Below are 230,686 nucleotides of genomic sequence, written 5' to 3' on the forward strand. Positions count from 1 at the left end.
TCATGGCGATCTCCTTTTTCATATGGAAGGGAGACTGTCGCTGCAAAAGCTTCTACCTGCTCAGAATCTGTCTTCCCCTCTTCCTCTCGAGGAGTTGTTTCTTTTTCTTCCGAAGAATTGTCATCTGAATTCTGTTCTTCGTTAGATTCTTCTTCCTCTTTATTCTCTACTTCTTTATCATTTTGGAATGAAGAGTTTTCTTTTTCATGAGAAGATTCGTTATTATCTTCTTCGGCTTCCTCTTGAAAATCACTTTTTTGAGAGTCATCCGTATCATTATTTACCTCTTTACTAGATTGATTTTCTGTTTGAGAAGCTTGCTCTTCTTCTCCATTACTCGCCATATTGGCATGAGTAATTGCTGGACTAAAGTGAAACAAAACCATAATACATATCAATACTATTACGAAATTCTTTCTTGTCACTTTAGTTCTCACCTCCTTTATACTTATACTAACTTACTAATCTAGTATTGGTAAAGGTTTACAATAAATAAAATTACAATATTGTATCTAATTTGTAATTATTATTTAAGATTATGTAACTACAATTTAGTGTATAGTACCATATAAACCTTTATTTAAATAAATGGAGTGAACATTATGTACTTATGCTATATGAGAAACTATAAAAAGCCCTTTGAATTCGTACGATTGCTAGCAAAAGCCAGTAAATATTATGGAATCGATATAATATACTGCCATCCTTCACAAGTAGACACAAAAGATGGAAAGATTAGCGGAAAGATACTATTAAATAATCGTTGGGAATCTATTACCGTCCCTATTCCTGAATATATTGACTTGAACGCCTATTGTTATAAATATAAAGATACTATGGATTATTTGAAAAAAAGGAGTACCCTATCATCGCCAAGGAGGTTTGGTTCTAAAGAAAGCGTATATAAAAAACTTATTGATGATGGACAATTTGCTAAAATCGTACCTCCTACACTATTAATAAATAGTGAAAATGATTTTTGCTTACTAGTAGAAGATTATAACAAAGTGATTTTAAAGCCAAAGAAGGGGCATAAAGGACAAGGGATTTATATGATCAATATTGTAGAAGATGGTTATCATGTAACACAAGATTGTGAGGAAAAAATATTTAATCAAGCCGAAATGGAAACATTTCTACAAAAACAGATTATTCCCAATAGTTACCTCGGGCAGAAATATGTAGAGTCCACAACGAGTAACGGTGATCCGTTTGATTGCCGAATTCGTCTTGAAAAAAATGGTGAAGGTAATTGGGAAGTAGTTATAAATCTAGTCCGTATAGGGTCTGGTAATAAAGTAGTTTCGAATGTTGCACAGGGCGGAAGTGTAAACAAGCTAATACCATTTCTAAAATATAATTATCCCGAAAACTGGAATGAAATTAAAGAACAAATTGATTATATAGCGGAAAATTTACCTGAAAAGATTGAACAGTTATTTAAGAAGAAAACTTCTTTTCTTGGAATTGACCTAGGGATTGATAAAAAAGGAAATGTGTACTTGTTTGAGGTGAATTCTGCGCCTGGTGTTGAATTTGGTGAAGGCGAATTAGCCAATATTAAGTCCGATTATTACAACTATATATTAAAAAACAAAAAGCTTAGCAAGAATTAAACAAAAGCAGACTATCGACAAATTTTTCGACAGTCTGCTTTATTCATAAGTACATTTATAGGTAGAAAGTGTTGAGTAAGGAGCTCAAATGAAATTACTTATTTTTAAATAGCTTTCCAACTATACGAATAAGTCTAGTCATTTTCCAAGATGTACTTGACTTTATTTGATTTATTTCTTTGTCTTTTTGCTTATTTTCTAATCTCAATTGTTTTACTTCTTGTTGCAATTGATTTAATTGGCTACTGTTTTTATCTTTGTCTGGAATACTCAATAGTTCTCTTAGCGCATAGGAATAATAATTACTTCTGTGATATGCTACTTCAGAAATTAAAGCAATTGTGCTTGGGCCATCGTTCACTTCAAATAAATATAATTTTCCACTACGATCAATTCCTATATCCATTCCCATATACATAATATGTGTATTTCTCAATTCCTCCATCTTTTTAGGAATTGACTTTCCTACTTCCTTTAAAGAATCATATATTTCAGACCAATTATTATTAAAATTAGCTTTTAGAAAAGGTTTTGGGTCACTTATTCCTCCCCCTTGGTTAACATTAGAAATAATTGATTGTCCAATTCCGATTCTTATATACATTTTTGCAACTGACCAATTTCCACTGCCATCTTTTTCGACATGGATTCTACAATCAAATGGATCTCCTTGAGTCGTCCTTGATGACACATATTTTTGGAGAATGTAACCTTTTCGGTGAATAGTATGATAATAAAATTCTTCAAGCTCTTGTAGATTCATGATTTTCATTTCTGTCTGATAACCAAGTCTAAAAGTATCTTCGTTTTCCACTTCCAAGAAATGTACACCTTTTCCTCGAAGTCCCCTAATAGGTTTCAATACTGTTTTTTTATAAAGCTTTAAATAGTTCAACAGTTCTTCAAATGTTTTTACTTTTTGGGTTGGAATAACTAAATGAGAAAAATTATTATCTTCTTCTAATATGTCTTGTAATTTTTGTTTACTAAGAGTGTTCTCTCTATTATCTGACAGAAATGTGTTGTCTTTGAGATAATCCATAATCTCCCTATTGCTCTTTTTAAAGCAATAGGGAGAAATATCAATAAATCTAGGTACCTTCGTTGATTTGGTTTTCCATTTTCCATTATTCAATACCTTCCCACGTACCATACCAGAATCTATGTCTACATCTTTTGGTCTTAAGTATATTAAATCAATATCATAGGATTTAGCAATCAGTGCTGTGATGGTTGCTAATTCTGTCGGTTGATTGAAATTTGTCATAAAACCAATTTCTTGCATAAATATATCCCACTTTCCTATTCTTAGCTTATTATTCGAAAACCAGTTTTTGTAGGTTTCCCAGAAAATACGACTTCTTTATCTTCAATATTTTTTACTATTGATTTTCTTGATCCTTTTTGAACAAATTCTTTAAAATCTTCAATTGATTTCTGGCTTTCACTAATAAGATAAATCTCTACTTCATTCTTTGTTATTTTCTTAGCATAACCATAAAGATTTCTTCTTAAAGCTTGTCTTCTTATATAAGTCATATATCCAACTTTATTAAGTTGACCAGTTACTATATATTTCCTAGCATAGATGTCCTTTTTGGGTGTTTTTACAACCTTTAACTCTTCTACTGCCCAACTTTTTAAAGGCTCTAATAAACTTAGATAATCAAAATAAAATGGTGATCTGTATTTTCCCTTTGTTTCCGGGAAATAATAATCAATAATTGCTGCTGGTACATCCTTTGATTCACCAGTTAAAGGGAATGGATGGAATCCAATTTCAGCAGTTGCATTGATTTCGAGTACGACACCTTTACTCTGATCGCTTGGATCTACAATTATATCGACGCCACCGTGAGGAATAGAAGGCAATGCTTTTAATGCATCTACGGCAATCTGTCTTACAGATGTAGATAATTTGTCAGTAGCTTCAACGGGATCACCACCAGAAGAAAGGTTACTTTTCTCTCTTAAAATTACATGTTCCCCTTTTTCAGGCACACTATTTAAATCATACCCTACTCTCTCAAGCATGAATGTTATCTCATAATCTGCCTTAATTGGTTTAGGTGATAAATATGGATTCTTCTTTCTTTCTTCATTCTTTAGATCAATTAGTTTTTCTACAGTATGCTTTCCATCCCCAATAATATTAGCTGGCTTTCTGTTCGTAGCACCAATCACTTGATTTCCAACTACATAAATACGATACTCTTCACCAGGATAATGTTTTTCAACTAAATACTCCTTGTAGGAAAATTTAGACCTCAATTCTTTCAATATACCCTTCAATTCTTGTTCTGAATTAATATTTGTATAAACACCTTTACCCATACTCCCCTTGAGAGGTTTTATAATTACTGGATAATTTATTTCATTGGCATAGTTTATGATATCATTGTCTTCCTCTAATACTTTTCCTAAGGGAATTGGTACATTGCTTTTCTCCAGATATGATTTTGCTTCTTCTTTATCCTGACAAATTCTAACGGCTTTATTAGTTACTTTATCGCCTCTGGAACGGAAAAAATAATGTGTTTTATTGCCATCACTCAATGAGTAAAATTTCCCGTGTGTACTACTGTTTAAACGGTCTAATTTACATTTACTTGTTTCATCATTATACCATATAAGCGTTAATCCTCTTCTCCAACCTTCTAGTGCCACTAAATATGAACATAACTTAAATCCTGTTATATCTTTTACTACTCTTTTATTTAAGTGTGGAAGAAGTACCACTTCTTGAGATTTCATTAACATTCTCCTCAAATTCTTATAGTTGAAACATTCTATACTATATATTATATTTAAATACACTATAAATAAAAAGCTATAACTACAAAATGGAATGAATAAGCAACTATGGTATAATATTATTGGGGAATGATACCTATAAGTAAGGGGGAATAGATATGGCAGACAGTCGCTTTTTAGAAAGTTTAGATCATGACATACCTGAAAAAGCAAATAATTATATGTTGAGCACATATAGTATAATTTTAGAAGCCTGGCGTAGAGGATTAGATATTAACATACGGATATTAAAAGAAAAATCTGGATCGATAGAACCTTACTATTCAATTAGTAATGGTAATAAAGTTCATCATTTCAGTGCTACAAGAGGTGATTTGGTTTCTAAGGAAGCTAAGGAACTTACTAAAAATAAAGTAACGACTAAACAAATCCTGAATAAATATAAAGTACCAACCCCTCAAGGTAAAGAATTTGAAGAAGCAGCTACTACAGAAGAAATAGTTAGCTATGCAACAGAAATTGATTATCCCGTAGTAGTAAAGCCTGTATCTGGTACAGGCGGAAAAGGCGTTATTGCAGGAATTCAAAATAAAGACGAGTTAGTAGAAGCTTTAAAATATGTGCGAGAAAAGTTAAAGTCACCTAAGATTATTCTTGAAAAGTATTTTGAAGGTGAAGATTATCGAATTTATGTAGTAGATGGACATGTTATTGCAGCATTAAAGAGAATAAAAGCAAATATTATTGGAAACGGAAATGAAACTATAAAGGAATTAATAGAAAATAAGAATAAGTATCGTTCCCAACTCCCGTCATTAACAAATAGACCAATTAAAATAGATGATGAAACAAAAACGCTTATTCGAAGAGCAGGATATACATTGGATTCTGTTCTACCTGATGGGGAATTACTGTATATTAAAACGAAAAATAATGTATCGGCTGGTGGTGACTCTATTGATATAACAGATCAACTGTCTGAAAATATTAAACAAATTGCGATTGATGCAACTAATTGTTTTGACTCACTCCCCCATTGTGGCATAGATTTGATGGTTGATGAAGCTAATAACAAGGCAGTCATTATTGAAATCAATTCTCGAGCTCATATTACACAGCATCTATTTCCAATGGAAGGTCAAGCTAGGGATATCCCTAGAAGCTTAATTGATTTTTACTTTCCTGAAACCAAAAATTATAATCGTTTAGACTCCTTTAAGATGTTTATTGATTATGACTATATTTATGATTCCTGTATAAGCAGAGAAGCTGCGGAAATACGCATAACAAAGAAACCAGAAGGTCCAATCTTATTAACACGTTATTTAATAAATGGCGTAAAATTAACCGATCAATTTGCAGCTCGAGTCAAGCGAATAGCTTATAATAACCAAGTTAGTGGTTATATAAAACCGTTAAATAATGGTGATATCTCTATTATCGTTGGAGGAAATAAAAATAAGATTGGACAATTTAAAAATAGCTTAGATAAATATATAACTAAATTTAGTAAGAAATATGATATTATAACTAAGAAACGTACTACCTCTATCCCTCACGGTTTTCATATTCATGATAATAAAGTTCAAGATTCTATTAATGAGGTTACGTCTTCTACAAATGTATATATGAAGAAATATAGTAATCTTAAATCAGATTATCAACAACTTGTTCGGAAAGTTGCTGAATATGAAAAAAGAGAGAGAATATTAGATATAACTCAAAAACAAAATAAGCAATTGAAGAAAAGACTTAAATTAATGGAAAGTAGTACTTCTTGGAAAATCACCAAACCAATCAGGAAATTAACACGAAAAAAATAATACTCGTTTATCAAAAAAAGTCCGATCCGCCCAAATTATAGGGTGACTCAGGACTTTTTTAGTTATCTTACTTCTAACTCTGGCATCCATTTCGTTAATCGATTATTTAATTCGCTATATATTTCTAGACTATCAAATGTATCATGTATAGTTTTAATATAAGGGTTTTTTTCAATAAATTTATTAAAATGATGCATTTGATAATTTTCTTTTTTACTTGCCGCTACAAATGTCAAATCAATTTTAGGATTTGTAATATTAATCTTGCTGTCCGAATTCTTTTCAATATCTATTGATAATGCTCCCCCAATTTGACGATAGAGGCCTTTTTGACCAGAATAGAAATTCCCTAATGAATAGATAACAAAGGTTTTATTCCCACGTGAATTAGTAATCCATTCAGCAGGTTGCAATACATGTGGATGATGTCCAAGTATAATATCCGCTCCAGCATCAGACAATGAAGAAGCAATATCAACTTGCATAGAACCTGGTATAAGTGCATATTCTCTTCCAAAGTGAGTAGCAACAACTACAACATCTGGATTCTCTTCTTTTTTTAAACGTTCTATCTCTCTTCTAATACCTGCTGTTGATCCCTTTACAATTCGATTCAATAAATACTCTTTCTTTTTTGGTGGATTCTTACCTAATGTTACAGCAGTGTACGATAGCACAGCAATTTTAATACCATTTTTTTCAATAATCCGGAATTTCCGCTGATCTTTCTTTGATTTGTGTGATCCAACATAATCTAATCCAATACTTTCTAAGTTCCTAATTGATTTCAACACGCCTTCTTCACCATAATCCAAACTATGATTATTTGAATTAGTAACTATATCGGTCCCAAATTCTTGCAGATTTTCAGCTAACTCTATCGGATTATTAAATTCCGGGAAAGAAGATAGACCAAGCTCCTCTCCCGCTACTATAGATTCTAAATTAACAATTGATACGTCGCCCCTACTAAGCAACTTTTGTGCAGGAGCCATTTTGTCTTTAAAATCATATTTACCGTTTTTTTTACTAATGTCATAAATTCTGGAATGCAAAAGAACATCACCAGTAGCTACAAGTTTCACCTTCGACATAGTAACACCTCTATCCCCTTTACTTATTTTTTGCCTTTATTATTCCGCCCAGTTTCCTGACAGGTTCTGTATATTTCCAAGAACTACTTCTTAAAATATGTTTCATGTCTTTATCAGCACGATCTTTTAATTTCCTCATCCGTTGCAAATCTCTATCCATTTTACGTAAAGCATGTTGAACAGATCGTACATTATTTGTATTATACTGTTCAGAAATTTCGAATCCAACTGTGATTGGATCTTCGTATACTTCCTCTTTTATTTTTGAAATATTTGATCCTTGTGGGTACCCTTGTATAATATCTTTAAAACCTTCAATACTCTTTTTATCGGTACTAGCTACTACTATTTCAATTTCATCGAATACAATACTTTTAACGTAACCATGTATGTTCTGTTGTATTGCTTGCTGTTTCAACCATTTATGGAAGTTATATCTTTGTACATTCCCTTTTACTATATATTGTTTCGCATAAAGTTCTCCTATTGGTGCGGGAGCTACCTCTACTTCTAAAGCTGCTCTATTTTCAAGAGGTTCTAGCAATGTAATTAAATCAAAATATACTTTCGATTTTCTCGTGTCTACTTTACCTTTTGTTTCAGGGAAATAATAATCAATAATCGCTTTAGGAATATCTCTTGCTTTTCCTTCAATTGGATATAGGGCACCTCCAATTTGAGCTGTTGGGTTTAATTCTATAACCACCGCTGCGCCTTTTAGATCTCCGCGATCATTAACAATGATGTCTACTCCCCCGTGTGGAAAATCTGGTACGGCCTTCAAAGCATCAATTGCAATTTTTTTATACTCTTTCGGAAGACTGTCAGTTACATCTACTGGATCTCCACCAGAGGATACATTTGTTTTTTCACGTAAGTAAATTACTTTTCCTTTTTCCGGAACGCTCTGCAAGCTATACCCTGCCTCTTCAATAAATTCCAAGATTTCTACATCCATATGAATAAGACAGCTGTTTAGCCGAGCATTCTGTTTTCGAACATTATTCTTCATATCGATTAATTCTTCAATATTATGTTCTCCATCCCCAATAATATTGGCAGGTACGCGATTATAAGCTGCAACTACTTCGTCACCAACAACATATACACGATATTCTTTACCACTCACATATTGTTCTACAATCACTTCTTTATAATCTAATTCAGTTCTCACATAATGCAATGCTTTTATTAATTGCTCTTCATTTTTTATATTCGTTACTACGCCATTTCCAAGGCTCGCATTGGTTGGTTTAAGAACTAGAGGATAACCCAAGGTCTTACTATATTCAATAATTTCCTTATTTGGAGTTTCCGGCTCAAAACCCTTTCCTAAAGGAATTGGCACCCCTGCTTTTTCCATGTAGATTTTTGTATCATCTTTCTCAGAACCTATGTCTACAGCTTCATTGGAAACAAGATCTCCACGGGTTCGAAAGAAGTAATGAGTTTTTTCGTCAGAGGAAAGTGAAAATAGTCGTCCTGGTGGATTCACTCCAAATATGATCATATCTTGAAAATGCTCAGAGTCTTTTGTGTACCACTTTAATTTTAGTCCTCTTCTCCAACCTTCTAATGCTACTGCAAAAGCATCAAGTCTTGTTTTTCTTGCATTTTTAGTTATTTCATTTGTTAAATGAGGAAGACTTATTCCTAATGGTCTTTCTTTCATTCTTTATTCCTCCTATTTTCCTTACTTCCTTAACTTTTTAAACATGGAACCCACGGCACGAACTGGCGTCGTTGCTTTCCAAGAGAAACTTTCATAATACTTTCTACGTTCTAATTCTGCTTTTTTAAGCGCTTTTTCTGTTGCTTCTAACTCTTGTTTATACATCTGCAATTCTTCCAATTGTGTCTTCAAATCTGTCTTTATTTCAAATCCGACCTTTAGCGGTTCATCATAAGGCTCTTCTCTAACTTCAATTACTTGTGCTCTTTCTTCATCTTCCCAAAAAGCATGTTTGAAGTCATCTACCATTTCGGGGTCAGTACCTCCAACTACTACTTCTATATCGCCATTATCCATTCTCATAATATACCCATGGAGAAAACGTTCAAACGCATGTTTCCTTAAACCCCGATGATACCCTAGCTCTTGTACATTACCAGTAGCAATATATTTTTTCATATATATTTTATCCTGTGGACAAGGGGTTACCGTTGTAACAACAGCATCTCTATTTTGAAGTGGATCAAGAACATCATGAAAATCAAAAAAGGTATTTGTTTTCTCCTTTTCTGATATAGTTTCTGGAAAGTAATAATCGATAATCGCATTTGGAATATCTCTTGACTTACCTTGAATAGGGTATAATAAACCTCCTAATTGTGAGGTTGGATTTAACTCTATAATATATGACTCATTTGTATTAGGGTCAAAAATCATATCAACTGCACCGTGATGAAGTCCTGGTACAGCTTGAACAGCTTTTACAGCATAGTCCTTTATATGCCGTGGAAGCTCATCAAAGACATCAATAGGATCGCCACCTAATGAAATGTTACCTTTAGAATTAAGAAATACTTGTTCTCCATTATCCGGTACTGACTCTAAGGTATAACCATGCCTACCGATATAATCAATGCATTCATTATCAGCTTTTATTAAACAACTTACCAGTCTTGGATTCAGTTTTCGTTCGTCATTCTTAATATCAATTAATGCTCTTACGGTATTTACGCCATCTCCTATAACATTTGGAGGCATACGATGCATTGCAGCTACTACTTTGTTCCCAACTACATAAAGCCTGTAATCATTTCCTGGTATAAATTGTTCGAGGATAATATCTTCATACCCTAGTTCATTCCTTAAGTAATCTAATGAATACGCTAATTCTCCAGAACTAGATATATTAGATATCACACCTCTTCCAAAGCTACCATCTGTCGGTTTAATGACAATTGGATAACCAATTTGGCCTGCAAACTCGATAATTTCTTGATTTGTTTTCTCTTTCGTAAATTGCCTTCCATTCGGTACCCTTACACCGTCCTCAGAAAGTATCTTCTTTGTTTTTTCTTTATCTTTACCTATATCTACAGCCTCATTAGAGACTTTATCTCCTCTTGTACGGAAGAAGTAGTGTGTCTTTTGATCAAAGCTTAATGAAAATAATTGTCCAGGTCTATCAACAAACCAAGTTCTCATTTCACTAAATTTCTCAGAATCTTTAACATGCCACCGTAATTTAAGCCCTCTTCTCCAACCTTCTAGAGCTATTACATAAGCATCAAGTAAATTTCCATGTGCATCAGCAACTATTTCTTCAGAAAGGTGTGATAGCCATTCTGTATTATTCTCATTCATTTATTATCCTCCTAAAACCTATCCTGCACTACCATTATTCGCTATTTGTTTTATTTTTTTATAGTCTAAAAATTGTTTTCCATTTATTAAATCATATTCGAGTTTACCTTGCGCTTTTAAAAAGTAATTCCCTAATAATTCATCTGTTTCATTATCAAACTCATCATAATTCCCTGGTTTTGGGGTGAATTCTCCAAATACTAACCCATCCTCAGACTTCAGGAAATCGATACGAATAAATGGAGCGGGTATCAGGGAACTAATTTGTGCTGCTAATTCCATCTCATCGTTCGATACGCCTGTCCCCTCAAACAAACTGTTATTATACTTCCCAGTAAACACTCTGTTCCCTTCAGCATCCCACCAGCAATATTTCGTTTCTGGTGTGCGGATGATTTCTAGTACTAGACCTACTTGGCCATAAAAACAATAAAATTTAATATCTCTAGCTGGAATCTTATCATTTTTGTTCTCTAAAATTAATTCTTCTATTATCCATTGGTCTTTTTCTACTCTATTCTCTAATATATCTTTTTCCATGCGGTTTAGTAGTAAATCCCAATTCGACAGTCTTTCGGCATTTTTCACATTTATTATATCATTAATGTCGTTAACAATATAAACTCCTCTTCCACCAGCCCCGTCTACAGGTTTAATTACCATATTAGCTTGCTGAGGAATTTGCTTATACGTGTAGGATTCCGAACTAGACCAAGGTATGCGAACTTGTTGAGATTCCATAAAGCGATAAGCAGTTTTCTTATCATCTAAGAGCATTTCAGGAAGTTCACCAATAATTTGATACTGCCTCATTCGATTCGTTAAACTTGCTCGATAAGATGCAACTTTCTTCAATGAAAAATTATCATTTGAAAACGCTGATCGTACCATAAATTCTGGTGTTTTTTCTTTTAAAACTTCAAATAATTTTTGGTAAATATGTTTTTTGTATTCATATGGTTCTGAGCTAAATATTCTTGCAACAGATTGTAATAAATGGTTGAAGTTTTCATGGGCTATACTATGTTGATTAATATATTGATTTAGCAACTCGATAATCTCACCATTATCTTTTTTGTTTTTTGCGTATCTCCAAATGCTTTCATAATCAAACCTTTGCATCTGCATGCGAAGTCGATCTGATTCTTCTTTTAATGTTGATAATTTAAAGTGGTACGTCATGATTTCTTCTTCTAAATTTTTGATGTATATATCCTTCTCTTTATTAGAAGAAGTTAACTTCCGAAGCCTTGCAGTTTTCTTTAATGACTTACTTTCTACAATCTGTTTAATTAACTTTTCATGTTTTTTGATTTCAGCTTTGGTCTTATTTACCTTTGCTTCTGTTTCGATAAGTTGATCTAATTGTTCAGCATAGCCTTGTTCCGTAGAATGATTCATTTTCTAAATCCCTCCCATCCGTTCATAACACCCAGTCACTTATATTAGGACATTTACAATTATTTTCGAGCTTCCAATTCTCATGTGAAAGTTGAATATATCTCAATACAGTTGCTTGCTTTTCGCTTAATTGTTCACGAACCTTTTGATTTAATGGCATCCATTTTGTCTTACATTTTGTATATCGCTGAATTTGTTGTGCGCATTTCCTTAAATTATAATTCGAATCTTTGTTATTTGGCACTTCATTTACAATAACCCTTGTTACTTTTGTACTTATTTCAGGAACGTAAGATTGTCTTTCTTGAAATACTAAGGGATTGTATACAATAGTTAGGTCACTATAAACTTTTTCACCATAAACTAACATTTCTACATGAATACCATCTATCATTTCTCTATAATTAGTATGGATAAGCTTCTTTAAACCAAGATCATACTTGCCCATTTGAATTAAACCAACTTTGTACCCTTGTTCTTTGAATTGCTCCAATTGATTACATATAAAAGTGTCTAAAATCCGAAAGTCAGCAACGAACGCAATATCAACCATGTGTTTAGCATCTTTCGATCGATTAGGTTTCATTGGGCTTGGTACAGGGAAGAACCTTTCTTCTATGTTATAAGGTAAATAATAAGTATTCATATGTGCATGGGCATATTGATGAGCTTCTGCATATTCCTTACGAGCGCCCTTCATAAACCCACTGTATCCGTATACCGATCCTCCAGTTAAAGAACCTTCTGATTGTAGTGATAATCCTAATGGGCCTGTGTTTAGATCTACTATTTTTTCTTCCCCAAAAACCCTAATCAAACGTTTCTTATACTCACTATCCCCTGCAAATCTTACTGGATCCCAATAACCAACCTTCTTCATAACCTTCGTCCGACGAAACATTATTGATGACATGTTAGAGAAGATATATTTTCCTTCTTGTCCTCTTCGATGGATAAGTAGATCTTCGGTAACTCTAATATGTTTCGAGCTGTTAGCTATAACAGATTCATCACTTAGTAAATGTCTCACTTGTTTTTCAATTTTTTGAGGATGCGCCCAATCATCTGCATCATTGATCGTAACAAATTCCCCAGTAGCTTCACGTAAAGCTATGTTTCTTGCCACATATGGACCTGAATTTGCAGCTGTAGACAATAAAGAAATACGCTCATCTATCTTCATCCATTTTTTAACTTCCTCTACCGTATTATCAGTGCTACAATCATTTACTACGATAATCTCAAGATTTTCCCATGATTGATTTACTAAAGAATGTAGCGTTACTTGAATCCCTAATTCAGAGTTATAAGCTGGAATTATAATTGTTACTTTTGGAAGCTTATTTTCCTGAATAGGAGTATGATAACTATGCAAACGATGGTAGAGACTTTTCTCTCCTATACCGCTCAAGGTAATTGGGTCTAAATCATAAACCTTCATTACTTCATTTATCCAAAATAAACGATCATTCTCGTTACTGCAGAGGTTTGCAATAGCCAACAATACATCGGTATGGATATTATTATTTGAATTGATTAATACTTGTTTCAATATTCGAAGTCCTTTATCCTGATGACCTAACATTCGGTGGGCTTCCGCCTTTTGTATAGCTATCTGTCGCAATATATCCAAATTCGTTTCATTCTGAGATGCAACTTCCAAATAAGGCAAAGCTTCTTTAGCTCCATCCACTGTCTGTTTATTGGAATACCACATAGCTAATTCCCAAGCAGCTGCCTTTTTTAAATATACATTACTTTCATACATATATAGCCGATAAAGATCCTTTAATGCTCTTGATTCAAAGCCTAAATCATATAAATACTGTTTATATTTCTTTAGACTATTTCGAGCATCTTTCAATTTATAGCTCTTGCTATATATTTTTTTAAAATTTCTTCTACGTAATGCATAAGCAGGTATAGCCTTTGCAACGACTATACCTCCATTTTTCATATTTGATAATTGTTCAATTATGTTTCTAGCTAAATAGAATTCTCTTCTATACGCAGCTAGCTGACCTTCTACTAATTTATTTTTGCTTTTAAGAACATGTAATTCCTGTTCCATTTGTTTCAAACGTGAATGAAGAAGATTTTGATTATAATTATCCGTATCTTTAGTCATTATTGATACATCCTTTATCCCAAACTCCTCCAAATGATTCGCTTGGTATCATCTTAAGAGACTGCTGCACTTCGTGATTTATTGCATACCAGGCAACGTTTGATTGAAAATAATTTGTTAAATTCTCTTTTATATGAGTAACGTCATCGCTGGCCTCATCATCAACTTTGTTTGTGAGAATTGCTTTCAAATGATCTGTTGTTATTTGTGGTACGTATTTTTGAGAAATAGAGAATGTAGTTGGGTCAATTATAATCAGGTATTTCGTGTGAATTTTTTCACCGTATACTATAAAGTGATTATGCTTTCCATCTACTTTATTTCTTACTCGTTCTTCTATTTTTGCTTTTAAATTTAAGTCATAATGAAAGACTTGAACTAAACCAATTTTAGTATGAGAATACTCATCTAGTAATTGATTAAATACGTTTATCTCTGAATCATCCATCTGCCTGTAATCTGCTGCAATGACAATATTAAATGAGCGTATTCCATTAGTTTTCTCTTCTCTTTCTGGCCACATTGGTTCCGGAACTGGGTAGGGACGATTCACCATCGGGTAAGAATAATATAGGCTTTCAGCATGATGATGATAATGCTCTAAAGACTCTACATACTCTTTCCGTACGCCCATAAAGAATCCATTATAACCAAATGCAGAGCTACCTGTTAAAGAAGTAACTGACTGCCTTGGCAATGATAATGGGCCTGTATTTAAATCGACGTAAGCACCTGTTCCAAACTGTTTCAGTAACCTGCGTTTGAATTCTCCATCAGCAGCAAAGCGAACACTATCCCAGTAACCAATCTTTTGTAAAACAGGTTCTCTTCTAAACATAATCGATGACATATTTGGAAAAATATATTTCCCAGGAGTTCCTCTTCTGTATAGCTTCATGTCTTCTGTTATTCGAGCATGTTCCGAAGTATTTGCTATAATCTGTTCGTGCGCCATTAAATGTAGTGCTTGTACTTCAATTTTTGAAGCATGTGACCAATCATCAGAATCGTTTATCGTAACAAAATCGCCTTTTGCATGTTGTAAAGCAATATTTCTAGCGACATAAGGACCACTGTTACTTGGCGTTTGAAATACTTTCACCCTTGAGTCTTTTTGTTCATAAGCTTTAATCACATTCAATGTATCATCTGGACTACAATCGTCTACAATCAATAATTCTAAGTTGGTCCAGCTTTGAGAAAGGATGGACTCTATAGCAATCTGAATGCCGTCTTCCGCATTGTATGCTGGAATAATTACAGATACTAACGGTCCGTTACTTCTTGTCTCTATATGTCCTCTGGTTTGCAATGAATCATATACTTGTTCTTCATCAACATCAATTTCTATCTCATTTAGATCGTACATTGCAAAAGCATGATTGATCCATTCAAAGCGCTCACGTAAATCTGATTTTAAATTTGCCATTGCTAAATATAAGTCCGGGTGAGCCCCATTTTCTAATGCTTTTTGTATAACAGTAACACCTTCTGCAGGTTGACCAATCATATCAAGAAGTTCAGCTTTTATAATGGCAATCCTTCTTATTTGATCTGTGTTTGTTTCTCCATCCTCCACTGTTTCCATGTACTGGAGTGCTTTATTCGCATCTATTTCACTATATTGATTCGCATGCCACAGCACTAGCTCCCAAGCAGCCATACGTTTAAAATACGGAGAATCTGTATTTTGCATATAATTTTTTAATTCTTGAAGACTTTGGTCTATAAATCCTAAATTATATAGATGAAATTTTATTTGTTTTAATTCTTGTCTCTGTCTATCTTTTTTTCCTAGCAACAGTCGTTTTAATTTTTCTTTTTGCTTATCATTGATGGAATTTAATATAAACTTCCGTTGTTTCTCCCCCATTACAGTATATAGAAACCAATCAACAGGACCTTCTATTATTCTTTTTACTTTTGACAATCTAGCCACCACCATTTTGCATTGATTCATTAATACTGTAAGAGATAGTATTTTTAATTATTCGTATTAGACCTTTTTACAGTCTTCTTAACTACCCTGTTTTTCTTTATTATACCTAGTGATTCTCGATATTTTGCTACTGCCTGTTCTGCAGATCCGTCAAATCGCACCTGCCCTTGTTCCATCCAAATACCTCTCGTACAGACCTTTTCGACAAATCCCATACTATGTGAAACAATAATAACTGCTTTTGCATGTTCCATCATTTCTTGTATACGTTCACTTGCTTTTTGCTGAAAAGCTAAGTCTCCTGTAGATAATGCCTCATCAATGATAAAAATATCAGGTTTCAATATTGCTGCAATACTAAATCCAAGTCTAGATTTCATTCCCGCAGAATACTGTTTAACTGGTTTATCGATTGCTTTCTTTAATCCAGAAAACTCTACAATCTCATCGTATTTATCGTGAACTCGCTGTTTAGAAATACCTAACAACATGGCATTCAAATAAATATTATCTGTCCCAGTTAATTGAGCATTAAACCCTGTACCATATCCTAATAATGAAGAAGTTTTCCCTGTTACCTTAATGTTTCCTTCATCAGGACGTAAAATGTTAGTCAATACTTTACACAATGTACTTTTTCCCGCTCCATTATGTCCGATAATACCAACAACTTCACCTTCATTAATTTTAAAGTCCACATTTCTAAGTGCCCAGTATTCTTCCTTATTATTGTTCAAATTAAAGGAAACACCAACATTCTCTGCTCTAACAACCTCTTTGGAACCTATTGTCGTTTCCGTTTTCGTAAGTTGCAAACTTCTTTTGCGTTTAGGAGGAGTAGGCACCGTTTTTTTATAATTTTCTATTATTGTTTTTGGATCTCCAATTTCTCTTACTTCACCATTGTCAAGCCACATTAACCTATCACAATTTCTCTGTGCATATCGTAAGCTATGGGTAACGATAATAACCATTTTAGCATTCGCAACTAATTCTTTAAGTTTCTCTGCAGCTTTTTTACCGAATTTCGCATCCCCAGTATTTAACGCCTCGTCTAGAATAAGAATCTCTGGGTGTAAATGAGAAGCAACGCTAAAACCTAATCTTGCTTTCATACCACTGGAATAATATTTCATTGGTTGTTCAAAGAACTGTCCAATTTCTGAGAATTCATGAATAGCATCGATATATTTGGAAATTAATTCTTTATTTATCCCTAACATCATTCCATTTAAGTAAACATTTTCTCTTCCAGTGAGTTCTTTGTTAAAGCCCATACCAAAGGAAAACAATGCAGTTACATTCCCGTCCACGTCCATTGTTCCTTTGTCCTGCTGCAGAATCCCAGCGATAATTTTACTTAATGTTGTTTTTCCTGCTCCATTAGAGCCAATAATCCCAAGGATTTCTCCTTGGCTACCAGTAAAATTGATATCTTTTAATGGCCAGACTTTCTCTTTCTTATTTTTTGCTTCTTTTCGTTTAAACATATTAAAGACAAGGGATTTAATATCATCCTTTTGATTACCATTATCAAATGATACACCAATATTTTTAGATGTAATCACTGTATTATGATGTTTATTGTTCTTGTCATTATGTTCTTCCATAATAAACCCTCTTTTTATAAAGCCTTAATAATTTTATGTTCATTTTTACTATAGTGTCTAATCATTACAACTCCTAAAATCACACTGAGAGCGAATATAATTGCGAGTCCAATTAAATTTGGTACTTGATGGTCAATTAAAACATCTCGATAAGATGTTACTAAAATTGCAATTGGGTTATAATCTACAAAAAAGCTATACTCTTCCGGCAGACGTCCTCCTACCCAAATAATCGGTGACGCATAGAAAAATACTCGAGTAACATAAGTAAGTACATTTTCTAAGTCTCTAACAAATATCGTGATATAACCTAAAATCAGACCCAACATTAATTGAAACACTAACTGAATTAATATAATCATTGGTAAGTAAACAATATGCCAATCAGGCATAATTCCATAAACAGCTAAAAAAATCGCAATTACAACAAGTCCGAATGCAAAATTAAACAACTGCGTTAAGGTAAATGATATTGGGAACAAGGCCTTCGGTAAGGATACCTGATTTATAATTGAACTATATCTTAAAATAGATTTAGAAGAAGAATTTATACTTGTAGATACCCAACGCCAAGCAACTAAACCAACAACAAGGAATAAAGGATAATTTGGATGATCGTCTCCTCTTCCTAATATGATAATTACTAAGAAGTAATACACCATTACGTTTAATAGCGGATCTAATAACCACCAAAAATATCCTAAATAACTATTTCTGTGCTCTGCTTTTAACCCAGATTTTACTAAGTAGTATAATAAATCTTTTCTTCGTAACATTTCATGAATATAACTTTTCATTTTAACAATGACACCGCCTACTAAACTTAAACAAAAATTTGTCATAAGCTGTTAATAACTTGTTAAGAAATAATTCCTAACCTTTATATTATAAAACTAAACTGTGAAAAGATAAAATATCTTTTACAAATTAATATCTTAACGCTTTGTTTTCCATCTCCATAAATCCATTAAGGAACGAATAACATAATGAGTGAAGTAATATATACTTTTAATTAAACTTTGGTTCTCAATTTTACGAAAAACATACCAGTTTCTTTTCGCTGCTTTCCATTTATTACTTGAAATTGAATTATCAACTAAGCGATACTCCGAGAGTATCTCTGGTAGCCCATACGCTAAATAACCTTTTTTTGTAATTTGAAGCCAAAAAGCATAATCCTGCCTAGTGCGTATATTTACCATACGCATCTCTCCTATTTTATCACGGTCAAGCATAACAGTGAGGCAGCCAATTACACACCTTTTCATTAAATCATCATAGTTTACAGATTCTGGAGTAGTACTTACTGCATTTGTTTTCGTACCATCTTCAAGAATACGAGTATACTTTGTAAATGAAAAAGCGATATCTTTTTCTTTCATAAAGGATAGTTGTTTAGCCAATTTTTCTGGTAGCCATAAATCATCACTGTCTAAAAACGCAATATATCTGCCTTCCGCATGGTCCATTGCGGTATTCCTAGCAATTGCTGAACCACTATTTTGTTTTAATTCATATAAATGAATACGATTGTCTTTGTCTTGGTATTCTTTTACTTTTTCAACTGTGTTATCCGTAGAACAGTCATCGACAATGATCATTTCCCAGTTCGTATATGTTTGAGCTACTACGGATTGAATTGTCTCTGCAATGAATTCACTTGAATTAAATGTTGGTGTGATTACAGAAACCAATGGTGTATTAGATACCATTGCTATCACCATCTCTTTCACCTTGGTTGAACCGTATTAAATCCGAATACCATGTAATTAATTTATTTTCTTCTACTTCCCAGTTCAACTCATGCTGAACTGCTTTCTTTCCATTTGCACCCATTTCTTGAGCTTTATCCGGATTCTCTACTAAATAAGAAATAGCATCTTTTATTTCCTGATCATTGTATGGATCCACAGTAATTCCACATTGATGTTTATTTATGAAATTTTCCCATACCGGGAAGTTCGAACATATAACTGGTATGCCGGCATTCATATATTCAAAGAACTTGGTCAATTCTTTTTTCATATAGTGCTCAGTAGGTGGAAAAAGAGCGATTCCAGCTAACCAATTATATTGTAAGTATCTTTCTTCAATATCTTCTTTTTCTACAAACTGATCTATACCTTCAATTTGAATATTATCTTTTTTGGTAGCAGCTTTGTTATAAATTTGCTCAGCTAATGTACTCGGACATTTTCCTACATAATAAACTTCCATACGCTCATCAATAACAGGAATTTTAGCATGTATTAAAGCACCTCTATCTAAGGTTACATTTCCTGTATATAGTAATTTGTTTTCTGATGTACCAGTTCGTTTGTGCTCGCTAAACTTCTGGTTTATCGTTGGATAGTTTAAAATACATTTCCCTGTCGGATAAATATCTTGGTAATATTTTTCAGCCAGACAAAGCTCCATATTTTTTGAAAAGAATCTTTCCATTGTTTTATACGTAAATGCGATTAATTTTCGAATTGGTCGAGACACATAATCTTTCTGCATAATACTTGTTATATAGTCTTCATGAATATCATATATCACATGATTATTTTTGTTTTTTAATAACCAACCAATTGGAAGCAATTCCGGATCGTGAAAATGATAAACATCAGCATTTAATTTTTTTGCTTGCTTATACGCAGCTAACGCGCCGATAGTCATTCTTTTCAGTCTGCTTGTATAACTCTTGAGCTTTATATGCTTTATAGGTTCTTCCTTACGTTCGCTATTTTTGTCTTCCTTCGCAAGTAAAAACACTTCAAAACCTGCTTTTTGTAAAGATTTACATTCTTTATGATAAATCCTCGGATCATAAGGATGATGTACTGTTGTTAGCTGAACGACACGATTTGAAGTAGTCATTACTTCTTTTCAACTCCTAATACTAATCATCTATAGTTTCTTTAAACAATTGTTCATATTGTTTTACAATTTTACTAGCCTGAAATTCTTTTACTCTCTTTAAACCTAATTCTGTTACTTCTTTCTTCTGATGCTCGTCCCACTGAAGGACCTTCTCTAAATTTGAGGTTAGCGCATCAATATCTCCTACCTCTATTAGTAGTCCATATTTCCCGCTATCTAATACTTCTTCTGCACCTGGTTTAGCTCTCGTAGATACTACTGGAACGCCGGTAGCTAATGCTTCTGTTAACACATGTCCAAAGCCTTCTCTCTTAGAAGTTAGTGCAAATACATCTGAATGATGGAAATAAACATATGGGTTCTCTTGGAATCCGATAAAGTATACCTTATCCTCTATTTTTAGTTGCTTGACTAAAGAAGTTAGCTTTTCTTCCAATTCACCTTCACCAAGGATAACCAAGTTAGCTTTAACTTTTTCTTGGAGTTTTTGAAAAGCATAAATTAAAGTTATATGATCTTTATCATCTACAAACCGCCCAGCTGTAATAACAACTTTATTCTCCCCCAAAAAAATACTTTGATGTTCTTTTGACAGAAGATTAATGTTAGTCTGTAGCTCGATTCCCTCTATATCAACTGGATTATAGATTACACACACTTTATTTGAAGGTACCTTATATTGTTCAATAATGTTCTCCTTAACTCCATTCGATAGAGCAACTACTTTTTTGGCAAACAGATAAAATAATCCATATATTTTCAATTTTACTTCCATTTTCTTACTTCCACCTAAAAATGCTGCTTCTCGGACGATGTTTTTTGCTTTAGTGAAAGAGAGTAATCTTGCAAGAATAGCAACAATATTATAATTAGGGATAGTACTAAAAACAATATCTGCTTTTTCATCTCTTATAATTTTTGATAAAGGTAAAATCGCTGACCTTAAACGCTTTGTTGGTAGTTTGATAAACTTAATTTCTTCATTTAAATATTTTTCATAATCACCATTGTAATTGCAAGTCACTAGAACCGGTTCGAACGCTTCCAAATCTATATTATTTAATATATTAAGCATGGTTCTTGCAGCCCCGCCAGAGCCCATTTGATAAATAAAAAAGACCACTTTTTTTCTATGCACCATACTTCATTCCTTTTAAGTAAATTGCGTTTACACTGAACGAATTATACCATAGGGGCCTTAATAAATAAATTGTCGATAACATTACAAATATGTCTCATTAAAGAAAGCTTCATTCAGTGGGAATATTACTTCATAATGGATTTGGCTAATATATAGATGATGGAGATTAATAATGATTGAATGGGGATAATTTAATAATACACTAGTATATAATTGCGGATTTGTGATACAGAATTGTTGTTTTTTTTATGTAGACCCTTGTAGAATGGTGGCTAAAGAGGGACTCCAAATACATATTAAGTAAATAGAGGCCCTCTAGCCGCTAGTTGATAATCAGTATACTTTTACAGCGATTTTCATAAAGTAAAGTTTTTAAATAGGCCTCTATTTCTGTCCATTATGATAAGTTATTAATTGTTTTTCTACCAATTGAATGGTATTCTATTTCGTATTTTTGAACTTCTTTCATCTCAAAGCAATTTCTTCCATCCATAATAATAGGAGTAGCCATTAATTCAACATATTTTTCAAGTGGGAAATCTTTAATTTGATTCCATTCCGTAACAATCAATGTTGCATCTTTTTCTTTAATTGCTTCCTCTAAACTATCAGTATAATTCACCTGTTCTGGTAGTACTTGCTTTGCTCGTTCCATAGCCACAGGGTCAAAAGCTGTCACTTTTACGCCTTCTTGCACCAATTTACGTATTATAGATATAGAGGCTGCTTCTCTCATATCATCGGTATTTGGCTTAAATGACAGCCCAAGTACTGCTACTTCTAATCCTTCTAAAGATTTAAAACGACTTCTAACTTTATCAACGAGAACTTCTCGTTGCTTTTCGTTTACTTTAATTACCTCTTCAATAAGAGAAAGTGGCATTTCCACTGATTCAGCAATATGAACCATTGCTTTCGTATCTTTCGGAAAGCAAGATCCACCAAACCCAATGCCAGCGTTTAAAAATGAAGAACCAATACGTTTATCCATCCCAATCCCTTCTGTTACGGATTCTATATTAGCACCTAACTTTTCAGATAGATTAGCTATTTCATTAATAAAACTGATTTTCATTGCTAAAAAAGAGTTAGCTGTATATTTAATCATCTCTGCACTTTTTATATCCGTTACTACAATGGGAAGATGAAAAGAATGATATAATTCTTCTAACTGTTTTTTAGCTTCTGGATGATTTGCTCCGACAATAATTCTATCTGCATGGAATGTATCGTATACTGCAGTACCTTGCCTTAAAAATTCTGGGTTTGAAGCCATTCTTATATTAACACCTGGTTTTACTATTGAATTTAATTTTTCATCAATTTGTTCACCAGTCCCTACAGGTACTGTACTTTTTATTACTACAGTAATATCTCGATTAATATAATGCGCCATTGTTTCACTAGCTTTATATAAATAAGATAAATCAGCTGAACCATCCTCTGATTCAGGGGTACCTACAGCTAGAAACACAATGTCTTTCTGATGTAACCCTTCTTCATAATCTGTTGTGAAAAACAGATTATCTCTTTTTATTCCGTTTTTTAACAGTTCCTCGATACCTTCTTCATATATAGGACTAATTGCATTGTTAAGTTGCTGAACTCTTGATTCATCAATGTCAATACAATGAACTCGATGACCCTTCTCAGCCAAGCAAGCACCTGTAACTAACCCTACATATCCTGTACCAATAACCGCTACTTCCATTGTAACCTCTCCTTGTTCTACTTCATTGAATCTAATGTTTTCTTTAAAAGTTGCTTTACATCTTGATGCATGTCTTTTCTATTCAACGCAAAATCAATCGTCGCCTCTATAAAACCTAGTTTATTCCCAACGTCATAGCGCTTTCCTTGGAAATTATAGGCAATCATTTCTTCTACTTTTTTTAATTCGATTAAAGCGTCTGTTAATTGAATCTCATTATCTTTACCCGGGGAAAGCTGTTCTAAAATAGGGAACACTTCAGGTGTTAAAATATATCTTCCCATTATAGCTAAGTTAGATGGAGACTGATCAACTCCTGGCTTCTCTATCAAATCCTCAATATACTGTACTGCTGAAGAGCTATCCATACCTTTGCTTGGTTTTACAATTCCGTATTTTGATACATCTTTCCAAGGAACATCATGTACTCCAATTACTGATTTTTGATGATTTTCTTCAAAGACATTAATTAATTGTTTTAAACATGGTTCCTCTGAAACAACAATATCGTCACCTAATAAAACAGCAAAGGGCTCATTACCGATGAATGTATGTGCACAATGAATTGCATGCCCCAAACCTTTAGGCTCCTTTTGTCGAATGTAATGAATATTTGCCAACCCGGAAATCTGTTGAACAGCTTGCAACATATCATAGTCTTCTTTTTCTATTAACTTTTCTTCTAATTCATAGGATTTATCAAAATGATCTTCTATCGCTCTTTTTCCTCGACCAGAAATGATTATTATATCCTCGATTCCAGACTGTACAGCTTCTTCTACTATATATTGAATCGTGGGTTTATCTACTATCGGCAACATTTCCTTAGGTTGTGCTTTTGTAGCAGGTAAGAATCTAGTTCCTAATCCAGCTGCCGGAATTATTGCTTTTTTTACACTCATTTTCAGGCACTCCTCTTCTGTTTACTATAATAGTATTATAAACTTAATGGTACAACTCATTCATTTCATGTATAACTATACAAGAATACTATATAATTGTATAATATTGAGCAAAGATATTTAACTTTAATCTCTACAAAAAGGTAGGCATAAGATAATGAGTTTATTTGAGAAGATTCAAAATAAAACTGAAAAGATTGCGGTAATCGGTTTAGGCTATGTAGGTTTACCACTTGCTGTAGAACTTGCAAAAAAATATGATGTTATTGGTTTTGATTTAAACAAAGAAAAACTAGCGCAATATTTAAGTGGTATTGACGTGACTTCTGAGGTAGGTAATGAGGCTCTTAAACAAACAACACTAGAATTTACTAATGACGAAACTCGATTAAAAGAATGTAAATTCCACATCGTAGCTGTCCCAACACCTATAAATACGGATAAAACTCCAAATCTCAAGCCAGTGATTGGGGCTAGTGAATCAGTAGGAAGAAATATATCAAGCGGATCGATTGTTGTGTATGAATCTACTGTATATCCAGGTACAACAGAAGAAATTTGCATTCCAATTTTAGAAGAAAAATCAGGTTTAACGTTTGGAAAAGACTTTAAAGTAGGGTATTCACCTGAGAGAATTAATCCTGGTGACAAAGTGAATACATTAGTGAATATAACAAAAATAGTTTCTGGTTCTGATGAAGATGCGTTAAAAGAGATATCATCATTATACGGATCCATCATTGAAGCGGGTGTGTTTGAAGCCGAATCAATTAAAGTAGCAGAAGCTGCAAAAGTGATAGAAAACTCTCAACGTGATATTAATATCGCTTTTATGAATGAATTATCCATGGTTTTCAATAAAATGGATATTGATACGAAAGCAGTATTAGAAGCAGCAGGAACTAAGTGGAATTTCCTGAATTTTACACCTGGATTAGTTGGTGGTCATTGTATAGGAGTGGATCCTTATTACTTCACATATAAAGCCGAACAATTAGGCTATCATTCCCAAATAATTCTATCTGGCAGAAAAATTAATGATGATATGGGTAAATATATTGCAGGTAACATTATCAAAAAAATGATTAAATCTAAAATCGAGATTGATGGTGCAAGAGTAGCTATTTTAGGTCTAACATTTAAAGAAAATGTTGGAGATGTAAGAAATACGAAAGTGAATGATATTGTAACCGAATTAGAGGAATATGGTGTAGATGTAATTGTTCATGACCCAGTTGCCCAAGGTCAGGAAGTAAAAAAAGTATTTGGAATTGAATTAGCTGAAAAAGAAGATCTACGTGACCTCGATGCTGTTGTATTAGCTGTACCGCATCAACAATATAAGGAACTAAATGTAAATAAAATCAATACGATGTATAGACAAGATAATAAAAAAGTATTTATTGATATTAAAGGGTCACTTGATAAAAACGATTTTTATCAAGCTGGTTATAGTTATTGGAGTTTATAGATAGCATAAAAAAGTCCTCAATCAAACATTTGATTGAGGACTTTTTTTAATACAACAAGAGCACCTACAATATATCGCAGATGCTCTTGTTTATTTTACTTATCCAAATAAGCTCCAGATAATACTGATGATATTTTTAATACCACCGATGATTTTGCCAATCCAACCGTTTCCTTTACCATCATCGTTATCTCCGCCACCATCACCTTTTCCTGGTTTCTTTTCAATAACGATTTCTTCTACAGTTTCATTGCCTGCTAGATCCACAACTTTGAATTCAAAGACATTTTCGCCTTCTTCTAAATCGAGATCTACTTCAATTTTTTCATTGAATTTCTTCTTTCCGTACGGTTCGGATAGTTCATTCATATACACATGATTTCCATTAACAAATAGATCGATTTGATCAAAGTTATCTTTCACATGTGCTTTAACTGTAACCGTATCTTTTTTCGTTTTTTCAGGAGCTTTTACGCTTATTTGTGCAGCTTCAGAATCTACGAAATAACGGCGTGCAATTTCTGTATCATTACCTGCATTATCGACTGCTGTAATTTTACTTGTATAGTATCCATCTTTATCTTTTTTAATTACTTTAGAGAAGTAATAACGATCTTCTTCTTCGTTATATTCTAATTCAACTTCTTCTCCATCAATAGTTACTTGAGCAACACCAGATTCATCTGTTACATAGCCGGTGAATTCGACATCACGAGATCCTTCTACACCTAGAAATTCTGGTGTTTGAAGACGAAGATCAGGTACCGTTGTATCTGGCACGATTTCCTCTGGCTCCTCTTCTGCTGTATTACCAGCATAGTCTGTCGCAACAATTGTTACGGTTTGCTCTTCCCCTAGTTCTTCACTTAATGTATGTTCTGTTTCTCCATTTACATATGGAGATTCTAATACGGACTCACCGTCAACAAGAACATCCCATGAAGCTACTCCGCTTAGTTCATCCGATACATCTACCGTAATAACATTGTCTTTTGGATTTATTGTAGCCGCTAATTCAGGCTCTGTTAAATCTAGAATTACTGGTAAATCTAGTGTTTGACGTTCTGCATCTTCGTAGTCTATTGCTGCATCAACAGATAGATAGTATTGCCCTTCTTCTGCTAGTTTTCCATTCACCTTACCATCCCATGCTCTTGCAGATGATAAAGAATAGTATGGTGCTCTTCCACCATCGTAGTAATTTTTACGAAGTTCTCTTTCCATTCGGATAGTACGAACTACTTTTCCATCTTCATCACGAACGGTAAATTTGGCATCTTTCGCGTTTCTTAGAAATGATAATACCATTAACGCATTATCTTTTGTGCCATCACCATTTGGAGAAAAAGCAATCTTCTCTGGATCAATTTCTCCCGTTGCTAGGTCTTCACCTAGGAATCCATAACTTCCTCCACCAAGATCTGTTAGTACTCCAGTCATTTCATAGAAAGTATCATCTTCCCATACTGGCGTATCAAAAATTGGAGCTTGGTCCCATTCCCCTTTAAAGCCCACATATGGTACTGATAACTCTGGATTAGTATCTGTTGGGTCTGTTAACGTGACAAACCCTTCTAACCAATATCCATTTGTATAGATTTCATTTAAATCTGCGTCCACTGAGCTTAAATCGATTGTTACTGTAAATGTTTCTTCTTCATTTGCAGGAATTTCAATTGTACTCGTTGCTTCCCCATTAATAGTCGCTAGTTCCCCTAAATCGGTAGCAGGGAAAAGATTAGGTGCATTGACTAGTACTCCTCCACCATCAACTGGAGTATCTGTTTGTACATTTGCATCTACGTCATAGCTTACTGCTTCATCTGTTACGTTTTCTGCAGTTAATTCAAAACTAATTTCATTTTCTGTAATTTCTTTTAAAGCTACTTTGGCTTCATCTGTTTCTGATTCCGTTACGATTACTGGAGTAGAAAGTGCTGCGTGAAGTTGCATCATACCAGCACCTTGACGACGTGGAGATACATACTCCCCTTCAAATTCTACTTTTTCAGATGTATTCATCATAATATTTTTTGCTTGGTGGACGCGATCTGCATTTTCATAGCCAAACTCTTCATCCACACGTTGTAATACTAATGCTCCTCCACCCGCAACATGAGGCGCAGCCATGGAAGTACCACTCATTAATCCGTATTCATTATCATTTAATGTGGAAAGAATTTGTCCACCTGGTGCCGTAATTTCTGGTTTGAAATCAAGGTTAGGTGTTAATCCCCAAGACGTAAAGTCACTCATTTTGCCTGCACTTGGGTTTTCCATTTGTGTAGTTTCACCATTAAATGTAATCGATACTTCTTGTTCATTTTGTAATGCTTGAGCTAAACGATCTCCATCTGATTTCAACATAAATAGTTGAGGAATTGTAATCGTAGGTTCTGTCGCCATATTTACAATTCCATCGGTGTTATTGTAAATAATTACACCAACTGCACCTGCTTGTTGAGCATTTATTGCTTTTTCGGTAAATGCATTTTCTCCACGCTGGATAAGCGCATATTTACCTTCGACATCAACACCTTCAAAATCCTCTGGAATTCCCAACCCAGCATCGACTAAGTCAAATGTCTTCTCATCTACATCATTTGGATGGACATTACCTGCTGATAAGAAACCAGACATACCAGGTTCTCCATCAATCTCGTAATCTAGTCCATCTACTTCCATATACATATTTTCAAAGGATGCTACTTGCAGAGATTCATAGGATACACCTGGGGATCCACTTACACCATAATCAGGATTCGACGTGTATGGATGGAAGTATCCGTCCGCGAATAGCGCAGAGTTTCCAGCTGAAATCGACATCAATATACCATTATCCACAGCACGAGCAACCGCGATTTGTTCCGGTGAGTCAGCATTTACAAATCCAGCTGGTGATCCGAGACTCATATTTAATGCATCTGCACCTAATTTAATTGCATCATCAATTGCTTTAATGTAAATATCTCCATAGGTCGATTGCATTTCTGGATCGTTACCAAATACTTTAAGTGCAAGTAATTGCGCTTCTGGAGCAATTCCTTTTATTCCTCCATTTTCTTCATCACCATTTGCACCAACAGTTCCACCTACGTGCATTCCATGATAGTTCGCTCCTGCATGGATTTCACGAATTTCATCATTTTCATCCATATAGTTGTAACCATAAGGAACTTTTTCCGTATAGAATTGTCCTGGCAAATCTTCTTCATTAATTTGTTGGTTAACAAATTCTTCTGATAGTGCAGCTTCGTTACCTTCGCTTAGAATCATATCTTGATGGGTAGGGTCAATGCCTGTATCAATAATCCCAACTACAAACCCTTCCCCTTTATAACCATAGTCGCGCCATGCCTGCTGCGCTTCTACTAACTCTTTACTATATTTCATATCTGGTTCTACTTCTGGACGCTCATACTCATTGACGATATGTACTGTTTTTACGCCTTTGAGTTCTTCAATTTGTTCAATGTCCTTTTGTTTTACTTCCACACTAAAGCCGTTGACTACTGTAGTAAATTCTTGTAAAACTTTAGCGTCTAGTTTTTTCGCTTCCATTTCTTTTTTTACTTCTTGTTGTTGTGCCTTCACATTCTTTTCTAATTGTTGCTTCTCTGTTTCTTCGAGTGTTTTGTACGTCATTCCACGTTTTGTGGCGATTTCAATAGGAGCCTCTTTCTCCATTTCCACAACCACACGTACTTCTTGTTCCGGATCTTCTGTGCCTGTCAGTTCATCCGAAAGATTTCCTTTTGTTAAATTTTGTCCTGACAGCGATTGAATTGCCGCTGCGCTCGACATAGCAAAATTGGAAAAAATAAGTAAAAATGCTAAAAATAATATCCCGACTTTTTTCCGCATGCTTCTCCCCCTCTACCAAAAATGTAGTATATCTGAGACATTTGCCTCTATTTCACGAAATTTCAGAGACTTAATATTCAGATATATTAATCATATAGCAATTATTTTATAGGTAACAGGGGACAAAGTCATGGTACTTTTTGTTGTAATTTTCAGACGATAGAATTACTACAAGGGAAAAATAGACTAGCTATTGATATAAATAGCTAGTCTATTCCTATTAATCTTTCTTCACTTTAATTTCTTTAGATCCTAAAATAAGATAATTCATCTCTTCTTTGTCGAGATTTTTATAATCTTTGTATTTCATGATGTAGAAAAGGATTCCTAGCACAACCCATACGATTAATGCAATACGTGATTCTACACCAAGAAATGCGGGCGATCCAGGGATCAGCAATAAACCGAGGAAGGCAATACTAGCAACCATCCCTAGTAAAGCAAATATTTTCTTACCCGGTGATACGACATGTTTGTTCGCATTAAATCCATTGTTTTTATTCCACTTAAATAATGAAAATGCTGTGTAACAAGTGTAAAAATATGCGATTGTTACTCCAATCGATGACATATCTACCACCCAAGTTAATGCTTGTCTACCAAACCATGGTGCCACCATTGCGACAATGACAGTAAAAATAATGCTGATATATGGTGTTTCATGTTTACCAAGTTTCGAAAATGGTTTGGGGATGAACTTTGCACGTGACATCGCAAATAGTAAACGACTTGTAGAAATAATAAAACCATTCAGCCCTGTGAAGATTCCCATTAATAGTGCGACAACTAATATAACGACTCCTACTGTACCTAGTACATTTTGTATTGCTTCGGCAGTTCCCCAATTATGTCCAGCTGCAACTAATCCTTCCCAGGGTTGTGTCATAGCCGTTGTGAAAATCATGAGACAATAAAGTATGGTTGCAAATAAAATTGCTAAAATAATTAATCGAAATGCTTTTTTAGAAGAAAAATTAAATTCTTCGGCAGCTTGTGGAATATTGTCAAAACCAACAAAAGCCCAAGGCGCAATCGCTACTATCGATAAAATCGCTGCTATAGCTGTTTTGTCTGATGGGAATAATGGTGCTATATTACTGATACCAGCAGATGGATTAATTCCTACTAAAGTTGTTAATAGCAATACTCCCCCAACCATAATGATACAAAAAATAAATTGTGCGCTGCCTGTAAATCCTCCACCTCGTATATTTAAATACCCAAAAATGATAAGTGCGATCGTTGCGATTATGATTTCCATACCATATACATCCCAATCAGCAATCTGATACATATAGAAATTTTCTAATACCGATGGAAAGACGAACTTAAACATTAGTGCGAGTGCGGATGCGTTTAATGCAACAATACAAATGTAACCTAACGTAAGAAACCAACCACTAATAAAGGCATGTGTTCTTCCTAAGCTAATAAATGCGTAAGCAAATTCACCGCCTGATACTGGGAAGCTTCGAATAAGAAAACCGTAACTGACTGCAATCAGCATCATAAGTAGACCACCAATAGCAAATCCAATCATTGCCCCCAATGGCCCAGCAGTCCCCATCCAAGCAGCGGGTTGTACAAAAGCTCCCCAGCCAATAGAGGAACCTAACGCAATTGCCCAAACCCAATGTGGCTTTAGCGTTTTCTTTAAGGTAGTACGTTTTTCCATATAAATGAAACTCCTTCTATTTTGATTTTGTTATTTTATAAATTATGCTCTATTTAATTTCTATATATATAAGTAAAGTTACAAAAAAAGACAAAAACATCTTATCATATAGGAAGAAGGTTTACCATTATTTAAATTTTGCTACTAATACCAACGAGGTTTTAGCAGGTATGTTACTTGGTTAAAGGATTCCTTAAATAACTGCTTCTGAACTAACAATCCCCTGTGAAAGATCTTAATTAAAATTGAATGAGTGACCAGATTATCGCTCCATCAAGTATTATGGTCGTTCATCCGTACCGAACTACTTGATATCAATACACTTAAATTCTATTTAAAATCATTTATAAAATCCAAACTACGTCTTTCTCAACCGAATAAGACAGTAGTTTGGATTCATGTTATCATTATTATCTTTTCATTTAGAATAAAAACAAAGAGTATTTCTCACTAGTTATTGTGAGCGTCTTCTAAACAACCCAATTATCTTTTGCTTCAATCTTCTTAACGCTGTTACTACTGGACGTTTTCCTCCTAGTACTAATCCTGCTAATTCTGCAAAGATGTGAAGTAATACGAGCAAAATCACAGTGCAAACTAGAGAAAGGATGGCACTTGCTTCTGAAAATAAAATGCCAATGAAGCCAAATAATGTACTAAATATGTAAATAATAATAACTGTTTTCCGATGACTATATCCTGCATCAATCAATTGATAATGAATATGTCTACGGTCGGCAGCCATAATACTTTCTTTATTATAAAGTCTACGGATAATCGCAACTACTGTATCAAAAATCGGTACCGCCAAAATAACGATAGGAATAATAAAGCTAAAGAATGTGATATTTTTAAATAAACCTAATATAGATATTACAGCCATAATATAACCGAGTAAATTTGAACCTGTGTCCCCCATATAAATTTTAGCAGGGTAAAAATTATGATAGAGAAAACCGATATTTGCACCTATAAACGTGACACAGAGATAAGCAACTATGACTTGCATATCAACTAATGCCATTGCAAATATACTTGTCATTGCAATAGTTGTAACACCTGTAGCCAGACCATCTAGGCCATCTATAAGGTTAATCGCGTTTGTAATTCCAATAATCCAAAAGAATGTAAGAACCGGTCCTAAGTAACCTAACTCAATCATCCCTATAAATGGGATTGTTACTCTTTCAATAATTAATCCAGCGTAAATTAACAGGCCAGCTGCAACAATTTGACCGGTTAATTTCATATATGGTTTAAGTGTATATTTATCATCCAATGCCCCTGTTAACAGAATGATTAATGAGCCAATTAGAATTTCATCCATATAAATATGATACGGTTGAAGATAAATCATTCCCACAAAAGCACCAATAAATATGGCTAATCCCCCTAGTCGTGGGGTTATTTCTTTATGTATTTTACGACTACTTGGTGCATCCATCACACCAATTTTAATCGCAAATCTACGAACAGGGTACGTGACGAGTAGTGTCGCTATCAATGAAATAGTAAAAGCAATGAATAAATCTACATAGTTAAACATAATATTCTCCTATTTTTATCGTGATGTTGATCTAAGTTGTTTATTTCTACATTTTTCCTATATTTTGTCTATAATTGTCTTAAATTATATCGAACATACAATAGGTTTAGCAAACTTTTCTCCGAATATTTCATGCATCCTCTGGAGTAATATGCTAAGATTAAACGGAATTTCGAATTGTTTGAAAAGAAAGGAGGATTAACTATGATACCTTATTTATTTGTAGTAGCTGCTGTTATCGCTGTAATTGGGATTATCAGTGCATACAAAAAAGCCCATAATGCCATTTTAGAAGGAGAAGGTGATACCGCAAAGATACAAAGCAAATTCTTTTTACATGTGGCTATTATCGAAGCTTTACCAATTATTCTTATTATTATTGGTTTTGTGCTTGCTGAGGGACAATCTTTTACCATGGAAGATATTTATATTCCATTAGCAATTGTTATTGGTCTTTTTATTTTTAATGCTTTTATTGTCTTTTCACAAATTTCTCAAGTAAAACATTTACGCCAATCAAAACAAATTGAGGAACACACCTTAAATGCTGCTAGGGGTATATCGTTCATTGCTATCGCTCTTGCCAATGCTGTCCCTATTATTAGCTTGGTTTTTATGATTATGATTACTAGCTAAAATTAGATGAACGAGTACATATACCCCTTACGATTAAATTCCAGTGGGCTAGTCATAACGCCCACTGGAATTACAACATCTACATTCCTCCCAGAAATAATCCACGTATCTAAACAATTTTCACTTTTTCTAAGAATAACCGGTATTGCTTTTCATATAATCAAAGCTTGCATATAATAGGTATGATTATTAGGTTTTAGCAAATGACATACAATCTTTAGACATCGAAGTGAGTGATGATGAATGAAAGACGAATTAATTACTGTAGAAAAAATATGCCTGATTGCTGGAAAAATAATGCTGATTAGTGGTGCGGAAACGCATCGTGTAGAAGATACAATGAATCGAATTGCTCGAGCATATGGCATCACCAATCCACAAAGTTATGCTACCCCGACAGGAATTAATTTTTCGATTGATTTAGCAACGACAACTAATTTTTTACGTATTACCAGTCGATCAACTGATTTACATAAAATTGCAGAAGTCAATCATGTCTCAAGACAAATTGTGGAAGGAACCATCTCAAAACAAGAAGCTTACAATGAGCTTCAACATATAGAAAAGAATAAGTTAACGTTCTCACCAACTATTCAAGTTATTGCTGCCATGCTTGTTAGTGGTGGGTTTACAATGATGTTTGGGGGTTCCTGGCAGGATTTTATTCCAGCGCTTTTAGCTGGCGGAATAGGATATGCAGGAATGTTAGCTTTTGAAAAGCTCGTGGAAATTCGGTTTCTTGCTGAGTTTTTTGGTGGGTTTGTTATTGGCTTATCTTCATTTTTATTTCTATGGCTTGGTCTTGGGGAAACGATTGACAGTGTGATTATCGGTGCAGTGATGCCACTTGTTCCGGGGCTACATATTACAAATGCAATCCGTGATTTAATGGCGGGACATCTCGTTTCTGGTGTTTCAAAAGGAATAGAAGCACTTTTAACGTCGTTTGCGATTGGTGCAGGAGTAGCTATCATGTATGCATTCTTGTAAAGTCCATCTAATCATAGTTAACGAAGGAATCCATGAATAAAAGACATAATGAGAAAGGAGACTAAAAGGTGATAACGCAACTAATTATGAGTTTTATAGCTGCGGCAGGATTTGGGGTTTTATTTAATGCTCCCCGTAGTGCATTAATACAATGTGGAACAATCGGAATGCTTGGTTGGATACTATACTATTCCTTAGTTCAACAAGGAATGGACGTTGTTCCTGCAACAACATTTGCAGCGATGCTTGTTGCAATTCTAAGTCATTTATGCGCCCGCTTTTTCCAAATGCCGATTATTGTTTTTACCGTTTCTGGTATCATTCCACTTGTTCCCGGAGGAATTGCTTATAATGCGATGCTTCATTTTGTAGAAAATGATTATAATACAGCCGTACAACTGTCTGCCCAAGTTATGTTATTAGCAGGAGGAATTGCAATTGGTTTAATGTTTTCTGAAGTGTTGAACCAAATTTTGAAGAAAATCATACAGATTCAACGCACATAATGACATACGGTGAAAAGAAGTTAGTATATTTATAGTTCATATGGTTGGTACGTGTTTATCTTTTGGATTATACTGTGAAATGTCTTACAATGATAATATATTATGAAAAAGAATTGAGGAAATTAACGATGGAACAAACTATACAGCCAAGAGCAGTTATTGTAATCTTCGGAGCAACTGGAGATTTAGCAAAGCGTAAACTATTCCCCTCCATTTATCGTTTGTACCGAAGCGGAAAATTAGATAAGCATTTTGCAGTCATTGGTTTAGCACGTCGTCCTTGGACAGATGAAGTACTTAGAGAAAATGTGGAAACTTCCATTCAAGATGCTCTTTCTCCAGATGAGGATTTATCCGAATTTATTTCCCATTTCTATTATAAATCATTTGATGTGACTGAAAAGGAATCGTATCAGGGACTAAATGAGATGATTCAAAACCTTGAAGGTCAATACAAAACAGAAGGAAATAGACTATTTTATTTAGCAATGGCTCCAGATTTCTTTGGTGCTATCGCAAATCAACTTAATGATTATGGATTAAAGAATACGAATGGTTGGACTAGACTGGTAATCGAAAAGCCATTTGGTCATGATTTACCTTCTGCTAAAAAGTTAAACCAAGAATTGCAAGCAGCATTTCGTGAAGATCAAATTTATCGTATCGACCATTATCTTGGTAAAGAAATGGTACAAAATATTGAAGTTATCCGTTTCGCGAATGGTATTTTTGAACATTTATGGAATAATCGATTTATTTCCAACATCCAAATTACAAGTAGTGAAACGCTTGGAGTAGAGGAACGAGCACGCTACTATGATACTTCTGGTGCTACGCGAGATATGGTTCAAAATCACATGCTTCAAATGGTTGCATTACTTGCGATGGAACCTCCTATCAGTTTAACTACCGAAGAAGTACGCTCTGAAAAAATTAAAGTATTGCGCGCCTTAAGAACGATGGATTCAAACAAAGTAGATGACTATTTTATTCGCGGTCAATACGGAGCGGGTACAGTTAAAGGTAATTCTGTTATTGGTTATCAAGATGAGGATGAACAACTCGAAAATTCTCGAACAGAAACATTCGTTGCTGGAAAACTTCTCATCGACAATTACCGTTGGGCAGGCGTTCCTTTCTACATACGTACAGGAAAGCGTATGACAGAAAAATCAACGAAAATCGTGATTGAGTTTAAAGATATTCCAATGAATCTATACTATAAAAAAGATGATCAAAAGAACCCCAATTTATTGGTTATTAATATTCAACCAAATGAAGGAATTACGCTTTGCTTGAATGCACGTAAATCAGGTGAAGGTGCTCTAGCAGAGCCAATTCAATTAGCATACCATCAAAATGCCGTATCTGGGATCAATACACCAGAAGCTTATGAAAAATTAATTTATGATAGCATGCTAGGCGACGCAACTAACTTTACCCATTGGGATGAAGTTGCTTTATCTTGGCAATTTGTTGATAAAATTTTGGCAAACTGGTCTGAAAATCAACCAGAATTTCCAAATTATCGTTCTGGATCAATGGGGCCAGATGCATCCGACGAATTATTGAAAAAAGATGGTTTTCACTGGTGGCCGATCTAAACGTTCTATAACTAAGTGCGATTTTTGAAGTCGACACGTTTAAAAAAGGTATTGTTATTTATAGACATTACGTGGGTTTTCTACCTACTTCTATAAAACAATACCTTTTTTATTATTGATATATTATGTTTTCATCATCATTTTTATCGGATTGCAAACCTGAGATGATTAGCGCTATTGCTGAAATCCAATGCATGACCATTCCAACTATTGGAATCCAAGCGATAACACTTGTAATAATACCAATCACACTTCCTGCAATCCAACGTCCATCACGTTTTGCTAAAATAAGCGTTAAAATATGAAGTAATAGCATGACGAATAAAGGAGTCCACGCATTAGAAAAAATATAAATGCCACCGATAAGAGGAATACCTAATAAAGCTTCTGCCACCCCTGTTACCCACTGCATAATTCTAGATATTGACATATCTGATCCCCCCTCTACAGTAATAATTTCTTTTAAAAATATCATACCCGGTTTATTTAAAAATCATGTATAATCTTGCTGAATTTTAATCTAAGAAATAGTATTTTATTTACCATGAATCCATCAAAATAATGTGTTTATATTACTAACTTACGCTACATTACTGGATTATGGGAAACATAAATCCTTTTTATTTTAACCTTAATTTAGTGGCCCTAAGTAGCATAATGAGATTATGACTTGATTTCCAACTTATATCACTCCCTGAAATCCAAAAAACCGTATGGCTAAGGTACCATTCGAGCTGTAAGTAAGAATTTATCCTACCTGCATATACGAATCCTTATCCCATACGGTTTCATTTATTTATTCTATGCTTCTTTCTTTTTTTTTCTAAATTTCGCTGTTATATTATCAAATATTAAGTAGATAACAGGGACAAAGAATAAAGTAAAGAAGCTAGATACTGTTAGTCCAAATATAATTGTAACTGCGAGAGGTTGTTGTAATTCGGCTCCTTCTCCAATTCCTAAGCCTAAAGGTACCATGGCTAAAATAGTAGTTAAAGTCGTCATTAGAATTGGACGTAGTCGAGTTTTACCTGCTTCGATAATTGATTCTAAGCGATCTGTTCCTCGTCTGCGTAAAATATTTATATAGTCGACAAGTACAATCGAATTATTCACCACTATACCGGCGAGCATAATTACACCGATAAACGCTGGAATGCTTAATGATAATCCTGTAATCCAAAGTCCGCCAATAACTCCAATAATAGTTGTAGGTAAAGCAAACATTATGATAAATGGCTGCAATAGATTTTCAAATTGGATTGCCATAACTGCATATACTAGGAATATGGAGAATACTAATGCAATCGCTAATTCTGCAAATGCTTCTTCCATATCTGCAGCTTGACCTCCAATTGAATAGCTATATCCTTCTGGAAAATGCATACCATCTAATGTAGCTTCTACATCAGCTACAACACTTCCTAAATCTCGATCTACAATATCAGAAGTGACATTCATCTGTGGTTGTTGATTTTCTCTTAATAATGATTCTGGCCCTTGTTCTTGTTCTAATTCAACCAATTCATCCAATGGAACTTCCGCACCTGTTGGTGATTGAATAGACATATCTTGTAAATCATTAATGGTGCTTTTTACTTCTTCAGGATATACTAGGGTTACATCCATTTCTTGTCCATCTTCACGATATTGTGTTACCACTTGTCCAGAGAATTTCATTTGGATTTGGCTGCTTACTTGGTCTGAAGTAAGTCCATAACTACTTGCAACTGCATCATCTACTGTAATTGTCATTTGTGGTATACCCTCTGAAGCAGCAGTAGAAGCATTGAATATCCCATCGATTTGATTGATTTCCTGAAGTACTTCTTCGGATAAATCAGTTAACACTTCATGTTCTTGTCCATTTAATTGGATCGTAATCGGGTCTCCCATTTGCATACCGCCGTCCATTGCACTTGCTACAATTTCAGCACCAGCAATATGCTGTAACTTTTCATCAATTTCTTGAACAATTTTTGTCGTCGTCTGGTCACGTTCTGAAGCTGGAATCATCTGAATCGTATACGTCGCCTGGTTCCCAGATCCAAAACCTGTAGCTCCGACAGTGACATAGCTTGTATCTATATATTCATTATACTCACTTAGTATTTCGTTTACTTGATCAGAAATAGTTTGTGTATAAGCTAGACTACTACCTGGAGCAGTCTCAACCGTGATTTGTGCCTGTCCTTGATCGGAAGACGGCATAAATTCAGCACCCATCCGTGGGATTAAAGCAAGACTCCCTGCAATCGCAAGAATTACTAAGAGTACTGTCGTTTTTCTAAATTTCAATGCCCGACTAAGACCACCACTATAAAGATTTCGCAGCCAATCAAGAAAACGATCAAACCAATACCTTCTACCTTTGTCCTCCATTGCCTTCGATAAAAGTTTAGAGGACAACATAGGAACTAATGTAATTGCAACAACAAGTGATGCAATTAATGAGAATGCAACTGCTAACGCTAATGGAGCGAATAGGTCCGCAGATAAACCTTCTACAAATATAATTGGTAAAAAGACAACTAAAGTAGTTGTTGTAGAAGCAATAACTGCTGGTGCTAATTCAGATGCACCTTTTGTTGCAGCATCGAACAGATTATATCCCCGTCTTTTGTATGAATAGATATTTTCTAAGATAATGATCGAACTATCTACCATCATTCCAATTCCGAGTGCTAACCCACCTAATGTTAAAACATTTAATGTTTGACCAGTAAAATACATTAATGCAAAAGTAGAGATAAGCGCAATTGGAATCGATAATCCGATAACGATTGTTGCTCGGAAACTTTTCAAGAATAATAAAAGAATAAGAAAAGCAATCGCTCCACCAATTAAGATATTATTTATTACAGAGTCAATCGACATTTCAATAAAATCAGATGTATCAATTACTGTTTTTAAGTTAGCTCCTTCTGGAAGGTCCCCCATTAAATCTTCCATGGAAGATTGTATATTACTCGCTACTTCTACTGTATTTGCATCGGTTTGTTTCATTACCGACAACACAATAGCCGGTTCTCCATCCACTAAAGTATCGGAACTTCTATCTTTAAAATCATCATTTACTGTCGCTACATCCGATACTTGAATAACACTACCAGCTTCCGTTTGAATCCGTGTTTCTTCAATATCATTTAACGATTCAAATTGTCCTGTTACTCGTAATTGCAGATCTTGAGTCCCTTGTTCTACCGTTCCAACAGAACTAGAATTATTGGACTCTGAGATGGCTTGGATGACCGATTGGGAAGTAATTCCATACTGCTTCATACGAGCTTCATCTAGTTCAACTTGAATCTCTCGTTCTAATCCTCCTTCAACCGATACAGAAGCAACGCCTTCTTGTCTTTCAAAATAAGGTACAACTTGTTCGTTGGCGATTTCGGTTAATTCGGCTGTATCTCCACCAGTTAGACCTAAATAAACCACTGGCATAGCTTCTGGGCTAAAACGGAGAATATTCGGTTCACCAGCTTGATCAGGTAACATACCTTTTACCTGATCCACTTGCTCTCGAACATCTAATAAGGCTTGATCTAAATCTGTGCCATTTTGAAACATCATCATTACCATCGATGATCCTGATTGAGACTGAGATTGTACAGTATCAATTCCCTCCACGGAACTTACAGATGATTCAATTGGCCTACTAATTAAATTTTCGACATCTTCAGGAGCAGCATCTTGATAATTCGTTGCGACAACAGCTACTGGTAAATCAATCTCAGGAAAAAGATCTACAGCTAGGTTTCTCAATGAGACAACGCCTAAAGCAATGATTGCTAAAACAACCATAATTACTCCAATTGGTCGTTTTACGGATGTATTTACAAGCTTCAAGATCTATTCTCCTTTCACTACTTCTACAGAATCTCCATCCTGTAAGGTTAATTGACCAGATGTAACGATTTCATCTCCTGGCTCTAATTCACCTTCAACCGCGGTTTTTTGAGATTGCATTTCATTCACGGTTACTTTTTTTCTTTCTACTTGATTATCTACTACGATATAAACATAGGATTCATTATTTTCTTCTACTACTGAGGCAGTAGGAACAAGCAGTGAATCAGAAATAACCGTCTCTGGAATGGCTAAAGCCGCCACTGTACCAGTAAGTATATCTTGATCTTCTTCATCATCTATTGTAGCTACAACTGGGTATAACCCAGTATCATCTGGCATGGCATCAATTTGTGTAATAGTTGCTTCAAATTCATTTCCATTAATTGTTGCTGTAAAAGTATCATCCTTATTTATTAATTCTAAAATTCTCGCAGTTGCAGTGAATTGCAATTTCCAAGATGATGTATCTGCGATTATGGCAAATGGTTCTTCCGGATTTATAATTTCGCCTTCCTCAGCTTGGACTTGCATTAATTCCCCATCTGATGGAGCATAGATCGTTTGTGTACCAGCAGGAGTTGCAACGGTAGCAATTTTGTCGTCTTCCTCTACATTCGCTCCACTCTCTACATCTAGCGTTTCAACTTCACCTGGTTGTTCTACCGTGATCGGTGTTGTTTTATTAGGCTCTACACGACCAGAAATGGTTCGATCAATACTTAAATTCCCTTCTTCAATCTCGGCTGTTTCTACCGACACAACGCGATCTTCTTCTTCTTGATTATCGCTCTCGTCTTCTTCAGAGCATGCTACAAGTATAAATACTAAAAAGATAGCTCCTAAAAATAGTGATGCTTTTCTCATGTTAATCTCCTTTCCATCCACGCTTTTTTATCTAAAAAATGATTCCATTCTCCCAATAGTTTATTCTAATAGTTTGGATACTATTTTAGTATACCGACCAAGGATAGACCTCGCAAATTCAACGGCAGATTAACGACCTTTTAATTTTAAATTTCAGTTAACACCTTTTTCACCTCTTCAATTATACGAATACACGTAAAACATTCGTCAATTAATGAGAATAACCGAGCATTTGCTTCAAAATATATAGGATTTATGGTTCTTATTACTCTAGGGAGAAATAACTTATGTATTTCACGAGATATCGTGTTTTAATCCATTTGAGCCAATTTTAACAATTCGATACAATAAATGAATGTAAACGCAATGAGTTATCAAGCGGTATAAAATCCCTAAGATCAAAGTTTGAATAACTTCCTTATTGGATTCTTCTTACATATTTCGTATGTAACTTGAATACGTTCTCAATTTATTATTTCACTATTGACAAATTTCATTCTTTTCTAATAAAAATGCCGTTCATCTTTTCATCAACACATAAGAACTGACAGATTAATTAGGAAGCTACCAATTTTTCATTATAGTGTTATGAACTAAGGAGAGTCACATCGGATATTAGTCAGTTAGATCTAGAGTTGGCTATTCATAATGTTTAGCCAATTTTTATACGTTTACTTAAAAATAATTAAAAGGGGACATAGAAAAATGAAAAAAAAGCTCTTATTACTGATGGCTGCTGTTGTACTATTACTTGCTGCCTGTGGAGATTCTTCAAGCGACAGTGAAAGTGAAATCGATACGATCGTTTTAGCTGATGCAGGTTGGGATAGTATTAAAGTACATAACAGTATTGCCCAAAGAATTATCGAAGAAGGATATGACTACAATACAGATGTTACATCTGGTTCAACAGCTGCGACCGTGCAAGGTTTACGTGATGGAGATATCAATGTATATACAGAAGTTTGGACAGATAATATTAAAGAATTATATGAAGAGTCCATTGAATCTGGTGATATCGAACAACTTTCTGTAAACTTTGATGATAATGTACAAGGACTTTATGTACCGTCTTATGTAATCGAAGGTGATCCAGATAGAGGAATTGAACCGCTTGCTCCTGACCTTGAAACAGTGGAAGATTTAAAGAAATATCCAGAAGTTTTCCAAGACCCGGAGGATCCTTCCAAAGGACGTCTAATCAACGCTCCGAGTGGTTGGGCTGTAGAACAAGCGATTAATGAAAAATTTGAAACATATGGTTTGGGAGAGACATTTAATAACTTTGGACCTGGTTCCGATGCTGCAATCATTGCAGATTTAGCAAGTGCTTATGAAGCAGGAGAAGGTTGGGTTGGTTACTACTGGTCCCCAACTGCAATTACTGCAAAATACGATTTAACGTTACTAAAAGAAGATCCATATGATGAAGAGCAATGGAACGAAGATAAAAGCACAGAATTCCCTCCAAATGATGTAGTTATAGCTGTTCATAAAGATTTCCCTGAACAAGCTCCGGAAGTAACGGAATTCTTGAAGAACTATGAAACAAGCAGTGCACTAACGGAAGAAGCATTAAATTATATGGAAGAAAACGGTGCATCACCTGAGGAAGCAGCTGAATGGTGGATGAAAGAACATGAAGATATTTGGTCAAGCTGGGTTCCTGAAGATGTAGCGACTGCAGTACAAGAATCATTACAATAATTCATGGAGCAGCTTGCCATTTGGTTGGCTGCTCTTCCTATTTTAAAAAATGAAAGAGAGGTGTAGAACTGCTTGTAGCAGTATCGACGCTTATGGGTATATTTCCTGATATAGAGTTTGAAGCTGGTAAGTATGTGGATCAAGCTGTTAATTTTATTGATACTACATTTGAAGCTTTTTTTGATTTTATTTTCTTTATCGCATCTCGTTCGATTAATCTTATGACAGATGGATTAATGTTTTTACCATGGTGGTTATTCATCATTATTATTGTTGGACTAGGATGGTATTTTAAATCTGCATTTTCCGGTATTCTATATGGTGCGTTTATTTTTATAATCGGTACATTCGGATTATGGGAAGATATGATGATTACTATCTCGATTATTCTCACTGCAGTAATCATTTGTTTAATTATCGGAATACCAATTGGTGTAGCAATGTCATTTAGTAGACTATTCTCAACTATAGCCCGTCCAGTACTTGATGCAATGCAGACGATGCCAAGTTTTGTCTACCTCATTCCAGCGATTTTCTTCTTTGGCTTAGGTAATGTTTCTGCCATTTTTGCAACGCTAATTTATGCATTGCCTCCCGTTATTCGTTTAACGGAACTTGCCATTCGTGGAGTAGACAAAGAGATAATCGAGTCTGCACATTCATTTGGTTCATCAAAATGGCAAACATTGAAAAAAGTACAATTACCACAAGCAACTCCTACAATTATGGCAGGAGTGAATCAAACAACAATGATGGCATTATCGATGGTTGTTATTGCATCAATGGTTGGTGCTTCTGGTTTAGGTGAACAAGTACTTGTATCGATTAACCGTATTGATATCGCATTAGGATTCGAAGCAGGAATCAGTATCGTATTCTTAGCTGTTATCATTGACCGTATTACTAACGGTATTGCACAAAAATTCCAAAGACAGGGTGATAGAGCATGACAACCCATATTAAAGTAGAAAATGTATCAAAAATATTTGGTCCAAAACCTAAATCAGTGATTCCAATGGTCAAAGAAGGAATGTCAAAGGCAGAAATACTAAAGAAAACCAATCATACAGTTGGTGTATATAATGCTTCTTTTGATATAAAAAAAGGAGAAGTCTTTGTTATTATGGGGCTTTCGGGAAGTGGAAAATCAACATTAATTCGCTGTTTTAACCTTCTAAATAAACCAACGGATGGCTCAATTTTTATTGACGATGAGGACATCACAAAACATAATAAGGAACAGTTAAAGAAAGTTCGCCAAGAAAAAATAGCTATGGTCTTCCAGCATTTTGGATTATTTAATCATCGTACCATTTTAGCTAATGTCGAATATGGATTGGAAATCCGTAACTTCTCTAAAGAAGAGCGCAGAGAAATTGCACTAAAAAATATTGAAACGGTTGGATTAAAAGGATACGAAGATAAATATCCTGATGAATTATCTGGTGGAATGCAACAACGTGTCGGTCTGGCTCGGGCATTAACCAATGACCCTGATATTCTTCTCATGGACGAACCATTCAGTGCGCTCGATCCACTTATTCGCCGTGAAATGCAATTAGAGCTTCTAGATATCCAAGAACGCTTGCAAAAAACGATTATCTTCATTACACATGATGTTAATGAGGCATTCAAAATTGGGGATCGCGTAGCTGTGATGAAAGACGGACATGTGGAACAGGTCGGAACACCAGAAGAAATTATCGCAACTCCTGCAAATGATTATATTTCTGAGTTTATCAAGGATATCGATCGATCCAAGGTGTTCCAAGCTTCTCATATCATGACGAAGCCAAACGCACTTGTTTCTATGAAAGACGGACTAAATGTTGCCGTCCGTGAGATGAAAGAAAATGGAATCTCTAGTGTGTTTGTTGTTGAACGAGGCAGACATATTAAAGGTATTGTCACCATCGATGATGCAATCAAAGGAATTAAAGAGCAAAAATCATTAGAAGATATTGTTCGTACCGATATTACGATTGTAGAGGAAGAGGAATATATTAATGATTTAATTCCTAAAGCTTTGGAGTCGATGTTTCCACTAGCGGTCGTCAATGAAGAAAATAAACTGATTGGTTACATTCTTCGTGTTCACGTACTTTCTGGATTAACTTCCGATGATGTGGATGAAAGCGATGAATATCATGGATAACCTTTACTAGCATGAGTTGGGAGGTCTCAATTAGAACAAAGGCGCAAGCGTCCGTGTAGCAATATACAAACTGCTCCCCTGTTTTTTTAGGAGTGAGGGTTGGGACAAAAAATATTTGCTCAAAAGATAATCCCGTATGAATTGATTTGAAAATCGTTTCATAAATATACTCCGCTTATCCAGCGGCGGTTCACCTATGCCTTGCTCCCACAGGATCCTTCGTATATTTCTTACGCCTATTTTAATTATCAATTATCTTTTGACTAAAACTTTATGATATATTTTAATCTCTTCCTTTGAGAAAAAACAAGGTGAACTGGAAGAGAACCGATGTTGTCCTTACTCAGATTGCAAGTGCGACTAGCCTCATAAATTACATTCGGCAAGTCTTCTTTTCACCCCTGGGTATAAGTGCGACTAGCCTCATAAATTACATTCGGCAAGTCTTCTTTATCGTAATGGAGCTGGGTGAAGTTTGGAGCTGCGATTACTCACCCTCCAAAATGGCTGGGCGCTTGCATTGGAGATGACTGGTTCAGTTATTTAATTATTCACCCACCACACAATTTTATAATTTTCGATGCAATAATAAAAGAAGCTTGTAGAGTTCTAGTGCATACTCTACAAGCTTCTCTTTTTATTGTTGATCTTGTTCGTCTTGCATTTCGCCATCTTCAGGTTGATTATCTTCAAACCCACCATTTTCGTTGGTATCTCCACCATTTTGTTCGTTCATACCGCCTTCATCAGATGGTACTTCTTCTTCAATAGGGTCCTGGTTATCCGCAGGCTCTTGATTATCTGTATTCCCACAAGCAGTAATTAACGATAATGCTAGAGCTGCTGTACCAAACTGCATAAGAAATTTCTTCATAGGTATTTTCCTCCTTTAATGATCAACTTTCGTGATTATATTAACCAAAGATAGGAAAAAAATACATTTTCTAAAAAAAATCGAGATCTTTTTTGGTTATTGATGTGTATCAACATCCGAAAATATTATTTGATAGCAAAGGTAATTTCAGCCTCACATGCAACTTCACCATCTACAGTTGCAATTCCTTTTCCTTTCCCAATTGGACCTTTCATTCGTATGATTTCTACTTGCAAATTTAGTTGGTCACCGGGCTTTACTTGACGTTTAAAGCGGCATTTATCTACTCCTGCAAGAAAACCAATTTTTCCTTTATTTTCTTCTATATTCAAAACAGCAATTGCTCCAGTTTGCGCGAGTGCTTCCAGAATTAGTACACCTGGCATCACCGGATATTCTGGAAAGTGTCCTTGGAAAAATGGTTCATTTACTGATACGTTTTTTAATGCAGTAACTTTTTCGCCTTCTTGTATTTCCACTACTTTATCCACTAATAAAAATGGATAACGGTGTGGGATAATTTCTTTAATTTGTTCCACGTCCATATTGATTCGACTCCTTCTATGTAGCATTTATTCCTATTATAGCGAATATAGATAGGGAAAGAAATACTTGTAAATGTTTTGGAATAATGTAAAGATGGGTAAATACTTTGTACAATCATTAAAATAGGAAGGATGAATAGACTCATGTCAGAACAAAATCAACAAATAAAATTAGCCAAACGTCCAGAAGGAACTCCTACAAAGGAACATTTTGATATTGTAGATATACCGATTAATGAACCAAATGATGGTGAAGTCCTTATCAAAACTGTTTATCTTTCTGTTGATCCTTATATGCGTGGACGAATGAGTGCTGGAAAATCATATGTGAAACCATTTGAAGTAGATAAGCCCATAAATGGTACGATTGTCGGCGAAGTAGTAACTTCTAAATCAGACTCGTTTTCTAAAGGTGACCTTGTTCGCGGGATGTTTCCTTGGCAGCGATATAATGTAGTCTCTGCATCATATGTTGAAAAAATAGATCCATCTATAGCACCATTAACTGCATATCTAAGTGTGCTAGGTATGACTGGTCTCACTGCTTATTTTGGTTTGTTAGACATTGGTCAGCCTAAAGAAGGGGAGACTGTAGTAATATCCGCAGCTGCTGGAGCAGTAGGTTCTACAGTTGGGCAAATTGCCAAAATTAAAGGTGCTAATGTAGTCGGCATTGCAGGTACTGATGAAAAAATAGCTTATTTAGAGAATCAATTAGGATTTGATAAAGCAGTAAATTATAAAGCATCAAACTTTAAACAGCAGCTAAAAAAAGCTTGTCCAAATGGCGTTGATGTCTATTTTGATAATGTGGGGGGAGAAGTAACTGACAATGTATTAAGCCTATTAAATGATTTTGCTCGTGTTCCATTATGTGGCGCTATATCCACATACAATTTGAAGCCAGGTGAAGACTACGGTCCAAGCATATTACCGAAAATTCTTAAGACACGCACTACCGTGAAAGGATTTATCGTTAGTGACTACCAAGAACAGTTTCCTGAAGCAACCAAAGATTTAGCAAACTGGATTGCTGAAGATAAATTATCGTATGAAGTAACGACCATTGAAGGTTTTGAAAATACACCTACTGCATTTTTAAACTTATTTGAAGGAAAAAACAAAGGGAAGCAACTTGTAAAAGTAAGTGAAACTTCCTCTTAAATTAGGATACTAATATCAAAAATGTCCGGGCTAACGATATAGTTAGTCCGGACATTTATTCATCATTTTTTTAGATAATAGTCTGCTTTGTACGTGCAATTGCGCTTTCTACTAATATTGCTACTCCTAATACGAATGAGGACTCATCGATATCGAAGACAGGTGTATGCAAATCACGCGAGTATCCTTCATCTAATGCACAACCGAGAAAAAACATCGTAGCTGGCAGTTTCTGTGATACATATCCAAAGTCTTCTCCACCCATTCCAAAAGCCTCTTCGAATACATCTATGTGCTTCTGTATTTTCCTTACCGAATGACGTACAATTTGATTTAGATAGGGGTCATTGTATAAAGCCGGCTCTCCTCTTGAAACGTTCAATTGATATTCTCCACCCAAAGAATGTACCATTTGAAATACTTGATGTAACTCTCTTTCAAGTTGGTCTCGTATTGCAGGAGTATAGCTTCGAATCGTTCCACGAATACTTGTTTTAGCAGGAATAATGTTGGTCGCATTCCCAGAACGAATTTCCCCTACTGAAATAACACCTTTTTCTGCTGCTGCTATTCGACGGGAAATGATCCCATATAAACCCGGAAGTACAAGCGATAACATCCAGATTGGATCGGTTGATTTTTCTGGATAACCACCATGTCCCCCTGTCGCATAGATAGTTGCTTCAAATTCATCAACATTCGCCATGCTAAATCCATCATTGATTAGAAGCTGACCTGATTTTTTCCACGGGCACATATGTAGTGCAAATGCTGCTTCGACCTTATCGTATACGCCTGCTTGTAGTAGATATGGAGATCCTGATAGACCATGCTCATCTTGTGCCTCTTCCGCAGGTTGAAAAATAAGTTTAATCGTTCCTTTCCAACTCTCTGTTTCAACGAGATCTGATAAAACCTTCGCCGCTCCTAATAATATTGCTGTATGTGCATCATGCCCACACGCGTGCATCACACCTGGGTTCTGGGATTCATAAGGAGTATTCGTTTGTTCCTGAATCGGTAAGGCATCCATGTCTGCTCGCAGTGCTACAGTTGGACCTTCTCCGGTTGAAATGGTTGCAATTATGCTTGTAGGCGTGCCTACACCTTTTTCTATGTTAATATGTTCCATCGCTTGCAAAATTTCCATTATCCGCTCAGAAGTACGAAATTCTTCGAAACTTAGTTCAGGAAACTGATGCAACTCTCTCCTCCATTCGATTAATTGATCTTCAAATTCAAGTACTTTACAATACACACTCACCTTCGCATCCCTTCCTTTTTAATTTCTCTTGATAGGGAAATCGCCGACAATATCAATTGTCAGCGATGTTCTGTTAAGAAATTTCCAAACTATTTTCTAGCTGAGCAAAAGCTTGAGAAAAGTCTTCCAATATATCATCTATATATTCGATACCACAAGAGACACGGATGAGTCCTTCTGGGATTCCCATTGCAGCACGTTCCTCGGGTGTACATTCCACATGACTTGTTGTACGTGCAGGACCAACCGTTGTTTCCACTGCCCCTAAATTTGCTGCCCGATGTGCATACTGTAGCTTCGGTAGTAATTCTCTTACCGTGTCCACACCACCTTTTACCGAAAAGCTCAGCATGCCTCCAAAGTCTTTCATTTGTTCTTTTGCAATTTCATGGTACGGATGTGTCGGTAACCCTGGGTAATACACATCTTCTACAATATCTTGCTGCTGTAAAAACTTTGCTAATTGCATTGCGTTAAATGACTGTTCTCTAACGCGTAGATGCAATGTCTTCATGCCACGTAATGTTAAGTACGCAGCCATTGGGTCCATTGTCGCACCATTAATTTCACGGAAATGATAGATTTGCTCTACGTAATGTTCAGGACCACAAACTACTCCCCCTAACGCATCAGCATGGCCGCCTAAAAATTTTGTAGCACTATGAATAACTAAATCTGCACCAAGTGCTAATGGATTTTGATTTATTGGCGTACCAAACGTATTATCGACGATTACAATTGCCTCAGCTCGCTTTCCTACATCTGCCATTTTCTTTAAATCTGTAATTTTTACTGTAGGATTTGTGGGAGATTCTAAATAAAGAATCTTACAGCCTTTTTTTACCTCTTTTTCAATTTGTTCATGATCCCCTGTCTCACATAACATTACTTCTACCTGCTGACGTGGCAGAAATTCAGTGAATATTTTATTCGTTCCTCCGTAAGTGTCTTTAATCGAAACAATTCGATCCCCCGGTAATAAAAAAGTAGATAGTGTATTACTTATAGCAGCCATTCCTGTAGAAAAACTAGTAGCAGCTTCTGCTCCTTCTAACTGCTTTACTTTATCTTCGAATGCTTGCACGGTTGGGTTTGTGTTTCTTCCATATATATGGCCTTTCTTCTTCCCAATAGCCACATCATACCATTCATCCATATCGTCATAATTATAGGCAACACTAAGGACAATAGGGACTTGCGTTGCTCCATGTACAAGGTACTCCTTTTCTCCTGCCCAAACTGCTTCTGTACCTACCTCTACTTGCTTCTTATCTGTCATATCATCACTTCCTATTCTCAAATTGTTTGCTATACCGATACTTGCATCAACGTCATCAGAGTTCCTTAGCATTAACCAACAAAATCAAGGTTTGCAAATCCGTCTTTAATCATCAGTTCTCTAGGCAGATTTGCAAAGGTCTTACAACCATTCTCTGTTACATAGAATGATTCACTAATTTCAAAACTATCCCCTTCCGACCAAATCGCTGGTATTAAGTGAAAGGTCATATTTGGTACAAGAATCGTTTTATCTCCTGTTCTTATGCTAGCTGTATGCTCACCCCAATCTGGAGGATAATTTAATCCCATCGAATACCCTAATCTCGACTCTTTCGTAACGCCATGTTTTTCTACTGTTTTTCTCCAAACCGTTTCAATTTCTTCACAAACTACTCCTGGCTGTATAAAGTCTAAGCAAGCATTCAACCCTTCGATGACCACTTCTGATAAGTTCTTCATATTTGTCGATGGCTGACCAATTTGAACAGTTCGAGCTATTGGAGCATGATAGCGCTGATAACATCCTGCCAACTCTAAAATTACTGTTTCACCCTGCTGATATGGTTTATCCGTCCATGTAAGGTGTGGAGTGGAAGTTCGCTCTCCTGCTGGTAGTAAAGGTACGATTGCAGGATAATCTCCCCCAAATTCAGGCGTACCACTTAATTGTTCATGACTTATCTTAGCAGCAACATCACAACCTCTAACCCCGGCATTTACCATTTCTATACCTTCACGCATAGCATGTTCTCCAATGATTCCAGCTTTTTCCATCTTCAAGATTTCTGCCGGTGACTTAATGATACGTACCCAATTTACGATAAGTGAACCATCCAAAAATGTTGCATTTGATAGACCTTTATTCAATTGTTGAAAACATTTTGCTGAAAAATAATAGCTATCCATCTCTACACCAATATTACGTTTATCTTGACCTATCTGAGTTAAAATTTCTGCTACAAAGTCCATTGGGTGCCTCGTTTGAGAATGAACATAGGTATCTGGATAAGGAATAATATTTTCATGAAACAGCCATGTCGTTACCTTTGCCGCATTTGCATCTGCTGTTCTTCCTATCCAAATCGGTTGCTCCTCATCATCCATCAGTACCAACATTTGATCGACATAGAATGACCAGCCATCGAACCCTGTTAAATAATTCATATTTGCCGGGTCTGTAATAAGTAGCACTTCTATTCCTTTTTCAGCCATTTTTGCTTTCGTGCGCTTCATCCTATCCATGTACTCCGCAACTTCTACATTCATGTCAAACACCACCTTTTAATTTTGTTTGTTAATTCATTATATTTTCTAAATATTTAAAATGATATTCACCATTTTGTATGAAAGTTTCTAGAAGTTTGTAGTCAGTTTGGAAAATAAGCACCAGTGATTTGTTGGGAGGGAGGAGAAAATATATCTTGGCGGTTGGATTTTTGTGTTTTTGTACTAACGCTAAATTGGATAGGAAATCAACGATTGTATGAATAACTGGTTCAGTTGAAAATCGTTAAATATGGTAAAGTAAAACATCATTCAGCTAAGCTATTACTGCCGGTTAAATGTGGATAAAAAAGGAACAGCTGTTTAGCAGCTGCTCCCATCGTATTTTCTCGTTAATGAATATTTTGGTTTACTATTTCTTGAATTGTTTTTTGTACAGTGGGACTATCTGAGTTTGTTACCGTAAATCTTACGTAAGATTCATCTTGATCCATCGCTTCTGCGAATAAACCAGATAATCCTCTTGCTTTTCTATCAATCTGCATAAGAATTTCAACCTGATCTTCACTTGGTAAGAAGATTAACTCAATCTCATCTAATAAGCCTTTATATTGTCCACTTCTAGGTTTGAATTCAAATTCTTGTACGAACGGAAGTTTTCCAAACGAACGATGTACTTCTTTCGATTCTACTTCAATAAGCTTAAAACCAAGTGAATCAACAGCTTTTAGTACTGCATTGACTAGTTGCGATGGATTCACTTGAATATAATCAATGTCACCAGGGTCAACTGCTTTTTTAATATCTAATCCTGTATCAATCCAAACATTTTTATCTCTTATTGTTAATGGAGTTTGAGGAGATAAAATAAACGAAAATGGTATCTCCTTAGACTCTCCTGGTTGAATCGTAAATGATTCTGCTATTTTAAATTTATCCATGATAACGTTGACGTTAAATCTTTTATCATCACTTTCTTTTAAATACTTGGTATTCACTGACAAATAGATTTGATCGACTTCTTGCTCCACTTTTCCTCCTGTAACTAATATCTTTCCTCTTACAGTTTCTCCAGCCATATAACTTTGCTTATCCAGTTGCGCATCTATTTTCGTATTTCCAATTCCAATACTAGATAACATTTTGTTAAACATAATCATTTCCCCTTTTTATATTTCAATTCATTCCATTATTCTTTGAAACGATTTTACAACGATATCGAAAATGGAATCTACTTCATCTCTTCTTACGTTCATTTAGTCTGCGTATACCGAATCAACGATGGTTCTAGTAAATCTTTCCCCTGCTTTCGTTAATCCGTTTATTTCAATTGTAATATTATACACGCTATTCTTATTTTCCAATGACAACTCCTCTGCTAAAATGGATTTGCCTGTTGTTCTATATGTTTTTGTATTATCCGTCCCAGATTCAGTTATATGATACGTAGCTTGTAATGTATTTTCCTGAACCGTTTCTGAATTCACTTTCAAATGATAAGTAGGCTTTTGATTTGCATTGAATTCTACATTACTATTGTGAATTATTTTTTCCGTTGTTTTATAATCCACCATCAATACGAATGCATCCTGTTGATAAGAAGTAAGTTCTAACTTCCAATCTCCTGCTTTCGGAAATTCTATAAAGGTCATATGACTAATGGATCCTGCAAATATTCCTTCTTTATTATCTGTCGTTGTCACATTTGGATTTATTTCTTTCCCGTCTGGATCTATGAGTTTTAAGTTAGATAATTGATTAGAAGTCATTAAATGCAGAGCAAGTTCATCGACATCATTTTCAACGGAAATAGTAGTAGTAGCTTTTTTCTTACCTACTAACGGCCCACCGGAAATCCATTTATTATTGCTATTAGAAGTTAATTCGGCACTTTTTGTAGGTGTAACTAAACTATCTACTGTTTCGTTACCCATTAAATAATTTTCAAATGTAGCGAAACTTTCACCAGTTCGTATCGAAGTATGATTCCAATTTTCCACTGCTAGTTGATTTCCCTCTGGAAGACTACTACTTTCACTCGTAACTACTCCATCATTGGACCCGAACTGTGATAAGTACATACCTCCAAACCATGTAGAGGAAAATATAGACCCCCACCCCGTTCCTCCTAATGTGTAATAATTGTTGTGATATGCGAACGGTTTATTATCCATTTCAGAACGAAAATTTTCCATATATCCCATTTGCATCGCGTATGTTCCATCCCCTTGTGCACCAAGTAGGTCCGCTAACCAACCTGCAGGAGAACTGTACGCTAAGTCAGCAAGTTGTGAGCCATGATGAGGACTAGATAATGTAATAACATTGTCTACGTATTGCCATGCATCATAATACGTTAATGCGGTCTGCGTATCGACCCCGCCTTTACTATAGGCAACCACAGTCACAGGCCGATCAAAATGCGTAGAGATTTCTCTTATTTTTCCCGCGAGTAATTCACCATTATCCCACATTGTAGCGGAAGCTCCTCCGGCGTCATACAATTGGACAAAAGCAGTTTGATATCCTGCATCAAGCACGGTTTGGTACATATCGTTATCTTCCCAGAAAATCTGTGCGACATTATTAAGTCCTGGCACAAATAAAATAACGGGTGCATTCGGAATCGGATTTGACGGTGTTGATCCAGCGTACCACTCTCCAGGAGTCTCTTCGTTTCCATTACCTACTTTTCCTGATATAACGCTTTCATTCGATTCACCTACTAATATAGGGGAATCAACTTCTGAAGCTGAAACACTACAAACCGCCGCAAACGTGAAGACGAAAAACAAAACAAGAAAAACAACTTTTTTCACGATTAGTTGCATAATTTCCTCCTCATTCGTTTTTTACTTCACAGAATATGTATGCCGAAATGTCTTGTCTGATGAAGATAAACATAGATTTAGAAAATTAGCTTCTCATTTTACGGTTAATGAGTTTATTTTGGGGAGTAAGAAGCATTTATATCTTCATTTCCAATTCTCCATGTTTTCAAGCATAGCTCCAATAGAAATAGATGATCCGAATTATTTAAAGAGAGCCCTGTTAAGGATTCAATTTTGCGTAAACGATACAGCAATGACTGCCGATGCAAATGTAATGACCTAGCAGTTTGGCTAACATTTCCACGATATTGATGAAATGCTGTAAATGTTCCAATCAAATCCATTTGGCGTTCCGCTTCATAGTTAATCAAAGGTGTTATCGTATTTTTCATCATTTCCCACATATCGTCAAATTCATAGAGGTTTAGTAAAATTCGATCGAGACCTGTTTGATCATACCAAGTACGTCGCTTGTCTTTGCGATAACCAATTTTTAGTGCCGTACGTGCTTGTTGATAACTAATATGGTAATCAGAGAATTGCTTAACTCTTTTTCCTAAGCCCCATACCATCTCAATATCTGGCAGGAGATTCTGTAGGCGACGATCAATCATGTCTAAAAAATCAGTTGCATACTCATGGTCAGTTTGATGCTCCACTTGCAGATAAATAAGAAATACGTCTTCATTTCGAGTTAACAACCATTGACGTTCGAGTGTTGTTGCCGCATAAATAATCTCTTCTTCTATATATCTGTGCATGCTTTTCTTCCAAGAATCAAATGTATGTGCCTCTTGGATTCTTCTCTCAAACATCCGCTCCATATTTTCCGCAAAACCTACAATACAAACATATTCATGATACAACTCATACCCTAGTAATCCAGCACGTGATGCAGCTTCTTCATGTGATTGAAAATACCCTTTCGCTAATTCATCAACAAAATCGCTGCGGAGACGAATTTTTGTTTCTTCTATGGCATTTCTTTTCGATAACCAAAGGGCAATTGTGGTAGCTGCATGCTCAATAATATGAATTCGATTCGTTGTTAAAAAGGTTTCTGTTACTTCATCTTCTGGAAGCATTACAAAAAGATACCCTTGCGGATCACCAGAAACTTGTAGAATCGGTATTTGTAGAAGCGATTGTTTTCCTTCTATAAGATCAAACTTTTGAATAAGGGGATCATTATTACTTTGAACAGTCTGTTGGCGAGGAATCTTGCCATTTACTACTTTCTGCTTCCATTGTTGTTGAACCTTTTCATTATAAAGATCTTTGTCAAACAGATTTCCAAAACGATCCGATAAAAAAACTGCTGCTTCCATCTCATCTTGAATAAAGGTAAGAATATCATTTAAATCTCGTTCTGCCAGAATTAGATTTAACAACTCTTGTTGAATGCGTTCAGATCGCTTTCGATCTTGACTCTCTGCATCGGTTAATTGCATCATAACCGTCTCTACGATATTGGCAAACCGAATTTCCCACGGCAAAACAATAATAACAAAATCGTTTTCTTCGGCCATTGCCATGACTTCTTTTGGGATATCATAAATAAATCTCCCAAGCGCTATCATAAGTGCAGCAGCTTTTGATTCAATTACATCTTTTACAAATTTAATAAACTGTTCGGGATCATTCTTACAGCCAATTGCCGTCGTTAATACAATTTCATTTTTTCGAACAAAATTCTCTACAGGTAATTCAATCACAGAAATCCATTGAACTTTTTTCTTACCTATTAGTGACTCACTTGTCACTACCTCAGCATCCATTAATAAATCTTCACAAAGAACATCTTCTACTGTTAATCCCATTGGCTGACACTCCTCCCTATTTAGAAATAGAAAAGATTCTACCTAATCGAAATATGCTTTTTTCATATTTTAACAAAATAAAGAAAGATTGAGGAGTTATTTTTGGATTAGTTTGAAATTTCAAGTTATTAATTGTTCTTTGAATCACAAATTAAAACAATAAATCCATTATAAAGGCAGCTTCTTTATTGTAAATTTGATACATAAAAACCATTAATATAATTACTCCAAATAAGCGGTGGTCTGGTAAAATCTGTTCATCTATTTTAAAAATCGTTTTCCCTGTCAATTTCGGAGGACGAATAACCGCTACTTTTTGTTTATTCACTTTAAAAATAATATCCTCTTTCCAATCTTCTTCTATATAAATATCTTCACTTTCGATTACACCCGTCACACAAAAATAAAGGAGATTATCTCCAAGCTTATCTTTTAAAGTGTATGTTTGGTCACCATGAATTACTCCATACGACGGTTGGATAACATTCTTCCAATTTCTTTTTTTAATGCCTACAATCGTAGAACTTCCTTCCACTGGTTTAAAATCAAACACATTATTTCGTTCATATCCTTCTTTTCGAATACCGGTAATCTCACCAACAACTTCTTCATTTTCATCAACAAGATGTATTGCCTTTTTCGAAAAGAATTTCTCAGTTAATGTATACTGTATCATAAAATTATTTCCTTTCTAATGAGTTATCCTTTATCTTACTACGAAATATTGATTATTTAGATTCATTTTCTAGCAAATCCACTTAAAATATGTAGTTTTGGGAAAGGGATTAGTAGGGGGAAAGCGAAGAGGAGACGACGTTGGACAATTATCACTGTTATGAGTGATTCTCGCTTCCCTTCTAAATTTGGGCACTCATCACCTTTATGAGTGTCCAGATTTTCGTTTTCCTTCTGATTTTAGGCACTCATTACCTTTATGAGTGACCAGATTCTCGCTTTCCTTCTGATTTTGGTCACTCATCACCTTTATGAGTGTCCAGATTTTCGCTTTCCTTCTGATTTTGGGCACTCATCACCTTTATGAGTGACCAGATTTTCGTTTTCCTTCTGATTTTAGGCACTCATCAGCTTTGCAATTATATATTACAAGAGGATTGACTAACCACACTTAGTTATTGAACTTTTATCTTACCTTGTCATACTACCTGAGCCAATTCCGGGAACATAAATACACTTTATCTTACCTTATCAACCTATACGATCCAACTCTGGGAACATAAATACAGGCAAGCTTCCAAATGCAAGTCGTACAAATGTCTTTTCTTAAATTATAGCAATCTACAAAATTATGTAACACAGATAATAACAGGGATTTTAAATTGTCCCCAAGCCGCCCTTGAATATTGAAGAACTAGTGTCATACCGCAAATCCCAATATAGTAATATGTCGTACCATTTAAAAAGCATGCATTTCAATTAAAATTAAGAATGCATGCTTATGGTCTATGATTTATTTTATTCAGCTTTATATATAATATCAATGATATGTTGCCATGTTTCCTTTTTTAATACTTCGGTTGGCGATCCATCCCCAATAACTCCATAACCAACCATGAGCCCAATCACGAGAGCGGCAACACATAAAATAGAAATTACTATAATTCGAAGCCAGATTGGAAATACACGAATTCTTGGAAACTTTGCATTTCGTTTCTCTTCTTTTTGTAATTTCTTTTGCTTTTTGCGTGTGTCACGATTGTTCTGAGCCGCTTGTGCCTTACTGCTAGTAGCAGCTTTTTCATTCTCTGCACGGCGTGTTTGTTTTTTTTCGGTTTCATTGGTAGACATGATTGTTTCTCCTAACTCAAATACAAATCAACATATTCACAAATTACGTTTCTTAGTTTACGCAGAATTACATCGAACTGCAAGAGATGCGATGTGGAATTACGAGCGAATTTGATTGACTAGACCCATCATTTGATCACCCATAGTGATTGTACGTGAATTAAATTGATACAATCGTTGTGTCATTAATAAATCTGACATTTCCTTTGAGATATCTACATTTGATTGTTCCAATGCCTTGGATTGTAATATCGCAGTTTGCGGATTCGTTTCTTGAATTATCTCTTCTGCATTAAACCCTAGTGCTTCTAAATTGGGTAATTGAAATAAATTCTGACCGGTTGATTCTAATAGACGTGGGCGAATTGCTTCAACGATCGTTAGCTGATCTTCTATTGTTTGTTGACCATTGCGTTCAACGAGCAATTGACCATATTCATTTATTTCTATGGAATCAAAACCATCTTGAATTGAAATTGGTCCGTTATTACCTATAACCGGATTACCATCCGATGTCGTCAACATCATTTGACCATTCTCCATTGGACTAAGATAGAATGATCCATCACGTGTATAGCGCGTTCCAACCTGTCCATTTTCGGTTACTTCAACCTGGAATAATAGATTCTCACTTGTTAATGCGACATCAAGATCTCGATTCGTTTCTCGAATAGCCCCTTGATTCAGATTCATATTCGTCGAACCTAACCTTGCTCCTGAACCAACGCGAATACCTTCTGGCGTAAGACGCCCTTGAGCATTAGCCGGGTCAGTTAAATTATTCACTTGTTGTGTAAGTAGAGATGAAAATTCAGCTTGTCTACTTTTATAGCCTGTAGTCTGGCTGTTTGCCATATTATTACCAATTAAATCGAGCTTGTTCTGCAATTGATTCATCGTTACTGCAGCCTGTATCATCATTTGCGACATCGTTTAAATCCCTCCAGAACTTTATCCAAGACGACCAACTTCATTTACTGCTTTTCCTAAGCTTTCATCATATGCACGTAAGACACGTTGATTTGTTTCAAACAGTCGGTACGCATTCATCATATCTGCCATTGTTTGCATCGTATTCACATTCGATTGTTCTAAAGCACCTTGTTGTAAAGAAAATGTTGCAGCTGCTGGTACATCTACTGATTCTCCTGCAAATAAATCATTTCCTTCTTTTACAAGTTCATTCGAATTTTCCACATAGCGAATACCTAAGGGGAATGCACCATCTTCTGTCTGTACAAAACCTTCTGGTGTTACAACATAATCTAAACCATTTGTCTGAATTGGGCTACCTGCTTCGTCAAGAACATAATTTCCTTGATTGGTTACAAGAAAACCTTCTCCATCAACAGTAAAATTTCCGTTACGTGTGAGCCTTTCTTCTCCATTTTCGTTTTGAACAGAAAAGAAAAGAAATCCATTTTCGTCAGGAACCTGTCCTTGAATAATTGCTACATCTGTAGGTAATCCAGTCTCCTGAACATCACCTTGTGCGAAGTTAGGTACCGTTTCTTGAACGTAAACCCCCGTATTAATCGGACCAATTGTCTGACTTACCGGGAAGTTAACTCCACCTTGTGTTGTTGGAATCTGTTTACTTGAGCCTGTCTGCTGCAATAATAGTTCTGGAAAAGCTCGGATAGTTGTTTGATCTGCTTTATATCCAGGAGTGTTCGCATTTGCTACATTATTTGATAATGATTCTTGCTGCCGCTGTTGTGTAATCATGCCACTAGCAGCTGTATATAAACCTCTTAACATGGTATTCTCTCCCGTCAATTTAGAAAGTACATGCTTACTGATACTACTTCTAATTTCGGTATGAACGGTCGAAACGTTTAGCTAATATTTCGTTTTTCTACTTTGTCGATATTCTCTAACATAATACCTGTACCCTTAGCCACACAATCCATTGGATCTTCAGCGATAAATACAGGAACTTTTAATTCTTCTGCTAGCAATTGATCAATTCCATGAAGTAATGCTCCGCCTCCAGTCAAGATAACTCCTCTGTCAATAATATCAGCAGATAGTTCTGGTGGCGTGCGTTCTAATACTGATTTTGCAGCATGAACAATTAACGATACGGATTCGCTTAAAGCTGTTTGAATTTCTTCAGATCCAATAGAGATCGTTCTTGGTAGGCCCGATACCATGTCTCTTCCGCGAATATCCATTGATTCTTTGCGAGAACCTTTAAAGACTGTAGCAACATTTATTTTAATTTCTTCTGCTGTACGTTCTCCAATTAGTAACTTGTATTTTTTCTTAATGTATTGCATGATCTCTATATCAAACTTATCTCCGGCCATTTTAATTGATTCAGAAGTAACGATGCCTCCCATCGAAAGGACTGCCACATCTGTCGTACCTCCACCAATATCCACAACCATATTACCGCTTGGTTGATATATTTCCATACCTGCACCGATTGCAGCTACTTTTGGCTCTTCTTCTAAGTAAACTTTTTTACCGCCTGATTTCTCAGCAGCTTCCTTGATAGCTTTTTGCTCAACTTTTGTAATATTCGTTGGGCAACAAATAAGCATTCTAGGTTTAGATAGGACACCTTTGACATTGATTTTATTTATAAAATGCTTTAGCATAGCTTCTGTTACATCAAAGTCTGCGATTACTCCATCTTTTAATGGGCGAAGCGCTTCGATATTTCCTGGTGTACGTCCAACCATTCTTCTCGCGTCTTCACCAACTTCAAGTACTTTACCAGAATTGCGGTCCATCGCTACGACAGATGGTTCATTTAGAACAATTCCTTTACCTTTTACATGAATCAATACATTGGCAGTACCAAGGTCGATTCCAATATCTCTGGAAAACATGAATCAAAATCCTCCTAGCGTTACAATCTTGCACCGTCCGAAGACATAATGCTACTATTATAATATTTTACCACAAAAATCCACAATTAACTGCACATTCGTAAATTTTTTGTCTAAAAAGTAGGAAATAGGATGTGCTAAGCATAAAAGAAAAACAGTAGGTTGACCTAGATAAAGTCATTTGTCCTACTGTTTATGAATGAAATTGGATCTTATGGATTAGTTTTTGTACGCACTCCTTTCTTAAGTAAATCAACCTATCCTGCTGGCTTCTTCTCTGTCTCTAATGGCTTCCCATCAATTTTGTATTTTTGTCTAGTGGCCTCACCCCCACGCAGGTGTCGGATTGCTTTATGATATTCAAGTATTTCTTTCACTTGAATCGCTAGCTCGGGATTGATTTCTGGTAATCGTTCGGTAAGGTCTTTATGAACCGTACTTTTCGAAACACCAAATTCTTTTGCAATGGTTCTTACGGTTTTTCTTGTTTCTACAACATGTCTTCCTATTCTGATTGTTCTCTCTTTGATGTAATCATGCACACCGTTCGCCTCCCTAAGTTGTAATTCCGAGGTGTAATTTGAGACAGGGTGTTATACGTTGCTATGTTTGTCTAAATAGAAAATTATGCTAAATAGACCGGATATGTAGCTGCTAGAAAAATAAAAAGTAGGCCAGTGTTCCTTGTGGAGCAAGAAGTAGACAACGCAAGCTCTCACCTCAGAAAGTTCGATTGCATGGTTTGTAACATTTTATTACTTAAGGCAGATGTTTATGATTAATTTTGAACAATTCAGAATATGGACAGGATGTTTTTTATGTTTTGCTAACTATTGACATAGTTCTTTAAAAAAACCAGAGCATTATTTAAAATTAATTATTTTCCCAAATAAAGCAAATAAAGGTACTGTCAGTGGCTTCTTCTTTTTTGATTAATATAACAAAAAAACCAAATTATCACCGGCTTTGCACCAGATTATAATTTGGTTTTTAGTAATCTTATCTTAACTTTATCGGACACTTACGGAAAGCAACCCTCTTACTTCGCCTATTTTGTCAACCCTTCTTGATGTGGTAGGTTTACTAACCGTGAGATAAGTCGAGTGCCTCCAATGGTAATCGACTATAGAAAAAATCATTATTGTCTAAAATAAACTCATTATAGGATTGAATTAATATATCTTTATCTTGTTTCGCTAAACCTAAATAGTATCGTTGTAAGGGTGTTTTAATATTGACGGATTCTAAAAGTTTCAATGCTTTATCATAGTCTCCTTTCGCAACTTCAAGATGGGCTTGTTCCGCTTTATCGATAGATTGTACCTTATCAACTTCTTTAAATTTACCTGAAAGGAACGGGATAAAATTATTTTCAATTCGATGCTCGTACAATGTAATATTATATTTCCGGGAAATTTGTTGTGCTTTCTTTAAATGATACATACCTTTTTCATATGCATCAAAAGTATAGGATAAACCAAGATGACTATGGATGGTAGCCTCTAGTAGGATACTTTCATTAATATTTAACGCTTTATATGCATATTTTCTTGCAATAATCAACTCATTTCTTGCCATGTGAAAAACAATATGAAATCGATAAATACGTACCTTAAAAAAGTTGACTAAAATGCGTTCTTTAACCTCGTCCAAGTGTGTTTCATATGTAGCGATAAGATCTCCAAGTCGTCTATATTCTTGTTTATAGTAATAACAAGTTTCTCTTATTAGCTTAATTAATAATATAATTTCAGATTCCTTGATAGTGTATCTCGTTTTGAAATAGTCTAAGTAGTGAAGAGTTTTATCAGGAGATGTGCGTTGGCTAAATAAATCCAGCATAAGTCTATACGTATTGCCCCATAGCCTATTGGAAGGATTGATCGATTCACGATTTTTCTCAATTAGCTGATCTAACTCACGAAAATATCCATTCATGTAGAGATATTCCATTCCTGTCTTCTGAATTTCGCTCGATGGGCTATTTATACAAATCGCTTTCATTATATCCCTTGCAACAGTTAAATCATATTCATGGTAAACTCTTGATGCAATGTCGGTCAACGAGTCTTCCGTATGAGATTCCATCAAATTCGTGAGGAACAATTTTCTTCATCCTTTTCCTTTTTAGGGAAAATTCCCTCTTTTTTAAAAACAATACTATCTTACCACAAATTATTATAAATAAATTAATATATCGTTCGACAATTTACGCATAATCATTGATACGTAGGGATAAAGTATGAAAGTTAATACCGATTACAGTCAAAAATACCTCACAACAACACTTCCACTATCTAGATTTGCCTGCATTTTTTGCGCGCATAAAGAAAGAGCCTGATAGAAATCAGGCTCTCATCTATTATTCTTCGATGTTTTCTTCTGTTTCTGGCTCTTCATCTGTATTTGATTCAGAATCAGAATCTTCTTCTACATCTTCTTCTACAGGTTGTTCCCCAGCGTTATCTTCTTGTTCCACATCATTAGACGATTCTTCACTTGCTTCATCTGTTTCGCCTTCTTCGGTAACTGCAGAATCTTCTTCTACATTTGCAAGACTACTAACTGGTTGATTAAAGTAACTTTCTGGATTTAATTCCGTACCAGATTTACGGATTTCAAAATGGACATGTGTTCCATTATCTTTTCCAAAAATGTTCTTTCCAGCTGTACCTAGCTTGTCTCCTTGAGTAAGCTTGTCTCCTGCTGATACAGAAACTTCTTCAAGACTAGCATAATACGTTTTTATATCTTCATCATGTGCTAGTACAACGACATTACCTAACAATGGATCTTCTTTTACTTCTTCTACAGTACCACTGATCGCTGCAAGTACTTCAAATGTCTCTGCATTTGCTGCTGCAATATCTACACCAGTACTTTGATAGTATCGATTATTATATAGTACTAGTGCGTTTTGACGATCTTCTTGATCTGCGTCGTAGTCAAAAAATTTAGTTACGATTTCTGCTTCATCTACATTTGCTACTGGCATTGCGATTACTTCTTGCTGATCTAATACTGGTTCTGCATCTTCATCATTCATTACTGGTGTGTAATGATCTTCGGCAGATTTGTCATCCGCTGTATCAGAATCAATATTTTGATACCAGACTACGGCGGTTAATAAAACTGCTGCAATGGTTAAATACAGTGCTGGGAAAAACCATTTCTTACGGAAAATTTGGCGCCATTTATTTTTTGGCCCTTTGAATTCCTCATTCATTTTTCATCACCTCTGCAACCATTGTGAGCAGAAAAATCAAAATATATACATACAGAGCAAAAAAATTTAAAATTTTGTGGATGATTTAGTCAATTTCGGGAAAAGTAAATGGTTACATCCCCGGTTATTCCATCTTTTAAAGAGTTTTATAGTTTAGGATATGATAAAGCAAAATTCCGAGTTGTTGTTTGAATGTATTTTATATTCTTGCCGAATTAAACAGGAAAAAACCCTCATTTTATCTTGAAACGAGGGTCGGTGCTGTATCGTCAACAGAATTTATTTCAACATCCTTATAATAATAATGGATGATATCTTCATATGATTTTCCTTCTTTTGCCATTCCATTGGCACCGTATTGACTCATCCCGATACCATGGCCAAAACCTTCTGTCGTAAATACTAAATGATTATTCTTTTGTTCTACTGTAAAATCACTTGATAGGAGTTCTAAGTTTTCGCGAACTTCTCTACCTGAAATTGTCTTTCCAGCTATAACTAAGTCTTTGACCCTTCCACTGTCTGTTCGAGTTATTTCCATGGGCACTGTTTGATTTCCAGATAAGTCTATATCCAGAGCACTGGAAACCTCTTCAAGTGTAAACATTGATTGACTCGTGTATTTTGGAGATTCTTCTTTATCCCAAGGACTTTCCACACTTCTTAAGTAGGATACTTCTGTTTCCCAATAATCTTCCGAGTTCTCGGTATATCCATTACTCGTTGAGAAAAAGGCTGCAGTGATAGGAGCATCGTTATGCGTAATGATTTGCCCCTTAGTTTCTTTTACCGCATTATTGATTTTATTCATATTTTCTTCATAATTTTCTTTCCACAAGTCCTTTAATTCATCTTGGCTCTTATAGACTTGATGGTTAACTGTGTCAGTTAAATCATATGGATTATTGTCTTCCCCATGTAGTAGTAGATTCACTGTAAATGTTCTTGCGGCTACAGCTTGAGCTTTTAAGGCTTCTAATTCAAATTCAGCAGACATTTCAGATGCGACTACTCCCGCAACATATTCTTCCAAAGGGACATCCTCAACGGTCTCCTTCTTGTCTCGCATTACTGCTACAGAAAAAGGAGAACCACCTACATCGACAACTTCCTGTTCAGTATCTTGGGACGCTGCTTGATTCTCTTTAGCTTGTGAATATGTTCCACTATTATCTTTGGAGAGATTGACTACAATAGCTGGTACAACCAGTATAAACATCATCAGAATTCCAAAAAAACTGATCATCGTTAATCTCCATGGAACAGGTGATTTATTTTGGAAATACCGGGATTTTCGATTACGGAAAGGCACAATTTTTTTAAGTCCTGGTTCTTGATGACTGGCATATGGTTGCTTTTTTTGTTTGAGCATCATTATTTTCTTTTGGATAGATGGTTTTCTTCTTTTTATATACTTTTTTTGCACAGCCTTCCTCCTTTGCCAATAAGGTTTGATGCTAATCTAGCATCCCTACTAATAAATCTATACAGTCACTCGAAAAAATAGACCTTAAATTTAGCGAAGAAGAAAAACTTCATTTTTTTGTAACATTGATATGTTTGGTATATTCACTTTTTACAAATATATGCCCTTCTCTAAAAATAAATTAACATATTATCAACTGTTCTCTCTTTAAAGGAGAAGGCGTAAAAAAGCTAGCTCCGTTCAAAATACGAACAGTACTAGCATCTCAGTAATTTAACGAATCGCCCCTTCTTTCAACTGTGGTCCGGTATGAGGACTGTTTTCTTTTGACTTATCATACAGATGACAGGCAACATAATGGCCTTCTTCTGCCTCTTGCCACACAGGACGATCTTTCGCACAAACTTCCATCGCCATCGGGCAACGTGTACGAAACACACAACCACTTGGAGGATGAATCGGACTAGGTAGCTCACCTTCCAATATAATTCGTTCCCGCTGATCTTCAATATCCGGATCGGGAATAGGAATCGCTGATAACAACGCCTTCGTATAAGGATGTAAAGGATTATCATACAAATGTTCACTTTGGGTTTCTTCTACCATGTTTCCTAAATACATTACACCAATTCGATCTGAAAACTGCTTTACCATCGATAAATCGTGGGCAATAAATAGAAAAGTTAACCCTTTCTCTTGTTGTAATCGCTTCATAAGGTTAACTACCTGTGCTTGTACTGAAACATCCAGTGCTGAAATCGGTTCATCTGCAATAATAAATTCTGGATCTAAAGCAAGGGCTCGAGCTATACCAATCCGTTGACGCTGTCCACCACTAAATTCATGAGGATAACGATTAGCATGATCCTTATTCAAGCCTACCTCTTCCAACAGTTCATGAACGCGTTTCAACCTCTCTTTTTTATTTGAATACAGACCATGTACTTCCATTGGTTCAGATATAATCTCTTTAATCGTAGAACGTGGATTTAAGGATGCATATGGATCCTGAAAAATCATTTGCATTTTTCGATAAAAAGAAAAACGATCTTTTTCACTTAGTTCATGTACATTCTCAAGATCAAATATTACTTCTCCATCTGTCTTGTCATATAGACCGAGAATGGTTCGACCAATTGTAGATTTTCCGCATCCTGATTCCCCTACCAACCCATAAGTCTCTCCACGTTTTACATGAAAAGAGATATCATCAACTGCTTTCAATATACTTCCTTTACCGACTTGAAAATACTTCTTTAAGTTACGAACGTCTAAAATATAATCTTGCATTCTCATCCCTCCTAATCACCAGTATCTTCGTGCTGCACATAATTCTTTTTCATATTTGGTTCCCGCTAATGGAGTGATTTCGATCCCTTTACCTGTTTGTGGTGAATGTAACATTTCATCGTTTCCTTTATATATTCCTACATGATGGATACTTCCTTTTCCTTCTTCAAAGGCAAAAAATAATAAATCTCCAGATTGTAATTCATTAAACGGTACTTCTTTTCCACCAGCAGCTTGATCACTCGCATCCCTAGCAATCCAATATCCATTCGCTTTATGAGTCGCATAAGCTAACCCAGAACAATCGTAACCAAAAGCGCTCATTCCTCCCCAGAAATAATCTAAACGTAAAAATGGGATTCCGGTTCGAACGATGTCCTCTCCAGTACGTGTAGGGACTCCTTCTCTTGTAGAAAAAATAAGTACATCTCCTCTAGCTAAATATTGAACACCATGTGGAGTCTGAACTTGTACACGACCTTGTTCTTCCGTTACCAAGGGAAGAATGGTTGCAAAACTAATTTCAATCGTTTGTCTCCCATCTTGGGTTTCTAACCAGCTCTTGTTTTTGTTAACCATCACCATCGATTCGCTTATCCAATCTGACTTTGTTGTCATGGTTAATTGTTGCTTGGGAATCCACCCAGGATATCCTCTTATATCCTTTTTAGAAGCTTGAAATGGTAATACTACTTCAGCCCAATCGTCTAATTCATTAATTACAATTACCGGTTCACCATATAATGCTTGTGTTTGAACTCTATTTTCATTACATAGAGCTAATCGTTCATCATAGGAAAGTTTCTCGTACCATTTATTTAAATTGGTTGGGTTCGTTCGTCCGTCTTTATCTATATCCCTTACAGACTGTGGATTTGTCCATACCGTCGCCACTTGTACATCGGTAACCCAAAAATCTTCAGTTAATTGATCAAACGTTTGATTCATTTAACTCCTTCCCCCATTCCGAATTATTTCATTCTGTTTTTTTCAAAAACGTGGAACGAATTCCACTGATTCCTAATCCATAATTCTTACTAAATGAAAGATGACTACCCTTATAATTCACTCCACCATGAACCAAATCTCCTGACAGCATTAATGGGGCATCAAAATCAAATTTTGTAACAACTGGATGGCTTGCAGCAAAATGAGCAGCCGCACTAATTCCTAGTTTCGTTTCTATCATGCTACCTACCATACATTCTATTCCATAGCTTTGCGCTAAAGTTGCTATTTTTCTAGCTTGATGGATTCCACCAGACTTCATTAACTTAATATTAATAAGATCTGCTGCCTTATTTTCTAATACTTGTCTCGCATCATAGATAGAAAATACTGATTCATCCGCCATAATTGGAGTTTCTGTTCGTTCGGTTATATATCTTAATCCTTCAATGTCTCTCGCTGCCACTGGTTGTTCTACAAGTTCAATATTTAGTTGCAAGTCTTCCATTTTCTGAATTACCTGAACAGCTTCTTTTGGCTTCCAACCTTGATTCGCATCGAGTCGAATACGAACTTCATTGCCAACTGCTCGACGAATCGCTTTGATTCGCTCCATATCTGTTTCAATTTGATCTTTACCAACCTTTACCTTCAATATCGAGAATCCATTTAGTTTATATCGGTTAGCATCCCGTACCATTTCTTCTACAGTATTTACACTGACAGTATAATCTGTTTCAATTTCCGATTGGTACCCTCCTAAATATTGATAAAGGGGTAATTTTGCATATTGTGCTAATAAATCAAAAACGGCCATATCGACAGCAGCTTTGGCACTCGTATTTCCAATCATGCACGCTTGCAGTTGTTCAAAAATACGTTCATAAGCAGACAGTGATGTACCGAGTAAAAGTGGTTTAATCACCTGATTAATAGCATATTCGATACTTGCCAGACTGTCCCCAGTAATTACATGAGTCGGAGGAGCTTCTCCCCATCCTATATAACCATCTTCACTTGTTAGTTTGACGATGATAGATTCAGCTACCGTTACAGTACGTAATGCTGTCTTAAACGGGGTGTGTAATGGCACTGATCCAATAAAGGTTTCTAGATTTGTAATCTTCATGTTTTCTCCCCTCTATCTGACACCAGAATCAATAGTTAAAGATTTGCTTTCTGAAGATAACTCCGCCACAACACCTAACGGCAGTGAAAAATGAGGAAAACAATGCCCAATTTTGAACCCTCCGATTACAGGTTTTCTGAGTGGTCGAAAATAATCTTCAAATACATCTGTTAAAGAAAGACTTGGTTGAACGGTTGGTTCCGCATCCGCAAAGTCTCCCACTATAATTCCAGCTGAATCTTCTAACTTTCCAGCTAGTCGTAACTGATTAAGCATGCTATCCACGCGGTAAGGTTCTTCTCCTATATCTTCTATTAATAATAGTTTATTTTTTGTATCAATTTCATAAGAGGTTCCCATTGAACTGACTAATAATGATAGATTCCCACCAACAACTTCTCCTTTTGCGGTACCGTTTGTATACACATAAAGCGGAGACACTTTCTCTGAATAGATTAGTTCAGTAGGTTCAAATAATTGTTTAAATAATTGGCCAGAGAATCGATCAAAATCTGCTTTTACAATATCCGATGCGGCCATTGGTCCATGAAATGTAACCAGCCCCGTAGCTTGACGAATAGCCGTATGTAAATAGGTAATATCACTATAACCCCAAATAATTTTGGGGTTATTTCCAATTAAAGTCATATCTAAGTGATCTACGATACGAGCGGATCCATATCCACCCCGCGCGAAAAAAATAGCTTTAATACTTCTATCTGCAATCATCTCATGAAAATCTTCCAGTCGCTGTTCGTCACCAGCAGATAAATAACCTCTTTCGTCATAAAGGTAATTACCTATGTGCACGCGAAGACCTAGCTGCTCAAAAAATGATAAAGATTTATTTACCTTTTCTCGGTTAGGCGGTCCTGCCGGGGCAACTATTCCAATTTTATCTCCTTCTTTAAGCCGATTAGGAAGTATCATGAAAAAATCCCTCTTTCTTATGTATTCATGAACAAAGGCGAAATTGCCCATATATCCGCGTACCAACTGCGGTATTTATGTAAATATTAAAAAAACCGCTTCAGAAATATATGTGCTTATCCAGCGGCAGCTGGTGAGCCTCCGATTGCTATGCAACCCGGGGACTCACCTATGCCTCACTCCCGCAGGAATCCTGCAAAAATTAACTCCAATATATCTTTATTCTTCTTGTATTTTGTCTCTGCGTATTTTCTAGTATGATTACTCTGTTACGTCAGCATATTTCAAATCAAAATAACCAACTGGATGACGTAGAATTCCTTCCACATGATCCGCTTCTAGAACTACTGTATTATAGTAACGAATTGGCATTGCAACCATTTCTTCTGCAAGCAATCTCTCCGCTTCATATAAATATTCGTAGCGTTGTTCTTCATCTGTTTCTGTTTTTCCTTTTTCAATTAATTCATCGTACTCATCATTCGACCAACCAGTACGGTTCATATAAGAATCCGTAATAAAGCTCTCTAGGAAGTTTACCGGGTCATTGTAATCATTAATAAAAGAACTACGTGATAGTTGTAACTCTAGGTTTTGCTGCGCTTCAGCAAATACGTTCCATTCTTGGTTTTCTAATGTTACTTCGACACCAAGATTTTCACTTAACATATTTTGAATCGATTCCGCAACAGCTTTATTCGTGTCACTTGTGTTATAAGACAAAACAATGCTTGGAAGTTCACTATAGCCTTCTTCTTCCATTCCTTGCTCTAAAAATTCTTTCGCTGTATCTGGATCAAACTCTACTAAGTTTCCATTTTCATCACGGAAATCTCCACCATCTGGAGTAGTAAATCCAGGAGATACAAAACCATAAGCTGGCTCTACACCATTTTTCACGACATAGGTAGCAATATCTTCACGATTAATGGCATATGCAAATGCCTTACGAATATTTTTATTTTGGAATGGTTCTTCTGTAATGTTAAAACGGAAGAATTCTAATCCGCCATAATCACCAATAAATACATTATCTCCATCAATTAATTCATCTGACATTTCTGGAGGGATACTTGCTGTATCGAGCTCTCCTGTTTCAAACATTTGATATTGTGTATTCGTATCATTTACCATTGCAAAATGGATCTTATCTAAATTAACAGCATCTGCATCCCAATACTCTGTATTTTTGGCAAATACCATTTCACTATCATGATCCCATGATTCCAATAAAAATGGACCGTTTGCCACAAATGAGTCTGCTTCCGCATGCCACTCAGCATTTTCTTCTGCCACTTTATGATTTACTGGGAAAAATGCTGGATTTGTTAACACATCTAGGAAAAACCCAGTCGGTGCTTCCAATACTACTTCTAGCGTTTTTTCATCCACAGCAGTAATCTTGACATCATCTGCTGATCCTTCACCATTATTAAATGCTTCTGCTCCTTCAATAAAGTATGCTAAAAATGCAGCAGAGGATGCATTCTCCGGATCCAGCATATATTTCCACGCATACACAAAGTCTTCTGCAACTACTGGATCTCCATTCGACCAGTTTGCATCTTCACGTAAATGGAATGTGTAAGTTAATCCGTCTTCTGATATGTCCCAGTTCTCCGCTACGCCTGGACCGGCAACATGGTCTTGATCTAACCTAGTTAGACCTTCCATTAAGTTGTTTAACGGATCCCAAGAAACTTGATCAAACCCAATCGATGGATCGAGTGAAGTCGGTTCTACGCCGTTATTCAAACGAAGAACTTTTTCTCCAGCAGCTTCTTCATCTTGACCTTTTTCTTCTTCTGTTTCCCCTGCATCAGCATCATCTGGCTCACCTGCATCTTCATTTGCAGTACATGCTGCTAATACAAATACCGTTAACAAAGCCAACAAAATCAACAGTAACTTTTTGTTCTTCATACCATTTCCCCCTTTTTTAATACTGGAAAGAACTTTCAGCTAATAGCTGTTGTGCCCGTTCATCTTGGAGCCAACAATCCACGTTATGTGATGGCGTTAACTCTGTCTGAACTGGATAAACTTTATCACACACCTCCATTGCAAACGGACACCTTGCTGCAAAAGGGCATCCCTGTGGAGGTGAGAATAAATCAGGTGGTGTACCATCAATTGGTGTTAATTGATCTTCCTTTATGTCCAATCGAGGTACAGAATATAACAAACCTTTTGTATATGGATGTTGCGGTTGATAAAATATTTCACGTTTTGTACCAGATTCGATAATTTTTCCTGCATACATTACTGCAATTCGATCTGCTATTTTAGCAACTACGCCTAAATCATGTGTGATTAAAATAATGGAAACACCCATCTTTTCCTGTATCTTTTCAAACAACTCTAGTATTTGTGCTTGAATCGTGACATCAAGTGCTGTCGTTGGTTCATCAGCTATAAGTAGATCTGGCTCACAAATTAAGGCAATTGCAATAACAATACGTTGTCGCATTCCTCCACTAAATTGATGTGGATACTGTTTCAGGCGCTCTTCTGGACTCGGTATTCCAACCAATTCCATCATTTCAATCGCTTTTGCTTTCGCTTCTTTTCCCGAAATACCTTTATGTTCTTTCAAACCTTCCATTAGTTGTGTACCAATGGTAAGTGTTGGATTTAATGCTGTCATCGGATCTTGAAAAATCATCGAAATATCTACACCACGAATCGATCGCATCTGTTTCTCTCGGAATTGAATTAAGTCTTTTCCTTTAAAATAAATATTCCCTTTGGTAATTTTCCCTGGCGGGTTAGGGATCAGTCGCATGATTGCGTTTGACGTAACACTTTTTCCACATCCAGATTCTCCCACTATTGCTAGTGTTTCTCCTTTATTTAAATAAAAATTTACTCCACGAACCGCCTGGACAGAACCACCATAGGTTGTAAACGTTACATGAAGATCTTTTACTTCGAGTATTTTTTCCAAATGGTTCACCTACTTCCTTAATTTTGGATCCAGTGCATCCTGAAGTCCGTCTCCAAGTACGTTAAATGCAAACATCGTAAATGATATAAAGAAGGCCGGGAAGAATAAAGTCCACCAGTTACCGGAAAGAATCGCACCTAATGAATCATTGGCCATGACACCCCAACTTGCAAACGGAGCCTGGATTCCAAGTCCAATAAAACTTAAAAATGCTTCGGCAAAAATGGCTGATGGTACAGTTAATGTCATTTGAACAATAATTGGACCCATCGTATTCGGTAATAAATTCCGCCTAATGATTCTCGATGACTTTGTACCAAATGCACGTGAAGCGAGGACAAATTCATAGTTTTTAATTTGTAAAACCTGTCCTCGCACAATTCGGGCCATCCCAACCCAGCCAGTAATCGTTAGAGCAAGTATTATCGTACCTAAGCTAGGTCCTAATACTACCAGAAGTAATATAACAACTAATAAGTATGGCAATCCATATAAAATCTCAATAATTCGCATCATTACATTATCCGTGCGACCGCCTTTATACCCTGAAATACCACCCCAAATAATTCCTACGGTAACATCAATCAGTGCTGCCACTAATCCAACAAACAGGGAAATTCGCGCACCATACCATGTTCGCGTAAATACATCCCTTCCAGCACTATCTGTTCCAAACCAGTGCTCACTAGATGGTGGTTGATACTGATTAGGTAAGTCCTGTTTATTAACTTCATATGTTGAAATCATTGGTCCAAAAATTGCCATGACTGTAAGCAATACTAAAAATACTAAGCCAAGCATTGCCATTTTATTTTTCACTAATCGTTTCCATGCGTCTTGCCAATAGGAAAGAGAAGGTCTAGCAACGGATTCTGCTTCCAGTGTATCCTTACCTTTCCAAGTAAACCATTCATCTGGAACTGCAGGAGGATTCTTATCGGATAATTCTTCATTGGAACTCATGACGCTTCCCCTCCCTTGCTATTCATTTTTATTCGAGGGTCGAGGATTCCATAAGCAATGTCTACAAGGAATAACATGAAGATTAGAAAAGCACTATAGAATACGGTCGTTCCCATAATTACTGGATAATCCCGTTGATTTATACTTTCGACAAAATATTTACCCATACCTGGAATTGCAAATATCTGCTCAATTACAAATGTTCCCGTTAGTATTCCGGCTAATAATGTCCCCATAATGGTAACAACAGGCATTAATGCATTTCGAAGTGCATGCTTAAAAATAATTTTCCAAGGAGACAATCCTTTCGCCTTGGCCATTTTTATGTAATCTTGCGTAAGAACTTCCAGCATGGTTGAGCGAGTAAGTCTTGCTATAATTGCCATCGGTCCTGTTGCTAACGCTAAAACAGGCAGTACCATATGTGCTGGGCTTTTCCACGTTGCAGTCGGAAATAATTCAAAGTTAACTGCGAGTTGCTGAATAAGTAATGTGGCTAAAATGAAGTTTGGAATAGAGATTCCTAATACTGCAATTCCCATGGTTAAGTAATCTAATATCCCATTATGTCTTAGCGCAGCGATAATCCCTACTAAAACACCTGAAATAACTGCAACAACGATGGTAATAATTCCTAATTCAAAAGAAATCGGAAATCCTCTTGATAATAAATCATTTACAGATTGATTTGGTTGTTTAATGGAAGGTCCAAAATCAAATGTGACAATGGATTTTAAGTACAGTAAATATTGCACGTGTGGTGGTTTGTCTAAATTATAATGTGCTTCTAAGTTTGCACGAATTGTTTCATTGGAAGACTGATCACTATTAAATGGTGAACCTGGTATACTCGTCATGAGTACAAAAGTTAGTGTAATAATAATCCAAAGCGTTACTGCCATAATGGCTAATCTTTTTAATATGTATTTCAGCAAACGATGCACCCCCTATAAATTTGCTAACACGTTGTCTGTTTTTGTTTAAGAGAATGTAGTATTCATTGCCAGCTCTGTCATGACTAACATGGCTTGATATGCCTCTTTCATATCTTTTGCACGGAACCTTACCTTTGTTGTTCCTTCAATCAATTCTGTTCCTGGCATAAGATTCGCCCATTCTGCTTGACCATAATTACAAAATTCAATGGTTAATTCAGGTTGTTCTGGTGGTATTAAGGGTTCTACATTACTTGCATTGGTTAATGCTTGTTTCACTTTTTTCTCTAATAATGCTCCTGCTTTCGATGGAGTAAGACTCTTTACTGAAGATCTTGAAATTGACTCTTTGACGATGGCGGTTGTAACTCCTGGAATCAATTCTTCCGCTCCCATCGCCGTGTAATCATCGCCAGTAACCAATAAGACTGGAACATTGTAATATCCTGCTAAGTAGGCGTTCATCCCCATTTCACCAATACAATGATCATTAATGAAAAAATTTCTCACCGCATGAATCATTGAATGCGACATTACTCCTGGGCTTCCTGCCTGCGAATGATAACCAACTAAAAAAGCACCCGTAAATGAATAATCCAAACCTTGTACCATAGAAAAAGGCTTTACTTCTCCAGTAATCAAGTGGCAATCTGGATGAATGTCTTCAATTAGGAGATTGTTCATTTTCGAGTGACTGTCATTTACAAGCACTTCTTCACAACCAGAATCAAAAGAAGCTTGAATAATGTAGTTCACTTCTTTTGTCATGATTATCCTAGAACGCTCATAATTATGGCTATTTGCATCAACAAAGGTATAGTCTGGTAGTCCGGTAATACCTTCCATGTCTATCGATATGTATATTTTCATGTTGTCTCACCCACCTACACTATTGTTAATTTTCTATTAATTTTATCATGTTTTTTTAATTATGAGAAGTTTTATATTTTGTATTAATCTGAATATTTTTCAAATAAGTGGACATAATAGAATTAAAATGGGATATGTAGAATTCTTTTAATCAAGAAATTTTCCCGAAACACGAAAAAGTAGATGCGTAATAACACATCTACTTAAGAAATAATTTTTCAGATAATATTTGATTAATCCGCAGCTATTTCATTTGATTCTTTTGCGGTAGTTACATAGAGTGGTTGTACAATTACTCCGTTCTCATCCACTCTCTTGATATCTGCTCCAAGCGCTGCTAACTTATCAACAATATCAACATAGCCTCGGTCAAGATGTTTAAGCTCAGTTACACGTGTGTATCCATCACTTACAAGTCCAGCTAAAATAAGGGCCGCTGCCGCACGAAGATCTGTTGCCGCTACTTCAGCACCTTGTAATTCTGAAATACCTTCAATAATTACACTGCGTCCTTCAATTTTAATATTGGCATTCATGCGACGAAACTCTTCTACATGCATAAATCGATTTTCAAAAACAGTCTCTGTAATCACACCTGTGCCTTCTGCACGTAGCATTAGTGACATCATTTGTGATTGCATATCTGTAGGAAAACCAGGATGTGGTAATGTTTTGATATCTGTTGATTTTAATTGCTCAGGTCCAATAATACGTAACCCGCCATTCTCATCAATTACGTCTACATTCATTTCTTCTAACTTTGAAATCACAGAGCGTAAATGTTCACGCATCGCATTCTCAATGAATACATTACCTCCAGTTATTGCAGAAGCTACCATAAAAGTACCTGCTTCAATACGGTCAGGTATAATCATATGCTCCGTACCGTGAAGCTTTTCCACACCAATAATACGGATTGTTTCCGTACCTGCTCCAACGATATTCGCACCCATCTTATTAAGATAATTTGCTAAGTCAACAATTTCCGGTTCTTTTGCAGCATTTTCAATTACTGTCTTTCCTTCTGCAAGTGCTGCAGCCATCATAATATTTTCTGTCGCACCTACACTTGGCATATCAAGATAAATCTTCGCACCTTGTAATCTGCCATCGACTTTAGCTTCCACATAGCCGTTACCTACATGGATATCTGCTCCCATTGCTTCAAAGCCTTTAAGGTGTAAATCAATTGGTCGAGAACCAATTGCACATCCACCTGGCATAGCAACTTTCGCGTGTCCATAACGGGCCAATAGTGGTCCCAAAACAAGTACAGATGCACGCATTTTTCTCACATATTCAAATGGGGCTTCTGTCTCTAATTGTTTTGATGCATTAATATTTACTGTTTTTGTAGCTGAATCAAATTCAACATCTGCATTAAGATTACGTAATACTTCATTAATTGTATATACGTCTGCTAAAACTGGTACTTCTTTAATAACGCTTTCCCCTTCACTCGCAATTAAACTTGCCGCTAAAACAGGTAGTACAGCGTTTTTAGCACCTTCAAGCCGCACGGTGCCATTCAATTGGTGTCCGCCACTTACGATGATTTTTTCCATGTTATAAATCCCCTTCAGATCCAATTTCCCTATATTAATATTCATGTATTAGGATAGGTGTTCCTATCGTGTATTTCTCATTTCCTGCTTCGTCTTCTATAATAGCTATTTGTACATTTATCGGTTTGTCATTTACAGAATAAAAATCATCCCATAAATCTGTATACCCATAAAATGACTTTTTAATCGTGGACTTTGCTATATTGTCGTACTGTGTTGTTGTATGTCGCAAATTAAAATAATTTATTGCATTTTCTATAAAAACATCACTATTTATTATATCATTATCTAATGAGTTCAGACAAGTATATGATTGAGCTAATTTTGTAAACAATTTATGAACAATTTCATTCTTTGTTGTTATATATGTTTCTTTTATTTCCTCGCTCCAATCAGCCCCTTCTAAAAGAGCGATAATTTCTGCCTGTGATGACGATTCAATTGGCAAAATCACTTTATACAATACGTCAATCCCATTTGTTTTATGATCGTTTTTAAAAATGTATTTTATACTTTTTTCATCCGTTTTTTTCTCATGGGGAAACTCATCTTTAAGCTGTTCAGCTAACTGCTCTCCTTTATGTACTGTTATAGATTCCTTTATGGTAACTTGCCAATTTTCAACCTCTAATTGCTGCTCTATCGCAAAGTTTCCGAGAGCTATCATCTCGTCTCCCTTTAAATCTGATGCATGTGTTGTTGTTAAAAATAAAGAAATGGATATAAAAAAGAATAAAAGTCTATTAAACATGAAAAAATCCTCCTATCAAATCTATTAATCTTAGTTTTGACAGAAGGATAATTTTACATACGATACAAATTCCGACATTATATTAAAATGAAAGCTCTGCTATTTGCTGAGCTAAATAGGATTTTAGAAAAGATAAGTTAAATCTCCGGACCACTGTAGTACTTCTAAGAAGAAGCGACTAACTCCTGCTCCAATGACAATCGTTAGAAACAAAAGAAAAACCCTTGCTTCTCCCGATCTTCCTTTTTTAAAAATATAATCAATGTTTAACGCCATCACTAGACGCCAAGTCATATAAATAAAAAATAAATGAGAAAAGATACTAATTAATGCCATTTGTCCAACTGAAAACATACGTACCACCTTTCTTTCTAGTAAATACTTTGACAGGTGGACAATAAAAAGTCAATTGATTGCTAACTATTACTTTCTTTTATTAAGGTTGTTTACATTTCCCGGGAAATATCGACAATTTGTTTTTGGAAAGAGAGATTAGTTGAAAATATGATGGTAAATGCTAACTAGTAGGATTGATAGAAGAAATACCAACTTTCTATCTTAATTATAGAACCTTGTCAGGTTTTAGAACTGCTCTATTGACAACGTACAGACTGAATATTTTCTATTAAAATACAAAAACTCCTGCAAAAAAATTGCAGGAGTAGTTTTTAGTATTACTTGCCTACGTCGAGGCGATTAATTGCTCTTTTGAGTGCTAATTCGGCCCGAGCTTTATCAATATTATCCTGATTTGCCTGAAGACGTCTTTCCGCACGATCTTTTGCTTCTTTTGCACGTTGAACATCGATATCACTTGCAGTTTCAGCAGATTGTGCAAGAATGGTTACTTTTTCAGGCTGCACTTCCATAAATCCACCACTTATTGCTAAATATTTAGTATCATTTCCCTTTTTCAAGCGAACTGCACTAATTTGAAGTGGAGAAACTAATGGAATATGTCCAGGTAAAATACCGATTTCACCAGTTTCAGCTTTACAAACTACCATTTCAAAGCTTTCTTCTAAAACCGGGCCACCAGGAGTAACAACACTCACTTCTAGTGTTCTCAATGTAACCCCTCCTAAGAGACGGGATGGAAGTGCTCGAAAATTAATTCAGGCATTTAAAGATTTTTTAAATCCTTTTACTTCCAGACCGAATATTATTCCATTCCTTTTGCTTTTTCTACAACTTCTTCAATACGTCCAACTAGACGGAAAGCATCCTCTGGAAGATCGTCATATTTACCTTCAAGAATTTCTTTAAATCCTTTTACAGTCTCTTGAACAGGAACGTAAGAACCTGGTTGTCCAGTGAACTGCTCCGCTACGTGGAAGTTTTGTGATAGATAGAATTGAATTCGACGTGCACGTGCAACGACTAATTTATCCTCATCGCCCAACTCATCCATACCAAGGATTGCGATAATATCTTGAAGTTCACGATATTTTTGTAGTGTTTGCTGTACTTGTGTTGCTACTTCATAATGCTCTTTTCCAACAACCTCTGGGTCAAGTGCGCGTGAAGTAGACTCTAATGGATCCACCGCCGGGTAGATACCTTGCTCAGACAATTTACGGTCAAGGTTTGTTGTTGCATCTAAGTGAGCAAAAGTTGTAGCCGGAGCCGGGTCAGTGTAGTCATCGGCTGGTACATAAATTGCTTGAATAGATGTTACAGAACCTTTGTCTGTAGATGTAATACGTTCCTGTAATTGTCCCATTTCCGTAGCTAGAGTAGGTTGGTAACCTACCGCTGATGGCATACGACCAAGTAGTGCGGATACCTCAGAACCTGCTTGTGTGAAGCGGAAGATATTATCAACGAACAATAATACATCTTGGCCTTGCTCATCACGGAAGTATTCTGCCATTGTTAAACCAGTTAATGCTACACGCATACGTGCACCAGGTGGCTCATTCATTTGTCCGAATACCATCGCTGTTTTAGCAATAACTCCAGAATCGCTCATTTCATAGTATAAGTCATTTCCTTCACGAGTACGTTCCCCAACACCTGCGAATACAGAAATACCACCATGCTCTTGTGCGATGTTGTTGATTAATTCCTGAATTAATACTGTTTTACCTACACCTGCTCCACCGAACAGACCAATTTTTCCACCTTTAATGTAAGGTGCTAGCAGATCTACTACCTTAATACCTGTCTCTAAAATCTCGGTTTCTGTAGATAAATTTTCAAAGTTTGGTGCTTCGCGGTGAATTGGATCGCGACGGACTCCTTCTTCTAAAGGTTCGTCTAAGTCGATATTTTCACCTAATACATTAAATACACGACCTAGTGTTACGTCACCAACTGGTACAGAGATTGGACGACCAAGGTTTTCCACCTCTGCGCCACGCTTAAAACCATCTGTTGAAGACATTGCGATGGTACGTACACTATTGTCACCTAAATGAAGAGCTACTTCTAGTGTTAGTTCTTCACCACTGTCACTACGGACAACTAAAGCATTATTTACTTCTGGGAGTTCAGCGTCTTCAAAACGTACATCGACTACTGGTCCCATTAACTGTGTAACGCGTCCTTTGCTCATCTATTTCCCTCCTAACTTACTGTCCACACGGTGTAATACTATTCTAGTGCTGCTACCCCACCAACAATCTCTGTGATTTCTTGTGTAATAGCTGCTTGACGTGCACGGTTATATGATAGGGATAAATCATCAATTAGATCCGAAGCATTATCCGTTGCACTACGCATTGCAGTCATACTAGCCGCGTGTTCACTTGCTTTTCCATCAAGTAATGCTCCAAAGATTAGACTTTCTGCATACTGTGGTAAAAGTACTTCCAAGATTTGCTCTTGGTTTGGATCAAACTCGTAGTCAGATGTAGCCGTACCACTTTCATCCAAATTCTCAATTGGAAGTAATTGTTTATTTGTAACCACTTGCGAAATTGCACTAACATAATGGTTATATACAATATTTAGCTCATCAATATCACCATCTGCATACATTTGAACTGTTTCAGACGCTAGTTCTTTTACATCTGCAAATGTTGGGTGATCGGGCACACCTAGTACACTTTTTGATACTGGCAGGCCACGTTTTCGACAATAATCATATCCTTTTCTTCCAAGTACAATGATGGTATATTCGTCGGTACTATTATGTTTTTTATCGATTGTGTTAACTAGATTTTTTAAGACGTGACTATTATATGCGCCTACAAGACCACGATCTGAGGTCACAATTAAATAGCCTGTCTTTCTCACTTCACGTTTCGTTAGCATTGGATGCTGTGCATCTGTATTTGCATTTGCAATACTGCTTACAACCTCTTGAAGTTTATCTGCATATGGAACAAATCCACGGGCATTTTGTTCCGCTTTTGACATTTTGGAAGCCGAAACAAGTTCCATTGCTCCTGTGATTTGTTTCGTTTTTTTCGTAGATTCGATTCTACCTTTTAATTCTCTTAGTGATGCCAAGCTCTTTCACCACACTTTCCTATCAGGAGTGGGGGCCGAGAAATGATTATTCGACCCTTTATACTCTATACCGAAACTTCATTATTCGATTTATTAGTTATTAGATGGTAAAAATGTTTTCTTAAATGATTCAATCGCATCATTAAACTCACCTTCGTCTGGCAAATTACCCGTTTCACGAATAGAAGTAAGTAATTCATTACGATTGCTTTCCAACCAAATGTTTAATTCTTCTTCAAAACGTTGAATATCTTCTACAGGAATATCATCTAAGAAACCACGAGTTAATGCATAGATAATAGCTACCTGTTTTTCAACTACCATTGGTTTATGAAGACCTTGTTTTAACACTTCAACTGTACGTTGACCGCGATTTAGTTTCGCTTGTGTAGATTTATCCAAGTCTGAACCAAATTGAGAAAATGCTTCTAATTCACGGAAAGACGCAAGGTCAAGACGCAATGTACCTGCTACTTTCTTCATCGCCTTGATTTGTGCAGATCCACCTACACGTGAAACGGATAAACCAGGGTTAATCGCTGGACGAACCCCAGAGAAGAATAGATCCGATTGTAAGAAAATTTGTCCATCAGTAATGGAAATTACGTTCGTAGGGATGTAAGCTGCAATATCACCAGCTTGTGTTTCAACAAATGGTAATGCAGTTAAGGAACCGCCACCTTTTGCATCACTTAACTTAGCTGCACGCTCTAATAAACGAGAGTGAAGGTAGAACACATCCCCAGGGAATGCTTCACGACCCGGCGGACGACGTAATAGTAAGGAAAGTTCACGATAAGCTACAGCTTGTTTAGATAAATCATCATATACAACTAAAACGTGTTTTCCGTTATACATGAACTCTTCACCCATTGCTACACCAGCATACGGAGATAAGTATAGTAATGGTGCAGGATCTGAAGCACCTGCAGTCACTACGATTGTGTTATCAAGTGCACCGTGCTTACGGAATGTTTCTACTGTATTACGAACAGTTGATTCTTTTTGACCGATAGCTACATAAATACAAATCATATCCTGATCTTTTTGATTCAAGATGGTATCTACAGCTACTGTTGTTTTACCAGTTTGACGGTCCCCGATAATTAACTCACGTTGACCACGTCCAATTGGAACTAACGCATCAATCGCTTTAATACCTGTTTGAAGTGGCTCATCTACAGATTTACGATCCATAACTCCTGGAGCAGCCGCTTCGATTGGGCGGGTTTTTGATGTTTCAATTGGGCCTTTGCCATCAATTGGCTGACCAAGTGGGTTAACCACACGACCTAATAATTCCTCACCTACAGGTACTTGCATGATACGGCCAGTACGGCGAACTTCATCGCCTTCTTTAATTTCTGTATAAGGTCCAAGGATAACGATACCTACATTACTTTCTTCTAAGTTCTGTGCTAATCCCATAACACCGTTAGAGAACTCAAGTAATTCCCCAGCCATAGCATTATCAAGACCATGAGCACGTGCGATACCGTCACCGACTTCAATAACTGTTCCAACATCACTTACTTCAATGTCAGAATCAAAGTTTTCAATTTGCTGTTTAATCAGTGTGCTAATTTCTTCAGCATTAATGCTCATACCATTTCACCCCTATCATCATTTGTTAGCAGACACGATGCTACGTGAAATGCGGTTTAGTTTATTACTTACCGTTCCATCGTAAATCGTATTTCCGACTCTTATTTTCATACCTCCGAGAATCTTAGGATCGACAACATTCGTAATCTGAACGCTTGTTTTTCCTAAACGTTTAGCAAAGGATGTTTGAAGTTGTTCCTTTTCATCGGTACTTAATTCTCGAATGGAATAGACGGTTGCATCTGCAATTTCTTTTGCATCGTTTACCAAAGCGACTAGGTGATCAACAATAGATGGAATGGTAGATGTACGATGACGATCAACTAGTAATTTCAACGTATTTACCACAACCTGATCCGTCCCTTTAAACACATCAGTTAAAAGCTGTTTCTTCTTCTCATTGTCAATCTTTGGATGCTTCAGGAAAACATTTAGTTTTTGATCATTTGTAAATATTTGTCGAACTACAAGAAAATCTGCTACTAATTGGTCTAATGAATTCTTCTCTTTACCGAGCTGAAAAAGCGCATCTGCATAACGTTTTGCTACTACGGAGTTACTCATCGCTCTTCCCCAACTTCTTGAATGTATTCATTAATTAGTTTTTCTTGATCTTGTTCGCTAAGTTCTTTTTCAATAACCTTACTTGCAATTAATACAGATAAGGATGCAACTTTATCTTGTAACGCTTGAATAGCTCGTTCTTTTTCATTTTGAATATCTGCTTGCGCTGCTTCTTTAATACGATTTGCTTCTTCCCTCGCTGAATCGATGATGGCTTGCTCTTGTTTTGCTCCTGCAGCCTTCGCGTCTTCTACCATTTTCTGCGCTTCTGCTTTTACTTGATTTAATTGCTCAGCTGCTTCTTTAGAAGCTTTTTCTGCTTCTGCACGACTTTGCTCTGCTGATTCAATTTCATTGGCTACATAATTCTCACGCTCTTCCATTTTATTCATTAATGGTCCCCAAGCAAATTTCTTCAGTAACGCTAGGAGAACAAGGAAGAAGAATAATTGAACTAACATATCTGGCCAACGTAAACCACCGACACTAGCTCCAATGTTTAACAAGTCAATGTATGAATGCACCGATCCCACTCCTTTCGCTAATAAATCACATCTATGGTTTGATGTATAAATTCTACATCGTTACTCTTGCATAAAGGAATGGCGAAGATTCTTTGTAGCTGAACTTCGCCATTATAATTCTAGGAAAAATTGCGATTTACATTACCATAAACGCGATAACTGCTGCGATGATCGGAATCGCCTCTACTAATGCTACCCCGATAAACATTGTACCTTGTAGTGCACCACGTAATTCTGGTTGACGTGCAATACCTTCTACTGTTCTACTTACGATCATACCGTTACCAAGACCTGCTCCTAATGCTGCTAAACCAATTGCAATTGCTGCTGCTAAAGCTCCCATTGATAATTTCCTCCTTTTATAATAAACCTAATAAATTATTTTTTATTAATGGTCACTGCTCACTTTGTGAGACATATAAACCATTGTTAACATAACGAATACGTAAGATTGGATGGCTCCAATAAATACACTAAATCCTTGCCATGCCAGCATTGGAAGCGCTGATCCTAAGAATCCAAATACACTAGCTGTTCCAAGTCCTACTAGTAAACTTAATAATATTTCACCTGCATAAATGTTACCAAACAAACGAAGACCCAACGTTAATGTGTTGGTGAATTCTTCTACGATTTTAAATGGCAACATGAGTGGTACTGGGCTCACATATGTTTTCAAATAAGCTTTTGTACCTCTTAACTTAATACCATAATAGTGTGTTAATGCAATAATCATAGTTGATAGTGTTAATGTCATAACCGCATCTGCAGTAGGTGATTTCCACCACAGGTCATGTCCAACTACCCCAACCGTTGCAACACCTATTAAATTACTAACTAGAATATAGAATATTAGAGTTAGTCCAAGCGGAAGAAATATTCTTCCAGTTTTCCAATCCATGTTGTCTTGTATGATACCCCTAACGAATTCTACAGCCCATTCCATGAAGTTCTGTATTCCTTTCGGTTTCATCTGTAACTTTCTGCTTCCCCATACGCAGAAAACAAAGACAATAAGACACACGATAAATGTCATCATGAGGTTAGAAAGGTTAAGATTCGCACCCGGTATCCCAAAGATATCATGCACTATTGGATTTTCGTGATCCAAGATTATCACCCCTTTACTAAAACTATTTGTAAGTAAAAATGGAATACTGGAAAGGATTAGTCTTCTTTCTGGTTACGTAAAGATAATTGATAAACAATGATATCTAACGCCATAACAAAATAAGAAGAAAGAATCCCAATGATTACAGCTATAAAGTGGAAGTGTTCTTCAAATCGCATCGCAATCATCACTCCCAACACTGCGGCGGCCATTCTTGTAAACGTACCTAATCCTCCTCTGGCCTTCCCACCTGCTGCAACTGTTTCCCCAAGTTTTGCTGACTTGCTCTGTAGTAACCACAAGTTATAAAGACTAATGATACTACCTAGGATTAATCCGAAAAAAACACGGGGATATGGTAGAAACCCAGCGCAAAGCACTAATATTGCTAGTAAATAAAACATCCATTGACGCTGTCGGGTTATCATTTTATCATAATTAGACATTATATTTGCTACACTCCTAAACCCGGTAAAAGACTACCAACTCACATTTGCATCCGTTTTCAATCAAATCGGGGAAAATCTCTTGCTAGGTAATATTACTTGTAGTTTTAGATGCGGAGGTGTTACATTCATTGCATCTATGTATTTGAAGTCAGAAGGAACCATTGTTCGCTGTTTCATAACAGGGGATAATTTCGCGAACAAAAATGGGCTAAAAAAGCTGTTTCTCCTCACTCCACACTAAACAAGTTTACATTAGCCAAGCTAGGATTGTCAATTAGTAATAGGCATTAATCATATTAATTATATTACATATATAAACATTGACATATTAGTCTTTCTCGCCCTGATTTCCCCTATTGTGCACTGTATCACAAATGGATTCTTTCATGTTATTTAACAACTTTCGTTTTATGACTTTTTTGTGAACAAATGTATTTCTACTTAATGTAGACCATTGCCTCTGAGCTTTCATACGTTCCATCATCCATGTAAACAGTTACAATAGCTAGATAATATCCTCCTTTTCCAGCTTGCTTCGTCGTAAGTTCTCCAGTGTGTAGACCTTGTTCTAAGTTCTTTTCTTCCAACAATCTCCGCTTATAGACAAGGGTATCTGGATCATATAAATCAACTTCAAGCTTTCGAGCCGATTCTGTCATATAAATTTGATATTGATATAAATCGTCAGAAAGGGTTTTTAACGTAAACTCAAAACCAGCACTTTTTGGTTGATCCGCTTCCTTATTTACGATAATATACGGTAATTCATATGTTGCATTTCCTTGTTCTAAAGCTATCCAGCCTTGATGAACTCCTTTATCTAATTGCATTCCTGTAACAAACGCTTCGATAGGAATCTCCTTCTTTTCATAAGGATCCAACTGAAAAGCACCAGGTAAATTCCACGATATCCCTTTGTCTTTATATGGTATTTGAAATTGATAAGATTGTGGTTCGGCTGTCATATTTTCAACAATTAAATTATGCTGAAACTCTTGACGATAGTTATCTACCTTGCCAAATTGGAGTTGACCATTATGAATAATCGTATTTGCTTCAATCGCTTTATTCACATCGATCACTCCCATCCCTTGTTCCGTCGAAGAAACTAGTTCATCAGCATGCATAAGTTGATCTGCCGACGTTTGGATTGCTCCAATAATTTGTTCATTCGTCCAATCTGGTTTTGCTTCCTTAATTACTGCTGCCGCTCCAGCTACATGAGGGGTGGCCATACTCGTCCCATCCATAGCTTGATATCCATCTGGAACAGTGCTCCAGATTCCAGTACCCGGAGCAATAATATCAGGTTTTATCTGCCAGTTAATTGTCACAGGTCCTCTTGAACTAAATGGTGCTACCTGAACTGGTTGATCTATACGTTTTGAATCAATGAAATAATGATTAGTTTCCTCCGCTTGTTGTTTTAACCATTCACCATCTTCTTGAGAGATTGCTGCTACGGGAATTTGTACGGGAGCATTACGAAACTCTACAGAACCTTGGAAAGGTCCAGCTTCGTTATTGTATATAAGTACTGCTTCGGCTCCTAATTCTTCCGCTTGCTTCGCTAATTGATGAAAAGGTATCTCCCCTCGTTGTACAAGAGCTATTTTTCCAGAAAGAGAGCCGGTTACTTCTTCCTCTATTGAAGAAATATCATAATCTTTTTCCAAATTCCATTCAGGAGCACCAAGCATCTCTAACAATGGAATTATTTTATCTTCAAAAGAATCTTCTAATACCGGAGCAGTTGACGGAGTCGTAGAAGCACCAACAGAAAAGGCTTTGTTTGCGGTGGCTGGTGAACCTACAGTCCATGCATCAGGGCCACTATTACCATTAGCAATCACAACAAAAATCCCGAGTTCAGCAGCACGATTTACCGCTTGACTTGTTGGATAATCAGGAACATTGACATTGTTACCTAATGAAAGATTAATAATATCTACTTCATCTTCAACCGCTTTTTCCATCGCAGCTAATACTTGCACAGAAGTCCCTGCTCCACCTGGACCAAGTGCACGATAAGCATAGATTTCTGCATCTGGAGCTATTCCCTTTAATTCTCCATTTGCAGCGATGATTCCGGCTACATGTGTCCCATGTGAAGTAGGTACTCCCTGTTCAGGCTGTGTCTCCATCGGGTCATCATCGAGATCCACTAAATCATATCCGTTTATATAATTCTTCTGTAAATCTGGATGGTCATAATCAATCCCAGTATCTATTACTCCTACTTTTACACCTTTACCCGTGTAGGAAGTATCGTTCCACGAATACGGCTCTGTCTCTGTTATTGACGGTTGTAATTCAGTTAAAAGTGAAGACTTTGTAGTTGGTATAGCTTGATATTCTTGTACAGAATGGATACTTTTAATGAATTCTAATGCTTCCATTCGCTGGAGTTGTTCTGGGGAACCTTGTAGGGCTATTCCATTAAAAATCGTATCGTATACAGAAATCACTTCAATAAAAGGATGGTAATCTTCTATATACTTCACTTGTTCATGTGGGTCACCTTCCACTTCAATAATAATCGATTCCTTTTGTTTAAATTCTGCAAATGTTGTTAATTGTGGATAACTACAAGTGAACAATAAAATTGCATAAAAAAATATGGGGATAAGTTTTACGATATGCATCCGAGCACCACCTTATTCCCATAGCTTTTGAAGTTTTAATTATAATTATACGGATTATCTGATCTAATTTATTTTCAGATAAATTAATTCTAAATTTGTAGAAATTGCTTAATAGTCACATATCCGCCTTACTTATTACATAGAAATACGATCAACTTCCATGGTCTCGAAATACATCGCTGTTCCATAGAAATCGACCGTATATTAACTAAAAATATCAACTTGTTACTTTATTTTGTACCGAATAAGCGATCTCCAGCATCCCCAAGACCAGGAATAATGTAACCATGATCATCAAGACGTTCATCCATAGCTGCTAAATAAATATCCACATCTGGATGTGCTTCCTTAATTACTTCGACACCCTCTGGAGCAGCGATTAAGCACATTAAACGGATATTTTTACCGCCACGTTTTTTCAATGCTGCAATAGCATCATTCGCAGAACCGCCTGTTGCTAACATAGGATCGATCACAATCAGTTCGCGTTCTTCAATATCGTTTGGAAGTTTAACATAGTACTCGACAGGCTTGAATGTTTCTGGGTCACGATATAGACCAACATGTCCAACTTTTGCTGCTGGGATTAACTTACGAACACCATCTACCATTCCTAAACCTGCACGTAAAATAGGAACTAATCCTAGCTTTTTCCCCGCAAGAACTTTAGAAGGTGCCGTAGTTACTGGAGTTTCTACATTTACTTCTTTCACTGGCAAGTCACGTGTAATTTCAAAAGCCATTAACATTGCAACTTCATCGACAAGCTCACGAAACTCTTTTGTTCCCGTATTTTTATCACGTATGTACGTTAATTTATGTTGAATTAACGGATGATCAAATACAAATACATTACCCATCTTAAGATCACTCCTCATATTAAAAGATATATCTTTAAAATTGTACTGAAAATATTCACTGCTTTCAAGTATAGTTTTCCTGTTGGTAAGTCTTTACAAATTTTTGATTTTAAAGATAATTAATCATATCATCAAAGATTTAACCATTTTAAAAATCATGAACAAAAAAGATACCTTTGTTTAAATTACTCATTTTCTATTTTGATTTCCATTACAGACGGGCGCTTTTCAGCAGGCACGGCTTCAGCTAACTTGAAAAGAAAAACACTTTTCAAGTGGATCTTCAGCTCGTGCTATTCCTGCAGGAGTCGCCGTCTTCCATTCCAATCAAAGCCATGTTTTGCTATAATACGAACATTATTATATAACTATCACTAAAATATTGGTTTTTAAATAAAACTTAGCGATTATGAAATTGAGATTCCAATCGTTCGTATACAGAAACCGCTACTTCCAGCTTCATTAACTCAACAAAAAATTTTGGTCAATAGTAGGATAATAGCTAGAATAAGCGTAAGAAATATACGGAGACTCCTTGAAAATCAAAAATCGATTTTCTGCGTGCGATGCAATGCTGTCGAAGTCTTCCTTGTCCTGTGGGAAGTAGGCCTAGGCGAGACCCAGGAATGCGTAAGCACCCGAAGGCTCACCCATCCGCCCACGGAAAGCGCAGTATATTTCTGAAGCAGGGCTTCAAAACCTATTCTGCTTTTCGGAATTCACACAAATATAAAATTGACTCTATTAAAGAAAAACGAACAATACTGGATAATGTGTTATCATCCAATTATTGTTCGTCTCTATCGATTCTATTTAAGCATATAGCGGGAATTTTTCTGTAAGAGTTTGTACACGTTGCGCCGCTTCTTTTAACTTCGTTTCATTTTCATGATTTTTTAACGTTAAAGAAATAATAGAAGCAATTTCTTTCATTTCTTCTTCACCAAAACCACGAGTAGTTACAGCAGCAGTACCGATCCGAATACCACTTGTAACAAAAGGACTTTCTTGATCAAATGGAATCGTATTTTTATTTGTTGTTATCCCAATATCATCTAATGCTTTTTCAGCTATTTTTCCTGTTAATTGTAAAGGAGTAACATCTAATAAAAGTAAATGGTTATCTGTACCTCCAGATACAATACGAATTCCTTCTTTATTAAGAGCTTGCCCTAACGTCTTCGCATTAGCAACAATCTGCTTTGTGTATGTTTTGAAGTCTTCTGATAATGCCTCTTTAAATGAAACAGCTTTTGCAGCAATAACATGCATCAGTGGTCCACCTTGTATCCCTGGGAAAATCGCTTTATCAACTTTTTTCGCAAATTCTTCTTTACATAGAATCATACCACCACGAGGTCCACGCAAAGTTTTATGCGTTGTAGTAGTGACGAAATCTGCATGCGGAACTGGATTTTCATGTTCACCAGTAGCAACTAAGCCAGCAATATGTGCCATATCTACCATTAGATATGCATCTACCGTGTCAGCAATCTCACGGAATTTAGCAAAATTAATAGAACGAGAGTATGCACTTGCTCCTGCCACAATTAATTTCGGCTTAACTTCCTTCGCTTTTTCCAATACAGCATCATAATCTAATTGCTCTGTTTCTTTATCCACACCGTAGTCAACAAAATTATACAATTGACCACTAAAGTTAACCGGGCTACCGTGAGTCAAATGTCCACCATGATTTAAGTTCATACCTAATACAGTATCGCCAGGCTCAAGAACGGCAGAATAAACTGCCATATTGGCTTGTGCTCCTGAATGAGGTTGCACATTTGCGTGATCAGCACCAAATAATTCTTTCGCACGATCGCGAGCAAGGTTCTCCACTACATCAACGTGCTCACAACCACCATAATAACGCTTGCCTGGATAACCTTCTGCATATTTATTGGTAAGAATAGAACCCATCGCATCCATTACTGCTTTCGTAACAAAGTTTTCGGATGCAATTAATTCAATCTTATCTTGCTGACGATTTTTTTCGGCTTGCATTGCTTCAAACACTTCGGCATCTGCTTGTTTCACATATTCCATCATTGGTATAGCCCCCTATGTAATGAGATTTTATAGATTTACTGATGTAGATGATAATTAATAATGATTATTACCATAGAAGGCTCTAATTCCTCCTATTAGCTTTGGTCGAGTACTAGCAGCTCTTACACGAGCATGATTAACAAATCGTTGTTTGAATTTAAGTGGAACTGCAACATGTTTTAAATGCATCCCTATCATTGTTTCTCCAATATCCATTCCTGCATCCGCTGTAATTTCTTCTACGACAACCGGATTATCCATATGTTTATAGGCATAGGTAGCCATTGCTCCTCCAGCCTGCCGTACCGGTACAACAGTAACTTCTGGTAAGGAATAGGATGTTGCTACTGTCCTTTCTACGACGATTGCTCGGTTAAGGTGTTCACAACATTGAAATGCTAAATGTATGCCTGTAGCATCTTGTAGAAATTGGAGTTGTTGATAGATAGTAGAAGCAATTTGCTCACTACCTGCTGTTCCAATTGGCTGCCCAGCAACTTCACTTGTCGAACAGCCAATAACGAAAATATCATTTTCTCGCAGAATACTAGCGTCTATCCACTCTTTGACAATACACTGTAGATCTTGTGCAAGTCTATCTTTTGTCATTATTCTTTCACCTAACTTCTTAGAAAGTCAAGAAACATTTGACCCATCAGTAACAATGTCTAGATCTAGTGCCCGGCAATTAACAAATTTCAGTAATATTCCTCTACAAAAAAGAGGTAGATTGTCTATTGCTTATCAGACACTTATCATTTCATTTAGCATACCATGATTTTTGTTAATTTACGAAACTTCTTTATTCCTATTTTTCGTCAAAGTAGATTCACTTTTTTCTAGATAAGATTCTTCCTTTTCTGCCTCAAAAGGCTCAACATTACTTTCTACTTCATGTTTCCTTACCTTAAATTGGTTAATTTGTGATTTTAAATTATTCGCATGTTGTTCCATTTCATGGGCTAATTGATCGACTTGCTCCATTGTTATTACTTGTTCTTGAATAGCAGCATTGACTTCTTCTGTTCCTGCTGATGTTTCTTCTGCTATAGCTGCAACTTCTTGAGATTGTTGTACTGTATCTTGAATGGAATGAAGCTGCTGATCTACTAACTGATGAATCATTTCAATCTCGTTTGCAACATCCTTAATGGAATCAGCCATCTGTTCAATTGTACGGTTCGTTCCTTCTCCTTGTTTTGCTTCTTCTTTTGCATACTGCACATTTTCATTAATTTTTTCTACTACCTGAGTAACATCATGCTGAATAGCTCCGATTAACTCCGATATCTGCTGCACTGCTTGAGCACTTTGATCAGCTAGTTTACGAATTTCTTCAGCGACAACGGCAAAACCTTTTCCATGTTCACCTGCACGTGCTGCTTCAATTGATGCATTTAAGGCTAGAAGATTCGTTTGTTCCGCAATTTCTCCCACTAATGTAATGATTGTTTCTACTTGTTTTGCATTTTGTTTTAAATGATCAACATCTTTTAACGATAATTCTTGTTCATTTGTTAATTTTTGAATACCTGTTACTAACTGCCGAACCACTCGTTGCCCTTCCTGTAAAGTAGTTAGCATCGACTTCGATTTATCGGTAGATTGTTCTGCTTTTCCTTGTACTTTTCGAGCCAAATCGGTAGCTAATTCAACAGATGCTGCAGTTTGTTGAGTAGCTTCTGATGAACTCTCGGCACCATTGGAAATATCGACGATAGATTGACCAATAGCTGTCGAATGTTGAGATGCTGTATGAGATGCGTTCTTTAACTGAACAACTGTCTCATTCGTTTTTTCAAAATGTGTATCAATGTTATGTACCATTCGGTTCAGATTTTCTAACATACCATTGACCGCTAAAGAAAGCGAACGGATTTCATCGTCCGATCGAGGTATAATCACTTGTTGGTCCAAATTTCCTAGAGATGCTTCCGTTGCCACTTTTTCTAAATTTTCCATTGGTTTTGTAATCCATTTAGCCGCAAAAAAGGCGAGTAATCCCGACCAAAAGATACCTAGTAATAATATGATTGTTAAATACAATTCATCGGAAATAGTCCAAAATTGCTGTACATAATCATTTACTACATAAATAAATAACGCACTAAATCCATAAGTAATCATTGCTAATACAGTTATTAAAAAAACAAGTTTCAAACGTAGACTGAACCGATACTTTTTCTTCATAATTTCCTCCTACATTACGTATGTTTTTGAACAAAAAGGTCTATGCAGTCTTCAATTTCTTTCATCGTATTACGATAAAGTTCTAATCCACCTCCAAATGGATCAGAAATATCATAATTGATTAGTTTAGATTCCAAACGTTGAATCTCATTAATTTCTTTTTGAAATTCCTTTGAAACCGATTGATGTAACTGAAAGTTATTCATCATATCTTGATGATTATGAATAAATAAAGCACGTTTTTCCTCTAAATCAGCATAGGCCTTTTGTATCTGTTTCCATATTTCTTTATCGGCTTCTGAAACATATTCTTTAAGTGTAAAATACTTATCTTGTTGCTCCGGAAATTGAATAATTAGCAATTGCTTATGTGAAGTAGTCATTGTAAGAACAATATCTGCCCATTCTATTAACTCCTCACTTACTGATTGGGAATAATGATGCATATCAATCCCTTTTTCAGATAATGCTTGAATGGTATGATTTGACGCAGGGCTATGATTCATTGCTGTCGTTCCTGCCGACTTCACATTCAATTTAGGCATCTTACTTTTTAACAAACCCTCAGCCATCGGACTTCGGCAAGTATTTCCTGTACATATAAATAAAACATTCATATATAACCCTCCACTTATTCTATAAAAATCAATATATCATATGATGCTAGTACACGTTTACCTTAATTTTCTTATAAAGCCATTATACCCTACCAAAAAAGAACTATAAATGAGATAACATTTCTAATAACTCATTTATAGTTCTTCCCCCGTGCAATTATTCTCTTTCAAATATGGTTTTCTATCTTTGAGGTAGCTCTGTAGAAGCAGCCACCTCATTTTATATGTCTTCTGTATCTGTATTTTTATACATGGGTATATGTCTTAGAAATTTTGCTACATTAATTCCAAAATAATTATCAATATCTCTTTTTAAAAAGAGATTCTAGTGACATAAGTTTTTCTTTTAAATATACAGCATCAAATACATTGTAAAGATCCTGCTCAGCCCAAATAGATTTTAGTCTAACTAACCTGAAAACAAAAAGACCTAACGTTTGGAGGTAGCTATTTGCCTCCTTTGATAGGTCTATTTGTTAAATACATATAGTTAGCTCAATTGTTAGGTGAATCTTTCTCTTCATGTGATTCCCCAGGAGGATTCTGATTGTCTCCTGGGTCAATTTCATCTTTAGGGATAGGATTCTTAGGCAATTCAGTTTCTCCTTCTGGTGGAGGATCTTCTTCACTTTCAGGTGTACTCTCATCTTCAGGGGGATTTTCTTTATTAGATGGATCATATTCTTCTGGAAGTTCCACATCATCATTGCCACATCCAATAACACCCACAAGAATAATTAAACAAATTAAGACGAGATATAATCTTTTAAAGGATACTGACATTCATAAGCTCCTTCCTTATTTTAATCTATCTATCTTCCATACCCTCGAATAAGTCACGATAATCTGAAGTAAATGGTCTAGCATATAGAGTACCTCTTGGCTCAGATCTCCTAGAAGTTACGGCAAATATCTGCCCTAAATTCTCACTAGACATAGTTCTAAACCATGCTCCACCACTTGCTCCACCAGTAAATCCACATGAAATTTGTGCATCATTACTCAGAAATCTTTTAGAAGTATCTCCATAACAAGAATATGGGATGTCTCCTGGGTAAGGATCTGCTGCTGGATAACCAGTAACACGCACGTCAGATTGATTCTGGCTATAATTGAAACTTAACCCATTACCTCCGACGACATTAACAAGATTTCTTCCATCATTCTGAAATACAGTTAGAAATGCTTGATCATAGTCATAATTACCATTGTCCGTCCAGCCTCTAAAAGTAACTTTCCAATTTACATCCCATCTCCCGTATGGAGCGTTCCCTTCATAATATGCTGGAACAAATACGATATTCGTGTAAAAATCTCCGCCACTACCTTCATGCATACAATGACCAGCAGTTGAAACTAAATTCTTGTTTGGGTTGTTGACTGCCGAAGCAGAGCAAACATAATTATTTCCATCGTTCGGATTGTAAAAGAATAGCTTTCCTGTAGTACTAGGAACAACTGCATTTGGACTAAAATCTAACGCATTATTATACTTGGGGCTAGCAGGTTCTGTGTTGTATGGCCTTTCGTTTGTTTGATTCTCATTTGCTTCTGAATCTGTTAGGCTTTTTGATTCCGTAGCTTTATCAACATGCTTATCCATTGGAATTGCATTTTCCATTCTTTCTTTTGTCCAATATTCCTCTGAGTTATCAAACATTTGATACGTTGCATCTTCTTGTTCTGAAATAATCTCAGCTTCATTAGCCAAAACAGAAGGTGTAATTATTAGAAATGTAATGAAGGCAATAAATACTGATAATAAATTCTTTCTACTCATACAATCAATCCTCTCTAGTTTTTTATTAAGTGATTCATGATGTAATTTCGATAAGAATATTCACCTCCTAATTTGTAATAAATACAACTCATTTGTAACATATTGGAAAGTAATTATCTATAATTTTGTAAAATTTCATCAAATTGGAAAAATGATGTTTAATATACGTAAATATCGGTATCAAAGTAAGAATACAAATTTTATTGTTTGGATTACAGGAAAGTCTTGGCTTTGATTGTAATGAAAGACGGCGACCCCTGCAGGAAAAGCACGAGCTTCAGCTAACTTGAAAAGTGGTCGTCTTTTCAAGTTAGCTGAAGCCGTGCCTGCGGTAAGCATCCGTCTGCAATGGAAATCAAATATCACGACATTCGGATTTTATAGCAAATATATTAAATTAGGAAATTGATTCATGTACTAACTAAATAAAATAAATATACCAAATCCACAAAGTATACTTCCTCCAAGAAGTTGACTATACACCCCTAAAAACCTATACACTTTACGACCAATCAGCATCCCCAGCCATGTGACAAAACAGCTGATAAGGCCGAAAGCTAAAAGAGTAACAAGAATTTGAACTCCAGATATTCCAAGTCCCAGTCCAACTGTAAAACTATCTAAGCTAACACTGAATGCTATTATCCACAGTCCTACACCCACCGGCTGCCAACGAAATCCTTCCGTTAAATGAAAAGCAGAAAAAAACATATGTGCACCTATTAAAAATAGTAGTACCCCGCTAGCAAGCGATGTCCATTGACCGATTTGCTCGGAAATAACTTGTCCAAGCAACATACCCGCCAAAGGCATTAACATGTGTAAAAGTCCAATCGTTAACCCAATATACGCAATCCGTTTTAATCGTAATTGTTGCATTCCTAGACCCAAGCTAACTGAAAATCCATCCATGCTTAAGCCAATTGCTAATAAAATGATTGATATATATTCCGTTGAAAAAGTCATTCAATTTCCCCCTAGGACATGCTAATACACTATATGCATGAATAAGAAGGCTTATGAATACCTGTTTATAATAATTTTAGTACCCTTGTATCCGTACAAGGAAAATAACTCGACCATAAAAGAAATGGATTGTGTGTAAAAAGTTTCAATTCATTTCGGATTCTTTACTTAATTGTCGAGTCAGAAGCTTTACGTAATCGATTCATAATTGCTTGGCCCATTCCCGTTTCGGGGAAAGACTCACAAATAATAATATCTACTGCTTGTTGTTTAAAATAACGCAAGCCATCATAAAGGCTTGATGCAATCTCTTCCATCGAATCACCTAGCTGATAGATATTATCATGAGATAATTGAATTGCAGATTGATTGGAACATAATACACCAACTCTATGATTGTTTTGCTGTTCTTTCTCAATCAACTTTTGGAATCCATTACTATCACCTTCAAAAATCCATAAAGGAACCTCTGGGGCATAATGCTTATACTTCAATCCTGGAGCTTTCGGTTTCCCTTCACCATCTATAATTCCTGGATCAACCATAACGTGTCCAACCACGCTCTCTAAATTCTCTTTCGTAACTCCACCTGGGCGAAGTATCACTGGAATCTCTTGTGTACAATCAATAATAGTGGATTCCAACCCAACTCCTGTTGGGCCACCATCGACGAGTCCTGCAATTCTTCCTTCAAGATCTTCAAAAACATGATCAGCTGTTGTCGGGCTAGGTTTTCCAGAAATATTTGCACTCGGTGCTGCAATCGGAGTATCCACTTCCTTTAATAATTGTAATGCTATAGGATGATTCGGTATACGTACACCGATTGTATCAAGTCCTGCTGTTACATTTGAAGCACATGTCCCATTACTTGGTAAAATAAACGTCAACGGACCCGGAGAAAAATGAGCAATTAATTTATCCACATAGGCTGGTACAAAAGTAACTAGACGTTGTAATTGTTCTTTTGTAGCCACATGAGCTATAAGTGGATTATCCCCCGGTCTACCCTTTGCTTGAAAAATATTAGAAACCGCTTGTGAATTTGTGGCATCCGCACCTAATCCGTACACTGTCTCTGTTGGGAAAGCTACCGTTTGACCGGATCTCAGTACAGCTGCAGCTTCCTTTATATAATCTTGATTCTTGTCTATATCATTCATATTCCATCGTTTCGTAGTCATTCCGTAACCTCTTTTCTACGTTTCTATTTTAGTAGAAGCCGACTAGAAACGCAAAAAAGTGAATAATCCTTCATGATTATCCACTTTTCCACAAGAACTTATCCACATTGTTGTTTTTGTTCACAGGTTATCCCTATTTATACACAGGTGGCTGTGTATACTGTGTGTAACTCCTATTATGATACGTTATACGTCCACCAATTTCCTTTTTTATGCTGGTCTATTTTCCTCACTTCAATTTGCTCTTCACGCTTAAACTGCAATGCTTCTAGAAGGATATCCACAACTGGCTGATGACTATGCACATATACACATTTTGCTTCAATTTTTCTAGCTATTACAAGAATTCCTTCTAATAAGACAGGAAGTTTTCTTGCTTCCGATTGCGTTATATACAATTGTTTTAACCAAAACGCATGATCTTCCATTGGTTCTAACACAAAACAACCATCAATTCTACCATTCATTTCAACTACGTATCCGTGTGTCAATAGACAGTCTTTCGATACATTTTCATTTCTATCGAGAAAATCATTCACTGCTTGTTTTTCCGCTTCTTCTACTTTTAAAATTTGCATGTGATCACCTCTATTAAAAGTTTAGTAGATAATCTTTCATCTAATTATTGTTATTCTATGCAAATAATAGAGAAACTATGACCATCCTAACCATTCAAATAAAAAGAATTTCACCTCTGTCTCCTCTTCTTCCTCTACTTCATGTTCTTCGCCTTCAGCTGCAACAGACGTTCCGTTGAAGAAATCAAGAAAGCATAAAGGCGGGAATAATACACACCACCAATTCGAACCTGATCCTTCACCTAGCGTTACTAGAATTGCCTCATATTCTCCTGCTGGATATAAATAGTTTCCATATAATTTTGCCGGAAATGATATGTTTTCACCATATTCTACAGTGTATCCAACATTTTCCTCTTCTTCGATTAACGCTTCATCAACCACTGTTTCTAATTCTGAGATTCTTGATTGAATTAGTTTCCTTGCCTCATGAATATCATCAATATCTTTTACCCACTCAGTAACTACTTCATTAATTTCATCACGCACTTTGTGTTTTATTTCTTGATCACTATCACTATCACTATTTGCTAAAATTCGAAGACGAATCGCTTCGTCAGGAATGACTTGATATCCTGTATCCTCTTTAGAATCAGAACTAGATGTAAAAGCAACTAACGGTATAAGAAAAAATAATCCTACTAATAATCCTAATAAGAGCCAAAGCTTTTTCATAAAAAAATCTCCCTTCCATCTGTTCATCAACAGTCTGGACAAGGAGGTGATTATTTATACTATGAATCTATGAATTTATTTCTTTAGCTAATAGAAAAGTTCAAAGAGATCACAAACTCCGCTTATCCTACGGCGGCTGGTGAGCTTCCTGATGCTTATGCATCAGGGTTTGCTCTTTAGCCTCTCCCATGACAAGGAAGACCTCGACAGCATTGCATCGCACGCAGAAAATCGATTTTTAATTTTCAAGGAATCTCTGTATATTTCTTATTCTAACTACCATCCTTCTTTTGACCAAAACTTTTGGTTATATCGCAATTTCTTTATATCTATTCTTATCCTTTTATTACATTCGCTAATAAAATTCGGTCTTTTTCATTTATATCTTTAATAGTACATACTTCTCTTGAAGGTAGGTTCTGTCTAATCATGTTTGTAATCGCTGCTGATTGATCAAATCCGATCTCAAAAGCTAAAATCGATTGCTCTGATAATTTCATGGTCTGCATTTGTCTTAAAATAGCATGATACGCAGCTAAGCCATTATTCTCTGCAAACAATGCTAATTCAGGATCAAAATTTTTCACCGTATCTTGTAACTCTTCAGATTTTGACGATGGTATATACGGCGGGTTGGAAACGACGATATCTGCTGTTTGATTTAAACCTAAAAATGGTTCTAAAAAGTTTCCTTCCAGAAAAGTGACTTCCGCTTGCAGCGCCTGAGCATTTCTTTTTGCAACCGATAATGCTTTATCTGAAATATCCGTTGCAAAAACGCGTGATCCAGCAAGCTCAAGCGCTAATGTTATCGCAATTACTCCACTACCAGTTCCAACATCGACAATAGTTAAAGGTTTATCCATTGTATGCGCCTGTTGGATTACTTGTTGGACTAATTCTTCTGTTTCTGGACGGGGAATTAAAACATGTTGATTTACTTCAAATTCACGTCCATAAAAATGTTCTACTTTCGTTAAATGTTGAACTGGAACTCCTGTCTCTACGTGCGTAAAGATGTCTTTTTCAAATGCCTCGATGGTATTTTTATCAATGGAATCTCTCCATCTCATTAACAATTTCTCTTTTGTTATTTGTAAATGATGTAACAAGAGAATCTCTGCTACTTTTGGCTCGCGTCCAGCCTTTTCTAAAAAAAGAGAAGCCCGTTGAAGGACTTCATAACATTTATCATTCATTTAATTACTCACCTATTTGCTCTAATTTTTTCGTTTGTTCTTCCATTACTAAAGCATCGATAAATTCATCTAATTTCCCTTGCATAATTTGGTCCAATTTTTGAATTGTTAGACCGATTCGGTGATCTGTTACACGATTTTGCGGGAAATTATACGTTCGGATACGTTCGGAACGGTCTCCTGATCCAACTGCAGATTTACGATTTTCATCATATTCCGCTTGTGCTTCTTGTTGGAATTTATCATAAATACGTGCACGCAATACTTTCATTGCTTTTTCTTTATTTTTAATTTGTGATTTCTCATCTTGAATGGATACTACAATTCCAGTAGGTACATGTGTAAGTCGAACAGCAGACATCGTTGTATTTACACTTTGGCCACCTGGTCCACTAGATGCAAAGGTATCGACACGAATATCCTTATCATGAACTTCTACTTCCACTTCTTCCGCTTCAGGAAGTACAGCTACGGTTGCTGTTGAAGTATGTATACGTCCACCAGATTCTGTTTCTGGAACCCGCTGCACCCGATGAGCCCCATTTTCGTATTTTAGCTTCGAATAAACATCGGATCCATTAATCATAAAGATGACCTCTTTATATCCGCCTACTCCTGTAGAACTTACTTCCATAACTTCAATCTTCCACCCTTGGTGTTCCGCATAACGAGAATACATTCGATATAAATCACCAGCAAATAAAGCAGCCTCGTCTCCACCCGCAGCACCACGAATCTCCATAAATACGTTCTTATCATCGTTTGGGTCTTTTGGTAATAGAAGAATCTTCATACTTGATTCTAGTTCTTCTCTTCGTCCGTTTAATTCAGAGATTTCTGCTTTCACCATTTCATACATTTCATCATCTAATTTATCTTCCATCATTTCTTTTGCATCGGTTAACTGTTCGGTGACCTCTTTATACTCACGATAAGCTTGAACGACGTCTTCTAAGCCAGATTGCTCTTTAGAGTACTCACGAAGTTTTTTAGAATCATTAATAACTTCCGGGTCACTAAGCATTTCATTTAATTTATTATATCTGTCCTCTAATGATTGTAAACGATCTAACATCGGACATACACCTCTTTCTAATTAACAGTATCATTATAGTATATGGGAGTCCCTGGGTCAATTTAACATCCATGTTAAGCCCGTACAAAAAAGGATAGTATAAGTTTTCATTACTTACCTATCCATGCTTATTTTTGACTATTAACTTTTTAATGCATCCCATGATTTTGTTGCAAAATTATTTTCTGGGCGAAAAGGAACTTCATGATGATGTCTACATCTAGGTTCATAAGATTCAGAAGCACCAACCAAAATGATAGGGTCGTTATACGAAGCTGGCTTGCCGTCAATAAGTCGTTGTGTGCGACTTGCAGGTGACCCGCATATCGGACAAATAGCATTTAATTTCGTTACAGACTCTGCTAATGCCATAATTTTCGGGACAGGTTCAAAGGGTTCTCCGCGAAAATCTAAATCGAGACCTGCTACCATTACACGGACACCTCGATTAGCAAGTTCCTCTATTACATCTACGACATTATTATCAAAGAATTGAACCTCATCAATCCCTACAATCTCTATATGTTTATCAACATCTTCTAATATTTCAACAGCATCGTGAATTGGACGTGCCATAGTAGAAGTTCCATCATGTGACACGATTGCTTTATCATCATAGCGATCATCGATTGCTGGTTTATACACTCTTACATTAATATGGGCATATGTCGCACGACGTACGCGACGAATTAATTCTTCTGATTTCCCAGAAAACATACTTCCACAAATTAATTCTACCCAGCCATTTTGTTTCATTACATACATGTGAAGATCCCCTCTCAAGATATTCCTCCGTACGAGATTGTGCAAAAAGTCCGGTGAAACAAACACTTCAGGACATTCTCCTTAAACAAGCACTCGTAAGTATATGTAGATGATATATATTTCATCCCGACATCATATGTAGCTTATTTTAACAATAATGAAAGTAAAAAAACAGGCAAAATTAGACATTTTGCCTGCCTTTTTTAGGAAGCCTTCAACGTAATCTTACGTTGAATAACATTCTTATTGAAGATTATATTTTTTCTTAAAGCGATCCACACGTCCGCCGACTTTGTCAGCTTTTTGCTTACCAGTGTAGAACGGGTGAGAATCAGAACTGATTTCTACTTTAATTAATGGGTATGTGTTTCCATCTTCCCATTCAATTGTTTCATCAGATTCTTTAGTAGAACCACTTAAGAATTTGAAATTCGTACTAGTATCTAGAAATACTACTTTTTTGTACTCTGGATGAATATCCTTTTTCATTGTATTTCCGCTCCTTTTTGCCCTGAGTCCCTTGGAAACAGAGTTATTGTAAGAGTCGTCATAGGCGGTTGGGTACACCTTTTCTAAACTCACATAGAAAGATTATAACAGTCTCCGGTTCTAAATGCAACAGGAGTATGTCATTCATTTTATTAAAATAGAACTATCGAGAAATCCCTTTTCGTTTCATCTCTTCTTCCATTAATTGAAGAAATTCTTCATTGCTTTTCGATTGCTTTAATCGTTTTAAGAAACGGTCTAAGAAATCATGGGAATCCTGCATTGTTTTACGAATTGCCCACATTTTATCAAGATGACTTTTATCAACTAGTAACTCTTCTTTACGTGTACCCGAACGCATAATATCTATCGCTGGGAAAATTCGTCGGTCGGCAAGATGACGATCGAGATGCAGTTCCATATTACCTGTACCTTTAAATTCTTCATAGATCACATCATCCATGCGTGATCCGGTATCAACAAGAGCAGTTGCAAGAATTGTAAAACTACCACCCTCTTCAATATTTCGGGCAGCACCAAAGAATCTTTTAGGACGGTGAAATGCTGCAGGGTCAATACCACCAGAAAGCGTTCGTCCACTCGGAGGAATAACTAGGTTATACGCTCTTGCTAGACGAGTAATACTATCCATAAGTACAATGACATCCCGCTTGTGTTCAACTAAACGCATTGCGCGCTCTAATACTAATTCAGAAACCTTAATATGGCTTTCTGGAACCTCATCAAACGTAGAGCTAACTACGTCGACATCGGCCGAGACAGAGCGTTCAATATCTGTTACTTCTTCAGGTCGCTCATCTACTAATAAAATTATCAATTTCGCATGAGGATGATTTTTAGAGATGCTGTTTGCGATTTCTTTAATCAACATTGTCTTACCAGCTTTTGGCGGCGCAACAATTAATCCACGCTGACCAAAACCTACTGGAGTCATCAAGTCCATAATTCTTGTAGATAGTTGATTTGTTTTTGTCTCGAGTTGTATCGTACGATTTGGATATAGAGCTGTTAATGCAGGAAAATGAACACGTTCTTTTGAAGAATCAGGATCTTCATCATTAACTGCATCGACATGAAGTAATCCATAATATCTTTCATTTTCTTTAGGTGGACGTACCTTACCTGAAACTTTATCACCGTTTCTTAAATCAAATCGACGTATTTGGGAAGCAGAAATATAGATATCTTCTGCACTTGGAGAATAATTGATCGGACGAAGAAAACCGAAACCTTCAGAAGGTATAATTTCAAGGATGCCATCCATAAATAGAAATCCATCTTTTTCCGCTTGTGCTTTTAGAATAGCAAAAATTAGTTCCTTTTTGGTCAGCTTAGCATAATAAGAAACTTTATATTCCTTTGCCAACGCATAAATTTCCTTTAATGTCATTGTCTCTAAATTAGAGATTGTTAATGTTTCCACTAAATCACCACGCCTGTCTAAATTCTTGTTTTATTACATGATTTTGTTTATTTACTTTCACTAAAACGCATATTCCTTATTGATTGTCCATCTAAATTGGAAGGTTACTAGAAGATTATTTGAGTTTAACAGAAGCGATTCGAAGTTGTTTTAAGAGGTTGTTCAAAAGAAAGATTATCGCTTTTGAAAACACACTTTTATTCTTAGTTGTATTCAACCAGACTAACCTATTCTTGCCTATATTAAACATCTATTATCATACTCTTTTAGAAGTAAAGATTCAATAGACTTTTTTGTCAAATATTAGAGGAAATTTTGGAAAGGAATTAAAAATGTAGAAGTTGTCCCCAAAATATGTCGATTGTATTTTTTAGATGTTAGAATTCTAACAAAGCAAATCGTTTATTGGGAACACCTTCTATTTTTAAATTATGGTTTAATTACGAGATCTGGTTTTTTCTGTAAACTATGAGTTCCATCAATGAAACGAACGGTTCCACTCTTGGCACGCATTACTAATGTAGATGTCGTTGCTTTTTTCCCTTTAAATTGAACACCTTTTAGTAACTCTCCATCTGTAACACCAGTGGCTGCAAAAATAGCATCGTCTCCACTACAAAAGTCATTCATGTAAAATACTTTATTTAGGTCAGTGATTCCCATATCATGGCAACGTTTGATTTCTTCATCATTCGATGGTAATAATTTCCCTTGAAGTTCTCCACCTAAACATTTTAATGCCGCTGCTGCTAATACACCTTCTGGAGCTCCACCAGATCCTAGTAGAATATCTACACCTGTATCATCAAAAGCAGTATTAATCGCCGCTGCTACATCACCATTCGGAATTAATTTGATTCTAGCACCAGAAGCACGAATCTCATCAATTAGTTTTTGATGACGCGGACGATCTAGAACTGTAGCTACCACATCTTCAATCGATTTATTTTTTGCCTTTGCTACTGCTTTAAGATTATCAACTACTGGAGCGTTAATATCAATTTTCCCTACTGCATCTGGACCTACCGCAATTTTTTCCATATACATATCTGGCGCATGTAATAATGTGCCTCTATCTGCAATAGCAATAACAGCTAAGGCATTCCACGTTCCTTGAGCAACAATTTCTGTACCTTCTAGTGGGTCTACTGCTACGTCCACTCCAGGACCGTCTCCAGTACCCAATTTTTCACCAATATAAAGCATTGGTGCTTCGTCCATTTCGCCTTCACCGATTACGACTGTACCATCCATTGGTATGGTATCAAACACTGTACGCATCGCAGTAGTTGCTGCATCATCAGCCTCATCTTTTACACCTCTACCCATCCAACGAGCAGATTGTAGCGCTGCTGCCTCTGTGACACGTACTAATTCCATTGATAAACTTCTTTCCATTTCAAACATCTCCTTTTGTCTTTTTCTTTGAGGTTGTACAAAAATTCATATCTTTGGACATACCTCTACAAATACTCATCCCATCAAGTATTTATGGATATGTGAAATGGCATCATTACATATTTTGATCTTGCATTATCTCTACATCTGTCATTTCTTCACGCCAAATATTCGCGCCTAAGGATGATAACTTTTCAGTTAATCTTTCATATCCTCTATCTATATGGTCTAGCCCTGTTATTTCTGTGATTCCATCAGCTAACAGTCCAGCAATAATCAGCGATGCTCCTGCACGAAGATCACTGGCTTTTACTTTTGCTCCTTCTAACTGTACCGGTCCTGATACAATAACCGAACCACCTTCCACTTTAATAACTGCATTCATTCGACGTAATTCATCGATATGCTTTAATCTAGCGGAATAGATGGTGTCCGTTATTACACCAGAATGGTTCGCTTGTGTTAATAAAGAAGTAAACGGTTGTTGTAAATCCGTCGGAAAACCAGGATATACTAACGTTTTAATATCCACACTCTTTAGTGGTCGGTTTCGTGCAATATATAATTGTTCATCGCTTTCTTCAATCGTAACATTCATTTCACGAAGTTTTGCAATTAATGATTCTAAATGCTGTGGAATCACGTTATCAATAACTACTTCCTTCCCTTTGGCCGCTGCAGCAATTGCATACGTTCCTGCTTCAATACGATCAGGAATAATCGTATGACGGCAACCGTGTAAAGAAGGCACGCCATCGATTCGGATCACATCCGTACCTACTCCTTTAATTTTTGCTCCCATATTCGTCAGTAATGTTGCTACATCGATAATTTCTGGCTCTTTCGCAGCATTCTCAATGGTAGTTCTTCCTTTTGCTTTTACTGCTGCCAACATAATATTTATCGTTGCACCAACACTAACAACGTCAAGATAGATACGTGCTCCACGTAATTCGTTTGCTCGCAAATAAATCGCACCTTGTTCATTAGTAACCTCTGCACCAAGTGCTTCAAACCCTTTGATATGTTGATCAATTGGTCGCGGTCCTAAAAAACATCCACCTGGTAAACCAATTACTGCTTTGTTAAACTTACCAAGCATTGCCCCCATGAAATAATAGGATGCACGAAGTTTTTTGACTTTTCCATTTGGTAAAGGCATTGCCATCATCTTTTCAGGATGAATGGTTATATCTTGTCCATCTCTATATACACTGCCACCAATTTCTTCAAGTAAATCCCCTAAGGTATCCACATCAGAAATTTCAGGCAAACCTTCAATCGTTACTGCTGAGTCTGCCAATATTGCAGCGGGAAGTAAGGCAACCGCACTGTTCTTTGCTCCACTAATTCGAACTTGGCCATTTAAATCATGACCACCTTCAATTAATAATTTTTGCATATGAAAACCTCATTCCTAAAGAGGTGTTCTTCGTTGAACACACTGCATGTTGTTAGTAGGCATTTTCATTAAAAACGTTTTTTACCATTAATAGTGTTTCCTAATTTACCAAAATCATGTAATTATTTCTGGTTATTCCAATCGTCTAGAAATTTTTGGATACCTTGATCCGTAAGTGGATGCTTCACGAGTTGTTCCAATACTTTGTAAGGAATTGTCGCAATATGTGCACCATTTAGTGCAGCATCTGTTACATGAAGTGGATGACGAATAGATGCAGCAATAATTTCTGTGGACACACTGTGACGATCAAATATTTCTGCAATAGTAGAAATCAAAGTCATTCCATCTTGTCCAATATCATCTAAACGTCCTAAAAATGGGGATACATAGGTTGCACCTGCACGTGCCGCAAGTAATGCTTGGTTGGCATTAAAAATAAGCGTTACATTTGTTTTAATATTAAGTTCACTAAATACTTTAACTGCTTTTAATCCTTCTAAAGTCATCGGAACTTTTACTGTAATGTTAGGAGCAATTGCTGCTAATTCTTTACCTTCTTCTATCATGCCTTCTGCATCTTCAGAAATAACTTCCGCACTCACAGAGCCAGATACTTCTTTTGTAATCTCACGTAAACGATCGTGGAAAGAAACTCCTTCTTTAGCCACTAAACTCGGGTTTGTTGTTACACCTGCTAGTATTCCTAGTGAATTCGCAGCTCGAATATCATCAATATTAGCTGTATCGATAAAAAATTTCATCACAAATCCTCCCTGCTTTTTTTCGTGTAAAAATTGTTGGAAAAGCTGTACCATTGGTACAGCTCATTCGTTTCAATTATGTGATTATGCTTGGTTAGAAGAACCAAATTCACGCATTTTACCTTTTACAGTTTCTTTAATCGCTTCAGTTCCTGGCCCTAAGTATTTACGTGGGTCATAGAGATTTGGTTTTTCTTCTAATGTTTTTCGTACTGCTCTTGTTTGAGCTAATTGATTTTCAGTATTTACATTAATTTTAGCAGTTCCTAAAGAAATAGCTTTTTGAATATCCTTAGTTGGAATTCCAGTACCACCATGAAGTACTAAAGGTACATTAACTGCATTTAGAATTTCTTCCATTTCTTTAAATCCTAAATTTGGTTCACCTTGATATTCTCCGTGCACAGAACCTAGTGCTGGAGCTAAGCAGTCTATTTCAGCCTCTTTTACAAGACGTTGACATTCTTCTAAATCAGCATACTTGATTCCACCGATTACTCCATCTTCTTCTCCACCAACAGTTCCAACCTCAGCTTCTACAGAAACGCCATGGATTTGTGCTAATTCCACAACTTTCCCTGTAACTGCGATGTTTTCTTCGATTGGAGAATGAGATCCGTCAATCATAACAGAAGTAAAACCAGCATGGATTGCTTCTGCACATTTTTGAAAGCTAGATCCATGATCTAAATGGATTGCTACAGGTACAGTTGTACCATAAGATTCCATTAATGATTTCACCATAGCAACGACTACATTGAAACCACCCATATATTTTCCAGCTCCTTCAGAAACACCAAGAATAACTGGTGACTTCTCTTCTTCCGCAGCTTGAAGAATAGCTTGTACATACTCTAGGTTATTTATATTAAACTGACCTACTGCATAACCATTCTCTTTACCTTTTTCTAGCATTTCCTTCATTGATACTAAAGGCATGAAAAGTTCCTCCTTAAATTTACATAGCAATAAAAAAATAATCATTTTTATTACATAATAAGAATACCAAGTCCCAGTCTCTGGTGCAACAAGTTAGAACCATTCTATCTGTATTAATCTTCTAAAATTCCTTCTACATCAGAGCACAATTCATTTAAATTAAAAGGTTTTGAAATCAATTTCTCAACTTTATAGTCCGCTATTTCTTCTTGTATACTTTCTGCCATTCCACTCATTACTACAATCTTTGTATTGTATTTGTCGGAGTTCATCTGCTTAATAACCTCCTTGCCATCCAACACAGGAAGTTTATAATCTAAAATAACTAAATCATATAATTTTTCACTTAGCTTATCGATCGCATCTTTTCCAGTTCCTGCAAGGGATACTGTATATCCTTTATTTGATAGAACCTCACTTAATAACATTCTGATACCTGGTTGATCGTCTACTACTAAGATTGAATTTCCCATAAACATTCTCCCCCTGTGTGTATTTCTTGTAATTATAAAATTCGATGACTACAAAAAATAATCCTGCTAAGTTAGAAAAAGAGTTTTTTCACGAAACTAATATTGCTAAAAATTGGTAAAAACACATTCTTATTTTACCAACATATACAGAAAAAGAGTAGTAATACATTGTCAGTGACTTATAGTTCGTGGTGGTGCTCACAGATTAACTTATAAAGTTTAACTTCTTCCAATGGATGGTTCGTTCTTTCCCCACTTGAATAACTAAACGGGAGCTTGTGCCAGATGTGGTTGTTTCAGTTATTTAATCACCCACAGGACTATGCAAAAAAAGCTGCTCAAATAAATATTTGAACAGCCTTATGATAAATATATTAACCTTTACGATATTCAACGGAAGCCCCGATAAAGCCTTTAAATAAGCTTTGTGCACGAGTTGGACGTGAAGTAAACTCTGGGTGGAATTGACAAGCTACAAACCAAGGATGATCTTTTACTTCAATTGTTTCAACCAAGCGACCATCTGGGCTTGTACCTGAAAATACAAATCCTTTTTCCGACATTTGATCTCTATATACATTATTGAATTCATAACGATGACGATGCCTTTCTTCAATAACATCTGCACCGTCGTAAGCTTCTTTCGCTTTTGTACCATCAACAAGTTTACAAGGATAAGCACCTAAGCGAAGGGTACCACCTAAATCTTCTATATCCTTCTGTTCTGGTAATAAATCAATGACTGGATGAGGTGTATGTGGATCGATTTCCGCTGAATGAGCCTGAGATAACCCAACCACGTTACGAGCAAACTCAACAGAAGCTAATTGCATCCCTAAGCATATTCCAAAGAATGGAATATTATTTTCACGGGCATAACGAATAGCTTCAATTTTCCCATCAATACCACGATCTCCAAATCCACCAGGAACTAATACACCATCCACTTTAGATAGTTCCTCATTGATTTGTTCTTTAGATAATAACTCTGAGTTGATCCAATGAATTTTGACATCAGCGTCATAGTCATAACCAGCATGTTTTAATGACTCAACAACAGATAAATAAGCATCGGGAAGTTCTACATACTTACCAACAAGTCCTATATGCGTTGTTTTACTCAAGTTACGTACTTTATTCACAAGGCCTTTCCACTCTTCCATATCTGCTTCTTTGCAATCAAGGCCAAAATGATCGCATGTAATTTGATCTAGCTTTTCTTCTTGTAGCGCAATCGGTACTTGATAAAGTGTGTCCGCATCACGCATTTCGATAACCGATTTATCATCAATATCACAGAATAAAGCAATCTTTTCTTTCATGTCTTTGCTTATAGCCATTTCTGTTCGCAATACAATCGCATCTGGTTGAATACCAAGTGAGCGTAACTCTTTCACACTATGTTGCGTTGGTTTGGTTTTCATTTCGCCTGCTGCTTTAATATAAGGTACGAGTGTACAGTGAACATACATAACACTGTCACGACCAACATCACTTTTTATTTGGCGAATTGCTTCAAGGAAAGGTAAAGATTCAATATCCCCAACTGTTCCACCAATTTCCGTAATAACGACATCTGCACCAGTTGCTTCACCTGCTCGAAACACTTGATCTTTGATCTCATTCGTAATATGAGGAATTACTTGAACGGTACCACCAAGATAATCTCCGCGACGTTCCTTACGAATAACGCTAGAATAAACTTTCCCTGTTGTAATGTTACTGTATTTGTTTAAGTTAATATCAATAAAGCGTTCGTAATGACCTAAGTCTAAATCTGTTTCCGCTCCATCATGTGTTACAAATACTTCACCATGTTGATATGGACTCATTGTTCCAGGGTCCACATTAATATATGGATCAAATTTTTGGATAGTCACACTTAATCCACGGTTTTTCAGTAAACGACCTAAAGATGCTGCTGTTATTCCTTTACCTAGAGAAGATACTACTCCTCCAGTAACGAAGATATACTTTGTCACGTTCCTCATCCTTCTTTCTATCTATGATATTTTATTATTCCTAGTATGGCTAAAGGGGAAAATAAAATAAGAAAAGCGTTCCCCCATTTAACTGGGAAAACGCTTTGTATTTCGAATCAAAGAGCCCAATAAAGATTGTACTCATTGTCTTATGAAAAGTCAAGACTTCTTAACGTGAATTATCATCATCAACTTCATCTTCTAAATCTTCATCCGCTTCGAATTCATCGACTTCATCTTCAAGGTCCTCTAAATCTTCATCTAAATCATCTTCAAAATCTTCGTCTTCTAGATCATCACCTAAATCACTAACAATGTCATCAATTTCATCATCTGTTACATCTAGATCATCATCCGCATCATCAACGACTGCTGCTTTCTTCTTTTTCTTCTTTGTCTTTTTCTTCGGTTCCTCGGTAATTTCTTCCTCTGCTTGATCCACTGGATACCAGCGTTTCAATCCCCACATTCCAGATCCTAATGTAAGAAAACGACCATCAACATTCATATCTGTGTAGAACTGTGCCATCATATTTTGTTTTTGCTCATCGGTAAATTCCTTCAGCTCAGCAATCTTATTGAAGATAACCTTATAATTCATTGCTTTGTTCTCTTCTTTAAGTATTTTTGCTGCTAGCTCAATCATGGATAAATGGTCAATCTCATCATGGGTTAATTGTTGCAAACTCACGTTCATGCACTCCCTTAGCAAATATAATCAAGGCATAATTCTGCCTATGTACCTTCTTGTATATCCAGCTCTTATTTGAACTATCTACTTGAATCAATTTCATAACTAAATAAGTTGCTATGTTTTATGAAATTAACTCATTTACAATAACATAAAACTTTGTTCAGCGACTTTTTACTGCCCCTGATAATTGGTAGTTAAATGAATCAGGTTGGTATCACCTGTAAACACACCTATCTAATTAATCTTAGACGTTACAAATGATTACAACGTGATAAACATATTTTACATTATAAACAAAGATAGATGCAATATTCCACATATAAGACATAAAAAGTTGAGAAATTTATTTCTCAACTTTTTACTTCAATAACCCACATGTTTCGACATTCCCTTTAATATTGCTAACATATAAATTTTCATCAAGTTATTTTTTTAGTAAGTTGGTCCAAATGTTGCATCTGCAAATCAATGTATTCTTCAAGTGTAAATTGTTTTTGAATAATCCAACGCCGGAATCCCCACATATGTCCTCCAACGACAATATTATTGGCAATCAGGCACATTTCCTTATCCTTTTTATCTCTTTCTAGGCAGGTTGATAACAATTTAATCATAATATCGACTACAGCTCTTTCTTGTTGCAAAACAAAGTCTCTCGTTTCCTTTTTTAGTGATTTAGTTTCCTGATACAACATTAAGATTTCATCTTGCATGTCATCCATGAGGTAAAAGAAAGATCTTACTGCCTTACGCATATTTTCAATCGAAGGATTTTCAACTTCCATAGAATCTGCAATTCGATCTCTTACTTGATCATGAATCGACTCACATACTAAAAATAAGACATCTTCTTTTGTCCTTATATATTCATATAAAGTACCAATACTGAAACCTGATTCTTTCGCTATTTCTCTCGTCGTTGTACGATGAAAGCCTTTTTCTTGAAACAAGCGCATGGCACCTTTAATAATTTGATTACGACGTTTACTGACAAGCTGTTGGTCTTTGACTGATGAAAGAATTCGATCTTCTGCCATTTTTTGATATCCTCCTTTCTGCACTTTACTTATATATCATCATTTTGTTAACATTCGACCGATTACCAATCGCTGTACCTCATTTGTACCTTCATAGATTTGTGTGATTTTAGCATCACGCATATACCTTTCTACCGGATAATCTTTCGTATATCCGTAACCACCAAATACTTGGACTGCTTCAACAGTACTTTTCATTGCTACATCTCCAGCAAATAATTTCGACATTGCAGAAGCTTTTCCATATGGTAAACCAGCTGATTCTAGCCAAGCAGCTTGGTAGGTTAATAGACGGGCAGCCTCTATCTCTGTTGCCATATCTGCTAATTTAAATGAAATTCCTTGATTCGCAGCAATCGGCTTTCCAAATTGCTGACGTTCTTTAGCGTATTCCGCAGCAGCATCCAAAGCTCCTTGAGCAATTCCTAAGGCTTGAGCAGCAATGCCATTTCTTCCGCCATCAAGTGTGGTCATAGCAATTTTAAAACCTTCTCCTTCACTTCCGAGTAAGTTTGCTGCAGGTATTCGACAATTTTCAAATATCAATTCTGTGGTCGGAGATGAACGAATTCCAAGCTTTTTCTCTTTTTTCCCAAAACTAAAACCTTCAGTTCCTTTTTCAACAATAAATGCACTAATCCCTTTATGATTTGCATCAGTGTCGGTTTTTGCAAATACAATATAAATATCAGCTACGCCACCATTGGTAATCCACACCTTATTTCCATTAATAACAAATCCTTCGCCGTCTCGTCTTGCTATGGTTTTCATCGATACAACGTCACTTCCAGCACCTGGTTCAGATAAAGCATATGCACCAAGCGCTTCACCAGTAGCTAAACGTTGCAAGAAATTCTTCTTCTGGTCTTCCGTTCCATACTTGAATATTGGCCAGCTAGCTAAAGATAAATGAGCTGACAATGTTACTCCTGTGGAAGCACATACGCGAGAAAGTTCTTCTACCGCAACCACGTAGCTCAGATAATCCGAACCAATCCCACCATATTCTTCTGGCCACGGGATGCCGGTTAACCCTAACTCTGCCATTTGATCAAAAATAGAACGGTCAAAGCGTTCTTCTTCATCACGTTCTGATGCCGATGGTGCAACTTCTTTTTCTGCAAAATCACGGACCATTTTACGCAGCATTTCTTGTTCTTCTGTTAATTGAAAATTCATCAACCGTGCACCCCTTCGTCTTTTAGCAGATGTTTTGCAATTACAATGTGCTGAATTTCATTAGTACCTTCGTATATTTCTGTAACTTTTGCATCACGGAATAATCTTTCCACTGGATACTCTTTCGTATAACCGTATCCACCAAATACTTGAACTGCTTCGATTGCATTTTTCATTGCTGTTTTTGTTGCCAACATTTTTGCCATCGACGTTTCTTTATTACATTGTTTTCCTGCTTCTATCAATGCAGCGGCCTGATAAGTTAATAGTTTCGCAGACTCTACATTCGTTGCCATTTCGGCTAATTTAAAAGAAATCCCTTGGTTCGCTGCAATGGGCTTTCCAAACTGTTCTCTTTCTTTTGCATAAGTAACTGCATAATTCAATGCAGCTTCAGCAATTCCAAGTCCTTGTGCAGCTATACCAATACGGCCGATATTTAGATTAGCCATCGCAATTTTAAAGCCGTTTCCTCTTTCACCTAGTAAGTTCTCTTTCGGTATTCGACAGTTTTCAAAGATAATTTCTACCGTATTCGATCCATGTAAACCCATTTTCTTTTCTTTTTTTCCAATAATGAATCCAGGAGCTTTTTTTTCAACAATAAATGCACTGATGTCTTTCGGCGCATCTCCAGTACGGGCAAATGTAATATACGTATCGGCTTCCCCACCATTTGTAATAAAAACTTTCGATCCATTTAATACATACATGTCATCTATCAGTTTAGCAGTGGTCTTCATACTGCTTGCATCCGACCCTGATCCTGATTCCGTTAAAGCAAACGCACCTAAATACTCTCCTCGTGCCAATTTAGGTATATACTGTTGTTTTTGACCTTCTGTACCAAAATACAAAATCGGATTCGTTCCAACCGATGTATGTACCGATAAGATTACTCCTAAAGTTGCACTAAATTTAGATATTTCATGGATGACTTGAATATAAGAGGTATAACTCATCCCACTCCCACCATATGCCTCTGGAATAGGAACCCCCATTAAACCAAGCTCTCCCATTTTTTGTATTAGTTCTTTAGGGAACCGATCTTCAGTTTCCATTCTCTCTATTTCTGGCACCACTTCTTGTGTAGCAAAGTCACGCACCATTTTTTGTAACATTTTTTGTTCATCAGATAGCATTAATATCGACATCACATCCACCTCTCTAGTGATTAATCATATGTGTAAAAACCTCGACCTACCTTCTTTCCAAGACGACCAGCTTTAACATATTGTCTTAATAACGGACACGGACGATATTTACTATCTCCAAATCCTTCGTGTAATACTTCCATAATGTATAGACATGTATCTAATCCGATAAAATCAGCAAGTTGCAATGGTCCCATTGGATGATTCATACCAAGTTTCATTACTTGATCTACATCCTGTGGAGAAGCAACACCTTCAAACACTGTGTAAACGGCTTCATTAATCATAGGCATTAAGACACGATTAGCCACAAATCCCGGAAAATCTCGTACTTCTACACTTGATTTTCCTAATGATTCTGACATTTTATGAACAAGTTGATACGTTTCATCACTTGTCTCTAATCCACGAATGATTTCAACTAATTTCATGATTGGAACCGGATTCATAAAATGCATGCCAATAACTTGTTCTGGTCGTGTTGTCTCTGCTGCAATTTCTGTAATTGGTAACGACGATGTATTGGAAGCTAAGATAGCATGGCTTGGCGCATGTTTATCTAATTCTTGAAAAACAGAAATCTTCACGTTCATATTTTCTACTACAGCTTCAATCGCTATATCACAATTTGCTACTTCTTCAATTGTGTTAGCTAATGTAATTCGATTTAATGCTTCAATCTTATCTGTTTCAGACATTTTATCCTTTGTTACATCTTTTTCTAGTATTTTTTCAATTTGCACATATCCTCGTTGCCGTGCTTCTTTATTTTTATCAAAAAGGTATACATGGTATCCAGAACGAGCACAAACAAGCGCAATTCCTGCGCCCATTTGGCCTGCTCCGACCACCATAACATTTCGGATATTCATGGTTATCCTCCTTGTTAGTTTAAGTCAGCTGGTACTTCAATAAGAATGGCATCTCCTTGCCCACTTCCACTACAAATAGCAGCGATTCCCTTTCCACCACCACGACGTTTTAATTCATGGATAAGCGTAAGAATGATGCGCGCTCCACTTGCTCCTATTGGATGGCCGAGAGCAACTGCTCCACCATTCACATTGATTTTTTCTTCGTCAATATCTGCAATCTGTCCACTCGCAAGTGCAACAACTGCAAATGCTTCATTGATTTCATAAAGGTCTATTTCTTCTTTAGAAGTGCCGGTTTTTTCTAACAGTTTATTAATGACAATCCCCGGTGTTTGTGGAAAATTCTTTGCTTCTACAGCAACTTCTGCATGACCGAGAATATAAGCCAGAGGTTGTTTATTTAATTCAGCAGCCTTCTCATCTGACATTACGACAAATGCTGCCGCTCCATCGTTTACTCCTGGAGCATTACCCGCAGTTATCGACCCATCTTTATCAAATGCAGGACGTAGTGATGATAGTTTGTCTATTGTCGTATCTTTACGTGGCGCCTCGTCCTTATCAACTGTTATTGGATTTCCTTTTCGAGTTGAAATTTCTACAGGTACAATCTCTTCTGAAAACTTATTCGATTCGATTGCTTCCACCGCTTTTTGATGACTACGTAAAGCCCAAGCATCTTGGCGTTTTCTAGAAATCTCTAAATCTTCTGCTGTAGAATTACCATAGTTGCCCATATGATTACCTGTAAATGTACAAGTAAGACCATCATGAACCATCATATCTACAACAGATTTATCTCCCATTCGATTTCCCCAACGTGCATCTGGTAAAAAGTATGGGGCATTACTCATGCTCTCCATTCCACCTGCTACAATGACATCTTCTTCTCCTAAACGAATCAACTGATCCGCTAATGTAACACTACGCATTCCAGATGCGCACACTTTATTAATCGTTTCTGATCGTGTCTCCCATGGAAGGCCAGCATTTCTTGCAGCTTGACGAGATGGGATTTGTCCTTGTCCGCCTTGTAAGACAGTTCCCATGATTACCTCATCAACGACGTCATTATTAATGCCTGCTCGTTCCATAGCTTCTTTAATTGCAATACCTCCGAGTTCTGTTGCTTTTAACGGTTTTAAGGCGCCTCCAAATTTTCCAAAAGGTGTGCGTGCACCAGATACAATTACTGTTTTTTTCATTTTCGTACCTCCTTGTAATGATTGAACGCTCGTTCAATATTGACATGGGAAAATAGAGAGGATATACCTCCCTACTTCCAAATTTATCAAAGACGAAAGGGACATGAAAAATAACTAGCCCAAAGAACTGTTATATTCATCCTAACCCTACGTATGGATAAAAATCCGACTATTGGAAGATGCACTTTATGCTGTTTTTACCTCTTCTTTATCCAATACAGAGATTGCTAGAATTTCGGCTACATCCATTGTACCGATATCCTCTTCCACTTCTTTTGCTTTTGTTCCATCACTTAACATCGTGAGGCAATATGGACAAGCACTAGATATCATGGTCGGCTCTACTTGCAATGCCTGTTCTGTACGAGCCACATTAATTCTTCCTCCAGTAGTCTCCTCTGTCCACATAAGGCCACCGCCAGCACCACAACACATACCATTCTCACGACTACGATTCATTTCTACTAACTCTAGACCAGGAATGGACTTCAGAATTTCTCGTGGCGGATCATATACACCATTATATCTTCCTAGATAACAAGAATCGTGATAGGTTAACCTTTCGTTTATCGCTCTTTCTGGTTTAAGTCTACCTGCCATTACTAGATCATAAAGCATTTGTGTGTGATGGTAAACTTCGGCTTCGAATCCAAAGTCAGGATATTCATTCTTAAATATATTGTAAGCGTGTGGATCAATCGTGACAATTTTCTTGACGTCATGCTTAATAAATTGCTTAATATTTTTCTCAGCTATTTCTTGGAATAAAAACTCATTACCAATACGACGAGCAGTATCTCCTGAGTTAGCTTCTGTATTTCCTAATATTGCAAAGCTTACACCAGCTTGGTTCATTAATTTTGCAAAAGCTAGAGCAATTTTTTGGCTACGGCTATCAAACGAGCCCATGGAACTTACCCAGAATAGATATTCAAACGACTTCTCTTCTTTCTTCAATTCTTTCACGGTTGGAATATACACGGATTCATCTTCATCGCGCCATTTTACACGATCTTTTTTTGAAAGCCCCCATGGGTTACCTTGTCGTTCAATATTTGTTACTGCACGTTGAATGTCCGAATCCATTTTTCCTTCAGTCATTACTAGATAACGTCGCATGTCAATAATCGTACCTACATGTTCATTATTTACTGGACAGGCATCTTCACAATTACGGCAAGTTGTACAGCCAGCTAGTTCCTCTTCTGTGATAACATCTCCAATTAAACTTGAACTTTGAATGGTTGCAGCAACCTCTTTATCAGCTGAAGCTTGATTTCCAGCACTACCTGCAAATGCATATGACGGAACCCAAGATGATTTACCGGTTATTGCAGCTCCTTTTTCTGTTAAATGATCACGAACTTTTATCATTATATCCATTGGAGATAACATTTTTCCTGTCCCTGCTGCTGGACAAACATCGGTACAACGACCACATTCTACACATGCATAAAAATCAATCATTTGATGTTGTTCAAAATCTTCTACTTTCCCAACACCAAAAGCAATTTCCTCTTCACTTTCTTCATCCACATTTTCCATATCGAAATCTAATTTCTTCAATTTACCTGGAACTTTTTTACTCAAAAATACATTAATTGGAGCAGCGATTAAATGTGCGTGCTTCGATTGTGGGACATAAACTAAAAAGGTAAGAAGGGTAATGGTATGTACCCACCAAGCAATGTAAAACAACACGGTAGCTGTTTCGGCTGACGCCCAGTTAAAAGCAAGAGCAAAAACACTAGCAACAGGCTCTGCCCAAGTAATCTCATGCCCATGCCAAATCATTGCCATACCATTTCCAAATAACACGGAGACCATTAATGTACCTATAAAAATTAATACAAGCCCCGCTTTAAATCCCCTTTTAAGCCGAACAAGCTTTTCCATATAACGACGATAAAACGCCCAAATAACTGCAACTAAAATCATTAATGTTACTAACTCTTGAAAGAATACAAACCCAGGATAAAACATACCAAATGGTAAATGATTACCTGGAGATAATCCCTTTACAAACATATCAATTGCACCAAATTGAACTAAAATAAAGCCGTAAAACATCATGACGTGAATCGTTCCAGACTTCTTATCTTTTAGAAGTTTAGATTGACCAAATACAATTTTTCCAATTCGCTTTAAGCGTAATTTAATTTCACCATCAAACTCTGATTTCTTTCCTAGCTTGATATAAGCGATTCGAGTTGCGATTACTTTGGCAAATAAATAAAATGCGTAAATCGTGATAGCCAAAAATGCAATCCAATTAATAATTAGAAAAGTATCCACCGTCTGCTCCCCCTCTTTGTGTAGTATTCCTTCATTGATAACGATTACATTTTCTTCCGTGAAAGAAATCCTTACCTATTACTTTAAACATGAATGATCATTCAGTCAATATATTTTAGGTAAAATTTTAAAAATTCATCCTAGGATGATTGTTCATGTAATTATTGTTGTCCAATTATATGAAAGAATGGGAATGACTTGTCGATGCATTTTATGTTACTTCTTTTGGTTTCTTCTCCTTCTTCTGGGCACATAATGATTATTTATGTTACCACTTCTGGCTTCTTCCCCCTCCTCTGGGCACATAACGTCGAACCAAAAAGCCTACCCCTTTTTAATTCTAAAAGGGATAGGCTTCCTATTATTACTTATTACATTTTCTCTGGGGCAGAGATTCCAATAATTGTCATTGCATTAGCTAGTGTTTGACGAACTGCTTTCATTAAAGCAATACGCGCATGTGTTCTAGCTTCATTATTTGCATCTAATACTTTTTCTGCATTATAGAAGCTGTGTAATAACGTAGCAAGTTCAAAGATATATTGAGTCACTTTATGAGGTGTATGCTTATCAGCAGCATCAACGATCATTTGTGGAAGCTCACCAATTTTCTTCAATAGGTCCAATTCTTTTTCAGCTGTTAATAAAGATGCATCATATTCAGCTTCAGTATTAAATCCTTTGCTTTTTGCCTGAGAAAGCATGGTGCAAATACGCGCATGTGCGTATTGTGCATAGTAAACTGGGTTATCGTTAGATTGTGATTTCGCTAAGTCCATATCAAAATCTAATTGTGAGTCGTTTGAACGGGCAACAAAGTAATATCGAACTGCATCAATTCCCACCTCGTCCATCAATTCTCGAAGTGAAACAGCCTTCCCTGTTCGCTTACTCATTTTCACTTTTTCTCCTGCTTCAAAGAGATTTACCATTTGAATAATTTTTACATCAAATTTCTCAACTGGATAGCCCAATGCTTGGAGTGCAGCACGCATACGTGGAATATATCCATGATGATCTGATCCCCATACATTAATAATCCGATCAAATCCACGATCTAGCTTGTTTTTATGATAGGCGATATCCGGGGTCAAATAGGTATAATTCCCATCGCCTTTAATCAAGACGCGATCTTTGTCATCACCGAATTCCGTCGTTTTAAACCAAAGTGCCCCATCTTTTTCAAATGTATAGCCACCGTCATCAAGCACAGCTAAAGTGTCATCAATTTGTCTATCTTTAAATAATGAGCGCTCTGAAAACCAATGATCAAATTCTACACGAAAGTCCTTTAAATCCGATTCGATATTTCTTAACGATGCTTTTAAACCATACTCTTTAAAGAAATCCAAGCGTTCTTCGTGATCTTTATCCGCCCATTTTTCTCCATCTTCCTTCACTAACTCTTTAGCAATATCGATAATGGCTTGACCTCGATAGCCATCCTCTGGCATATCCACATCTTTACCAATTTCTTGTAAGTAACGTGCTTCTACAGATAACCCAAGATTATTTATTTGATTTCCTGCATCATTAATATAATATTCCCTCTCTACTTCATAACCTGCAGCTGCAAATACATTACAAAGTACATCCCCAAAAGCAGCATTACGTGCATGCCCTAAATGGAGGTCACCAGTTGGGTTTACTGATACAAATTCCACTTGGACTTTTTCTCCATTTCCACCCGTTGACTTCCCGTAATTATCACCTGCAGATAATACAGTCTCAATTACTTCACCTAAGAAGTCTTGCTTCATGAAGAAATTAATAAATCCTGGACCTGCAATTTCAACTTTTTCAACAGATGCTTCTGATTTATTTAAATTCTCAACGATGTCGTCTGCAATTTGTCGTGGAGCTTTCTTTGCAATACGCGCAAGTTGCATCGCAATATTAGTAGCAAAGTCTCCATGCGCTTTATCCTTTGGTTTTTCCAAAATGATATCTGGAATCTGATCCTCTGTTGCTAAATCTGCATTAATGACAGCTTGATGAATTTGTTCTTTTAATTTTTGTTCCGTTTGTTCTAATACGTTCATGTCGATGTCCTCCTAAGAAAATGTCAGTACCAATCTATGTTCTCTTTCCAATTGTCCATTAAGTTTCATATTATAATCCATTTGTAGATTTCCTTTATCATCCTTTTCTTTTTCAAAAGAAATCCTGTTAGTAAAAGTCTCCATACGCATACTTCCATGCATATGTTGATAAATATTTTCCGTACGGCTATTTTCTTGAAATTGTTGATTCATCTTAATTGCACCTGACCGTCGAATAGCGACTCGTTCTGGTTGAATCGTAATCATATTTTGTATTTTTTGCCCATCCTCTAAAACCTCAGTAAACTTTAGAACGTCAAACTTTCCTTGAGCTATTAATTCTCCTGAGAACGATTGTTTTTGTGTTTCTTTATCCCCAGTCTCTATATCATGAATCGTCGTCTTTAATTCAATGGTTACTTCTTTACGTCCATTTGTCATAGCATCGCCTCAGTTTCGTTATTGCTTCGTTTATTATTCGTCACGAATCCGCCATTTTCATTAATGTACCTATTATAGCGATAAACGGTGGTGATAATCAATACTATTCGTTAGTGCAAGAATTTTCGAACAAACGTTTATATTCACGATTCCTTTCCAATAATGATTATATAATGCTTTTAAAACTAATGGAGACGAAAATTATGAAGCAATCAAAACTTTGGAAACGAATAAGAACCATTATATGGGTAATGGTTGGACTAGTTGTAACTGCTATATTGGGTACATATATCATTGCCTATATACTCGGACCACCAGAATTAGCTGGAAAGCAAGCAACCACAGTCTATGATCGATATGATGAAAAAATCGGAGAAGAACGCTTGTTAAACTCCATGGAATGGGTTCCTCTTGATGATATGAACAAAAATATCATTCAAGCAACCTTACTTATTGAAGATCAACAATTTTTTGAACATAATGGATTCAATTATAAACGAATCGCAAAAGCAATTTGGACGAATATAACGCACGGCTCCTTAAAAGAAGGAGCAAGTACAATAACACAACAATATGCACGGAACCTATATCTAACTCCAGAAAAAGCCTGGTCTCGAAAAATACAAGAGGCTTTTTATGCTATACGTTTGGAAATGTTTTACTCCAAAGAAGAGATTCTAGAAGGTTATCTAAATACCATCTATTACGGGCACGGTGCATATGGAATTGAAGCTGCTAGTCGTTATTTTTTTGATACGACCGCAAAAGAATTAACATTGGCACAAGCTGCAATGCTAGCAGGAATTCCCAAGGGGCCCTCGTATTATTCTCCCTTAAATAATGAAGAATTGGCTAATGAGCGTCAACAACTAATATTATCTGAAATGCTTCAACATGGTGTGATTACGCAGGAAGGGTATAATCGTGCTAGACAAGAAAAATTAATCTATGCTGAAACAGCTGCAAAAGAAGAGGCAGCACCATACTTCACTGATGAAGCACTTGTAGAAGCTGCGGAAATTTTAGATATTGATACCGAGGAAATTCAAACTGGAGGATATAAATTATATACTACATTAGATCTATCTCATCAATCAGAAATGGATCGAGCAGTAACCAATAATATGAATGGTTCAGAGGAGTTAGAAGTAGCTGGAGTGTCTATGAATCCTAATACCGGGGAAATTACTGCCTTAACTGGCGGAAAAGATTACTTAACAAGTAGTTATAATCGATCTACCAAATCAAAAAGAATGGCAGGGTCTTCTTTCAAACCAATCCTTTATTACGAAGCTTTAGAGAACGGTTATACACCAAGTACTCAATTGGTAAGTGAGGCGACGACATTTACTTTAGAAGATGGAACAACTTATCAACCTGGTAATTTTAATGGCTATTACGCAAATGGACCAATTACTCTAGCACAAGCTATTGCACTTTCTGACAATATCTATGCAGTAAAAACAAATTTGTATCTTGGACCGAAAAATCTGGTTGAAACAGCAAAAGATTTTGGTATTACGAGTGAACTGGATGCTGTACCTTCATTAGCTTTAGGTACTTCATCTATTAGCGTCATGGAATTAACACAGGCTTATGGCAGGATAGCGAACGGCGGGAAAGAAATCGAACCGTATACGATTCGTAAAATTGTCAATAAAAAAGGAAAAACAGTTTATGAGAATAGTGATGATAAATTAGAACAAGTTTTAGATGAGAAAAATACCTTTATCCTTACACAATTACTAACCGGTATGTTTGATGAAGAATTAAATGATTATACGAGTGTCACTGGATCGGCGATTAATAATCAGCTTTCCAATATTTATGCAGGAAAATCAGGTACAACAGATTACGATAGCTGGATGGTAGGTTATAGTCCGGAAGTTGTAACTGGTATATGGGTAGGTTATGATGATCATCGAAAAATAACTCAAGTTCAAGAAACCACTTTCTCTAAAAACATTTGGGCAAATTATATGGAAGCCATTCACGAACCATCGAGCAAACACACATTTGCAATGCCTTCTGGAGTTATAGGCTTACCCATTGATCCTGTTAGTGGAAAGAGAGCTACTGCCTCCTGCAGCCAAAGTCGTATTATGTTTTTTGAAAAGGGTACAGAACCTATAGGTTATTGTACAGATAGAGATCATCCTGAAGATATAGAGGAAGAAGAAAGTGATCATCAAGGCTTCCTGAAAAAAATCTTTGATGAGTTCTTCTAGGATAGTCCTACAAGGGAATTTTTATAAAAAAACAGCCAGTATCGAGGATCTCGATAGCTGGCTGTTTTTTTGTCCTAGTAAACATGAGTGAGCCCATGTATTCAATAGTTTACAAATTTTTGACAAAAAGTACAAGATTTTCTTGTTAAGTTCTTCATTCATTCACAAAATCGTAACATTTAATTACTAAAATAATTGTCGTGTTAATTCCTCTGTAGAATTTTCCCATAACTCTGGTTTGTAGTCACGAAGGAAGTCACCTAGTAGCTTCTTCGAATGATCATCCATATGTTCAACAATAATATGACCTTTCAATGATTTTTCCATATGCTTCACATGTTCCGCCATTGATTTATATGCACGCTTGATTTCCCGATTCACACGAATTTCACTTCCTGCTACTCCAGCATAATAAGGTCCATTTTCGTTTTTGTCTACCGTGACCCATACTATCCAGTATAATTTGCCACCTTGCACTTCTTCTCTATCATTGATCCATTTCACTCTACGTTCAACGTCACTTCTAGCATGCATCGCAGCCATATCTACATAGGCCTTATCTTCATTTGGATCGACAATGATAGATGACATATTTTCTAAACTAATCGTCCCAGCACCATAACCTCCATGGCCATCTGTAGAATCATCTTTTATGATCGTAAAATTATTCTTTTTTTTGTTGGAAGATTGATCTGAACTCATGTGGTAACCTCCTAATTAATTACTATTGGTGCTATTGTAGCACGTTCATCTGTAGTTTTTTAGTAACTCGATTTGTTTTTGTTCGTTAACTCATCCATTAATTGAAAAGCTTCTTTGATTTCTTCATCTGTATACTTTTGCTTTGGCTTTACTGTATGTACTTTTTTTATAATTTCTTCTTTTGAAGAATGACAAAAGAAAAACATGGTAGACATTAACTCAAGAAATCGTGAACTTTTTTCTTGTAATAACGTAATCATCTCACCTATATCGGGCATGTCCATTTCAAATTGTGTTAAAAAGGATTCCCCTTTATCAGTAATTGTATAATGATATTGATGATAGCTACTTTTCTCTTCTTTTTGCTCCTCCACAAACCCTAAATTGCAGAGTTCTTCTACACGAAGTGTCAGTTCTTCTGAATATGGGCCATAAAAATGGAACTCGTATTTTTCTTCAAAAGGAACTTCACATTGCTGCAATATATAAATCATTTTTTGTAATTTTTTACGACCAGTAACTTGATTAGCTACTGAAAAGAACTGTAGTAGTTTAGCGTGGTTATCTAACAAACCTCTTCACTCCTTATCTGTACAAAATATCGACAATGCGTTGTTTTAAACTTTCATCTTTGATTTCTTGAATGCGATCCTTTGGAAAATATAACTTATGATCCGTCCGTTTTTTCCCTGATATAGATTCTACTATATCAGAATGCCGAGATAGTTCTTTCAGACCGCCATCCGGCATCAATAAATGAATTGGTAACCGTTCTTCCTCTTCCCCAGGACGATAAAAATCATAAGGTAAATCCGACGAGGAATCCACAACAAGATAATAGTCTGGATTAATTCCTGCCTCTTTAAATAATTGATATAATTCCATTCCTGCATTTATCTGTGGATCTGGATTGTATTCAACATATTTAAATAGTCTTCTATTTATAAACCTTTCACATAAATCTGCTAAAATCTCATCGTTTTCTTCTTGCCATAATTGGAAATAATAATAGACAATCATCTCGTCTATTTTTAAATAGTCTTGTAAATCTACTGTTCCACTAAAGAATGAGATAAAATGTGTTGGTTTTAATTTAAAAGTATACGAATCATTTTCATATAAATACTTTGCACGTTGGAAGATTTTCGATAGAATCACTTCTGCACTTCTTGTTACCGGATGAAAATACACTTGCCAGTACATCTGATAACGACTCATAATATAGTCTTCTACGGCATGCATTCCAGTAGATTTAATGACAACCTGGTCATCCATCGGACGCATTACCCTTAGAATTCTTTCCATGTCAAAATGGCCATAGCTGACCCCAGTAAAATATGCATCTCTTTGTAAGTAATCCATTCTGTCCGCATCAATTTGACTGGAGATCAGGCTTACGACAAGCTTATCCGAATACGTTTTTGCAATTACGTCTGCAACTTTCTGTGCAAAATTCGGAGATACCTTATTTAAGATTTGATTAACAGTCGTATCTTCTAAAATAATACGTTGCGTAAATTTCTCGTGATCAAGTTTAAATACTTTTTCAAAAGAATGAGAAAATGGCCCATGCCCTAAATCATGTAGCAAGGCAGCACATAAACATAACAACCGATCTTCATTATCCCAGTTCACTCGATCTTGAAAATTCATCATGATACGTCGAACAATTTCGTATACACCTAATGAATGATTAAATCTACTATGTTCCGCTCCATGAAAAGTTAAATTTGTCGTTCCTAATTGTTTTACCCGACGAAGTCTCTGAAACTCGGGAGCAGCAATTAAATCCCATATTACCCGATCTCGAACATGAATATATCGGTGAACAGGATCTTTAAATACCTTCTCTTCTGTTAGCTGTTGGTCTTTATATTCCATATCTATGTCTCCATCCGATCTTTTTCGACGATTTTAGTATATTATATTATAGTTAGACAGAGGATGAAAGCACAAGGAGGAAATTATGAAAAACTGGAAAGATATTATCCGTCATCAATCATTTCGATATATAGATCATTCTGTGCACACAGAAATAGAAGGAAAACCCAATACGGCATTAACTTCCTTTGCTGTAGACGATGCGTTAGCTATTTCTGTAAGTGAAGAAACCTCACCTCCAGTTATTCGTTTATGGGTACATCCAAATACTATCGTACTTGGCATACCAGATTCACGATTACCTTTTATTGATGAAGGTATGCAATTTATTGAAAAAAATAATTATCAGGCTGTGGTACGTAATTCCGGAGGACTTGCAGTAGCTTTAGATGAAGGGGTATTGAATATTTCACTGATTATTCCTGGAGGAAAGAACTTATCTATCTATGATTGCTACGAGGCTATGGTACGCTTCGTACAGGCCATGTTTCATGATCTTACTGATGAAATTAAAGCATATGAAATTGTTGGGTCTTACTGCCCTGGTGATTATGATCTAAGCATTAAAGGTAGAAAATTTGCTGGAATTTCTCAACGTCGAGTTAAAAATGGTATTTCCGTTCAAATATATTTAGATGTGGAAGGCAATAGCACCCAACGAGCAGAATTGATACAGAAATTTTATACAAAAGGGAAGAAAAATAAAGAAACTACCTTTACATATCCTGATGTAGATCCAAAAGTAATGGGCTCTCTCTCTGAATTACTAGGAATTACATTAACTGTAAATGATGTTAAAAAACGTGTGATCCATACGTTGAAGAAGCTAACGGATAAAATTGTTGAAATGCCTTTTCAAGAAGAGGAAAAAATGAATTTTGAAAAACGTTATAAGCAAATGGTGAAACGTAATCAGACTAATTAATATTCACAAATCATTTCTACTTTAGAGGAAATACCTTTCCTCCCCCTTGAAATATAATTATGGATATAAAATTCTGGGAGGTATGCTTATTAATAGAGTTAAAGGAAGTAACTTTAGACCTCTGACTAACGCAAATGACCCAAGTAGGTACAACATATCATTCATAGAAGCAACAGATGGTATTAATGAAAAGGAGGCTTTTTGGAAGCCGGATACAAATAGCCATAGTGTCGCTGAGATTGTTCAACACCTTATTTATTGAAACAGAACATGGCAAATCAGATACAAGCATTCTGATTTTAATTCGATTCAAACAGTAAAGGAAAATGCAGAAACTTTCTCATTGCCTGATAAAATCTCGTTTAACGAATTTCGAAATGAATTACTCGGGATACTTTTACATTGGCAGAAATTATTTAAGGATAACTCTAACCTGTCCTGTTCATTAATTAACTTTCTGGTAGACGCAAAGCGGGGAGAACTATTAGGAAACGCAATCACGCATATTGCCTATCATATTGGACAAATCGTTTATATAAGAAAAATGAATAAATCATAGTATTTTTATTAAAAAAGGAGCTGAGACAAAGAAATCAATTAAATGAAAAATGTCTCAGCTTCTTTTTTTATTATATTATTCTCCCACTGCTTGTGCTGCAGTAATTAACGCTAAATTATACACATCTTCAGCGCTGCATCCACGTGAAAGGTCATTTACCGGACGGTTCAATCCTTGAAGAATGGGTCCTACCGCTTCAAATCCACCTAAACGTTGTGCAATCTTGTAGCCGATGTTTCCTGCTTCTAAGCTTGGGAAAACAAATACATTTGCATTACCTTTTAAAACGGAATCTGGAGCTTTTTTCTCTGCTACACTTGGTACAAATGCAGCATCAAATTGGAATTCTCCATCAATTACTAGAGATGGATTTTTTTCTTTAGCAATTTCTAATGCTTCAGATACTTTCTCAGTTTCTGGAGATTTTGCAGAACCTTTCGTAGAGAAGCTTAACATTGCAACTTTAGGATCCACATCAAATAAAGTCCCTGTTTTCGCACTTTCTACAGCAATTTCTGCAAGGTCATTACTATCTGGTGTTATGTTAATTGCACAGTCTGCAAATACATACTTCTCTTCATCACGAACCATAATGAATACGCCAGAAGTTTTCTTTACGCCTTCTTTTGTTTTGATGATTTGTAATGCTGGACGTACTGTATCCGCAGTAGAATGAGCTGCACCACTAACTAATCCATCTGCTTTATTCATATATACAAGCATGGTTCCAAAATAGTTTTCATCAATAAGAATTTTCTTTGCATCTTCTTCGGTTGCTTTTCCTTTTCTTCTTTCAACAAATGCTGTAACCATTTCATTAAAACCATCGTAGTTATTTGGATCAATAACATCACAACTATCTATCGACACATCAAGAGCCTTTGCCTTCGCTTTCACATCTTGTATATTACCGATTAAGATTGGTGTCATAATCCCTTCTTCTGCTAAACGACTTGCTGCAGTTAATATACGTTCATCTAATCCTTCTGGAAAGACAATTTTTTTATCAGCAGCTGTTACTTTTTCAGCTAATTGTTCGAATAATCCCATAATGTATGCCTCCTTGTAGCCTTACAAACTTGTGAATACTTTCTCATGATAAACTATCACAGTAAACAAATAAAGTGAAGCGCATAGTATGAATTCTTAATTTTTGACAAACAATTGACAATAGATGCTTTCAAGATGATTTTGAGCCTGTTTGATATGATTAGAGTACCCTACTTATGCTATAGTAAAAGCAGAACATGTATTTTTTATATAAGGAGTTGTTAAATATGGCAGAGGCTGTAGTTACTGTTGACGGTTGGTCAGCATTACATGATACACGTCAATTTGATTGGACATCTTGGAAATTAATTTCTAAGGAAGAAAGACAAGCAGCTATTGATGAATTCCAACAGCTCATTTCTAAATGGGAAGCTGTAGAAGAAGAAAAGCAAGGAAGTCATGGAGTATATAAAGTAGTTGGTAACAAAGCAGACTTTATGTTTATTTTCTTACGCGAAAGCTTCGAAGAATTAGAGCAAATCAAGACTGAAATTAATAAGACAAAACTTGGAGATTTCCTAATTCCAGGTTATTCCTACGTTTCGATTATTGAAATGACGATGCATGATCCAATGAAAGCGGGAGAAGATCGTGAGCTTTCTCCATATGTTAAGGATCGCTTAAAACCGATTATGCCTAAATGGGAGCATGCTTGCTTCTATCCAATGGCTCGTCGTCGTGATCCAGGTGCAAACTGGTTTGAAATTGAAAAAGAAGAACGTACAAAACTTCTATATGAGCACGGAATGACTGGTAGAAAATATGCAGGAAAAGTGAAGGAAATTATTACAGGTTCCATTGGATTAGATGAATGGGAATGGGGAGTAACATTATTTGCACATGACCCACTTCAATTCAAAAAAATTGTTTATGAAATGCGTTTTGATGAAGTAACAACCAAATATGCTGAGTTTGGCGACTTTATTGTAGGAAACTTCTTAGAAAAAGAAGAACTTTCTATCCAATTGTCTATATAAAATTATGCAAGAGGCTTTTTATCTTTTTGATGGAAAGTCTTTTTTTATTGTCATTTTATCCAAAATACAGGCATAAAAATAAATATTGAGATTGACATCTTAGATGAGAAATATGGAAATGAGGTATCTCTATGGCCATTGTGAAACATAATGAGGCAGAAGTAGAATTACTTGCCCGCCTCATGCGTGCTGAAGCTGAAGGTGATGGCGACTTAGGAATGTTAATGGTTGGAAACACTGGTATCAATCGGGTAATTGCAAGTTGTTTAGATTTCCCAAACATTCGATCTATAACCGATATGGTTTATCAAAGTCCTGGAGGCTTTGAAGCAACACAGAAAGGTTATTTTTATCAAAGAGCACGTCAATCTGAAATACGTCTTGCTCGAAGGGTGATACAAGGAGAGAGGCAACATCCTGCCTCAAATTCGTTATGGTTTTTTATGCCTGAAGGCGCATGCCCCGAACAATGGTTCGGACAGTGGAACGTCGGTAGATTTAAGGCACATTGTTTTTTTGCGCCTACTGCTGCGGAGTGTCCAGAAGTATATCGTTAAGCGAGCTTATATTGGTTCACTAAAAAGTTATTTTACAGTTTAGGAGGGATTATTCATGAGTGAAAATGAAAACCAATCCAATTATCAAAATTATCCGTATCAACAACCACAATCTCAACAACCATACTACTATTATCCAAACACTTCACCTGCATTTTATCCAGTATACCCAACAAGGCAGTTCAATCAAGGTAATCAACAGGGGGGACAACAACAGCCACAACAGCAACCACCACAAACCGGTGGTACGGGAGGTCTACCAGCTCAACAATCGTTTATCGAAAATATCTTACGTATGAACAGAGGTGAGCTTGGAACTTTTTATATGACTTTTGAAAATAGCGCACAACAGACAGAGTTTCGTGGCTATATTGAAGAAGCAGGAAGAGATCATATTTTAATTCGAGAAGAAGGATCAGAACGCAGATTTTTATTATTAATGGTTTATCTTGATTACGTTACATTTGATAACGAAATTAATTACTCATACCCATATGGTCAACAATTATCTACTTATAATCCAAGATAGTAGGCGAAACCATATAAAAAGGATGACCTTAACAAATTAATCGGGTCATCCTTTATCCATTTGTTAGCGAGGTGCACCAACTATGAGACATCCATATCAAAAATTTATTCAAATGGAAGTTATTGGGTTAGTACTTTCTTTTCTTTCTGGTATTACAGCTTTAATTACAGGATGGGTAATTCTTTTGTTTTTTGCTGTGTATTTGCTTGTTTTAAGCATTGTTTGTGATGCAATAATATTAATGCAAACAAGACGTCAATCAGAAGCTATGAAACAAGCTATCCGAGCATTCGTATTATTTTTGTTAATCACATCTATGTTCTTTCAGTTATAAAAGTCTCATGCCTGCAACACCAAGTAACACCCACCCAATAAGGAATGCAAGTCCTCCGATTGGTGTAATCATCGCAAAGGTAGTTATACTCGTGAAGGAATAAACATATAAACTTCCCGAAAACAAAATAATCCCCACAAGAAACATCCAACCACTAGTTGTGAGTAATCCGCTTCCTTCAAATCTTGCTAAAAGTAATGCGACAGCGATTATAGCTATGGTGTGGAACATTTGATAATCTACTGCTTTCCCCCAGTTGTTCAGTGCTTTCTCAGAAAGTCTTCCTTCTAACCCATGTGCACCAAATGCACCTAAAGCAACTGCTAAGAATCCTAGTATAGCTCCAATTATTAAAAATAGCTTCATTTTAGTTTCCCTCCGATGTTAAAAATCAAATAATGAGTTCCCATTCGCTTCATCGTCCTCAACCGATTTCTTCTTGTTTACCCCGATTGATTTTGAAGTATCTCCAAGCATTGCCTTTATTTCTGCATCCGTAAATTGCGATTCCACATCTGAAACTTGTTTAATTTGTGGTGTTGTAATGGAAGAAACTGTCGCTCCTTTATTCGGAGTACGTGTTTCATCAAATAACTCACTTAAAATACGGACATGTTCTATTCTTTTTTTCAATTGTGAGTGGTTGTTAGCTTCACGCTTCGCTGCTTCTAATTCTGTTATCATTTTATTAATGATGGTTTCATTGGAAACCGACATAACGCTCTCTCCTTCATTAACTCTTTCATGAGAATTATAGCATGAAAGCTATTGATTTTATACAAATCTATATTAACGATTTTTACTTATAGCCCAAAATAAAAAAGGGTTTCGGAATGTCCGATGCCCCTCTATCACGAATTCATTGTATATAAATGACCTTCTTTTGATTTCAGCTCTTCTTCTAATTGTTCCACCGTATAGCGTTCATACATCCATTGCAAAAATCTTATTTCCTCATCTTGCAATCTTCTTCCAAGCTTTTCAGTAGTATCATTACAAATTTGAAAAAAGCTTTGCATACCGACAACTCCCCCTATACGTGCTACTAACTATAAACAATTATACTCGTTAAAACTATCACAATCAATAGCAAATTGATAATTTACTGAATTTACAGTTTTCATTTTGAAAATGCATCTTCATTCTGTAACATCACTGAATATTGTTATTGTTACCACAAAAGCATGACCTAAAGTCCCTTGGAGATTATCCGGCACTTACATGAAGTTGACTCCTCAGATCTTCTCTTTAACTACAGCTCATAGTCTGGAAGTTCGGAAATTACGGCCCCTTACAGAATAAATGTAAAGAAAGAGAGCTTGGGCAAAAGTATTTAAGCTAAACTTTTTATGTTCCCAAGCCCATTAAAAAAGTGCCTATTTATCACTTAACTTGTCCTCTAATTCTGTTAGTCTTGCACGAATTTCTTGAATATCTTCTACGGTCGCAATTCCATAATCCTTTGCAAGCTGTTGAGTTTGTTTATGTTGTTTCGCATCCCACTCTTCTTTCTTCATACCGCCTTTTTCAATAAAGTTGTCCATGACGGTTTTCGCTTGCTCTTGTGTCAGTTCGTTTTTCTCAACGAGTTCTTTCAGTTTCTTATCAAACTTCTCTTTACCGCTTACAGCAGCTCCTAGGCCAAGTAAGAAACCTTTTCGTAAATAATCACTCATATATTACACCCCCTTCAATGAAACATTCACTTTCCAAGATGTGTTTGGAGAAAAAATATCTCCATGTATTATTTCTATTATAGTGAATGAACTACCATATCGTAAATTATTTTAGCGAAATTACTAAATTAATATTCATTACATTTATTATATTCCCGAATTTAATAGTTTTAATCCATTTATTAACATGACTCAATTTCATTATTCCCAAGTTCTAATTATAAAACAATTTATTAGTGATATAAATAAATTATAGGAGATATTGGGAATGACTGGGATGAAATACGACAACTCCTAAAGAGCAACATCCGTATTTCATGCATATAATATGTGCTTAATGAAATTACTAAGCATACTAAAAAAATGATTGAATATAATTTCTCAATAATGTATAATTATGCAGTCAGTACAATCTACTATAATACTTTTATATAAATATATTTTTGGGGGTCAATACTTTGAAATCATATTCTTTTAGCGATCATTTGAAGTTCATTATACCTTCTTTGATTGGTATTTTCTTCTTTATGATTCCTATTACCGTTGATGGTGATATGACAATTCCAATTGCTTTACTCGCAAATTGGGTACAAATTCTATTGGCAAATAGCCTTTCTGCAATAATGATGGTTATTATAATTATAACTGCTATTTCTACAGTTATTGCAAAATTTTTAGGTGAGGATGCTTTTAATCACAAGCCTTTCTTAAAGCAATTATTCTACACAAGCATGTTCTGGACAATTACACGTGTAATTGCTGCAATTATTGCAGTAATGGTATTTTTCGAAATCGGACCAGAAGCAATCTACAGTGAGAATACTGGCGGAATGTTATTACATTCCCTCTTGCATGTTTTGTTTGCGGTGTTTTTATTCGCAGGATTACTTTTACCACTGCTGACGAATTTTGGCTTACTTGAATTCTTTGGAACATTAATGACAAAAATTATGCGTCCTTTATTCCGTCTACCTGGACGTTCTTCTATTGATGCACTTGCGTCTTGGGTAGGTGATGGAACGATTGGAGTTTTATTAACCAGTAAGCAATACGAGCAAGGTAACTATACGAAACGCGAAGCTGCGGTTATTGGTACAACATTCTCTGTAGTTTCTATTACATTTACACTTGTTGTGCTACAAGAAGTTGATTTGGAGAGACTATTCTTGCCGTTCTACTTAACGATTATTATTGCTGGGATTGTAGCAGCACTAATCATGCCTAGAATTCCACCTCTATCTAGAAAAGCTAATACGTATGTTACAGATGCCAATAAAGAATTAGATGAGTCTATCCCAGAAGGGGAATCTTTAATTAGTTATGGATATAAGAATGCAATTGAAAGAGCAAGAAAGGAAAGCAGCTTATCTAAAATATTAAAGGAAAGTGGTCAAAATATCCTTGATATGTGGATGGGCGTCGCTCCTGTCGTTATGGCTATCGGGACGGTTGCTGTTGTGATCGCAGAATATACTCCATTCTTCCAATGGATTGGTGCACCATTCGTTCCGTTACTCGAGCTTATGCAAATACCATATGCACAAGAAGCTTCTGAAACATTGTTGGTTGGTTTTGCAGATATGTTCTTGCCAGCTATCTTTATATCAGGTGTGGAAGCTGAAATCACTCGATTTATTATTGCTGCATTATCAGTAACACAATTAATTTATTTATCTGAAGTTGGTGGCTTATTACTAGGATCCAAAGTACCTGTTTCATTTAAAGATTTAATGATTATTTTCTTATTACGTACAATCATTACTCTACCGGTCATTACATTAATCGCTCATATTATCTTTTAAGAGAATACGTACATTAAAAAAAAGAACTCAGAGATATAAAATCTTTGAGTTCTTTTTTAATTCCACTGAAGTATTATTACTGTAAATCTTTCACTATTTTAAGAAGATGTTCCACTTCGTTGGTTATTAAATATATTTCGAATTATAGACATCTTACCTTCTATTAATGGCTGTGACACAGTTAATACCGGCTTACTAGACAATAGAATAACAATCATTGCCGAAATACCAGCAATACCGATAAAGTCTAGTATGTTATTTACCGATAATATATCATATTGACGTAAAAACTGTACGATAAAACCATGAAGTAAATATACATATAATGTTCTTGTACCTAGTTTTGTCAACCATCCGAAATTCCGCTTCGGTATCCAAGCTAACACACTCACCACCATAATAGCTGCTGTAACATACACAAGCAATCTTGCAATACCTCCATATTGCTCCATTCCTAGATCTCCATAAGATTTGGAAGCTAATAGCCATCCAGAGTTAAATTCTGGCATATAGAAAATGGCAATTGCTAGTACGGTCATCACAACTAATGAAACTCCTTTTACGGCATTTCTCTTTATACTCATCATTTGTTTTTCTGTTACCCAATATCCGATTAAGAAAAATGGGAAAAACACAAATGTACGTGATAAACTAAATGTGTGGCCAATCTCACCAAAGTACCCTACTACCACACCTATTAGTACTGCTAATGAAATACTGTAAAATGCAGGGATTTTCTTAAACACGATTAATAAAATATGCCAGCTGAATAAGCTAAATAAGAACCATAAAGACCAATGAGGGTGAAACATACCCGTTTGCCAATCTGGTTTACCAATATAGAAATAATAGATAGTATATAAAATTTGAAAAATCAAATACGGTACAATTAATTTCTTTGCTAATTTCCAAACATATCCTGCATTTCCGGAACCTTTAGCAAAGAATCCAGATAATAGTATAAATGCTGGCATGTGAAACGTATAAATCCATAAATACAAAGTGTTAATTCCTGCGTATTCATTTGTAAAAGGTTGAATCATATGACCAAAAACAACCAAGAAAATTAATAAAGCTTTCGCATTATCAAAGAAAGCATTACGTTCCATATTCATCCCTCTTGTTGTATTCCAGAATTATTGTTGCATTATCCACTTTACCCGTTTTTCAAAAAAAAATCATATCAAAAGCCCAGATTTCATCATTCTGTAATCAATTTGTAAGTGTAGAGCAAAAATGTAATAGAAATACAGTAAATTTGCCGTAAAGTGTACTTCATTCAATGGGGAATTTTAATGTTACATATACGATATACAAGAGATAGGATGTTTTTTCTATCTAAGTATAAAAGTCCCTAGAATCGAAAACTAGAGACTTTATGATGTTGCTTTTTTCTTCTTTGCAGTTGTTTTTTTCTTCGGTTGTTTCGGTTTTGGCTTGTCCTTTTTCGCCCGATCTAACGATTCCTGCAACGCATCCATTAAGTTCGTTACATTATCCGGAGTCGTTTTTGGTTCTCCACCGATTTCTATTTCTTCATTATTTTTCTTCGCTTCTATTAATTCTAATAGAGCTGTTCGATAATCATCGGTATACTTTTCAGGCTCAAATTCTGTTGTTAATTGATCAATTAATAATTTAGCTGTATCCAGTTCTTTTTTTCCTACTTCTGCTTGCTCAGGAACATTCGGCACATCTGCCACGGCTCGAACTTCATCTGGATAGTGAATGGTTTCTACAACAATTGCACTTTCATATACACGAATGATCGCTAATTGTTCTTTAGAACGTATCATCATTTTTGCTATACCAATCTTTCCAGAATCTAATAAAGCTTCTCTTAATAGAGCATATGCCTTTGACCCACCTTCATTTGGGGATAAATAATAACTTTTTTCAAAGTATATGGGATCAATGTCCTTTAACTGAACAAAGTCAATAATTTCTACTGCTTTATCTTCTTGCTCTTTCTTTAAAGCTTCCAATTCATCATCGTCCAACACAACAAATTTATTCTTGGCATATTCATATGCTTTTACTAGATCATCATTGGATACATCTTCTTCACAGTTGGGACAAACCTTCTCATATTTAATTGGTGTTTTACATTTTTTGTGCAGTTGACGAAGTCTTATATCTTTGTTTTCTGTCGCCGCGTGCATCTTCACTGGAATATTAACTAAACCAAAACTAATAGTTCCCTTCCACATTGTATGCATTCCGTTCCCTCCTTGAAGTTAGTTTGCAATTCTCTCTGTTTTTTATACGAATGGAATAGTAAAAACAATAAAATCAGACACCCTATTAATGAGGTGATTATATGGAATGGATGAAGCCGATAGCAAGTACAGAAATTCCAGCTGGAGATGAGTGGTTATATGAGGTGAAATATGATGGATTTCGATGTAAATTAGTATGGTCTGTCACAAATAAAATAACTTTAATCAGTAAAAATAATCATGATATCACAAAAAATTTTCCTGAAGTTATTCAATGGTGCGAAAATAACTACAAATACTTCAAAAATAAATTACCGTTAGAATTAGATGGCGAACTAGTAATATTAAATCACCGGTATCAAGCGAATTTCGCTCAAATACAAAACCGTGGAAGATTACAAAATAGCGATCGAATTAAAAAAAGCGCAAATCTAAGACCTGCAACATTTATGGTGTTTGATTTAACAGAACTCAAAGGAAAAAAATTACACCAAAGCAATCTATCTTTACGAAAGAAATACCTTTATCAACTCATGCAAGAACTGACTGAAAATGAAATGATTAGATGTGTGGAATCATTCACCTCTATCTCAAACGTTAATGAAATTGTATATGCAGCCAAGGCTGAAGGCATTGTCGCCAAAAAGAAAAAAAGCACTTACCAAAAAGGAAAGCAACATAACGATTGGTTTAAAATTAAAAATTGGCGATTAATACACGGAATTCTAACAGCTTATAACCCAAGTAATGGCTATTTTACAGTTAGTGTACTGAAGAATAATCAGCCTATTCATATCGGGAAGTGTAAACACGGCCTAGCAAAAGATACTTCTCAAACTGTACAAAGGCTTTTTCAAGATCAAGGTGACTTCCTGGATGGTATATACTATCTACCTCCAGCAATTACGAGTACCATCCATACATTAGATTTATATGATCATGAGCTACGTGAACCTGAATTTAAACAGATTACAGCAGATATACCCTATACAGAATGCACATTGGAAAAATTACAATTAGACTTGGCTCAACTCCCTCATTCTATAGAGGTATCCAATACAGATAAGTACCTATGGCCAAATAATTATACCAAAAAGGATTTGTTAATATACATTCGTGAAATATCAACCTGGATGTTACCTTTTCTACGTCAAAAAGCATTAACCATCATTCGTTGTCCAGATGGAATAACAGAGGAGTCCTTTTTTCAAAAGAACCTCCCAGACTATGCCCCAGACTATTTATCATCAACTTCTTCTCAAGAGAACTATATTGTATGTAATCATTTAAAAAGCATCGTCTGGTTAGCAAATCATGGTTCGATTGAATATCATATCCCTTTTCAACGGATTGGCCATGTTACACCTGTAGAAATTGCCTTTGATTTAGATCCACCTGATCGTGAGCATTTCAATTTAGCAGTTCATGCTGCAAATCTCCTAAAGCAAATATTAGATGAATTAGAACTCGTATCGTTCGTAAAAACATCAGGAAACAAAGGACTGCAAGTATATATTCCGATACGAGAAGGTAGTATGACTTATGACGAGACATTCCTATTCACAGAAGCCATTGCTAAAACGCTAGAAAGGTCATATCCAAACGATTTTACGACCGAACGGATGAAAAAGAACCGGAATAATCGACTCTATATTGACTATGTCCAACATGGTAAAGATAAAACACTTATTGCACCCTATTCACCAAGAATGACGAAAGAAGGTACAGTATCTACACCACTATATTGGAATGAAGTAGTTGAGGATTTAGATCCTACCTTTTTTACAATTGGTAATGTTGTAAATCGGGTACATGAGATTGGTTGCCCTTTTGCAAACTATCATGATATGCATGAGCAGCAAGATATGAAAAAGATGCTTCGCTTAGTACGTGGATAAACCGTATAACTTATAGATGAAAGATTAAAAAACCCGAACCATACTCTTTTTTTATTAGAGCGGTTCGGGGCTTAATATAGATTTTATTTACCGAATGTTGGTTGTAATTCTATTTGTACATTGCCTTGAATTGCTCTGGAAATCATGCAAGAAGTTTCTGCTTTTTCGACTAGTTTTCGTACATGTTTCCATTGCTTGTCATTTGCCTCTTCTTTTAAATTAACGAAAGGTTTATGAATGATTTTCTCATACGTAAATACACCATTGGTCACATCCACAATACCTTCTGATTCTAGATACATTTTACTTAAAGGTAGTTCGGCGCGTTCAATCAATGCAGCCAGTGTAATCACATAGCAAGTAGCAGCCGCTCCTAATAACATTTCATCTGGATTAGTACCAATCCCTGGTCCATCCATTTCAGTCGGAATCGAGATTTTTGTTTTTAAATTTCCTGCATCAATCGTTCCTTGGCTATTTCTACCACCTGGCCATTCCGCTTTCAAATGAAAATGATGTTGTACCAAAGTTAGTCCCCCTCTAGATTATTCACACCTAGTATAACAAAACGTTCTGATCAAAAGACGAATATTATAAGAATAAAAGTAAGAAATATACGGAGACTTCCGCGATGCATAAGCATCCGGAGACTCACCGGCCATCTTCCATTAAGACTGTCCTTTTTCTTGATTCTTCTTCGGACTGGAAGCAAACCAACCAACAACTGCAATTGCAACAAGTATAACATAGAAGCTCAACTTCCAACCTGTGGAATGCGGGAAGTGTTCTGGAATCCAGCCAATATCTGGATTTGCCATCACAAGAACAGCTAGTTTTACACCAACCCATCCAACGATTAAAAATGCAGCCACTTCGAGTGCAGGACGTTTATGAAGGATACCGACAAATATATTTGCAGCGAATCGCATGATAATTAATCCGATCATACCACCTGCAAATACTACCATAAATTGACCAGTATCTAAGCTACCGATATTACCTAAACCAGTAGCAGGTAATGCCACCGCTAAAGCTACTGCTGCTAATATAGAATCGACCGCAAATGCCAAGTCTGCAAATTCTACTTTTACTACAGTTAGCCAAAATTCTTTCTTCGATGCTTGCTCAGGTTCTTTATTTGCTAATGCAGCTACAGATTCTTTTGCATCTTCAGCTATCTCTAACTCTTCTTCAGGTTCTTCTTTCTTTTTAAATCGATCATATAAGTTCTTTATCGAAATAAACAATAAGTAGGCTGCACCTAAAGCCTGTACTTGCCAAAAATCTACAAGGAACGATATAACAAATAACGAAGCAAACCTAAAAACAAATGCCCCTGCAAGTCCATAGAACAATGCTCTCTTGCGCTGTTTTTCTGGAAGATGTCGGACCATAATTGCTAATACTAGAGCATTATCAGCTGCTAATAAACCCTCTAAGCCAATAAGTACCAGCAAGACCCATAAATATTCTAACAATAACTCTGAACCCATAATACATTAACTCCTCTTCTATAGTGAGACTTCCATCAATGCCGGGTTTTCCCCACTTGATGGTTTAACGAACCTTATGCCCGGTTCCCTTCTCTTTTTGCGACCCCTAAGACTTAAAGTGAAGGGATACGGACGATTACTCACCGCAATCAACACATTAGTAAAAAAGCACAAAAAAACGAGACCTTTACCTACTAATGGTAAAGGTCTCGCTAACAACGGTCGTTGCCATATAAAGCCGGAGAATTGATCTCGTAATGACGACTTTAAATGTACAGCTACTCCCCTTTAATTTGCTTTAAGTATACACTTATTAAATACTTTTTTTCTTCATCTGTCAATATAAAGAAGTAAACCTACAATTAATCAATAATACCATTAACTCGCTCTTCCAATGATTCTTTAAGCGCCAATAAACGTTGGTGACTATCTTCTGCATTTGTTCCACGTACACCATAATAATATTTAATTTTCGGTTCCGTCCCAGATGGACGGAAACATACCCAACCATCATCTTGTAACAAATACTTAATCATATTTTCTTTTGGCAGTGTAATGGTTTCTTGCTTTTCCTCTAAAGTTAAAGTACGGATAGAACTAGAGTAGTCTTCGATAGTAGTCACCTGCATTCCGCCAATTTCAACGAAAGGGCTTTCTCTAATCGAGGTTAATATCTCCTCTATTTGTTCCGAACCTTCTTGTCCTTTCAATGTTAAAGAAGTCATGCCCTCTAGATAGTATCCATATTTTTCATATAGTAAATCTAATGCATCAAATAATGTTTTTCCTTCCTTCTTCCAATAATATGCCATTTCAGTTGCCATCATTGCTGCCTGTACAGCATCTTTATCCCGTGCAAAGCTACTGATTAAATACCCGTAGCTTTCTTCAAATCCAAATAGGAAAGTTTCGCCTGTCATATCGTATTGGTTGATCTTTTCCCCAATATATTTAAAGCCTGTCAAAGTATCAATTGACCCTACTTGGTTTGCTTCCGCAATTGCACGTCCCATTTCTGTTGTTACAACTGTTTTAATCATACGAGGTTTCACCGTTTTAGTCTTATCAATGTGCTTAACGATATAATCGAATAATAGTACACCAAGTTGATTACCAGTTAGCACTTGATATTCATCATCTGAATTTTTCACTGCTACACCAAGGCGATCTGCATCTGGATCCGTACCTAATAAAATATCGGCGTTTGTTTGTTTTCCTAAATCAATAGCTTTGGAAAATGCTTGATGCTCTTCTGGATTCGGTGATTTGACCGTTGAAAACTCTGGATCGGGTTGGGCTTGCTCTTCGACAACAGCCACTTTAGAGAAGTGAAGCTGTTGAAGTCCTTTTGTTACTAAATCATACGCAGTACCATGTAATGGCGTAAATACGACCTGTAAATCCTTGTCATTTTGCTGTTCTTCTGTTGATAGTTGAGTTATTTCATGTAATTTTTCCAAATAAGCAATATCTACTTCATCGCTTAACCACGTTAACTTTCCTTGTTCTTCTACTTGTGCTTGCTCTAATGTCGGAACTGTTAATTCATCTTCCGTTTGCTGTATTGATTCTACAATCAACTGCGCTTCTGATGGAACAATTTGCGATCCATGTTCATTATAGACTTTAAATCCATTATATTCGGGTGGATTATGACTAGCAGTAATCATAATCCCTGCTGCAGTATTTAAGTGGCGGACTGCAAAAGATAATAAAGGAGTTGGTCGTAAAGATTCAAATACATATGTATGTATGCCGTAGTATCCCAATACTTTAGCGGATTCAATTGCAAATTCTTTAGACATATACCGAGAATCATAAGCAATAACAATACCTCGATTTTTTGCATCACTACGATTAGTTAACAAATAATCTGCAAGTCCATTAACTGCTTTTCTTACTGTATAAATATTCATACGATTGGTTCCCGCTCCAAGAATTCCTCGCATCCCCGCTGTACCAAACGATAATTCTTGATAAAAAGCATCTTTCAACGCATCCTTATCATTCTTTAGTTTATTTAAATTTGATTTTAATGATTCATCTAATGTTGTAAACATATTCCACTTTTCAAACATTTTTTCCCAGTTCTTCACAGGCGTATCCTCCCAAATGACGATATGCAAAAATTTTAGCATACTTTTGCAGCTATTACTATTACTCTCGTTTAGTGTTATTTAAAATCGGTAATTACTAGATAATAAGAAAATAATCTTTCTAATCCATGTAAAAAGATGTAAAATAATACTAATCATAGACGATATAGAAAGTAGTGATGTTATGTCGCACAAGCGATGGTTTCAAGTGTTAATGTTCTTTATACTCTTGTTTCTGCTGATTCTGTTAATTTCGCAGACAAGTTTTATTTTCACACCTTTACTGCAATTAATTGGTGCAGTAGCCCTTCCTATTATAGGTGCAGGAATTTTATATTATCTAACCAAACCTGTAATGAATTTTTTAGTGAAACGAAAAGTTCCTAAAATCCTCTCCATCGTAATTGTGTTTCTGTTAATTATATCTGTGATTGCGTTGTTTGTTTTATTCATCTGGCCAATCGCTCGTGATCAAGCCAATCGATTAATTGATAGCATTCCTGGTATGATTAAAATGGTAGAAGATTTTATTTCCTACTGGCAGCAAAATTACTCCAGTATTCCGGATCAAGTGATCTCTGCAATCAATGATTTTGCACAAGATATTCCTGCGTATCTAGAAAATGCAACAAGTAATATTTTTGGATTTTTAGGAGCATTTATTGGGCAGCTTGTTAGCATTGTACTAGGTGTAATCCTTATTCCATTTTTCTTATTCTTTATGTTAAAGGATGGGCATAAATTAGTTCCATTTATCACTCAATTATTTAGTGAAAAGAAAGCAAAAAATATTCAAAGCCTACTTAATAAAATTGATAAAGTGTTAACATCGTTTATTCAAGGTCAATTATTAGTGAGTTTAGCTGTAGGTATATTACTATTAATTGGATATTTGATTATTGGATTACAATATTCAGTCATTCTAGCATTATTTGGAATGTTGATGAATGTAATTCCATTTTTAGGACCATACATTGCCGTGATACCAGCTTTACTCGTTGGAGCATTCCAAGACCCTATGAACCTTTTGTGGGTAGCTATTATTATGTTAGTCGCACAGCAAATTGAAAGTACACTGATTTCACCGAATGTAATGGGACAGGTATTAAATCTACATCCATTAACGGTTATTACAACCATTTTAGCAGCGGGTAGCATTGCAGGATTTATTGGAATTCTATTTGCCGTACCGATTTATGCAGTATTTAGAACGATAGCAATTCATTTTTATCAGACGTATGTCAAATCCAAAAAAGAAAAACAAGACGCGCTTATTTAGGAAAGGGGAAGTTCCATTTGAACACTCGTCAAGAACTTGAGGCAAAACTAGATGAACTTAAATCAGATTATGTACGAATTCAAAGTGACCTGGATAAGTTAGAGTACGTAAAAGGAAGAGTATCCTCTGCAGAAGAACAATTAATCCGTTTAGAAAATGAAATTGCCGAAGTTAATCGTCAACTAGATGAACTTCCGACGAATTAACTTACGAGCTGCCTATCTTTGGCAGCTCTTTTTCTTTCTACTTTAATGTTAGCTAATATTAATGAATATCAAAATTAAAAACTCCTTAGGATAACCAAATATTGGCTTTCCCTAAGGAGTTTATATTTAATCATTACTCTGCTTTGTTAGACTAACAATCACGTCACCTGATACTGGAACAGTTCGCATCTCTTCAGAGAAGAACTTAAGTTGTCCAGAAGGTTTAATTAAAAATAAGAATACCGTATCTGGATCTTTCTTTTCCTTATAGTGATCGAATGTAAATTGCTCCGATAAAGTTGTTCTTCTTACCGTAAATCCATCTTCTACCTTCTCCACGAGTTCTTCTAATGAGAACTTTTTATTAAATAAAATTCGCCCGCCTACTTTCGATACCACTCCAGTAGAGTAACCATCTTCAAAATGCGTATAAGGACTAACTTTAAATACATTTGTCCTTCCATATTCAGGCATAAACGTTGTACAGATAAGAGAGTTATATGCATGATCATTTGTTACGGTTAGTAAATACTCATAAGGTATCGTATCGAGATGATGCTCTGTTTGTTCTGATAGCATACTACCGTGATAAACATGTAATCCGGCACTTCGGGCTGGAGCTAGATCTTCCCAGGAAGAACTTACAATAATTGCTGGGTACTTTGCCTCTCCTAGGGATTTTGCAAGTTCAATGGTAAATGGGTTACTCCCAACAATTAAAGCTCCTGGATTTCCTTCATTTGATAATCCAAGTTTTTTCGATAACCAACCAATAGAAAATCCATGTGCAACAACGGTAAATATAACAAGTGCAAACGTAAGTGCTGTTAGAATAGAAGCATCCTCGTATCCTGAATCGCTTAGCACATTTGCAAAATAACCTGATACCGTTAATGCAACAATTCCACGTGGCGCAATCCAGCCAAGTAGTGTCTTTTCATTTAAACTTAGGCCGGTTCCAATAGTCGATAAGAATATAGACAATGGACGAACTGCAAACATCATAAGAAGAACATATAAGATAATATTTGGACTAAATATTTGCATAATGGTTTCCCTGTCTAATGAAGCAGTTAACATGATAAATATAGTCGAAATAAGTAAAACGGATATATTTTCTTTAAAATGACGCATATCAGAAATTGAACTAATTCCCATATTTGCTAACGTTATACCCATTGCTGTTACAGACAGTAATCCTGTTTCATGCATTACTTCATCTGCAAGCGTAAAGCATAGGAGGACGACAACTACAATTGCAGGTGATTTTAGAAATTCAGGGATATGTCCCATTTCAAACATCCATCCAAGTCCTTTACCAAGCACGTAGCCGATGAACACAGCAAACAACGAAGCTGCGAAGAACAATACTAATTGCATTGCATCAGGGTTTGCTGCCGTTAAAAAGGTGATAATTTCAAATGCAAACACTGCTAAAAGTGCACCAATCGGGTCTACAATAATCCCTTCCCATTTTAAAATCTTAGCAGGACGAGCTTTCAATTTCGCTTGACGGAGTAGTGGCATTATAACAGTTGGACCTGTTACAACAAATAAACCACCAATGACAAACGCTACTGCCCAAGATAGACCAGCTATATAATGAGCCGTTAACGACCCTAGTATCCATGCAATAAAGGCTCCAATCGTGGATATGCGAAATACAGGCCTTCCTATTCCACGCAACTCTTTAAAGCTTAAATTCAAACTACCTTCAAATAGTATAATTGCTACAGCAGCTGAGATGAGTGGACTATAAAGCGCTCCAAAATCCTCTTCTGGATTAATAACTCCAAATATTGGACCAACCGCTAACCCTGTAACCGACATTACGACGATGGCAGGTAATCGGTAGCGCCATGCAATCCATTGAGATGCTATACCAAGCACTCCGATTAACATTATTTCAAATAATAGAGAAGGAACCATACATTACCCTCCTTTTTTCTTTTTTGATATAAAAACATTTTATATATGTCGGGATGATATGTAAATAAATTTAGCGCGGACGATTTATTTAGATAATGTAAACTGGTTTAAATCAGTCTTGTGTATTAAAGTTCTTTCTAAACATAGAAAACTTTACTTTCTTCATTACAAGTTCTACGATAGGTTATAGATATACTTTTTTATAAAGGAGTCGGAAAACATGCAAGAACAAGTGCAACTATTAGAAAAATATTTCGGCTATCAACAATTCCGACCTGGTCAAGATGCAGCAATTTCTTCCGTTATTCAGCATCAAAACACTTTAGCGATTATGCCAACAGGTGGCGGGAAATCAATATGTTATCAAATACCAGGATTATCAATGAATGGTACTTCTATTATCATATCTCCGCTTATTTCCCTAATGAAAGATCAAGTGGATGCTTTAGAAGCTCTTGGAATTTCCGCAACATACATTAATAGTTCGATTTCTACGCAAGAACAAAACAAACGGCTTTACGGCATGCAAGCCGGCAAATATGATTTTGTCTATGTGGCTCCGGAAAGATTTGAGTCTGATTATTTTATACAAGCGATTAAACGAACTTATCTTTCATTAATAGCGTTTGATGAAGCACATTGTATTTCACAATGGGGACACGATTTTAGACCAAGTTATCGTTCAATTATTCCTAATATCACACGTTTACCACATATTCCTGTAATAATGGCATTAACTGCTACCGCTACAAAAGAAGTCATTCGTGATATACAACAACTTTTACATATATCCGATGAACATACTGTACATACAGGCTTTGAACGCAAAAATCTTTCCTTCCATTTGGTTAAAGGAAAGAACAAACAAGATTATATTCATTCCTATTTAAAAGAACATCAAGATGAATCAGGGATTATATATGCTGCTACCCGCAAACAAGTAGATAGTATCTATGAATTATTACATAAAGCAGGTTATCATGTATCCAAATACCATGCTGGATTATCCGAGAAAGAACGACAAGAAGAACAAATGTCTTTTATTCATGATAAAACTACCATTATGGTCGCTACAAATGCATTTGGAATGGGTATTGATAAGTCTAATGTGCGTTTTGTTATCCATTACGCGATGCCAATGAACATTGAGTCTTACTACCAAGAAGCTGGTAGGTCTGGTAGAGATGGAGAACCAAGCGATTGTATTTTGCTCTATTCTCCACAGGATGTACAATTACAAAAATTTTTAATTGAACAATCCGATATGGAGGAAGAAGCACAACAAAAGGAATATAGAAAACTTCAATCTATGACGAATTACTGTCATACGCACAGCTGTTTAAATTTGTATATTTTAGATTATTTCCAGTCTGAGCAGGATAATGCATCAGCTACGTGTAATCGTTGTAGTAATTGTACCGAACGCAAAGAAAAATTAGATATAACAGAAGAAGCGCAAATGATTCTTTCATGTGTAAAACGGTTGGAAGAACGATTTGGAGTTAGCATCACTTCGAAGGTACTTAAAGGCTCTAAAGATAAAAAGATTATGGGATTCCGACTTCAAAAACTTACTACTTATGGCATTATGGCTAAGTACACAGAAAAACAAATAACGGAACAAATTCATTTCTTAATTGCTGAAAACCTTTTATCCATAGAAGAAGGCAGATTCCCCTTATTAAAACTAAACAAGAATTCTGTTGAGGTGCTGAAGGGAAAACGTAAAGTTACCATGTTTTCTAGTCCTATCCCAACTAATGAATCTGTCGATTATAATACCTCTTTATTCGAGGAATTACGCAATAAACGTAAGGAACTTGCCCAGCAATTAGAACTACCTCCATATGTTTTATTCTCTGATACATCTTTAAAAGATATGGCAAGATATTTCCCTACTAATAAAGAAGACATGTTATCTATAAAAGGTGTTGGAGAGAAAAAATGGGATCAATATGGTGAGGATTTCTTAGAAATCATCCTTAATTGGAAAGAAAATAATCCTACTATAAAGCAACCAATTCCAATTAACCGTTCTACGAGAAACGTACAAACAATAAAAGACGATCGACCTTCTCATATTATAAGCCATCAATTATTTTATAGTGGCAAAACGATTCCTGAAATTGCCTCTATACGTGAACTATCAGAAACAACGGTAGAGACACATTTATTTAAAGCTGGTAAAGAAGGTTATCCTTTATCATGGAGTTTTTTCCTTTCTGATAAAGAAGAACAAGCAATACTTGCAACGTATGAAGAAATAGGAGAGTCTAAATTGAAACCTATTAAAGAAGCACTATCTGAAGAATTGAGTTACACGAAAATCAAAGCCGCTCTCATTAAAAATGATCTATTTGAAGTATAATTAAGGCTTAGAATTAAGCTGCTGTAATGTGAATAAGATAAATAGGCGACTTCTTTGGGAAAAGCACAAGTCGAATGGTTGAGCCATATCCAAGGAAATCGCCTATTTTTCTAACCTTCAATACTATGTTTAAGTAAGGTAAAACCTATTGTTTTGGTACTCAATGATTATCCTTTAATATTAAGTGCCCATGTTCCGTTTCTAAATACAGGCTCCGTCGTACCATCTGCTTTTACACCATCAATATCCATTTGTTCAGAGCCAATCATAAAGTCAACATGAATAAGACTATCGTTTACACCATGCTTATCTAATTCATCCAAATCCATTGAAGAACCGCCTTTTAAGTTTGTTGGATATGCTTTACCTAAAGCTATATGACAAGACGCATTTTCATCAAATAATGTATTATAGAAGATTAATCCTGATTGAGATACTGGTGATTCATGTGGTACTAACGCTATTTCTCCTAAACGTAGTGCTCCTTCATCCGAATCTAGCAAATGTTTTAAAACAGCTTCTCCTTGCTCTGCTTTAAAATCAACAACTTTTCCATCTTTAAAAGTTAATGTAAAATTATCAATTAAACTTCCGCCATAATTTAATGGCTTTGTACTAGAAACCGTTCCATTTACACCATATTTATGTGGTAGAGAAAACACTTCCTCAGTAGGCATATTTGGATTAAAACTAACTCCTGTTTCTGCTTCTGCAGATCCACCTTTCCATATATGGCCATCAGGTAGCTCCATCTCTAAATCTGTTCCTGGCGCTTTAAAAATTAACTTTTTGTATTCTTTATCATTTAAAACTTCACGAGCTGTCTTCAATGTTTCATTGTGCTGATCCCATGCTGCAACCGGATCTTCCTGATCTACTCGAACAATCTTTAATATTGCTTCCCATAAACTTTCCACTGCATCCGTTTCCGATTTATCAGGAAAAATTTTCTTTGCCCATGCTTTTGATGGGATTGAAATAATCGTCCAAGGAATTTTATCATTCATGGTATACTTTCGGAAGTTCACCATTGCTTGGGCAGAAGCTTTATTTGCTTTAGCCACTTTAGATGGGTCTATGTCTTTTAACAAATCTGGGTCAGTTGCGCGAATATTGACTACTGCCGCACCATCTTCTGCAAATGAATCATGCAATTTCACTTTCCATTCTGGATAGTGCTCAATGACCTCGTCCGGCGCGTTCTGATACTTTAATAAAGTTAACTCATCATCCATCCAATTAATATGTACATCTTTAGCACCTAATTCGTAAGCCTTACGAGCAACAATTCGTGTGAAATCAGCGCCTTCTATTGGAGCATTAATCATAACTGCTTGTCCTTTTTGTAGATTAACCCCTTTTTTTAATGTTAATTCCGCATATTTTTCTTGTGTATGTGTACTAATCATTGTCTAACCTCCACAAAGTTATCTATAATCTATCATCCTTTCTATTATTTCACATTCAACGGAAAATTGCCAAAATTTATATTCGTGCATAAGATAGCGTCACATTTACTATCATATCCGTTTATGTTATTCTTGATTCAACGATTACTTTTTGTAATTAATGTTTAGGAATTATATAGATTGAGGTGAACACGATGGATCAGCAGCTTTGTCCGCGTTTTGAAAAAGCGATGGGATTATTAAGTACAAGATGGGTCGGTTTAATCTTGTTTGAGTTATTAAAAGGAGCAAAGCGTTTTTCCGAAATGGAAGCCGATTTACCAATCAGTGGAAGGTTACTTTCTGACCGTTTAAAACTTCTTGAAAAAGAAGGAATTGTTGAACGAAATATTTATTCCGAATTTCCTGTTCGTATTGAATATTCACTTTCACCAAAAGGTAAAAATTTAGAACCTGTCATTCAAGAAATTCAGAAATGGGCTGACCAGTATGTATCAGCTGATGAATTAGAACAACACTAAAATGGATGCAAGCTTCGAAGAAGTCTGCATCCGTTTTTTAATACTATACTATTTATTTTTCCGTACGGTAGGTTGTCCCAAAAGTTTCTGCGAGTTTTTTTGAATTAAGTCTTCTCTCTTCACGACGATTTGCTCGTAGAGGTGCACTTTCATGCAGCATCTTTTCATCATCATTTTCTGGATATACAGGAGGAACCGAGATCGGTTTTCCATTTTCATCAATTGCTACAAATGTCATAAATGCGGTTGTACAAGCTTTTCTTTTACCTGTTTTTATATCTTCTGTAATCGCACGAATAAATACTTCCATAGAAGTCTTATGTGTCCATGTTACAAATGCTTCGATAGAAATGTATTGTCCAACTCGGACCGGTGCTAGAAAGTCTACTGAATCTGTAGATGCCGTTACTACAGGATTATTAGCATGCTTCACAGCGGCAATTCCCGCTATATCATCTAAATGTGCCATTAGTTTTCCACCAAATAATGTATCGTAAGGATTTGTATCAGGTGGAAGTACGTGTGTCGTCTTTATTGCTAGAGATGCCGAACAAGGTTTTGCTTTCATTCAAATTCACTCCTATTATGCTTTTTCATTATGTTGTATATTTTTACAAGACAGGCGAGATCAATCTGGAAATAGATTCTTTAAACCGTATTCCTATAGATCTTTGTTCATAAAGTTTCATTGTCATTTGTGTTGATTTTTCTAAATCTGTATCGAACTTATTTAATAACCGGTCCACCACTTCAGAGTCATATAAAAATGCATTCACTTCAAAATTAAGTCGGAAACTACGTACATCGATATTAGCTGTACCAACTGAAGCTATTCTACCATCTACAATAATTGTTTTAGCATGCAAGAATCCATTCTGATAAATAAAAATTTCTGCCCCAGCTTGAATCAAATCACCACAATACGATAATGTCGCCCAATACACAAATGGATGATCGGGTTTGTTTGGTATCATAATTTTAACATGTACTCCAGATAATACAGCGATTTTTAATGCATCCCTTAAGCTTTCATCCGGAATAAAATAAGGAGTTTGGATATAAATATACTCATTTGCCTCCATAATCATTTTAATATAACCATTTTTGATTTGTTCATATTCCGAATCGGGACCACTAGTAACAATTTGCATGCCGACATTTCCAGCAGAAAGTGTTTCATAATAACTTTCATTATATGAAATATTATCCCTCGATGCTTGATTCCAATCTAAAATAAAACGGGTTTGCATACTTTGTACCGCATCCCCTATTACACGAAGATGAGTATCTCTCCAATAACCAAATTTCTTATTAATCCCTAAATATTCATCCCCTACATTAAAGCCACCTAAATATCCAATATATCCATCAATAATAGCTAGTTTACGGTGATTTCGATAATTAATTTTAAAATTAACTATAAATCGAGATGGAAAAAATGCTTCGACCATCACTCCAGCTTTTTTCAATCGTTTTATATAACTGCTTTTTAACGACCTTGAACCCATATCATCGTACAGGACTCTCACTTCTACACCTTCATTTACTTTTTTAATCAACATATCAGCAAGTCGATTTCCTAAACCATCACTTCGCATAATATAGTATTGAATATGTACATGTTTTTTCGCATTTTCAATATCCTCTAACAAAGCATCAAACTTCGATTGACCATCTGTAAAAATATCGACGCCATTATTTTGCGTATAAATTGCTTCATCATTTTTCAAATGTAAATATACGAGATCCTTATGTTCGATAAGGTCTGGTTGGTTAAATTCAAATTGATTTTCTTCTAAAAGCCTTAATTGAGATTGGACTGTTGTTTTTACACCTAGCCGACTCTTCTTATCCCACGAAAAAATCTTCCTATTACTAATTGGCTTTCCAAATATCAAATAAAGAAAGAAACCGAGGATTGGTATAAATAAAAGGACCATCACCCATGCCCAAGAGGACGTAGGGTCTTTACGTTCAAGAAAAATAATAGAAATAGCTAATGCAATATTAAGAATAAATGTTAGTCCTAATAACAAAGAAGTTATTCCCATAGCCATTGCCCCCTAACTAAACAAACACTATACTTTCTAATAATAGCACAGAATTGCTTTTCTAGATAATACCTCTAAGTTCTTTACTGCTCTTTATCTTATATATTGTTCCCAAGTCGATACACATTAAAAAAGAAGTATCTACCAACATTTAAGTCAGTAGAATACTTCTTAAATTGTTATACCCAATTTAAATGTTATCAAGTGCTTGTTGAATATCTTCCCAAATGTCTTCCCATGCTTCAATTCCAACCGAAAGCCTTAATAAGGATTCAGTTATTCCCATCTTTGCTCGTTCCTCAACCGGAATAACGGCATGTGTCATAGAAGCTGGATGTTCCATTAATGATTCCGCATCTCCTAAGCTAACCGCTATTTTTATAAAGTTAAGATTATTTAACACTTGTTGCGCTTCTTTCTTTCCACCTTTGACTTCAAACGCAAGGACGCCTCCTGCGAACTTCATTTGTTTATTGGCAATCTCAACATTAGAAAAATCAGGATCACCAGGATAATAAACGTTTTTTACTGCTTTGTGTAATTTTAGTTGTTGAACTATTTTTTCTGCATTACTACTATGTCTATCCATTCGTATTGGTAATGTTTTTAGTCCTCGAATCAATAGCCACGCATCAAAGGGAGACAAAACTCCCCCAATATCTTTTTGCGTAGTTAAGGCAATTGTATCCATTATCTCTTTTTTTCCAACTGCAAGCCCCGCAATTACATCACCATGCCCCCCAATATACTTCGTAGCACTATGAATGACAAAATCACATCCTAATTCTAACGGCCGCTGTAAATATGGGGACGAAAAAGTATTATCAACTACTACTGGCAGTCGATATTTCTTAGCTACATTCACAACTAATTCTAAGTCAATTACTTGCATGGTAGGATTAATGGGCGTCTCTACATAAATTAATGCAGTATCTTTGGTTATCTGGTCTTCCAATTCCTTTTCGGATAACATAGTGGAGTAATCGGTTCTAATGTTATACTTTTCTTCCATCATAGATAACAAACCATACGTACAGCCATATAATCCTGAAGAGCAAATAATGTGATCATTGGCTTTTGTTAATGCAAGTAAAATAGCGGATACGGCTGCCATCCCAGATGAAAAAGCTAATCCTCGCTCTCCACCTTCTAATGCTGCAATCCTCTCCTCCAAAATGCGTACAGTTGGATTACCTAAACGTGAATAAATATACCCTTCCTCTTCTGCAGCAAACCGTGCTTCCCCCTGTTCTGCTGAGTCAAATGTATATGTTGATGTTTGGAATATTGGAGGTGTCAAGCTCCCAAGCATCTGTGTTGAATCGTAACCTTCATGGATAACTGACGTTTCCATATGTTTATATGACTTTTTTTTCACCAAAATCCCCCTCTTTTATATTGGTTTTCCACCCTAATTAATAATAAAAAAGCTGAACACCAGCATTCGTGTCCGTCCAAGCTCTTGTACAGTCTTATTTAGTTTTTACAGACGATTAATCATCGTCAAATACAATAATAAAGTATTTACAACATTTATGAAAGCGTTTTCTTTATCATGAATTCAAATAATTGATTCTCTTCAAAAATCCATCTATTATTAGATAAAACTCAATGTACTTATAGAAAGAAGGAAAAAATATGGGGAATAAATCATCATTTCAGCAAGGTATGATTCTTGCATTTAGTGCATACTTACTCTGGGGATTTCTACCAATCTATTGGAAACAAATTGACACAATTGAAGCAGGAACTATTCTTGCACACCGTATTATTTGGAGTTGTGTATTTATGATTTTGCTTGTAATGATGTCTGGAAAATGGCGGGCTTTTGTACATACGATAAAGCATATGAAGCAAGATCGAAAAAAAATCATTTCCATCACCTTAGCATCGATTGTAATTACACTAAATTGGTTTTTGTTTATATTTGCCGTCAACGGAGGACACGTTCTACAAGCTAGTTTAGGCTACTATATTAATCCAATTTTAAGTATATTATTGGGATTAATCATTCTAAAAGAACCATCAACCAAAGCGCAGATATTCTCATTTATTCTTGCTGGAGCAGCAGTAATTTATCTTACATTAGGGTATGGGATCTTCCCATGGATATCGATATTTTTAGCTGCTTCTTTCGCCATTTATGGTTTCATCAAGAAGACCCTAGATCTCAGTGCAATGTTTGGGCTTACGTTAGAAACACTTGTTATGACACCATTTGCATTATTATATATATGGTTAGCTCCTCAAGCACAAGGATTTTCATTAAATCCTATCTTGACCGTGGAAAATCTATTTTTAATAGGTGGAGGCATTGTTACTGCTATTCCTTTGCTTCTATTTGCTGCGGGGGCAAGAAGAATACCGCTCGCTTCTGTTGGATTCTTACAGTATGTTGCACCGACTGTGATGTTCTTTCTTGGCGTATTTCTATATAAAGAATCCTTTACTACTCACCATATGATCACATTTTTATTTATTTGGTTAGCACTAGCAATTTATATGTATAGCTTATATAAACAATTACCCCGCAAGCGAGGGAAAAAGCATTGATTATATGAATTTTAAAATAATTATAAATTTACTGTTGACAATCAATAAGAAAACAAGATATACTTTATAACAATTTAATAAGCAAATCTCTTATCAAGAGTGGTGGAGGGAATAGGCCCTGCGAAACCCGGCAACCTGTGGCAATTTTGCTATTGAAAGGTGCTAAATCCTACAGACAATTGTCTGGAAGATAAGAGGAGGTTCGGTTTTATAAAGACAAAGTCCTCTTCTTATGAAGGGGGCTTTTTTTTTAATCCTTCTCTTATTACTTTAAAAATAATAATTTCAAGGAGGAAATACGATGTCTAAATTTCAATCATTACAAGCAGAAACTATCTTACTTCATGGTGGGCAAGAACCAGATCCATCAACTGGATCACGTGCAGTTCCAATATATCAAACTACATCCTATGTGTTTCGAGATACCGAACATGCACAAAATTTATTTGGTTTAGCAGAACCAGGAAATATTTATTCACGTATTATGAACCCAACTGTAGATGCTTTCGAACAACGAATTACTCAACTAGAAGATGGTATTGGCGCTGTTGCTACATCATCCGGTATGGCTGCGATTACGTTAGCAATTCTTAATATTGCTGGTTCTGGAGATGAAATTGTTGCAGATAGCAACTTATACGGAGGTACATTCAATCTATTTGCTAATACCCTTCCACGTTACGGAATTAATGTAAAATTTGTAGATGGTACAGATCCTCAAGCAATTGAAGATGCTATTACAGAAAAGACAAAGGCAGTTTTTGGTGAAATTATAACCAACCCTAGCCTCTATGTATTTGATGTTGAAAAAGTTGCTGAAGTAGCACATAAGCATGGTGTACCGTTAATTATTGATAATACCTTTGCTACACCTTATGTAACAAAGCCATTAACTTGGGGTGCAGATATTGTTGTTCATTCCGCAACTAAATGGATTGGGGGGCATGGAACAACCATTGGTGGTGTTGTCGTCGATAGTGGTCGGTTTGATTGGAATAACCAACGTTTCCCGGACTTTGTAAAACCTGATGAAAGTTATAATGGGTTAAAATACGTTGATCTTGGTGCGGAGGCATATATTACAAAGCTTCGAGTGCAGTTATTACGTGATATTGGAGCATCCCTTAGCCCACAAAATGCCTTTCTGTTACTGCAAGGATTAGAAACATTACACTTACGCATTAAACGACATACGGATAATGCATTACAATTAGCAAACTATTTACAAGCACATCCAGCTGTCGAATGGGTGAATTATCCAGGATTAGAAGAGCATCCATCTCACGAACTGGCAGGTAAATATTTAAAACAAAGCTTCGGATCTATTATTACTTTCGGAATATCTGGTGGTAGAGAAGCAGGTCGAACATTAATAGATAATGTTTCATTATGGTCACATGTTGCAAATGTAGGAGATGCCAAATCTCTCATTATTCATCCGGCATCTACCACTCATCAACAATTAAACGAAGATGACTTAGCATTAAGTGGTGTAACAGAAGAATTAGTACGATTATCCGTAGGTCTTGAGTCTATCGATGATATTATCGCTGATCTTGACCAAGCAATTGAAAAGGCTACTGGTAAATCACGTACAAATAAACCATCTCAAGAGGAAGTTGCAGTACAATGGTTACTTCAATCTCCATTTGATCGAAGCAATGGAGTGAGAAAAAAAGTAATAGCTACGCTTCAAATAGACCAAGATCAAATAGCACCGCTTAAAACACTAGGATATGAAATATTGCCGGTGACATCTTTAAGTGATCTTAATACAGAAGTTGATGCTATTTGGATTGATGAGACAATACCGTCTATCGAAGGAGTAGTACCTACAAATACGATTGTTTTTGCATCGGATAATCAATCTGCGCAATTAAAAAATAATATTGTGATAACCAATCAATCTCCAGCAAAAATCGCACTACAACTTCGTAATGGTCAAGAGACGAAACAACCAATCAAATTATAATTAGCTCTAAAATGTGTTTATGTTTCATTTTATAAGGGTATTAAAATATATATAAGATAAGGAGCCTTCCATAATGAAGGCTTTTTTTTTTGAAAAGATAAGAGTATAAAAATTGGGAATTCCTATCGTTCATAGAAAGATAAGGCCACTTCTAGCTCCATCAACCAGCAACGGCGACTTCACGAAATTGCCCTACGAAGACTGCCGAATGGCGTGGTCGCACTTATACCCTTGGGTGAAAGTCATCATCGGTTGTCACCTTACCGTGTCCTTTATCTTAAAGAAAAAAAGGAAGTTCGACCATTGTCGAACCATCCTTAAAAAAACAGGGAGGCACTCGCTACGTTGCTAAACGGTCGCTTGTGCTTTTATTCCTATAAATTGTTGGTTTAGGTTATCAATAAATGGATTAAACTATTATTATAAAAATCCATCTACTCCAGCCTTCTTCATAGACAAATCCATTTACTAATTCATAATATATAAGAAAAGAACTGCATAGGTGTGATTACATGAAAAACAAGAAAAAGATTATGATCTATAGCGGATTGGTTGCGTTAGTACTTCTTATTATAATTGGATTTATCTACCAATCTCAAGATCCATTTAAGCATCTTTCCTCCGACCAAATAGAGAAAGAAACAGCACTACAAAAACAAGTAGATCAAAATAAATCAAACAATCAACAAGACAATACGAATGACGAAACAGCTAATGAGAATGCAGAAGCCGAAGAAACATCAGGAAATCCCTTCCCCAAAGTTATCAATGAAGCTGTTCAGGGAACGATGAACTTCTTATCTACAGATGAAACACAAATCGTTGCTGTTGGTGATTCATTAACTCAGGGTGTTGGTGATGAAACCGAGCAAGGCGGTTATGTTGGCATTCTTGATAGAACAATAAATAGTACTGGATATAGTGCTGAATTTGATAACTTCGGAAAACGAGGTAACCGAACAGATCAACTGCTAGAAAGATTACGAAATGAACAAAATTTGATTGATGCCATTCAAGAATCAGATATTGCTTTAGTAACTATTGGTGCAAACGACATTATGCAAGTGGTTAAGGAAAATATCACAAGCTTAGATATTAATGATTTTCAAGTAGAACAAGTTCATTATGAGCAAAGGCTCCAAGATATTTTCACTGAAATCCGGGAAATTAATCCCGATTCTTATATATATTTAGTAGGGATTTATAATCCTTTTAAAAATTACTTTGAAGACATCCAAGAGCTTGATATGATCGTTAGTAACTGGAATGATACTGGAATCAGCATTACAGATGAATATGAAAATAGTACTTTTATACCAATTGAAGATTTATTTAATGATACAAATAATATTAACCTATATGCCGACGACAATTTCCACCCGAACTACGAAGGGTATTATAGAATTGCTGAACGAGTATTAAATTATATGTCAATTAGATAAGGATGAACATAATGAGAGAACGATTAAGAAGACTAAAAAAGATAAACAAGTGGAAAAAACTTTTCATAGGGTTATTTACCTTAAATATACTTTTGATAATTATCGTTCTTTCCCTCATCTTTTGGCCTGTATCGAATAATGAATACCCATCCTCAAATGATATAAATGAACAAGAAAGTTCCGAGTTTATTATTCGTACAACAAAACAAAATTTAAATAGTTTAGTAAATGCATATATCGAAAAATTACTTGAAGGGACAAATCATCATTATCGAATAGCACTTGAAGAAGATGTACATTTAATGGGAGAATTACCTGTATTCTCTTCCACGGTTCCTTTATCAGTTAGACTTGAACCACTAGTCCAACCGAACGGAGATCTGATACTCAAACAAAAATCAATATCTGTAGGTTTATTAGAGCTTCCGAACAAAAAAATTATGGAATATATGGGAAGATACTTACCAATGCCAGAATGGGTTACGATTAACCCAGAAGAGCAAGAAATCTATGTTGCAGTTACGGATATGGATATACAAGGAAACTTTCATGTATCTGTAGAAAACATTGACTTAGAGGCTAATAATATAGCACTTAAATTGAATGTGCCGTATGAAACACTTGGTATTCAACAACTAAACTCAGAATCATTACGAGGGCTTTATGAGGAAGACTAACCATTTATGCGTGCGATAGTGGATAGCCTGATTATTATAAAGCCACAGTGGAGACATTCTTCTCCTATATACTAAGCTTCATCATAATCTTGAAGTCTGGATATTCCTGCACGTCACATGCAGAATAAGACATAATAAAAAAGAACCTATGTTTTGGATAATCTATACCCCTTATATCACATTCTACACATAGGTTCTTTTTCTAATAAAATAATATTATAAAATAGATAATGAGTGCTTTTCTATATTCTTTTTTAAACCGCAGTAATCATCTAACGTTCCTTCGTATAATAGTTCAATACCTTGTAGTTCACGTAAATCAGATGGTGTGGTAAAATAAGGAGGCTTTTGGAACTTAAAAGATGAGATATGTTGTAGTACTGTTGCTACAAATTGAGAACAGAAATATGCTGATTTTCGATTAATTCTAATATGAAGCATTACTCCAAACAAACCAATAAAATTATAACGATATATATTTTGATTATTTTCTATATCTCTTATATGTTTTTTTATACTAAGATAATCTTCATTAGACACTTGAAAACGATAAATAGCACAAGGCGAATATCGCATAAATGGATTTCTAATATCTTCCTTTACGAAACCACCAATAAACGGATTATTAGGTTGTTTTCTCCCAAAACTGTATAATTCGGTTAATTCTTCATCAAATCCTATGGATACATGATTTAAAGGTTTTTTCGTATACAAATTTATCGCTCTCGAAAGATAACTCCCCGTGTCTGTAAATAGTAAATATACCGTCCTTTCACACATTCCTCTTACCCCCTTTTGCTTAGGACGCATCTCTTTGTATTACTATATACAAAAGTACCTAGTTGTACAAGTTAATTTTTAATATATTTATAATATTACTTTTAATTTATGCACCTTTACCTAAATATGCCTACACAATTTAACTATTTCTAAAGCCCTATCTTGCATTGTAGCTACAAATGACGTAAGCTGAATTTGATACTTTTTTTCTGGAGGCAATTAATAATGATTAACGTTACGAATGTTAGTTTACGATATGGAGATAAAAAACTTTTTGAAGACGTGAATTTAAAGTTTACACCAGGCAATTGCTATGGAGTGATTGGAGCAAATGGAGCCGGTAAATCAACTTTTCTTAAGATACTATCCGGTGAAGTGGAACCACAATCTGGTAATGTATCCATGGCACCTGGACAGAGATTAACTGTATTAAAACAGGATCACTTTGCATATGAGGAACATCCAGTTTTAGAAACTGTGCTTATGGGACATGAACGCCTATATAAAGTAAAGCAGGAAAAAGATGCGATTTATATGAAAGAAGATTTCTCTGAAGAAGACGGAATTCGTGCTGCTGAACTTGAAGGTGATTTTGCTGAGATGAATGGTTGGGAAGCAGAATCCGACGCAGCTGTATTATTAAAAGGTCTTGGTATTGATGAGTCCATTCACGACAAATTGATGGCAGATATTCCTGAAGAACAAAAAGTAAAAGTTCTTCTTGCACAAGCATTATTTGGTAATCCAGATATCCTATTATTGGATGAGCCGACAAACGGTTTGGATATTCAAGCAATTCAATGGTTAGAAGAGTTCCTTATTAACTTTGAGAATACAGTTATTGTAGTATCCCATGACCGACACTTTTTAAACAAAGTATGTACGCATATCGCAGATGTTGACTATGGAAAGATACAAATTTATGTTGGGAATTATGATTTTTGGTATGAATCTAGCCAACTTGCATCAAAAATGGCACAAGAAGCGAATAAGAAGAAAGAAGAAAAAATCAATGAATTAAAAGAGTTTATTGCAAGATTTAGTGCAAATGCTTCTAAATCAAAGCAAGCAACTTCACGTAAAAAAATGTTAGATAATATTACGCTAGAAGATATTAAACCATCTTCACGTAAATACCCTTATATTGCATTTACACCAGAAAGAGAAATTGGAAATGACTTGTTACAAGTACAAGGACTAACTAAATCCATTAACGGTGTAAAAGTTTTAGACAACATCAACTTTACGTTAAATCCAAATGATAAAGTAGCATTAATTGGTAAAAATGATATTGCCAATACTACGTTATTGCAAATTCTTGCTGGTGAATTAGAGCCGGATGAAGGTTCTTTTAAATGGGGAATTACCACTTCCCAATCCTACTTCCCGAAAGATAACTCGGAGTACTTCGAAGGAAGCAATTTACCATTAGTTGATTGGTTACGTCAGTATTCTCCAGAGGATGAAACAGAAACGTTCTTACGTGGGTTCTTAGGACGTATGCTATTCTCTGGTGAAGAAGCGAAGAAAAAAGCTAATGTATTATCCGGTGGGGAAAAAGTTCGTTGCATGCTATCTAAAATGATGCTTTCACATGCAAATGTGTTATTACTTGATGAGCCTACAAACCACTTAGATTTAGAATCCATTCAATCATTAAATAATGGATTAATCCGTTTTAAAGGTTCTATCATTTTCACGTCACATGACCATGAATTTATTAATAGTATCGCTAATCGTTTAATTGAAATTACACCATCTGGCATTATCGACAAAGAAATTTCTTACGATGAATACGCTCGTGATAAAGAACTACAAGATCGTATCCAAAAAATGTATGCATCATAAAATAATGTTTTTGAGATAGAGATATTTTACAATATGAAACACCTTCGATTTTGTACGTAACGCTTGTACCATTTCGAAGGTGTTTTTTTGATTGAATGGAAGAATGTATTCAAGTGAAGTTAACTGGGAGATGGTTTTTAGGAATATAATTACAGTATAAAATTCCTTGATTGCTCTTTCGAATGATTTTGGTTTATAGAGCATGTATATTAAACCCTTTTTACATTCACGTCTGTTAACCACTTTTTGCGATTTCCTCTTCTGTTTTGGTTTATAGAGCACGTCTGTTAACTACTTTTTACGATTTCCTCTTCTGTTTTGGTTTATAGAACACGTCTGTTAACTACTTTATACGATTTCCTCTTCTGTTTTGGTTTATAGAGCACGTCTGTTAACCACTTTTTGCGATTTCTCCATCTGTTTTGGTTTATAGAGCACGCTATGGAACAATTTAAGTTACATTCCTATTCAGATGTAAGTCAAGTCACCACCACAAAAATATTTTTCACTAATAAGAAAAAAGCCGCTTCATTCCAATTAATGAGGAAATAAAAGCGGCCTAACAAGCAGAGAAACTATTTTTTATTATACATTGATTTTTTTACGGACTTTACTTAACATATCTGTAGTCATACGATCGATATCATATTTGGCTTCAAATCCCCACTCAGCCGCTGCTGCATCAGCAGATATGGAATTCGGCCAACTATCTGCAATTGATTGACGAATAGGGTCAACAGAATAAGACATTTTAAAATCTGGGATATGCTTCTTAATCGCTTTAGCAAAATCTTCTGGTGCAGCTGAAATTGCTGCGATATTAAATGCATTACGGTGGACCAATTTGTTTGGATTAGCTTCCATTAATTTAACAATCGCATTTAATGCATCTGGCATATACATCATGTCCATATACGTTCCTTTTGAAATATACGACTCATAAGAACCTTTACGAATAGCTTCGTAATAGATTTCTACTGCATAGTCTGTTGTTCCGCCTCCTGGAGGAGCTACATATGAAATTAATCCTGGGAAGCGGACACCACGTGTATCTACACCAAAACGAGAATGATAATAATCACATAAAAGTTCTCCAGAAACTTTATTCACACCATACATTGTAGTCGGACGTTGCAATGTATCTTGTGGTGTTTGATCGCGAGGAGTTGATGGACCAAACGCACCAATAGAACTCGGTGTGAAAAATTTTAAATCTAATTCTTTGGCGGTCTCCAACGCATTTAATAATCCACCCATATTTATATCCCAAGCCATTTTAGGGAAAGCCTCTGCTTTAGCAGAAAGCAATGCGGCTAAATGCATTACTGAGTCTACTTTATGTTTTTTAGCAACATCAAATAATTGCTCGCCATTTGTTACATCAACTACTTCAAAAGGCCCTTGAAAATCGCCTTCTGGTTCTCTTAAATCTGTTGCAATAACTTTGTCGTCTCCATAGATACGACGGAGCATACCTGTTAACTCGGAACCAATTTGACCTAGGGCTCCTGTAACTAAAATCTTTTTCATAGTAAAAATCTCCTCTTACTTGTCATTCATTAAATAAGCTTCATTTCTTGCCCAATTTTTTTGTAAATGGCAATCGCATCATCAAGCATTTCTTTCGTATGTGCTGCTGTAGGCATATTTCTTACTCGGCCTGTTCCCCTTGGAACGGTTGGAAATACGATCGATTTTGCATATACGCCTTCCTCGTATAGACGTTTACTAAACTCTTGAGCTTTCTTCTCATCTCCAATAATACAAGGAGTTATTGGAGTTTCACTTTCACCGATATCGAATCCTAAGTCTTTAAGACCTTGTTTTAAGTAATCACCGTTTTTCCATAATTTTTCATTTAATTCCGTGCTTTCCATTAGCATTTCAATAGCTTTTTTACTTGCTACTGCGTCAGCCGGAGATACTGCAGTAGAGAACAAGAATGGACGTGAGCGTACTTTTAGCCAATCAATTAATGACTGTTTTCCAGCTACATAACCACCAATAACACCAATTGCTTTTGATAATGTCCCCATTTGCATATCTACTTTATCCTGCAAGCCAAAATGCTTAACCGTACCTGCTCCATCTCCGGTAACACCAGATCCATGTGCATCATCAACATACGTAATCAAATCAAATTCTTCAGCAATGTCTACAATTTCAGGAAGTTTTGCAATATCTCCATCCATTGAGAACACACCATCTGTAATTACCATAATTTTATTATATTGACCAGACTCTACTGCTTCCTTTGCTTTCTGGCGCAAATCATTCATATCCGAATGTTCAAACCGAATAATTTTTGCCTTCGATAAACGACATCCATCAATAATAGATGCATGATTAATGGAATCGGATAAAATGGCATCATTTTTATCCATAACAGCAGAAATTGCAGCCATGTTGCAATTAAAACCAGATTGATAAGCGATTGCTGCTTCTGTTCCTTTAAATTGAGCGATTTTCTTCTCTAACTCAATATGTAAATCTAAAGTTCCGTTAATAGTTCTTACAGCACCTGCTCCGACACCGTGAGAATCAATTGCTTTTTTGGCTACTTCCTTCATTTCATTATTAGTAGCAAGTCCTAGATAATTATTAGAAGAAAGGTTGACGAGTTTTTTCCCTTTAATTGTTATCTCAGGACCATTTGCTCCTTGCACTGTATCAATTTCATTATATAGTCCACGTTCTTTCAAATCAGAAATATTTTCTTGTAAAAATTGATCTAATTTACTACTTGTCATCTAAATCATCCTCCTTAAGAGTGAGAGAATTTATCAACCTCTCTCAGTTTACCATAAACCCATTAAAATGTTTAATCTTGCCCTATTATTACTGTCTATAATTACCTATTTAAAAATATGTTTTTTATGTAGAAAAGTCAGTTATTTTCCCTTATACTGAAAATAGGAAATTAACTTTGGGGGATAGCACCATGAGAAAGATACTACTCGCATTATTTATTTGTATTATTGTTACTGTCGGAGTTGTTGGTTATAACGGTTTGAGTGATGATCCAACTGAAGTAATTGAAGAAAAATCAACTCATTCAACCGAAATACAGCTTTAATATAATCTCTTGTTTTAAAATAACCAAAAAGGGGACCTTTATGAATAAAGGTCCCCTTTTTTTATGATTGACTATTATTAGTCTACAATAGTCACGTCTACTTGTTGTACACCATAGTTATTTGCTTCTTCTTTTGTTGGAACATGAAGATCGATTTTGTTACCGTTAATTGCGCTACCAATATCTGCAGCTGTTGCATAGCCGTATCCTTCAACATAAACTTCAGAACCTAATGGAATTACATTAGGATCAACTGCAACAACCTTAGCATTTGGATTGCTATTTAGATCAATGCCTGTGTATGTGACACCAGAACAACCATCGCATTTTGCTGTATAAGCTGTAGCTGACATAGAGATAGTTTCTCCCCCTGGTGCAGATTCTTCTGTTGATTCAGAAGCATTGCTTTCATCAGCTTCTGATTGATCCGAGGTATTTTGTTCTTGTTGCGGTGTTTCTTTATTCTCTTTAGTATCAAGTTCCCCTTTAATGGATAACTCTTGATCTATAACAATTAGATCAGTAGAAAGATTGTTCCACTCCTTAAGTTGAGCAACCTTGACATCAAACTCATCACTAATACTTGTTAACGTATCTCCACGCTCAACTGTATATATATTATTAAGATAAACCATATCCTTTGGATGAACTACGGTTGATTTTAAATCATTTATATCCATTAACTCTTCTACTGTTGTATCATATTGGTCTGCAATTTCCCAAAGACTTTCTCCGGGTTGGATTTCATGTTCTGTTGATTCAGCGGAAACTGTGGTTGCAGCCAAGCCTGTAAATACAATACTTGCTGATAACGCTGCTACTAGTTTTCTCATCTGATAACCTCCTTCAATTTTGACAAACTCTATCCTATCACAGGGGTAAGGAGAATACAGTTACAGGAGATTTAAGTGTAAGTTACAATAATTACGTTATACTCTAAAACTATTACAAATGTAATATAAATGATATATTCATATACTTATATATTCCTATTATGTCAAAACTTCTTTATTCAAGAAAAACTGTAATAATTAAAATTCTTTTTCTAATCATAATCTCATGCAAATAGTTAAGTGAAACTTCACCAGAATGATTAATTATATTAAGGGGTTAAATTTCTATTTATTATGAATATTTTGGTTGTATTGTATGAAATAAACAGTAGTTGCTAATGATAAAAAAGAGGAGGTGTTTTTATGGCAAAAGATGTACTTTGTGAAGTGAATAACTGTACGTATTGGGCTGTTGGAAACAGATGCATGGCTGATGCAATTTACGTGGTTAGTCATAAGGGTAGACAAGCTTCTACAAGTGAAGAAACGGATTGTAAAACGTTCGTTCCGAAAATTTAAATGTGTAGCTAAAACATTGCTTCTATCAACGTTAGCAGTTCGTAAGTAGAGATTCATTATCTCTACTTACGAACTGACTTTTCACTTTACGATTTTATACCATCCCCATTCTCACTTAGTAAATAAAAATAGCTGAAAAGATCATTGTCAACGATCCTTCCAGCTATTGTTTGTTCCAAAATTACTTTTAAAATCAATCAATTAACTAAATAAATTTCCTATAGAACGAAATAAATCCCTAAAGAAGTTCGCTACTTTATCCCAAAATCCTTCATCAAGCCCGAGATCTTCAGCTTTCTCAACAATGGAATTTGTAATGCTATCGAGTTGCTCCTTTACTGCTCCAAAATCTATTTCTAACTCTTTCATTTTATCAAATAAATCCACTAGCATTTGGCGATCTTGCTCGCTTAAGTTAATTTCTAATTTATTGAGTTGCTCACTTACAATTTGCTCTACATCTTCTCTTGTCGCTGGATTTTGTTCTGCAATCATTTTTTTTATTTCTGTTAATAAATTACTTACTTCCTCTTGATTGACATCACCATTGTCAACAAGATCAGTTGCAACATTCAGCTCTTCATTTGCTAATTCCATTCTTTCTTTATCTAATTGCTCTCCCTCTACATCGTAGGCTTTATAAATACCTGTAAGTGCAGAGTGGCCAGAAACTTGTACTGGTGAAACAACATTCACTGTCGCATCTTCAGCTCCTGCTGTAAGTAATGCATTCTCATACATCTCTGCTGTAACTTCTGTTATATTTTGCGGTGTAACGATGTTAACCTCTAATCCTGTCCCTTGTGATTCTAAGATAATTCCTGCAGAAGAATACATATTTGATCGTGGGTTACCGTTAATGTAGTCCGCGTAATCTTGCCCAGTTACATCATGCTCCTCAACCATTTCTTGATCTGATATATCTAATAACTCTCTTACCTCCGCACGTTGGCTATCCGTTAATTTGTCTCCATATATAATGATTGTAGTTGAATCTGCAGATACTGGCATTGCAAAACTTCCAAACAAGATTAATCCTAAAGCGATATACTTCATCATATTTAATGTAGTTTTCATTTTTTTCCCCTTTCTTACAAGCTAATTCATCTTTTGCTTGTCTCGAAATTATTAGAATTAGATGAGCTATCTTATATTATACCTCGAAAGGAATTAACTGACAGGAATTAAGCGCATTTTTTTTTGAGCAGATTTCTTTCTTTTTATTTCGTGTTTCTGTATATTTAGATTGACGAAATAAATCGGCAAGAAAGAAGGTTCGAACATCATTCATAACAATCAAGATGTAAAGCGCAACTTGGTCATCATGTGGTTAGCAAACTTTTTTATTAGCGGAAGCATGACTATGGTTGTTCCTTTTATCTCCTTATACATTGAGTCAATGGGAGATTTTTCTGAAGGCTACGTACAAACTTGGTCAGGGCTAACGTTTGCTGTTACATTTATTACAGCATTTGTCTTTTCTCCTGTTTGGGGAAGAATCGGCGATCGATACGGACGGAAAAAAATCATGATCGCCTCTGCTTTTGGAATCGGTATTTCTGTATTTTTAATGGGATTTGCGAATACTGTTTGGCAATTATTTCTTTTACGCTTGTTTATGGGAATTGTAACAGGATTTATCCCTATGTCACAAGCTTTTATTGCAACACAAACACCTAAAGAAATTGCAGGAAAAGTACTAGGAACCCTTCAAACGGGAACAATTACTGGTTCTCTCATGGGGCCGTTACTCGGCGGAGCATTAGCAGATGCATTTGGATATACGAGTACATTTAAATGGGTTGCAATTACTATTTTCATTTCTGGATTGCTCGTTTTATTTGGAGTTAAAGAATTAAAAATGAAATTCTCCAGTGATGAAAATGATACGAAAAAATATTCCAGAAAAGAAGTATTACAACACATTCTACAAAAACCCGTACTATTTGTAGTGATGTTATTATCTGCACTTGTTCAGATTGCCCACTTTAGCATACAGCCAATTCTTTCTTTATTTGTGGCTGAGATTCACGGTCCAGTAAATCTTGCATTTTTTGCCGGTATTGCTTTTTCAGCTGCTGGGCTAGGTAATCTTTTAATGGCTCGGCGCTGGGGAATCATCGGAGATAATCAAGGTTATATAAAAATACTCATTATTTTATTATTTGCTGCAGGGTTTGTATATTTACCTGGAATGTTTGTAACAAATATATGGCAACTCGTTATTTTACGTTTTCTACTTGGCTTATCTATTGGAGGCATTGTCCCATTGAGAATTGCATATATTCGTCAGGAAGCACCACTATCTATGCAAGGAGAAGTCCTTGGTTATAATACAAGTTTACGTTTCTTGGGTAATATTATTGGACCTGCATTGGGTGGTACAATTGCCGCCTCGTTTGGTTTCTCTGCCGTATTTTTAATAACAAGTTTATTATTGATTCTCAGTGGACTTATCATGTTATATGTTTGGTATCGATATGAATATGAATCAAGTGGGTCTCATTCTCACTCCTATTCTTCTAAGTAAGATCCATAAATCATTTCATTTCGATTTACACATATTTTTTTATCGCTAAGATCACTTCTGTCTAGTTTCTAAGTCAATTAATTGATTTGTTGTATCAAATATGCTAAAAATAACAAGAAACTATTATAGAAAGAAAGTGATAGCAATGGGAATAGTCGTCGTTGAAATTTGTGACGGAAATGCAATCACTACCATTGATATAGAGTCTATCTTAGAGGAAGAATTTCCGGAGGTAGCTGTGCTAACAAATGAATGCTTATCTTTTTGTGGCCTTTGTGCCGTAAGACCATATGCATTAGTTAATAATAAACGCGTATTTGGTAAAACTCCCGAAGAGTGCCTAATTAAAATACGTAAGCAAATTAAAGAAGAGCTTGCCGTGTATGAATAATACACGACAAGCTCTTCTTTTATACGACAATTTATTTCCCGGGAAATTACAAACTTGCCGTAAAAATATCGACAGAATCTTGCCGAGTTAGTTTTTTATAATTACCAAATTCTGGTCTGGCAATCACCGTTTTATCTGCCATTTCTTCGACAGACTCTTCATTAATATCATAATCACTTAACTTGGTTGGAGCTCCGATACTAGTCCAAAATTCTTGAAGCTTATCAATACCTTCAAGTGCAACTTCTTTATCTGACTTACCTTGATCATCTACATCAAACACTCTCACAGCTAATTGTTTAAAGCGTGGTGCATTTTCTTCATCTAATACATGTCGCATCCACTGCGGGAATAAGATTGCCAACCCACCACCATGTGGAATATCATGAACAGCTGAAACTGCATGCTCTAAGTTATGTGTTGCCCAGTCACCATGATATCCTAAATTCAGCATGTTATTTAATGCTAAAGTACCGCCTAGCATTGCAGTTGATCTATACTCATAATTTTCTGGATCATCTAATAGTTTAGGTGCAGTATCTATCATTGTTAACAATATTCCTTCGCACCAACGATCTTGTATTGGTGTATTCGTTGTATGATGGAAATAATGCTCTAATACGTGAGACATCATATCAACAATACCGTATATCGTTTGATCACGAGGCACAGAAAATGTATGGACAGGGTCTAATATAGAAAACTTAGGGAATGAAAATGGAGAACCCCAGCCATGTTTTTCATTTGTTTCCCAATTCGTTATAACAGATCCAGCATTCATTTCAGAACCAGTTGCAGCTAATGTAAGTACCGTACCAAATGGCAACGCACCCTGTGCTTTTTCTTTTTTCGTAACAACATCCCACATATCCGCCTCAGTAACTGCACCGACTGCAATTGCTTTCGTGCAATCAATGGTACTACCTCCACCGACTGCTAATATAAAGTCAATGGATTCTTGGCGACAAATTTCTACACCTTTTTTAACCGTAGAAATACGTGGATTTGGCTCTACACCTGGTAATTCAAATACAGCTGCTTCTATTTTTCCAAGTTCAGCAAGAACATTATCATATATACCATTGCGCTTTATACTTCCTCCGCCATAAACAATCAATACACGCTTCCCAAAAGGCTCAATCTCTTTAGAAAGTTGTTCAATCTGTCCTTTACCAAAAATCAGTTTGGTCGGATTTTGGTACACAAAATTATCCATACTATTCCTCCTCTACATTATCTATTTTACGTATGCAACAAGGTCCATTTCAATTAATACGTCTTTCGGCAAACGACTCACTTCAACTGTCGCTCTGGCAGGATATGGTTCCTGTAAATATTTTCCGTATATCTCATTAACAACTTTAAAGTCTTCCATTGATGATAGATAAATAGTAAATTTAACTGCATGATCGAATGACGCTTCTGCTTTCTCTAAAATAGCGTTTAGATTATTTAAAACTTGTTTCGTTTGATTTTCTATTCCTTCTTCAACATTTCCACTATCTGGATTAATTGGAATTTGCCCAGAAATGTAAAGAAAATCACCAGCTTGAATTGCTTGAGAATATGGTCCAATGGCAGCTGGTGCTTCCTCTGTTTGAATTGCTTTTCTCATTTTCTTCTCCTCCTCAAACATATGATTTATTCCATCATATCAGTTTCCAATCTGTCTTTCTATTACAATCCTATAATCCATAACAGAGGAAACATAATAAATATCTCCATAACATGCTTCCAGTTCTTTTGCTTCTTCCCGTCTACACGTATAGATGGAATTATTTCTACCCGCTTGATCATACATTTTTTGTGAGAAAGTAATTGCCGCCTCTTGTGTGTACTCTCCCCCATTATCTTGTACGTACTCGATAAATCCATGCCCAAAATTATACGCTTGTACAGCCAATTTAATATCACCTTCGGCTTTATCTAAAGCTAGTGCAAAAAATGATACACCTTGCTGTATGGATAGGTCAGGGTCTTTTATACAGTTCCTCTCCCCGCATAAACTCTCAGATGATTGCATCGGGTCTAGTCCCCTTCCACCCGACTCTTGCATCATCATAGCAAGTATAACTGGTGTGTGTTCTTCGATTCCATACTGTTTGGCATATCTGCTAACAATCGAGTGATACTCCCATATATTCTCACTAATTTCCGGTAACGCATCTTTTTGCATCGGGCCTGGGGCATCTCTCGTACGGTGATTTTCAATGTAATTCGTAATCCAAGATAATACAATTAATGATAAAATAAGCAGAAGACTAATTCCGAATAGTTGTTTTGTCGTATATTTCCACTTCTTAGAAGTTTTTCTATTCAATCTTCATTCTCCTTCAAGTTTTGTTCCAATACTGTTGAAGTAATCCAATGGAGGAACCATAAATAAGGTGACCGATTAGCCAGATGATTATAGAATAGCCATCATAAAGTTCTGGGGTACGATTGGATAAAAGAGTAGTAGGATAAATTAATAAACCGATTAATCCACTTATACTTACATATGCCCAAAGTTTACGTTCCAAATCCCATAAACGAAGGAAGAAGATTAACGTGTAAACCAATACAATAGATACAATAATATGATAACTAAATTCAAATAGTGGTGGATGTTGCCATTTCCCTATTATTGGGAAATAATCAATATTCATTAATAAGGTATATACTGGTTTATTTGTAATTAATTGGCATAAATAAAAAAAACAAACCAATAATAAATCCGGATATAATTCCAATTAATAGAAGCATGTTTTCCTCCTACTCTGTTAATTAATTCGCGAACAATTCCTTCTGTCGCCATTTACCATATCGGTAATAAAAAATAGCGAACAAACTACTTAATACAAAACTCCCGCCCATACCAATTGCAATTCCAACTTCCCCAAACCACGAGGAAAATAGAGCCGTTAACGGATATCTTAAAATCCAGAAAGAAATAACATTTAGGATGAGCACTTGGTACATCGCACCAGCTGCACGCACTATTCCATTTAATATAAAGTTAATACCTAAAAATGGATAACAAAGTGCAACAATTTGTAAATATACCGTTCCAAAATCTACTGCATCAGATTCTCTGATAAATAACCGAACTCCATATTGTGCAAATACGGCTACTGCAATACCAATTATCAGCATAATAGCAAAATTATATATTACTCCATAAATTGCAATTTGACGTATTCGTTCCCAATTTTTAATTCCGATATTCTGTCCAGCCATACTTGCAACGGATGTACTTAATGCATGAGCAGGCAGCATAAGTAAACTGTCTAGACGTTGAGCCGCTCCAAACCCAGCTATCACAGACTCTCCATGTGTTGTCACTACACTCATAATTGCTGCAGAACCTGCTGAAATAACAGCCATTTGTAATCCAGATGGTATTCCTAAATGCAGAATTAATTTTATTTCTTCTCTTGCCGGTAACGCAGGAAGAGAGAACGGAGCCAATTTCTTCCATAAAACATAAGAAATTCCACATAAGAAAGAGAATGCTTGTGAAAGTAGAGTAGCATATGCAGCTCCTTCTATCCCCCAATTGAATACAGAAATGAACAACGGATCTAATAGAATATTTAAACCTACTGCAATGGTAATAAAATATAATGGCGTTTTACTATCCCCTAATGACCGAAGTACTGTACTAATAAAGTTATAGCCAAATAGAAACCAAATACCCATAAAATTGATTCTTAAATATGTACTGGCATCTTCCATCATCGTTTGTGGGGTTCCTAATAAACCTAAAAACTGCTCAGCAAATATGTATCCTATTACCCCTAAAAATATTGAAATCAAGGTTAATAAAACAACAAAAGTATTTAAGTAATTTCTTAAGCCTTTTTCATTTTGTTTTCCTTTTTGTTGGGAAAGAATGGTAAGTGCTGCATTATTCATACCAATAATAAAGGAGAGAACCACGAAAAGGATACTACCTGATATCGCTACCGCACCTAGAGCAGATGAACCTAATAAATTACCTACCCATAAACTATCTATAAATTGATAAGAAGTTTGTAATAAATTTGCCAGTAATATCGGTCCTGAAAAATAAAATAACTGTTTAGCGATACTACCCTGTGTAAAGTCATATTGCTTGTTGTTTTTCATATGTATTCGCCTCTTCTTAATCAAAAATCACTGTTTCCATCATAACAGAAAGATTTTCTATGAAGAATTATTTAGAAATAATCAATTTTAATAATGTCATAATGTATAAGTAAACCCGCATGAAAACCATTTTGGGTTTCATGCGGGTCTTTATTCATCTAGTTGTTAGCTATACTTACTTCACTTTGATTATCATTATCTTTATCCCTAGTAACAAATTGTATCACTAGTTGAAGTGCAAATAACACAAATCCTATGGTATCTGACATACCCTCAGGATAAATCAATAATAAACCTGTTGCAATTGCTAAGACCCTTTCGTACCACTTAATATTTCGGTACCAGTACCCTATCATACCTGCACTAATAGCAATCATACCGAGTATTGCAGTAAATAAGGAGAATAAGATCTCTAACCAAGTAGAATCAATCATTAGTAATGTAGGATTTAATACGAACATATACGGAATGATGAAAGCAGCAATTGCCAATCGAGCAGCATTCCCACCTGTACGAATAGGTTCTCCACCAGATATCCCTGTTGCCGCAAAAGCAGCAAGAGCTACCGGAGGTGTAATATCCGCTACAATACCGAAGTAGAATACGAACATATGAGCAGCTAATACAGGAATAGCTACATCTAAATTATCATTCAACGCTAAAATCGCTGGTAATGCGATGGTTGATGTAATAATATAATTCGCCGTAGTTGGTGATCCCATTCCTATAATAATGGAGGTTATCATTGTAAATACAAGTGTAAGCATTAATTGTATTTCAGGTGTACTTGCAATAGTTCCAGCAATAGATACTAAACTATTACCAAGTTTAAGTCCCAAACCGGTTTTCGTGACAACACCAACGATTATACCCGCACAAGCTGTTGCTGCCGCAACGCCAAGTGCTGTTCTTGCACCTTGTTCTAAGGCTACAAAAAACTTTGGAACTGTTATACGTGTATCTTTAAGGAACAAGCTAACAATGATGGTAGCTAAGATACCGTATATTGCTGCTCTTTCAACACTAACTCCAACAAATAAGAAATAAACGATAGCAACGATAGGTAGTAATAGATGTATTTTCTTTAATACCGTTTTTTTACTAGGAATTTCCTCACTAGACAAGCCTTTTAAGCCTGTTCGTTTTGCCTCCAAGTGAGTCATTATCCAAATACCTGCGAAATATAAAATAGCAGGTATGATAGCTGCCTTAGCTATATTCCAATAACTTTCCCCGGCAAACTCAATCATCAAGAATGCTGCTGCACCCATTATCGGCGGCATTATCTGTCCACCAGTTGAGGCCGCTGCTTCTACAGCCCCGGCAAAATTCTTACGATAACCAAGTCGCTTCATTAAAGGGATCGTATAAGAACCAGTAGTTACTGTATTTGCTACTGAACTTCCTGAAATTGTTCCATTCAAAGCACTGGAGAATATGGCAATTTTAGCAGGCCCCCCAACCCTTTTTCCAGCTATAGAAATAGCTAAATCATTAAAATAATTTCCTACACCCGTCTGTACTAAAAACGCCCCAAATAAAAGGAATAAGAAAATATATGTGGACGATACTTGTAATGGGGTACCTAAAATTCCTTCTGTTGTAAAGAACATAGAACGGATTAATTGTTCTAATGATAATCCAGAGTGTGCAAACATCCCTGGTATATAAGGACCTAACAATGCATAACCCAAGAATAGCAGAGCAATTATCGTAATTGGTAATCCAACCGCCCGACGTGCCGCTTCTAATACAAGCAGAATCGCTAATCCTCCAATAAGCATTTGATCTAGTGGGATTGAGCCAAATTGTTGTACAAGTGAATCATAATTTAACGGCCAATAACCACAAACTACAATGGCTAACACCATCAGAATATAATCGTACCAAGGAATTCTATCTTTTTTTGTCTTACGTACTGCAGGAAATAGCAAAAAGATAAGCGACAGCGCAAATCCTAAATGTATGGTTCGTTGTAAGTATGCTGTCAATTGTCCGAATATCCCCGTATATAATTGAAAAATGGAGAAAAGAACAAGGGCAGCAAATATTATGATTGCTAAAACTCCAGTCAGTTTTCTAGTATTCGCTTCTGCATCATACTTTTCTAACAGTTCTTGTTGTTTGCTTTCAGAAAGATTTTCATGTTGTTGATCACTCATGAATGTTCACTCCTTTCAATTGCTCAAATAAGGACATTTGTTTAACTTCTAACTTATACCAATTGCCCGGGATAAAGTAATCATTAAAAGGAACAGTGTGTACATCCGTGCGTTCATCGCTGTTCCCCCAAGAAAGTCTATGATTAGAAACTTTTTTACCGTTTCGTATATTTAAATAGTCAAATTCATTGGTCATGTTTTTTATATGATATTTTCCATCAATATATTCAAACTCTTCATCTGCCATTGCATCATTTGGCATTCCTATTCCAAATTCTTCATAGATCATTTCATATTGTATAATTTTATTATCATCTGTAATATGGTACTTTTCCACGACATCTGTTAAGTGTATGGAATGCGTGAAAGTTATTCCAAAATAATCTCCAGAATCAAGAATCAGAAATGCCTGTTGATTATTCGTTTTTCCATCATAAAAGACAAGGGCGGTTCGGAAAGGTATGAAAAGCATACTAATCATAAGTGCAATAGTGAGAAGTATGAAAAGCCATTTTTTTTGCATAAAATCACCTTTTACAGGATTAAAATCAAAAAATAGCCGGCAGCCTATCCCTAAATGGGCGGAGCCGGCCATTTCATGAAATTATTTACTCTTCACCTTGTTCGTCAAAGTATTTTTGTGCACCTGGATGTAAATCAATTCCAATTCCATCAAGTGCAGTATCAATTGTTATAAATTCACCTTTTGCATGGGAAATCTTATCTGTATTATCATAGATTGCTTTAGTAATGTCATATACAAGTTCTTCTGATAAGTCACTAGATACTGCTAACATTGCAAGAACAGCAACGGTTTGAACATCTTCATCAAGGCCACCATATGTTCCTCCAGCAATTACATCAGAAGCATAGTAAGGATACGCTTCTACTAGTTCTTCCACCTTATCTTCTGCAATTGGAACAATAGAGATATCTACAGAAGCAGCTAGACCTTCTACAGCACCTGTTGGTGTACCTGAAGTAATAAATGCTGCATCGATATTACCGTCTTGGATACCACCAGTTGATTCACCGAAATCAAGATTTTGTGCTTCCACATCATCCATTGTCATACCATGTATTTCAAGGATTTGTTCTGCATTAATATACGTTCCTGACCCTGGAGCACCTACAGACACTTTTTTGCCCGCTAAGTCTTCCACTGAAGAAATACCAGAATCAACAGTTGTTACGATTTGAATAGTTTCTGGATATAATGACCCAATTGCCTGTACTTTTTCCACAGGTTCACCATCAAAGGCATTGATTCCTTCAACTGCGTGAGAAATTACGTCAGTTTGAATAAATCCAAGTTGAGCCTCTCCATTTTCAATTGCCAATACATTTTCAGCAGAGGCATTAGAGGAAATAGCATCTACTTGTACTTCGGTATTGTTATTAATATTTGTTGCCATTTCTCCACCTAACGGGTAATATGTACCACTTGTTCCACCCGTTACAAGTGTTAACATTTCTGGATCTTCTCCACCGTCTGAAGTATTCTCATCTCCATTAGATCCTTCATCATTACCGCCACAAGCAGCAAGAAGAAGAATAAGTGCAACTAAAATAGCTATTTGACTATACCATTTTTTCTTCATACAAACGCCCCTTTTAAATTATATTTATCTAGTAAAAATATCTTACAATATTTTAAACTAAGATGTCAAATAATTATCAAAATAGAAAGCGAATACATAATGTCGTTTACATAACAATCTAATCGCTATTCCGCCATGATAACCAAAAATTTTGATATATCTTAATTTTAGAACTTTATTTTTCGACAATAATTTTGAAATTATTGATTTTTGTGTCTGTATTAGGGTTTCTGATACATATTTCCTATTATATTTTTACAAAATTCTTTCTTTCTCAACATTCACCTTATTGTAAATCAATTCGTTCATGATATAATCATACAGATAGTATACTTATTGATAGAAAGGAAGTTAGCAAACTATGAGCCAACCAACAGAACACATAGAAACTCCCCAAACTGCTCATAAGCCACCTAATCCTAGGCTGAAAAGTTGGAAAATTGTTTTTAATAAGTTTAAGAAAAATAAATCAGCTATGATTGGTGGATTTTTAATTATTCTTTTATTAATTATTGCAATTGTTGGGCCTTTTTTCACTCCATATGAACCCTATGAACAAGATATCGTGAACAAGTTACAAAGTCCTTCTGCCGAACATTGGTTTGGAACGGATAACTTTGGAAGAGATATTTTTAGTCGTGTTATTCAAGGGACAGGATTAACACTTACTATTGGATTTTTCTCCATAGCCTTAGGTGCAACCCTTGGCGTTCTTTTTGGTTTAATAGCAGGTTTTTATGGCAAACGAACAGATAGCATTATTATGCGAGTTATGGATATTTTACTTGCTTTCCCTGGTATTCTTTTAGCCTTAGCTATTGTAACTGTACTTGGAGGAAGTATTGCGAACTTAATCATTGCAGTTGCAGTCTCAAGTATTCCTGTATTTGCACGTATCGTTCGTGGATCTGTTTTATCTGTTAAGAATTTAGAGTATATTGATGCTATGCGCGCACTTGGCGCTAGTGACACCCGGATTATTTTTAAACACATTTTTCCGAATATTACCTCTCCTATCATCGTTCAGGCAACTCTGAGTATTGCCACAGCAATTCTATCTGCAAGTGGACTATCTTTCCTCGGTTTAGGCGCACAACCGCCATCCGCTGAATGGGGTGCGATGCTTAGTGATGGAAGAAACTACTTATATAATGCAGGACATGTTGCACTCTTCCCTGGTTTAGCTATTGTAGTAGCTGTATTAGCATTTAACCTGTTAGGCGATGGATTACGAGATGCATTTGATCCAAAAACGAAAGAATAGAAAGAGGTGAACAGCTATGTTTAAATTTATTATTCGAAGATTACTGCAAACCATCCCCGTATTGATTGGGGTATCTATATTAGTATTTAGTATGATGCACTTAATCCCAGGTGATCCAGCTCAAATTCTGGCAGGTGAAAGTGCACCAAAAGAACAAGTCGAAAATATTCGAGAAAGACTAGGTTTAAACGAACCCATTCCAATGCAATATTTCTCATATGTTACGGATGCTGTTCAAGGTGACTTAGGCAACTCAATGAGAAGCGGACGACCCGTCGCAGAAGAAATCGGAGCAAGATTCTGGGTTACCGTTGAATTTTCAATATATGCTACTATTCTAGGAGTATTTTTAGGTTTAATTGCTGGTATTGTATCAGCAACACGCAAATATTCATTTTTAGATACTTCTTTAATGCTAGTTGCCTTATTCGGACTATCCATGCCAAATTTCTGGCTTGGTTTAATGTTAATTCAATGGTTCTCTATAGGTATTGATCTACCAGCATGGGTACCGTTCTTTGACAACACGAGTTGGTTTAGTCCTTCAGGATGGGGAAATTTTGATCAATTAGTTCTTCCCGTTATTACTTTAGGAACAGGTAGTGCAGCTATTATTGCTAGAATGACAAGGTCCAGTATGCTAGATGTTATTGGACAAGATTATATACGTACAGCCCGTGCAAAAGGGGTGAAAGAAACCATTGTTATTTATCGACATGCATTAAAAAATGCAATGATTCCAGTAGTAACGGTCGTAGGGCTACAGTTTGGTAGTTTACTTGGTGGGGCAGTACTTGCTGAATCCGTATTTGCGATTAATGGTATGGGTAAATTAATTATTGATTCTATTACTGCTCGTGACTTTCCAGTTGTACAAGGTACTATTCTTGTAGTAGCACTATTATTCGTTCTCGTAAATCTATTAGTAGATATTACGTACAATTTCCTTAATAAACGAATCGACCTCGATTAACATTTTAGTCCTACAAGAAGTATGAAGTAAGAGAAAGGAGCAAAATATAATGACAAGTGCACCAAACACTTATGATAATATATTAGAGATTAATGAGTTACAGACTTCCTTTTTCACCAAAGATCTAGAGGTAAAAGCTGTTGATGGTGTATCCTTTAGTATTCCTAAAGGGAAAGTACTAGGTGTTGTTGGTGAGTCTGGTTCCGGAAAAAGTATTACCTCATTATCAATTCTTCGTCTCATTGAAGAACCGGGAAGGATTAAAGGTGGCGAAATCAAATTTAAAGGTGAGAACCTATTAGATAAATCAGAAGCTCAAATGCGTAAAATTAGAGGAAATGAAATTTCAATGATTTTCCAAGAGCCGATGACATCGCTAAATCCTACTTTTACAGTAGGTCAACAGATTGGTGAAGCTTACAAAATTCATCAAGGTTTAAATAAAAAAGAAGCTAAAAAACGTTCAATAGAAATGTTGAAATTAGTAGGTATTCCGTCTCCGGAAAAACGCGTGGATCAATACCCACATGAACTATCTGGCGGTATGAGACAACGTGTAATGATTGCAATGGCATTAGCATGTAAACCTGAATTATTAATAGCTGATGAACCTACTACCGCTCTCGATGTAACTATTCAAGCACAAATACTAGATTTAATTAAAGATTTACAAGAGCAACTCGATATGGGAGTTCTATTAATTACACACGATTTAGGAGTTGTAGCTGAGACATGTGATTATGTAGCTGTAATGTATTGTGGGAAAGTTGTTGAGTATACAGATACAAAAACTCTCTTCTCTTCACCTAAACACCCATATACTGTTGGATTAATGCAATCCATACCTCAACATGATAAAGATGTTGAAGGTGATTTATCTGTTATTAAAGGTTCTGTACCAAGTCCAGCAAACATGCCTAAGGGATGTCGGTTTGCTCCACGCTGTCCGTTTGCTACAGACTTATGTCATGAAAAACTGCCAAATTTAGAAACAGATGAAGATGGTAATCAAATTCGTTGTTGGATATACTCTGATGAATGGAATGGAGATCCGGAGGTGAGTGTTTATGAACAATCAGAAACAACTTCTTAAAGTACGGGATTTAAAACAACACTTTCCTATTAAAGGTGGAGTTTTCGGTAAAACGGTTAATCATGTTAAAGCGGTGGATGGTGTTTCATTTGATGTATATGAAGGTGAAACATTAAGTATCGTTGGGGAATCTGGTTGTGGTAAGTCAACTACAGGAAGAGCTATTTTACGTTTAGATGAACCGACTAGTGGAGAAGTAGAGTTTAATGGTACGAATATACTTGAATTAAAGAAAAAAGAAATGAATAAATTCAGGAAAGATATGCAAATTATCTTCCAGGACCCTTATGCCTCTATTAACCCACGTCAAACCGTTAGACAGGTGTTAACAGAAGCAATGGAGATTCAAAATTCTTATCCAAAAACGGAGAGAAAAGAGAAAGTATTAGAATTAATGGAACGTGTAGGCCTTGGCCCACACCAAGCGGATCGTTTCCCACATGAATTTAGTGGAGGACAGCGTCAACGTATTGGCATCGCGCGTGCTCTAACCGTTGATCCCAAACTTATTATTGCTGATGAAGCAGTATCTGCATTAGATGTGTCCATACAAGCACAGGTTATTAATCTATTAAAAGAATTACAGCGTGATTATAACCTTACTTATTTATTTATCTCTCATGATTTAGGGGTTGTTCGTCACATATCTGATCGTATTATCGTTATGTATCTTGGAAAAATCGTAGAAATTGCAGATAAAAAATCATTATTTGATAATAATATGCATCCATATACAAAAGCATTATTGTCTGCTATCCCAAGTACAGATATGGAGAAAAAACGAGAGCGTATCTTACTAAAAGGAGATGTTCCTTCTCCAATAGATCCTCCACAAGGTTGTCGGTTCCATACTCGTTGCCCATTTGCAACAGAGTTGTGTCGTACAGAAGTTCCTGAGCTTAGAAATGCAGATGGAATGCAAGAAGGTCACTTATCTGCTTGTCACCATATGGAAGCTATTCGTTCTGGTGAACATAAACAAACCGTAAATGCTTAAAACTATTAGACGCCTGAGACAAAAATCCTTTATCTCAAGGCGTCTTTTATTATGTAATTAATTTGATAATAAGTCTTTTGTTTAATTTTCTGCTTATATAACCCTCTACGATACCATCTTAATAGATAGAGATAGATTTTCTTTCTTGCAAACAAAAAAGAACTATTGTACGCGTTAACGTACAATAGTTCTTTTTCATTACATATTATTGTTCTAAAGATACATCTTTTAACTGAAGAATCTGTGTTGGTAATTGTGTTAAACCTTGTACTTTATCACTTACTCCAAGTAAGAAATCTTGATGATGAATGTATAGCATCGGAGCTACTTCTGTTAGCTTTTCTTGAACTTGGCTATAAAGCTCTTGACGAGCCTCTGGATCTGGCTCTTGACGTGCTTCATCTAGAAGTGCATCAAGTTCTTCATCTTTGGTAAACGTACGGTTACCAGGATCTCCTACATTATTAGAATGGAATAATGCATATAATCCATAATCCGCATCACCAGTAACAGTAGACCAACCTAGTACAAACATATCATGTTCTCCTTGTGCAGTTTGCTCTAAATAAGCACCCCACTCAAGTACTTGTACATCTACATCAATATTAAATTCTTTTAATTGAGCTTGAATATTTGTTGCGGCATCTACACGCTCTTGGCTATCGTTTGTCCAAAGTGTAGTAGAGAAACCATCTTCTAATCCTGCTTCTGCAAGTAATTCTTTTGCTTGTTCCGGATCATACTCCAATCCAGGAGCATTCTCATCATACCCAAATACATCTGGAGCTAATGGTCCAATTGCTGGAGTACCTACTCCATTATAAATACCGTCAATAATTTGACTCTTATCAATCGCCATATTGATTGCCTTACGAACATTCGGATCATCAAAAGGCTCTTTTTCCATGTTAAATCCAACATATGACAAACTTACACTACCTTGTTGTGTTACACTAACTCCATCCATTGCTTCTACTTGTTCTACATCATTTGGGCTAAGCGGATCAGAAATATGTGATTCACCAGTTTGTAATTCTGCTACTCGTGTAAGGCCTTCACTAACTACCTTAAATACAACAGAATCAAGATTTGCTGGCTCATCCCAGTATTCTTCATTCTTAACTAAGCGAATCTGTGAACCTGGATCCCATTTATCAAACTTGAAAAACCCGGTTCCAACTGGATTATTATTAATTACACTTCCAGGATCTTCTCCATTTTCCATAGCTGCATAATCTTCATTAATAACATCTAAGGATACCATTGCTCCCCCATTATGCGCTAAGTGAGCTGGAAGTGGTGAAAATGGAAACTCTGTTGTAAAACGAATTGTATGGTCATCTACAACTTCAATTTCTTCGATCATTTCATATAAGAATAAACGTGGAGACCCTACATCTGGATCTAAGATACGTTCGATATTTGCTTTAACAACTTCTGCGTTAAAGTCTGATCCATCGTGGAATTTAACACCTTCACGAAGTTTGAATTCCCATGTAGTATCATCAATTGCTTCCCATTCTGTTGCTAGACTTGGTTGCACTTCCATATTTGCATCTTGTTTGGTCAAAGATTCAAATATGTTTGCTTGCACATTACTAGAAGGTACGTCATTGGAACCTGCTGGATCTAACGATACAGCATCTGATAGAGTTGCTATAATAAGTTCTCCACCTTCTGCACCTTCAGTAGTTTCTTCTGCGTCTGCATCAGAATCACCAGAAGAATCTGTGTCACCACCTTCATCAGGTTCACTAGCACATGCTACTAGTACAACACTGAGAAGTAAACCAAAAACTAGTAATAATAAAGACTTTTTTGACAATTTCACGTAAATCCCCCCTAAGTTGCTAATTTAAAATCTTTTTTTATTTCGGAAAACTGTCTATTATATATTAATCTATTTTTTGCAAAATTTCAATGATATAATCATTTTAGTCTAAATTTTAATTGGTAATTAGGTCATTATGCATATATTCAATTATTATCTCTGTTTTCTTGACAATATTCCGAAAATTCAATATGATAATTGCATATGTATTTTAATTGGAAGGGTGTATCGTCTTGTCATTAAAATATATTGAGAGATCTTTATCAGCTATTAAGCCTGCTCCCCCAGTTTCCGTTAGCGTAATACTTAAGAACAATACCGGAATAATTTGTTCAAAAGAAACAAAACAAATGCGATCAGCCAGCATAATTAAATTGTTTATTTTGGCATCAGCATATCATTTCAAAGAAATAGGCAAATTATCTTTAACGGAAAAAATACGAATATCTACTAATGGTCATGTTAAAGGGTCTGGCGTTATTTCTTACTTAACTGATATTCCATTTCTAACGTATCAACAATTACTAGAATTAATGATTATTGTATCGGATAATACCGCAAGTAATTATCTTATAGACAGATTAGGAATCTCAAATATTCAAGCATTTATTGAGAGTTTGGGTTGTCAACAGACAAGATTAGAACGGAAGTTTATGGATGTGGAGGCACAAAAATTAGGTAAAGAAAATGTAACTTCAGCATTGGATGTATTACGATTATTTGATATATTTACAGAGAAGAATAATTTTTTAGGGGAAAATTCCCAACAACACATACTACACATATTAAATAATCAACAGTTTAATAGTAAATTAACTGCTTTTACAGAATATAACCCTCTCGTTACGTCATATCACAAAACTGGTGAATTAAAAGGTGTAGAACATGACGCAGCTATCTTTCTACAAAATAATAAATTCCTTAAAGTAGTAGTACTTACAGAGGGTTGGGAAAACAACGGAGATGGTCAAGCGTTTATAGCTTCATTCGGAAAAGTACTTCATAGATTCTTACAACAAGATGTTTAAAAATATGTGTAATAAGGAGTGCTTCATATGAAGACGAAAATCGGTGTTTTTGGTGATACAAAAACTGTCCACCGTGTACGTAACCTTGCTGAACACTACTCACAAATGGAATTATTACCGTTTATCTATGACTCAGTAACTGAGGTTGCGGACAAAATTGAAAGGGCTTTCATGTGTGACATGCTTTTATTTACTGATTACTGCTCTTACCAACACGCGTCTGAAAAAATCAAAAAAAAACAGACTCTTATTTATGTAGATTATGATGAATACACATTTTTGTCGTCTATATTAAGACTAAAAAAGTTTTATTCATTAAATCGTATTTCTATCGATGTACCAAAAAAAATACACATTAATGAATTACTTCAAGACATGCAAATGACTGACTTACAAATACATGCTTATGAATATGAAAAGAATCAAATCATTCCGGAAAGCGAGATCGCTTTCTATCATTTAAAACTATACAACGAAGGAAAGATAGATGGTGTTCTTACATCTAAAATAGCTGTTCGTGATTATCTTAAAGCAGAAAATGTACCCGTATACCAATTACAGCTCCCTAATAAAAATATCATGGATGCTCTTGATAAAACACAAGAACTAATAGAGTTATCAGAACACCATAGCACACAATTGGTAACAGGAATTATTTCAGTTAAAGAAGGAGCTAAAATTACTCAAGATCAAATAAACGACTTAACCCATTGCCTAAATAATTTTTCTGAGGAAACGGATGCAATGCTAATACCTTGCAAAAATAATCAGTTTCTCTTAGTAGGAACGAAAAAATTATTACAGAACTTAAAAAATCATTATCGTGATTTTCCACTTATACAAGACATTGAAGGAATTGTTGCTAGTCCAGTGAATATAGGATTTGGGTTTGGACTAAGTCCTCGTTCTTCTTTGAAACACGCACAACAAGCACATTCACAATGTAATGCGGAGACGCATAGCATCAGCTACATTGTTAACGAACGACAAGAGACAATTGGTCCAATTGGAATAAAGCGTGATATTGATACTTCAAAGCTTTTTCATGCACTTATCCACAAGGCTAGATTAAATAATGAACTATCCTATAATTTTATAGATTTCATTATAGAACGGAATAACGAACCTTTTTCGTCAAATGATATTGCTGACTTTTATAAAGTGACAAAACGGAGTGCAGAGCGTACGGTAAATAAATTATTAACTGGGGATGTTATTAGGATAGCTGGAGAAGAACGTCCATATTTAAAAGGACGACCACGAAAATTGTTCTCACTAAAACAATAAATATATAGATCGATTAATGCTCCCTAATTACAACTATGTCACAGGTTGAAATAGGAATGCTTCCACGAGCTTTAATCTTCATTTGAAGGTTATAAATACCGCTGAAGTCCACCTATTTCAACCGCTAATAAAATACATTATGCAAATCCTGTTTGTTAATAATGACTTTATTTTCTACTCAAGCGATAACCATTGTGATTCGATATAATCGTTGCTGCTTTTTCAATGTCATCTTCAGCTATTTGCGCCTCTAATAAATGTGTCATTGATTGTTCGTTTTCTTTATTATCTTCATTATCTTTTTCCTGTATGGCAACATCTTGAATTAATCCCCAATGTGGACCATACGGTATTACCGGAATAAATATTTCACTTTCAAATCCTGTTGGAATCTCATCAATAAATAGATGCTGACTTCGTACGGAGGCTAAAGAAGATTTTGCAGATACAGCATCATTCTCACTTTGAAAATATGCTCTTAATGTTTTCATTTCCATATACTTCTCTCTCCTTTATCGTTTGCTACTATCATTCCCCCTCCCCCATAAAAACAAACACTATAAAAAAGCTTTCTACCAGAGGACTGGTAGAAAACCTTATAAACTTAGCAATTCTTTTATATCATCCTCATTTAATGAAGAAAGCATTGTTTCTCCTGGTTGAATGACTTGATCTATCAATTCTCTTTTCCTTTGCTGTAGATCATATATTTTTTCTTCAATTGTTCCTTCTGTTACTAATCGAATCACTTGTACAACCTTTTTTTGTCCGAAACGATGAGCTCTTCCAGTTGCTTGGTCCTCTACTGCAGGATTCCACCATAAGTCAAACAAAATAACCGTATCTGCACCAGTTAGGTTTAGACCTGTACCACCTGCTTTAAGTGAAATAAGAAAGATATCATTTTCGCCATTATTAAATCGTTCACTCATTTCGACTCTTTCTTTGGAAGACGTCTGACCATGAAGATAAAAGTATCCATAACCTTCTCTGTTCAACCGCTGCTGAATAATTTCATGCATACTTGTAAATTGAGAAAAAATCAACAATCGCTTGCCGTTATCTAATGCAGTCTGGATTGTTTCCATTAATTGCTCGAGCTTTCCAGACGCTCCTTCATAGTTTTCAATAAACATGGAAGGATGACAACATATTTGTCTTAGACGAGTTAATCCAGCAAGAATTTTCATTCTGTTTTGTTGGAATCCATTTTCTTTAAATGATTGGACTGCATCCTGCTGAACCTGTCGTAAATAGCCAACGTATAGATCTTTTTGTTCCCTCGTTAATTCAGAGACATGTACAGATTCAATTTTCTCAGGTAACTCTTTTAAAACATCTTGCTTTAATCTTCGTAAGATAAAAGGTCGAGTTATTGCGGCAATTTTTTTAGGATCTAGCTGTTTAAACGACCGTTGATCGGGCATCAACCCTGGTAGTACAACTTGAAATATGGACCATAGCTCTTCTATCGAGTTCTCAATAGGGGTACCACTTAATGCAAATCGTCTTGTTGCTTTAATTTGTCGAATAGCCCGAGAAGTTTTTGTTTGATAATTTTTTATATATTGTGCCTCATCCAGTAATAATGTCTGGAACGTTATTTCCTTATAAAATTCAATATCCTGACGTAATGTTGCATAGGATGTTATCCATATGTCCTTATTGGTTGACTCTGACATAACTTGATGACGTTCGACAGGGTTTCCTGTCAACACTGCTACCTGTAAGTGAGGGGCAAACTTCTCTAATTCATTTTTCCAATTATAAACTACGGATGATGGAACAACAATCAAGTGTGGCCCAATTGTTTCCCCTGCTGATTCAGATACCAAATACGTAATACTTTGTAATGTCTTACCTAATCCCATATCATCTGCTAATATACCACCTAAATGATACTGACTCAAAGACTTAAACCACTGATAGCCTACTTTTTGATAACTTCGTAAGGTTGCTTGAACGTTTTCAGGGATCTCATATACCTGCTCTTCGGGTGAATGGAGGTGACTTAATAATTCTCGAAAATGTGGATCATAATGTTTTTTTGTTTCAATTAAATCATCTAACTGCGAACCACGGTATGCGGGCATATGAATCGTACCATCTAATAACTCGTCTTTTGAAATCCTCATATCATTAAACAAGCGCTGCATCGAACTAAATTCTTCCGTCTCCAGATTCATCATCTGACCTGATTGCAGTCGAAAAAATCGCTTCCGTTCAATTACAGCTTGCAGTATCTTATTTACTTCATTATCGTTTATTCCATCAATATTAAAACCGATTTCTAATAAGTTCGATTGCCCTTCCATTCGAACACTAGTATATGGTTCTGGCTCATTTTCTATAAACAATCCTCTGAATTCGGATGATAAAAATAACTCAACATAGTTATCTAGATACGGTAAGACATGATAAAGAAAATTATATAAATCTTCTTCTCCCGCATCCATATACAGTTCTTTTCCGTTATATCTAAAGTTTGCATCTTCAATATATTTCATGATTAATTTTTCCTGCGGTACATCTCGAATAATCATGACCTGATGATCTTTTTTCCCTTGGAAAGGGTCAATACTATGAGAACCATAATGGTATTCTAACTTCCCAATTATCAATCCCTCTCTTAATTCCAAGTGACATTTTGCTCGTAATGGAGCTTTGATAAGTTCATCAGATAGTTGCTCATCCATATCAATATCACCAACGCGTTGAAGTGAAGGCATAACTTCAGATAGGAATGTATCAGTTTGTTCTTTTGGTACATCAAAATTCATATCTTCAAATCGGAACTTTTCCATCTGTTGTAAAACTGGAATTTGCTCATAGGTTGGAAAATAAAAGATTCCTTGCTGAAACAGAATATTATATAAAGGAAAAAAGATAGTCTCTTTTAATTCAGACATAGACAGAACAACATGCTCATCTTGTTTTGTTATATAAAATTGAAAGGGAAGTTCAGCCTCTTGCAATTGTATATCCTTATACTGGCTCACATTATCAACAATATAAAAATTACGATCTACAAGCTTAAATAATAAATCTTTCACTACATAAGGTGGAATAGTTACATACCTTCTATCTGTACTTTTCCCCCCAAATGTATAGCTATCATACAATTCTTCGTTCTTACAAAGATCATGCAATATACGAAGGATCTCCATATCCGCTTCAGCAAAAGAATGTATGGACGGTTCATAAGTAAACTTCTTCGTAAATGAAAACGGTTCTTGATCCTGTACCGCATCTAAAAAAGAAGCTACATTTCGAACGACATAACGATGTTGTTCTCCCGTTTTTATTTCTAACTGTAATCGTCGATCATACGTCCAGCTTCCTATATACTCTACCGACATTTCTGATTTAGAATAATTCTCTTCTTCTACAGCATCTAACGGGGTTAAAATATTACTCATCGCTTCAATAAACCTGCTCGAGCGATAAAAATTTGGTTGTCTTATGGACGTACCTCCATTTTTTTCTATAGCTGTTATAGCAATTAATGTTGCTACAATATGCTTACAAGAACCAAATGTTTCAAAAGCAGGACAATCACAAAATGTATCAATGGAACCTTTCTCCATATCAGTTAAACCAATTTCAACAAAATAATCCTCTGAACCTTGTACTGTCGCAGTCCAAACATTATGGTTACGATCAAATACAACGTCTTTTACTTGGTCATTTTTATAATAGGTTAATCCCCGCTTATAAAATGCAGAAGGAAATAGTTTTTGTATATCAATATCTTTAATACTTTTCAAAGCTTATTAACCCACCTTTTTTGACCGATTTCTTCTATTATATAGTAAAAATACCCATTTTTATACGAATTACGCAAGTTTCTCTTTCGATTTAAGCACTATGAAAATATAAATAAGCATTGAAATTACAATTGATCCTGCTGCAGTTAAGTAAATCGAAGCATAGTTAAACCAGGAAGCAATTTGTCCAAACAAAATTGCGCCAATCCCTACTCCCAAATCAAATGAAGAGAAAAACGTTGCATTAGCCATTCCTTTCCGATCATTAGGTGCTTTATTTACAGCCCATGCTTGTAAAGCTGGTTGGACCGCTCCGAATCCTAATCCAAAACATCCAGCTGCCGTCAATAGAATAGCCGTACTAGGTAACCAAGATAACAGCAACATGGAAACAAAAATCAATACTGCTGCTGGTAAAAATATATATTTATGTCCTTTCCGGTCATAAATTCGACCAGAAAATGTACGAGATATCATAATAAAAATAGCAAAAATCAAGAAATACAAATGAATGCCTTCTACTCCTTTTTCCATTGCATGTAAGGGTAAGAATGTAGCAATTCCTCCAAATGCAAATGTAATAAAAAATAAGAGAATGGAAGGTTGTATAGCAGATTTTTCAAACACATCAAATCGAGCTACTTGTGTTTTATGCGGTGATAAATTCACTTTTTTATAGTGAATTTTCAAGGCAAATAATAATGCAATTAAACCAAATACTGCACAAAATAAAAATAACTGACTAAACGAAATAATACCAGCTAATGTTAATCCTAGGGATGGACCAAATGCTAATGCAATATTTCCTGATAAACCAAAATAACCCATACCTTCGCCTCGACGCTTTGGCGGTATAAGATCAGTTGCAACAGTTCCACCGGCAGTTGTAGAAAATCCCCAGCCGATTCCTTGGACAATACGAATAATGACAAGTAATACAAGACTTGCTGTAAATGCATAAGCTCCCACAGATATGACAAAAATGCCTAAGCCTAACAAATAAACAAATCCTCTTCCCTTCGATTCTAAAGCATGCCCTGCATAGGGACGAATCAGTAATGCTGAAAATGTAAATATACCAACAATAATACCGACCATTTGATCACTACCGCCAAGTTCTTTTACAAATAATGGAATCGTTGGTAATGTCATCTGGAATCCTAGGAAAATAAAAAAATTCGCTATCCAAATAAATAGAAAGTCCCTAGACCAAATTTTCTCTTTACCCAAGTCAGTTTTAGTATTTACTTCTTGCACCATAAAAAAACTTCCCTCTATGTTTAGTTAGATTACGATGTTATTATACAAGAATTTTTTAATAATTAAAATCAATCGACTCTCCTAATTTTAGAGTTACTAATTATTCGGTTTATGAAATATCTAACAAAAAAACGAGCAATCATTTTGTCTTGTTACCAAGATCCAAATCATTGCTCGTTATCTCTACATCTTCTCTTTTACTACTTAACTTTTAGTTGTTCTAATTCTCTTTCTAAAAATTTCGCAACTTCCAACATTCCGTAAGTTCCATAGTTTTCTTCTGCTTCTGAATTATAATTTGTGTTGGTATTAATATCGTACGTAAAAATATTTCCATTCGCATCTTCTATAAATTCGATTCCAGCGATTTGAATATCATTTGCTGCTAAAACTTTCTCGTATTGTTCTATTATTGGGTGATTAAATCCTTCCCGAACTTGAAATTTTGCAGGTTTTTCAGGTTCTTCTCCAGCTGGACAAAATAAGTCTTCCACAGAACAAGCATCTGCTGGACATAGCTCAAATCCTTCTGAAGTATCCACTTTCACAGCATATACAAATTTCCCATCTACAAACTCACAACGTGTAATATAAGACTCTGGAGAAACAATATATTCTTGCAATAACGTTACACCATCTATCGGTTCTTCAAAATTACTACTATTCACATACGATTGAAGAGCTTGCGTTGATCGGAATAATTGTACACCTAATCCCTTTCCTGCTCGGTTATGCTTGGTAATAAAACTTTTTCCTTCAAATTGTTCTGCTGCTTTTAAGATATTCTCTTTTCCAACTGCTACAGCTGTTTTTGGCGTTTTTACACCAAACCTCTCAAGTTCCAAGTATTGTTGAACTTTACTTACTTCCAATTGTAGGGCACGGCTACCATTAATAACCTTTCTTTCATGAAACTCTAACCACGCTAACACAGCATTTGTAAACTCTGGCGCAAAACGATTTCCTCTTGTATGAGAGGATGCGCTCATGCGATTATAAAATATTCCCTCTGGTGGTTCACTCAGTAAATCTATATGTCCTTCTTGAAGTAACCAATCTTCATAAGGAAGTTCTAAATCATTAAATCGTTTTATAAGATGTTCTGTCCATTCCATATTTTCATGTAAAACATAAATTTTACTCATTATCATGACTCCTTTAGTGTAACGTAGATGTCTTCTTTCTTAATTCTTCTACTTTCGGCATCACTTGCTTAGCAAATCGTTCCAACTCTTCCAATTGAGGGGAGCATTGTAGTAATAGCTGATCCAAACCAACTTTCTCATATTCTATTATTCTTTCTGCAATTTGTTCAGGCGTCCCTACAAGATTCGGACGTAACCCTCTGTTCGAAACAGAATAATCTTTTATTTGTAATTGTTGTTCTAATTGGGATTTAGAAGTAAAATCTTTCATTCCTGCATATCCTTTTTCGTCTTTTATTGATGTAATTCTTTCCAACTCTTGTAATGCTTCTTCCTCAGAGTCTCTACATATCACGTAGGCAGCCATACTAAATGATTGCAATGCTTCCTTATCGAGATTATTTCTCCGATTTTTCATATTACCTATTTTTTCTTGAATTTCTTCTACTGTTCCACCATGCATCACATATGCATCGCATAAAGTAGAAATTACTTGCTTCCCTTTTTCACTTTCTCCCCCAGCATATAGAATTGGATTCGGTTGTTGAATAGGTTTTGGTGCTAACTTCGTATTCTCTACCTGATAAAATTTCCCGTAGTAAGAGAAGGTACCTTCCGTCCAAAGTCCTTTTAAAACCTCTAGGAATTCGATTGTTCTATCGTACCGCTCATCATGTTCAGTGAAGTCTCCACCATATTGTTTCGCTTCTTCTGACCACCATCCAGAAACAACATTTAGCGTGAATCTTCCTCCACTTAATTGGTCAATATTAGCAGCCATTTTCGCAATTACTGCTGGATTGTGATATATCGGTCTAACCGCTGTCATAATTTCAATTTTATTTGTTACAGCAGCTAACCCGGCTGCTGTTGTCCAAGCTTCTAAAGAATTCGCTTCTATCCCTTTAATATCATTTAAATATAATTCAGCAATTAATGTCGTATCATAGCCCCATTCCTCAGCATGCTGAATTACCTGTTTCGCATATTCAAACGTAGGAGGCATCTGCTCATCTTCTACATTACGAAGCCAACCTCCAAAAATCGGCAACCAAAAACCATACTTCATTTTCATCCCCCATGTCTATAGTTGTAATAATACTAAAAAAGCCCTTTCCTTAGATAAGAAAAGAGCTCTGTCACCGTCTTCTCTTATCTACCAAGCATAAAAATGCTTGATGGATTTGGCACAGTATTCAAACTAGAACCTGTTGCCGAGGCTTCTGTGGGCCATGTCCCTCCACCTCTCAGGATAAGATATTTCATTATTTAGTTTGTTTCAACGATAATAATACAAGCTGATAGAATTGTCAATTAAATTTCCTCACAAAACAAAGTTGACTTATCGGGATTGATATATTAGAATATATAAAAAATTAATACATCTTATCAAGAGAAGCCGAGGGACCTGGCCCGTTGACGCTTCAGCAACCTCTAATTTCATTAGAAAGGTGCTACCTCCAGCAAGTTATATTTCTTGAAAGATAAGAGCCCAGATTAAAAAAAATCCGCGACGCTCTTATTTGTTAAGCTTATCGCGGGTTTTCTTATATTCTAATTTATTTTCAAAGGAGATAGGTAAAATGAACAACATTGTGACATTGTCCGGCAGCCCCTCCGAACTATCTAGGTCAGAAAAGGTCTTACATTATTTAGGTGATCAACTAATCCAACAGAAATTTTCTGTAACCCATATTTCTGTTAAAGATGTGCCGTATGAAGATTTATTTACAGGGAATTTTCAAAGTGCGGCTATTAAGAATATAACCCAAAAAATCCAAGTGGCAGATGGTGTCATCGTTGGTTCTCCTGTCTATAAAGGAGCATATTCGGGTGTTTTGAAAGCTTTAATTGATCTATTGCCCCAGGATGCACTTAAACACACACCAGTCTTACCAATTATGACAGGGGGCAGCCCTGCACATTTATTAGCGGTTGAGTACACATTAAAACCTGTTCTCGCAACTTTAAAAGCACATAACCTCAAAGGATTATATTTTTTAGATGAACAAATAGATAAACAACACGAAATCCCTATTATCGATAATAATATCTTACAACGAGCAAAGAAACAGGTGGACTATTTTGCACAAATGGTTGAAGGAACTTCGACACAAGCATTAACAACTTATTGAGGAGACTTTAATCAATGAATAAACGAATTTCTTTAACGTTTTTGATACGATGTATCAATACTGGTCTATGGAGACATACCCAGGACCAATCTCATATATACAAATACAGTCTTCCACCAAACACAATTATAATAAAGTAGAAAAGAGACTAGGAACATTTATTCTTTGTCCTAGTCTCTTAAAGTTTAAGAATGGAATTAATTATTCTCCTATTACACCACACGCAATACGATCTCCTGCGTCACCAGATGGTTGAGACCTATAATCATCTGGACCGGAATGAATCATTAATGAGGTTCCTTGCTCTGTATACAATGTATTCTCCGTATCAGCTTGTAAAGTCACCATTGGAGCATCAACTTCTGCCTGAACGGTTCCGTCTTCATTTACGGTGATGTTCTCTAAATCACCTGCATGAGGTCCTTCTGGATGATTAAATCCGTGCTTAGCATTTGTTGGGTTATAATGCGAGCCAGCTGATTCAAAATCTGGCAATTCACATTTACCTACTTCATGAATATGAAAACCATGTTCTCCTGCTGGTAAATCTTCACCCTCTAATGAGATATGAACTCCTTCTTCACCTTCTGTTAATGTAGCTGTTCCAACAACTTGTCCTTCGTTATTTTCTAGTGAGACTAAAACCTCTTCCTCTGCAGTTGCATTCGATTCTACTGCTTCCTCACCCTTATCCTGATTTTCTTGCCCTGTTTGATCATCGTTACATGCTATCAGTAACAGGGTAATTAACATAAACGACAATACATATACCCATTGTTTTTTCACTATGTTTACTCCTTTCGTTGAAGATATGAATATATAATTATTACCTATATCTATCATTCACAACTTAGCTTAGATTTAAACGCGAAATTTGGCATAATATGTAATTGTAAAATCCATTATAATTATTTAAAAAACTCCCAAACTATTCGTTTGGGAGTTTTAGATTCCTATTTTAAGCAGCTACTGTTGTTTTATTTTGTTTCTGTTTTCTATTTTTCCAAGTTTGTTTCATATATGGCATTACCCAACGATCTAATCCGTATTTACCAGCATTTGCTCCAGCTACGATGATGAAGATTGTCAGTAACACCATCTGTGCATTGGTGCTGACTGTTCCACTAAATAAGAATGCGAAGTTCATGGTGATACCCATTAAAGCAGCGAAGTTTGTGAATAATCCAAGAATTAATGCTATACCTACTAATACTTCTCCCCACATTACTAAAACTGTAAATAAATCGGCATTTGGTAGAGCAACTGCTTCTAAAAAGGCACCCCACCAAGCTTGAACTGTTGGATGTTCACCACCAGTTTGAGCAACAGCTCCTTGCAAGAATCCACTCGCATCAAATTCTCCCCCCATTAATTTACCTAAACCACTGGTTAACCAAACATAACCTATATACACTCGAATAATTGTCCATAACCCTGCAGCTACTTTATGATTTCTAATAAAATTCATCATTGCCTTTTCACTCCTTATTTGGAATTAAATGAATTAATAACATTTGTTCAACATTTCACATATTGTTTTATAGGATATCCTTATCACACTTTTATAATAGCACCTTCTTGTTATTGGAACCACATTTCGTGAATGTTTTCACATATTAGTAACAAAGTAGTGAATACTTTTTGAACAATTAAAATTAAATTGAAACTTTTCACATAAGTAAAGCGTACTTATACTATCGATGAATAAATTCAATCAAGGAGGTAATTGAATGGAGCCTTTATTACATGTTCATAACTTGAAAAAGTCTTTTAAAGATAAACAAGCTTTAAAAGGAATTTCATTCGAAGTTCACCGTGGTGAAATCATGGCTATTCTTGGTCCTAATGGTGCAGGAAAATCTACTACAATTCGTAATATTATGGGAATTATGTACCCTGATAGTGGAACTGTTCAGTTTAATTATAATGGGAAAGGAATACCTAAAAATAAAATCGGATATTTACCTGAAGAGAGAGGATTGTACAAAAATGTAAAAGTCATGGATATTCTATTATATTTAGCAGATTTAAAGGATTATCCAATTCAACAAGCAAAAGAAAGAGTACTTTATTACTTAAAAAAATTTGATTTAGAAGGAAAAGAAAATGTATCTATAGAAGAATTGTCCAAGGGGATGGGACAAAAAGTACAATTCATTGGTTCAATTATCCATGAACCTGATTTATTAATTTTAGATGAACCTTTTTCAGGATTGGATCCGGTCAGTCAGGACATTTTTAAAGACGAGATCTCACAACTTGCCGCTAACGGAACAGCAATCTTACTTTCCTCTCACCAAATGAATTTGGTAGAAGAAATGTGTGATCGATTGTTTATGATCCAAAACGGACAAAAAGTAATATATGGTACATTAGATGATGTGAAAAAACAATATGCTAACTTTAAATGTACAATTTCAGGGAAAAATAGCACCGAACAGCTGCAAACAATTCCTAACGTTGACCGAATTGAACAAAATGGAGATACGACTATTCTCCATCTTAATCAAGATGTAAATCCACCTCTTTGGTTACGTCAATTACCTGAGGATTTACATATTTCAGAACTGAAGCTTAATCGTATCTCACTCCACGAGATATTTATTGATATCGCTACCAACCAACATCTAATAAAGAAAGGAGAAGGTGAGATTTATGTATAATGCTTGGAAAGTTGCCAAATGGGAAATAAAACGTAATCTAAAGAATAAAACATTTGTGATTGGTCTATTTATCTCTCCTCTTTTACTTCTTTTATTTTATTTCATCGGTAGTCTATTTTCAGATTCAAATGAATCCGAACAAATGACAGTATATGTAAATGATCAAATGGAAGTATTTTCAGAGTTTGAAAACATTGTAGATCAGCAAGGATTGGATTGGCAGATAGAATCTACAGATGTAAGTCAAGCAGAACTAGATGAAGTCGAAGAGGATAATACTGCATATCTGTTTATTTTTGAAGATGCAATACAGTCAGGTTTTGTCCCAATGCATTTAAGCGAAGATATTGATCCTGCTTTTATTGGCCAAGTCCAATCGTTAAGTGCTCCGCTCCAAGCAATGAGAGCTACAGACTCTGGACTCTCTAATCAAGAAGCTGAGCAGTTATTACAACCAGTTGTCTTTATAGATGAGACAACGATTGATGCAAATGAAGAATCGGAAGCAATGGCGGATACCCTTCAACAAATCGTACCAGGTATTTTCGCAGGAGTAATTATGCTTTCCATTGTGTTTACTGGAATGGCGATTTTCCAAAGCGCTTCGCAAGAAAAGAAGGATAAAATCGCAGAAATCATTTTATCTTCATTAACTCCATCAGAACTTATGCAAGGAAAAATTATTGGTTACTTTGTACTTGGATTAATTCAAGTTGTCGTATTTATTGGTATCATTCTTCCAGTTGCTGTATGGCAACTCGATATTCCTCTTTTGGAGTATATATTCGTACCTGAAACCATCCTATTAGTATTTATTGCTCTATTAAGCTATTTAATGTTTGCTGCTATTTTTGTAGGAATTGGTGCAACAATGGCTGATGTCTCTACCGCTGGAAACTTCCAGGGCATGGTAATGATGCTTCCATTCTTACCATTCATTTTAGCCGGTCCAGTCATCAGTGATCCAAATGGGATTGTCGCAACTGTAAGTACGTATATACCTTTTACTTCTCCTGGGGTACTACTGTTACGGCTTACCTTTTTAGAAGAGTGGCCATGGATAGAAATTATAATTGCATTAGCCATTTTAATTGTGAGCATTATTATATTTATGAAGCTAGCAGGTAAAATCTTTCAAGTTGGTATTCTTATGTATGGTAAGAATGCAACGCCTAAAGAAATTTGGAAATGGATACGAGCGTAAAATAAAAAGTGTGAGTGATTTCCATAGGGACAGTCTCATCTATTCCCTGCTGGATTCACTCACATTTACATTTTCATAGTAATGAATTTTAAAAGTGCAAGATATAGATAGTAAAAATTATTCTGAATGATCAACAAATAGTTCTCCTATTTGCTCGCGTTTTTCTTGTGCTTTAGCGTGGAGAGGTGAATTGCGGATATTTGATTCAATTTCCTGATACTGTTCCTTCGACGTATAAGCTCAAATAGCTGTTATTTCTGTTTGCTTTTCATTCACCCACCTACCGATTAACTTACTTCCGTGTTCTAACTGATTAGGCAGTAAATATTTGTGAAAAAAATTATTAAAAACAGCTAAATTTTCGGATTTGATTTTGTATGTTTTCTTACGATAAATTATTTCCATTCACCTTTCTTTCATTTTATATGGAGTCGATACATATACTGCATATAAGAAAAATTAGAGCAAACCTTGCTAGCTAAGACTTTTCCTTGAAGCAACAAGGCTGAGACAAAAGTATAGATACGAGATCAGTAGGAGCAATTAACATTTTCCACAAGCATAAGTTTATCTAAGTCTTTGTCTGTTGACGCCTTGCCAATCGCTCACAATTCTTTTAAAACAGAATTATACGATGTTAACTTAGGTACGAGGTGCTTAAAACTGGACAAAGATATTACTCTAAAACAGCAGTCTATTTACACAAATTTATACCAAAAGACATTTCCCTTAATGAGGAGGATATACATGAGTGTAATTGTTTTTCACGGTTCAACAAGGGAGCATGGAAATACAGAATTATTAACCTATCGTGCTGTCCCAAAGGAAGTAGGTACACATATATATTTACGAGAGTACCAAATCGAGCCAATTGTTGATCAGCGCCATGATGAAGAAGGATTTGATAAAATAGAAGACGATCATCAATTACTGATTGATCAATTGTTGCAACACGATACGATTGTTTTTGCTACCCCTATTTATTGGTATAGTATGTCAACACCAATGAAGCTTTTTATTGATCGTTGGTCGCAAATATTAAGACATCCTAATTATGCGCATTTCAGAGAAGCTTTATCTAAAAAGGACGTATATGCAATAATTGTTGGTGGAGATACTCCACAGATTAAAGGTTTACCTTTAGTACAACAATTTCAATATATTTGTCAGTTTTATCAGATGAATTTTAAAGGATACGTTATTGGAAAAGCAAGTAAACCAGGGGAGATCACAATTGATCATCAGGCATTACAAGCTGCCTCCCACCTTTTACCTTCAATCAAATAATTTTTATTGATTTTTCTAAAGAACAATCCCCTATCCGTCGATAATAAGAGATGATTCTAAAATTGCTGGGACCTAAGTGAGAATCTAATTTCCTATAAGAGGGAAAAATGTAAGCTAATATTCCCTCTCTCGCGTTACTTTAAATAGGATGATGTATTTGTTTTTTTATAATTATGTTTATTCTCATTATTTTTAGGTTATCCTAAGACTATCATAGAATCTAGTAATCTCAAAAAGGGGAGGAACCGATGAATAAGAAAACATCTATTACAACATTATTTTGCATGGCATTGATGATTGTCATGTTTAGCTATTTAGTATCACCTGTTATCACTTATGCTAATGATACAGAAACATATGAAGTTAGCTCTTCTACTTTAAATATTCGTAGTGCTCCTTCTAATGATTCTAGAATTGTAGGTCAGTTTGTCAAAGGCAATCAGCTTACGACTTTTAAAGAGCAATATGGGTGGGTTCAAACTTATTATGGTGGAAAAGAAGTTTGGGTAGCGAAGCATCATTTAACGCCAGTTTCTACTTCTAGCTCAGCTTCTACTTCGCCTGAAATGAAAGAGAACTTAACTGTAACTGTTGCAGCAGAAAGTGTAATGATTCGTGCTGGAGCTGGTACGAATTATAAAAATACACACTCTGTCTATCAAGGTGATGAATTTGATGTGATTTCTTCTGAGGGTGATTGGTACCAAATTAAGTTACAAAATGGAGAAACAGGTTGGATTGCTTCTTGGTTAACTACAGAAGTTGGAGGAGTTGTTAGCGAGGAGACTTCGAGTAGTAGTCAAGAGAACATTAGTAATCCTCCACAACAACAACCAGCAAGTTCAGGTTCTCTAGCTGGTTATACCATTGTTATCGACCCTGGGCATGGTGGTAAGGATCCTGGGGCAATTGGTATTGGAGATGTTCAGGAGAAAGATATCGTGTATAGCACTTCCAACCATGTAGTGAATCAATTAAAAGAAGCTGGAGCGAATGTAATTACTACTAGAAGTGGCGATTATTTTGTTTCTTTAGAAGAACGTGTACGGATTAGTAATGACTATCAAACAGATGCATTTATAAGTATACATTTTGATTCATTCCCATTACTATCTGTTAGCGGAACAACAGCTTATTATGCTCATAAAGATGATCAGCCTTTAGCAGCTGATATTCAGTCTTCTATTGCTTCTTCTGTAGAACTTACTAACCGTGGTTCGATGCATGCAAACTATAAGGTGTTAAGAGACACAAACGCCCCGTCTGTATTAGTTGAACTTGGTTTTATTAGTAATCAATATGATGTTTCAATTGTGCAAACAAATGATTATCAACAGAGAGTAGCAACAGCAATTACTAATGGACTCATTCAATACTTCAAGTAATAATATAATGTTTACTGAACTATCATCTCCGGAGGGTAGTTCATTTTTTATTGTACTAAGAATTCGGCTTTGGCTTTACTTTTGTAGTACACGAAAACAATGCTATACTGTGGTTAAGCTATAATATGAATTGAGGGTAAATATGAATAAAAAAGTGAAACAACTTATTGAAGATACGAAGAATAAGTGGCTTCTATCGAATTATACTTTAGAATCACATTCATTTTTCCAAGAAAAAATGGACTCACACAAACCAGGATTCGTATTGTCGATGACTTGGAAACCTAGCAGTTCTGCAACTAATGATAATACAGAAGAAGTTGCTGAATTAAGTACGATTAACATTGATTTAAATTTAGATTCCGGCAATGTTCGTCGTATGTTATTTACTAATTATAATAACAATTTAGAAGAGAATCTCTTTCCAAATCAAGAGGATACAGAAACTATTATTGAGTGGGTTGAGATACAATCTGGATTAGAATTTGGAAGACAATTTACATTAATCGATCAAAGTGAAACAGAATTAACATTCCAAGCATCTGTGGATAACATTTCCGTTTTCCCTTCTGGATCAATACAAATTAAATTTAATGAAGAAGGAAAGCTAGTTCAATTTACAATAGACGGCGTATTCCCAGATGAATCACAACTCAACTGGGAGCCGTTTGCTTTAACAAGCGATATCATCAACCCAATTGCAGAAGAACAAATTCAATTAATAGAGATCCCATCTGAAGAGAAAGAAGCTTGGATCCCTATCTTTGTTGTTTCATCTGTATTTATAACAAATGATGGTAATAAAGCATTATCTTATAATGAGGTGGAACGGCCAAACTCCTATATTGGAAAAGATACAGTTTTACGTTGGACAGAGCCAAAAGAAGGGACGTTACAAACCGTTAATCTGGAACCAAAATTAGAATTTTCAGAAGCAGAAGTATTTAGCCAAGCAGACATAATTAATAATGATCTACCTATTTCCAAAGAGTATCAACTCACCATTACCGAGAAGATTATTCATTTCTTACAAATGAATTATCCACAAGATAGCGGAAAATGGAGACTAACCGGATTATGGCGAGATGCTGGTTATATTATCGGTCAATTATTACCTGTGGAAAAAGATAGTAAAGTAATAGAACATAAGATAAATGTTGTTATTGATTCTGAAAAGTTAGATGTACTAAATTATGTTGATACCGAGTCTTTATTAAATATGTATGATTTTCTTAGCCCAGCAAACACTCCAACGTTAACAGAAACCGAAGCTATAGAAAAATTATTACCTAATGTTGATATTTCACCGGTCTATGTATATGACAAATCTACCTCACGTTATCGCCTTTGTGGAAAACTAGATTCTAATTTCGGTATACATGCTGTTACAGGCGAGATAGTATCGCTTGATGTTTTATAGTTTTAAACAAAACTGTACTGAAAGAGTAGAACTTTAAAAGCCGAACTACATGATAGTTGTATCTAACCTCCATCTAATCATGTAGTTCGGTTATTTGTAATTCGCTCTAATATATGTATTACTGTGGATAATTTATTAAGAAAAATCTGTAGCTGCGATAAATCACAGTCTATTTTAACTATATAAAATTAGATAGATATCCACAAATTAAAAAAGCGGATTATTAATGTCCGCTTTTTTATAAATCATCAAATCCATTTAAATCACTTGTTTTCGTATACTGACGAGATTTTTGTTCAAAGAAATCTGTTTTCGTACCATCAAAGTTATCCACATATGCACGGACCCACTTCATAGGGTTTTCCACATGTTGTGGATATAATTCTTCTAGTCCCATCATTCTCAACATTTTGTTAGCTCGATACTTGATATAACCATCCATGTCATCCATGTCAATACCTTCTAAATTATTTAACACGTAGTGAGACCATTCTATCTCTAACTCAACAGATTGCTGGAAGCGATCATAGATCCAATCAATAAATTCAGCATTATTGTAAGATGGGTTTTCTGCTAAAGTAGCTCGAAATAGTTCGGTTATAAATCGTCCATGTTCTAACTCATCACGATTAATATAACTAATCATTGTAGAAGTTCCTACCATTTTATTTTGTCTTGCTAAATGGTAGAAGAACGCAAAACCTGAGTAGAAAAACATTCCTTCTAATAGAGAAGTATACACAAGCGTCTTTAACATATTTTCCATACTTGGGTTATCCACAAACGCATTGTATTGTTCTGTTAACTGTTCATTTCTTTTTAATAATAAATCATCTGTTCTTCCTAACTGGAATGCTTCATTTTGTTCATTCCAAGAAACAACGGAAGACAATACATAAGAATAACTTTCATTATGAACTGCCTCTTGTTGGGCTATTACCGCCATAATTGACTGAACAGAAGGATCGGTTGCGTATAAAGAAATTAATAATGCTGTTCTTGTCTGTGGTGCATCCAATGTGGATAACAATCCAATTATTTTTAGGTATGCATCTTGTTCTTCTTTACTTAATGTGGAAAACTGCTTAACATCGCTAGACATATTTACTTCATCTGCTTGCCAATAGTTTCCTACTAATCGTTTGTACATTTTATACCAGTGTGGATAAGCAATATCATTCCAATTTAGGATTCCACTTGATTCTCCACCAAACAGCTTTGTGGATTTATTAGGATTTCTAGGCTCTAATGTTTTTGCTTTCTCAAGCATAACTTTTTGCATGATGTAACACTCCTTCTAGCCAATCATATACAGCTCGTTGCTGATATCCTCTTGGCGACTGCTCAATTTTTAGTACAGGATGAGAGCTTCCATAAAAAACAGATAACTTATCCACAGCTTTACAGAATAAATCGTCACCACCAAATTGCGTATCTCCCGTTCCGAAGATTACCATATTTGATGGTTTATACCCAATTTCCCAGACAAAGTCTTTTACTTCATCTGGTGTTGCTCCTTTTTCCCAAGTAAACGTACCTAGGAACACCAAATCATACGTTTCTGGATGGAAGGGAGCATCGATACCGATTCGATGCAAATCCACTTCAATTCCATCCTTTTGTAAATAATCTCGGATCATCAAGGCAACTTCTTCTGTATTACCACTATAAGTTAGATAGGCTATTATCATCCTCAACTTGAACACCACTCACATTCTTCAATATCATTGGATGTAGAACGTACATAGTAGGTAGTTTTTAACCCCTCTCTCCATGCTTGTTTATGGAGATCTAACAATACTGATGCTTTTATTGTATTTGGAACATAGAAGTTAAAAGAAATACTTTGGTCAATGTGTTTCTGCCGTTTCGCATTTTGTTTTACGGAAAAGCGTTGATCCACAATATACGCAGATCGACGATAAACATTATACGTACGATGATCTAACTCAGGTGCTGTTACAGGAATCTTGAAGTCTTTCTTCTCTTCGTAATAGAATACCTGAAAGATTGGATCGATACTAGCTGTTGAACCAGCAATCATTGCAGTAGTGGAATTTGGAGCTACTGCCATAAGATATCCATTACGCATCCCATGTTGTTTGACATCAGCTTTTAATTCATCCCACTTACTTCCTGTATATCCTTTTTGGTCAAAGTACTCTCCGGTTTGCCATTTGCTTCCTTCATAGACTGGATAATGACCTTTTTCCTTACTTAATTCCATGCTGCTTTGAATAGTTAAATATGCAATTTGTTCATATAATTCATCTGCATACGCAACGGCTTCATCTGACTCCCAAGCAATACCTTTTAGTGCCAATAAATGATGCCAGCCAAACGTTCCTAATCCAATTGCACGATATTTTCTATTTGTAATTTCTGCTTGTTTAATTGGTAATGTATTTATATCAATCACATTATCCAACATACGAACTTGAATTGGAATAAGTCTTTCTAGTACTTCGTTTTTCACTGCTCTACCTAAATTAACAGAACTTAAGTTACAAACCACATAGTCTCCAGACTTAAATTTCTTTACAATTGTATTCTCATTTTCTAAGAACTCTTCTACGAACTCGGTTGGAGATTGATTTTGTGTAATCTCTGTACATAGATTAGAACAATAGATTAAGCCTTCATGGGAATTTGCATTTTGACGATTCACTTCATCACGGTAAAACATAAACGGTGTTCCTGATTCTAATTGTGATTTCATCAAACGTTTCATAATCTCAATAGCAGGCACTTTACGTTTCGATAACGCTTCATTTGCAATACATTCTTCATATTTTCTTCTAAAGCTTCCGCTACCTTTTTGTTCATCATAGAAATCTTCTAGAGAATATCCCATTACTTGTCTTACTTCATGTGGATCAAACAGGTACCAATCTCCGCGATTTTCTACTTGTTCCATAAAGTAATCCGGTAAGCATACACCAGTAAAGATATCGTGAGCACGCATACGATCGTCACCGTTGTTTAACTTTAAATCAAGGAATGACTCAATATCTTGATGCCAAACATCTAAATAAATGGCAATTGCACCTTTTCGAGTACCAAGTTGATCAACACTTACCGCTGTATTATTCAGTTGTTTAATCCATGGTACAACGCCACTCGACATTCCTTTGAATCCTTTAATAGAACTACCTCTTGCACGGATTTTCCCCATATAAACACCAATACCGCCACCGTTTTTAGAGAGCTTAGCAATATCGGTATTGCTATCATAAATAGATTGTAAGCTATCATCGACAGTATCTATGAAACAACTAGATAATTGACCATGTGTCTTTCCAGCATTTGTGAGCGTTGGTGTAGCTACTGTCATATATAAATTACTTAGCGCCCAATATGCTTCTAAAACGTACTCTTGACGTTTGTCTGCTGGTTCATCTTGCATAATATGCATAGCAATGACCATCCATCTTTCTTGAGGTAATTCATACACATTTTTTTCATGATCGGTAGCCAAATAACGAGTCGCTACAGTGTATATTCCGAGATAATTAAATAATTGGTCCCGTTCAGGTTGAATAGCTTTTCCGAACGCTTCAATATCATCTTTAGCATATTTTTGTAAAAGGTTAGGCGTATAAATACCTTTTTCCGTTAATTGTTCTAACAATGCGTAGAAAGAGCCGTAAGAACCTTCTGTATAACCTCTATTTTTGCTAGCTTCACGATATAATTTTTCTACATAGATACGCGCAGCCGCAAATCCCCAATTAGGACTAGCTTCATCCATGTTTTCTAAAGCAACATTAATAAGCGCATCCTCTAACTTAGCTTCTGAACTATTTGTATGAATAATTTTCTCTGCTTTCTCATACCATTCATCTTTGTTTATATTCAGATTTTGACTTGCTTTTTCTACCTTTTGCCAAGCTGATGCTTCCAACGTTGTTCCAATGTCCATTGTCATATTTACGCCCTCCTAAAAATCAAAAATTATGTATAAATAAAAAAACCAATCTCCCTATCTAGAGATCGGTTGTTAATGACAGATAATTTACTCTATCTTCACCATCTCTTCACGAGGAGATATCAAACTACTTCTTGTTAGGTAGTCTCTTAACTTTTTCAGCTTTTGTTAGACCTTCTTAACTTACCATATGAACATCTAGAAATTCTCGTTCTTCCAGCTAAAAGTTTATTGGAATATTCACTTTATTCCTTTGAAAACCAATGAAACACCATTGTGGCATTGCCTCAACAAGAACACAATATATAGTATTGTTGTTAGTTATCGATTTCTATATCTTGTATTAAACTCTAGCACATAACAAATTTATAATCAATAGATATTAATAATTATATTAAATCATTTTCCAGTAACGAAAACTAATTTTTTACCACTTTTCTATTATGACAAATCAAGCTCAAGAAGGAAACTAATCTGATGATAATGAAACTTTTCTGATATTTTATTTTGCTGATCTATCCTAATAGAACCAACAATACTTGGTTTGTATTTGTTAAATTTTAATATTTTTAATTAATTCGTCATATGACATTCCGATTTAGAAGACTAGCCAGCTCTGATTATAATAGACGGCATCCTCCTACTCAAAATAGCAGATCTTGAAACTCCCATTCAGAAATTATGTATTTTTTTTCATAATAGCTAAACAACACTGTTTGCAATGGAAATCAAACAGTGTAACATTCAGATTTCTTATTAATTAAGGTTTATACCTCTTTCATTGCTAGGGAAGCGTTTATTTAATTAGTACAAAAATAAATTTAACGCAAATGTTTGGGAGGACTTGTCTTATGTTCTTTTTGACGTACCTCAACAAATAGTTCATCAGAGAAATCAGCTTGTTTTTCTCTCGGTATATAGTGAAAAAGCATTTGTTTCAATTCTTCAATATCTTTCTTTGTAGCTGGCTTTGCTTCCTCTTTTAATATAAAACCAATTCTTCCATTAGATTCTAACGTTGCCCAGCGAATATCTTTTATGCTAGAAACATTTTGTTGTCGTAAGTTCATTTCCAATTGATCAACAGTTAATCGAAGTTTACGAAGATTTGTTTCATTAAGTAGTCCATCTTCAATCACAACAATAGATTTTCCAGTTAAAAATTTCTCTAACTTATCACTTTTTATTTGTATAAATTCCATAACAATTAAAGTTAATATTAAAATTAGTCCTACACCAATAGTAACCCAAACACTTTTTCCTGCAATAGGTTGTATTAATAATGAGCCAATCCCAATCATAATCACTGTTTGAGCAAGTGTCATTTGTGAGATTGATTTTCGTCCTGCTATACGCAATAGTAAGGTTCCTGCAACTACAATTAATACTGCTTTCCAAATCCAATCCCATTCCATCAATATCATTCCTTTCGGTAATTAGCTTGACTCTGTTGTTTATTTTTATTCATCTAATAAGTCAACTTACGCTACAAACTATTTAAAGTAATTTATTTAAGAAGATTCCTTTTCCCATAGAAAAATCGGTACCTTAACTGTCACACCACATCTTATAAAACTTTTACGTGAAGTTATTTATTTGCATCAAGAAAGGTAAAAATTGATAAAATATATTTATTTTTGGATATGTAATAAAATATTTAAGTGAAACTTCGTTCTGTGGGAGTGTCGTTCCCACTTACCCACTTTCGCTATTCCTCATTGTCTCAAAGTGGAGATACTCTATTCAGTTACATGCAGGATAAAAAGGAACCTTTTGAATATCTTAGGTCCCTTCTTATACACTTATGATATTGTTCTATTCCAAAATCGATGTGCGGCAACTGCGTCTATGAATTGCTTCGAAAAATGATCCGGTTGGTGAGTACTTATAATGACACCTAATTTACTTGGAAATTGTTTTTGATTAAACCATTGTTCTCCTTCATTAGAGACTCCAATTGGTTTATAGTGATCGAATGCTTCCTGCATAAACATTTTAGCATTTTTCTCAAACATTTTATCTGCTTTGGTTCCTCCTGCAATATACACAGCATCAAACACTACCGATGAATCTGTAACAAACGTATGCATAGATGCTAGTTGACTGTTATCATCTGCTAAAATCGGACCCAATTTATCACTTAATATCGCTACTTGAATCCCCGCTGCTTGTATATTTTCAATAATTCTTTTTACTTCGACTCCATTAAATCCTTCTGAAATAATGACAGCAATTTTTCGAGTATTTGGTAACTTAGGTGTATTTTCTTGACTTAATGCTGGGGAGGATTTTGTCACCTTACTTTGAACATCTGCTGAAGGTACATTTACATCAATTTTTTCTGCAATTGCATTGGCTAGCTCATAATCAACTTTAGCAAACATATCAACCACCTTTTGTTGGATTGGTTTATGTTGCACTTTCCCTAGTTCGAATCGAAAAGCATCAATAATATGTTGTTTTTCAGCATCACTCATACTATTCCAAAATAACTTTGATTGACTAAAATGATCTTCAAAACTTTTGCTTCTTGCCCTAATTTTACGTCCATCGATTTTTTCTTGATAATGAGCAAAACCACCATTCTCTTCATCTACAGTATGGGGTGAATTATTAGCTAGAGAATTATTTCTATAGGAAACCTGTCCTTTATTAATCGTTTGCCGATGAAATCCATCACGTTGATTATTATGGAATGGACATACTGGTCGATTAATTGGTATCTCATGAAAATTCGGACCTCCTAATCGAAGTAATTGTGTATCCGTATAGGAAAACAAACGCGTTTGAAGCAGTGGATCATTTGTAAAATCAATTCCAGACACCACATTACCTACATGAAAAGCGACTTGTTCAGTCTCTGCAAAAACATTATCTACATTTCTGTTTAAAGTCATTTTACCAATAATTCGCACTGGAACATTCTCTTCTGGCCATATTTTAGTTGCATCAAGGATATCAAAATCAAATGCAAATTCGTCTTTTTCTTCTAAAATTTGTACCCCAAGCTCATATTCAGGGTAGTTTCCCATGTTAATCGACTCCCAAAGATCACGACGATTATAATCAGGATCCTTCCCTCCAAGTTTTTGGGCTTCATCCCAAACTAGCGAATGAGTGCCTAGTACTGGTTTCCAATGAAACTTAATAAAATGAGCTTTTCCTTCATCATTAACAAATCGAAATGTGTGTACACCAAAACCTTCCATCATTCGGAAACTCCGAGGAATAGCTCTATCACTCATAAGCCACATAACCATATGGGCAGTCTCCTGGTTTTGAGAAACCCAATCCCAGAATGTATCATGAGCAGCACTTGCTTGAGGCATTTCATTATGTGGTTCTGGCTTTATGGCATGAACTACATCTGGAAATTTTATACCATCTTGAATAAAAAATACTGGAATATTATTCGCCACTAAATCAAAGTTTCCTTCTTCTGTATAGAATTTCGTGGCAAACCCTCTAGCATCTCTAGGTGTATCCATCGATCCTCTAGAACCGACAACGGTAGAAAATCGAACAAAGACAGGTGTTTTTATACTTGGATCTTGTAGAAATTTTGCTTTTGTGTAAGGTTTCATTGACTCATATACTTGAAATTCCCCATGAGCAGCAAAACCACGCGCATGTACAACACGTTCTGGTATACGCTCGTGATCAAAGTGAGTCATTTTCTCACGGAAATGGAAATCTTCTATTAAGGTGGGTCCTCTTTCACCGGCTGTTAAAGATAATTCATCTTCGGTTAACTTAACTCCTTGATTAGTGGTGAGCTCTTTGTCCTCACTATCAGCACTTCGATAATATTCTAACTGATCGTTTTTACTATTTGAATTAATTGCTTTATCTTCATTCATGATCTGAGCAGCTCCTTTCTAAGTACTGTTATTTCAATTGACTAAAAAAGAAAATCTTAAAGCCCCTTCAAAAGAGAAGAGGCATACTCTTTTAATGTAAAGGTGGCTTGTTAGGGTTTTGTGATTGAACATTAGTAGGTGCATATCCTTCCTGCATCTGCATCATATCTTGCGGTGTAAGTTGTGGTACTTGGTAATAACCATGTTTGTTTTGATACAAAGAAATTTCATAAGCCATTTCAATACAGTTTGGAAGTGAATCCGCAAGAACTCTACGTACAACGGGGTTCGTGGTTTCTAATGCTGCTCCAGCTTTGACTGGTACACTTGCTTTAACAGCACTTAACATACCAAGAGCTATTGTTTCATCATTTACTTCTGCTGTTGCTTGCATTGGTTTTTTTGGTTGAGACGCTTTTAATCCATAGGTAAATTGATTATCTTGATTCATTTTATAACTTTGGGTGGGCATTGAAGGATCCTGACCAGTTTTAAAACATTCTAAAGTAATATTATATTCCTCTTTCATAAACGATTTTTGTCGCTCAAGTATATCTCGAAGTTCCGGGTCTCTAATTTGTTCACTCAGAAGTGTATATGTGTTTATAGTATTAATCGAACCTGATAAGACTTCATGAACATCAAACATTTCATGTCCCCCATGATTCATTTGGGGTGGAACAGCACTACTATTCATTTGTTCGTTTTGTTTTTGATTATTTTCCATAATAATCCTCCTCATTAATTTAGTCTTACAATATATGTTGACTACATAAAGAAAAAATATGTATTTTATTTTCTTGTTAATGAAGTTTTAATTAGATAAAAAGATTAATTCTGAACTGCTTCGAGCAGTTTTCTTCTCCCTATCTGCCAAATTATTGCCTCTTTTTCACTTCTTCATTTACTATTGTTACCCAATTGATAACAGAAAAGTTTAGGTTTTATTATATTTATCATCAAAAAAGCTGCCGGAAATAAATAATTCCCGACAGCTTTTTCTATTTATTCATACTAGAGAAGAAATCTCCAAGCGGATCCTCTTCCTCTGCTTCTTCCTCTGTAGTTTCTTCGTTGTTATGAACATCTAACTCTCCAATATCGAAGTCATCTATACGAAATTCAGTCGCAGCTGCAGATTCATGAAATTCTACAGGCGGGTCTTCTACGTGCCCTAGGTATTGATCAGCTTCTTCAATATCTTTGTTTAACGTTGTCATTATAGATGTAACTCTTTTTGGGTCTGTTAGAAGCTGATACAAAATAGAGCCAATCATAGCTTCTGAATGCTCATGCTTTAACCAGCTTTTCTGCTCTCTTGTTAATGGTTTAGGCAAAGGAACTGTTACAGTCTCTCTTTCTCGAACTACCGTCTCATGAATACCCTTTAAAACAAAATGTGCTATTTTACTCGAAAAGTTTCTTCTTTCTATATCTTTCAACTGTTGCAATTGTTTTAACAAATAATCTGGGGTGTCAGAGGGTACTCGAAATGTTATCGTTTGACCTCTTTCAATTTTCTTTACCATTTAATCACCTTATTTTGATTTCGTAGTCTTTTTTTCTTTATCTACTTGTGGAGTAGATTTTCGCACAAAGTCGGTGATTAGCTTATAATATGCATTCGCCATCATCCAAATGCTCTCATTTTCATCTTCAAAGAATTCAATATTGTAGCCATCTAATTTATTGTTTAATGCTTTAAGATAATCTTTTAATACAGCCGATCCGCCACCCACAAAGTAGCAAATTTCTGATTGAGAATTTTTCGCCCATACATTTCTTAAATAACGATACTCTTTCTTCGCTAATTCTAACAGTATATGGTCTGTAATATCATGGACATTCGTACGACTTCCTTTTACCATAATATGATTCCGATCATTTTTCCTGGTTATAATGTCTACTACATCTCGACGACTGTCTAATTCTACTCCGTGTTTAGTCCGGATTTCTTCTCGTATTTGTTCCAACGATTCAGACACACCTAAATTAAATCCTTGTGCTTTATCATCATCCACATTCCGATTTCGAATAACAGCAATATCTGTGGATAAACCACCGATATCTTGAATAAGAATTTGTTTATCTATTAAATCTTTGTTGATAACTTTTAAATCATTATCCATTATTAAATTCACATAAGCAGCGAATCCTTCTGGATATACTTTAACTTCATCAAACTTTATATTGACTTTTTTACCTTGATATTTTGGTGTTACAAGAAATTCAACTTGATGAACTGAACTTAATAAGTGGGAACGATAAGCTACGTCTTTTCCTTCTTTTACTTCACGAAGTGGTAAGCCGGTACCTAATGTATAGTTTGCATCAGTTACTCCATTTTTCTCTTCAAAATCACTGGTACTTACAGCATCTAGTGCCAATGAAGTTAACAACATAATCAATGTTTGGTCCTCTTCTGATTTACTACTGCCTTGATCTAACTCTTGTGAATTAGTTGTCTTTGTCGCCAAGCTCCCTACTCTATAAATAAGGTTATTCTCTGATAGGGCAGGAGAGTGAATTCGGATATGTATATTCTCTAGTATCTCCTTATCATCCAACTCTTCAATTCCAATTACTGGTCTTTCTTCTAAATCTGGAGCAATAACATTCGGAATATATAATTCATTTTCTAACTTTCCATAGTTTCCTTTTAAAGCATCATTTCCTACATCTACTGCAGCAATTCTTGATTTTGTCATCATATTACTCCTCTCTTCTATTAACCTACGAATCTAGCATAGCTTTTTTAAATGAAAACCTCAAGTACTAATTTCATAAAGTTTATATTGTTGTATACTTGTAATCTTTTTGAAAACATTGGCGTTCCAATATGTTTTCTTATTTGTTTACATGTATACATTATAAGTTTACTTTTGTTTACTTATTTTGTATACATGTATACAAAAAGTAATGTTGATTACTACCAATTAAAATGAACTTTTTATCCTTTAAAATTAAATTGTTAAATTTTACAATAATTTCTTACAATTACGGTCTTTATGTGCTATTATATTTAAACATAGGTAGAATAGCCTATTATCTATCTACTAAAAAATCAACTTTGGAAAGGATTAATTCTATGTACCGGTTACGCTTTTTTATACTATTTATTTTCGCTTCCGCAATAACTGTTGCATTTATATCTGGACCAATTGATGTTAATATTTCTACTTATCTACTCATCTTTTTAGTATATTTCTTGTTTACAGCTTTATATTCCAATCTGAAAACAATTGTGAGAACTGGGAATGTAAATGTAGACTACAGTATCTCATATAATTTATCTTTAGTTTTATATACTGGACCGCTAGGATTATTTATTTTTGAAGTATTTAGCAGATTTTATGTGTATTTTATTCGTAAGAAAAATGGCACAGCAGATGAAGATGAATTTCTTCATACTTTTTATAACATCGGTGGACCTACTCTTCTTAACGTATTTGGATACTATTGCTTTTTTACTGTCTATCCATATCTTGAACATCTTACATTTGGTTTCTGGTTTTTATTAATACCTATAGTTATTATGATTGATATTTTATCTTCTATTCTATTACTTATAATATTCCATTTTGCAGGCAATATTAGTACTGGCCAAGATGCATGGGCGTTTATAAAAGGAAAAAGCATGTTAGACACGTTAAAAGGTGCTATTTCCAATGGTTTACTTTTTTTATTTTTAACACAACAACATTGGGAAGCACTTATTGGATTGTTTATACTAAACTACTTAGTAAGCCGATCAGCAGTTCTTCAATCTCGAACTCTACAACATAAGATAGAAAGAGATCGATTTGAACAAATGGCGTATACTGATTTCCTTACAAAACTACATAATCGCACCTATATGAATAAGATAATGAACGAACTCAATGAATCTGAACAGTATGTAGGCATAGTTGTAACCGATATTGATACCTTCAAACGAATTAACGACACGTATAACCACAACGTGGGTGATAAGGTAATTCAACACTTTGCCAACCATATTAAAAGTAAACTTAATCACCATGATTATGTATTTCGTAGTGGTGGAGAAGAATTTACAATTATACTAACAAATAGAACATATGAGGAGTGTCAAAAACTTGTTATGCTTCTAAAAGAAGAAGTAGAACGAACTAGTGCACCAGCTGAATACAGGGGAAATACTATTGATGTAGACTACACTGCTACATTTGGTTTAAATTACTATCGTTGCGAAGAAAACAATGATATTCGAAAAGCCTATATCCAAGCTGACGAACTATTAATCAAGGCGAAAAATAATGGGAAAAATAGAGTACACTTATTCAATAGTACGAGCTCTACCGACCAAGAGGAAATACTAACTATTGAAAATGAAAATCCAACGTAGCAATTAAATAGTCCAGATTTAATTAAAACATTACTCTGGACTATTTAATATAAACTAATATCAAAATTTGCTTCATATGATACTCTCTGAGAAGAATATAATACTATAGTTCAATTATGTACCAACGATCCATAAATGAATGTTCTGAGCCTTCTATTGGACTCGATAATAAAGCAAAGCCATTTTGTTCGTATAATTTATTGGCTTGTATTAGCTCATGTCTGGTTTCTAAGTAACATTGATTATATTTCTTTTTAGCAAAGTCCAAAGCAGTATTTAACAACCTTCTACCAACTCCTTTACCTTGTTGATCTTGGCGGACGTAAAATTTTTGTAATTCACATACACCTTTCTCTATTACATACGGGGCAATACCAATTCCCCCAATTATTTCTTCACCTTCACACGCTACCCAGTACGAAGCATCTTTAATTGAATTATAGTAAGTAGATAAACGGGGTAATTCCGGATCATAATAAGCCGTCCCTTCTCGATCAAGATCTAGCGATTCCAATGAATCTTTTATTAGGTTTTCAATTTGATAATTATCTTTTTCCTCAATTTCTCTAATGAACATGCACCATCTCTCCTCCATATATAAAAAGCTCCCTTATCGAAAAGGAAGCTTTCTTATTAAACTTAGACTGCTTTTGATTTCTTAATTTGTTTACTTCGTAGTTGTCCACATGCTGCGTCAATATCTGCGCCATTTTCCCAACGAACACCGCAGTTAATACCCTGTTCCGTTAATGTTTCATAAAAAGCTTGAATATTTTCTGATTTACTACGACGATAGTCAATATGTTCATCTACCGTATTATATGGAATTAAGTTAACATAAGCAAGATGACGATGATTTTTAATTAAATTCGCTAGTTCTATCGCTTCTTTCTTATGATCATTTACGTCATCTAACATAATGTATTCATACGTAATTCGGCGATTTTTCTTCTGTAAGTAATATTCAACAGATTTCATCAACTTATCTATTGGAAAAGCTCGGTTGATCTTCATTATTTTCGTGCGTAGCTCATCATTAGGTGCATGTAATGAGATAGCCAAGTTTACTTGAATTGGATCGTCTGCAAACTCATAGATTTTATGTGCTAATCCACTAGTAGATACCGTTATATGCCTTGCACCAATATTTAGCCCTCGGTCATCATTGACTGTGTACAAGAAGTCCATGAGATTTTTATAATTATCAAATGGTTCGCCAATCCCCATTACAACAATGTGACTTACTCGTTCCTTTTCACCACGTTCATCGAGATGTTTTTGTACATTCATAATTTGCTCTACAACTTCTCCACTAGAGAGATCCCTACTTTTTCTCAAAAGACCACTAGCACAGAAGGTACAGCCAATATTACAACCGACCTGGGTAGTTACACAAACCGATAAGCCATAATGGAATCGCATCAATACAGTCTCAATTAAGTTCCCATCTTCCAGCTTAAATAAAAACTTTATAGTGCCATCTTGAGATTCTTGGCGTATCTCCTCACCCATTGTATGTAACACAAAGTTATCTTTTAACAATTGAATTGCTGATTGATTCACATTATTCATTTCATCAAAATTATTAATTCTCTTTTTATAAAGCCAATTCCATACTTGTTCTGCACGGAAACGCTTCTCACCGTGTTCCATTAGCCAATCTTTCAACTTTTCATACGTTAAGCCATATATAGATGATTTACTCATCAATAACCCTCATTTCCATTTTTACTCCTACACTATATTACTTGATATAGATTTGTATATCAAATAGTTTTTCAAGAATTTAGCTAATTGAGTCTTTGTTTAATTTCCATTACAGACAGAAGAATTCCGTAGACACAGCTTCAATATACTTGAAAAGAAGAACACTTTTAAATGGATCTTCAGCTCGCGCTATTCTGAGCAGAGATAGCCGTCTTTTATTACAATAAACGCCAAAGTTAATGCTATAATTCAAACATTATTATATAACCATCACAAAAGGTTCTTTTTTTAACTTAGCAATTATGAAATTGATTCAATTAAAAATATAAAAGCACTCCCTGTTAATTTTGACTAACAGGAGTGCTTTTAGACATTTTATAATAAATATTTATGGAAGCATCGTATCTCCCATCAAGAAACGATCACACTCCCGTGCCGCTCCTCGACCTTCATTGATCGCCCAAACGATTAGACTTTGTCCTCGTCGCATATCTCCGGCTGCAAAAACACCTTCAATATTCGTTTGAAATTCGCCGTATTTTGCTTTTACAGTAGTACGAGTTGTAGTTTCTACATCTAGAGATTCTATTAGCCCTTGATCTGGACCTTGGAAACCAATAGCAACTAATACTAAATCTGCTGGCCAAACCTTTTCTGTTCCTGGTATTTCTTCACGTATTTTTTTTCCACCTTCATAACGTGTTTTTACATTAATCGTGTGTACTTCTTTAACATGACCATTTTCATCGCCAACAAACTTTGTAGTCTGAACTGCAAAAGCACGTGGATCATCACCAAATTGCGCTTCAGCTTCTTTATGACCATACTCCACACGATGAATTTTCGGATATTGGGGCCATGGATTAGCTTCTTCATCACGTAAGAGATTACGTTTTTCATAGATATCAAATTGTGTAAGACTTTTACAATTATGACGAACTGAGGTAGCAAGACAATCCGTTCCTGTATCACCACCACCAATGACGATTACATCCTTATCTTTTGCAGATATATAATTCCCATCTTCTAAATTAGAATCTAGTAAACTTTCAACATTTGCATGTAAAAAGTCCATAGCAGGATGTACTCCTTTAAGGTGACTACCTTCCACTGGCATGTCACGATGTAAGCTTGCTCCGCCACAGAGTACAACAGAATCATATATCTCTTGTAACTCTTCATTGGTAATATCTTTACCAACTTCCGTATTCGTAATAAACTCAATGCCCTCTTGTTCTAAAATGGACACACGCCTGATTACAATATCATAAGATAGTTTCATTTCTGGAATCCCATATGTTAAAAGTCCACCAACGCGCTTGTCTCTCTCATAAACTGTAACAGAATGTCCTGCTTTGTTTAACTGATCGGCTGCAGCTAAACCGGCAGGACCAGACCCAACGATTGCTACACGCTTACCGGTACGGATTTTTGGTGGGTTTGGTACAACCCATCCTTCCTCAAATCCTTTTTCAATAATTGATCTTTCCACCGTACGAATAGCTACCGCAGGTTCATTAATTCCTAACACACACGCGCCTTCGCAAGGCGCCGGACATGCAATCCCAGTGAACTCAGGAAAATTATTCATCTGATGTTCCTTATCTAGTGCTTCTCGCCATTTCCCCTCGTACACTAGGTTATTCCACTCTGGAATTAAGTGATAGACAGGGCAACCTGATGTTACCCCTGCTATCTCAATTCCTTGATGACATGTAGGAACACCACAATCCATACAACGAGCACCTTGTTTTTGCACTTCCTCATCTGACATCGGAGCCGTATAATCGTTCCAGTCTTTAACACGCTCTTGTGGATTTCTGCCAGGACGTGCTTGCCTTTCATACTCCATAAAACCTGTTTGTTTTCCCATCAAAAGCCTCCCTTTCTGCTGACATGAATCATCCTTATACGTTCACCTTATCTTTTTGTACTTTAATTTGATTGGTTTCCTCAAAAGCTTGTAGTTCTGCTTGATATTTAGTTAATCCTGTATTCATTAACATGGATATACGTTCTCTCATTGCTAAATATGCTTTTGGAATTACACGAATAAATGATGTTGAATATTTTTCCCAATACGAAAGGATTCTTGCAGCATGACCACTATCTGTATATTCCACATGCTTTTCAATTGAATTGTATAAGTCTACCAATTCTTTTTCATCCGTAACACGTTCAACATGAACGAGAGAATTATTTACCATATTATTAAATTCGTCTTTTTCATCAAATACATAAGCAACTCCACCTGACATACCAGCAGCAAAGTTTCTACCGGTTTTTCCAAGGACGATTACTTGGCCACCAGTCATATATTCACAGCCATGATCACCGATACCTTCTACAACAATCGACGCTCCACTATTTCGAACTGCAAAACGTTCTCCTGCTATGCCTCGAATGTATGCTTCACCTGCAGATGCACCATAAAATGCGACGTTTCCTATGATAATATTCTTTTCGGGCTCAAATGTAACCGTTGAAGATGGTCTAACGATTATTTTTCCACCAGACAATCCTTTACCAACAAAGTCATTGGCATCTCCGATTAATTTTAGAGACATTCCTTTTGGAATAAATGCACCGAAACTTTGTCCTGCGGAACCATTAAAGTTTAGTTTAATCGTATCTTCAGGTAAACCATGTTCACCATATTTTTCTGTAATCGCGTGACCTAATAAAGTCCCTGTTACACGGTTAATATTTCGAATGGCAACTGAAAATTCTATAGGTGTTCCATCTTCTATTGTCGATTCACAAATCGGTAGTAACTCCTGATAATCCAATGTTTTATCAATACCATGATCCTGCTGTTGCGTTGCATACTGATCTATTTTAAAAGGTAGCTCCGGTCTATATAATAATGCAGATAAATCAATATCTTTCGCTTTCCAATGATCCAGCTGTTTTGCCTCTAGCACATCGGAGCGTCCAATCATTTCATTAATCGTACGGAAGCCAAGTGATGCCATAATCTCTCTGGCTTCTTGAGCGATAAATTGCATGAAATTAACGACATGATCCGGGTCACCAGAAAACTTTTCTCTTAAAGCAGGATTTTGTGTTGCAATTCCAACTGGGCAAGTGTCTAAGTGACAAACACGCATCATTACACAGCCTAATGCTACCAATGGCGCTGTAGAGAAGCCGTACTCTTCTGCTCCTAATAAAGCAGCAACAACTACATCTCTACCAGTCATCATCTTACCGTCTGTTTCCACAGTAATACGGTCACGTAATCCGTTTAATAATAATGTTTGATGTGTTTCAGCCAAACCAATTTCCCAAGGAAGTCCAGTATGCTTCAAGCTAGTACGAGGTGCTGCACCTGTACCGCCATCATAACCACTAATCACAACATGGTCCGCTCTTCCTTTCGCTACACCTGCTGCAATTGTTCCAACTCCTACAGCTGCCACTAGTTTTACACTAATACGCGCATTAGGATTGGCATTTTTCAAGTTATAGATTAATTCCGCAAGATCTTCGATGGAATAAATATCGTGGTGAGGTGGTGGAGAGATTAATTCAACTCCAGGAGTTGATCCACGCACTTCCGCTACCCATGGGTATACTTTTTTGCCAGGGAGCTGGCCACCTTCACCTGGTTTGGCTCCTTGTGCTACTTTTATTTGAATCTCATCTGCATTTACTAAATAATTACTAGTTACACCAAAACGTCCAGAGGCAACTTGTTTTACGGCACTTCTTCTTAAGTCACCATTTTCATCTGGTATAAACCGATCGATGGACTCACCACCTTCTCCAGTATTACTGCGTCCACCTAATCGATTCATTGCAATCGCTAAAGCTTCATGTGCTTCTTTACTAATCGATCCAAAAGACATTGCTCCTGTTTTAAATCGTTTTACAATATTTTCTACAGGCTCTACTTCTTCAATTGGTACCGGCGTCCTGTCTTTAAAATCTACTAATCCACGCAAGGATTGTAAGTTTAATGCATCATCGGTAAGCATATTAGAATACTCTTTAAAGAGCTCGTAGTTATTGGATCTTACAGAATGTTGCAATGTTTGAATCGTCTGTGGATTATATTGATGATCCTCACCATTAACTCTGTATTGGAACTCATCACCAGGTATTAAATTACGTTTTCCATCTCGAGCTTCTGCAAATGCTAGCTGATGTCTCATCATTGCTTCTTTTTCGATAGTATCAAGCTTAATGCCCCCTAATCGAGAAGCTGTTCCAGTAAAGTAATAATCGGTAACATCCTGATGTATACCTACCGCCTCAAAAATTTGAGCACCACGATAACTTTGAATTGTAGAAATGCCCATTTTAGATAATATTTTGATAATTCCGTCAGTTACGGCAGTAATATATCTCGTATACGCCTCATCTACTGAATCTACCTTTATTTCATCCGCTTGGAATAAATTAAAATACGTATCGAAAGCAAGATAAGGGTTAATCGCTTCTGCTCCATATCCTAATAAAGCTGCAAAATGATGTACCTCTCTAGGCTCTCCTGACTCAACTAATAAACTAACTTTCGTGCGAACTCCCTTACGAATCAAATGATGATGCAAACCAGAAACTGCTAACAAGGCTGGAATTGCTGCTTGTTTCTCATTTACTCCCCTGTCTGACAGGATAAGTAAACTGACGCCTCTCTTCATTGCTCTATCCGCCTGTACAAATAGTGTATCAAGCGCTTCTTTCATATTTCCTTCTTTTTCAGTATCAAACAATGTAGATAGCGTTTCTACGGATAGCCTTTCTAAGCGCTGATGTCGTATTGCTTCTAACTCTTCATTACGTAAAACGGGTGTCTCTAGACGAATATGTCTACAATTATCCGCTGTAGGCTTCGTTAAGTTCCCTTCAGCTCCGATTGTCGTCTCTACCATTGTAATTATCTTCTCTCGAATCGCATCCAAAGGTGGATTAGTTACTTGAGCAAACAGTTGTTTAAAGTAATTATATAGCAGTTGAGGGCGTTTCGATAAGACTGCTAAAGGCGAATCATACCCCATCGAACCTACTGGATCTTTTCCATCTGAAACTAATGGTTTCATAATTTTATTTAATTCTTCTTGTGTATAACCAAAAGCTAACTGCTGTTCTAACAATTTATCACCGTGGTTAACAGGATAATCACTTGTCGGTTTCGGAAGGTCTTGCAATTCAACTTTATTTTTTAGCCATTCTTTGTAAGGTTTTTCAGAGGATATTTGCATTTTTATCGTTTCATCAGGAACGATAACTCCTTTTTCTAAATCAACAAGTAACATTTTTCCTGGTGCTAAACGATCTTTATACAAGATATCATCAGCAAAAATATCTAATGCCCCTACTTCAGATCCTAAAACAACCATTCCATCCTTTGTAACATAATATCTTGCTGGTCTTAATCCATTCCGGTCTAAACATGCTCCTATTTGGCTTCCATTCGTAAACACTAGTGCAGCTGGACCGTCCCATGGTTCCATTAATGTACTATGATATTCATAAAAATCACGCTTTTCATCTTTAATATTGTCATCATTCGACCAAGGTTCTGGAACCATCATCATTGCCGTATGAGCTAATGACCTTCCTGAAAGATGTAAAAATTCAAATGTATTATCAAATATAGAGGAATCACTTCCGTCTGTATCCATAACTGGTAATATTTTTTCCAAATCTTTTTCACTAAAATGATCAGATACACAGAGTTGTTCTCTGGCTTGCATCCAATTTACATTACCGCGTAACGTATTAAATTCTCCATTATGGATGGTATATCGATTAGGGTGAGATCTTTTCCAACTTGGGAATGTGTTGGTACTAAAGCGTGAGTGAACGAGTGCTAACGCAGATTTAAAATCTGGATGGTTGAGGTCAATATAGTAGGCATCTAATTGTTCCGGTACTAACATACCTTTATAAACAATTGTTCTTGTAGATAAACTACAAATGTATACATCCTCATATTCTGGTTGACCTGCAACAATATTTTCGATGCATTTACGTATCACAAATAATCTACGTTCAAATTCCATCTGATCCTTAATGCTATCCGAGCATTGAATAAAAAATTGTCGAACCGATGGAGCACTCTTAGATGCAACTTTCCCTATAAAAGATTCATTCGTTGGTACAGGCCTCCAGCCTAGAAATGTTTGTCCTTCATCTTCAACAATTTGTTCTATCATTTTTCTACAAGTCATTCTTAATTGACGATCTCTAGGTAAGAAAATCATCCCTACGCCATAGTCACCCTCACGAGGTAAGTGAATATTCTCTTTCACACATTGAAGTTGAAAGAAACGATCGGGTATTTGGGTCATAATACCAGCCCCATCACCCGTGCTTGTATCTGCTGATTGTCCACCTCGATGTTCTAGGTTACACAATATATTAATCGCATTTTGTACTATATTGTGAGTTTTCTTACCATTTATATTGGCAATCATCCCTATTCCACATGCTTCATGTTCAAAGTCTGGATGATATAGTCCCTGTTGATCAGGATATCCTTGTTTACTCATCACAACAGCTCCTCTCTTGTATAGTTTCCGTTTTAAATCAATCTGTTTTTTGAAGGACAACGCATGTTGTTTTGTTATTATATCATAAATTCAATTTAGACATAAAATTCTGATTACATGTTTTTATTGATTTATTCTTGCTTCTCAAAATGTAATCGCTACCATCGTTAACATATTAACTTTTAAATTTTTTAAAATTTTTTATGCTAAAAATCGATTTCGAATCAGATATGGCGTAATTGAGCCTGAATACTACTATTCTTATTACTGATTTATCAAACAGTCGTTTTCTTTTTCAATTTTTAAGAACATTCTTTTTTCGTAAGTTAGTTGATTTTTCCTATTATTCCGTTATATTGGTAACTCTCATAATCCCAAACAAATAAGTAGACTCTAAAAGAAGAAACACTTATCATTGTTCTCATAACCTAGAAAGCAAGGAGGTTACTTGATGTTAACAAACAACGAACACAAAACATTTCAAGATATACCACTCTCTGTATTAGATTTAGCACCTATTGTTCAAGGTTCTAATGCCAAACAAGCTTTCCAAGACAGTGTGCGATTAGCACAACATGTAGAAAAGTTAGGTTTCAATCGTTATTGGCTAGCAGAGCATCACAATATGCAGGGTATTGGTAGTTCTGCAACGTCGGTTCTAATAGGACATATAGCTGGTCATACTAATCATATGCGTATTGGATCCGGCGGAGTAATGTTGCCGAATCATGCTACTCTTGTGATTGCAGAGCAATTTGGAACATTGGAATCTCTATATCCAGGACGAATTGATCTTGGTCTGGGTAGAGCTCCTGGAAGCGACCAAGCTACTGCCTACGCATTAAGAAGAACGTTACATGCAGGACCTGAAGAGTTCCCAATGCAAGTAAACGAACTTCAAGATTATTTTTCTAATGATCCTGTATCACAAGTAAAAGCAGTTCCTGGTCAGGGCTTGGATATTCCCATATGGTTACTAGGATCTAGTGACTTTAGCGCTCGATTAGCAGCTGAAAAAGGACTTCCTTTCTCATTTGCTTCTCATTTCGCACCACAGTATACAGTACCAGCGATACAGTTATATCGAAGAAATTTCCAGCCATCTACAATAATGGATAAGCCTTATGCAATGGTGGGGATAAATGTTATTGCCGCAGATACGGATGAAGAAGCAGATTACTTAGCTAACTCCCACCGTATTCAATTTCTTAATTTACGTAGAGGAAAAGAATCGAAGCTTCAGCCACCTGTAGAGAATATGGACACCATATGGTCTCCAATGGAGAAAGCTGCTGTCGAAGAATCTCTTGATCCTCGTACAACGATAGTCGGCAGTAAAGAAACAATCAAAAAAGGAATCGAAGCATTTCGTAAAGAAACAGATGCTGACGAGATGATTATTACCTCCCAAATATATGATATGAAGGCACGTCTTCGCTCTTATGAGATTATTGGAGAGATTATGGATTAACATTAAAATATCCGAACCATCCTAGGTTGGCACAAAAGTATTTACTCAAAAGATAATCTGAATGAACTGGTTATGATACTCGTTTCAGAAATGTACTCTGCTTATCCTAAGGCGGCCGGTGAGCCTCCGAATGCCTATGCATCGGGGCCTCACTCCCACAGGACAAGGAAGACCTCGGCAGCATTGCAACACACGGAAAATCGTCTTTTGATTTCAAGGAGTCTCCGTATATTTCTTACGCTTATTTTAGCTATCATTCGTCTTTTGACCAAAATCTTTTGTTATAACTTATTCTCTTGGTTCGGATATTATATATATATTTGAATCAATTTTGTAACTGCTATGTCTATTTAAAAAAACGACTATTTGGTAATAGTTTTATTTCATGTTCGGAATATAGGAAAAAACAATGACTTCTATTATACTGGAAACCGCGACTCTTCTAAAGCCAAAAAAACTCATTATGGGACTGACTCGTTTTTTTGATTATCCTTTATTCCGTATATTTTGCAATCTAATTTTACTACTTGGTTGAGCAGGGATTTGATTGAGCTTAAAATTCAAGTCTTGATCAGGCAAATCATAATCTAATTGCAACAAGTACTCCAAGCTTATTCGCATCATTTGTGTTGTTATCTCCTCTCCCACACAACGGTGACCAAACTCTAAGTCACCCGCCCCTTGTGGAATAAGTCTGTAACGGTCTTTTTCATCTAAAAATTGAAACCGTTCAGGTACAAAATTTTCTGGTTCTTCCCACGTATCTGGATGATGATTAGATCCGTATAAATCTAGCAAGACAAGTCTGTTTTTTGGAAAATAGATATCTTCCCAAATAAAACTCTCTCGTGCCTTTGCTATAACAAAAGGAACTGCAGGATAAAATCTCTTCACTTCTTGAATAAACCAGCTGACATATTGTGAATCTTTACGAAGTCTTTGCCTTACATTTGGATTTTCTAGTAATGCTAATTGACTAAAACAAGCATATCTTGTAATTGCAACAAACGGACGTATTATATTTAATACCTCTTCCGCAGCATTTGAAATAGATAATAATTTACCGTTAGAACGTTCATACCAAGCTAATTGATACAAGGGAGATTGCTCTTGTGGGTGGATTCTACCTGTTCGTACTTGTCTAATAATGTAAGATATCCATTTAAGCGCCCGCTTTTTCGCTTGATTTCCCTGGAAATAATTTAATCCTTTGTTTGTAAAAGCCGTCAGCATGGAACGAATATCTTTTGTACGTAAGGAAACATTTTTGGCATACAAAGGAATGCCTATCCAATTACAAACAATAATGGTGAATAATTGTTCCAACTCATCTAACAATACTACTTCACCAGTTTGTTCCCAACGTTCTATAGCAATTTTCCATTGATTCCTGCTAATTTGTTCTAGTTTTTTTCGCTGTTCTTCATTCATTACATTTATCAGCATTTGTTTTCGTTTATGATGTTGTCCATCATCGAATTGAAATACACTATTCTTTCCAATGATTACATCTGCTACATTTTTGGGAATTGCACCATAACGAATAAAACGGGATGAATCGTAGAATAACTCAGCCGCTTTAGGTCCACGCATTGCTATAAACTTTTTTCCAAGTATCTTCGTTTCTACAACATCTGAGTTAAATTGATTCATACGATTGGAGAGAAATAAATACCCTTCATTCATCCAAGCAACTGTATGATCAAGACCTTCTTCTTTTGGTATTGGTTTTACCATGGCAATATCCTCCTACTATTTGTAGCATTCCCTTATCCAATATATTAAAACGAAAAAAAGAGCTTATCAACGTTTAACGCTAATCAGCTCTACAAACATTACTCTGAAATTATTTTTTTAGTTATTTCAATTAATCTTTTTGTCTGTACAGAAACTGCAGGTTGAACATCCTTTGTAAAGTTCCCATCTTGATCTACCGTAGCACTTGCTCCATATGGATTACCACCTGTGGTGAAAAGTACTGGGTCAGTATATCCAGGAGGAACAATAATCGCTCCCCAGTGCATTAATGAAGTATAAAAACTTAAGATACTTGCCTCTTGTCCTCCATGGTCATTTTGAGCAGAAGACATTGCACTGACAGTCTTATTTATTAAAGCGCCTTTTGCCCAAAGCCCTCCCTGTATATCTAAGAATTGTTTCATTTGCGACGCATAGCCTCCAAACCGAGTAGCCGTGCTAAAAAGTATTGCATCCGCCCATTCTAGTTCATCCGAAGAAGCCACTGGTATATCCTTTGTTTCTTCTACGTTCTTTTTCCAAGCTGGATTAGATTCGATTGCTTGATGTGGAGCCAGTTCTTGAACTTTTAAAACTTTCACTTCAGCTCCTGCTTCTTTCCCGGCTTCTTCTGCCCACTTTGCCATCTGATAATTTGTTCCAGTTGCACTATAATATATAATCGCTAATTTAACCACTTTATAACCCCTTTAAAACTTATTTTCTATATTTACTTTCTCCATCTATGTGAGGAACTATACGAAGATAAAGGTGAAAGCGATCGTTTAGCAACGGAGCGAGTGATTCGACAGTAGTAGAACTTCCTTTTCCTTTGAGATAAAGGTATCACGATGAGGTGCATATAATACTTTCGGCAGTCTTCTTTTCACCGCAAGGGTATAAGTGCGACTAAGCCTCATATAATACATTCGGCAGTCTTCTTTTCACCCAAGGGTATAAGTGCGACTAAGCCTCATATAATACATTCGGCAGTCTTCTTTATCGTAGGGCGATTCGTGAAGTCACCTAGTTGATGGACGATGGAGTCAAAAGTGGCTATTTAATTATTTCGTTATCCACAAGTACCTAATTTAAAAACTCCACCCAAGGAATGGATGGAGTCTCAACTATTCACGTTCTCTCTGCGTTCGAATCATTTTTGTCTATTTTTTCAACATTTACTTCATCTGTATTTTCTTTAAGTTCCTCTATACTTTTCTTTTCTTCTTGCGTTTCTTCTTGGACTTCCTTGATAACATCCTTTAATTCGTCTTCTATTGTTGTATCAGCCATTTTCACACTCGCACGGTAAGCCGCTCTTGTTATTAAATGTCCAGCCACTGGAGCAGTTAAGAATACAAAAGCTATACCTAATAAAAGACGTACACTATAAAACCCTTGTTCAGAAGCAAAGTAAATAAAAGCGCCTAATAAAGTCATCAAGACTGCTAAAGTAGAACTTTTTGTACCAGCATGAGAGCGAGTATATACATCGGGGAAGCGAATTATTCCGATTGCACTAATTACTGCCATAATTGCTCCACCTAACATAAATAGTGCTGCAACAAATTCAATCATTTCGTTTCCGCTCAATGATAACCCCCCTCTCAATATATTTCGAGAAGGCAATCGTACTTATAAAAGCAAGAATTGCAAGTATTAAAATAACCTCTAGATAAGCTTTTGTTCCCTGAAGCACAGATATTATTGCTATGGATGATACAAGCATAACACCGATCATATCTAAAGCCACAACACGATCAGGTAGGCTAGGCCCAATAATAATGCGGTATGCACTTATCGCTATTCCAATACCATACAAAGTTAGTGCTGCAATTAACATACCTTGAATCATCACCTAGTCACCCCCATAATCGCTTTCTCAAATTTATTTAATGACCGTAACAACATATCTTTTGATTCTTCTACATCCATCGCATGAATATAAAATGCATCTCCTTCTTGCGTTACCTCTATAACTACAGAACCGGGAGTCAGCATTAATAACAGTGCTAGAGCGGTTATTTCCCAGTCCCCACGAAGTACTGTTTCATATTTAAACAACCCTGGTTTAATTTTAATTTTCGGGCTTAAAATATGCCTTAAAACTAGTTTCGTTGATAAAACTAATTCTCGGATATAGATAAATATCAACTTAATCAAGGCAAAGAATCTACCTAAGTAGAAACGTTCACCAAAAAATCGATGCATTAAAAATACGATCACGATACCTACTAGATATCCTGCAACAAACGTTGTAAATCTTAACTCATCTTCATCACTTATTAATGTCCACAAAACTGCTATAAACACATTTAATAAAAACTGGGCGGGCATTTATATCCACCTCCTCTAAGACAATCCTTAGTTATCATATAAAACCGCATCAATGTAAATTTGTGGATTTGCTAGGACCTCAGCTGCATCTTTTACATAAACAGTTAAAGGTTCAACCCCGATTCCAAGAATAAATGATCCTGCTGCTAATATCACACAAGGGATGATCCAGCCTTTTTTCATTGGAATTTTGTCTTCTTTACTTATAATCGTCTCTCCCCAAAAACTAGTAAGGAAGACACGCATTAAAGAATATAGAACAAAAATGCTGGAAATAAACGCTAATGCAAGTAGAATATATGCCCCGCCCTCAACAGCTCCTTGTCCTACCAAGACTTTTCCAATAAATCCACTTAACGGTGGAATACCTGCTAACGCAAGTGTAACAATGAAGAAAATCCAACCAAATAACGGATAATTTCGGATTAGTCCACTCATATAATCAATTCTCGTCTCTCTTGTCACAGCAATCATCGTTCCAGCAAGTAAGAATAAGAGTGCTTTTACAATCATGTCATGGATTAAATAAAATATAGATCCTTCCAACGCAGTAGGTGTTGCAACAGCTAACCCTACCAATATAAATCCGACCGCTATAACCACATTGTAAGAAGCGATTAACCGCACATCTTTATATGCTACCGCCCCAATACTTCCTAGTATCAATGTAACACCTGCAAGTATTCCAATAAATGTATGAGTAATATGTGGTTCATGATAAAACATCAATGTAAACACACGGAACATAGCATAGATACCAACTTTTGTTAGCAATGCACCAAATAGTGCGGCAATTGCTGTTGAAGGTACACTATACGAACCTGGCAACCAGAAAAATAGTAACAATCCTGCTTTCAAAGCAAAGACGATTAAAAATACAATGCTAACAACAGTCAGCATTGGTGTCTGTCCTTGTTCAGCAATTCGCTCTGAAAGATGAGCAAAATTAAGGGTTCCTAATCCTCCATACGTGTAAGCAATTGCAATTAAGAATATCCAAGACGACACAACATTTATAATGACATATTTAATCGATTCCCTTAATTGACCCTTACGACCGCCAAACGCAATTAACACATAAGAAGCTAAGAGCATAATTTCAAAACAAACAAAAAGGTTAAATAAATCACCAGTTAGGAAAGAACCATTTACACCTGCCACAAGAAAATTAATAAAAGGGTAGAAAAACATGTGCTCATAAGACTTTTCTGTGGAAGAAAAAGCATAAACAAGACATATTGCAGCAACAATACTTGTCGTTAATACAAGTAGCATTGAAAATGAATCAGCCACAAATAATATTCCAAATGGTGGTTCCCATCCACCGAAATCGAGACGGAGAATTCCATTTTGTTGAATCTGATGCAAAATATATGCACTGATTCCGATATTGACAATCATCACAGAAAAACTACCCCATCGTTGTAGTTTTAAATTATGACGGAAAAATATTAAAAGAATTCCAGCAAGTATAGGGATCATCATAGGCATAGCAATAATATTATTCATTTCGATCCCCCCGTAACTCGTCTAGTTTATCTGTTCCTGTTTCCTGATACGTACGGTAAGCTAACACTAGGGACACTGCTGTAACAGCAAAGCTAATAACAATAGAAGTTAATATTAGCGCCTGCGGCAATGGATCCACCGGAATTGCATCTCCTTCACCAATAATTGGTACGCTCCCGTTTTTTAGCCCAGCCATTGTGATGATCAATAAGTGGGCAGCATGAGATAAAATAGCAGTCCCTAAGATTACTCTAATTAAACTTTTAGATAAAATTAGATACGTAGCTACCGTTACTAATATACCTGCTAGGATGGTTATTAATGTTTCCATAGTTATACATCCTCACTAATACTTAAAATAATCGTAACTACGACGCCTACAACAGCCAATGCAACTCCTGCTTCAAATAACATCACTGTTGCAAGCTCTGTCTCACCAAAGAAAGGCAAATCAAAATATGAAAATGTTTGACTTAAAAATTCCTCTCCAAATATAAGTGCTCCTAAGCCTGTTCCGACCGAAAGAAATGCTCCAAACGCGGCCACCTTTTTAAAATCAAATGGTAGAGCGTTTCGAATTGTCTCGATATCATAAACGATAAATAACAATACGAGTGCTGAAGCTAATACAAGTCCTCCGATGAAACCTCCTCCTGGACTATGGTGTCCAGAAAGAAACAAATAAACTGCAAGGGTGAGTATGATAAATGAAACTAGCTTTGCAACGGTACGAAGAATAACATTATTTATCTTCATACTGCTCACCCTCCTTATTGTTATTCTTTAATTTAATAAATACATAGACACCTATTCCGGCAATGAGTAGAACCACTACCTCTAACATGGTATCTAATGCGCGAAAATCACCGAGGATGGAATTAACCATATTCTTTCCACCAGCAAGCTCATAAGAATTCTCGAAGAATTTCGAGATGGATTCAAATGTTTTTCCACTTTGGACCATTAATGCGACGACCGTAAATACCACTCCGACACAAATGGAAATTACCAAATTAGTGTTGCGCGTTTTCTTTGGAGCGTCTTCCTTCTTCCATTCAGGAAGGAAATAGTAAGCTGCTAAAAATAGTACAGTTGTAACAGATTCTACGATGGTTTGCGTTAGAGCTAAATCTGGTGCTCTAAATAATACAAAGAATATCGCTACTCCAAACCCTAAAATACTATTTAAAAGAATTGCAGTAAGTCTTGATTTGGCAAATAATATAGCAATTGCCGCTGACATCATCACCAAAGCAGTAATTAGCTCAAAATTAGAAATAGCAGCATTTGTTGGCAATTCAAACTGATAAGCACCTGTATATAAGAGCATTCCACCTATAGAAATAATAAAGAATAAATAAATATATACTAAATAGTCTCTTAAGTTTTGTGTCATATACGAATTAGTAAATCCAGTCGATTTCTCTTCTATTTGATCTAGA

General features: G+C 35.7%; 197 protein-coding genes, 2 pseudogenes and 3 riboswitches (1 of these 202 cut by a window edge). Of the genes and pseudogenes, 47 read left to right on the plus strand and 152 right to left on the minus strand.

Going from position 1 to position 230,686, the window contains the following annotated elements:
* Window positions 1–425: pseudogene (locus AQ616_RS00005) on the minus strand (peptidoglycan-binding protein); the annotation flags it as partial.
* 177 nt (window positions 426–602) lie between these two features.
* Between AQ616_RS00005 and AQ616_RS00010 the strand changes: the two are divergent.
* Entirely contained in the window at window positions 603–1,616 is a 1,014-nt protein-coding gene (locus tag AQ616_RS00010; RefSeq protein ID WP_069684712.1) for a YheC/YheD family protein, read from the plus strand.
* Window positions 1,617–1,710: 94 nt separating this feature from the next.
* Here the strand turns inward: AQ616_RS00010 and AQ616_RS00015 are convergent, their stop codons facing one another.
* Complete coding sequence (locus AQ616_RS00015) at window positions 1,711–2,901, minus strand: YheC/YheD family protein (RefSeq protein ID WP_069684713.1); 1,191 nt, start codon at window positions 2,899–2,901, stop codon at window positions 1,711–1,713.
* 23 nt (window positions 2,902–2,924) lie between these two features.
* A complete protein-coding gene (locus AQ616_RS00020) occupies window positions 2,925–4,370 on the minus strand; it encodes an acylphosphatase (protein ID WP_069684714.1) in 1,446 nt (481 codons plus the stop codon).
* Between the two features lie 158 nt (window positions 4,371–4,528).
* On the opposite strand from AQ616_RS00020, the gene AQ616_RS00025 reads away from it, so the two are divergent.
* Window positions 4,529–6,193 carry an ATP-binding protein gene (locus AQ616_RS00025; protein ID WP_069684715.1) on the plus strand — a complete coding sequence of 555 codons (1,665 nt, stop codon included), beginning with the start codon at window positions 4,529–4,531 and terminating at the stop codon, window positions 6,191–6,193.
* 62 nt (window positions 6,194–6,255) lie between these two features.
* Here AQ616_RS00025 and AQ616_RS00030 read toward each other — a convergent pair whose 3' ends face one another.
* The 13 genes from AQ616_RS00030 to galU all read right to left on the minus strand — a co-directional run bounded on the left by AQ616_RS00030 (window position 6,256) and on the right by galU (window position 24,297).
* Complete coding sequence (locus AQ616_RS00030) at window positions 6,256–7,287, minus strand: CapA family protein (protein ID WP_017798138.1); 1,032 nt, start codon at window positions 7,285–7,287, stop codon at window positions 6,256–6,258.
* A gap of 19 nt (window positions 7,288–7,306) precedes the next feature.
* A complete protein-coding gene (locus tag AQ616_RS00035; protein ID WP_017798139.1) occupies window positions 7,307–8,959 on the minus strand; it encodes an acylphosphatase in 1,653 nt (550 codons plus the stop codon).
* Between the two features lie 21 nt (window positions 8,960–8,980).
* On the minus strand, window positions 8,981–10,600 hold the full coding sequence (locus tag AQ616_RS00040) for an acylphosphatase (RefSeq protein ID WP_069684716.1): 1,620 nt from the start codon (window positions 10,598–10,600) through the stop codon (window positions 8,981–8,983).
* Between the two features lie 18 nt (window positions 10,601–10,618).
* Complete coding sequence (locus AQ616_RS00045; protein ID WP_069684717.1) at window positions 10,619–12,001, minus strand: ATP-grasp fold amidoligase family protein; 1,383 nt, start codon at window positions 11,999–12,001, stop codon at window positions 10,619–10,621.
* 22 nt (window positions 12,002–12,023) lie between these two features.
* Window positions 12,024–14,129, minus strand: a complete 2,106-nt coding sequence (locus AQ616_RS00050) for a glycosyltransferase family 2 protein (protein WP_017798142.1) — start codon at window positions 14,127–14,129, stop codon at window positions 12,024–12,026.
* A complete protein-coding gene (locus AQ616_RS00055) occupies window positions 14,122–16,059 on the minus strand; it encodes a glycosyltransferase family 2 protein (protein ID WP_017798143.1) in 1,938 nt (645 codons plus the stop codon). The genes AQ616_RS00050 and AQ616_RS00055 overlap by 8 nt, the downstream gene beginning before the upstream one ends.
* Before the next feature lie 53 nt (window positions 16,060–16,112).
* The gene (locus AQ616_RS00060) at window positions 16,113–17,678 is read right to left on the minus strand and encodes an ABC transporter ATP-binding protein (RefSeq protein ID WP_017798144.1); all 1,566 of its coding nucleotides are present in this window, start codon (window positions 17,676–17,678) and stop codon (window positions 16,113–16,115) included.
* A gap of 14 nt (window positions 17,679–17,692) precedes the next feature.
* Complete coding sequence (locus AQ616_RS00065; protein ID WP_017798145.1) at window positions 17,693–18,475, minus strand: ABC transporter permease; 783 nt, start codon at window positions 18,473–18,475, stop codon at window positions 17,693–17,695.
* Between the two features lie 138 nt (window positions 18,476–18,613).
* Window positions 18,614–19,390: a glycosyltransferase family 2 protein gene (locus tag AQ616_RS00070; protein ID WP_084822428.1), complete on the minus strand. Its 777-nt coding sequence runs from the start codon at window positions 19,388–19,390 to the stop codon at window positions 18,614–18,616.
* Window positions 19,380–20,540, minus strand: a complete 1,161-nt coding sequence (locus AQ616_RS00075) for a glycosyltransferase (protein ID WP_069684719.1) — start codon at window positions 20,538–20,540, stop codon at window positions 19,380–19,382. The genes AQ616_RS00070 and AQ616_RS00075 overlap by 11 nt, the downstream gene beginning before the upstream one ends.
* 22 nt (window positions 20,541–20,562) lie before the next feature.
* The gene (locus tag AQ616_RS00080) at window positions 20,563–21,684 is read right to left on the minus strand and encodes a glycosyltransferase (RefSeq protein ID WP_017798148.1); all 1,122 of its coding nucleotides are present in this window, start codon (window positions 21,682–21,684) and stop codon (window positions 20,563–20,565) included.
* A 397-nt stretch (window positions 21,685–22,081) separates the two neighbouring features.
* Window positions 22,082–23,395: a UDP-glucose dehydrogenase family protein gene (locus tag AQ616_RS00085; RefSeq protein WP_017798149.1), complete on the minus strand. Its 1,314-nt coding sequence runs from the start codon at window positions 23,393–23,395 to the stop codon at window positions 22,082–22,084.
* A gap of 17 nt (window positions 23,396–23,412) precedes the next feature.
* Window positions 23,413–24,297: a UTP--glucose-1-phosphate uridylyltransferase GalU gene (galU, locus tag AQ616_RS00090; protein WP_069684720.1), complete on the minus strand. Its 885-nt coding sequence runs from the start codon at window positions 24,295–24,297 to the stop codon at window positions 23,413–23,415.
* A gap of 157 nt (window positions 24,298–24,454) precedes the next feature.
* Between galU and AQ616_RS00095 the strand changes: the two genes are divergently transcribed.
* Window positions 24,455–25,768 carry a nucleotide sugar dehydrogenase gene (locus AQ616_RS00095; protein ID WP_017798151.1) on the plus strand — a complete coding sequence of 438 codons (1,314 nt, stop codon included), beginning with the start codon at window positions 24,455–24,457 and terminating at the stop codon, window positions 25,766–25,768.
* Between the two features lie 99 nt (window positions 25,769–25,867).
* Here AQ616_RS00095 and AQ616_RS00100 read toward each other — a convergent pair whose 3' ends face one another.
* The 3 genes from AQ616_RS00100 to AQ616_RS00110 all read right to left on the minus strand — a co-directional run bounded on the left by AQ616_RS00100 (window position 25,868) and on the right by AQ616_RS00110 (window position 32,853).
* A complete protein-coding gene (locus AQ616_RS00100) occupies window positions 25,868–29,632 on the minus strand; it encodes a S8 family serine peptidase (protein ID WP_069684721.1) in 3,765 nt (1,254 codons plus the stop codon).
* A 220-nt stretch (window positions 29,633–29,852) separates the two neighbouring features.
* On the minus strand, window positions 29,853–31,307 hold the full coding sequence (locus AQ616_RS00105; RefSeq protein WP_017798153.1) for an APC family permease: 1,455 nt from the start codon (window positions 31,305–31,307) through the stop codon (window positions 29,853–29,855).
* Window positions 31,308–31,761: 454 nt separating this feature from the next.
* Complete coding sequence (locus AQ616_RS00110; RefSeq protein WP_017798154.1) at window positions 31,762–32,853, minus strand: glycosyltransferase family 4 protein; 1,092 nt, start codon at window positions 32,851–32,853, stop codon at window positions 31,762–31,764.
* Between the two features lie 204 nt (window positions 32,854–33,057).
* On the opposite strand from AQ616_RS00110, the gene AQ616_RS00115 reads away from it, so the two are divergent.
* The 4 genes from AQ616_RS00115 to zwf all read left to right on the plus strand — a co-directional run bounded on the left by AQ616_RS00115 (window position 33,058) and on the right by zwf (window position 36,589).
* Window positions 33,058–33,489, plus strand: coding sequence for a hypothetical protein (locus AQ616_RS00115; RefSeq protein WP_069684722.1), 432 nt, complete (start codon window positions 33,058–33,060; stop codon window positions 33,487–33,489).
* A 243-nt stretch (window positions 33,490–33,732) separates the two neighbouring features.
* A complete protein-coding gene (locus AQ616_RS00120; protein WP_017798156.1) occupies window positions 33,733–34,479 on the plus strand; it encodes a threonine/serine exporter family protein in 747 nt (248 codons plus the stop codon).
* A 68-nt stretch (window positions 34,480–34,547) separates the two neighbouring features.
* Window positions 34,548–34,985 carry a threonine/serine exporter family protein gene (locus AQ616_RS00125; RefSeq protein ID WP_017798157.1) on the plus strand — a complete coding sequence of 146 codons (438 nt, stop codon included), beginning with the start codon at window positions 34,548–34,550 and terminating at the stop codon, window positions 34,983–34,985.
* 128 nt (window positions 34,986–35,113) lie between these two features.
* Window positions 35,114–36,589, plus strand: coding sequence for a glucose-6-phosphate dehydrogenase (gene zwf / locus AQ616_RS00130; protein ID WP_017798158.1), 1,476 nt, complete (start codon window positions 35,114–35,116; stop codon window positions 36,587–36,589).
* 112 nt (window positions 36,590–36,701) lie between these two features.
* Here zwf and AQ616_RS00135 read toward each other — a convergent pair whose 3' ends face one another.
* The 3 genes from AQ616_RS00135 to AQ616_RS00145 form a co-directional block, all read right to left on the minus strand.
* On the minus strand, window positions 36,702–37,019 hold the full coding sequence (locus AQ616_RS00135) for a hypothetical protein (RefSeq protein WP_017798159.1): 318 nt from the start codon (window positions 37,017–37,019) through the stop codon (window positions 36,702–36,704).
* Window positions 37,020–37,390: 371 nt separating this feature from the next.
* Entirely contained in the window at window positions 37,391–40,441 is a 3,051-nt protein-coding gene (locus AQ616_RS00140) for an efflux RND transporter permease subunit (protein WP_069684723.1), read from the minus strand.
* 3 nt (window positions 40,442–40,444) lie between these two features.
* Complete coding sequence (locus AQ616_RS00145; protein ID WP_069684724.1) at window positions 40,445–41,308, minus strand: efflux RND transporter periplasmic adaptor subunit; 864 nt, start codon at window positions 41,306–41,308, stop codon at window positions 40,445–40,447.
* A gap of 705 nt (window positions 41,309–42,013) precedes the next feature.
* Between AQ616_RS00145 and AQ616_RS00150 the strand changes: the two genes are divergently transcribed.
* The 3 genes from AQ616_RS00150 to AQ616_RS00160 all read left to right on the plus strand — a co-directional run bounded on the left by AQ616_RS00150 (window position 42,014) and on the right by AQ616_RS00160 (window position 45,170).
* Window positions 42,014–43,015, plus strand: coding sequence for an ABC transporter substrate-binding protein (locus AQ616_RS00150; RefSeq protein WP_017798162.1), 1,002 nt, complete (start codon window positions 42,014–42,016; stop codon window positions 43,013–43,015).
* A gap of 92 nt (window positions 43,016–43,107) precedes the next feature.
* A complete protein-coding gene (locus AQ616_RS00155; RefSeq protein ID WP_069684725.1) occupies window positions 43,108–43,965 on the plus strand; it encodes an ABC transporter permease in 858 nt (285 codons plus the stop codon).
* A complete protein-coding gene (locus tag AQ616_RS00160) occupies window positions 43,962–45,170 on the plus strand; it encodes a quaternary amine ABC transporter ATP-binding protein (RefSeq protein WP_017798164.1) in 1,209 nt (402 codons plus the stop codon). The genes AQ616_RS00155 and AQ616_RS00160 overlap by 4 nt, the downstream gene beginning before the upstream one ends.
* A 637-nt stretch (window positions 45,171–45,807) precedes the next feature.
* Here the strand turns inward: AQ616_RS00160 and AQ616_RS00165 are convergent.
* Together AQ616_RS00165 and fabZ are read right to left on the minus strand one after the other, a co-directional pair.
* Window positions 45,808–46,044: a hypothetical protein gene (locus AQ616_RS00165; protein WP_017798165.1), complete on the minus strand. Its 237-nt coding sequence runs from the start codon at window positions 46,042–46,044 to the stop codon at window positions 45,808–45,810.
* A gap of 125 nt (window positions 46,045–46,169) precedes the next feature.
* Window positions 46,170–46,589, minus strand: a complete 420-nt coding sequence (fabZ, locus tag AQ616_RS00170) for a 3-hydroxyacyl-ACP dehydratase FabZ (protein WP_017798166.1) — start codon at window positions 46,587–46,589, stop codon at window positions 46,170–46,172.
* Window positions 46,590–46,733: 144 nt separating this feature from the next.
* On the opposite strand from fabZ, the gene AQ616_RS00175 reads away from it, so the two are divergent.
* Window positions 46,734–47,753 carry an NADP-dependent oxidoreductase gene (locus tag AQ616_RS00175; RefSeq protein WP_017798167.1) on the plus strand — a complete coding sequence of 340 codons (1,020 nt, stop codon included), beginning with the start codon at window positions 46,734–46,736 and terminating at the stop codon, window positions 47,751–47,753.
* A 70-nt stretch (window positions 47,754–47,823) separates the two neighbouring features.
* On the opposite strand, the gene AQ616_RS00180 is transcribed toward AQ616_RS00175, so the two are convergent.
* The 68 genes from AQ616_RS00180 to AQ616_RS00515 form a co-directional block, all read right to left on the minus strand.
* Window positions 47,824–49,011 carry an amidohydrolase gene (locus AQ616_RS00180; RefSeq protein WP_240490447.1) on the minus strand — a complete coding sequence of 396 codons (1,188 nt, stop codon included), beginning with the start codon at window positions 49,009–49,011 and terminating at the stop codon, window positions 47,824–47,826.
* A gap of 79 nt (window positions 49,012–49,090) precedes the next feature.
* Window positions 49,091–50,296, minus strand: a complete 1,206-nt coding sequence (locus AQ616_RS00185; RefSeq protein WP_069684727.1) for a cystathionine gamma-synthase family protein — start codon at window positions 50,294–50,296, stop codon at window positions 49,091–49,093.
* Window positions 50,297–50,367: 71 nt separating this feature from the next.
* Complete coding sequence (locus tag AQ616_RS00190; RefSeq protein WP_069684728.1) at window positions 50,368–51,564, minus strand: M24 family metallopeptidase; 1,197 nt, start codon at window positions 51,562–51,564, stop codon at window positions 50,368–50,370.
* A gap of 350 nt (window positions 51,565–51,914) precedes the next feature.
* Window positions 51,915–52,676: a sporulation protein gene (locus tag AQ616_RS00195; RefSeq protein ID WP_084822409.1), complete on the minus strand. Its 762-nt coding sequence runs from the start codon at window positions 52,674–52,676 to the stop codon at window positions 51,915–51,917.
* Window positions 52,677–52,778: 102 nt separating this feature from the next.
* On the minus strand, window positions 52,779–54,353 hold the full coding sequence (locus AQ616_RS00200) for an esterase/lipase family protein (RefSeq protein WP_069684730.1): 1,575 nt from the start codon (window positions 54,351–54,353) through the stop codon (window positions 52,779–52,781).
* A 113-nt stretch (window positions 54,354–54,466) separates the two neighbouring features.
* Window positions 54,467–56,173, minus strand: coding sequence for a PucR family transcriptional regulator (locus AQ616_RS00205; RefSeq protein ID WP_069684731.1), 1,707 nt, complete (start codon window positions 56,171–56,173; stop codon window positions 54,467–54,469).
* A 151-nt stretch (window positions 56,174–56,324) separates the two neighbouring features.
* Window positions 56,325–56,849 carry a hypothetical protein gene (locus tag AQ616_RS00210; protein ID WP_017798174.1) on the minus strand — a complete coding sequence of 175 codons (525 nt, stop codon included), beginning with the start codon at window positions 56,847–56,849 and terminating at the stop codon, window positions 56,325–56,327.
* A gap of 797 nt (window positions 56,850–57,646) precedes the next feature.
* Window positions 57,647–57,979 (minus strand): DNA-directed RNA polymerase subunit beta, encoded by a 333-nt coding sequence (locus AQ616_RS00215; RefSeq protein WP_069684732.1) that lies wholly within the window; start codon window positions 57,977–57,979, stop codon window positions 57,647–57,649.
* Between the two features lie 99 nt (window positions 57,980–58,078).
* Entirely contained in the window at window positions 58,079–58,909 is an 831-nt protein-coding gene (locus AQ616_RS00220; RefSeq protein WP_017798176.1) for a flagellar hook-basal body protein, read from the minus strand.
* Window positions 58,910–58,930: 21 nt separating this feature from the next.
* Window positions 58,931–59,740 (minus strand): flagellar hook-basal body protein, encoded by an 810-nt coding sequence (locus tag AQ616_RS00225; RefSeq protein WP_017798177.1) that lies wholly within the window; start codon window positions 59,738–59,740, stop codon window positions 58,931–58,933.
* 77 nt (window positions 59,741–59,817) lie between these two features.
* Entirely contained in the window at window positions 59,818–60,819 is a 1,002-nt protein-coding gene (gene mreB, locus AQ616_RS00230; RefSeq protein WP_069684733.1) for a rod shape-determining protein, read from the minus strand.
* A 257-nt stretch (window positions 60,820–61,076) separates the two neighbouring features.
* On the minus strand, window positions 61,077–61,361 hold the full coding sequence (gene spoIIID, locus AQ616_RS00235) for a sporulation transcriptional regulator SpoIIID (RefSeq protein ID WP_011067356.1): 285 nt from the start codon (window positions 61,359–61,361) through the stop codon (window positions 61,077–61,079).
* A gap of 541 nt (window positions 61,362–61,902) precedes the next feature.
* Window positions 61,903–62,907 carry an AimR family lysis-lysogeny pheromone receptor gene (locus tag AQ616_RS00240; protein WP_240490448.1) on the minus strand — a complete coding sequence of 335 codons (1,005 nt, stop codon included), beginning with the start codon at window positions 62,905–62,907 and terminating at the stop codon, window positions 61,903–61,905.
* Between the two features lie 274 nt (window positions 62,908–63,181).
* The gene (gene spoIIQ / locus AQ616_RS00245; protein WP_017798180.1) at window positions 63,182–64,045 is read right to left on the minus strand and encodes a stage II sporulation protein SpoIIQ; all 864 of its coding nucleotides are present in this window, start codon (window positions 64,043–64,045) and stop codon (window positions 63,182–63,184) included.
* Window positions 64,046–64,283: 238 nt separating this feature from the next.
* Window positions 64,284–65,471, minus strand: a complete 1,188-nt coding sequence (spoIID, locus tag AQ616_RS00250) for a stage II sporulation protein D (protein ID WP_069684734.1) — start codon at window positions 65,469–65,471, stop codon at window positions 64,284–64,286.
* 273 nt (window positions 65,472–65,744) lie between these two features.
* Window positions 65,745–66,761: an ABC transporter ATP-binding protein gene (locus AQ616_RS00255; protein WP_017798182.1), complete on the minus strand. Its 1,017-nt coding sequence runs from the start codon at window positions 66,759–66,761 to the stop codon at window positions 65,745–65,747.
* A 15-nt stretch (window positions 66,762–66,776) separates the two neighbouring features.
* On the minus strand, window positions 66,777–67,709 hold the full coding sequence (locus tag AQ616_RS00260; RefSeq protein WP_069684735.1) for a C40 family peptidase: 933 nt from the start codon (window positions 67,707–67,709) through the stop codon (window positions 66,777–66,779).
* A gap of 28 nt (window positions 67,710–67,737) precedes the next feature.
* Entirely contained in the window at window positions 67,738–68,838 is a 1,101-nt protein-coding gene (locus AQ616_RS00265; protein WP_069684736.1) for a dipeptide epimerase, read from the minus strand.
* 12 nt (window positions 68,839–68,850) lie between these two features.
* A complete protein-coding gene (locus AQ616_RS00270; RefSeq protein ID WP_069684737.1) occupies window positions 68,851–69,768 on the minus strand; it encodes a S66 peptidase family protein in 918 nt (305 codons plus the stop codon).
* Window positions 69,769–70,029: 261 nt separating this feature from the next.
* A complete protein-coding gene (locus AQ616_RS00275; protein WP_017798186.1) occupies window positions 70,030–71,691 on the minus strand; it encodes a peptide ABC transporter substrate-binding protein in 1,662 nt (553 codons plus the stop codon).
* Between the two features lie 16 nt (window positions 71,692–71,707).
* Window positions 71,708–72,715: an ABC transporter ATP-binding protein gene (locus tag AQ616_RS00280; protein ID WP_069684738.1), complete on the minus strand. Its 1,008-nt coding sequence runs from the start codon at window positions 72,713–72,715 to the stop codon at window positions 71,708–71,710.
* A gap of 9 nt (window positions 72,716–72,724) precedes the next feature.
* On the minus strand, window positions 72,725–73,678 hold the full coding sequence (locus tag AQ616_RS00285; protein ID WP_017798188.1) for an ABC transporter permease: 954 nt from the start codon (window positions 73,676–73,678) through the stop codon (window positions 72,725–72,727).
* Entirely contained in the window at window positions 73,675–74,613 is a 939-nt protein-coding gene (locus tag AQ616_RS00290) for an ABC transporter permease (RefSeq protein WP_017798189.1), read from the minus strand. Before AQ616_RS00290 ends, AQ616_RS00285 begins: the two co-directional genes overlap by 4 nt.
* A gap of 45 nt (window positions 74,614–74,658) precedes the next feature.
* Window positions 74,659–75,483: a M55 family metallopeptidase gene (locus tag AQ616_RS00295; RefSeq protein ID WP_069684739.1), complete on the minus strand. Its 825-nt coding sequence runs from the start codon at window positions 75,481–75,483 to the stop codon at window positions 74,659–74,661.
* 233 nt (window positions 75,484–75,716) lie between these two features.
* The gene (gene murA / locus AQ616_RS00300; protein WP_069684740.1) at window positions 75,717–77,048 is read right to left on the minus strand and encodes a UDP-N-acetylglucosamine 1-carboxyvinyltransferase; all 1,332 of its coding nucleotides are present in this window, start codon (window positions 77,046–77,048) and stop codon (window positions 75,717–75,719) included.
* Window positions 77,049–77,082: 34 nt separating this feature from the next.
* On the minus strand, window positions 77,083–77,799 hold the full coding sequence (locus tag AQ616_RS00305; RefSeq protein WP_069684741.1) for a YwmB family TATA-box binding protein: 717 nt from the start codon (window positions 77,797–77,799) through the stop codon (window positions 77,083–77,085).
* Between the two features lie 123 nt (window positions 77,800–77,922).
* Window positions 77,923–78,153, minus strand: coding sequence for a DUF1146 family protein (locus tag AQ616_RS00310; RefSeq protein ID WP_017798193.1), 231 nt, complete (start codon window positions 78,151–78,153; stop codon window positions 77,923–77,925).
* Between the two features lie 320 nt (window positions 78,154–78,473).
* Complete coding sequence (locus tag AQ616_RS00315; RefSeq protein ID WP_017798194.1) at window positions 78,474–78,869, minus strand: F0F1 ATP synthase subunit epsilon; 396 nt, start codon at window positions 78,867–78,869, stop codon at window positions 78,474–78,476.
* A 92-nt stretch (window positions 78,870–78,961) separates the two neighbouring features.
* Window positions 78,962–80,356 (minus strand): F0F1 ATP synthase subunit beta, encoded by a 1,395-nt coding sequence (gene atpD / locus AQ616_RS00320; protein ID WP_017798195.1) that lies wholly within the window; start codon window positions 80,354–80,356, stop codon window positions 78,962–78,964.
* A 38-nt stretch (window positions 80,357–80,394) separates the two neighbouring features.
* Window positions 80,395–81,255, minus strand: a complete 861-nt coding sequence (atpG, locus tag AQ616_RS00325; protein WP_069684742.1) for an ATP synthase F1 subunit gamma — start codon at window positions 81,253–81,255, stop codon at window positions 80,395–80,397.
* 93 nt (window positions 81,256–81,348) lie between these two features.
* The gene (gene atpA, locus AQ616_RS00330) at window positions 81,349–82,860 is read right to left on the minus strand and encodes a F0F1 ATP synthase subunit alpha (protein ID WP_017798197.1); all 1,512 of its coding nucleotides are present in this window, start codon (window positions 82,858–82,860) and stop codon (window positions 81,349–81,351) included.
* Between the two features lie 18 nt (window positions 82,861–82,878).
* Window positions 82,879–83,424 carry a F0F1 ATP synthase subunit delta gene (locus AQ616_RS00335; RefSeq protein ID WP_069684743.1) on the minus strand — a complete coding sequence of 182 codons (546 nt, stop codon included), beginning with the start codon at window positions 83,422–83,424 and terminating at the stop codon, window positions 82,879–82,881.
* A complete protein-coding gene (gene atpF, locus AQ616_RS00340) occupies window positions 83,421–83,948 on the minus strand; it encodes a F0F1 ATP synthase subunit B (protein WP_069684744.1) in 528 nt (175 codons plus the stop codon). The genes AQ616_RS00335 and atpF overlap by 4 nt, the downstream gene beginning before the upstream one ends.
* Before the next feature lie 136 nt (window positions 83,949–84,084).
* Window positions 84,085–84,291, minus strand: coding sequence for a F0F1 ATP synthase subunit C (atpE, locus tag AQ616_RS00345; RefSeq protein WP_017798200.1), 207 nt, complete (start codon window positions 84,289–84,291; stop codon window positions 84,085–84,087).
* 45 nt (window positions 84,292–84,336) lie between these two features.
* Window positions 84,337–85,059 carry a F0F1 ATP synthase subunit A gene (atpB, locus tag AQ616_RS00350; protein WP_017798201.1) on the minus strand — a complete coding sequence of 241 codons (723 nt, stop codon included), beginning with the start codon at window positions 85,057–85,059 and terminating at the stop codon, window positions 84,337–84,339.
* Window positions 85,060–85,115: 56 nt separating this feature from the next.
* Complete coding sequence (locus AQ616_RS00355; protein WP_017798202.1) at window positions 85,116–85,505, minus strand: ATP synthase subunit I; 390 nt, start codon at window positions 85,503–85,505, stop codon at window positions 85,116–85,118.
* 440 nt (window positions 85,506–85,945) lie between these two features.
* Complete coding sequence (locus AQ616_RS00360; RefSeq protein WP_069684745.1) at window positions 85,946–88,153, minus strand: S8 family serine peptidase; 2,208 nt, start codon at window positions 88,151–88,153, stop codon at window positions 85,946–85,948.
* A 230-nt stretch (window positions 88,154–88,383) separates the two neighbouring features.
* Window positions 88,384–89,013 carry a uracil phosphoribosyltransferase gene (gene upp, locus AQ616_RS00365; protein ID WP_017798204.1) on the minus strand — a complete coding sequence of 210 codons (630 nt, stop codon included), beginning with the start codon at window positions 89,011–89,013 and terminating at the stop codon, window positions 88,384–88,386.
* Window positions 89,014–89,826: 813 nt separating this feature from the next.
* Window positions 89,827–91,062: a serine hydroxymethyltransferase gene (locus AQ616_RS00370; protein ID WP_069685076.1), complete on the minus strand. Its 1,236-nt coding sequence runs from the start codon at window positions 91,060–91,062 to the stop codon at window positions 89,827–89,829.
* A gap of 57 nt (window positions 91,063–91,119) precedes the next feature.
* Complete coding sequence (locus AQ616_RS00375; protein WP_069684746.1) at window positions 91,120–91,674, minus strand: TIGR01440 family protein; 555 nt, start codon at window positions 91,672–91,674, stop codon at window positions 91,120–91,122.
* Window positions 91,675–91,854: 180 nt separating this feature from the next.
* On the minus strand, window positions 91,855–93,255 hold the full coding sequence (locus AQ616_RS00380; RefSeq protein WP_017798207.1) for a methyl-accepting chemotaxis protein: 1,401 nt from the start codon (window positions 93,253–93,255) through the stop codon (window positions 91,855–91,857).
* Between the two features lie 14 nt (window positions 93,256–93,269).
* A complete protein-coding gene (locus AQ616_RS00385) occupies window positions 93,270–93,872 on the minus strand; it encodes a low molecular weight protein arginine phosphatase (protein ID WP_069684747.1) in 603 nt (200 codons plus the stop codon).
* A gap of 495 nt (window positions 93,873–94,367) precedes the next feature.
* Window positions 94,368–94,655 (minus strand): hypothetical protein, encoded by a 288-nt coding sequence (locus tag AQ616_RS00390; RefSeq protein WP_069684748.1) that lies wholly within the window; start codon window positions 94,653–94,655, stop codon window positions 94,368–94,370.
* A gap of 25 nt (window positions 94,656–94,680) precedes the next feature.
* Window positions 94,681–95,652, minus strand: a complete 972-nt coding sequence (locus tag AQ616_RS00395; protein ID WP_017798210.1) for a trypsin-like serine peptidase — start codon at window positions 95,650–95,652, stop codon at window positions 94,681–94,683.
* Between the two features lie 417 nt (window positions 95,653–96,069).
* Window positions 96,070–96,618 (minus strand): manganese efflux pump MntP, encoded by a 549-nt coding sequence (locus AQ616_RS00400; RefSeq protein WP_017798211.1) that lies wholly within the window; start codon window positions 96,616–96,618, stop codon window positions 96,070–96,072.
* Between the two features lie 164 nt (window positions 96,619–96,782).
* On the minus strand, window positions 96,783–97,802 hold the full coding sequence (locus tag AQ616_RS00405; RefSeq protein WP_069684749.1) for an L-threonylcarbamoyladenylate synthase: 1,020 nt from the start codon (window positions 97,800–97,802) through the stop codon (window positions 96,783–96,785).
* A gap of 176 nt (window positions 97,803–97,978) precedes the next feature.
* On the minus strand, window positions 97,979–98,380 hold the full coding sequence (locus AQ616_RS00410; RefSeq protein ID WP_017798213.1) for a GNAT family N-acetyltransferase: 402 nt from the start codon (window positions 98,378–98,380) through the stop codon (window positions 97,979–97,981).
* 75 nt (window positions 98,381–98,455) lie between these two features.
* The gene (gene spoIIR, locus AQ616_RS00415) at window positions 98,456–99,055 is read right to left on the minus strand and encodes a stage II sporulation protein R (RefSeq protein ID WP_017798214.1); all 600 of its coding nucleotides are present in this window, start codon (window positions 99,053–99,055) and stop codon (window positions 98,456–98,458) included.
* A gap of 335 nt (window positions 99,056–99,390) precedes the next feature.
* Window positions 99,391–100,254, minus strand: coding sequence for a peptide chain release factor N(5)-glutamine methyltransferase (gene prmC, locus AQ616_RS00420; protein ID WP_069684750.1), 864 nt, complete (start codon window positions 100,252–100,254; stop codon window positions 99,391–99,393).
* Between the two features lie 4 nt (window positions 100,255–100,258).
* Complete coding sequence (prfA, locus tag AQ616_RS00425; protein WP_069684751.1) at window positions 100,259–101,329, minus strand: peptide chain release factor 1; 1,071 nt, start codon at window positions 101,327–101,329, stop codon at window positions 100,259–100,261.
* Window positions 101,330–101,470: 141 nt separating this feature from the next.
* Window positions 101,471–102,094 carry a thymidine kinase gene (locus AQ616_RS00430; protein ID WP_017798217.1) on the minus strand — a complete coding sequence of 208 codons (624 nt, stop codon included), beginning with the start codon at window positions 102,092–102,094 and terminating at the stop codon, window positions 101,471–101,473.
* Between the two features lie 243 nt (window positions 102,095–102,337).
* A complete protein-coding gene (locus AQ616_RS00435; RefSeq protein ID WP_017798218.1) occupies window positions 102,338–102,583 on the minus strand; it encodes a type B 50S ribosomal protein L31 in 246 nt (81 codons plus the stop codon).
* Between the two features lie 163 nt (window positions 102,584–102,746).
* Complete coding sequence (rho, locus tag AQ616_RS00440) at window positions 102,747–104,027, minus strand: transcription termination factor Rho (protein WP_017798219.1); 1,281 nt, start codon at window positions 104,025–104,027, stop codon at window positions 102,747–102,749.
* 429 nt (window positions 104,028–104,456) lie between these two features.
* Entirely contained in the window at window positions 104,457–105,425 is a 969-nt protein-coding gene (gene glpX / locus AQ616_RS00445) for a class II fructose-bisphosphatase (protein ID WP_017798220.1), read from the minus strand.
* A gap of 115 nt (window positions 105,426–105,540) precedes the next feature.
* On the minus strand, window positions 105,541–106,827 hold the full coding sequence (locus AQ616_RS00450) for a UDP-N-acetylglucosamine 1-carboxyvinyltransferase (protein ID WP_017798221.1): 1,287 nt from the start codon (window positions 106,825–106,827) through the stop codon (window positions 105,541–105,543).
* 122 nt (window positions 106,828–106,949) lie between these two features.
* Window positions 106,950–107,591: a fructose-6-phosphate aldolase gene (gene fsa / locus AQ616_RS00455; RefSeq protein WP_017798222.1), complete on the minus strand. Its 642-nt coding sequence runs from the start codon at window positions 107,589–107,591 to the stop codon at window positions 106,950–106,952.
* Window positions 107,592–107,675: 84 nt separating this feature from the next.
* A complete protein-coding gene (fba, locus tag AQ616_RS00460; RefSeq protein WP_017798223.1) occupies window positions 107,676–108,530 on the minus strand; it encodes a class II fructose-1,6-bisphosphate aldolase in 855 nt (284 codons plus the stop codon).
* Window positions 108,531–108,643: 113 nt separating this feature from the next.
* Window positions 108,644–109,003: a response regulator gene (locus AQ616_RS00465; protein ID WP_017798224.1), complete on the minus strand. Its 360-nt coding sequence runs from the start codon at window positions 109,001–109,003 to the stop codon at window positions 108,644–108,646.
* 374 nt (window positions 109,004–109,377) lie between these two features.
* Window positions 109,378–110,985 (minus strand): CTP synthase, encoded by a 1,608-nt coding sequence (locus AQ616_RS00470; RefSeq protein WP_017798225.1) that lies wholly within the window; start codon window positions 110,983–110,985, stop codon window positions 109,378–109,380.
* Window positions 110,986–111,154: 169 nt separating this feature from the next.
* The gene (gene rpoE, locus AQ616_RS00475) at window positions 111,155–111,676 is read right to left on the minus strand and encodes a DNA-directed RNA polymerase subunit delta (protein WP_069684752.1); all 522 of its coding nucleotides are present in this window, start codon (window positions 111,674–111,676) and stop codon (window positions 111,155–111,157) included.
* 422 nt (window positions 111,677–112,098) lie between these two features.
* The gene (locus AQ616_RS00480; RefSeq protein ID WP_017798227.1) at window positions 112,099–112,716 is read right to left on the minus strand and encodes a TetR/AcrR family transcriptional regulator; all 618 of its coding nucleotides are present in this window, start codon (window positions 112,714–112,716) and stop codon (window positions 112,099–112,101) included.
* Window positions 112,717–112,755: 39 nt separating this feature from the next.
* Complete coding sequence (locus AQ616_RS00485) at window positions 112,756–113,895, minus strand: acyl-CoA dehydrogenase (protein WP_069684753.1); 1,140 nt, start codon at window positions 113,893–113,895, stop codon at window positions 112,756–112,758.
* On the minus strand, window positions 113,895–115,049 hold the full coding sequence (locus AQ616_RS00490; protein WP_069684754.1) for an acyl-CoA dehydrogenase: 1,155 nt from the start codon (window positions 115,047–115,049) through the stop codon (window positions 113,895–113,897). The genes AQ616_RS00485 and AQ616_RS00490 overlap by 1 nt, the downstream gene beginning before the upstream one ends.
* A gap of 20 nt (window positions 115,050–115,069) precedes the next feature.
* Window positions 115,070–115,921 (minus strand): 3-hydroxybutyryl-CoA dehydrogenase, encoded by an 852-nt coding sequence (locus AQ616_RS00495; protein WP_017798230.1) that lies wholly within the window; start codon window positions 115,919–115,921, stop codon window positions 115,070–115,072.
* Window positions 115,922–115,935: 14 nt separating this feature from the next.
* Complete coding sequence (locus AQ616_RS00500; protein WP_069684755.1) at window positions 115,936–117,129, minus strand: acetyl-CoA C-acetyltransferase; 1,194 nt, start codon at window positions 117,127–117,129, stop codon at window positions 115,936–115,938.
* Window positions 117,130–117,315: 186 nt separating this feature from the next.
* A complete protein-coding gene (locus AQ616_RS00505) occupies window positions 117,316–119,424 on the minus strand; it encodes a (Fe-S)-binding protein (RefSeq protein ID WP_017798232.1) in 2,109 nt (702 codons plus the stop codon).
* A gap of 371 nt (window positions 119,425–119,795) precedes the next feature.
* Window positions 119,796–121,466, minus strand: a complete 1,671-nt coding sequence (gene argS, locus AQ616_RS00510; protein WP_069684756.1) for an arginine--tRNA ligase — start codon at window positions 121,464–121,466, stop codon at window positions 119,796–119,798.
* A 12-nt stretch (window positions 121,467–121,478) separates the two neighbouring features.
* On the minus strand, window positions 121,479–121,907 hold the full coding sequence (locus tag AQ616_RS00515; protein ID WP_017798234.1) for a YwiB family protein: 429 nt from the start codon (window positions 121,905–121,907) through the stop codon (window positions 121,479–121,481).
* A gap of 203 nt (window positions 121,908–122,110) precedes the next feature.
* Between AQ616_RS00515 and AQ616_RS00520 the strand changes: the two genes are divergently transcribed.
* Window positions 122,111–124,135, plus strand: a complete 2,025-nt coding sequence (locus AQ616_RS00520; protein WP_084822410.1) for a transglycosylase domain-containing protein — start codon at window positions 122,111–122,113, stop codon at window positions 124,133–124,135.
* 186 nt (window positions 124,136–124,321) lie between these two features.
* Here AQ616_RS00520 and AQ616_RS00525 read toward each other — a convergent pair whose 3' ends face one another.
* Genes AQ616_RS00525 through AQ616_RS00535 form a run of 3 tightly spaced genes read right to left on the minus strand, consistent with a single transcriptional unit; the run spans window position 124,322 to window position 126,718 of the window.
* Entirely contained in the window at window positions 124,322–124,837 is a 516-nt protein-coding gene (locus tag AQ616_RS00525) for a YwhD family protein (RefSeq protein WP_017798236.1), read from the minus strand.
* 59 nt (window positions 124,838–124,896) lie between these two features.
* Window positions 124,897–125,409, minus strand: coding sequence for a YwgA family protein (locus AQ616_RS00530; RefSeq protein WP_017798237.1), 513 nt, complete (start codon window positions 125,407–125,409; stop codon window positions 124,897–124,899).
* A 13-nt stretch (window positions 125,410–125,422) separates the two neighbouring features.
* On the minus strand, window positions 125,423–126,718 hold the full coding sequence (locus AQ616_RS00535) for an HD domain-containing protein (protein WP_069684757.1): 1,296 nt from the start codon (window positions 126,716–126,718) through the stop codon (window positions 125,423–125,425).
* Between the two features lie 85 nt (window positions 126,719–126,803).
* Between AQ616_RS00535 and AQ616_RS00540 the strand changes: the two genes are divergently transcribed.
* Window positions 126,804–127,643 (plus strand): lipoate--protein ligase family protein, encoded by an 840-nt coding sequence (locus tag AQ616_RS00540; RefSeq protein ID WP_069684758.1) that lies wholly within the window; start codon window positions 126,804–126,806, stop codon window positions 127,641–127,643.
* 82 nt (window positions 127,644–127,725) lie between these two features.
* Window positions 127,726–128,202 (plus strand): annotated as a pseudogene (locus AQ616_RS20165) (DinB family protein).
* Between the two features lie 75 nt (window positions 128,203–128,277).
* Here AQ616_RS20165 and pta read toward each other — a convergent pair.
* A complete protein-coding gene (gene pta / locus AQ616_RS00550; RefSeq protein WP_017798241.1) occupies window positions 128,278–129,252 on the minus strand; it encodes a phosphate acetyltransferase in 975 nt (324 codons plus the stop codon).
* A gap of 227 nt (window positions 129,253–129,479) precedes the next feature.
* Here pta and hemQ point away from each other — a divergent pair, with 227 nt between their 5' ends.
* The 4 genes from hemQ (at window position 129,480) to AQ616_RS00570 (ending at window position 131,649) form a co-directional block, all read left to right on the plus strand.
* Complete coding sequence (gene hemQ / locus AQ616_RS00555; RefSeq protein WP_069684759.1) at window positions 129,480–130,229, plus strand: hydrogen peroxide-dependent heme synthase; 750 nt, start codon at window positions 129,480–129,482, stop codon at window positions 130,227–130,229.
* 131 nt (window positions 130,230–130,360) lie between these two features.
* Window positions 130,361–130,786 carry a cell wall hydrolase gene (locus AQ616_RS00560; protein ID WP_017798243.1) on the plus strand — a complete coding sequence of 142 codons (426 nt, stop codon included), beginning with the start codon at window positions 130,361–130,363 and terminating at the stop codon, window positions 130,784–130,786.
* A gap of 55 nt (window positions 130,787–130,841) precedes the next feature.
* The gene (gene gerQ, locus AQ616_RS00565; RefSeq protein ID WP_017798244.1) at window positions 130,842–131,315 is read left to right on the plus strand and encodes a spore coat protein GerQ; all 474 of its coding nucleotides are present in this window, start codon (window positions 130,842–130,844) and stop codon (window positions 131,313–131,315) included.
* Between the two features lie 82 nt (window positions 131,316–131,397).
* Window positions 131,398–131,649 carry a hypothetical protein gene (locus AQ616_RS00570; RefSeq protein WP_069684760.1) on the plus strand — a complete coding sequence of 84 codons (252 nt, stop codon included), beginning with the start codon at window positions 131,398–131,400 and terminating at the stop codon, window positions 131,647–131,649.
* On the opposite strand, the gene AQ616_RS00575 is transcribed toward AQ616_RS00570, so the two are convergent.
* The 4 genes from AQ616_RS00575 to AQ616_RS00585 all read right to left on the minus strand — a co-directional run bounded on the left by AQ616_RS00575 (window position 131,644) and on the right by AQ616_RS00585 (window position 133,325).
* The gene (locus AQ616_RS00575; protein WP_017798246.1) at window positions 131,644–132,015 is read right to left on the minus strand and encodes a DUF423 domain-containing protein; all 372 of its coding nucleotides are present in this window, start codon (window positions 132,013–132,015) and stop codon (window positions 131,644–131,646) included. The two genes, AQ616_RS00570 and AQ616_RS00575, sit on opposite strands and share 6 nt — an antisense overlap.
* 18 nt (window positions 132,016–132,033) lie before the next feature.
* Complete coding sequence (locus AQ616_RS00580) at window positions 132,034–132,366, minus strand: YwdI family protein (RefSeq protein ID WP_069684761.1); 333 nt, start codon at window positions 132,364–132,366, stop codon at window positions 132,034–132,036.
* 134 nt (window positions 132,367–132,500) lie between these two features.
* On the minus strand, window positions 132,501–132,668 hold the full coding sequence (locus AQ616_RS19495) for a hypothetical protein (RefSeq protein WP_017798248.1): 168 nt from the start codon (window positions 132,666–132,668) through the stop codon (window positions 132,501–132,503).
* Between the two features lie 357 nt (window positions 132,669–133,025).
* On the minus strand, window positions 133,026–133,325 hold the full coding sequence (locus AQ616_RS00585; protein WP_017798249.1) for a phasin family protein: 300 nt from the start codon (window positions 133,323–133,325) through the stop codon (window positions 133,026–133,028).
* A gap of 458 nt (window positions 133,326–133,783) precedes the next feature.
* Here AQ616_RS00585 and AQ616_RS00590 point away from each other — a divergent pair, with 458 nt between their 5' ends.
* A complete protein-coding gene (locus tag AQ616_RS00590) occupies window positions 133,784–135,127 on the plus strand; it encodes a YjiH family protein (protein ID WP_069684762.1) in 1,344 nt (447 codons plus the stop codon).
* 98 nt (window positions 135,128–135,225) lie between these two features.
* Here the strand turns inward: AQ616_RS00590 and AQ616_RS00595 are convergent, their stop codons facing one another.
* Window positions 135,226–136,236: an acyltransferase family protein gene (locus AQ616_RS00595; RefSeq protein ID WP_069684763.1), complete on the minus strand. Its 1,011-nt coding sequence runs from the start codon at window positions 136,234–136,236 to the stop codon at window positions 135,226–135,228.
* Window positions 136,237–136,503: 267 nt separating this feature from the next.
* Complete coding sequence (gene ku / locus AQ616_RS00600; protein ID WP_017798252.1) at window positions 136,504–137,346, minus strand: non-homologous end joining protein Ku; 843 nt, start codon at window positions 137,344–137,346, stop codon at window positions 136,504–136,506.
* Window positions 137,347–137,447: 101 nt separating this feature from the next.
* Between ku and AQ616_RS00605 the strand changes: the two genes are divergently transcribed.
* Window positions 137,448–139,244, plus strand: a complete 1,797-nt coding sequence (locus tag AQ616_RS00605; protein ID WP_069684764.1) for a DNA ligase D — start codon at window positions 137,448–137,450, stop codon at window positions 139,242–139,244.
* An 83-nt stretch (window positions 139,245–139,327) separates the two neighbouring features.
* On the opposite strand, the gene AQ616_RS00610 is transcribed toward AQ616_RS00605, so the two are convergent.
* The 3 genes from AQ616_RS00610 to AQ616_RS00620 form a co-directional block, all read right to left on the minus strand.
* Window positions 139,328–139,771: an OsmC family protein gene (locus tag AQ616_RS00610; RefSeq protein WP_069684765.1), complete on the minus strand. Its 444-nt coding sequence runs from the start codon at window positions 139,769–139,771 to the stop codon at window positions 139,328–139,330.
* 141 nt (window positions 139,772–139,912) lie between these two features.
* Entirely contained in the window at window positions 139,913–140,737 is an 825-nt protein-coding gene (locus tag AQ616_RS00615; RefSeq protein ID WP_017798255.1) for a TerC family protein, read from the minus strand.
* 362 nt (window positions 140,738–141,099) lie between these two features.
* Window positions 141,100–142,833, minus strand: a complete 1,734-nt coding sequence (locus tag AQ616_RS00620) for a phospho-sugar mutase (RefSeq protein WP_077596979.1) — start codon at window positions 142,831–142,833, stop codon at window positions 141,100–141,102.
* A gap of 184 nt (window positions 142,834–143,017) precedes the next feature.
* Here AQ616_RS00620 and AQ616_RS00625 point away from each other — a divergent pair, with 184 nt between their 5' ends.
* Window positions 143,018–144,112, plus strand: coding sequence for an AI-2E family transporter (locus tag AQ616_RS00625; protein WP_069684767.1), 1,095 nt, complete (start codon window positions 143,018–143,020; stop codon window positions 144,110–144,112).
* A gap of 17 nt (window positions 144,113–144,129) precedes the next feature.
* Window positions 144,130–144,318, plus strand: a complete 189-nt coding sequence (locus tag AQ616_RS00630; RefSeq protein WP_017798258.1) for an SE1832 family protein — start codon at window positions 144,130–144,132, stop codon at window positions 144,316–144,318.
* Window positions 144,319–144,444: 126 nt separating this feature from the next.
* On the opposite strand, the gene AQ616_RS00635 is transcribed toward AQ616_RS00630, so the two are convergent.
* Window positions 144,445–146,247 carry a cation:proton antiporter gene (locus tag AQ616_RS00635; protein WP_017798259.1) on the minus strand — a complete coding sequence of 601 codons (1,803 nt, stop codon included), beginning with the start codon at window positions 146,245–146,247 and terminating at the stop codon, window positions 144,445–144,447.
* A gap of 220 nt (window positions 146,248–146,467) precedes the next feature.
* Between AQ616_RS00635 and recQ the strand changes: the two genes are divergently transcribed.
* Window positions 146,468–148,615: a DNA helicase RecQ gene (gene recQ, locus AQ616_RS00640; RefSeq protein ID WP_017798260.1), complete on the plus strand. Its 2,148-nt coding sequence runs from the start codon at window positions 146,468–146,470 to the stop codon at window positions 148,613–148,615.
* A 167-nt stretch (window positions 148,616–148,782) separates the two neighbouring features.
* Here the strand turns inward: recQ and AQ616_RS00645 are convergent, their stop codons facing one another.
* Window positions 148,783–150,024 (minus strand): aminopeptidase, encoded by a 1,242-nt coding sequence (locus AQ616_RS00645; protein ID WP_017798261.1) that lies wholly within the window; start codon window positions 150,022–150,024, stop codon window positions 148,783–148,785.
* A gap of 194 nt (window positions 150,025–150,218) precedes the next feature.
* Between AQ616_RS00645 and AQ616_RS00650 the strand changes: the two genes are divergently transcribed.
* Window positions 150,219–150,545 carry a winged helix-turn-helix transcriptional regulator gene (locus AQ616_RS00650; protein ID WP_069684768.1) on the plus strand — a complete coding sequence of 109 codons (327 nt, stop codon included), beginning with the start codon at window positions 150,219–150,221 and terminating at the stop codon, window positions 150,543–150,545.
* A 52-nt stretch (window positions 150,546–150,597) separates the two neighbouring features.
* On the opposite strand, the gene AQ616_RS00655 is transcribed toward AQ616_RS00650, so the two are convergent.
* The 3 genes from AQ616_RS00655 to megL all read right to left on the minus strand — a co-directional run bounded on the left by AQ616_RS00655 (window position 150,598) and on the right by megL (window position 153,950).
* Window positions 150,598–151,113, minus strand: a complete 516-nt coding sequence (locus AQ616_RS00655; protein WP_017798263.1) for an acyl-CoA thioesterase — start codon at window positions 151,111–151,113, stop codon at window positions 150,598–150,600.
* Window positions 151,114–151,156: 43 nt separating this feature from the next.
* Complete coding sequence (gene cls / locus AQ616_RS00660) at window positions 151,157–152,596, minus strand: cardiolipin synthase (RefSeq protein ID WP_017798264.1); 1,440 nt, start codon at window positions 152,594–152,596, stop codon at window positions 151,157–151,159.
* 190 nt (window positions 152,597–152,786) lie between these two features.
* Window positions 152,787–153,950, minus strand: a complete 1,164-nt coding sequence (gene megL / locus AQ616_RS00665) for a methionine gamma-lyase (RefSeq protein WP_069685078.1) — start codon at window positions 153,948–153,950, stop codon at window positions 152,787–152,789.
* 284 nt (window positions 153,951–154,234) lie between these two features.
* Here megL and rarD point away from each other — a divergent pair, with 284 nt between their 5' ends.
* The 4 genes from rarD (at window position 154,235) to AQ616_RS00685 (ending at window position 159,240) form a co-directional block, all read left to right on the plus strand.
* Window positions 154,235–155,149 (plus strand): EamA family transporter RarD, encoded by a 915-nt coding sequence (rarD, locus tag AQ616_RS00670; RefSeq protein ID WP_069684769.1) that lies wholly within the window; start codon window positions 154,235–154,237, stop codon window positions 155,147–155,149.
* An 87-nt stretch (window positions 155,150–155,236) separates the two neighbouring features.
* Window positions 155,237–155,346: riboswitch (SAM riboswitch) on the plus strand.
* A gap of 104 nt (window positions 155,347–155,450) precedes the next feature.
* Complete coding sequence (locus AQ616_RS00675; protein WP_017798267.1) at window positions 155,451–157,121, plus strand: O-acetylhomoserine aminocarboxypropyltransferase/cysteine synthase family protein; 1,671 nt, start codon at window positions 155,451–155,453, stop codon at window positions 157,119–157,121.
* A 512-nt stretch (window positions 157,122–157,633) separates the two neighbouring features.
* A complete protein-coding gene (locus tag AQ616_RS00680; RefSeq protein ID WP_069684770.1) occupies window positions 157,634–158,563 on the plus strand; it encodes an SGNH/GDSL hydrolase family protein in 930 nt (309 codons plus the stop codon).
* A gap of 11 nt (window positions 158,564–158,574) precedes the next feature.
* On the plus strand, window positions 158,575–159,240 hold the full coding sequence (locus AQ616_RS00685; RefSeq protein ID WP_017798269.1) for a YpmS family protein: 666 nt from the start codon (window positions 158,575–158,577) through the stop codon (window positions 159,238–159,240).
* Window positions 159,241–159,456: 216 nt separating this feature from the next.
* Here the strand turns inward: AQ616_RS00685 and AQ616_RS00690 are convergent, their stop codons facing one another.
* A complete protein-coding gene (locus AQ616_RS00690; protein WP_017798270.1) occupies window positions 159,457–160,020 on the minus strand; it encodes a hypothetical protein in 564 nt (187 codons plus the stop codon).
* Window positions 160,021–160,245: 225 nt separating this feature from the next.
* Here AQ616_RS00690 and AQ616_RS00695 point away from each other — a divergent pair, with 225 nt between their 5' ends.
* Window positions 160,246–161,868 (plus strand): ABC-F family ATP-binding cassette domain-containing protein, encoded by a 1,623-nt coding sequence (locus AQ616_RS00695; RefSeq protein WP_017798271.1) that lies wholly within the window; start codon window positions 160,246–160,248, stop codon window positions 161,866–161,868.
* A 585-nt stretch (window positions 161,869–162,453) separates the two neighbouring features.
* On the opposite strand, the gene AQ616_RS00705 is transcribed toward AQ616_RS00695, so the two are convergent.
* Entirely contained in the window at window positions 162,454–163,398 is a 945-nt protein-coding gene (locus AQ616_RS00705) for an NAD-dependent epimerase/dehydratase family protein (protein WP_017798273.1), read from the minus strand.
* Between the two features lie 29 nt (window positions 163,399–163,427).
* Window positions 163,428–164,618 (minus strand): glycine C-acetyltransferase, encoded by a 1,191-nt coding sequence (locus tag AQ616_RS00710; RefSeq protein ID WP_069684772.1) that lies wholly within the window; start codon window positions 164,616–164,618, stop codon window positions 163,428–163,430.
* A gap of 191 nt (window positions 164,619–164,809) precedes the next feature.
* Here AQ616_RS00710 and AQ616_RS20010 point away from each other — a divergent pair, with 191 nt between their 5' ends.
* The gene (locus AQ616_RS20010; RefSeq protein WP_272030268.1) at window positions 164,810–164,944 is read left to right on the plus strand and encodes a hypothetical protein; all 135 of its coding nucleotides are present in this window, start codon (window positions 164,810–164,812) and stop codon (window positions 164,942–164,944) included.
* A 77-nt stretch (window positions 164,945–165,021) separates the two neighbouring features.
* Here the strand turns inward: AQ616_RS20010 and AQ616_RS00715 are convergent, their stop codons facing one another.
* A complete protein-coding gene (locus AQ616_RS00715; RefSeq protein WP_069684773.1) occupies window positions 165,022–165,777 on the minus strand; it encodes a 3D domain-containing protein in 756 nt (251 codons plus the stop codon).
* A 363-nt stretch (window positions 165,778–166,140) separates the two neighbouring features.
* Between AQ616_RS00715 and AQ616_RS00720 the strand changes: the two genes are divergently transcribed.
* The gene (locus tag AQ616_RS00720; protein ID WP_017798277.1) at window positions 166,141–166,296 is read left to right on the plus strand and encodes a DUF1540 domain-containing protein; all 156 of its coding nucleotides are present in this window, start codon (window positions 166,141–166,143) and stop codon (window positions 166,294–166,296) included.
* A gap of 201 nt (window positions 166,297–166,497) precedes the next feature.
* Here AQ616_RS00720 and AQ616_RS00725 read toward each other — a convergent pair whose 3' ends face one another.
* The gene (locus AQ616_RS00725) at window positions 166,498–167,373 is read right to left on the minus strand and encodes a DUF1002 domain-containing protein (protein WP_017798278.1); all 876 of its coding nucleotides are present in this window, start codon (window positions 167,371–167,373) and stop codon (window positions 166,498–166,500) included.
* A gap of 247 nt (window positions 167,374–167,620) precedes the next feature.
* On the opposite strand from AQ616_RS00725, the gene AQ616_RS00730 reads away from it, so the two are divergent.
* Complete coding sequence (locus AQ616_RS00730) at window positions 167,621–168,826, plus strand: MFS transporter (protein WP_069684774.1); 1,206 nt, start codon at window positions 167,621–167,623, stop codon at window positions 168,824–168,826.
* Between the two features lie 145 nt (window positions 168,827–168,971).
* Complete coding sequence (locus AQ616_RS00735; protein ID WP_017798280.1) at window positions 168,972–169,217, plus strand: YuzB family protein; 246 nt, start codon at window positions 168,972–168,974, stop codon at window positions 169,215–169,217.
* A 46-nt stretch (window positions 169,218–169,263) separates the two neighbouring features.
* Here the strand turns inward: AQ616_RS00735 and AQ616_RS00740 are convergent, their stop codons facing one another.
* The 8 genes from AQ616_RS00740 to AQ616_RS00775 form a co-directional block, all read right to left on the minus strand.
* Window positions 169,264–170,433 carry an iron-containing alcohol dehydrogenase gene (locus AQ616_RS00740; protein ID WP_017798281.1) on the minus strand — a complete coding sequence of 390 codons (1,170 nt, stop codon included), beginning with the start codon at window positions 170,431–170,433 and terminating at the stop codon, window positions 169,264–169,266.
* Between the two features lie 21 nt (window positions 170,434–170,454).
* A complete protein-coding gene (locus AQ616_RS00745; protein WP_017798282.1) occupies window positions 170,455–170,832 on the minus strand; it encodes a RidA family protein in 378 nt (125 codons plus the stop codon).
* Window positions 170,833–170,871: 39 nt separating this feature from the next.
* Entirely contained in the window at window positions 170,872–171,537 is a 666-nt protein-coding gene (locus AQ616_RS00750; protein WP_069684775.1) for a lysozyme family protein, read from the minus strand.
* A gap of 13 nt (window positions 171,538–171,550) precedes the next feature.
* Entirely contained in the window at window positions 171,551–171,949 is a 399-nt protein-coding gene (locus AQ616_RS00755; RefSeq protein WP_240490450.1) for a hypothetical protein, read from the minus strand.
* Between the two features lie 34 nt (window positions 171,950–171,983).
* Entirely contained in the window at window positions 171,984–173,327 is a 1,344-nt protein-coding gene (locus AQ616_RS00760; protein ID WP_069684776.1) for an MATE family efflux transporter, read from the minus strand.
* A gap of 158 nt (window positions 173,328–173,485) precedes the next feature.
* Entirely contained in the window at window positions 173,486–175,489 is a 2,004-nt protein-coding gene (locus tag AQ616_RS00765) for a TRAP transporter permease (RefSeq protein ID WP_069684777.1), read from the minus strand.
* Entirely contained in the window at window positions 175,482–176,012 is a 531-nt protein-coding gene (locus tag AQ616_RS00770) for a DUF1850 domain-containing protein (protein ID WP_069685079.1), read from the minus strand. Before AQ616_RS00770 ends, AQ616_RS00765 begins: the two co-directional genes overlap by 8 nt.
* Window positions 176,013–176,097: 85 nt before the next feature.
* On the minus strand, window positions 176,098–177,090 hold the full coding sequence (locus tag AQ616_RS00775) for a TAXI family TRAP transporter solute-binding subunit (RefSeq protein WP_017798288.1): 993 nt from the start codon (window positions 177,088–177,090) through the stop codon (window positions 176,098–176,100).
* A gap of 361 nt (window positions 177,091–177,451) precedes the next feature.
* Here AQ616_RS00775 and nikC point away from each other — a divergent pair, with 361 nt between their 5' ends.
* From nikC to AQ616_RS00795, 4 genes are read left to right on the plus strand one after another with little or no spacing between them, the layout of a single operon-like run.
* Complete coding sequence (gene nikC, locus AQ616_RS00780) at window positions 177,452–178,354, plus strand: nickel transporter permease (RefSeq protein ID WP_017798289.1); 903 nt, start codon at window positions 177,452–177,454, stop codon at window positions 178,352–178,354.
* A 16-nt stretch (window positions 178,355–178,370) separates the two neighbouring features.
* A complete protein-coding gene (locus AQ616_RS00785; RefSeq protein ID WP_017798290.1) occupies window positions 178,371–179,327 on the plus strand; it encodes an ABC transporter permease in 957 nt (318 codons plus the stop codon).
* Between the two features lie 49 nt (window positions 179,328–179,376).
* Window positions 179,377–180,420, plus strand: a complete 1,044-nt coding sequence (locus AQ616_RS00790) for an ABC transporter ATP-binding protein (protein ID WP_017798291.1) — start codon at window positions 179,377–179,379, stop codon at window positions 180,418–180,420.
* Window positions 180,395–181,417, plus strand: a complete 1,023-nt coding sequence (locus AQ616_RS00795; RefSeq protein ID WP_017798292.1) for an ABC transporter ATP-binding protein — start codon at window positions 180,395–180,397, stop codon at window positions 181,415–181,417. Before AQ616_RS00790 ends, AQ616_RS00795 begins: the two co-directional genes overlap by 26 nt.
* 205 nt (window positions 181,418–181,622) lie before the next feature.
* Here AQ616_RS00795 and AQ616_RS00800 read toward each other — a convergent pair whose 3' ends face one another.
* Entirely contained in the window at window positions 181,623–183,248 is a 1,626-nt protein-coding gene (locus tag AQ616_RS00800; RefSeq protein WP_069684778.1) for a glutathione ABC transporter substrate-binding protein, read from the minus strand.
* A 233-nt stretch (window positions 183,249–183,481) separates the two neighbouring features.
* On the opposite strand from AQ616_RS00800, the gene AQ616_RS00805 reads away from it, so the two are divergent.
* Window positions 183,482–184,276 (plus strand): serine hydrolase, encoded by a 795-nt coding sequence (locus tag AQ616_RS00805; protein WP_069684779.1) that lies wholly within the window; start codon window positions 183,482–183,484, stop codon window positions 184,274–184,276.
* A gap of 27 nt (window positions 184,277–184,303) precedes the next feature.
* Window positions 184,304–185,563, plus strand: coding sequence for a hypothetical protein (locus AQ616_RS00810; RefSeq protein WP_017798295.1), 1,260 nt, complete (start codon window positions 184,304–184,306; stop codon window positions 185,561–185,563).
* 167 nt (window positions 185,564–185,730) lie between these two features.
* Here AQ616_RS00810 and AQ616_RS00815 read toward each other — a convergent pair whose 3' ends face one another.
* From AQ616_RS00815 to AQ616_RS00835, 5 genes are all read right to left on the minus strand, one after another.
* Window positions 185,731–186,060 (minus strand): hypothetical protein, encoded by a 330-nt coding sequence (locus AQ616_RS00815; protein WP_069684780.1) that lies wholly within the window; start codon window positions 186,058–186,060, stop codon window positions 185,731–185,733.
* Between the two features lie 99 nt (window positions 186,061–186,159).
* The gene (locus AQ616_RS00820; protein WP_017798297.1) at window positions 186,160–189,330 is read right to left on the minus strand and encodes a DEAD/DEAH box helicase; all 3,171 of its coding nucleotides are present in this window, start codon (window positions 189,328–189,330) and stop codon (window positions 186,160–186,162) included.
* Between the two features lie 69 nt (window positions 189,331–189,399).
* Entirely contained in the window at window positions 189,400–190,590 is a 1,191-nt protein-coding gene (locus tag AQ616_RS00825; protein WP_017798298.1) for an MFS transporter, read from the minus strand.
* Window positions 190,591–190,790: 200 nt separating this feature from the next.
* Window positions 190,791–191,735 (minus strand): ATP-grasp domain-containing protein, encoded by a 945-nt coding sequence (locus tag AQ616_RS00830; protein ID WP_069684781.1) that lies wholly within the window; start codon window positions 191,733–191,735, stop codon window positions 190,791–190,793.
* 13 nt (window positions 191,736–191,748) lie between these two features.
* Entirely contained in the window at window positions 191,749–192,804 is a 1,056-nt protein-coding gene (locus AQ616_RS00835) for an LLM class flavin-dependent oxidoreductase (RefSeq protein WP_069684782.1), read from the minus strand.
* Between the two features lie 80 nt (window positions 192,805–192,884).
* Window positions 192,885–192,994, minus strand: a riboswitch (SAM riboswitch).
* A 124-nt stretch (window positions 192,995–193,118) separates the two neighbouring features.
* A riboswitch (SAM riboswitch) is annotated at window positions 193,119–193,226 on the plus strand.
* A 92-nt stretch (window positions 193,227–193,318) separates the two neighbouring features.
* Here AQ616_RS00835 and ssuE point away from each other — a divergent pair.
* Window positions 193,319–193,870 carry an NADPH-dependent FMN reductase gene (gene ssuE, locus AQ616_RS00840; RefSeq protein WP_017798301.1) on the plus strand — a complete coding sequence of 184 codons (552 nt, stop codon included), beginning with the start codon at window positions 193,319–193,321 and terminating at the stop codon, window positions 193,868–193,870.
* 201 nt (window positions 193,871–194,071) lie between these two features.
* On the opposite strand, the gene AQ616_RS00845 is transcribed toward ssuE, so the two are convergent.
* Window positions 194,072–194,656: a superoxide dismutase family protein gene (locus AQ616_RS00845; protein WP_017798302.1), complete on the minus strand. Its 585-nt coding sequence runs from the start codon at window positions 194,654–194,656 to the stop codon at window positions 194,072–194,074.
* Between the two features lie 172 nt (window positions 194,657–194,828).
* The gene (locus tag AQ616_RS00850; protein ID WP_017798303.1) at window positions 194,829–195,341 is read right to left on the minus strand and encodes a DoxX family protein; all 513 of its coding nucleotides are present in this window, start codon (window positions 195,339–195,341) and stop codon (window positions 194,829–194,831) included.
* A 259-nt stretch (window positions 195,342–195,600) separates the two neighbouring features.
* Between AQ616_RS00850 and AQ616_RS00855 the strand changes: the two genes are divergently transcribed.
* The 5 genes from AQ616_RS00855 (at window position 195,601) to AQ616_RS00875 (ending at window position 201,829) form a co-directional block, all read left to right on the plus strand.
* Window positions 195,601–196,533 carry an ABC transporter ATP-binding protein gene (locus AQ616_RS00855; protein ID WP_017798304.1) on the plus strand — a complete coding sequence of 311 codons (933 nt, stop codon included), beginning with the start codon at window positions 195,601–195,603 and terminating at the stop codon, window positions 196,531–196,533.
* The gene (locus tag AQ616_RS00860) at window positions 196,526–197,737 is read left to right on the plus strand and encodes an ABC transporter permease (RefSeq protein ID WP_017798305.1); all 1,212 of its coding nucleotides are present in this window, start codon (window positions 196,526–196,528) and stop codon (window positions 197,735–197,737) included. Before AQ616_RS00855 ends, AQ616_RS00860 begins: the two co-directional genes overlap by 8 nt.
* Before the next feature lie 747 nt (window positions 197,738–198,484).
* Window positions 198,485–199,024 carry a flavodoxin family protein gene (locus AQ616_RS00865; RefSeq protein ID WP_017798307.1) on the plus strand — a complete coding sequence of 180 codons (540 nt, stop codon included), beginning with the start codon at window positions 198,485–198,487 and terminating at the stop codon, window positions 199,022–199,024.
* Window positions 199,025–199,272: 248 nt separating this feature from the next.
* Window positions 199,273–200,409 (plus strand): N-acetylmuramoyl-L-alanine amidase family protein, encoded by a 1,137-nt coding sequence (locus AQ616_RS00870; RefSeq protein ID WP_017798308.1) that lies wholly within the window; start codon window positions 199,273–199,275, stop codon window positions 200,407–200,409.
* 142 nt (window positions 200,410–200,551) lie between these two features.
* Window positions 200,552–201,829: a hypothetical protein gene (locus AQ616_RS00875; protein WP_069684783.1), complete on the plus strand. Its 1,278-nt coding sequence runs from the start codon at window positions 200,552–200,554 to the stop codon at window positions 201,827–201,829.
* Between the two features lie 238 nt (window positions 201,830–202,067).
* On the opposite strand, the gene AQ616_RS00880 is transcribed toward AQ616_RS00875, so the two are convergent.
* From AQ616_RS00880 to AQ616_RS00915, 8 genes are all read right to left on the minus strand, one after another.
* On the minus strand, window positions 202,068–203,111 hold the full coding sequence (locus tag AQ616_RS00880) for a ribonucleotide-diphosphate reductase subunit beta (RefSeq protein ID WP_017798310.1): 1,044 nt from the start codon (window positions 203,109–203,111) through the stop codon (window positions 202,068–202,070).
* Window positions 203,092–203,520 (minus strand): flavodoxin, encoded by a 429-nt coding sequence (locus AQ616_RS00885; protein WP_017798311.1) that lies wholly within the window; start codon window positions 203,518–203,520, stop codon window positions 203,092–203,094. The genes AQ616_RS00880 and AQ616_RS00885 overlap by 20 nt, the downstream gene beginning before the upstream one ends.
* Before the next feature lie 2 nt (window positions 203,521–203,522).
* The gene (locus AQ616_RS00890) at window positions 203,523–205,757 is read right to left on the minus strand and encodes a ribonucleoside-diphosphate reductase subunit alpha (RefSeq protein WP_069684784.1); all 2,235 of its coding nucleotides are present in this window, start codon (window positions 205,755–205,757) and stop codon (window positions 203,523–203,525) included.
* Between the two features lie 821 nt (window positions 205,758–206,578).
* Entirely contained in the window at window positions 206,579–207,172 is a 594-nt protein-coding gene (locus AQ616_RS00895) for a DUF421 domain-containing protein (RefSeq protein ID WP_017798313.1), read from the minus strand.
* 387 nt (window positions 207,173–207,559) lie between these two features.
* On the minus strand, window positions 207,560–209,617 hold the full coding sequence (locus AQ616_RS00900) for a catalase (protein ID WP_069684785.1): 2,058 nt from the start codon (window positions 209,615–209,617) through the stop codon (window positions 207,560–207,562).
* Window positions 209,618–209,708: 91 nt separating this feature from the next.
* Window positions 209,709–210,344 (minus strand): spore coat protein, encoded by a 636-nt coding sequence (locus AQ616_RS00905; RefSeq protein WP_017798315.1) that lies wholly within the window; start codon window positions 210,342–210,344, stop codon window positions 209,709–209,711.
* A 274-nt stretch (window positions 210,345–210,618) separates the two neighbouring features.
* Window positions 210,619–211,146: a hypothetical protein gene (locus tag AQ616_RS00910; protein ID WP_017798316.1), complete on the minus strand. Its 528-nt coding sequence runs from the start codon at window positions 211,144–211,146 to the stop codon at window positions 210,619–210,621.
* Window positions 211,147–211,155: 9 nt separating this feature from the next.
* Window positions 211,156–212,325, minus strand: a complete 1,170-nt coding sequence (locus tag AQ616_RS00915) for a ParM/StbA family protein (protein ID WP_017798317.1) — start codon at window positions 212,323–212,325, stop codon at window positions 211,156–211,158.
* 380 nt (window positions 212,326–212,705) lie between these two features.
* Here AQ616_RS00915 and AQ616_RS00920 point away from each other — a divergent pair, with 380 nt between their 5' ends.
* Window positions 212,706–213,983: a GGDEF domain-containing protein gene (locus AQ616_RS00920; protein WP_069684786.1), complete on the plus strand. Its 1,278-nt coding sequence runs from the start codon at window positions 212,706–212,708 to the stop codon at window positions 213,981–213,983.
* Window positions 213,984–214,086: 103 nt separating this feature from the next.
* Here the strand turns inward: AQ616_RS00920 and AQ616_RS00925 are convergent, their stop codons facing one another.
* From AQ616_RS00925 to gltB, 4 genes are all read right to left on the minus strand, one after another.
* Complete coding sequence (locus tag AQ616_RS00925; RefSeq protein ID WP_017798319.1) at window positions 214,087–214,560, minus strand: GNAT family N-acetyltransferase; 474 nt, start codon at window positions 214,558–214,560, stop codon at window positions 214,087–214,089.
* Between the two features lie 62 nt (window positions 214,561–214,622).
* Window positions 214,623–215,690, minus strand: a complete 1,068-nt coding sequence (gene rlmN, locus AQ616_RS00930) for a dual-specificity RNA methyltransferase RlmN (RefSeq protein WP_017798320.1) — start codon at window positions 215,688–215,690, stop codon at window positions 214,623–214,625.
* A 388-nt stretch (window positions 215,691–216,078) separates the two neighbouring features.
* A complete protein-coding gene (locus AQ616_RS00935; RefSeq protein ID WP_017798321.1) occupies window positions 216,079–217,563 on the minus strand; it encodes a glutamate synthase subunit beta in 1,485 nt (494 codons plus the stop codon).
* 34 nt (window positions 217,564–217,597) lie between these two features.
* Window positions 217,598–222,190: a glutamate synthase large subunit gene (gltB, locus tag AQ616_RS00940; protein WP_069684787.1), complete on the minus strand. Its 4,593-nt coding sequence runs from the start codon at window positions 222,188–222,190 to the stop codon at window positions 217,598–217,600.
* Window positions 222,191–222,641: 451 nt separating this feature from the next.
* On the opposite strand from gltB, the gene AQ616_RS00945 reads away from it, so the two are divergent.
* A complete protein-coding gene (locus AQ616_RS00945; protein WP_069684788.1) occupies window positions 222,642–223,661 on the plus strand; it encodes an LLM class flavin-dependent oxidoreductase in 1,020 nt (339 codons plus the stop codon).
* A 486-nt stretch (window positions 223,662–224,147) separates the two neighbouring features.
* Here AQ616_RS00945 and AQ616_RS00950 read toward each other — a convergent pair whose 3' ends face one another.
* From AQ616_RS00950 to AQ616_RS00990, 9 genes are all read right to left on the minus strand, one after another.
* Window positions 224,148–225,398 (minus strand): cytochrome P450, encoded by a 1,251-nt coding sequence (locus AQ616_RS00950; RefSeq protein WP_069684789.1) that lies wholly within the window; start codon window positions 225,396–225,398, stop codon window positions 224,148–224,150.
* Window positions 225,399–225,496: 98 nt separating this feature from the next.
* Window positions 225,497–226,096 (minus strand): NAD(P)H:quinone oxidoreductase, encoded by a 600-nt coding sequence (wrbA, locus tag AQ616_RS00955; RefSeq protein ID WP_017798325.1) that lies wholly within the window; start codon window positions 226,094–226,096, stop codon window positions 225,497–225,499.
* Between the two features lie 433 nt (window positions 226,097–226,529).
* Complete coding sequence (locus tag AQ616_RS00960) at window positions 226,530–226,991, minus strand: Na+/H+ antiporter subunit G (RefSeq protein WP_069684790.1); 462 nt, start codon at window positions 226,989–226,991, stop codon at window positions 226,530–226,532.
* Window positions 226,969–227,253: a Na(+)/H(+) antiporter subunit F1 gene (locus AQ616_RS00965; RefSeq protein WP_017798327.1), complete on the minus strand. Its 285-nt coding sequence runs from the start codon at window positions 227,251–227,253 to the stop codon at window positions 226,969–226,971. Before AQ616_RS00965 ends, AQ616_RS00960 begins: the two co-directional genes overlap by 23 nt.
* Complete coding sequence (locus tag AQ616_RS00970) at window positions 227,253–227,735, minus strand: Na+/H+ antiporter subunit E (protein WP_017798328.1); 483 nt, start codon at window positions 227,733–227,735, stop codon at window positions 227,253–227,255. The genes AQ616_RS00965 and AQ616_RS00970 overlap by 1 nt, the downstream gene beginning before the upstream one ends.
* Before the next feature lie 27 nt (window positions 227,736–227,762).
* Window positions 227,763–229,244 carry a Na+/H+ antiporter subunit D gene (locus AQ616_RS00975; RefSeq protein ID WP_017798329.1) on the minus strand — a complete coding sequence of 494 codons (1,482 nt, stop codon included), beginning with the start codon at window positions 229,242–229,244 and terminating at the stop codon, window positions 227,763–227,765.
* Entirely contained in the window at window positions 229,237–229,575 is a 339-nt protein-coding gene (locus AQ616_RS00980; RefSeq protein WP_017798330.1) for a Na(+)/H(+) antiporter subunit C, read from the minus strand. Before AQ616_RS00980 ends, AQ616_RS00975 begins: the two co-directional genes overlap by 8 nt.
* 2 nt (window positions 229,576–229,577) lie before the next feature.
* A complete protein-coding gene (locus AQ616_RS00985) occupies window positions 229,578–230,000 on the minus strand; it encodes a Na(+)/H(+) antiporter subunit B (RefSeq protein WP_017798331.1) in 423 nt (140 codons plus the stop codon).
* Window positions 229,987–230,686: the 3' end of a Na+/H+ antiporter subunit A gene (locus tag AQ616_RS00990; protein WP_084822411.1), read on the minus strand. It continues 1,718 nt past the right edge of the window; only the last 700 of its 2,418 coding nucleotides appear in the window; the start codon falls outside the window, past its right edge — the gene reads right to left on this strand; it ends in the stop codon at window positions 229,987–229,989. The genes AQ616_RS00985 and AQ616_RS00990 overlap by 14 nt, the downstream gene beginning before the upstream one ends.

This window comes from Oceanobacillus sp. E9 (genome assembly GCF_001741975.1).
Taxonomy (GTDB): domain Bacteria; phylum Bacillota; class Bacilli; order Bacillales; family Amphibacillaceae; genus Oceanobacillus; species Oceanobacillus kimchii.

What these genes read in the sequence shown, in the direction of transcription:
- cls (WP_017798264.1), bottom strand. Translation starts at nt 152,596, where the DNA reads ATGGGAATAACTTCTTTGTTATTAGGACTAACATTTATTCTTAATATT.
- prfA (WP_069684751.1), bottom strand. Translation starts at nt 101,329, where the DNA reads ATGTTAGATCGTTTACAATCATTAGAGGACAGATATAATAAATTAAAT.
- AQ616_RS00380 (WP_017798207.1), bottom strand. Translation starts at nt 93,255, where the DNA reads ATGAAGAAAAAGTATCGGTTCAGTCTACGTTTGAAACTTGTTTTTTTA.
- AQ616_RS00615 (WP_017798255.1), bottom strand. Translation starts at nt 140,737, where the DNA reads ATGGGTTCAGAGTTATTGTTAGAATATTTATGGGTCTTGCTGGTACTT.
- AQ616_RS00035 (WP_017798139.1), bottom strand. Translation starts at nt 8,959, where the DNA reads ATGAAAGAAAGACCATTAGGAATAAGTCTTCCTCATTTAACAAATGAA.
- AQ616_RS00680 (WP_069684770.1), top strand. Translation starts at nt 157,634, where the DNA reads ATGAAAAACAAGAAAAAGATTATGATCTATAGCGGATTGGTTGCGTTA.
- AQ616_RS00065 (WP_017798145.1), bottom strand. Translation starts at nt 18,475, where the DNA reads ATGAAAAGTTATATTCATGAAATGTTACGAAGAAAAGATTTATTATAC.
- AQ616_RS00830 (WP_069684781.1), bottom strand. Translation starts at nt 191,735, where the DNA reads ATGAGTAAAATTTATGTTTTACATGAAAATATGGAATGGACAGAACAT.
- AQ616_RS00945 (WP_069684788.1), top strand. Translation starts at nt 222,642, where the DNA reads ATGTTAACAAACAACGAACACAAAACATTTCAAGATATACCACTCTCT.
- AQ616_RS00305 (WP_069684741.1), bottom strand. Translation starts at nt 77,799, where the DNA reads ATGTTTAATAGACTTTTATTCTTTTTTATATCCATTTCTTTATTTTTA.
- AQ616_RS00025 (WP_069684715.1), top strand. Translation starts at nt 4,529, where the DNA reads ATGGCAGACAGTCGCTTTTTAGAAAGTTTAGATCATGACATACCTGAA.
- AQ616_RS00020 (WP_069684714.1), bottom strand. Translation starts at nt 4,370, where the DNA reads ATGAAATCTCAAGAAGTGGTACTTCTTCCACACTTAAATAAAAGAGTA.
- AQ616_RS00500 (WP_069684755.1), bottom strand. Translation starts at nt 117,129, where the DNA reads ATGAAAAAAACAGTAATTGTATCTGGTGCACGCACACCTTTTGGAAAA.
- AQ616_RS00785 (WP_017798290.1), top strand. Translation starts at nt 178,371, where the DNA reads ATGTTTAAATTTATTATTCGAAGATTACTGCAAACCATCCCCGTATTG.
- AQ616_RS00975 (WP_017798329.1), bottom strand. Translation starts at nt 229,244, where the DNA reads ATGAATAATATTATTGCTATGCCTATGATGATCCCTATACTTGCTGGA.
- spoIIQ (WP_017798180.1), bottom strand. Translation starts at nt 64,045, where the DNA reads ATGAATGAGGAATTCAAAGGGCCAAAAAATAAATGGCGCCAAATTTTC.
- AQ616_RS00110 (WP_017798154.1), bottom strand. Translation starts at nt 32,853, where the DNA reads ATGTTTAACTATGTAGATTTATTCATTGCTTTTACTATTTCATTGATA.
- rlmN (WP_017798320.1), bottom strand. Translation starts at nt 215,690, where the DNA reads ATGAGTAAATCATCTATATATGGCTTAACGTATGAAAAGTTGAAAGAT.
- AQ616_RS00720 (WP_017798277.1), top strand. Translation starts at nt 166,141, where the DNA reads ATGGCAAAAGATGTACTTTGTGAAGTGAATAACTGTACGTATTGGGCT.
- AQ616_RS00450 (WP_017798221.1), bottom strand. Translation starts at nt 106,827, where the DNA reads ATGCAAAAATTATTAATTGAAGGTGGTCATGATTTAAATGGCCAAGTT.
- AQ616_RS00985 (WP_017798331.1), bottom strand. Translation starts at nt 230,000, where the DNA reads ATGAAGATAAATAATGTTATTCTTCGTACCGTTGCAAAGCTAGTTTCA.
- AQ616_RS00095 (WP_017798151.1), top strand. Translation starts at nt 24,455, where the DNA reads ATGAGTTTATTTGAGAAGATTCAAAATAAAACTGAAAAGATTGCGGTA.
- AQ616_RS00120 (WP_017798156.1), top strand. Translation starts at nt 33,733, where the DNA reads ATGAAAGACGAATTAATTACTGTAGAAAAAATATGCCTGATTGCTGGA.
- AQ616_RS00255 (WP_017798182.1), bottom strand. Translation starts at nt 66,761, where the DNA reads ATGCAAGATTATATTTTAGACGTTCGTAACTTAAAGAAGTATTTTCAA.
- AQ616_RS00540 (WP_069684758.1), top strand. Translation starts at nt 126,804, where the DNA reads ATGAAAAACTGGAAAGATATTATCCGTCATCAATCATTTCGATATATA.
- AQ616_RS00185 (WP_069684727.1), bottom strand. Translation starts at nt 50,296, where the DNA reads ATGACAGATAAGAAGCAAGTAGAGGTAGGTACAGAAGCAGTTTGGGCA.
- AQ616_RS00880 (WP_017798310.1), bottom strand. Translation starts at nt 203,111, where the DNA reads ATGCAAAAAGTTATGCTTGAGAAAGCAAAAACATTAGAGCCTAGAAAT.
- AQ616_RS00645 (WP_017798261.1), bottom strand. Translation starts at nt 150,024, where the DNA reads ATGATTAGTACACATACACAAGAAAAATATGCGGAATTAACATTAAAA.
- AQ616_RS00915 (WP_017798317.1), bottom strand. Translation starts at nt 212,325, where the DNA reads ATGACAAAATCAAGAATTGCTGCAGTAGATGTAGGAAATGATGCTTTA.
- AQ616_RS00705 (WP_017798273.1), bottom strand. Translation starts at nt 163,398, where the DNA reads ATGAAAAAGATTTTAGTTACAGGAGCCCTAGGTCAAATTGGTTCCGAG.
- atpE (WP_017798200.1), bottom strand. Translation starts at nt 84,291, where the DNA reads ATGGGAGCTTTAGCAGCAGCAATTGCAATTGGTTTAGCAGCATTAGGA.
- AQ616_RS00885 (WP_017798311.1), bottom strand. Translation starts at nt 203,520, where the DNA reads ATGATAATAGCCTATCTAACTTATAGTGGTAATACAGAAGAAGTTGCC.
- AQ616_RS00575 (WP_017798246.1), bottom strand. Translation starts at nt 132,015, where the DNA reads ATGAAGCTATTTTTAATAATTGGAGCTATACTAGGATTCTTAGCAGTT.
- AQ616_RS00390 (WP_069684748.1), bottom strand. Translation starts at nt 94,655, where the DNA reads ATGTCAGTATCCTTTAAAAGATTATATCTCGTCTTAATTTGTTTAATT.
- AQ616_RS00710 (WP_069684772.1), bottom strand. Translation starts at nt 164,618, where the DNA reads ATGACAAGTAGTAAATTAGATCAATTTTTACAAGAAAATATTTCTGAT.
- AQ616_RS00935 (WP_017798321.1), bottom strand. Translation starts at nt 217,563, where the DNA reads ATGGGAAAACAAACAGGTTTTATGGAGTATGAAAGGCAAGCACGTCCT.
- AQ616_RS00195 (WP_084822409.1), bottom strand. Translation starts at nt 52,676, where the DNA reads ATGTTTAACAAAATGTTATCTAGTATTGGAATTGGAAATACGAAAATA.
- gerQ (WP_017798244.1), top strand. Translation starts at nt 130,842, where the DNA reads ATGAGTGAAAATGAAAACCAATCCAATTATCAAAATTATCCGTATCAA.
- AQ616_RS00725 (WP_017798278.1), bottom strand. Translation starts at nt 167,373, where the DNA reads ATGAAAACTACATTAAATATGATGAAGTATATCGCTTTAGGATTAATC.
- mreB (WP_069684733.1), bottom strand. Translation starts at nt 60,819, where the DNA reads ATGTTTTCCAGAGATATTGGAATCGACCTTGGTACTGCCAATGTATTG.
- AQ616_RS00570 (WP_069684760.1), top strand. Translation starts at nt 131,398, where the DNA reads ATGAGACATCCATATCAAAAATTTATTCAAATGGAAGTTATTGGGTTA.
- AQ616_RS00525 (WP_017798236.1), bottom strand. Translation starts at nt 124,837, where the DNA reads ATGAGTTCAGATCAATCTTCCAACAAAAAAAAGAATAATTTTACGATC.
- AQ616_RS00950 (WP_069684789.1), bottom strand. Translation starts at nt 225,398, where the DNA reads ATGGTAAAACCAATACCAAAAGAAGAAGGTCTTGATCATACAGTTGCT.
- AQ616_RS00650 (WP_069684768.1), top strand. Translation starts at nt 150,219, where the DNA reads ATGGATCAGCAGCTTTGTCCGCGTTTTGAAAAAGCGATGGGATTATTA.
- spoIIR (WP_017798214.1), bottom strand. Translation starts at nt 99,055, where the DNA reads ATGAAAAAGCTTTGGCTCTTATTAGGATTATTAGTAGGATTATTTTTT.
- AQ616_RS00605 (WP_069684764.1), top strand. Translation starts at nt 137,448, where the DNA reads ATGGAATGGATGAAGCCGATAGCAAGTACAGAAATTCCAGCTGGAGAT.
- AQ616_RS00295 (WP_069684739.1), bottom strand. Translation starts at nt 75,483, where the DNA reads ATGAAAATATACATATCGATAGACATGGAAGGTATTACCGGACTACCA.
- AQ616_RS00585 (WP_017798249.1), bottom strand. Translation starts at nt 133,325, where the DNA reads ATGAGTGATTATTTACGAAAAGGTTTCTTACTTGGCCTAGGAGCTGCT.
- AQ616_RS00925 (WP_017798319.1), bottom strand. Translation starts at nt 214,560, where the DNA reads ATGTTCATTAGAGAAATTGAGGAAAAAGATAATTATCAAATTGAAAAC.
- AQ616_RS00310 (WP_017798193.1), bottom strand. Translation starts at nt 78,153, where the DNA reads ATGTTTTCAGTTGGACAAATGGCATTAATTAGTATCTTTTCTCATTTA.
- AQ616_RS00285 (WP_017798188.1), bottom strand. Translation starts at nt 73,678, where the DNA reads ATGAGTTCCAATGAAGAATTATCCGATAAGAATCCTCCTGCAGTTCCA.
- AQ616_RS00965 (WP_017798327.1), bottom strand. Translation starts at nt 227,253, where the DNA reads ATGATTCAAGGTATGTTAATTGCAGCACTAACTTTGTATGGTATTGGA.
- AQ616_RS00745 (WP_017798282.1), bottom strand. Translation starts at nt 170,832, where the DNA reads ATGAGAAAAGCAATTCAAACAGAGGAAGCACCAGCTGCCATTGGACCA.
- AQ616_RS00520 (WP_084822410.1), top strand. Translation starts at nt 122,111, where the DNA reads ATGAAGCAATCAAAACTTTGGAAACGAATAAGAACCATTATATGGGTA.
- AQ616_RS00695 (WP_017798271.1), top strand. Translation starts at nt 160,246, where the DNA reads ATGATTAACGTTACGAATGTTAGTTTACGATATGGAGATAAAAAACTT.
- AQ616_RS00970 (WP_017798328.1), bottom strand. Translation starts at nt 227,735, where the DNA reads ATGCCCGCCCAGTTTTTATTAAATGTGTTTATAGCAGTTTTGTGGACA.
- murA (WP_069684740.1), bottom strand. Translation starts at nt 77,048, where the DNA reads ATGGAAAAAATCATCGTAAGTGGCGGACACCAATTGAATGGCACCGTG.
- AQ616_RS00675 (WP_017798267.1), top strand. Translation starts at nt 155,451, where the DNA reads ATGTCTAAATTTCAATCATTACAAGCAGAAACTATCTTACTTCATGGT.
- AQ616_RS00910 (WP_017798316.1), bottom strand. Translation starts at nt 211,146, where the DNA reads ATGGTAAAGAAAATTGAAAGAGGTCAAACGATAACATTTCGAGTACCC.
- AQ616_RS00200 (WP_069684730.1), bottom strand. Translation starts at nt 54,353, where the DNA reads ATGCAACTAATCGTGAAAAAAGTTGTTTTTCTTGTTTTGTTTTTCGTC.
- AQ616_RS00265 (WP_069684736.1), bottom strand. Translation starts at nt 68,838, where the DNA reads ATGAAGATTACAAATCTAGAAACCTTTATTGGATCAGTGCCATTACAC.
- AQ616_RS00015 (WP_069684713.1), bottom strand. Translation starts at nt 2,901, where the DNA reads ATGCAAGAAATTGGTTTTATGACAAATTTCAATCAACCGACAGAATTA.
- prmC (WP_069684750.1), bottom strand. Translation starts at nt 100,254, where the DNA reads ATGAATGATAAATGTTATGAAGTCCTTCAACGGGCTTCTCTTTTTTTA.
- atpA (WP_017798197.1), bottom strand. Translation starts at nt 82,860, where the DNA reads ATGAGCATTAATGCTGAAGAAATTAGCACACTGATTAAACAGCAAATT.
- AQ616_RS00210 (WP_017798174.1), bottom strand. Translation starts at nt 56,849, where the DNA reads ATGATACAGTATACATTAACTGAGAAATTCTTTTCGAAAAAGGCAATA.
- AQ616_RS00400 (WP_017798211.1), bottom strand. Translation starts at nt 96,618, where the DNA reads ATGACTTTTTCAACGGAATATATATCAATCATTTTATTAGCAATTGGC.
- AQ616_RS00560 (WP_017798243.1), top strand. Translation starts at nt 130,361, where the DNA reads ATGGCCATTGTGAAACATAATGAGGCAGAAGTAGAATTACTTGCCCGC.
- AQ616_RS00905 (WP_017798315.1), bottom strand. Translation starts at nt 210,344, where the DNA reads ATGGAAAATAATCAAAAACAAAACGAACAAATGAATAGTAGTGCTGTT.
- AQ616_RS00070 (WP_084822428.1), bottom strand. Translation starts at nt 19,390, where the DNA reads ATGGTATCTAATACACCATTGGTTTCTGTAATCACACCAACATTTAAT.
- AQ616_RS00100 (WP_069684721.1), bottom strand. Translation starts at nt 29,632, where the DNA reads ATGCGGAAAAAAGTCGGGATATTATTTTTAGCATTTTTACTTATTTTT.
- AQ616_RS00690 (WP_017798270.1), bottom strand. Translation starts at nt 160,020, where the DNA reads ATGTGTGAAAGGACGGTATATTTACTATTTACAGACACGGGGAGTTAT.
- AQ616_RS00080 (WP_017798148.1), bottom strand. Translation starts at nt 21,684, where the DNA reads ATGGTGCATAGAAAAAAAGTGGTCTTTTTTATTTATCAAATGGGCTCT.
- AQ616_RS00765 (WP_069684777.1), bottom strand. Translation starts at nt 175,489, where the DNA reads ATGAGTGATCAACAACATGAAAATCTTTCTGAAAGCAAACAACAAGAA.
- AQ616_RS00895 (WP_017798313.1), bottom strand. Translation starts at nt 207,172, where the DNA reads ATGGAATGGGATTGGATTTGGAAAGCAGTATTAATTGTAGTTGCAGGA.
- AQ616_RS00920 (WP_069684786.1), top strand. Translation starts at nt 212,706, where the DNA reads ATGTACCGGTTACGCTTTTTTATACTATTTATTTTCGCTTCCGCAATA.
- AQ616_RS00175 (WP_017798167.1), top strand. Translation starts at nt 46,734, where the DNA reads ATGTCAGAACAAAATCAACAAATAAAATTAGCCAAACGTCCAGAAGGA.
- AQ616_RS00370 (WP_069685076.1), bottom strand. Translation starts at nt 91,062, where the DNA reads ATGGAATATGTGAAACAAGCAGATGCCGAAGTGTTTGAAGCAATGCAA.
- AQ616_RS00635 (WP_017798259.1), bottom strand. Translation starts at nt 146,247, where the DNA reads ATGGTTCCTTCTCTATTATTTGAAATAATGTTAATCGGAGTGCTTGGT.
- AQ616_RS00115 (WP_069684722.1), top strand. Translation starts at nt 33,058, where the DNA reads ATGATACCTTATTTATTTGTAGTAGCTGCTGTTATCGCTGTAATTGGG.
- AQ616_RS00825 (WP_017798298.1), bottom strand. Translation starts at nt 190,590, where the DNA reads ATGGTGCAAGAAGTAAATACTAAAACTGACTTGGGTAAAGAGAAAATT.
- megL (WP_069685078.1), bottom strand. Translation starts at nt 153,950, where the DNA reads ATGGAAACGTCAGTTATCCATGAAGGTTACGATTCAACACAGATGCTT.
- ku (WP_017798252.1), bottom strand. Translation starts at nt 137,346, where the DNA reads ATGCATACAATGTGGAAGGGAACTATTAGTTTTGGTTTAGTTAATATT.
- glpX (WP_017798220.1), bottom strand. Translation starts at nt 105,425, where the DNA reads ATGGAAAGAAGTTTATCAATGGAATTAGTACGTGTCACAGAGGCAGCA.
- AQ616_RS00045 (WP_069684717.1), bottom strand. Translation starts at nt 12,001, where the DNA reads ATGAATCATTCTACGGAACAAGGCTATGCTGAACAATTAGATCAACTT.
- AQ616_RS00190 (WP_069684728.1), bottom strand. Translation starts at nt 51,564, where the DNA reads ATGAATGTAGAAGTTGCGGAGTACATGGATAGGATGAAGCGCACGAAA.
- AQ616_RS00410 (WP_017798213.1), bottom strand. Translation starts at nt 98,380, where the DNA reads ATGCAAATTTTAAAAGTAGAAGAAGCGGAAAAACAAGCAGTGAATGAT.
- AQ616_RS00205 (WP_069684731.1), bottom strand. Translation starts at nt 56,173, where the DNA reads ATGGGATTAACAGTAGAAGATGTTCTTTGTGAAGATTTATTAATGGAT.
- AQ616_RS00225 (WP_017798177.1), bottom strand. Translation starts at nt 59,740, where the DNA reads ATGTTAAGAGGTTTATATACAGCTGCTAGTGGCATGATTACACAACAG.
- AQ616_RS00515 (WP_017798234.1), bottom strand. Translation starts at nt 121,907, where the DNA reads ATGACAAATGGACGTAAAGAAGTAACCATTGAATTAAAGACGACGATT.
- AQ616_RS00220 (WP_017798176.1), bottom strand. Translation starts at nt 58,909, where the DNA reads ATGTCGCAAATGATGATACAGGCTGCAGTAACGATGAATCAATTGCAG.
- AQ616_RS00625 (WP_069684767.1), top strand. Translation starts at nt 143,018, where the DNA reads ATGTCGCACAAGCGATGGTTTCAAGTGTTAATGTTCTTTATACTCTTG.
- AQ616_RS00215 (WP_069684732.1), bottom strand. Translation starts at nt 57,979, where the DNA reads ATGTCTACCAATGAAACCGAAAAAAAACAAACACGCCGTGCAGAGAAT.
- AQ616_RS00375 (WP_069684746.1), bottom strand. Translation starts at nt 91,674, where the DNA reads ATGACAAAAGATAGACTTGCACAAGATCTACAGTGTATTGTCAAAGAG.
- AQ616_RS00160 (WP_017798164.1), top strand. Translation starts at nt 43,962, where the DNA reads ATGACAACCCATATTAAAGTAGAAAATGTATCAAAAATATTTGGTCCA.
- argS (WP_069684756.1), bottom strand. Translation starts at nt 121,466, where the DNA reads ATGAACGTATTAGAACAAACGGAACAAAAATTAAAAGAACAAATTCAT.
- AQ616_RS00875 (WP_069684783.1), top strand. Translation starts at nt 200,552, where the DNA reads ATGAATAAAAAAGTGAAACAACTTATTGAAGATACGAAGAATAAGTGG.
- AQ616_RS00495 (WP_017798230.1), bottom strand. Translation starts at nt 115,921, where the DNA reads ATGAATATCCGAAATGTTATGGTGGTCGGAGCAGGCCAAATGGGCGCA.
- AQ616_RS00760 (WP_069684776.1), bottom strand. Translation starts at nt 173,327, where the DNA reads ATGAAAAACAACAAGCAATATGACTTTACACAGGGTAGTATCGCTAAA.
- AQ616_RS00355 (WP_017798202.1), bottom strand. Translation starts at nt 85,505, where the DNA reads ATGTCTAATTATGATAAAATGATAACCCGACAGCGTCAATGGATGTTT.
- AQ616_RS00395 (WP_017798210.1), bottom strand. Translation starts at nt 95,652, where the DNA reads ATGAGTAGAAAGAATTTATTATCAGTATTTATTGCCTTCATTACATTT.
- rarD (WP_069684769.1), top strand. Translation starts at nt 154,235, where the DNA reads ATGGGGAATAAATCATCATTTCAGCAAGGTATGATTCTTGCATTTAGT.
- AQ616_RS00075 (WP_069684719.1), bottom strand. Translation starts at nt 20,540, where the DNA reads ATGACTACTTCAAATCGTGTCGTTCAGCTAACAACAGTACATCATCCT.
- AQ616_RS00655 (WP_017798263.1), bottom strand. Translation starts at nt 151,113, where the DNA reads ATGAAAGCAAAACCTTGTTCGGCATCTCTAGCAATAAAGACGACACAC.
- AQ616_RS00385 (WP_069684747.1), bottom strand. Translation starts at nt 93,872, where the DNA reads ATGAATGTTTTATTTATATGTACAGGAAATACTTGCCGAAGTCCGATG.
- AQ616_RS00145 (WP_069684724.1), bottom strand. Translation starts at nt 41,308, where the DNA reads ATGAGAAAAGCATCACTATTTTTAGGAGCTATCTTTTTAGTATTTATA.
- AQ616_RS00980 (WP_017798330.1), bottom strand. Translation starts at nt 229,575, where the DNA reads ATGGAAACATTAATAACCATCCTAGCAGGTATATTAGTAACGGTAGCT.
- AQ616_RS00775 (WP_017798288.1), bottom strand. Translation starts at nt 177,090, where the DNA reads ATGAAGAAAAAATGGTATAGTCAAATAGCTATTTTAGTTGCACTTATT.
- fsa (WP_017798222.1), bottom strand. Translation starts at nt 107,591, where the DNA reads ATGAAATTTTTTATCGATACAGCTAATATTGATGATATTCGAGCTGCG.
- AQ616_RS00870 (WP_017798308.1), top strand. Translation starts at nt 199,273, where the DNA reads ATGAATAAGAAAACATCTATTACAACATTATTTTGCATGGCATTGATG.
- AQ616_RS20010 (WP_272030268.1), top strand. Translation starts at nt 164,810, where the DNA reads ATGAGAAAGATACTACTCGCATTATTTATTTGTATTATTGTTACTGTC.
- recQ (WP_017798260.1), top strand. Translation starts at nt 146,468, where the DNA reads ATGCAAGAACAAGTGCAACTATTAGAAAAATATTTCGGCTATCAACAA.
- AQ616_RS00480 (WP_017798227.1), bottom strand. Translation starts at nt 112,716, where the DNA reads ATGGCAGAAGATCGAATTCTTTCATCAGTCAAAGACCAACAGCTTGTC.
- AQ616_RS00850 (WP_017798303.1), bottom strand. Translation starts at nt 195,341, where the DNA reads ATGATGAATTTTATTAGAAATCATAAAGTAGCTGCAGGGTTATGGACA.
- AQ616_RS00335 (WP_069684743.1), bottom strand. Translation starts at nt 83,424, where the DNA reads ATGAGTAACTCCGTAGTAGCAAAACGTTATGCAGATGCGCTTTTTCAG.
- AQ616_RS00485 (WP_069684753.1), bottom strand. Translation starts at nt 113,895, where the DNA reads ATGAATTTTCAATTAACAGAAGAACAAGAAATGCTGCGTAAAATGGTC.
- AQ616_RS00835 (WP_069684782.1), bottom strand. Translation starts at nt 192,804, where the DNA reads ATGAAGTATGGTTTTTGGTTGCCGATTTTTGGAGGTTGGCTTCGTAAT.
- AQ616_RS00490 (WP_069684754.1), bottom strand. Translation starts at nt 115,049, where the DNA reads ATGTCGATATTAATGCTATCTGATGAACAAAAAATGTTACAAAAAATG.
- AQ616_RS00275 (WP_017798186.1), bottom strand. Translation starts at nt 71,691, where the DNA reads ATGAAGAACAAAAAGTTACTGTTGATTTTGTTGGCTTTGTTAACGGTA.
- AQ616_RS00790 (WP_017798291.1), top strand. Translation starts at nt 179,377, where the DNA reads ATGACAAGTGCACCAAACACTTATGATAATATATTAGAGATTAATGAG.
- AQ616_RS00165 (WP_017798165.1), bottom strand. Translation starts at nt 46,044, where the DNA reads ATGAAGAAATTTCTTATGCAGTTTGGTACAGCAGCTCTAGCATTATCG.
- AQ616_RS00240 (WP_240490448.1), bottom strand. Translation starts at nt 62,907, where the DNA reads ATGGAATCTCATACGGAAGACTCGTTGACCGACATTGCATCAAGAGTT.
- AQ616_RS00810 (WP_017798295.1), top strand. Translation starts at nt 184,304, where the DNA reads ATGAAGACGAAAATCGGTGTTTTTGGTGATACAAAAACTGTCCACCGT.
- AQ616_RS00135 (WP_017798159.1), bottom strand. Translation starts at nt 37,019, where the DNA reads ATGTCAATATCTAGAATTATGCAGTGGGTAACAGGGGTGGCAGAAGCT.
- AQ616_RS00150 (WP_017798162.1), top strand. Translation starts at nt 42,014, where the DNA reads ATGAAAAAAAAGCTCTTATTACTGATGGCTGCTGTTGTACTATTACTT.
- AQ616_RS00030 (WP_017798138.1), bottom strand. Translation starts at nt 7,287, where the DNA reads ATGTCGAAGGTGAAACTTGTAGCTACTGGTGATGTTCTTTTGCATTCC.
- AQ616_RS00815 (WP_069684780.1), bottom strand. Translation starts at nt 186,060, where the DNA reads ATGGAAATGAAAACATTAAGAGCATATTTTCAAAGTGAGAATGATGCT.
- AQ616_RS00865 (WP_017798307.1), top strand. Translation starts at nt 198,485, where the DNA reads ATGAGTGTAATTGTTTTTCACGGTTCAACAAGGGAGCATGGAAATACA.
- AQ616_RS00435 (WP_017798218.1), bottom strand. Translation starts at nt 102,583, where the DNA reads ATGAAAAAGGATATTCATCCAGAGTACAAAAAAGTAGTATTTCTAGAT.
- AQ616_RS00465 (WP_017798224.1), bottom strand. Translation starts at nt 109,003, where the DNA reads ATGGGAAATTCAATCTTAGTAGTAGACGATCAACCAGGTATCAGAATG.
- AQ616_RS00270 (WP_069684737.1), bottom strand. Translation starts at nt 69,768, where the DNA reads ATGATACTTCCTAATCGGCTTAAAGAAGGAGATAAAATTGGAATAGTT.
- AQ616_RS00890 (WP_069684784.1), bottom strand. Translation starts at nt 205,757, where the DNA reads ATGACAATGGACATTGGAACAACGTTGGAAGCATCAGCTTGGCAAAAG.
- AQ616_RS00795 (WP_017798292.1), top strand. Translation starts at nt 180,395, where the DNA reads ATGAACAATCAGAAACAACTTCTTAAAGTACGGGATTTAAAACAACAC.
- AQ616_RS00735 (WP_017798280.1), top strand. Translation starts at nt 168,972, where the DNA reads ATGGGAATAGTCGTCGTTGAAATTTGTGACGGAAATGCAATCACTACC.
- zwf (WP_017798158.1), top strand. Translation starts at nt 35,114, where the DNA reads ATGGAACAAACTATACAGCCAAGAGCAGTTATTGTAATCTTCGGAGCA.
- AQ616_RS00010 (WP_069684712.1), top strand. Translation starts at nt 603, where the DNA reads ATGTACTTATGCTATATGAGAAACTATAAAAAGCCCTTTGAATTCGTA.
- AQ616_RS00770 (WP_069685079.1), bottom strand. Translation starts at nt 176,012, where the DNA reads ATGCAAAAAAAATGGCTTTTCATACTTCTCACTATTGCACTTATGATT.
- AQ616_RS00260 (WP_069684735.1), bottom strand. Translation starts at nt 67,709, where the DNA reads ATGAATCAAACGTTTGATCAATTAACTGAAGATTTTTGGGTTACCGAT.
- atpD (WP_017798195.1), bottom strand. Translation starts at nt 80,356, where the DNA reads ATGAGCAAAGGACGCGTTACACAGTTAATGGGACCAGTAGTCGATGTA.
- upp (WP_017798204.1), bottom strand. Translation starts at nt 89,013, where the DNA reads ATGGGTAATGTATTTGTATTTGATCATCCGTTAATTCAACATAAATTA.
- galU (WP_069684720.1), bottom strand. Translation starts at nt 24,297, where the DNA reads ATGAGTGTAAAAAAAGCAATAATTCCGGCAGCTGGATTAGGAACTAGA.
- AQ616_RS00060 (WP_017798144.1), bottom strand. Translation starts at nt 17,678, where the DNA reads ATGGAAGAACATAATGACAAGAACAATAAACATCATAATACAGTGATT.
- AQ616_RS00360 (WP_069684745.1), bottom strand. Translation starts at nt 88,153, where the DNA reads ATGCATATCGTAAAACTTATCCCCATATTTTTTTATGCAATTTTATTG.
- AQ616_RS00715 (WP_069684773.1), bottom strand. Translation starts at nt 165,777, where the DNA reads ATGAGAAAACTAGTAGCAGCGTTATCAGCAAGTATTGTATTTACAGGC.
- pta (WP_017798241.1), bottom strand. Translation starts at nt 129,252, where the DNA reads ATGGGATTATTCGAACAATTAGCTGAAAAAGTAACAGCTGCTGATAAA.
- AQ616_RS00155 (WP_069684725.1), top strand. Translation starts at nt 43,108, where the DNA reads ATGGGTATATTTCCTGATATAGAGTTTGAAGCTGGTAAGTATGTGGAT.
- AQ616_RS00900 (WP_069684785.1), bottom strand. Translation starts at nt 209,617, where the DNA reads ATGAATGAAGATAAAGCAATTAATTCAAATAGTAAAAACGATCAGTTA.
- AQ616_RS00105 (WP_017798153.1), bottom strand. Translation starts at nt 31,307, where the DNA reads ATGGAAAAACGTACTACCTTAAAGAAAACGCTAAAGCCACATTGGGTT.
- AQ616_RS00050 (WP_017798142.1), bottom strand. Translation starts at nt 14,129, where the DNA reads ATGACTAAAGATACGGATAATTATAATCAAAATCTTCTTCATTCACGT.
- fabZ (WP_017798166.1), bottom strand. Translation starts at nt 46,589, where the DNA reads ATGGACGTGGAACAAATTAAAGAAATTATCCCACACCGTTATCCATTT.
- AQ616_RS00685 (WP_017798269.1), top strand. Translation starts at nt 158,575, where the DNA reads ATGAGAGAACGATTAAGAAGACTAAAAAAGATAAACAAGTGGAAAAAA.
- AQ616_RS00860 (WP_017798305.1), top strand. Translation starts at nt 196,526, where the DNA reads ATGTATAATGCTTGGAAAGTTGCCAAATGGGAAATAAAACGTAATCTA.
- AQ616_RS00430 (WP_017798217.1), bottom strand. Translation starts at nt 102,094, where the DNA reads ATGTATGTAATGAAACAAAATGGCTGGGTAGAATTAATTTGTGGAAGT.
- ssuE (WP_017798301.1), top strand. Translation starts at nt 193,319, where the DNA reads ATGAACAACATTGTGACATTGTCCGGCAGCCCCTCCGAACTATCTAGG.
- AQ616_RS00855 (WP_017798304.1), top strand. Translation starts at nt 195,601, where the DNA reads ATGGAGCCTTTATTACATGTTCATAACTTGAAAAAGTCTTTTAAAGAT.
- AQ616_RS00040 (WP_069684716.1), bottom strand. Translation starts at nt 10,600, where the DNA reads ATGAATGAGAATAATACAGAATGGCTATCACACCTTTCTGAAGAAATA.
- nikC (WP_017798289.1), top strand. Translation starts at nt 177,452, where the DNA reads ATGAGCCAACCAACAGAACACATAGAAACTCCCCAAACTGCTCATAAG.
- AQ616_RS00405 (WP_069684749.1), bottom strand. Translation starts at nt 97,802, where the DNA reads ATGACTACGAAACGATGGAATATGAATGATATAGACAAGAATCAAGAT.
- gltB (WP_069684787.1), bottom strand. Translation starts at nt 222,190, where the DNA reads ATGAGTAAACAAGGATATCCTGATCAACAGGGACTATATCATCCAGAC.
- AQ616_RS00730 (WP_069684774.1), top strand. Translation starts at nt 167,621, where the DNA reads ATGTGGTTAGCAAACTTTTTTATTAGCGGAAGCATGACTATGGTTGTT.
- hemQ (WP_069684759.1), top strand. Translation starts at nt 129,480, where the DNA reads ATGGCAGAGGCTGTAGTTACTGTTGACGGTTGGTCAGCATTACATGAT.
- AQ616_RS00740 (WP_017798281.1), bottom strand. Translation starts at nt 170,433, where the DNA reads ATGGATAATTTTGTGTACCAAAATCCGACCAAACTGATTTTTGGTAAA.
- AQ616_RS00535 (WP_069684757.1), bottom strand. Translation starts at nt 126,718, where the DNA reads ATGGAATATAAAGACCAACAGCTAACAGAAGAGAAGGTATTTAAAGAT.
- AQ616_RS00085 (WP_017798149.1), bottom strand. Translation starts at nt 23,395, where the DNA reads ATGGAAGTAGCGGTTATTGGTACAGGATATGTAGGGTTAGTTACAGGT.
- AQ616_RS19495 (WP_017798248.1), bottom strand. Translation starts at nt 132,668, where the DNA reads ATGCAAAGCTTTTTTCAAATTTGTAATGATACTACTGAAAAGCTTGGA.
- fba (WP_017798223.1), bottom strand. Translation starts at nt 108,530, where the DNA reads ATGCCTTTAGTATCAATGAAGGAAATGCTAGAAAAAGGTAAAGAGAAT.
- AQ616_RS00580 (WP_069684761.1), bottom strand. Translation starts at nt 132,366, where the DNA reads ATGTCGGTTTCCAATGAAACCATCATTAATAAAATGATAACAGAATTA.
- AQ616_RS00595 (WP_069684763.1), bottom strand. Translation starts at nt 136,236, where the DNA reads ATGGAACGTAATGCTTTCTTTGATAATGCGAAAGCTTTATTAATTTTC.